The organism is Streptomyces sp. NPDC014995, assembly GCF_043080745.1.
In the GTDB taxonomy this organism is placed as follows: Bacteria; Actinomycetota; Actinomycetes; order Streptomycetales; family Streptomycetaceae; genus Streptomyces.
The window spans coordinates 1-230,686 of record NZ_JBIBVX010000007.1; the positions used below are offsets into that span (position 1 = coordinate 1).

186 protein-coding genes, 1 tRNA gene and 10 pseudogenes (1 of these 197 cut by a window edge) are annotated in these 230,686 nt (G+C 71.6%); 99 read left to right on the forward strand and 98 right to left on the reverse strand.

Features of this window, described 5'->3' with window-relative positions:
* Positions 1–856 precede the first annotated feature (856 nt).
* From ACF1A1_RS15635 to ACF1A1_RS15710, 16 genes are all read left to right on the forward strand, one after another.
* Entirely contained in the window at positions 857–2,038 is a 1,182-nt protein-coding gene (locus tag ACF1A1_RS15635) for an ROK family protein (RefSeq protein WP_392000215.1), read from the forward strand.
* 131 nt (positions 2,039–2,169) lie between these two features.
* The gene (locus tag ACF1A1_RS15640; protein WP_392000216.1) at positions 2,170–3,693 is read left to right on the forward strand and encodes a sugar ABC transporter ATP-binding protein; all 1,524 of its coding nucleotides are present in this window, start codon (positions 2,170–2,172) and stop codon (positions 3,691–3,693) included.
* Positions 3,690–4,706: an ABC transporter permease gene (locus ACF1A1_RS15645; protein WP_392000217.1), complete on the forward strand. Its 1,017-nt coding sequence runs from the start codon at positions 3,690–3,692 to the stop codon at positions 4,704–4,706. The genes ACF1A1_RS15640 and ACF1A1_RS15645 overlap by 4 nt, the downstream gene beginning before the upstream one ends.
* A 17-nt stretch (positions 4,707–4,723) precedes the next feature.
* Positions 4,724–5,785 (forward strand): substrate-binding domain-containing protein, encoded by a 1,062-nt coding sequence (locus ACF1A1_RS15650; protein WP_392000218.1) that lies wholly within the window; start codon positions 4,724–4,726, stop codon positions 5,783–5,785.
* Between the two features lie 568 nt (positions 5,786–6,353).
* A complete protein-coding gene (locus ACF1A1_RS15655) occupies positions 6,354–7,568 on the forward strand; it encodes a Gfo/Idh/MocA family protein (protein WP_392000220.1) in 1,215 nt (404 codons plus the stop codon).
* Positions 7,569–7,581: 13 nt separating this feature from the next.
* On the forward strand, positions 7,582–8,580 hold the full coding sequence (locus ACF1A1_RS15660; RefSeq protein WP_392000221.1) for a sugar phosphate isomerase/epimerase family protein: 999 nt from the start codon (positions 7,582–7,584) through the stop codon (positions 8,578–8,580).
* Positions 8,581–8,674: 94 nt separating this feature from the next.
* On the forward strand, positions 8,675–11,179 hold the full coding sequence (locus ACF1A1_RS15665) for a PQQ-dependent sugar dehydrogenase (RefSeq protein ID WP_392000222.1): 2,505 nt from the start codon (positions 8,675–8,677) through the stop codon (positions 11,177–11,179).
* Between the two features lie 12 nt (positions 11,180–11,191).
* On the forward strand, positions 11,192–12,535 hold the full coding sequence (locus ACF1A1_RS15670) for a ThuA domain-containing protein (protein ID WP_392000224.1): 1,344 nt from the start codon (positions 11,192–11,194) through the stop codon (positions 12,533–12,535).
* Between the two features lie 181 nt (positions 12,536–12,716).
* Positions 12,717–13,847, forward strand: coding sequence for an inositol-3-phosphate synthase (locus tag ACF1A1_RS15675; protein ID WP_392000226.1), 1,131 nt, complete (start codon positions 12,717–12,719; stop codon positions 13,845–13,847).
* Positions 13,848–14,074: 227 nt separating this feature from the next.
* Positions 14,075–14,965 carry an SCO3242 family prenyltransferase gene (locus tag ACF1A1_RS15680; protein ID WP_392000700.1) on the forward strand — a complete coding sequence of 297 codons (891 nt, stop codon included), beginning with the start codon at positions 14,075–14,077 and terminating at the stop codon, positions 14,963–14,965.
* On the forward strand, positions 14,962–15,888 hold the full coding sequence (locus ACF1A1_RS15685; protein WP_392000227.1) for a sugar phosphate isomerase/epimerase family protein: 927 nt from the start codon (positions 14,962–14,964) through the stop codon (positions 15,886–15,888). Before ACF1A1_RS15680 ends, ACF1A1_RS15685 begins: the two co-directional genes overlap by 4 nt.
* A complete protein-coding gene (locus ACF1A1_RS15690; protein ID WP_392000229.1) occupies positions 15,885–16,562 on the forward strand; it encodes an EboA domain-containing protein in 678 nt (225 codons plus the stop codon). The genes ACF1A1_RS15685 and ACF1A1_RS15690 overlap by 4 nt, the downstream gene beginning before the upstream one ends.
* The gene (locus ACF1A1_RS15695; RefSeq protein ID WP_392000230.1) at positions 16,562–17,410 is read left to right on the forward strand and encodes a TatD family hydrolase; all 849 of its coding nucleotides are present in this window, start codon (positions 16,562–16,564) and stop codon (positions 17,408–17,410) included. The genes ACF1A1_RS15690 and ACF1A1_RS15695 overlap by 1 nt, the downstream gene beginning before the upstream one ends.
* A 3-nt stretch (positions 17,411–17,413) precedes the next feature.
* A complete protein-coding gene (gene eboE / locus ACF1A1_RS15700) occupies positions 17,414–18,583 on the forward strand; it encodes a metabolite traffic protein EboE (RefSeq protein WP_392000232.1) in 1,170 nt (389 codons plus the stop codon).
* Positions 18,580–20,010, forward strand: coding sequence for an alkaline phosphatase family protein (locus ACF1A1_RS15705; RefSeq protein ID WP_392000233.1), 1,431 nt, complete (start codon positions 18,580–18,582; stop codon positions 20,008–20,010). Before eboE ends, ACF1A1_RS15705 begins: the two co-directional genes overlap by 4 nt.
* Before the next feature lie 132 nt (positions 20,011–20,142).
* The gene (locus ACF1A1_RS15710; protein ID WP_392000234.1) at positions 20,143–21,192 is read left to right on the forward strand and encodes a sugar phosphate isomerase/epimerase family protein; all 1,050 of its coding nucleotides are present in this window, start codon (positions 20,143–20,145) and stop codon (positions 21,190–21,192) included.
* A gap of 75 nt (positions 21,193–21,267) precedes the next feature.
* Here the strand turns inward: ACF1A1_RS15710 and ACF1A1_RS15715 are convergent, their stop codons facing one another.
* The 5 genes from ACF1A1_RS15715 to ACF1A1_RS15735 form a co-directional block, all read right to left on the reverse strand.
* A complete protein-coding gene (locus ACF1A1_RS15715) occupies positions 21,268–21,456 on the reverse strand; it encodes a hypothetical protein (protein ID WP_392000235.1) in 189 nt (62 codons plus the stop codon).
* Positions 21,457–21,527: 71 nt separating this feature from the next.
* Entirely contained in the window at positions 21,528–22,916 is a 1,389-nt protein-coding gene (locus ACF1A1_RS15720; protein ID WP_392000236.1) for an OFA family MFS transporter, read from the reverse strand.
* Positions 22,917–23,037: 121 nt separating this feature from the next.
* Positions 23,038–25,182, reverse strand: coding sequence for an acetate--CoA ligase family protein (locus ACF1A1_RS15725; RefSeq protein WP_392000238.1), 2,145 nt, complete (start codon positions 25,180–25,182; stop codon positions 23,038–23,040).
* A gap of 4 nt (positions 25,183–25,186) precedes the next feature.
* Positions 25,187–26,416 (reverse strand): formyl-CoA transferase, encoded by a 1,230-nt coding sequence (gene frc / locus ACF1A1_RS15730; protein WP_392000239.1) that lies wholly within the window; start codon positions 26,414–26,416, stop codon positions 25,187–25,189.
* Positions 26,417–26,428: 12 nt separating this feature from the next.
* A complete protein-coding gene (locus ACF1A1_RS15735; RefSeq protein WP_392000241.1) occupies positions 26,429–28,111 on the reverse strand; it encodes a thiamine pyrophosphate-binding protein in 1,683 nt (560 codons plus the stop codon).
* A 176-nt stretch (positions 28,112–28,287) separates the two neighbouring features.
* Between ACF1A1_RS15735 and sucC the strand changes: the two genes are divergently transcribed.
* The 10 genes from sucC to ACF1A1_RS15785 all read left to right on the forward strand — a co-directional run bounded on the left by sucC (position 28,288) and on the right by ACF1A1_RS15785 (position 38,132).
* On the forward strand, positions 28,288–29,418 hold the full coding sequence (gene sucC, locus ACF1A1_RS15740) for an ADP-forming succinate--CoA ligase subunit beta (RefSeq protein ID WP_392000702.1): 1,131 nt from the start codon (positions 28,288–28,290) through the stop codon (positions 29,416–29,418).
* 14 nt (positions 29,419–29,432) lie between these two features.
* Complete coding sequence (gene sucD, locus ACF1A1_RS15745) at positions 29,433–30,317, forward strand: succinate--CoA ligase subunit alpha (RefSeq protein ID WP_392000242.1); 885 nt, start codon at positions 29,433–29,435, stop codon at positions 30,315–30,317.
* Positions 30,318–30,430: 113 nt separating this feature from the next.
* Positions 30,431–31,972 (forward strand): aldehyde dehydrogenase family protein, encoded by a 1,542-nt coding sequence (locus tag ACF1A1_RS15750; protein ID WP_392000243.1) that lies wholly within the window; start codon positions 30,431–30,433, stop codon positions 31,970–31,972.
* 381 nt (positions 31,973–32,353) lie between these two features.
* Positions 32,354–32,438, forward strand: a tRNA-Leu gene (locus tag ACF1A1_RS15755).
* Positions 32,439–32,893: 455 nt separating this feature from the next.
* Positions 32,894–34,066 (forward strand): ATP-binding protein, encoded by a 1,173-nt coding sequence (locus tag ACF1A1_RS15760; protein WP_392000244.1) that lies wholly within the window; start codon positions 32,894–32,896, stop codon positions 34,064–34,066.
* On the forward strand, positions 34,063–34,464 hold the full coding sequence (locus tag ACF1A1_RS15765) for a roadblock/LC7 domain-containing protein (protein ID WP_264925766.1): 402 nt from the start codon (positions 34,063–34,065) through the stop codon (positions 34,462–34,464). Before ACF1A1_RS15760 ends, ACF1A1_RS15765 begins: the two co-directional genes overlap by 4 nt.
* Positions 34,461–34,838 carry a DUF742 domain-containing protein gene (locus ACF1A1_RS15770; RefSeq protein ID WP_392000245.1) on the forward strand — a complete coding sequence of 126 codons (378 nt, stop codon included), beginning with the start codon at positions 34,461–34,463 and terminating at the stop codon, positions 34,836–34,838. The genes ACF1A1_RS15765 and ACF1A1_RS15770 overlap by 4 nt, the downstream gene beginning before the upstream one ends.
* Positions 34,813–35,406, forward strand: a complete 594-nt coding sequence (locus ACF1A1_RS15775; RefSeq protein ID WP_392000247.1) for an ATP/GTP-binding protein — start codon at positions 34,813–34,815, stop codon at positions 35,404–35,406. The genes ACF1A1_RS15770 and ACF1A1_RS15775 overlap by 26 nt, the downstream gene beginning before the upstream one ends.
* Positions 35,407–35,414: 8 nt before the next feature.
* Complete coding sequence (locus ACF1A1_RS15780) at positions 35,415–36,764, forward strand: cytochrome P450 (RefSeq protein ID WP_392000248.1); 1,350 nt, start codon at positions 35,415–35,417, stop codon at positions 36,762–36,764.
* Positions 36,765–36,986: 222 nt separating this feature from the next.
* Positions 36,987–38,132, forward strand: coding sequence for a tryptophan dimethylallyltransferase family protein (locus ACF1A1_RS15785; RefSeq protein WP_392000250.1), 1,146 nt, complete (start codon positions 36,987–36,989; stop codon positions 38,130–38,132).
* A gap of 200 nt (positions 38,133–38,332) precedes the next feature.
* Here the strand turns inward: ACF1A1_RS15785 and ACF1A1_RS15790 are convergent, their stop codons facing one another.
* From ACF1A1_RS15790 to ACF1A1_RS15825, 8 genes are all read right to left on the reverse strand, one after another.
* Positions 38,333–39,619 (reverse strand): flavin-containing monooxygenase, encoded by a 1,287-nt coding sequence (locus ACF1A1_RS15790; protein WP_392000252.1) that lies wholly within the window; start codon positions 39,617–39,619, stop codon positions 38,333–38,335.
* A gap of 126 nt (positions 39,620–39,745) precedes the next feature.
* Complete coding sequence (locus ACF1A1_RS15795) at positions 39,746–40,456, reverse strand: GntR family transcriptional regulator (protein WP_392000254.1); 711 nt, start codon at positions 40,454–40,456, stop codon at positions 39,746–39,748.
* 128 nt (positions 40,457–40,584) lie between these two features.
* The gene (locus ACF1A1_RS15800; protein WP_392000256.1) at positions 40,585–41,586 is read right to left on the reverse strand and encodes a proline racemase family protein; all 1,002 of its coding nucleotides are present in this window, start codon (positions 41,584–41,586) and stop codon (positions 40,585–40,587) included.
* Between the two features lie 40 nt (positions 41,587–41,626).
* Complete coding sequence (locus ACF1A1_RS15805) at positions 41,627–42,523, reverse strand: dihydrodipicolinate synthase family protein (RefSeq protein WP_392000258.1); 897 nt, start codon at positions 42,521–42,523, stop codon at positions 41,627–41,629.
* A 189-nt stretch (positions 42,524–42,712) separates the two neighbouring features.
* On the reverse strand, positions 42,713–44,167 hold the full coding sequence (locus tag ACF1A1_RS15810) for an FAD-dependent oxidoreductase (RefSeq protein WP_392000259.1): 1,455 nt from the start codon (positions 44,165–44,167) through the stop codon (positions 42,713–42,715).
* Complete coding sequence (locus ACF1A1_RS15815; protein ID WP_392000260.1) at positions 44,160–44,459, reverse strand: (2Fe-2S)-binding protein; 300 nt, start codon at positions 44,457–44,459, stop codon at positions 44,160–44,162. The genes ACF1A1_RS15810 and ACF1A1_RS15815 overlap by 8 nt, the downstream gene beginning before the upstream one ends.
* The gene (locus ACF1A1_RS15820; protein WP_392000261.1) at positions 44,456–45,610 is read right to left on the reverse strand and encodes an NAD(P)/FAD-dependent oxidoreductase; all 1,155 of its coding nucleotides are present in this window, start codon (positions 45,608–45,610) and stop codon (positions 44,456–44,458) included. The genes ACF1A1_RS15815 and ACF1A1_RS15820 overlap by 4 nt, the downstream gene beginning before the upstream one ends.
* A 109-nt stretch (positions 45,611–45,719) precedes the next feature.
* Positions 45,720–46,592 carry a hypothetical protein gene (locus ACF1A1_RS15825; RefSeq protein WP_392000703.1) on the reverse strand — a complete coding sequence of 291 codons (873 nt, stop codon included), beginning with the start codon at positions 46,590–46,592 and terminating at the stop codon, positions 45,720–45,722.
* A 376-nt stretch (positions 46,593–46,968) separates the two neighbouring features.
* Between ACF1A1_RS15825 and ACF1A1_RS15830 the strand changes: the two genes are divergently transcribed.
* Both ACF1A1_RS15830 and ACF1A1_RS15835 read left to right on the forward strand, forming a co-directional pair.
* Entirely contained in the window at positions 46,969–47,688 is a 720-nt protein-coding gene (locus ACF1A1_RS15830; RefSeq protein ID WP_392000262.1) for a DNA polymerase beta superfamily protein, read from the forward strand.
* 539 nt (positions 47,689–48,227) lie between these two features.
* On the forward strand, positions 48,228–50,381 hold the full coding sequence (locus ACF1A1_RS15835; protein WP_392000263.1) for an elongation factor G: 2,154 nt from the start codon (positions 48,228–48,230) through the stop codon (positions 50,379–50,381).
* 189 nt (positions 50,382–50,570) lie between these two features.
* On the opposite strand, the gene ACF1A1_RS15840 is transcribed toward ACF1A1_RS15835, so the two are convergent.
* The gene (locus tag ACF1A1_RS15840) at positions 50,571–52,355 is read right to left on the reverse strand and encodes a coagulation factor 5/8 type domain-containing protein (protein ID WP_392000264.1); all 1,785 of its coding nucleotides are present in this window, start codon (positions 52,353–52,355) and stop codon (positions 50,571–50,573) included.
* A gap of 323 nt (positions 52,356–52,678) precedes the next feature.
* Here ACF1A1_RS15840 and ACF1A1_RS15845 point away from each other — a divergent pair.
* The 6 genes and pseudogenes from ACF1A1_RS15845 to ACF1A1_RS15870 all read left to right on the forward strand — a co-directional run.
* Positions 52,679–53,139 (forward strand): annotated as a pseudogene (locus tag ACF1A1_RS15845) (extracellular solute-binding protein); the annotation flags it as partial.
* Between the two features lie 34 nt (positions 53,140–53,173).
* Positions 53,174–54,013, forward strand: coding sequence for a carbohydrate ABC transporter permease (locus ACF1A1_RS15850; RefSeq protein WP_392000705.1), 840 nt, complete (start codon positions 53,174–53,176; stop codon positions 54,011–54,013).
* A gap of 29 nt (positions 54,014–54,042) precedes the next feature.
* A pseudogene (locus ACF1A1_RS15855) lies at positions 54,043–55,391 on the forward strand (GH1 family beta-glucosidase).
* Positions 55,392–55,511: 120 nt separating this feature from the next.
* Positions 55,512–57,403: pseudogene (locus ACF1A1_RS15860) on the forward strand (discoidin domain-containing protein).
* 463 nt (positions 57,404–57,866) lie between these two features.
* Positions 57,867–59,753 carry a DNA/RNA helicase domain-containing protein gene (locus ACF1A1_RS15865; protein WP_392000265.1) on the forward strand — a complete coding sequence of 629 codons (1,887 nt, stop codon included), beginning with the start codon at positions 57,867–57,869 and terminating at the stop codon, positions 59,751–59,753.
* 205 nt (positions 59,754–59,958) lie between these two features.
* Complete coding sequence (locus ACF1A1_RS15870; RefSeq protein ID WP_392000706.1) at positions 59,959–62,070, forward strand: DNA/RNA helicase domain-containing protein; 2,112 nt, start codon at positions 59,959–59,961, stop codon at positions 62,068–62,070.
* 53 nt (positions 62,071–62,123) lie between these two features.
* Here ACF1A1_RS15870 and ACF1A1_RS15875 read toward each other — a convergent pair whose 3' ends face one another.
* The gene (locus tag ACF1A1_RS15875; RefSeq protein ID WP_392000266.1) at positions 62,124–62,252 is read right to left on the reverse strand and encodes a DUF6408 family protein; all 129 of its coding nucleotides are present in this window, start codon (positions 62,250–62,252) and stop codon (positions 62,124–62,126) included.
* Between the two features lie 529 nt (positions 62,253–62,781).
* Here ACF1A1_RS15875 and ACF1A1_RS15880 point away from each other — a divergent pair.
* Positions 62,782–63,321, forward strand: a pseudogene (locus ACF1A1_RS15880) (winged helix-turn-helix domain-containing protein).
* Positions 63,318–63,866, forward strand: a pseudogene (locus tag ACF1A1_RS15885) (transposase). Before ACF1A1_RS15880 ends, ACF1A1_RS15885 begins: the two co-directional pseudogenes overlap by 4 nt.
* A 56-nt stretch (positions 63,867–63,922) precedes the next feature.
* On the opposite strand, the gene ACF1A1_RS15890 reads toward ACF1A1_RS15885, so the two are convergent.
* Positions 63,923–64,375: a hypothetical protein gene (locus tag ACF1A1_RS15890; RefSeq protein ID WP_392000268.1), complete on the reverse strand. Its 453-nt coding sequence runs from the start codon at positions 64,373–64,375 to the stop codon at positions 63,923–63,925.
* Positions 64,376–64,625: 250 nt separating this feature from the next.
* On the reverse strand, positions 64,626–66,071 hold the full coding sequence (locus ACF1A1_RS15895) for a hypothetical protein (protein WP_392000270.1): 1,446 nt from the start codon (positions 66,069–66,071) through the stop codon (positions 64,626–64,628).
* 397 nt (positions 66,072–66,468) lie between these two features.
* Here ACF1A1_RS15895 and ACF1A1_RS15900 point away from each other — a divergent pair, with 397 nt between their 5' ends.
* Positions 66,469–67,308, forward strand: a complete 840-nt coding sequence (locus ACF1A1_RS15900) for an alpha/beta fold hydrolase (RefSeq protein WP_392000272.1) — start codon at positions 66,469–66,471, stop codon at positions 67,306–67,308.
* A gap of 53 nt (positions 67,309–67,361) precedes the next feature.
* On the opposite strand, the gene ACF1A1_RS15905 is transcribed toward ACF1A1_RS15900, so the two are convergent.
* Together ACF1A1_RS15905 and ACF1A1_RS15910 are read right to left on the reverse strand one after the other, a co-directional pair.
* Positions 67,362–67,754, reverse strand: a complete 393-nt coding sequence (locus tag ACF1A1_RS15905; protein ID WP_392000273.1) for an SCO5389 family protein — start codon at positions 67,752–67,754, stop codon at positions 67,362–67,364.
* Between the two features lie 87 nt (positions 67,755–67,841).
* A complete protein-coding gene (locus ACF1A1_RS15910; protein WP_392000274.1) occupies positions 67,842–68,792 on the reverse strand; it encodes an ATP-binding protein in 951 nt (316 codons plus the stop codon).
* A 137-nt stretch (positions 68,793–68,929) separates the two neighbouring features.
* Between ACF1A1_RS15910 and ACF1A1_RS15915 the strand changes: the two genes are divergently transcribed.
* The 4 genes from ACF1A1_RS15915 to ACF1A1_RS15930 are packed head-to-tail and all read left to right on the forward strand — an operon-like array spanning position 68,930 to position 74,091.
* Positions 68,930–69,502 carry a GNAT family N-acetyltransferase gene (locus tag ACF1A1_RS15915; protein ID WP_392000275.1) on the forward strand — a complete coding sequence of 191 codons (573 nt, stop codon included), beginning with the start codon at positions 68,930–68,932 and terminating at the stop codon, positions 69,500–69,502.
* A 6-nt stretch (positions 69,503–69,508) separates the two neighbouring features.
* Positions 69,509–71,008 carry an ABC transporter substrate-binding protein gene (locus ACF1A1_RS15920; RefSeq protein ID WP_392000277.1) on the forward strand — a complete coding sequence of 500 codons (1,500 nt, stop codon included), beginning with the start codon at positions 69,509–69,511 and terminating at the stop codon, positions 71,006–71,008.
* A gap of 3 nt (positions 71,009–71,011) precedes the next feature.
* Entirely contained in the window at positions 71,012–72,835 is a 1,824-nt protein-coding gene (locus ACF1A1_RS15925; protein WP_392000278.1) for an ABC transporter permease subunit, read from the forward strand.
* On the forward strand, positions 72,832–74,091 hold the full coding sequence (locus ACF1A1_RS15930; RefSeq protein ID WP_392000280.1) for an MDR family MFS transporter: 1,260 nt from the start codon (positions 72,832–72,834) through the stop codon (positions 74,089–74,091). Before ACF1A1_RS15925 ends, ACF1A1_RS15930 begins: the two co-directional genes overlap by 4 nt.
* Before the next feature lie 501 nt (positions 74,092–74,592).
* Here the strand turns inward: ACF1A1_RS15930 and ACF1A1_RS15935 are convergent.
* Positions 74,593–75,354, reverse strand: coding sequence for a CDP-alcohol phosphatidyltransferase family protein (locus ACF1A1_RS15935; protein WP_392000281.1), 762 nt, complete (start codon positions 75,352–75,354; stop codon positions 74,593–74,595).
* Positions 75,355–75,461: 107 nt separating this feature from the next.
* On the opposite strand from ACF1A1_RS15935, the gene ACF1A1_RS15940 reads away from it, so the two are divergent.
* The 5 genes and pseudogenes from ACF1A1_RS15940 to ACF1A1_RS15960 all read left to right on the forward strand — a co-directional run.
* Positions 75,462–76,481: a zinc-binding alcohol dehydrogenase gene (locus ACF1A1_RS15940; RefSeq protein ID WP_392000283.1), complete on the forward strand. Its 1,020-nt coding sequence runs from the start codon at positions 75,462–75,464 to the stop codon at positions 76,479–76,481.
* Between the two features lie 111 nt (positions 76,482–76,592).
* On the forward strand, positions 76,593–76,991 hold the full coding sequence (locus tag ACF1A1_RS15945) for a 6-pyruvoyl tetrahydropterin synthase family protein (RefSeq protein ID WP_392000285.1): 399 nt from the start codon (positions 76,593–76,595) through the stop codon (positions 76,989–76,991).
* Entirely contained in the window at positions 76,988–78,205 is a 1,218-nt protein-coding gene (locus ACF1A1_RS15950; RefSeq protein WP_392000287.1) for a glycosyltransferase family 4 protein, read from the forward strand. Before ACF1A1_RS15945 ends, ACF1A1_RS15950 begins: the two co-directional genes overlap by 4 nt.
* 80 nt (positions 78,206–78,285) lie before the next feature.
* Entirely contained in the window at positions 78,286–79,284 is a 999-nt protein-coding gene (locus tag ACF1A1_RS15955) for a methyltransferase domain-containing protein (protein ID WP_392000289.1), read from the forward strand.
* 437 nt (positions 79,285–79,721) lie between these two features.
* Positions 79,722–80,465: pseudogene (locus tag ACF1A1_RS15960) on the forward strand (YbhN family protein); the annotation flags it as partial.
* A gap of 185 nt (positions 80,466–80,650) precedes the next feature.
* Here the strand turns inward: ACF1A1_RS15960 and ACF1A1_RS15965 are convergent.
* The gene (locus ACF1A1_RS15965; RefSeq protein WP_392000291.1) at positions 80,651–81,481 is read right to left on the reverse strand and encodes a creatininase family protein; all 831 of its coding nucleotides are present in this window, start codon (positions 81,479–81,481) and stop codon (positions 80,651–80,653) included.
* A gap of 38 nt (positions 81,482–81,519) precedes the next feature.
* Here ACF1A1_RS15965 and ribA point away from each other — a divergent pair, with 38 nt between their 5' ends.
* The 4 genes from ribA to ACF1A1_RS15985 all read left to right on the forward strand — a co-directional run bounded on the left by ribA (position 81,520) and on the right by ACF1A1_RS15985 (position 85,670).
* Positions 81,520–82,179 (forward strand): GTP cyclohydrolase II, encoded by a 660-nt coding sequence (gene ribA, locus ACF1A1_RS15970; RefSeq protein ID WP_392000293.1) that lies wholly within the window; start codon positions 81,520–81,522, stop codon positions 82,177–82,179.
* Between the two features lie 113 nt (positions 82,180–82,292).
* The gene (locus tag ACF1A1_RS15975) at positions 82,293–83,441 is read left to right on the forward strand and encodes an NAD(P)/FAD-dependent oxidoreductase (protein ID WP_392000295.1); all 1,149 of its coding nucleotides are present in this window, start codon (positions 82,293–82,295) and stop codon (positions 83,439–83,441) included.
* On the forward strand, positions 83,438–84,499 hold the full coding sequence (locus tag ACF1A1_RS15980; protein WP_392000297.1) for a saccharopine dehydrogenase: 1,062 nt from the start codon (positions 83,438–83,440) through the stop codon (positions 84,497–84,499). Before ACF1A1_RS15975 ends, ACF1A1_RS15980 begins: the two co-directional genes overlap by 4 nt.
* The gene (locus tag ACF1A1_RS15985; RefSeq protein ID WP_392000299.1) at positions 84,492–85,670 is read left to right on the forward strand and encodes a saccharopine dehydrogenase family protein; all 1,179 of its coding nucleotides are present in this window, start codon (positions 84,492–84,494) and stop codon (positions 85,668–85,670) included. The genes ACF1A1_RS15980 and ACF1A1_RS15985 overlap by 8 nt, the downstream gene beginning before the upstream one ends.
* 243 nt (positions 85,671–85,913) lie before the next feature.
* On the opposite strand, the gene ACF1A1_RS15990 is transcribed toward ACF1A1_RS15985, so the two are convergent.
* The 3 genes from ACF1A1_RS15990 to ACF1A1_RS16000 are packed head-to-tail and all read right to left on the reverse strand — an operon-like array spanning position 85,914 to position 89,377.
* A complete protein-coding gene (locus ACF1A1_RS15990; RefSeq protein WP_392000301.1) occupies positions 85,914–87,143 on the reverse strand; it encodes a serine hydrolase domain-containing protein in 1,230 nt (409 codons plus the stop codon).
* Positions 87,144–87,200: 57 nt separating this feature from the next.
* Positions 87,201–88,790, reverse strand: a complete 1,590-nt coding sequence (locus ACF1A1_RS15995; RefSeq protein ID WP_392000303.1) for an MFS transporter — start codon at positions 88,788–88,790, stop codon at positions 87,201–87,203.
* The gene (locus ACF1A1_RS16000) at positions 88,787–89,377 is read right to left on the reverse strand and encodes a TetR/AcrR family transcriptional regulator (RefSeq protein WP_392000304.1); all 591 of its coding nucleotides are present in this window, start codon (positions 89,375–89,377) and stop codon (positions 88,787–88,789) included. Before ACF1A1_RS16000 ends, ACF1A1_RS15995 begins: the two co-directional genes overlap by 4 nt.
* Before the next feature lie 79 nt (positions 89,378–89,456).
* Here ACF1A1_RS16000 and ACF1A1_RS16005 point away from each other — a divergent pair, with 79 nt between their 5' ends.
* A complete protein-coding gene (locus tag ACF1A1_RS16005; RefSeq protein ID WP_392000306.1) occupies positions 89,457–89,906 on the forward strand; it encodes a PPOX class F420-dependent oxidoreductase in 450 nt (149 codons plus the stop codon).
* A 157-nt stretch (positions 89,907–90,063) separates the two neighbouring features.
* Here the strand turns inward: ACF1A1_RS16005 and ACF1A1_RS16010 are convergent, their stop codons facing one another.
* Together ACF1A1_RS16010 and ACF1A1_RS16015 are read right to left on the reverse strand one after the other, a co-directional pair.
* Positions 90,064–91,419, reverse strand: a complete 1,356-nt coding sequence (locus ACF1A1_RS16010; RefSeq protein WP_392000308.1) for an MFS transporter — start codon at positions 91,417–91,419, stop codon at positions 90,064–90,066.
* Positions 91,420–91,632: 213 nt separating this feature from the next.
* Complete coding sequence (locus ACF1A1_RS16015) at positions 91,633–92,298, reverse strand: TetR family transcriptional regulator (RefSeq protein ID WP_392000310.1); 666 nt, start codon at positions 92,296–92,298, stop codon at positions 91,633–91,635.
* Positions 92,299–92,450: 152 nt separating this feature from the next.
* Between ACF1A1_RS16015 and ACF1A1_RS16020 the strand changes: the two genes are divergently transcribed.
* Complete coding sequence (locus ACF1A1_RS16020) at positions 92,451–93,335, forward strand: shikimate dehydrogenase (protein ID WP_392000311.1); 885 nt, start codon at positions 92,451–92,453, stop codon at positions 93,333–93,335.
* Positions 93,336–93,571: 236 nt separating this feature from the next.
* On the forward strand, positions 93,572–95,395 hold the full coding sequence (locus ACF1A1_RS16025) for a bifunctional sugar phosphate isomerase/epimerase/4-hydroxyphenylpyruvate dioxygenase family protein (RefSeq protein ID WP_392000313.1): 1,824 nt from the start codon (positions 93,572–93,574) through the stop codon (positions 95,393–95,395).
* A 1-nt stretch (position 95,396) separates the two neighbouring features.
* Here ACF1A1_RS16025 and ACF1A1_RS16030 read toward each other — a convergent pair whose 3' ends face one another.
* The 8 genes from ACF1A1_RS16030 to tkt are packed head-to-tail and all read right to left on the reverse strand — an operon-like array spanning position 95,397 to position 105,702.
* Positions 95,397–96,839 carry a membrane-associated oxidoreductase gene (locus ACF1A1_RS16030; protein WP_392000315.1) on the reverse strand — a complete coding sequence of 481 codons (1,443 nt, stop codon included), beginning with the start codon at positions 96,837–96,839 and terminating at the stop codon, positions 95,397–95,399.
* 41 nt (positions 96,840–96,880) lie between these two features.
* Positions 96,881–97,468 (reverse strand): histidine phosphatase family protein, encoded by a 588-nt coding sequence (locus ACF1A1_RS16035; protein ID WP_392000317.1) that lies wholly within the window; start codon positions 97,466–97,468, stop codon positions 96,881–96,883.
* Between the two features lie 7 nt (positions 97,469–97,475).
* Positions 97,476–98,360 carry a phosphogluconate dehydrogenase (NAD(+)-dependent, decarboxylating) gene (gene gnd, locus ACF1A1_RS16040; protein WP_392000318.1) on the reverse strand — a complete coding sequence of 295 codons (885 nt, stop codon included), beginning with the start codon at positions 98,358–98,360 and terminating at the stop codon, positions 97,476–97,478.
* A 1-nt stretch (position 98,361) separates the two neighbouring features.
* A complete protein-coding gene (gene pgi, locus ACF1A1_RS16045; protein ID WP_392000320.1) occupies positions 98,362–100,008 on the reverse strand; it encodes a glucose-6-phosphate isomerase in 1,647 nt (548 codons plus the stop codon).
* Position 100,009: 1 nt separating this feature from the next.
* Positions 100,010–100,936, reverse strand: coding sequence for a glucose-6-phosphate dehydrogenase assembly protein OpcA (gene opcA, locus ACF1A1_RS16050; RefSeq protein WP_392000322.1), 927 nt, complete (start codon positions 100,934–100,936; stop codon positions 100,010–100,012).
* On the reverse strand, positions 100,933–102,465 hold the full coding sequence (zwf, locus tag ACF1A1_RS16055) for a glucose-6-phosphate dehydrogenase (RefSeq protein ID WP_392000324.1): 1,533 nt from the start codon (positions 102,463–102,465) through the stop codon (positions 100,933–100,935). Before zwf ends, opcA begins: the two co-directional genes overlap by 4 nt.
* Positions 102,462–103,607 (reverse strand): transaldolase, encoded by a 1,146-nt coding sequence (gene tal / locus ACF1A1_RS16060; protein ID WP_392000326.1) that lies wholly within the window; start codon positions 103,605–103,607, stop codon positions 102,462–102,464. The genes zwf and tal overlap by 4 nt, the downstream gene beginning before the upstream one ends.
* Positions 103,608–103,626: 19 nt before the next feature.
* Positions 103,627–105,702 carry a transketolase gene (gene tkt, locus ACF1A1_RS16065; protein WP_392000327.1) on the reverse strand — a complete coding sequence of 692 codons (2,076 nt, stop codon included), beginning with the start codon at positions 105,700–105,702 and terminating at the stop codon, positions 103,627–103,629.
* Positions 105,703–105,859: 157 nt separating this feature from the next.
* On the opposite strand from tkt, the gene ACF1A1_RS16070 reads away from it, so the two are divergent.
* Positions 105,860–106,750 carry a helix-turn-helix domain-containing protein gene (locus ACF1A1_RS16070; protein WP_392000329.1) on the forward strand — a complete coding sequence of 297 codons (891 nt, stop codon included), beginning with the start codon at positions 105,860–105,862 and terminating at the stop codon, positions 106,748–106,750.
* A gap of 51 nt (positions 106,751–106,801) precedes the next feature.
* Here ACF1A1_RS16070 and ACF1A1_RS16075 read toward each other — a convergent pair whose 3' ends face one another.
* The 3 genes from ACF1A1_RS16075 to ACF1A1_RS16085 all read right to left on the reverse strand — a co-directional run bounded on the left by ACF1A1_RS16075 (position 106,802) and on the right by ACF1A1_RS16085 (position 110,052).
* Complete coding sequence (locus ACF1A1_RS16075; RefSeq protein WP_392000331.1) at positions 106,802–108,208, reverse strand: glycoside hydrolase family 16 protein; 1,407 nt, start codon at positions 108,206–108,208, stop codon at positions 106,802–106,804.
* A gap of 593 nt (positions 108,209–108,801) precedes the next feature.
* A complete protein-coding gene (locus ACF1A1_RS16080) occupies positions 108,802–109,548 on the reverse strand; it encodes an IclR family transcriptional regulator (protein ID WP_392000332.1) in 747 nt (248 codons plus the stop codon).
* A 42-nt stretch (positions 109,549–109,590) separates the two neighbouring features.
* Positions 109,591–110,052, reverse strand: coding sequence for a MarR family winged helix-turn-helix transcriptional regulator (locus ACF1A1_RS16085; RefSeq protein ID WP_392000334.1), 462 nt, complete (start codon positions 110,050–110,052; stop codon positions 109,591–109,593).
* A gap of 297 nt (positions 110,053–110,349) precedes the next feature.
* Here ACF1A1_RS16085 and ACF1A1_RS16090 point away from each other — a divergent pair, with 297 nt between their 5' ends.
* From ACF1A1_RS16090 to ACF1A1_RS16105, 4 genes are read left to right on the forward strand one after another with little or no spacing between them, the layout of a single operon-like run.
* A complete protein-coding gene (locus tag ACF1A1_RS16090) occupies positions 110,350–111,267 on the forward strand; it encodes an SDR family NAD(P)-dependent oxidoreductase (RefSeq protein WP_392000336.1) in 918 nt (305 codons plus the stop codon).
* Between the two features lie 11 nt (positions 111,268–111,278).
* Positions 111,279–112,154: an amidohydrolase family protein gene (locus ACF1A1_RS16095; RefSeq protein WP_392000707.1), complete on the forward strand. Its 876-nt coding sequence runs from the start codon at positions 111,279–111,281 to the stop codon at positions 112,152–112,154.
* 12 nt (positions 112,155–112,166) lie between these two features.
* Complete coding sequence (locus tag ACF1A1_RS16100) at positions 112,167–113,687, forward strand: long-chain fatty acid--CoA ligase (protein ID WP_392000337.1); 1,521 nt, start codon at positions 112,167–112,169, stop codon at positions 113,685–113,687.
* 10 nt (positions 113,688–113,697) lie between these two features.
* The gene (locus tag ACF1A1_RS16105; RefSeq protein WP_392000339.1) at positions 113,698–114,153 is read left to right on the forward strand and encodes a MaoC family dehydratase; all 456 of its coding nucleotides are present in this window, start codon (positions 113,698–113,700) and stop codon (positions 114,151–114,153) included.
* Positions 114,154–114,244: 91 nt separating this feature from the next.
* On the opposite strand, the gene ACF1A1_RS16110 is transcribed toward ACF1A1_RS16105, so the two are convergent.
* The 7 genes from ACF1A1_RS16110 to ACF1A1_RS16140 form a co-directional block, all read right to left on the reverse strand.
* On the reverse strand, positions 114,245–115,909 hold the full coding sequence (locus ACF1A1_RS16110; RefSeq protein WP_392000341.1) for a PHP domain-containing protein: 1,665 nt from the start codon (positions 115,907–115,909) through the stop codon (positions 114,245–114,247).
* A gap of 20 nt (positions 115,910–115,929) precedes the next feature.
* The gene (locus ACF1A1_RS16115; RefSeq protein ID WP_392000342.1) at positions 115,930–117,756 is read right to left on the reverse strand and encodes a LamG-like jellyroll fold domain-containing protein; all 1,827 of its coding nucleotides are present in this window, start codon (positions 117,754–117,756) and stop codon (positions 115,930–115,932) included.
* A gap of 40 nt (positions 117,757–117,796) precedes the next feature.
* Positions 117,797–120,721, reverse strand: coding sequence for a glycoside hydrolase family 2 TIM barrel-domain containing protein (locus ACF1A1_RS16120; RefSeq protein ID WP_392000344.1), 2,925 nt, complete (start codon positions 120,719–120,721; stop codon positions 117,797–117,799).
* Positions 120,718–121,554 (reverse strand): carbohydrate ABC transporter permease, encoded by an 837-nt coding sequence (locus tag ACF1A1_RS16125; protein ID WP_392000346.1) that lies wholly within the window; start codon positions 121,552–121,554, stop codon positions 120,718–120,720. Before ACF1A1_RS16125 ends, ACF1A1_RS16120 begins: the two co-directional genes overlap by 4 nt.
* 15 nt (positions 121,555–121,569) lie before the next feature.
* Positions 121,570–122,532: a carbohydrate ABC transporter permease gene (locus tag ACF1A1_RS16130; RefSeq protein ID WP_392000347.1), complete on the reverse strand. Its 963-nt coding sequence runs from the start codon at positions 122,530–122,532 to the stop codon at positions 121,570–121,572.
* Positions 122,532–123,818: an extracellular solute-binding protein gene (locus ACF1A1_RS16135; RefSeq protein WP_392000349.1), complete on the reverse strand. Its 1,287-nt coding sequence runs from the start codon at positions 123,816–123,818 to the stop codon at positions 122,532–122,534. The genes ACF1A1_RS16130 and ACF1A1_RS16135 overlap by 1 nt, the downstream gene beginning before the upstream one ends.
* A 71-nt stretch (positions 123,819–123,889) precedes the next feature.
* On the reverse strand, positions 123,890–124,945 hold the full coding sequence (locus tag ACF1A1_RS16140; RefSeq protein ID WP_392000351.1) for a carbohydrate kinase family protein: 1,056 nt from the start codon (positions 124,943–124,945) through the stop codon (positions 123,890–123,892).
* A 151-nt stretch (positions 124,946–125,096) separates the two neighbouring features.
* Between ACF1A1_RS16140 and ACF1A1_RS16145 the strand changes: the two genes are divergently transcribed.
* From ACF1A1_RS16145 to ACF1A1_RS16160, 4 genes and pseudogenes are all read left to right on the forward strand, one after another.
* The gene (locus ACF1A1_RS16145; RefSeq protein WP_392000352.1) at positions 125,097–125,861 is read left to right on the forward strand and encodes a DeoR/GlpR family DNA-binding transcription regulator; all 765 of its coding nucleotides are present in this window, start codon (positions 125,097–125,099) and stop codon (positions 125,859–125,861) included.
* Positions 125,858–127,195 (forward strand): 6-phospho-beta-glucosidase, encoded by a 1,338-nt coding sequence (locus ACF1A1_RS16150; RefSeq protein ID WP_392000354.1) that lies wholly within the window; start codon positions 125,858–125,860, stop codon positions 127,193–127,195. Before ACF1A1_RS16145 ends, ACF1A1_RS16150 begins: the two co-directional genes overlap by 4 nt.
* Positions 127,196–127,230: 35 nt before the next feature.
* Complete coding sequence (locus tag ACF1A1_RS16155) at positions 127,231–130,308, forward strand: alpha-mannosidase (protein ID WP_392000355.1); 3,078 nt, start codon at positions 127,231–127,233, stop codon at positions 130,306–130,308.
* A gap of 37 nt (positions 130,309–130,345) precedes the next feature.
* Positions 130,346–130,450, forward strand: a pseudogene (locus ACF1A1_RS16160) (hypothetical protein); the annotation flags it as partial.
* A 529-nt stretch (positions 130,451–130,979) separates the two neighbouring features.
* Here the strand turns inward: ACF1A1_RS16160 and ACF1A1_RS16165 are convergent.
* Positions 130,980–132,131 carry an ATP-grasp domain-containing protein gene (locus tag ACF1A1_RS16165; RefSeq protein WP_392000357.1) on the reverse strand — a complete coding sequence of 384 codons (1,152 nt, stop codon included), beginning with the start codon at positions 132,129–132,131 and terminating at the stop codon, positions 130,980–130,982.
* Positions 132,132–132,458: 327 nt separating this feature from the next.
* On the opposite strand from ACF1A1_RS16165, the gene ACF1A1_RS16170 reads away from it, so the two are divergent.
* Together ACF1A1_RS16170 and ACF1A1_RS16175 are read left to right on the forward strand one after the other, a co-directional pair.
* Positions 132,459–133,319, forward strand: coding sequence for a metallophosphoesterase family protein (locus ACF1A1_RS16170; RefSeq protein ID WP_392000359.1), 861 nt, complete (start codon positions 132,459–132,461; stop codon positions 133,317–133,319).
* Complete coding sequence (locus ACF1A1_RS16175) at positions 133,316–134,005, forward strand: 4'-phosphopantetheinyl transferase (protein ID WP_392000360.1); 690 nt, start codon at positions 133,316–133,318, stop codon at positions 134,003–134,005. The genes ACF1A1_RS16170 and ACF1A1_RS16175 overlap by 4 nt, the downstream gene beginning before the upstream one ends.
* A gap of 278 nt (positions 134,006–134,283) precedes the next feature.
* On the opposite strand, the gene ACF1A1_RS16180 is transcribed toward ACF1A1_RS16175, so the two are convergent.
* From ACF1A1_RS16180 to ACF1A1_RS16190, 3 genes are all read right to left on the reverse strand, one after another.
* Positions 134,284–134,523, reverse strand: a complete 240-nt coding sequence (locus tag ACF1A1_RS16180; RefSeq protein ID WP_392000362.1) for a hypothetical protein — start codon at positions 134,521–134,523, stop codon at positions 134,284–134,286.
* A gap of 617 nt (positions 134,524–135,140) precedes the next feature.
* The gene (locus tag ACF1A1_RS16185) at positions 135,141–135,683 is read right to left on the reverse strand and encodes a toxin-antitoxin system, toxin component (RefSeq protein WP_392000709.1); all 543 of its coding nucleotides are present in this window, start codon (positions 135,681–135,683) and stop codon (positions 135,141–135,143) included.
* A 32-nt stretch (positions 135,684–135,715) separates the two neighbouring features.
* On the reverse strand, positions 135,716–136,366 hold the full coding sequence (locus ACF1A1_RS16190; RefSeq protein ID WP_392000364.1) for a helix-turn-helix domain-containing protein: 651 nt from the start codon (positions 136,364–136,366) through the stop codon (positions 135,716–135,718).
* Positions 136,367–136,594: 228 nt separating this feature from the next.
* Here ACF1A1_RS16190 and ACF1A1_RS16195 point away from each other — a divergent pair, with 228 nt between their 5' ends.
* Positions 136,595–137,260 carry a hypothetical protein gene (locus ACF1A1_RS16195; protein WP_392000366.1) on the forward strand — a complete coding sequence of 222 codons (666 nt, stop codon included), beginning with the start codon at positions 136,595–136,597 and terminating at the stop codon, positions 137,258–137,260.
* A gap of 267 nt (positions 137,261–137,527) precedes the next feature.
* Here ACF1A1_RS16195 and ACF1A1_RS16200 read toward each other — a convergent pair whose 3' ends face one another.
* Genes ACF1A1_RS16200 through ACF1A1_RS16215 form a run of 4 tightly spaced genes read right to left on the reverse strand, consistent with a single transcriptional unit; the run spans position 137,528 to position 140,887 of the window.
* Positions 137,528–138,340, reverse strand: a complete 813-nt coding sequence (locus tag ACF1A1_RS16200; RefSeq protein ID WP_392000367.1) for an ABC transporter ATP-binding protein — start codon at positions 138,338–138,340, stop codon at positions 137,528–137,530.
* 29 nt (positions 138,341–138,369) lie between these two features.
* Positions 138,370–139,149, reverse strand: coding sequence for an ABC transporter permease (locus ACF1A1_RS16205; protein ID WP_392000369.1), 780 nt, complete (start codon positions 139,147–139,149; stop codon positions 138,370–138,372).
* A complete protein-coding gene (locus ACF1A1_RS16210; RefSeq protein ID WP_392000371.1) occupies positions 139,146–139,919 on the reverse strand; it encodes an ABC transporter permease in 774 nt (257 codons plus the stop codon). Before ACF1A1_RS16210 ends, ACF1A1_RS16205 begins: the two co-directional genes overlap by 4 nt.
* The gene (locus tag ACF1A1_RS16215) at positions 139,916–140,887 is read right to left on the reverse strand and encodes an ABC transporter substrate-binding protein (RefSeq protein WP_392000372.1); all 972 of its coding nucleotides are present in this window, start codon (positions 140,885–140,887) and stop codon (positions 139,916–139,918) included. The genes ACF1A1_RS16210 and ACF1A1_RS16215 overlap by 4 nt, the downstream gene beginning before the upstream one ends.
* Positions 140,888–141,037: 150 nt before the next feature.
* Between ACF1A1_RS16215 and ACF1A1_RS16220 the strand changes: the two genes are divergently transcribed.
* The gene (locus ACF1A1_RS16220) at positions 141,038–141,910 is read left to right on the forward strand and encodes an IclR family transcriptional regulator C-terminal domain-containing protein (protein ID WP_392000374.1); all 873 of its coding nucleotides are present in this window, start codon (positions 141,038–141,040) and stop codon (positions 141,908–141,910) included.
* On the opposite strand, the gene ACF1A1_RS16225 is transcribed toward ACF1A1_RS16220, so the two are convergent.
* The 5 genes from ACF1A1_RS16225 to ACF1A1_RS16245 form a co-directional block, all read right to left on the reverse strand.
* Positions 141,825–142,760 (reverse strand): PDR/VanB family oxidoreductase, encoded by a 936-nt coding sequence (locus tag ACF1A1_RS16225; RefSeq protein ID WP_392000376.1) that lies wholly within the window; start codon positions 142,758–142,760, stop codon positions 141,825–141,827. The two genes, ACF1A1_RS16220 and ACF1A1_RS16225, sit on opposite strands and share 86 nt — an antisense overlap.
* Positions 142,757–142,972, reverse strand: a complete 216-nt coding sequence (locus ACF1A1_RS16230; protein WP_392000377.1) for a hypothetical protein — start codon at positions 142,970–142,972, stop codon at positions 142,757–142,759. The genes ACF1A1_RS16225 and ACF1A1_RS16230 overlap by 4 nt, the downstream gene beginning before the upstream one ends.
* Positions 142,969–144,036: a Rieske 2Fe-2S domain-containing protein gene (locus tag ACF1A1_RS16235; protein ID WP_392000378.1), complete on the reverse strand. Its 1,068-nt coding sequence runs from the start codon at positions 144,034–144,036 to the stop codon at positions 142,969–142,971. The genes ACF1A1_RS16230 and ACF1A1_RS16235 overlap by 4 nt, the downstream gene beginning before the upstream one ends.
* A gap of 76 nt (positions 144,037–144,112) precedes the next feature.
* On the reverse strand, positions 144,113–144,910 hold the full coding sequence (locus tag ACF1A1_RS16240) for a PP2C family protein-serine/threonine phosphatase (RefSeq protein WP_392000710.1): 798 nt from the start codon (positions 144,908–144,910) through the stop codon (positions 144,113–144,115).
* Positions 144,911–144,947: 37 nt separating this feature from the next.
* Positions 144,948–145,448: a PaaI family thioesterase gene (locus tag ACF1A1_RS16245; protein ID WP_392000379.1), complete on the reverse strand. Its 501-nt coding sequence runs from the start codon at positions 145,446–145,448 to the stop codon at positions 144,948–144,950.
* 93 nt (positions 145,449–145,541) lie between these two features.
* Here ACF1A1_RS16245 and ACF1A1_RS16250 point away from each other — a divergent pair, with 93 nt between their 5' ends.
* Positions 145,542–146,015, forward strand: coding sequence for a winged helix-turn-helix transcriptional regulator (locus ACF1A1_RS16250; protein WP_392000381.1), 474 nt, complete (start codon positions 145,542–145,544; stop codon positions 146,013–146,015).
* A 185-nt stretch (positions 146,016–146,200) separates the two neighbouring features.
* Here ACF1A1_RS16250 and ACF1A1_RS16255 read toward each other — a convergent pair whose 3' ends face one another.
* Positions 146,201–147,112 (reverse strand): alpha/beta hydrolase, encoded by a 912-nt coding sequence (locus ACF1A1_RS16255; RefSeq protein ID WP_392000382.1) that lies wholly within the window; start codon positions 147,110–147,112, stop codon positions 146,201–146,203.
* A 138-nt stretch (positions 147,113–147,250) separates the two neighbouring features.
* Positions 147,251–148,264 (reverse strand): NADP-dependent oxidoreductase, encoded by a 1,014-nt coding sequence (locus tag ACF1A1_RS16260; RefSeq protein ID WP_392000384.1) that lies wholly within the window; start codon positions 148,262–148,264, stop codon positions 147,251–147,253.
* A 148-nt stretch (positions 148,265–148,412) separates the two neighbouring features.
* Between ACF1A1_RS16260 and ACF1A1_RS16265 the strand changes: the two genes are divergently transcribed.
* The gene (locus tag ACF1A1_RS16265; RefSeq protein WP_392000711.1) at positions 148,413–148,886 is read left to right on the forward strand and encodes a winged helix-turn-helix transcriptional regulator; all 474 of its coding nucleotides are present in this window, start codon (positions 148,413–148,415) and stop codon (positions 148,884–148,886) included.
* Positions 148,887–148,916: 30 nt separating this feature from the next.
* On the opposite strand, the gene ACF1A1_RS16270 is transcribed toward ACF1A1_RS16265, so the two are convergent.
* Both ACF1A1_RS16270 and ACF1A1_RS16275 read right to left on the reverse strand, forming a co-directional pair.
* Positions 148,917–149,057: a CGNR zinc finger domain-containing protein gene (locus ACF1A1_RS16270; RefSeq protein ID WP_392000712.1), complete on the reverse strand. Its 141-nt coding sequence runs from the start codon at positions 149,055–149,057 to the stop codon at positions 148,917–148,919.
* Positions 149,058–149,147: 90 nt separating this feature from the next.
* Positions 149,148–150,101, reverse strand: a complete 954-nt coding sequence (locus ACF1A1_RS16275; protein ID WP_392000385.1) for an electron transfer flavoprotein subunit alpha/FixB family protein — start codon at positions 150,099–150,101, stop codon at positions 149,148–149,150.
* A 442-nt stretch (positions 150,102–150,543) separates the two neighbouring features.
* On the opposite strand from ACF1A1_RS16275, the gene ACF1A1_RS16280 reads away from it, so the two are divergent.
* The 5 genes from ACF1A1_RS16280 (at position 150,544) to ACF1A1_RS16300 (ending at position 159,805) form a co-directional block, all read left to right on the forward strand.
* Positions 150,544–151,317, forward strand: a complete 774-nt coding sequence (locus tag ACF1A1_RS16280) for an ABC transporter ATP-binding protein (RefSeq protein ID WP_392000386.1) — start codon at positions 150,544–150,546, stop codon at positions 151,315–151,317.
* 91 nt (positions 151,318–151,408) lie between these two features.
* Positions 151,409–153,922, forward strand: coding sequence for an ABC transporter permease (locus ACF1A1_RS16285; RefSeq protein WP_392000388.1), 2,514 nt, complete (start codon positions 151,409–151,411; stop codon positions 153,920–153,922).
* A 1,030-nt stretch (positions 153,923–154,952) separates the two neighbouring features.
* The gene (locus ACF1A1_RS16290) at positions 154,953–157,217 is read left to right on the forward strand and encodes an ATP-binding protein (protein WP_392000389.1); all 2,265 of its coding nucleotides are present in this window, start codon (positions 154,953–154,955) and stop codon (positions 157,215–157,217) included.
* Positions 157,218–157,486: 269 nt separating this feature from the next.
* Positions 157,487–159,400, forward strand: a complete 1,914-nt coding sequence (locus ACF1A1_RS16295; RefSeq protein ID WP_392000391.1) for a pectinesterase family protein — start codon at positions 157,487–157,489, stop codon at positions 159,398–159,400.
* Between the two features lie 264 nt (positions 159,401–159,664).
* Complete coding sequence (locus ACF1A1_RS16300; RefSeq protein ID WP_392000393.1) at positions 159,665–159,805, forward strand: hypothetical protein; 141 nt, start codon at positions 159,665–159,667, stop codon at positions 159,803–159,805.
* Between the two features lie 151 nt (positions 159,806–159,956).
* Here ACF1A1_RS16300 and ACF1A1_RS16305 read toward each other — a convergent pair whose 3' ends face one another.
* From ACF1A1_RS16305 to ACF1A1_RS16315, 3 genes are all read right to left on the reverse strand, one after another.
* On the reverse strand, positions 159,957–161,075 hold the full coding sequence (locus tag ACF1A1_RS16305; RefSeq protein ID WP_392000394.1) for a LacI family DNA-binding transcriptional regulator: 1,119 nt from the start codon (positions 161,073–161,075) through the stop codon (positions 159,957–159,959).
* 105 nt (positions 161,076–161,180) lie between these two features.
* Entirely contained in the window at positions 161,181–163,145 is a 1,965-nt protein-coding gene (locus tag ACF1A1_RS16310; RefSeq protein ID WP_392000395.1) for a glycoside hydrolase family 127 protein, read from the reverse strand.
* A 116-nt stretch (positions 163,146–163,261) separates the two neighbouring features.
* The gene (locus tag ACF1A1_RS16315) at positions 163,262–164,275 is read right to left on the reverse strand and encodes a hydroxyacid dehydrogenase (protein WP_392000396.1); all 1,014 of its coding nucleotides are present in this window, start codon (positions 164,273–164,275) and stop codon (positions 163,262–163,264) included.
* Positions 164,276–164,651: 376 nt separating this feature from the next.
* Between ACF1A1_RS16315 and ACF1A1_RS16320 the strand changes: the two genes are divergently transcribed.
* From ACF1A1_RS16320 to ACF1A1_RS16355, 8 genes are all read left to right on the forward strand, one after another.
* Positions 164,652–165,980 carry an ABC transporter substrate-binding protein gene (locus ACF1A1_RS16320; protein WP_392000397.1) on the forward strand — a complete coding sequence of 443 codons (1,329 nt, stop codon included), beginning with the start codon at positions 164,652–164,654 and terminating at the stop codon, positions 165,978–165,980.
* A gap of 48 nt (positions 165,981–166,028) precedes the next feature.
* The gene (locus ACF1A1_RS16325) at positions 166,029–166,982 is read left to right on the forward strand and encodes a carbohydrate ABC transporter permease (RefSeq protein WP_392000398.1); all 954 of its coding nucleotides are present in this window, start codon (positions 166,029–166,031) and stop codon (positions 166,980–166,982) included.
* Positions 166,979–167,845, forward strand: coding sequence for a carbohydrate ABC transporter permease (locus tag ACF1A1_RS16330; RefSeq protein ID WP_392000400.1), 867 nt, complete (start codon positions 166,979–166,981; stop codon positions 167,843–167,845). Before ACF1A1_RS16325 ends, ACF1A1_RS16330 begins: the two co-directional genes overlap by 4 nt.
* A gap of 10 nt (positions 167,846–167,855) precedes the next feature.
* Positions 167,856–171,269 carry a Tat pathway signal sequence domain protein gene (locus tag ACF1A1_RS16335; protein ID WP_392000401.1) on the forward strand — a complete coding sequence of 1,138 codons (3,414 nt, stop codon included), beginning with the start codon at positions 167,856–167,858 and terminating at the stop codon, positions 171,267–171,269.
* Positions 171,270–171,356: 87 nt separating this feature from the next.
* A complete protein-coding gene (locus tag ACF1A1_RS16340) occupies positions 171,357–172,505 on the forward strand; it encodes an alginate lyase family protein (protein WP_392000403.1) in 1,149 nt (382 codons plus the stop codon).
* An 11-nt stretch (positions 172,506–172,516) separates the two neighbouring features.
* Positions 172,517–174,109 carry a glycoside hydrolase family 43 protein gene (locus ACF1A1_RS16345; protein WP_392000405.1) on the forward strand — a complete coding sequence of 531 codons (1,593 nt, stop codon included), beginning with the start codon at positions 172,517–172,519 and terminating at the stop codon, positions 174,107–174,109.
* Positions 174,106–174,894: an alpha/beta fold hydrolase gene (locus ACF1A1_RS16350; protein WP_392000406.1), complete on the forward strand. Its 789-nt coding sequence runs from the start codon at positions 174,106–174,108 to the stop codon at positions 174,892–174,894. Before ACF1A1_RS16345 ends, ACF1A1_RS16350 begins: the two co-directional genes overlap by 4 nt.
* A gap of 73 nt (positions 174,895–174,967) precedes the next feature.
* Positions 174,968–175,540: a TetR/AcrR family transcriptional regulator gene (locus tag ACF1A1_RS16355; protein WP_392000407.1), complete on the forward strand. Its 573-nt coding sequence runs from the start codon at positions 174,968–174,970 to the stop codon at positions 175,538–175,540.
* A 337-nt stretch (positions 175,541–175,877) separates the two neighbouring features.
* On the opposite strand, the gene ACF1A1_RS16360 is transcribed toward ACF1A1_RS16355, so the two are convergent.
* From ACF1A1_RS16360 to ACF1A1_RS16385, 6 genes are all read right to left on the reverse strand, one after another.
* Positions 175,878–177,125: an NADH:flavin oxidoreductase/NADH oxidase family protein gene (locus ACF1A1_RS16360; RefSeq protein ID WP_392000408.1), complete on the reverse strand. Its 1,248-nt coding sequence runs from the start codon at positions 177,123–177,125 to the stop codon at positions 175,878–175,880.
* An 86-nt stretch (positions 177,126–177,211) separates the two neighbouring features.
* Entirely contained in the window at positions 177,212–178,681 is a 1,470-nt protein-coding gene (locus ACF1A1_RS16365; protein WP_392000410.1) for an amidase, read from the reverse strand.
* A 247-nt stretch (positions 178,682–178,928) separates the two neighbouring features.
* Positions 178,929–179,789, reverse strand: coding sequence for an SDR family NAD(P)-dependent oxidoreductase (locus ACF1A1_RS16370; RefSeq protein ID WP_392000411.1), 861 nt, complete (start codon positions 179,787–179,789; stop codon positions 178,929–178,931).
* A gap of 196 nt (positions 179,790–179,985) precedes the next feature.
* Positions 179,986–181,284, reverse strand: coding sequence for a sensor histidine kinase (locus tag ACF1A1_RS16375; RefSeq protein WP_392000413.1), 1,299 nt, complete (start codon positions 181,282–181,284; stop codon positions 179,986–179,988).
* Between the two features lie 112 nt (positions 181,285–181,396).
* Positions 181,397–183,454 carry an RICIN domain-containing protein gene (locus ACF1A1_RS16380; protein WP_392000414.1) on the reverse strand — a complete coding sequence of 686 codons (2,058 nt, stop codon included), beginning with the start codon at positions 183,452–183,454 and terminating at the stop codon, positions 181,397–181,399.
* A 224-nt stretch (positions 183,455–183,678) separates the two neighbouring features.
* A complete protein-coding gene (locus tag ACF1A1_RS16385; RefSeq protein WP_392000416.1) occupies positions 183,679–184,743 on the reverse strand; it encodes a LacI family DNA-binding transcriptional regulator in 1,065 nt (354 codons plus the stop codon).
* Positions 184,744–185,265: 522 nt separating this feature from the next.
* Here ACF1A1_RS16385 and ACF1A1_RS16390 point away from each other — a divergent pair.
* The 5 genes from ACF1A1_RS16390 to ACF1A1_RS16410 all read left to right on the forward strand — a co-directional run bounded on the left by ACF1A1_RS16390 (position 185,266) and on the right by ACF1A1_RS16410 (position 190,940).
* Positions 185,266–186,549, forward strand: a complete 1,284-nt coding sequence (locus ACF1A1_RS16390) for an ABC transporter substrate-binding protein (RefSeq protein WP_392000417.1) — start codon at positions 185,266–185,268, stop codon at positions 186,547–186,549.
* Positions 186,546–187,568 carry a carbohydrate ABC transporter permease gene (locus ACF1A1_RS16395; protein WP_392000419.1) on the forward strand — a complete coding sequence of 341 codons (1,023 nt, stop codon included), beginning with the start codon at positions 186,546–186,548 and terminating at the stop codon, positions 187,566–187,568. The genes ACF1A1_RS16390 and ACF1A1_RS16395 overlap by 4 nt, the downstream gene beginning before the upstream one ends.
* Complete coding sequence (locus ACF1A1_RS16400) at positions 187,565–188,452, forward strand: carbohydrate ABC transporter permease (protein ID WP_392000420.1); 888 nt, start codon at positions 187,565–187,567, stop codon at positions 188,450–188,452. Before ACF1A1_RS16395 ends, ACF1A1_RS16400 begins: the two co-directional genes overlap by 4 nt.
* 44 nt (positions 188,453–188,496) lie before the next feature.
* Positions 188,497–190,533 carry a beta-galactosidase gene (locus tag ACF1A1_RS16405; protein WP_392000422.1) on the forward strand — a complete coding sequence of 679 codons (2,037 nt, stop codon included), beginning with the start codon at positions 188,497–188,499 and terminating at the stop codon, positions 190,531–190,533.
* Positions 190,534–190,784: 251 nt separating this feature from the next.
* A complete protein-coding gene (locus ACF1A1_RS16410; RefSeq protein ID WP_392000423.1) occupies positions 190,785–190,940 on the forward strand; it encodes a hypothetical protein in 156 nt (51 codons plus the stop codon).
* Between the two features lie 265 nt (positions 190,941–191,205).
* On the opposite strand, the gene ACF1A1_RS16415 is transcribed toward ACF1A1_RS16410, so the two are convergent.
* From ACF1A1_RS16415 to ACF1A1_RS16425, 3 genes are all read right to left on the reverse strand, one after another.
* On the reverse strand, positions 191,206–191,760 hold the full coding sequence (locus tag ACF1A1_RS16415) for a TetR/AcrR family transcriptional regulator (RefSeq protein ID WP_392000425.1): 555 nt from the start codon (positions 191,758–191,760) through the stop codon (positions 191,206–191,208).
* Positions 191,757–192,176, reverse strand: a complete 420-nt coding sequence (locus ACF1A1_RS16420) for an ester cyclase (RefSeq protein ID WP_392000427.1) — start codon at positions 192,174–192,176, stop codon at positions 191,757–191,759. Before ACF1A1_RS16420 ends, ACF1A1_RS16415 begins: the two co-directional genes overlap by 4 nt.
* A gap of 201 nt (positions 192,177–192,377) precedes the next feature.
* Entirely contained in the window at positions 192,378–192,890 is a 513-nt protein-coding gene (locus ACF1A1_RS16425) for a 2,4'-dihydroxyacetophenone dioxygenase family protein (protein ID WP_392000428.1), read from the reverse strand.
* 208 nt (positions 192,891–193,098) lie between these two features.
* Between ACF1A1_RS16425 and ACF1A1_RS16430 the strand changes: the two genes are divergently transcribed.
* On the forward strand, positions 193,099–194,094 hold the full coding sequence (locus ACF1A1_RS16430) for a helix-turn-helix domain-containing protein (protein ID WP_392000430.1): 996 nt from the start codon (positions 193,099–193,101) through the stop codon (positions 194,092–194,094).
* Here ACF1A1_RS16430 and ACF1A1_RS16435 read toward each other — a convergent pair.
* Genes ACF1A1_RS16435 through ACF1A1_RS16450 form a run of 4 tightly spaced genes read right to left on the reverse strand, consistent with a single transcriptional unit; the run spans position 194,027 to position 196,215 of the window.
* Positions 194,027–194,380: a DUF6448 family protein gene (locus ACF1A1_RS16435; RefSeq protein ID WP_392000432.1), complete on the reverse strand. Its 354-nt coding sequence runs from the start codon at positions 194,378–194,380 to the stop codon at positions 194,027–194,029. The two genes, ACF1A1_RS16430 and ACF1A1_RS16435, sit on opposite strands and share 68 nt — an antisense overlap.
* Before the next feature lie 10 nt (positions 194,381–194,390).
* Positions 194,391–194,576: a CocE/NonD family hydrolase gene (locus ACF1A1_RS16440; protein WP_392000434.1), complete on the reverse strand. Its 186-nt coding sequence runs from the start codon at positions 194,574–194,576 to the stop codon at positions 194,391–194,393.
* A 31-nt stretch (positions 194,577–194,607) separates the two neighbouring features.
* Entirely contained in the window at positions 194,608–195,486 is an 879-nt protein-coding gene (locus ACF1A1_RS16445; RefSeq protein ID WP_392000436.1) for an alpha/beta fold hydrolase, read from the reverse strand.
* Between the two features lie 27 nt (positions 195,487–195,513).
* Entirely contained in the window at positions 195,514–196,215 is a 702-nt protein-coding gene (locus ACF1A1_RS16450; protein ID WP_392000438.1) for an SDR family oxidoreductase, read from the reverse strand.
* A gap of 109 nt (positions 196,216–196,324) precedes the next feature.
* Here ACF1A1_RS16450 and ACF1A1_RS16455 point away from each other — a divergent pair, with 109 nt between their 5' ends.
* Positions 196,325–196,468 (forward strand): hypothetical protein, encoded by a 144-nt coding sequence (locus tag ACF1A1_RS16455; RefSeq protein WP_392000439.1) that lies wholly within the window; start codon positions 196,325–196,327, stop codon positions 196,466–196,468.
* 188 nt (positions 196,469–196,656) lie between these two features.
* The gene (locus tag ACF1A1_RS16460) at positions 196,657–197,226 is read left to right on the forward strand and encodes a TetR/AcrR family transcriptional regulator (protein WP_392000441.1); all 570 of its coding nucleotides are present in this window, start codon (positions 196,657–196,659) and stop codon (positions 197,224–197,226) included.
* A gap of 25 nt (positions 197,227–197,251) precedes the next feature.
* Here the strand turns inward: ACF1A1_RS16460 and ACF1A1_RS16465 are convergent, their stop codons facing one another.
* The gene (locus tag ACF1A1_RS16465; protein ID WP_392000442.1) at positions 197,252–197,782 is read right to left on the reverse strand and encodes a TetR/AcrR family transcriptional regulator; all 531 of its coding nucleotides are present in this window, start codon (positions 197,780–197,782) and stop codon (positions 197,252–197,254) included.
* Positions 197,783–197,875: 93 nt separating this feature from the next.
* On the opposite strand from ACF1A1_RS16465, the gene ACF1A1_RS16470 reads away from it, so the two are divergent.
* Complete coding sequence (locus ACF1A1_RS16470; RefSeq protein ID WP_392000713.1) at positions 197,876–198,691, forward strand: oxidoreductase; 816 nt, start codon at positions 197,876–197,878, stop codon at positions 198,689–198,691.
* A gap of 64 nt (positions 198,692–198,755) precedes the next feature.
* Positions 198,756–199,733, forward strand: a complete 978-nt coding sequence (locus ACF1A1_RS16475; RefSeq protein ID WP_392000444.1) for an NmrA family NAD(P)-binding protein — start codon at positions 198,756–198,758, stop codon at positions 199,731–199,733.
* A gap of 356 nt (positions 199,734–200,089) precedes the next feature.
* Here ACF1A1_RS16475 and ACF1A1_RS16480 read toward each other — a convergent pair whose 3' ends face one another.
* Positions 200,090–200,923, reverse strand: a complete 834-nt coding sequence (locus ACF1A1_RS16480; protein ID WP_392000446.1) for a PIG-L family deacetylase — start codon at positions 200,921–200,923, stop codon at positions 200,090–200,092.
* Positions 200,924–201,467: 544 nt separating this feature from the next.
* On the opposite strand from ACF1A1_RS16480, the pseudogene ACF1A1_RS16485 reads away from it, so the two are divergent.
* Positions 201,468–201,620: pseudogene (locus tag ACF1A1_RS16485) on the forward strand (pirin family protein); the annotation flags it as partial.
* Between the two features lie 217 nt (positions 201,621–201,837).
* Here ACF1A1_RS16485 and ACF1A1_RS16490 read toward each other — a convergent pair.
* The 5 genes and pseudogenes from ACF1A1_RS16490 to ACF1A1_RS16510 form a co-directional block, all read right to left on the reverse strand.
* Entirely contained in the window at positions 201,838–203,610 is a 1,773-nt protein-coding gene (locus ACF1A1_RS16490; RefSeq protein WP_392000448.1) for an ABC transporter permease subunit, read from the reverse strand.
* A complete protein-coding gene (locus ACF1A1_RS16495) occupies positions 203,611–205,134 on the reverse strand; it encodes an ABC transporter substrate-binding protein (protein ID WP_392000714.1) in 1,524 nt (507 codons plus the stop codon).
* Between the two features lie 450 nt (positions 205,135–205,584).
* A pseudogene (locus ACF1A1_RS16500) lies at positions 205,585–206,028 on the reverse strand (ATP-binding cassette domain-containing protein); the annotation flags it as partial.
* Between the two features lie 46 nt (positions 206,029–206,074).
* The gene (locus ACF1A1_RS16505; RefSeq protein WP_392000450.1) at positions 206,075–206,980 is read right to left on the reverse strand and encodes an endonuclease/exonuclease/phosphatase family protein; all 906 of its coding nucleotides are present in this window, start codon (positions 206,978–206,980) and stop codon (positions 206,075–206,077) included.
* Positions 206,981–207,171: 191 nt separating this feature from the next.
* A pseudogene (locus ACF1A1_RS16510) lies at positions 207,172–207,477 on the reverse strand (rhamnogalacturonan lyase); the annotation flags it as partial.
* A gap of 694 nt (positions 207,478–208,171) precedes the next feature.
* Here ACF1A1_RS16510 and ACF1A1_RS16515 point away from each other — a divergent pair.
* The 3 genes from ACF1A1_RS16515 to ACF1A1_RS16525 all read left to right on the forward strand — a co-directional run bounded on the left by ACF1A1_RS16515 (position 208,172) and on the right by ACF1A1_RS16525 (position 210,187).
* Entirely contained in the window at positions 208,172–208,759 is a 588-nt protein-coding gene (locus tag ACF1A1_RS16515; RefSeq protein ID WP_392000451.1) for a hypothetical protein, read from the forward strand.
* A 39-nt stretch (positions 208,760–208,798) separates the two neighbouring features.
* Positions 208,799–209,263: a GDSL-type esterase/lipase family protein gene (locus ACF1A1_RS16520; protein WP_392000715.1), complete on the forward strand. Its 465-nt coding sequence runs from the start codon at positions 208,799–208,801 to the stop codon at positions 209,261–209,263.
* 240 nt (positions 209,264–209,503) lie between these two features.
* A complete protein-coding gene (locus ACF1A1_RS16525) occupies positions 209,504–210,187 on the forward strand; it encodes a carbohydrate esterase (protein ID WP_392000452.1) in 684 nt (227 codons plus the stop codon).
* A gap of 67 nt (positions 210,188–210,254) precedes the next feature.
* Here the strand turns inward: ACF1A1_RS16525 and ACF1A1_RS16530 are convergent, their stop codons facing one another.
* The gene (locus ACF1A1_RS16530; RefSeq protein WP_392000454.1) at positions 210,255–212,255 is read right to left on the reverse strand and encodes an RICIN domain-containing protein; all 2,001 of its coding nucleotides are present in this window, start codon (positions 212,253–212,255) and stop codon (positions 210,255–210,257) included.
* Positions 212,256–212,303: 48 nt separating this feature from the next.
* A complete protein-coding gene (locus ACF1A1_RS16535; RefSeq protein ID WP_392000455.1) occupies positions 212,304–212,465 on the reverse strand; it encodes a hypothetical protein in 162 nt (53 codons plus the stop codon).
* A 520-nt stretch (positions 212,466–212,985) separates the two neighbouring features.
* Between ACF1A1_RS16535 and ACF1A1_RS16540 the strand changes: the two genes are divergently transcribed.
* Positions 212,986–214,038, forward strand: a complete 1,053-nt coding sequence (locus ACF1A1_RS16540; protein WP_392000457.1) for a peptidoglycan-binding protein — start codon at positions 212,986–212,988, stop codon at positions 214,036–214,038.
* Positions 214,039–214,052: 14 nt separating this feature from the next.
* Here ACF1A1_RS16540 and ACF1A1_RS16545 read toward each other — a convergent pair whose 3' ends face one another.
* From ACF1A1_RS16545 to ACF1A1_RS16585, 9 genes are all read right to left on the reverse strand, one after another.
* Positions 214,053–214,874, reverse strand: coding sequence for an endo alpha-1,4 polygalactosaminidase (locus ACF1A1_RS16545; RefSeq protein ID WP_392000459.1), 822 nt, complete (start codon positions 214,872–214,874; stop codon positions 214,053–214,055).
* The gene (locus ACF1A1_RS16550; protein WP_392000461.1) at positions 214,871–215,533 is read right to left on the reverse strand and encodes a spherulation-specific family 4 protein; all 663 of its coding nucleotides are present in this window, start codon (positions 215,531–215,533) and stop codon (positions 214,871–214,873) included. Before ACF1A1_RS16550 ends, ACF1A1_RS16545 begins: the two co-directional genes overlap by 4 nt.
* A complete protein-coding gene (locus ACF1A1_RS16555; RefSeq protein ID WP_392000463.1) occupies positions 215,530–216,525 on the reverse strand; it encodes an NAD-dependent epimerase/dehydratase family protein in 996 nt (331 codons plus the stop codon). The genes ACF1A1_RS16550 and ACF1A1_RS16555 overlap by 4 nt, the downstream gene beginning before the upstream one ends.
* A 7-nt stretch (positions 216,526–216,532) precedes the next feature.
* Positions 216,533–217,246 carry an NDP-sugar synthase gene (locus ACF1A1_RS16560; RefSeq protein WP_392000465.1) on the reverse strand — a complete coding sequence of 238 codons (714 nt, stop codon included), beginning with the start codon at positions 217,244–217,246 and terminating at the stop codon, positions 216,533–216,535.
* Between the two features lie 52 nt (positions 217,247–217,298).
* Positions 217,299–218,300: a GDP-mannose 4,6-dehydratase gene (locus ACF1A1_RS16565; RefSeq protein ID WP_392000467.1), complete on the reverse strand. Its 1,002-nt coding sequence runs from the start codon at positions 218,298–218,300 to the stop codon at positions 217,299–217,301.
* Between the two features lie 327 nt (positions 218,301–218,627).
* Positions 218,628–220,043 (reverse strand): hypothetical protein, encoded by a 1,416-nt coding sequence (locus ACF1A1_RS16570; RefSeq protein ID WP_392000469.1) that lies wholly within the window; start codon positions 220,041–220,043, stop codon positions 218,628–218,630.
* Positions 220,040–221,554, reverse strand: a complete 1,515-nt coding sequence (gene pelF, locus ACF1A1_RS16575; protein WP_392000471.1) for a GT4 family glycosyltransferase PelF — start codon at positions 221,552–221,554, stop codon at positions 220,040–220,042. Before pelF ends, ACF1A1_RS16570 begins: the two co-directional genes overlap by 4 nt.
* A gap of 131 nt (positions 221,555–221,685) precedes the next feature.
* Complete coding sequence (locus ACF1A1_RS16580) at positions 221,686–223,716, reverse strand: hypothetical protein (RefSeq protein WP_392000472.1); 2,031 nt, start codon at positions 223,714–223,716, stop codon at positions 221,686–221,688.
* A 408-nt stretch (positions 223,717–224,124) separates the two neighbouring features.
* On the reverse strand, positions 224,125–224,649 hold the full coding sequence (locus ACF1A1_RS16585) for a hypothetical protein (protein ID WP_392000473.1): 525 nt from the start codon (positions 224,647–224,649) through the stop codon (positions 224,125–224,127).
* A 502-nt stretch (positions 224,650–225,151) separates the two neighbouring features.
* Here ACF1A1_RS16585 and ACF1A1_RS16590 point away from each other — a divergent pair.
* Positions 225,152–226,003, forward strand: a complete 852-nt coding sequence (locus tag ACF1A1_RS16590; RefSeq protein ID WP_392000474.1) for a phospholipid scramblase-related protein — start codon at positions 225,152–225,154, stop codon at positions 226,001–226,003.
* 15 nt (positions 226,004–226,018) lie between these two features.
* Here ACF1A1_RS16590 and ACF1A1_RS16595 read toward each other — a convergent pair whose 3' ends face one another.
* Together ACF1A1_RS16595 and ACF1A1_RS16600 are read right to left on the reverse strand one after the other, a co-directional pair.
* Positions 226,019–226,969 (reverse strand): hypothetical protein, encoded by a 951-nt coding sequence (locus tag ACF1A1_RS16595; protein ID WP_392000475.1) that lies wholly within the window; start codon positions 226,967–226,969, stop codon positions 226,019–226,021.
* Positions 226,966–227,775: a phosphatase PAP2 family protein gene (locus ACF1A1_RS16600; protein ID WP_392000477.1), complete on the reverse strand. Its 810-nt coding sequence runs from the start codon at positions 227,773–227,775 to the stop codon at positions 226,966–226,968. Before ACF1A1_RS16600 ends, ACF1A1_RS16595 begins: the two co-directional genes overlap by 4 nt.
* 242 nt (positions 227,776–228,017) lie before the next feature.
* On the opposite strand from ACF1A1_RS16600, the gene ACF1A1_RS16605 reads away from it, so the two are divergent.
* Positions 228,018–228,659, forward strand: a complete 642-nt coding sequence (locus ACF1A1_RS16605) for a TetR-like C-terminal domain-containing protein (protein ID WP_392000478.1) — start codon at positions 228,018–228,020, stop codon at positions 228,657–228,659.
* Between the two features lie 120 nt (positions 228,660–228,779).
* Here ACF1A1_RS16605 and ACF1A1_RS16610 read toward each other — a convergent pair whose 3' ends face one another.
* Positions 228,780–229,817 (reverse strand): DUF2510 domain-containing protein, encoded by a 1,038-nt coding sequence (locus ACF1A1_RS16610; protein WP_392000480.1) that lies wholly within the window; start codon positions 229,815–229,817, stop codon positions 228,780–228,782.
* 285 nt (positions 229,818–230,102) lie between these two features.
* Here ACF1A1_RS16610 and ACF1A1_RS16615 point away from each other — a divergent pair, with 285 nt between their 5' ends.
* Positions 230,103–230,686 carry the 5' end (the start) of an ATP-binding protein gene (locus tag ACF1A1_RS16615; RefSeq protein ID WP_392000482.1) on the forward strand. Its footprint extends 2,140 nt past the window's final position, so 584 of the gene's 2,724 nt are visible here — the first part of the coding sequence; it begins with the start codon at positions 230,103–230,105; the stop codon falls past the right edge of the window.

Consider the following 230,686-nt stretch of genomic DNA (forward strand, 5'->3'; position numbering starts at 1 on the left):
GGCACCGGCGAATGCCCTGCCAAGGGACTCCTCCCTAGCCCTGCTGTGCTCGAAACTCATCCGTTGTGCCCCTCTCTGAGCATGTCGGGCACCCACGCCTCACCTTGTACATACGGGGAAGACAGACGGGCGGTCAACCGCGTTCGCGCCCTTCGGACCAACGGCTCCAGCACGGCCCACTGCTCGTCCGTGAGATCTCCCTACCGTCCGAACCGCGATCACCCACAGTGCAAGATCCGCTTTCGATACACGGCCTAGGTGGGGGTCGGTCCGCGGACTGCACACGGTCGCCAGTCGCCCGGTAGCCGGTCTGCGGATCGCATACGGTCGTCACCGGTCACGCGGTCGCTCGGACACCGCATACAGTCGCCAACGGCAATACGGTCGCCCGGAGACCGCATACAGCCGTCGGCGACCATACGGTCGCTCGTAGATCGCATACCGCCGTCACCGGCCGAAAGCCCCGCCGTCACCGGCCGAAAGCCCCGCCGTTCGAGGGCGTCCCCGGGCCGGTTCGGGTCGCCGGCCGCGCCTCGCCCACCGGCGGAGTCCCTCAGTACGGCCGGATCGGCTCAGTGCCCGCAGGGGCCTCCCACTCCGCCCGGCCCCAGACGAGTCCGGCGCCGCAGACGCCCCCGCGGGCCTGATTCTCCCGATCGCCGCCCCCACCTGGCGCCGGACGAGAAACCGATCTCACCTTGCGTCCGCATCCGAAGCAGGCCTTTGTCCTGTGAGTGGAGAAAGTTCACAGCAATTGGTGCATGACTTCTTCCCAGTCCCGGCGACCGCTGCTACGTTCCCCTCGAAAGCCCGACAGCAGGCGGCCGATTGAGGCGGGGAGGGGCTCGTGAGACGCATGACGGCACGACCCGCGAACGCGCATCAGGCCCGGCTGCTCAAGCTGCTGCGCGACGGCGGCCCCAACTCCCGTGCCCAACTGGGCGACCAGGTCGACCTCTCACGGTCCAAGCTGGCCGTGGAGGTCGACCGGCTGCTGGAGACGGGACTGGTGGTGGCCGACGGACTCGCCGCCTCGCGCGGCGGCCGCCGCTCCCACAACGTCCGGCTCAACCCCCAACTGCGTTTTCTCGGCGTCGACATCGGCGCGACCTCGGTCGACGTCGCGGTCACCAACGCCGAACTGGAGACGCTCGGGCACCTCAACCAGCCCCTCGACGTGCGTGAGGGACCGGTCGCGGTCTTCGAGCAGGTACTGGCCATGGCCGCGAAGTTGAAGGCGACGGGACTCGCCGAAGGCTTCGACGGCGCCGGCATCGGTGTTCCCGGTCCGGTCCGCTTCCCCGAGGGCGTACCGGTCGCGCCGCCGATCATGCCGGGCTGGGACGGCTTCCCCGTGCGGGAGGCACTCAGCCAGGACCTCGGCTGCCCCGTCATGGTCGACAACGACGTGAACCTCATGGCGATGGGGGAGCAGCACGCGGGCGTCGCCCGCAGCGTCGCCGACTTCCTCTGCGTCAAGATCGGCACCGGTATCGGTTGCGGCATCGTCGTCGGCGGCCAGGTCTACCGCGGGACGACGGGCAGCGCGGGCGACATCGGGCACATCCAGGCCGTACCCGACGGACGCCCCTGCGCCTGCGGCAACCGCGGTTGCCTGGAAGCCCACTTCAGCGGCGCGGCCCTGGCCCATGACGCGGTGGAGGCGGCCCAGCAGGGCCTCTCGGCGGAGCTCGCGACGCGGCTGGAGACGAACGGCGTCCTCACCGCCGCCGATGTCGCCGCCGCGGCCGCCGCGGGCGACGCGACCTCCCTCGACCTGATCCGCGAGGGCGGCAACCGCGTCGGCCAGGTCATCGCCGGACTCGTCTCCTTCTTCAACCCCGGCCTGGTGGTGATCGGCGGCGGGGTGACCGGCCTCGGCCACACCCTGCTCGCCGCCATCCGCACCCAGGTCTACCGCCAGTCACTTCCCCTGGCGACCGGCAACCTGCCCATCGTCCTGGGGGAGTTGGGGCCCACCGCCGGCGTGATCGGCGCGGCCCGCCTGATCAGCGACCACCTGTTCTCACCCGCGTGACCCCGCCCTCGTAACCACCGAGTCCCGCACGCCCCGCCCGCACAGCGCACTGCTCTGCCCTGCCCCGAGAACGCCCCACATCCCGCGTTCCGCCCTGACTCCGGCCCGCACGCCCGCCGAGGGGAACCCACATGGCACCAGAACCACCGCTGCTCAGCATGTCCGGCATCACCAAGTCGTTCCCCGGAGTCCGGGCCCTGGACGGCGTCGACCTCGACGTCCAGGCCGGCGAAGTGCACTGCCTGCTCGGCCAGAACGGCGCCGGGAAGTCGACCCTCATCAAGGTGCTGGCCGGCGCCCACCAGCCCGACGGCGGCACGATCCGCTGGCGCGGTGACGCCGTCACCCTGCGTTCACCGATCGCCGCCATGCGCCTCGGCATCGCCACCATCTACCAGGAACTCGACCTGGTGGAACACCTGTCGGTGGCCGAGAACGTCCACCTCGGCCACGAACCCACCACCGCCGGCTTCGTCGTACGCGCAAGGACCGCACGCACATCGACAGCGGAACTCCTACGGCGGCTCGGGCATCCGGAGATCGACCCGGCCCGGCTGGTGGGCGAGTTGTCGGCGGCGCAGCAGCAGATCGTCTCGATGGCGCGGGCGCTCTCGCACGACGTCCGGCTCATCGTGATGGACGAGCCGTCCGCCGCCCTCGACCCGGACGAGGTCGACAATCTCTTCCGCATCGTCGGCGACCTCACCGCCGACGGCGTCGCCGTCGTCTACATCTCCCACCGCCTGGAGGAGATCCGCCGCATCGGGGACCGGGTGACCGTGCTCAAGGACGGCCGCGCGGTGGCCGGGGGGCTGCCCGCGAAGACGACGCCGACCCGTGAGGTCGTCGCGCTGATGACGGGACGCAACGTCGAGTACGTCTTCCCCGAGCGGCCGGCACGGGCCGCGCCGGCCGCCGGGACGCCGCTGCTGGAGGTCCGGGGCCTCGCCCGGGACGGCGAGTTCGAGCCCCTCGACCTGACCCTGCGGCCCGGAGAGATCGTCGGCCTCGCCGGACTGGTCGGATCCGGACGCTCCGAGATCCTCGAGACGATCTACGGCGCCCGCAAACCGACGGCCGGCGAAGTCCTCGTCGGCGGGCGCCCGTTGAAGGCGGGCAGCGTACGGGCGGCGGTCCGCGCGGGACTCGGCCTCGCCCCCGAGGAACGCAAGGCGCAGGCGCTGCTGATGCTGGAGTCCGTCACCCGCAACGTCTCCGTCTCCTCCCTCTCCCGCTTCTCGCGGGCCGGCTGGATCGACCGCGGCGCCGAACGCGGCGCGGCCCGCGCCGCCACCCGTGAGCTGTCGCTGCGGCCCGACAACCCGTCCGTGCCGGTCCGCACGCTGTCCGGCGGCAACCAGCAGAAGGCCGTCCTGGCGCGCTGGCTGCTGCGCGGGTGCCGCGTCCTGCTGCTCGACGAACCGACCCGCGGTGTCGACGTCGGCGCCCGCGCCGAACTGTATGCAGTCGTCCGCCGACTGGCGACGGAAGGCATCGCCGTGCTGCTGGTGTCCAGCGAGGTCCCCGAGGTGCTCGGCCTCGCCGACCGCGTCCTGGTGCTCCGCGAGGGCCGCGTCGTGCACACCGCGCCCGCCCGCGAACTCGACGAACACCGCGTACTCGACCTCGTCATGGAAGGAAGCCCCGCGTCATGACGCAGCCCGTCTCCCCACCGAGGGGCGGCACCGACAAGGTGCCCCAGGTCCACCTCCCCGGCTGGCGCGGCCTCGTCGCCCGCGCCGACGTCCGCACCCTCTCCCTCCTCGGAGTGCTGGCCGCGCTGATCGTCATCGGCGGCATCACCAAGCCCGACGAGTTCCTCGACACCCGCAACCTCCAACTCGTCCTCACCCAGGGCTCCGTGATCGGTGTCGTCACCGTCGGCATGACCTTCGTCATCACCTCCGGCGGCATCGACCTGTCCGTCGGCGCGATCGTCGCCCTCGCCTCCGTGTGGGCGACCACCGTCGCCACCCAGGAGTACGGCTTCGGCGGCATCCTCTTCACCTCCGTCCTCGTCGGCCTGGGCTGCGGCCTGGTCAACGGGCTGCTGATCGCGTACGGCGGGATGGTCCCGTTCATCGCCACGCTCGCCATGTTCGCCTCGGCCCGCGGACTCGCCCTCCAGATCACGGACGGCAAGACGCAGATCGTCACCGTCGACGGCATCCTCGACCTCGGCGAGCGCGACGCGTACGTGCTCGGCGTGCCGCCCCTCGTCATGATCTTCGCAGTCGTGACGATCATCGGCTGGCTCCTGCTGAACCGCACCACCTTCGGCCGGCGCACCATCGCCGTCGGCGGCAACGCGGAGGCCGCCCGCCTCGCCGGCATCGACGTACGACGCCAGCGGCTCTACCTCTACCTGCTGTCCGGACTGTGCTGCGGCATCGCCGCCTTCCTGCTGATCATCCTGTCCGGCTCCGGCCAGAACACCAACGGCAACCTCTACGAACTCGACGCCATCGCGGCCGCGATCATCGGCGGCACCCTGCTCAGCGGGGGCCGCGGCACCATCACCGGCTCCGTGCTCGGCGTGCTGATCTTCACCACGATCACCAACATCTTCGCCCTGAACAACCTGCAGAGCGACGTCCAGCAGATCGCCAAGGGCGCGATCATCGTCGCCGCCGTGCTGGTCCAGCGCCGTACCGCGAGCACGACCTGAGGAAAGGGTTCACCGTCATGCCAGAGCCGACGTCTTTCACGAGCCGCTTCACCAGCCGCAGAGGCCTGCTCCTCGGGACCGCCGCCGTCTCGGCCGGCACCCTCCTCACGGGTTGCACCAGCAACGATCCGAAGAGCGAGGAGCCGGCCGCGAACGACCGGCCGGCCGCCGACGACAAGCCCGGCAAGCAGGTCACCATCGGCTTCGCCGGACCCCAGGCCGACCACGGCTGGCTCAACGCCATCAACGACAACGCCGAGAACCGCGCGAAGAAGTACTCCGACGTGACCCTGGAGATCACCGAGGGCTCGAACGACACCGCCCAGCAGATCGGCCAGATCGAGACCCTCATCAACAAGAAGGTCGACGTCCTCGTCGTCCTGCCCGCCGACGGCAAGGCCCTCACCCAGGTCGGCCTGAAGGCGATGCGCGCGGGCATCCCGGTCATCAACCTCGACCGAATCTTCAACTCGCCCCAGGCATACCGCTGTTGGATCGGCGGCGACAACTACGGCATGGGCCTCAACGCCGGCCACTACATCGGCGAGAAGCTCAAGGGGAAGGCCGACGCCCGCGTCATCGAACTGGCCGGCCTGGACAACCTCGAGCTCACCAAGCAACGCACCCAGGGCTTCGACGACGCCCTGAAGAACTACCCCAACATCAAGAAGGTGGCCCGCCAGGCAGCCGAGTTCACGGTCGAGTCCGGGCAGGCCAAGATGGCCCAACTCCTCCAGGCCCAGCCGACGTTCGACGCGCTGTGGAACCACGACGACGACCAGGGCGTGGGCGCGCTGCGCGCCGTCGAGCAGGCGGGCCGCGACGACTTCCTCATGGTCGGCGGAGCCGGTGCCCTCTCCGCCTTCCAGGCGATCAAGCAGGACAGCGGCGTCCTGAAGGCGACCGTCCTCTACCCGCCCACGATGGCCGCCTCCGCCATCGACCTCGCCCGCGCCCTCGGCCAGGGCAAGGGCGCCGGCGGCCTCGCCGAGTACGAGATCCCCGCGTCGATCACCCTCTACTCGGCGGTCGTCGACAAGGAGAACGTCGACCAGTACATGTCCACCGGCTTCCGGTGAGGTGGGCGGACCGGTCGAGGGCGCCGGCCCGTCACAGCGGTTCAGGGGTGCCGGGCCGGGCGGCGGCACCCCGGCCGGTGCGGACCGGGGGGACCGGGACGGGCTCCGGCCGGACCGTCGGCGGCCGAGCGGTCCTGCTCGACCGGTGGCGCAGCTGCCCGCCGTACGGCCCCGGTGGCGCCCGGGAGGAGGCCACCCGCCCTGCGCCGGGGCCGGGCGCACCCTGCCCCGGCGGCCCGCCGCGGTTCACCTGCCAAGTGCCGTTCGCCCGCGGCCGGGCCCGCACCGCCGAGGGCCCGCAGCCGCTCGCCGCGCGGAAATCACCGGCAACCCCCGGGGCCCACCCCGGGAGAGGCCGGTACCGGTGCCGTCCCGCCGGACACAGGCCACCGACTCCGGCCCGGGGACCGATCCCGGCCCCGCGCCCGCCCCACCCCACCGTCCCGCGCCACGCCCGCCACGACCGGACCACCGCCTTCCCCTGAGGCGCCTCGCCCGGACAGCCCGCGCCACCCACCGCGCAGGCCCCACCCCCCCACCGCGCCACGACGACGAGGAGGACACCTGCATGGAACAGCCGCAGCAGTCAGCGGGACCGGAGGCCGGCAAGCCACCGCTGCGCGTCGGCATGGTCGGCTACGCCTTCATGGGCGCCGCCCACTCCCAGGGCTGGCGCACCGCGGGCCGCGTCTTCGACCTGCCCCGCCGCCCGGTCCTCGCCGCCCTCTGCGGCCGTGACGCGGTCGCCGTACGCGCGGCGGCCGACCGGCACGGCTGGGCGGCGACCGAGACCGACTGGCGGGCACTGGTCGAACGGGACGACGTCGACCTCGTCGACATCTGCACGCCCGGCGACAGCCACGCCGAGATCGCCCTCGCCGCGCTGGCGGCCGGCAAGCACGTCCTGTGCGAAAAGCCCCTCGCGAACACCGTCGAGGAGGCGGAGACCATGGCGCGCGCCGCCGAATCGGCCTACGCCGCGGGCCGGCTGGCGATGGTCGGCTTCAACTACCGCCGGGTGCCCGCCACCTCCCTGGCCCGGCAGATGGTCGCCGACGGCCGCCTCGGCACCCTGCGGCACGTGCGGGTGACGTACCTTCAGGACTGGCTGGTCGACCCGCAGTTCCCACTGACCTGGCGACTGCGCCGCGAGTCGGCCGGCTCCGGTTCGCTCGGCGACCTGGGCGCCCACATCGTCGACCTCGCACAGCACCTCGCGGGGGAGCGGCTGGCCGGCGTCTCCGCGCTCACCGAGACGTTCGTACGGCAGCGGCCGCTGCCCGGCGGAACGACCAGCGGCCTGGCCGCCGGCACCGGCACGGTCACCGGCACCGGCACGGTCACCGTCGACGACGCCGCCCTGTTCACCGGACGCTTCGCCTCCGGCGCCCTCGCCTCCTTCGAGGCGACCCGCTACGCCACCGGCCGCAAGAACGCCCTGCGCCTGGAACTCAACGGTGAGCGCGGCTCGTTGGCCTTCGACCTGGAACGCCTCAACGAGCTGTGGTTCCACGACGCCACCGAACCCGGCGCGCACGCCGGCTTCCGCCGCATCCTCGTCACCGAACCCGACCACCCCTACCTGGACGCCTGGTGGCCCCCGGGCCACGGCCTCGGCTACGAGCACACCTTCGTCCACCAGGCGCGCGACCTCGTCCACGCCATCGCCGCAGGCCACCGGCCCGAACCTTCCTTCGCCGACGGGCTCCAGGTCCAGCGCGTCCTCGCCGCGGTGGAGGAGAGCGCCGAGAAGAACTCCGTCTACACCCCGATCGCCGACTGAGGAGGGCCCTACCATGCCGCGCAGGTTCACACTCTTCACCGGCCAGTGGGCCGACCTGCCCCTGGAGGAGGTCTGCCGCCTCGCCCGCGACTTCGGCTACGACGGCCTCGAACTCGCCTGCTGGGGCGACCACTTCGAGGTGGACAAGGCCCTCGCCGACCCCACGTACGTGAAGTCCCGCCACCAGCTCCTGGAGAAGTACGGCCTGAAGTGCTGGGCCGTCTCCAACCACCTGGTGGGGCAGGCCGTCTGCGACGCCATCATCGACGAACGCCACCGGTCCATCCTGCCCGCCCGCATCTGGGACGACGGCGAACCGGAAGGCGTCCGCCGGCGGGCCGCCGCCGAGATCGCCGACACCGCGCGCGCCGCGGCCGCCTTCGGTGTCAACACCGTCATCGGCTTCACCGGCTCCGCCATCTGGCACCTGGTGGCCATGTTCCCGCCCGCCACCGAGACGATGATCGAGCGCGGGTACGAGGACTTCGCCGAGCGCTGGAACCCGATCCTCGACGTCTTCGACGCGGAGGGCGTGCGGTTCGCGCACGAGGTCCACCCCAGTGAGATTGCATACGATTACTGGACGACTGTACGCACGTTGGATGCGGTCGACCGCCGACCGGCTTTCGGCCTCAACTTCGACCCCAGCCACTTCGTCTGGCAGGACCTCGACCCGGTCGGCTTCCTCTGGGACTTCCGCGACCGCATCTACCACGTGGACTGCAAGGAGGCCCGCAAGCGCCTCGACGGCCGCAACGGCCGCCTCGGCTCCCACCTGCCCTGGGGCGACCCGCGCCGCGGCTGGGACTTCGTGTCCGCCGGCCACGGCGACGTCCCCTGGGAGGACGTCTTCCGCATGCTGCGCTCCATCGGCTACCAGGGCCCCGTCTCCGTGGAGTGGGAGGACGCCGGCATGGACCGGCTCCAGGGCGCGCCCGAGGCCCTGACCCGCCTCAAGGCCTACGACTTCGAGCCGCCGTCGGCCTCCTTCGACGCGGCGTTCGGCAACTGAGCACCACCGAAGCTCCTTTTCCGCTCTCCGGGATGACGGCGCATCCCGGCGCAAAGCACCCGCCCGTACAACCGGCCCCATCCTGGAGGCACCCGTGCACGGGAACGACCGCACCACCCGCACCGGCAGAAACAGGACCCATGGACGACGCCACTCGCTGCGCAGGGCGGTCGCCCTGCTGAGCGGAGCCCTGCTGGCAGGGGCGTCCCTCACCCTCACCGCACCCCAGGCCGGTGCAGCCGTCGCCGGCCAGGCACCCGCGGCGGCCGCCGCGGAGGACTTCCAGCAGGTCACCCTCGCGAAGGGCGAGGCCGAGGTCGGCGAGCCGATGTCGCTCGCGGTCCTCCCCGACCGCTCGGTCCTGCACACCTCCCGCGACGGCGAACTCCGCATCACCGACGCCGCGGGCACCACCCGCCTGGCGGGCAAGCTCGACGTCTACTCCCACGACGAGGAGGGCCTCCAAGGCATCGGGGTGGACCCGGGGTTCACCACGAACCGTTTCATCTACCTCTACTACGCACCGCCGTTGAACACCCCCGCGGGCGACGGCCCGGAGACCGGAACGGCCGCCGACTTCGCCCCCTTCGACGGCGTCAACCGTCTCTCCCGGTTCGTCCTGAAGGCCGACGGGACGCTGGACACCGCCAGCGAGACGAAGATCCTCGACGTCCCGGCCTCCCGCGGCCTGTGCTGCCACGTCGGCGGCGACATCGACTTCGACGCGGCGGGCAACCTGTACCTGTCGACGGGCGACGACACGAACCCCTTCCAGTCGGACGGCTTCACGCCCATCGACGAGCGTCCGAACCGCAACCCGGCCTTCGACGCCCGGCGTTCCTCCGGCAACACCAACGACCTGCGGGGCAAGATCCTGCGCATCAAGGTCGACGCCGACGGCTCGTACTCCATCCCCGCCGGCAACCTCTTCCCGCCCGGCACCGACAGGACGCGGCCCGAGATCTACGCGATGGGCTTCCGCAACCCGTTCCGCTTCAGCGTCGACCAGGAGACCGGGATCCTCTACGTCGGCGACTACGGCCCCGACGCCGGCGCCGCCGACCCCGCGCGCGGACCGGCCGGCCAGGTCGAGTTCGCACGTGTCACCGGGCCCGGCAACTTCGGGTGGCCGTTCTGTACGGGCGACAACGACCCGTATATTGCATACGATTTCGCGACGGGTGTATCCGGCGCCCCCTTCGACTGCACCGCCCCGAAGAACACCTCACCGCACAACACCGGCCTCATCGACCTGCCCCCGGCCCAGCCCGCCTGGATCCCGTACGACGGCGCCTCCCTGCCCGAGTTCGGCGACGGCTCCGAGTCCCCGATGGGCGGCCCGGTCTACCACTACGACCCCGCGCTCGACTCGCCGGTGAAGTTCCCGGAGGCCTACGACGGGGACTTCTTCGCCGGGGAGTTCGGCCGCCGCTGGATCAAGCGCATCACCAGCGACGCCGACGGCACCGTGCAGACGATCAACGACGTACCGTGGACCGGCACCCAGATCATGGACATGGCCTTCGGCCCCGACGGCGCCCTCTACGTCCTCGACTACGGCGTCTCCTGGTTCGGCGGCGACGAGCACTCCGCCCTGTACCGCATCGAGAACGCCACCGACGGCCACTCCCCGGTCGCCCAGGCCGCGGCCGACCGCACCTCCGGCCAGGCGCCGCTCAGGGTGCGCTTCTCCTCCGCGGGCACGACCGACCAGGACGGCGACGCCCTCACCTACAGCTGGGACTTCGGCGACGGCACCACGTCCACCGCGGCGAACCCCACCCACCGCTACAGGAAGAACGGCACCTACACGGCGACCGTGACCGCGAAGGACCCGAGCGGCCGCACCGGTAGCGCCAGCGTGCAGATCGTGGTCGGCAACACCGCTCCCCGGGTGACGCTCGAACTCCCCCAGGACGGCCGGATGTTCACCTTCGGTGACGCGATCCCCTTCACGGTGCGGGTCACCGACCCCGAGGACCGGACCATCGACTGCGCCAAGGTCAAGGTCACCTTCATCCTCGGCCACGACAGCCACGGCCACCCCGTGACCTCCGCGAACGGCTGCACCGGCACCATCCGGACCAGCGCCGACGGCGGCCATGACGACGACGCCGACATCTTCGGCGTGTTCGACGCCGAGTACACCGACGGCGGAGGCGGCGGCCAGGCCGCGCTCACCTCGCACGACCAGAACCTCCTCCAGCCCCGCCACCGCCAGGCCGAGCACTTCGGCGACTCCTTCGGCGTCACCGTGACCCCGCGCGCGAACGCGCACGGCGGCAGGACCGTCGGCGGGATCACCCACGGCGACTGGATCTCCTTCACGCCGTACGCCCTCGCCGACGCCCGGAAGATCACCGCGCGCGTCTCCTCCGCGGGCACCGGCGGCACCCTCGAGGTCCGCGCCGGCTCGCCGACCGGCACCCTGCTCGGCAAGACGACCGTGCCGGTGACCGGCGGCTGGGACACCTTCCAGGACGTCGGCGCCGACCTCTCCCGCGCCCCCAGGGGCACCACCACCCTCTACCTCGTCTTCAAGGGGAGCGGTTCCGATGCCCTGTACGAAGTCGACGACTTCACCTTCACGACAGGCTGAGAGGAGGCTGCCATGCGCTCAACCAGTCGACTGACCACGGCAGTCGTGGGAGCCGCCCTGCTGCTGGGCTGCGTCTCGGGGCCCGCCGTCTCGCACGCCCCCTCCCCGCGGGAGGAACGGGTGCTGGTCTTCACGAAGACGGCCGGCTTCCGGCACGACTCGATCCCCGACGGCATCGCCGCGGTGGAACAGCTCGGCGAGACCGGCGGCTTCACGGTCGACGCCACGGAGGACGCGGGCGCGTTCACGCCGTCCAACCTGCGGCGCTACGACGCGGTCGTGTTCCTCTCGACGACCGGGGACGTCCTCGACGACACCCAGCAGCGGGCCTTCGAGGACTACATCCGGCGCGGCGGAGGGTACGTCGGCATCCACGCGGCCGCCGACACCGAGTACGACTGGGCCTTCTACGGCGGCCTCGCCGGCGCCTACTTCCGGTCGCACCCGGCGATCCAGCCCGCGACGGTCGTCGTCGAGGACCGTGCCCACCCGGCGACCTCGGGGCTCGCCAGGACCTGGAACCGCACCGACGAGTGGTACGACTACCGTTCCAACCCGCGCGACCGGGCCCACGTCCTGGCCTCCCTCGACGAGTCCTCGTACACCGGCGGCACCATGGACGGCGACCACCCGATCGCCTGGTGCCAGAACTACCAGGGTGGCCGCGCCTTCTACACCGGCGGCGGTCACACGAAGGAGTCGTACGCGGATCCGGTATTCCGCACACACCTGGTCGGCGGAATACTGTATGCAGTCGGCGAGGTTCAGGCCGACTGCCGACCGGAGACCGGATACCGTCCACTCTTCGACGGCACGTCACTGGACGGCTGGAAGCAGGCCGGCCCCGGCTCCTTCACCCTGGACGACGACGGCACCCTCATGTCCTCGGGCGGGATGGGCCTGCTCTGGTACGCCGCGTCGGGCTTGTCGTCGTACTCGGTGAAGCTCGACTGGAGGATGTCCGGTGCGTCCGGCGACGACAACTCCGGTGTGTTCGTCGGTTTCCCGCCCTCCGACGATCCGTGGTCGGCGGTGCACAACGGCTACGAGGTCCAGATCGACGCCACCGACGTGCCCGAGAGGACGACCGGGTCCGTCTACGGCTTCCAGTCCGCCGACCTGAAGAAGCGCGACCGTGCGCTGAACCCGCCGGGGGAGTGGAACACGTACGAGATCCGCGTGGAGGGGGAACGACTCCGCGTCTGGCTCAACGGAGTGAAGATCAACGACTTCACGAACACCGATCCCGTCCGGAGCCTGCGCGACGGGCATCTCGGCCTGCAGAACCACGGAGCCGACGACCAGGTGTCCTTCCGCAACGTCCGGATCAAGGAACTGCCCGCGCGGGGCGACTGAACGGCGGCGGGCGGAGGACGCCGGACCTCCGCCCGCCGTCACCACCCCATCCCCGGCCTTGCCCTGCCGCCCCCGCCTTCCCCTGCCGCCCCCGCCTTCCCCTGCCTTCCCCGCCTTCCCTCCCTTTCCTGATCTTCCCGCCCTTCCACGCCGAGGTTCGCGCCCGACAAGGAGGCTGCCCATGTCCGCGCCCCGCTCGCTCCCCCCTCGCGTCGGCGTCTGGCTGATCGGCGCCCGCGGCTCCGTCGCCACCACCGTCGTGGCGGGCTGCGCCGCCCTGACCGCGGGACTGCACCCGCCGACCGGCCTGGTCACCGAGACCGCGGCGTTCGCCGGCAGCGGCCTGCCCGCCCTGTCGTCCCTGGTGTTCGGCGGGCACGACACGCTCGACTGTCCTGTGCCCAAGCGCGCCGAACAGCTCGCCGCCGGCGGGGTCCTCCCACCCGGTCTGCCCTCCGCCGTCGCGGCCGAACTCACGGCCGCCGACCGGGAGATCAGACCGGGCGGCCCCCTCCCCGGCGACACCCGCGACGAGGAGCAGCTGATCAGCGCCTTCACCACGGACCTGCGCGACTTCGTACGACGCAACGGCCTGGCCCGCGCGGTCGTGGTGAACGTCGCCTCCACGGAACCCGCGCCGCCGGGCCCCGCCCTCCCACCGAGCTCGCTGTACGCGGCGGCCGCCCTGCGCGCCGGCTGCCCGTACGTCAACTTCACTCCCTCCGCGGGCCTGCACCACCCCGCCCTCGCCCCGCTCGCCGCGTCGAGCGGTCTGCCGTACGCCGGCCGTGACGGCAAGACCGGCCAGACCCTCCTGCGTTCCGTCCTCGGCCCGATGTTCACCCAGCGGGCGCTCACCGTGCGGGCCTGGTCCGGCACCAACCTGCTGGGCGGCGGTGACGGAGCGGCCCTGGCCGACCCGGCGGCCGCTGCCGCCAAGAACGCCGGCAAGGAACGCGTCCTCGCCGACACCCTGGGCACCACTCCCGAGGGCCGGGTCCACATCGACGACGTGCCCGCCCTCGGCGACTGGAAGACCGCCTGGGACCACATCGCCTTCGACGGTTTCCTCGGCACCCGCATGATCCTGCAGACCATCTGGCAGGGCTGCGACTCGGCCCTGGCGGCTCCTCTCGTCCTCGACCTGGTCCGTCTCCTCGCCCGCGCCCACGAGCGGGGACTGTCCGGCCCGCGCCCCGAACTCGCCTTCTTCTTCAAGGACCCCGTCGGTGACGCGCCGTCGTCCTTGGCGGAGCAGTACGGGGAACTGGAGAGGTTCGCCCGTCGGCTGAGCGCCGGAGGGGAGGCGTGAGCGGGGGAGAGGCCACGCGTCGGGCCGACGCGCCGGCGTCCGTCCCGACCGGGCCGGCCACAAGGCCACGCACCGTACCGTCGCCGTCGCCGTCGCCCGACGGAGCCCCGGCCACCGAGCCGTCGCCCGACGGAGCCCCGGCCACCGAGCCGTCGCCCGACGGAGCCCCGGACGCCGACGGGGGCCGCCGCCCCGCGGACACCGCGCCCGGCACCCGGGCACCCCGCATCCACCACCTGGGTGCCTGGGCCGAACTCCTGCGCCTCCCCGCGCTCTGCACGGTCCCCGGGGACGCCCTCGCGGGTGCCGCCGCCCTCACCGCACGCCCCAATCACCGCACCCTGCTCGCCATCGCCTCCTCCGTCTGTCTGTACGAGGCCGGCATGGCCCTCAACGACTGGGCGGACCGGAGGGAGGACGCCGCCGAGCGCCCTCACCGCCCTCTTCCGTCCGGCCGTGTCCGGCCGGCCGCGGCCTTCACCGCGGCCTGCGCCTTCACCGCAGCCGGTCTTGGCCTGGCCGCCCGGGCGGGCCGCCCGGCGCTGGCGGTCGCGGCGCCTCTGGCAGCGACCGTCTGGTCGTACGACCTCGTCCTGAAGCGCACGCCCGTGGGCCCGTCGGCCATGGCCGCCGCCCGCGGCCTGGACCTTCTCCTCGGCGCCGCGGCCACGGCCGGCCACGTCCGCCCGGCCCTCCCCTCGGCGGCACTCCTGAGTAGCCACACCCTCGCGGTCACGACGGTCTCCCGCCAGGAAACCCGCGACGGCACACCGGCGGCGCCCCTCGCAGCCCTGGCCACGTCGGGTGCGCTGACGTGGCTGCTGAGCCGCCGGCCACCGCATCGCCGGCCGTCGAGCCGCCGAGACCCGCGCCTGCCCGCGCTGCTGACCACGGCACTCTCCGTCGCCTACGCCGCGACCACCGCCCGCCCCTACGTCCACGCCGCCCTCAACCCGTCACCCCCTCTCACCCAGCGAGCCGTCGGTGCCGGCATCCGCGCCACGATCCCCCTCCAGGCCGCGCTCGCCGCGCGGTCCACGGCCACCACCTCCGCGCTGCTCACGGTCGCGCTGGCCCCGGTCGTCCGGAGACTCGCGAGGCGGGTGAGTGTCACATGAGGCCCCCGCTGCCCGGTGCCGAAGCACCCCCGCACCCGCTCCGTTTCGGGTACGGCACCAACGGCCTCGCCGACCTCCGTCTCGAGGACGCCATCTGCCTGCTCGCCGACCTCGGCTACGACGGCGTCGGGCTGACCCTCGACCACATGCACCTCGACCCGCTCGCGCCGGACCTGGCCGCCCGCACCCGGCGCGTCGCACACCGGCTCGACGCGCTGGGGCTGGAGGTCACCGTGGAGACCGGCGCCCGTTACGTCCTCGACCCGCGCCGCAAGCACGGCCCCTCCCTCCTGGACGCGGACCCCGGGGGCCGCGGCCGCCGGGTCGACCTGCTGCTCCGCGCGGTGCGGGTGGCGGGCGACCTCGGTGCGCACGCCGTGCACTGCTTCAGCGGAACCGTCCCGCCCGGCACGGGCCGGGACACCGCCTGGCAGCGTCTCGCCGCATCCCTCACCCCGGTCCTGGACGCCGCCGCCACCGCCGGCGTCCCGCTCGCCGTCGAGCCCGAACCGGGTCATCTCCTCGCCACCCTCGCCGACTTCCACCACCTGCGTCTCCTCCTCGGCGACCCGCAGCCCCTCGGCCTCACCCTCGACATCGGTCACTGCCAGTGCCTCGAACCCCTCCCTCCCGTCGACTGCGTCCGTGCCGCGGCTCCCTGGCTGCGCCACGTCCAGATCGAGGACATGCGCCGGGGCGTCCACGAGCACCTGCCGTTCGGAGACGGCGAGATCGACTTCCCGCCCGTCCTCGCCGCCCTGTCCGCCACCGGCTACCAGGGTCTGACGGTCGTCGAACTGCCCCGCCACTCCCACGCGGGACCCCACCAGGCCGAACTCTCCCTCCCCTTCCTCCGCCGCGCGGCGGCGGCGTCCGTACCACCCGGCGAGCCCTCCGCCACCCCCGAAGGGAGCACCCCATGACGACCCGCCCGCGCACCACCGCGGCAACCCCGGCCACCACATCCCAGGGCGCCGCCACCGCCCCCCTCGACGCCCTGCGGGCCCACCTCGAGACCCACCTTCCTCCCGCCGCCCGCGCCTGGTTGCGCCAGGCGCTCGAAGAGGCGGCCGCGCATCCCGGCATCCACGGCCCCATCTCCGTGTGGGAGCTGCGCCTGGCCGAGGCCGGGCGCCGCTGCGGCAGCCGGTACGCCGACGCCGCCCGCGTGCTCGTCCTCCACGCCGCCCGCGCCGACCCCGTGGCGCTCACCAGGGTGTACTTCCAGGGCACCGCCGACGAACGGCGCGCCGTCCTGAAGGCCCTGCACCACCTCCTGCCCGGCCCGCAGGCCCTGCCGCTCGTCGAGGACGCCCTGCGCACCAACGACACCCGGCTCCTGGCCGCCGCCGTCGGCCCCTACGCGGCCCGGCACCTCGATGCCCACGCCTGGCGCCACGCCGTCCTGAAGTGCCTCTTCACCGGAGTGCCGGTCGAGGAGGTGGCAGCCCTCGAAGAGCGCGCCCGCGGCGACGCCGAACTCGCCCGCATGCTCGGCGACCACGCCGCCGAACGCACCGCCGCGGACCGTCCCGTCCCCGGGGACCTGTACCGCGTCCTGGCCCTGACCGGCTCCCCCCACGGCAAGGAGTCCTGATGCGCGTCTTCGACCCCCACATCCACATGACCTCCAGGACCACCGACGACTACGAGGCGATGTACGCGGCCGGTGTCCGCGCCGTCGTGGAGCCGTCCTTCTGGCTCGGCCAGCCCCGCACGTCGCCCGCCAGCTTCCTCGACTACTTCGACTCCCTCCTCGGCTGGGAGCCCTTCCGTGCCGCCCAGTACGGCATCGCCCACCACTGCGCGCTCGCCCTGAACCCCAAGGAGGCGAACGATCCGCGCTGCGTCCCGGTCCTGGACGAGCTGCCCCGGTATCTCGTCAAGGACCAGGTCGTCGCCGTCGGTGAGATCGGCTACGACTCGATGACCCCCGCGGAGGACACCGCCCTCGCCGCCCAGCTGCACCTCGCCGCGGAGCACGGGCTGCCCGCGCTCGTGCACACCCCGCACCGCGACAAGCTCGCCGGCCTGCGCCGCACCCTCGACGTCGTCCGGGAGTCCGCCCTGCCGGAGGACCGTGTCCTGGTCGACCACCTCAACGAGACCACGGTGAAGGAGGCGTGGGACAGCGGGTGCTGGCTGGGCTTCTCCGTGTATCCGGACACCAAGATGGACGAGCGCCGGATGATCGGGATCCTGCGCGCGTACGGCCCTGAGCGGATCCTGGTGAACTCGGCCGCCGACTGGGGCAGGAGCGACCCGCTCAAGACCCGCGGCGTCGGCGACCTGATGCTGGCGGAGGGTTTCACCGAGGACGACGTCGACCGTGTCCTGTGGCGCAACCCGGTCGCCTTCTACGGTCTCAGCGGCCGGCTGAACCTCGACGTCGCCGCTCCCGGGGCCACCCATGAGGGCAACTCCGTGCTGCGTGGCGGGGAGTGACCGATGCGCTTCCGCCACCCCGACGGCACGACCGTCCACCTCGCCTACTGCACCAATGTGCACCCCGCCGAGACCCTCGACGGGGTCCTCGCCCAGCTCCGCGACCACTGCGAACCCGTCCGGCGCCGCCTGGGCCGCGACCGGCTCGGCATCGGCCTGTGGCTCGCCGGGGACGCCGCCCTCGCCCTCGACACCGACCCGTCCGCGCTGCGTGATCTGCGCACCGAACTCGACCGGCGGGGCCTGGAAGTGGTCACCCTCAACGGCTTCCCCTACCAGGGTTTCGGCGCCGAGCGGGTCAAGTACCGCGTGTACAAGCCGGACTGGGCCGACCGCGAACGCCTCGAGCACACCACGGCCCTGGCCCGTGTCCTCGCCGGTCTCCTCCCCGACGACGTCACCGACGGCAGCGTCTCCACCCTTCCCCTCGGCTGGCGCACCACCTGGACCGCGGCGCGTGCCGGCACGGCTCACCGCGCCCTGCTCACGCTCGCCGAGCGACTGGACGCGCTCGCGGAGCTCACCGGCCGCTCGATCCGCGTCGGCCTGGAACCGGAGCCCGGCTGCATCGTCGAGACCACCGGCGACGCCCTCGCCCCGCTCACCGCCGTCGGCCACCACCGCATCGGTGTCTGCGTCGACACCTGCCACCTCGCCACCTCCTTCGAGGACCCGTACACCGCCCTGGACGCGCTCACCGAGGCCGGCGTCCCCGTCGTCAAATCCCAGCTGTCGGCCGCTCTGCACGCCGAACACCCCCGTCTCCCCGCCGTACGCGAGGCCCTCGCCGCCTTCGACGAGCCCCGTTTCCTGCACCAGACCCGCACCGTCACCGCCACCGGCCGACACGGCACCGACGACCTCGGCGAGGCACTGACCGGCGACGCCCTGCCCGACAGCGCGCCCTGGCGGGCCCACTTCCACGTCCCGCTGCACGCGGCCCCCGCCGCGCCCCTCACCTCCACGCTCGCCGTATCGAAAGCCGCGCTGACCCGCCTCGTCGGCGGCCCGCACCCCCTCACCCGGCACCTCGAAGTCGAGACCTACACCTGGCAGGCCCTGCCGCCCGCCCTGCGCCCCCGTGGCCGCCCCCAGCTCGCCGACGGCATCGCCGCCGAACTGTCGCTGGCCCGCGACCTGTTGACGGACCTCGGCCTCAAGGAGCTGCCATGACCCCTCCCCGGTCCGAGACCGCGACACCCCCGGCCGGCGGCAGCGCCCCGGACCGTCCCGTCCCCCTGCTCGTCCTCGACGTGGTCGGTCTCACCCCCCGTCTCCTCGACCACATGCCCCGCCTCGGGGCCCTCGCCCGGGCCGGCTGCCGGGCGCCGCTCGGCACGGTCCTGCCCGCCGTCACCTGCGCCGCCCAGTCGACCTTCCTCACCGGCGCGCTCCCCTCCGAGCACGGCATCGTCGGCAACGGCTGGTACTTCCGTGAGCTCGGCGACGTCCTGCTGTGGCGGCAGCACAACGGTCTCGTCGCCGGCGACAAGCTGTGGGACGCCGCCCGCCGGGCGTACCCGGGCTACACGGTCGCCAACATCTGCTGGTGGTACGCCATGGGCGCCGATACCGACTTCACCGTCACCCCCCGCCCTGTCTACTACGCCGACGGCCGCAAGGAACCCGACTGCTACACCCGCCCCCCGGCCCTGCACGACGAACTCACCGAAAAGTTCGGCACGTTCCCGCTCTTCCACTTCTGGGGCCCGGGCGCGGACCTGGTCTCCAGCCGCTGGATCGTCGACGCGACCCGCCACATCGTGCGCACCCGCCGTCCCGACCTGGCCCTGTGCTACCTCCCCCACCTCGACTACGACCTCCAGCGCTTCGGCCCCGACGACCCGCGCTCCCTGCGGGCGGCCGCCGACCTGGACGCGGTCCTGGCGCCGCTCCTGGACGACGCCCGCGCCGAGGGCCGTACGGTCGTCGCGCTGTCCGAGTACGGCATCACCCGGGTGAGCCGGCCCGTCGACATCAACCGTGCCCTGCGTCGTGCCGGCCTCCTGGAGGTGCACACGCAGGACGGCATGGAGTACCTCGACCCGACGGCGTCCCGTGCCTTCGCGGTCGCCGACCACCAGATCGCCCACGTCTACGTACGCCGGCCCGAGGATGTGGAGGCCACCCGCGCCGCGCTGGCCGCCCTGCCCGGCATCGAGCGACTCCTCGACGACGAGGGCAAGAAGGCGCACCATCTCGACCATCGGCGCTCCGGCGAACTCGTCGCCGTGGCGGAGCCGGACGCCTGGTTCACGTACTACTACTGGCTCGACGACGCCCGCGCGCCCGACTTCGCACGGCTGGTCGAGATCCACCGCAAACCCGGCTACGACCCCGTCGAGCTGTTCATGGATCCGCTCGACCCGTATGTGAAGGTCAAGGCGGCCGCCGCGCTGGCCCGCAAGAAGCTCGGCCTGCGCTACCGCATGGCGGTCGTGCCTCTCGATCCCTCACCTGTCCGCGGCAGCCACGGCCGCCTTCCCGCGAGCGACGACGACGGTCCGCTCCTCATCTGCTCCACCCCCCGCTCCATCGGTGACCGTGTCGCGGCCACCGACGTCAAGTCACTCCTGCTCCACCTGGCCGGCCTGTCCTGACCGCCACGCCTGTCGTGACGGGACGCACCGTCCTGACCGGTCGGACTGTCCTTACCGATCGGACTGTCCTGACTGGTCACAAGTGAAGCACTCACCACTGACAACGCCCTGCGACCCCGAGGAGTTCCAGGCATGAACCGCATCTCCCGGCCCGACCCCGAGCTCACCCACCGCCTCAGCAGACGAGGCATGCTCGGCGTGGCCGCGGGCGCCACCGCCGCCGCCCTGCTGGGCGCCGCCGCGGCCCCCGCCACAGCGGCCGGCGCGCCCACCGCCACCACACCCACCGCCGCCGGCCGGGGCCGTCCCGTCCTGCCCCGCGGCCGGCTCGGCATCCAGCTCTACAGCCTGCGCGACAAGGTCTCCACCCTCGGCTTCGCCCCCGTCTTCGCCGAGTTGGAGAAGTACGGCTACGACGAGGTCGAGTTCGCCGGATACGACCAGGGCTCGGCGGGCCCGATCACCCTCGCCCGGCTGAAGCGGCTGGCCCGCGACCACGGGCTGACCCCCATCGGCAGCCACGTCGGCTACTACTCCGGCGATCCGAACGCGTACACCTTCGCCCAGAACCTCACCAAGGTCCTGGACGACGCCCAGGCCCTCGGCCTGAAGCACATCGGCACCGCCGCCGGCCCGTTCCGCTACGGCTCCACCGTCGACGCGTGGAAGCGCGCGGCCGAGGACTTCAACACCTACGGCGCGGCGGCCAGAGCACGCGGCATGAAGTTCTACCAGCACAACCACTCCGAGGAGTTCTCCTTCGCCACCGACGACCCCGGGGTCCGCCTCTACGACGTGCTGCTCGCCGAGACCGACCCCGACCTGGTGTTCCTGGAGATGGACATCTTCTGGGCGTACGTCGCCCAGTTCCGTTTCTCCCAGCGGCCCGACGGGACGCCCGCGCCGTTCGAGCCGCTGGACTACGTTCTCAAGCAGCCGCACCGCTACCCGCTCTTCCACGTGAAGGACGGCGTCAGCGACCCCGCGAACCCCTTCGGTTACCGCATGGTCGACGTCGGCGACGGAGACATCGACTACCAGCGGTTCATCTCCGCCGTGACCCGGCTGCGCGGGCACCGCTCGGCCCACCACTGGCAGGCCGAGCACGACAACCCGGCCGAGTCGTTCACGTTCGCGCGGCGGTCGAGTGAGCATCTGCACTCGCTGCGCGAGAAGTGCTGAGCGCACGCGCGCGTGAGGCGGCCCTCCCGGGATCGGCACCCGGGAGGGCCGTCTCATGAACGGGCGACAGCGAAGTCAGCCGGCCGCCCGCGGCTGGGCGACCCGCCCCCCGCGCCGGTCGTGTCCCGGCGGCCGCCGCAGCAGCGCGGACGCCGCCGACGTCATGGCGATCCACGGCAGGTACACCATGAGTCCGCGGGAGTGACCGAGCACGTCCCGCTCGCTCTCGCCGCCGCGGTGGACCCGGCCGCGGGAGTCGCTCACCGCACGGTGGGGACGGTGCGCGGCGTCGGGAGGTGCCGACGCGCTGTTCGGTGCGACGGGGCCGGCCGATGTCACGCCATCTCCTCGCCGAGCGGATGCGGGTTGGGAACGACGCCGCGGGCCTTCGGCCTGCCCGGCGCCCTGAGGAAGAGGGCCAGCACCGCGGAGGCGAGCCCGATGGAGCCGGCGATGACGAACGCGCCCTCGTAGTCCCAGGCGCCGACGACGACCGCGCCCATGCCGGAACCCACGAGACCCGAGATCAGCTTCGAGCTGTAGACCATTCCGTAGTTGGAGGCGTTGTTGTTCTCGCCGAAGTAGTCCGCCGTCATCGCCGCGAACAGCGGGAAGATCGCGCCGCCGCCGAAGCCGGACACCATCGAGCAGAACAGGAAGAACGGCATGCTGCCCATCTGTCCGGAGACCAGCACCCCGAACTGGGCGGTGCCCAGCACCAGACACACGATGACCAGGGTGTTGCGGCGGCCGAACTTGTCGGAGATCCAGCCGATGACCCCGCGCCCGGTGCCGTTGACGATCGCCTTCAGGGACATCGCCGTGGCCACGATCCCGCCCGCGAAGCCCATGTCCTTGCCGAACGGCACCTGGAAGGCGATGCCGAAGATGTTGATGCCGGCCGTGCACAGCAGACAGAACCACATCATCCACAGGACGGGGGTACGGGCGGCCTCCTTGGGGGTGTACTGCTTCACCGCCGGCGGGTTCTTCTCCAGCGCCCGGCGGATCTTCGGGTCGTCGGTCATCCTGAGCGGGTCGACGTGCGCGGGCCACCAGTTCTTCGGCGGGTCCTTGAAGAACCAGCCGGCGAAGGCGACGACGGCGCAGCACACGAGGCCGACCATCACCAGGACGCCCTGGTAGTTGCTCAGGTCCATGTACGAGGTGAACAGGAACACGAAGGGCACCGAGCCGTAGGCGAAACCGCCGTTGACCATGCCGGTCTTGCCGCCCTTGCGTTCCGGATACCACTTGCCGACCATGTTCACGCAGGTCGCGTAGACGAGTCCGGCGCCGATGCCGCTGAACATGCCGAAGCCGATGTAGGCGACGATCACGTGCGGGGCGAACGCCAGCGAGAGGTAGCCGCAGACCGTGCCCAGTGCGCCGAGCATCATCGCGTACCGCGCGGGAAGTTTCCCGCTCTCCCGCAGCTGCCCGGCGGGGAAGGCGACGGCGGCCTGGAAGAAGACCCAGACGCCCATCAGCCAGAAGATGTGCCCGCTGTCCCACAGGTGGGCCTCGTGCAGGGTGTCCTCGGCCGAGGTGAACGCGTACTCCGAGGAGCTGATGCCCAGCATGCCCATCCAGGGGAAGAGCACCATGGTCCAGCGCGGCCGGCCCATGATGTCCCGGTCGGTCTCGCCGATCCGGTACACGCGGCCGTTGCGGTCCGTCACCTCCCTGTAGGTGAGGGACGTCGAGAAGTCGGTGGTTGTCATGTGTGTCGCACCCCTTGCGTCGAAAGTTCTGGCCAGCGCCCCCTGTCCAATGCCTTTCGTGTGCGCACGGGTCCCGGGGCCGGCCGACGCGCACCGTCGGCCGGCCCCGTGCCGGGTCACCTCATGAACCGCCCCCCGACAACCCCGCCGCGCGCGCCCAGCGGTACTTGGCGCCGAGTACGGCCACCGGCTTCTCGGTCGTGTACGGGTAGGCGACGACGCCCCGCTCGTACAGGTACTGGCAGGCCTCCTCGACCTCCACGTCGCCCGCGAGCGACGCGACGACGGGCTTTTCGACGCCGCGCTCGCGGAACTCGGCCACCACGCGCGCGGTGAGCTCCGCGAAGACCATCGGGGGAGTGACGATGGTGTGCCAGTAGCCGAGGACGAGCGCGTGAATGCGCGGGTCCTCCAGGCCGAGCCGGATCGTCGCCTCGTACGTCGACGGCGGCTCGCCCCCGGTGATGTCGACCGGGTTGCCCGCGGCCCCGAACGGCGGGATGAACTCCCGGAACGCCGCGTCCAGGTCGGGCGGGATCTCCATCAGCGTCAGGCCGTTGTCGGTGACCGCGTCCGACAGCAGCACCCCGCTGCCGCCCGCCCCCGTGATGATCACGACGTTGTCGCCCCGGGGGGTGGGAAGCACCGGCAACGCGCGCGCGTACTCCAGCATGTCGTTCAGCCCGGGCGCCCGGATGACGCCGGCCTGGCGCAGGATGTCGTCGTAGACGGCGTCGTCGCCCGCCAGCGCCCCGGTGTGCGAGCCGGCGGCCCTGGCGCCCGCCGCGGTGCGCCCCGCCTTCAGCACGACGACGGGCTTCTTCGGTACGGTCTCCCGCGCCGCCTCGACGAAGGCCCGTCCGTCCTTGAGGTCCTCCAGGTGCATCGCGATGCACCGGGTGTGCGGGTCCTCGCCGAACCAGGTCAGCAGGTCGTCCTCGTCCAGGTCCGACTTGTTGCCGAGCCCCACGATCGCCGACACGCCCGTCTTCGTGGTCCGCGCGAAGCCCAGGATGGCCATTCCGATGCCCCCGGACTGCGAGGTCAGCGCCACCCCGCCCTTGACGTCGTACGGCGTGCAGAACGTGGCGCACAGGTCCTGCCAGGTCGAGTAGTAGCCGTAGATGTTCGGGCCGAGGAGGCGGATGCCGTGCCGCTCGGCGATCTCCACGATCTGCTCCTGGAGTTCGTGCTCGCCGGTCTCCGCGAAGCCGGAGGGGATGAGGACGGCGTTGGGGATCTTCTTGCGTCCCACCTCCTCCAGGGCCGATGCCACGAACTTGGCGGGGATCGCGAAGACCGCCACATCCACCTCACCGGGAACGTCGGTGACACTCTTGTACGCCTTGCGGCCCAGAATGTCGTCGGCGCGGGGATTCACCGGATGGATGTCCCCGGCGAAACCGCCGTCGACGAGATTGCGCATCACCGAGTTGCCGATCTTGCCCTGCTCGTTGGAGGCGCCGATCACGGCGACGGAGGCGGGCTGCATCAGGCGGCGCATGGAGGTGAGGATCTCCGCGCGCGTGTAGCGCCTGCGTTGCTTCACGGGCGTGTCGGACAGGATGACGCGGATGTCCGCGGCGAGTGCGCCCCGCGGTGTGGCGATCACCGGGTTGAGGTCGACCTCGGCGATCTCGGGGAAGTCCGCGACCAGTTGGGACACCCGCCGGATCTGCTCGGCGACCGCCCACCGGTCCACGCCCTCCTGCCCGCGCACCCCGCGCAGGATCTCCGCCGACCGGATCGAGTCCAGCATCGACAGAGCCTCGTCGGCGTCCACGGGCGCCAGCCGGAAGGTGACGTCTTTGAGCACCTCCACCAGCACCCCGCCCAGCCCGAACGCCACGACCTTCCCGAACGTCGGGTCGGTGACCGCGCCGACGATGACCTCCTGCCCCTTCGGCAGCAGCTCCTGGATCTGCACCCCCTCGATGCGCGCCGCCGCGTCGTACGCGCGCGCGTTGTCGACGATCCTGTGGAAGGCCGCCCGTACGTCCGCCGCCCCCTCGACGCCGACGACCACCCCGCCGGCGTCGGTCTTGTGCAGGATGTCCGGCGAGACGATCTTCATCACGACGGGCCCGTCGAAGCGCGCCGCGTACGCCACGGCCTCCTCGACGTCCCGCGCCAGCTCCTCGCCCGGTACGGCGATCCCGTACGCGTCCGCGACCACCTTGCCCTCGGGCGCGGTCAGCGCGGTCCGCCCCCCGGCCCGCACCGCGTCCAGCAGCGCGCGCACCCTCAGCACCCGGTCCTCGGCCATCACGTCAGATCACCCCGTTCGACTTGAGCAGGCGCAGCTCCTCGTCCCCGAGGCCGAGTTCGCCGACGTAGACCTCTTCGTTGTGCTCGCCCAGCAGCGGTGACCCGGTCACCTCGACGGGGGAGTCGGAGAGCTTGAGCGGGCTGCCGACGGTCACGAACTCGCCGCGCTCCGGGTGCGGCACACGCACGACCATCTCGTTGGCGATCAGCGACTCGTCCTCGATGATCTCCTTGGTGGACAGGATCGGCCCGCACGGGATGTTGTGGGCGTTGAGCCGCTCCAGCACCTCCCACTTGGGCAGGGTCGAGGACCACTCCTCGATCAGCTGGAACATCTTGTTCAGCTTGGGCAGTCGGGCCTGCGGCGTTGCCCACTCGGGGTCGTCGGCCAGCTCGGGCCGGCCGATGAGCTCGCTGATCGGCTGCCAGCCGACGGGCTGCACGATGACGTACACGTAGTCGTTGGGGCCGCCCGGCGCGCACTTGACCGCCCACCCGGGCTGGCCGCCGCCGGACGCGTTCCCGGAGCGGGGAACCTCGTCGCCGAAGTCGTCGTTGGGATATTCGGCGAGCGGGCCGTGTGCCAGGCGCTGCTGGTCGCGCAGCTTCACCCGGCAGAGGTTGAGCACAGCGTGCTGCATGGCCACATTGACCCGCTGACCGCGCCCGGTGTGCTCGCGCTGGAACAGCGCCGCGAGAATCCCCGCCACGGCGTGGACGCCCGTGCCCGAGTCCCCGATCTGGGCCCCCGTCGCCAGCGGCGGTCCGTCCTCGAAACCGGTGGTCGACATCGACCCGCCCATGGCCTGCGCGACGACCTCGTACGCCTTGAAGCTGGTGTACGGGCCGTCCCCGAACCCCTTGATGGAGGCGTAGACGATCCGCGGATTGATCTCCTGGATGCGGTCCCAGGTGAACCCCATCCGGTCGACCGCGCCCGGACCGAAGTTCTCGACCATGACGTCGGAGCGCCGGATCAGCTTGGTGAGGATCTCCTTGCCGCGCTCGGTCTTGGTGTTGAGGGTGATGCTCCGCTTGTTGCAGTTGAGCATCGTGAAGTAGAGGGAGTCGGCGTCGGGGAGGTCGCGCAACTGCTTGCGCGTGATGTCACCGGACGGCGCCTCCAGCTTGACGACGTCCGCGCCGAGCCAGGCGAGCAGCTGTGTCGCCGACGGCCCGGACTGGACGTGCGTCATGTCCAGGACGCGGATGCCTTCGAGAGCCTTGCTCATGACAAGCCCTCCTCACTTGTACATCGTCTGGTTCATGGTTCCGGGGGCGTACGCGTCCGGGTCGACCCAGACGTTGATCAGCGAGGGCTTCCCGGACTCGCGGGCGCGCCGCAGCGCGGGGCCGATGTCGGCGGGGTCGCGCACCTCCTCGCCGTAACCGCCCAGCATCCGCGCGAACTTGTCGTAGTGGACGTCCCCCAGGGTGTTGCCGACCCGCTCGCGCTCCTTGCCGTACTTGGCGGCCTGGCCGTAGCGGATCTGGTTCATGGAGGAGTTGTTGCCGACGATGCCGACGAAGGGGAGGTCGTAGCGGACGAGCGTTTCGAAGTCCCAGCCGGTCAGGGAGAACGCGCCGTCGCCGAAGAGGGCGACGACCTCCTTGTCGGGCCGCGCCTGCTTGGCCGCGAGCACGAAGGGGACGCCGACGCCGAGGGTGCCCAGCGGGCCCGGGTCCATCCAGTGGCCGGGCGACTTGGGCTGCACGACCTGGCCGGAGAAGGTGACGATGTCGCCGCCGTCGCCGATGTAGATCGAGTCCTCGGTGAGGAAGTCGTTGATCTCGCTGACCAGGCGGTAGGGGTGGATGGGGGAGGCGTCCGAGCGCAGCTGCGGCAGTCGCTTCTCCAGGGCGGTCTGCTCGGCGGCGCGCAGTTCGTCCAGCCACTCCTTGCGCCTGGACGCCCCGCCGTTGACGCGCCCGGAGGCCGCCTCGGTCACCGACTTCAGCACCAGGCCCGCGTCGCCGACGATGCCGAGGTCGATGTCGCGGTTCTTGCCGACGGTGCGGTAGTCGAGGTCGATCTGTACGACGGTCGCGTCCGGCGACAGCCGCTTGCCGTAGCCCATGCGGAAGTCGAAGGGCGTGCCGACGATGACGATGACGTCGGCGTGGGTGAAGGCGTAGCGGCGGGACAGCTGGAAGTGGTGGGGGTCGCCCGGGGGCAGGGTGCCGCGGCCGGCGCCGTTCATGTACGCGGGGATGTTCAGCGTGCGGACCAGCTCGGTGGCCGCCTCGGTGCCGCGGGTCGTCCACACCTGGCTGCCCAGCAGGATCGCGGGTTTCTCGGCGTGCACGAGCAGATCGGCGAGCTTCTCGACCGCCTCGGGGTCGCCGGCCGAGCGGGTCGAGGCCCGGTAGGCGCCGGACCGGGGCACGCGTGCCTTCGCCACCGGCACCCTGGCGTCGAGGACGTCGCGCGGGATCTCCAGGAAGGAGGGGCCGGGCGCGCCGTGGTAGCACTCGCGGAACGCCATGGACACCATGTCCGCCGCGCGCGCCGTGTCCGGCACGGTCGCCGAGAACTTGGTGATCGGCGCCATCATGTCGACGTGCGGCAGGTCCTGAAGGGATCCCATCTTGTGCTGGGTGAGCGCCCCCTGGCCGCCGATCAGCAGCATCGGGGACTCCGCGCGGAAGGCGTTGGCGACGCCGGTGACGGCGTCGGTGGTGCCGGGGCCGGCCGTGACGACCGCGCAGCCGGGCTTGCCGGTGATGCGCGCGTAGCCGTCGGCGGCGTGGGCGGCGACCTGCTCGTGGCGGACGTCGACGACTTCTATGCCCTCGTCGACGCAACCGTCGTAGATGTCGATGATGTGGCCGCCGCAGAGGGTGTAGATGCGGTCGACCCCTTCGGCCTTCAGCGCCTTGGCAACGAGATGACCACCGGAAATGACGTCCTGGGTGTCGTCGGGCATGGCGAAGTCCCGTCCCTTCGTAGGGGGTTGGAAGGCTCTCGCGGTACATTGCATACAGTCGACGAATACTGTATGAATCTCGTTATCCCGCATCCGGTGGGTGGTGTCCAGGGGGCGTGCGGCACTTTCAGTCATCGGAGTTCGGCCTCGCGATGACTTCGCAGACGGGAGCCGAGATGGACCTGTACGAACACCAGGCAAGGGAACTCTTCGAGGAGCACGGCATCTTGGTGCCTCGGGCCGAGGTGACCGACTCGCCCAAGGAGGCACGGGAGATCGCCCGCCGGCTCGGTGGCCGCGTCGTCGTCAAGGCGCAGGTCAAGACGGGCGGACGCGGCAAGGCGGGCGGCGTCAGGCTCGCCGCCGACCCGGCCGCCGCCGAACTGACCGCACGTCAGATCCTCGGCATGGACATCAAGGGGCACACCGTCGGCACGGTGCTGCTGGCGCAACCCGTGGAGATCGCCGACGAGTTCTACGTCTCCTACGTCCTGGACCGCGCGGCCGGCTGTTTCCTCGCGATCGCCTCCGCCGAGGGCGGCATGGACATCGAGGAGGTCGCCGCCGGCCGACCGGATGCCGTCGCCCGTATACACATCTCCCCGACCGAGGGCGTGACCTCGGCGAAGGCGGCCGAGATCGCCGCCGCCGCCGGCCTGCCGCCGCAGACCGTCGACGTCCTGGTGCGCCTCTGGCACGTCCTGGTCCGCGAGGACGCCCTCCTCGTCGAGGTCAACCCGCTCGTGCGCACCCGGCAGGGACAGCTGGTCGCCCTCGACGGCAAGGTCACACTCGACGACAACGCCTCCTTCCGGCAGGCGCGGTGGGGCGACGCCGCCACCGAGGACGGCGACCCGCTGGAGGCCGCGGCCGCGGCCAGGGGCCTCAACTACGTCAGGCTCGACGGCGAGGTCGGCGTCATCGGCAACGGCGCCGGACTCGTCATGTCGACCCTCGACGTGGTCGCCGGCTGCGGAGCCCGCCCCGCCGACTTCCTCGACATCGGCGGGGGAGCGTCGGCCCAGGTCATGGCCGACGGCCTCTCGGTCATCCTGTCCGACCCCGCCGTGAAGTCGGTCCTCGTCAACGTCTTCGGCGGCATCACCGCCTGCGACGCGGTCGCCGAGGGCATCGTGCGGGCCCTGGACACCGTACGGCTGACCAAGCCGCTCGTCGTCCGCCTCGACGGCAACAACGCGGCCCGCGGGCGCGCGATCCTCGACGAGCGCCGCCATCCGCTCGTCGAGCAGGCCACCACCATGGACGGCGCCGCCCGCCGTGCCGCCCGACTCGCCACCGCAGCCTGAGGAGACCGGACGCCATGGCCATTCACCTCACCAAGGAGAGCAAGGTCCTCGTCCAGGGCATGACCGGCGGCGAGGGCATGAAGCACACCCGGCGCATGCTCGCGGCCGGTACCGACGTCGTCGGCGGCGTCAACCCGCGCAAGGCGGGCCGCACCGTCGACTTCGACGGCCGGGTCGTGCCGGTGTTCGGGTCGGTCGCCGACGGTATGCAGTCGACCGGCGCCGATGTCACCGTCGTCTTCGTCCCGCCCGCCTTCGCCAGGGCGGCCGTCACCGAGGCCGCCGACGCCGGCATCGGCCTCGCCGTCGTCATCACCGAGGGCATCCCCGTCCACGACTCCGTCGCCTTCACCTCGTACGCGAAGGCGCGCGGCACGCGGGTCATCGGGCCCAACTGCCCCGGCCTGATCAGCCCCGGCCAGTCCAACGCCGGAATCATCCCGGCCGACATCACCAAGCCCGGCCGTATCGGCCTGGTCTCCAAGTCGGGGACCCTGACCTACCAACTCATGTACGAGCTGCGGGACATCGGCTTCTCGACCTGTGTCGGCATCGGCGGCGACCCGGTCGTGGGCACCACCCACATCGACTGCCTGGCCGCCTTCGAGGACGACCCCGACACCGACCTCGTCGTCCTCATCGGCGAGATCGGCGGCGACGCGGAGGAACGGGCCGCCGCCTACGTCCGCGACCACGTGACCAAGCCGGTCGTCGGCTACATCGCCGGCTTCACCGCGCCCGAGGGCAAGACGATGGGGCATGCCGGGGCGATCGTGTCCGGTTCCTCGGGGACCGCCCGGGCGAAGAAGGAGGCGCTGGAGGCGGCCGGGGTGCGGGTGGGGAGCACACCGACCGAGACCGCGCGGCTCGCGGCGGCCCTGCTCGAAAGCCCGGCGTGACGCCCCGCACCGCACCGGCGCGGGCCACGGGCGAGGGACCCGCACCCCTTGCCCGTGGCCCCCGCAGCCATGCCCAACCGCCCCCGACCGTGCACCGAGAGCGGAGCAACCCCATGGCCACCACCCTCACCCTCAAAGCAGGCACGTCCTGGACCGACGCCTGGCACCGTTGTCTCGCCGCCGCCCCCGAGGCCTTCCGCGACGACCGGGTCCTCAACCTCTGGAACGGCACCTGGCAGGCGGACGGCCGGCCCCTGCCCGCCACCAGCCCGGTCGACGGCGGCCCCGTCGCCGGCCCGCCCCGCCTGGACCGCGCCACCGTCCACCGGGCGGTCCGCGCCTCGCTCGACCAGCACCGCGCCTGGCGGCACCTCCCGCCGGCGGAACGCCGCGCCCGCGTCGCGGCCACCCTCGACGCGCTCACCGCACACCGCGAACTCCTCGCGCTGCTGCTCGTCTGGGAGATCGGCAAGCCCTGGCGGCTCGCGCAGGCCGACGTCGACCGGGCCGTCGACGGGGTGCGCTGGTACGTCGACGGCATCGAGGAGATGGCAGCCGGGCGCGCGCCGCTGGACGGCCCGGTGTCCAACATCGCGAGCTGGAACTACCCGATGAGCGTGCTCGTTCACGCGGTACTGGTCCAAGCCCTGGCGGGCAACGCGGTCATCGCCAAGACCCCGACCGACGGCGGTGTCGCCTGTCTGACCCTGGCCTGTGCGCTCGCCGCACGCGAGGGCGTGCCCGTCACCCTCGTCAGCGGCGGCGGGGGCGAGCTGTCGGACGCGCTGGTGCGGGCACCCGAGATCGGCTGCGTCTCCTTCGTCGGCGGCCGCGACACCGGCGCCGCGGTGGCCACGGCCGTCGCCGACCTCGGCAAGCGGCACATCCTCGAACAGGAAGGACTCAACACCTGGGGCATCTGGAACTACTCCGACTGGGACGCGCTCACGGCGGTCGTCCCCAAGCTGTTCGACTACGGCAAGCAGCGCTGCACGGCGTACCCGCGCTTCGTCGTCCAGCGTGAGCTGTTCGACGCGTTCCTCGCGGCGTACCTCCCGGCGGTGCGCACACTGACGGTCGGACACCCGCTCGCCGTCGAGAAGCGCGACGACCCCTACCCCCGGCTGGACTTCGGGCCGGTCATCAACGCCGCCAAGGCCAAGGAACTGCACGACCAGGTCGCCGAGGCCGTCGACCGGGGCGCCGTCCCGCTGTACCGGGGAAACCCCGCGGACGCCCGCTTCCTGCCCGGCCAGGACACCTCGGCGTACGTCCAGCCGGTCACGCTCCTCAACCCGCCGCCGTCCTCCCCACTGCACCACGCGGAACCGTTCGGCCCGGTCGACACGATCGTCCTCGTCGACACGGAGGCGGAGCTGCTCGCCGCCATGAATGCGTCGAACGGCGCACTCGTCGCCACGCTCTCCACCGACGACCGCGCCACCTACGACCGACTGGCCCCCCACATCCGCGCCTTCAAGGTCGGCCACGGCGCCCCTCGCTCCCGCGGCGACCGCGACGAGCTGTTCGGCGGCTTCGGCGCGTCCTGGCGGGGCGCGTTCGTCGGCGGCGAACTGCTGGTGCGGGCGGTCACCCAGGGCCCGGCGGGGGAGCGGCTGCCCGGGAACTTCCCGGAGTACCAGCTGATGCCCTGACCTCCTCCGGGCGGCGCCGACAGCAGAGGGCGCCGCCCCCAACCCCTCCGGTCGCCTCACCCACCACCCTCCCCTGGGCCGCCTCCGCCCGCCCGGTCCCCCGCCCAGCCGACTCGCCGCCCGCCCCGCCGACCGATCCATATAAGGGGACGCGCCCCCAGGAGCACTGTTCAGGGCCTCGCGCATCCCCGTATGAAGGCGCCCGCCGCGCGATCATGGTGACCGTTCGGTCACTCGCCGTCGTCCGCCCGGAATTCCCCCCGTTCCGGCTCCCGACGGGCGCCCCGCCAGCGGATACGCAGGTGAAACGCACTCCGAAAGCTTGGTATTGTTGTCCATGTCGCCGCGCGGGAGAACACCCCACGTAGCGGCAGACACCTGGTCCGGGTGGCGGAATGGCAGACGCGCTAGCTTGAGGTGCTAGTGCCCTTTATCGGGCGTGGGGGTTCAAGTCCCCCCTCGGACACTTATCACTCTCCGTGCCGAGCGGATTCCACTCGGTGAGCAGTCGCCCCCCTCATGCAGTCGTGCAACCCGTGTCCGGGATCCCGGATGCGGGTTTTGTCGTTTCCTTGCCTTTCGTTGCCCTCGGGTTTCCGGAGAAGGTTCCGTACGTCTCGATTACCTCCCGAATGCGGCGGAAGCACGTTTATCGGTTGTCCCGGAGGCGGGCTGTCGCTCCGCTGTCGACACCCTGTCTGACGAGCCGTCAATGTCGGTCGGAAGCGGTCACGTTGGCTGTCTGCGATCGCATCGTGTGGTGATACGATCACCGCGCTTGTAGAGCGGGCGGATGGGTACAAGACGACATCCCCGACTACGGGGACAGTCCGGGCGGTGACCCCGGTGCGGGCGGTCCGCCGGTCCACCCGCATTGACGGGAATTCAGCAACTGGCCGTCAGTCGCCTGAAGAGAGTCTTATGACTGATTACATACAGAACCCGGTACTCTGGGCTCTCCTCGTCGCCGTACTCGTCGCAGTCGCCATCATTGTTCGTCAACGCAGGGCGACGCGGACGTTAAGGCAGGAGTTCGCAGATCTCCGGGATCGGCATGCCGAGCTGGAGAACGGGTACGCGAAATCCGTCGAGGCAGCTCAGGAAAGAGCCGATGAGGCAACCAAAACGGTCCTGAAGTCCGCCATGCGGACACTTCAGGGTCTTGCTGCGGAGCAGCAGTTGATTGTCTCCCGGCTGCAGAACAAATACGGTGAGTCGGTGATTCTCCAGGATTTGCTGGAGATCGACCACACGAACTCCCAGTTCGGTCGCCGTGCCCAGTCCATCGCCGTGCTCTGCGACGGCTGGTTGGGCCGTCAGCGCGACGTGGCCTCGGTGTACGACGTGGTCCGCAGCGCGCAGGGAAGGATCCGCCATTTCCGGCGGGTGGAAATTCTCTCGCAGGTCGACTTCGGCATCACGAGCCGTGCCGTCGAGCCGGTGGCCCTGGCTCTCGCGGAACTTCTCGACAACGCCACGAGCTATTCCAGCCCGGACACCGTCGTCGAGATCAACATTCGCACCGTGCCCAAGGGTATTTGCATCGTCGTCGACGACGCCGGTGTCGGCATGAACGACGAAGAGCGGGCGCGTGCCGAGAAACTCCTCTCCAGTGAGCGCGTCTCCGGTGTTTCCGGACTCGGCAATCCGCCGCAGTTCGGCTTCGCGGTGATCGGCGTGCTCGCCGAACGCTTCGGCTTCGAGGTGTCCGTCGACTCCACCTCGCCCTACGGCGGTGTGCGGGCGGTCCTCCTCCTGCCGCACGACCTGCTCACCAGCGCGCCCGAGCAGAAAGAGCCGGCGCCGGTCGTTCCCGCCGCCGCCACTCCCGCCCGCAACGGCCCGGAACCCGCGTCGGCCCAGGGCAGCACCACCGCCGACGGCCTGCCCAAGCGGCGCCGCAAGCGGCCGATGGCCATCGTGCCCGGCAGCGCGTCCAACGCCCCCGACCCCGCCCGCTCGGGCGCGGAGCGGGCGTCGATCATGGGCGCCTTCCAGCGCGGCACCCAGTCCGGCCGGGCCACGCACGCGGACCCCGCGGAACAGTCGAGCAGCACACGTGGTGCAAGCAGCGAAGGGCATGAGGTCTCGTGAACGACGATCTGTCATGGATGCTGGACAGCGCCCTGGAGATTCCCGGGGCCCTGCACGCCGTCCTCATCTCCGCGGACGGCCTGTTGATGGCCCGGACGCAGGACTTCGACAAGGACGACGCCGACCGCGTGGCCGCCGCGATGAGCGGCGTGCAGTCGCTCAGCCGCTCCCTCGCCTTCTTCTGTGAGGACGCGCAGCAGCGGTGGCGGCAGACGCTCGTCGAGTTCGACGGGGGCTGGGTCTTCCTGATATCCGCCGGTGAGGGCGCCTACCTCGGCGTCTCCGCCTCCCCGGACGTCGACATGGCGGACATCACCTTCCGTATGCAGCAGCTCGTCGGCCAGCTCGGCAAGGCCCTGACGACGCCGCCGCGCGAGAACCTCGGCGTACGGTCATGACCGGTTTCGACGAACTGGAGCCCCAGACGCCGGAATTAGTGCGTCCGTACGTCATCACCAAAGGGCGCGGACTGCCCGACGAGGAGCAGCTCTCCCTCATCACGCTGGTCACGGCGGCCGCCGACCAGCAGCAGCGGCCCACCCGGCTGTCCCCCGAGGAGCAGAGCCTGCTCGACCTGTGCGCCGCCGGCTACCTCTCGGTCGCCGAGATCGCGGGGCACACCCAACTGCCCCTCGGCGTGGTGAAGATCCTCCTCGCCGCCCTCACCGAGGGCGGCTACCTCATCACCCGCCCACCCGTACAGCGGGCCCCGCTCGCCGACCGGGACATCCTGGAGGAGGTGCTGAATGGTCTCAGGGCCAAGTTTGGATGAGCAGGCGTACGTCCGCGGCGGTGAGACGCAGACGGCCGTGAAGATCCTCGTCGTCGGTCACTTCGCGGTCGGCAAGACCACGTTCATCGGGGCGATCTCCGAGATCGAACCGCTGACCACCGAGGAGACGATGACACGGGCCGCCGAGTCCATCGACGACCTCAAGGGCGTCCAGGGCAAGACCACCACCACGGTCGCCATGGACTTCGGCCGCCTGACCATCAGCGACCGGGTCGTGCTCTACCTGTTCGGAACGCCGGGCCAGCAGCGTTTCGTGCAGATGTGGGAGGACATGGCCCGCGGCGCGCTCGGTGCCCTGGTGCTCGTCGACCCCGAGCGGCTCGCGGACTCCTTCGCCGTGATCGACCTGATCGAGCAGTACGGACTCGACTACGCCATCGCCGTCAACCACTTCGACGGCGCCCCCCTGCGGGACGAGAGGGCGCTGCGCGAGGCACTGGATCTGCTCGACGACACCCCCGTCGTCACCTGCGACGCGCGGGACGAGCAGTCGTCGGCCGAAGCGCTCATCACCCTCGTCCGCCACTTGCAGGACCGTGCCCACTAGGAGCAGACATGGACCAACCCACCGCTCCGGTGCCCCCGCCCGGGTGCCCGGCGCACAACACCGGCGGCAGAGTGCCGCTGTACGGGCCGGAGTTCGCGGCCGACCCGCAGGCGTACTACACCTACCTCCGCCACTTCGGGCCCACCGCGCCCGTCGAACTCGCCCCCGGCGTCGAGGCGACCCTCGTCACCGACTACGCCACCGCGCTCCAACTCCTCCAGGACTCCGGTTCCTTCCGCAAGGACGCGCGCCGCTGGCGTGACTTCAACGAGGGCAGGATCGCCCCGGACAGCCCGGTCGCCCCCGTCCTGTCCTACCGCCCCAACTGCATGTTCAGTGACGGCGCCGAGCACCTGAGGCTGCGTCAGGCCGTCACGGACAGCATGGCCCGCGTCGACTCCAGCAAGGTGAGCCGGAGCACCGAGCAGGTCTCCGACTACCTCATCTCCCAGGTCGGCCCCCGCGGTTCGGCCGACCTGCTCGCCGACTACGCCAAGCAGCTGCCGCTGTTCGTGTTCAACGAACTCTTCGGCTGCCCCGCCGACATCGGCGACCGCGTCGTCTACGGCATCACCGGCATGTTCGACGGCATCAACGCCGAGCGGGCGATGGGGGTGCTGTTCGGGGCCGTCGGCGAGCTGGTGGCGCTCAAGCGGGCCAGGCCCGGCGACGACGTCACCACCTGGATGATGCAGCACCAGGCGGGCCTGACCGACGAGGAGATGGTCCACCAGCTCGCCCTGCTGCTGGTGGGCGGCAACGAGCCGCTGCGCAACCTCATCGGCAACACCCTGCACCGGCTCCTCACCCATGACGCGTACGCCCACCAGGGCGGTCTGATCGACGAGGCGATCGACGACACGCTGTGGGAGAACCCGCCGATGCAGAACCTCGCCCCGCACTATCCGGCGTCCGACATGGAGTTCGCCGGGCAGAAGTTCCAGGCGGGCGACCTGGTGCTGGTCAGCTTCGCGGCCGCCAACACCGGCCCGGCGCTGACGGCCGCGCGCCAGGCGGGCAGCAACCGCGCCCACCTCGCGTGGAGCGCGGGCCCGCACGCCTGCCCGTCCAAGGAGCCCGCCCGGCAGATCACGGTGACCGCCATCGAGAACCTGCTCAACAAGCTCCCCGACGTCGAACTGGCCGTACCCGAGGACAGCCTCACCTGGCGCCCCGGCCCCTTCAACCGGGGTCTCGCCGCCCTGCCCGCCCGCTTCACCCCCGTGGCGGCCGTGCGCCGGCCCGCCGCCCGGGCGAGCGCCGAGGCGGCCGCCCGCCCCGAACCCGCCCAGCAGACGGGGCGCAGGACCGAACGCAACGGTGTCTGGAGCCAGTTCCTCAACTGGCTGACGAGGTGATTCGCACAACATCACCCAACTCTCCACGGTTGTATGAAGTTTCAACCTCGGGGGTAGTGAGTCCTGCGGTAATCCGTGTTGCTCACGAGCCGAAGGAAGTGCCGTGGACCACATATCCACCGACTCTGTCCCCCTACGACACCCCACCGTGGTGAGTCTCCCGATACCCGCCTTTGCAGGCGGGTATCTTCTTGCCCCCTCCCGCCCGTGGCGGGAGGGCCGGTGAGCGCCCGCCGGCTCGACTCCGCGAAGGCTCTGGGTGCCGACACCGTGGGCGGCCGTACGGCGGGCCAGCTGCTGCGACTCTGCGAGGTCGCCGGGCTGGACACCAAGGACTCCGAGGTCTACGCGCGTACCCTGACCGACATGCTCGGAGCCGTCGCCGAGCGGCCGCTGGACCTGCCGCCCGCCTGGCCGACCTTCCTCTCCGACGACCACACGCCGGTGGAGTTCTCGCTCGCCTTCGTACCGGACGCGGCACCGACCCTGCGGGTGCTGCTGGAGCCGGGGTGCGGCGCCGGCGGCCTGGCACGCAACGGGCGCACCGGGCTGCGCGCCGTCCGCAAGGCGGCGCGGCGCTGGGGTTTCAGCACCGACCGCCTCGACGAGCTGGAGGACCTGTTCTTCCCGCCCTCTCCCAAGGGCCCGCTGGCCCTGTGGTGCGCGCTGGAACTCCAGCCCGGCGGCGTCCCCAGGGTCAAGGTGTACCTGAACCCGGCGGCCTCCGGGCAGAAACGTGCCGCCAGGACCGTGGCGAAGGCGCTGCGGCGGCTCGGCCACCGGCAGGCGTTCGAGGCGCTGCCGCCGGGCGACCGTCACCTGTTCTTCGCCCTGGACCTGGGGGACTGGGAGGAGCCCAGGGTGAAGGTGTACCTCGCGCACCACGACCTGTCGGCGGCGGAGGCGGGCGCCCTGTCCCGTATGGAGGGCGGGCCCTCCCCCGCGCAGACGGAGGCGTTCTTCCGTATCGCGGCCGGCGACGACGCCGACGCCGCCGGAGGAGACGACCGGAGACCGGTCCGCCGGCCCGTCCAGTCCTGCCACTCCTTCACCGAGACGTCGACCGGCCTGCCCAGCGGCTTCACCCTCTACGTCCCGGTCCGCGACTACGTCCGGCACGACGGTGAGGCCCTGCACCGCGCCACGGCCCTGCTCGGTCACCACGGACTGGATCCGGCCCCGCTGGTGCGGGCGGTGGCCGCCGTCACCTCGCGGCGACCGGAGGAGGGCGGGGGACTCATCGCCTACCTGGCGCTCGCCCACCAGCAGGGTCACCCGCCCCGGGTGACGACGTACATCTCCTCGGAGTCGTACGCGGTCCGCCCGCCCGTCGGCCTCCTGCCCGCCGAGGCCGCGACCGCGGGGTAACGGCGAAACAGCGGGACCTGTGGGGGGAGCCGTACGCCGATGTCGCCGAACCGCTCCCCTCGATCCACGGCGACGCCTTCGCCCCACGCGCGCCCGGACCGGACCGCCGAGGCGGCGGCACGACCGAGGGGCCGGCCCACGGAGGGAGACCTCCGCGTGTGCCGACCCCGGCGGAACCCCGCCTCAGGCCTGACGCGACGTCACTCCTCCTGGAGCTCCTGAAGATACGGAGCCACGTTCACCTGGATCGAGGCGCTCTCCGCCTGGCCGTACTGGCCCGCGATGCCGCTCAGGTACGCGGCGATCTCCTTGCGCATGACCTCGGGCTCCGGCAGCACCGCCCGGCCCGTGACGATCCTGGCGATCCAGCGGGACTGCGCCTCCACCAGGCGGGTGATGGAGCCGTGCGGACGCACCAGGCCGACGAAGTACAGACCGGGGTGACCGGGCGCGACGACACGCTTGTACAACTCGACCGAGCCCCGCGGTCCGAGCGGGCAGTCCGCGGGCAGGAACGGGAAGGCCATCCGGTACCCGGTGCAGTAGACGATCGCGTCGGCCCGCGCGGACGAGCCGTCGGTGAAGACCACGCGACCGCCGTCGAGGAAGTCGATGGCGGGCTTGGGAACGACCCCGCCGTGGCGGATACGGCTGAGGATCTCGTCCGATATGGTCACGGCCGAGGCGAAGATCGGGTGGTCCGGTTCGGGCAGGCCGTAGTCGGAGAGCTTGCCGCGGGCGACGAGCAGGGCCTGCTCGATGAAACGGCGCTGCTCGTCCAGCGCCATGCTGGTCCACCACGGCGCCTCGGCTACCTCGTCGAGCGGCATGCCGAAGAGCTGCTTGGGCAGGACGTGCAGCCCCCGGCGCACGGACAGCAGGGTCTGCGCGGCGTACCGGGAGAGGTCCGCGGCGATGTCCACGGCCGAGGCGCCGAGCCCCACGACGACGACGTCCTGGCCGGTGTGATCGCTGCCGTCACGGTAGTCGAGGGCATGCAGAATCGTTCCTGTGAACGTTTCGCAGCCGGCGGGCGGCGTCGGCAGGGACGGCTCGGTGTTGTGCCCCGAGGCCACGACCACCTGCGCGAAGCTCCGGGACGTGCGGGCGCCGCCGGCGTCCACGCTGACGACCGTCCAGGAACCGTCGGCCGCCCGCCGCACGGACTCGACGGTCGTCTCCAGTTCGATGTGCTCCAGCACGCCGGCCCACTCGGCGAACGAGCGCAGGTAGGAGGCGACTTGACTGTGCCGGGGGTAGACCGGGTACGAGGCCGGCATCGGGTGGTCGGCGTAACCGGTGAGCCGTTTCGTGGTGTTGAGGTGGAGCGACAGGTAGCCCGGCCCGCGCTCGCCGGCCTGCGGCCGTCGCCAGATCCCGCCGACGTCGGATGCCTTCTCGAGGCAGACGAAGTCAACTCCCGCCGCCTTGAGGGCGTGTGCCGTGGCCAGTCCCGACAGGCCTGCACCGATCAGGCACACACTCACGGTTTCCCCCACAGGAACGACACGACTTTTGCGCACACGCGCAATGCCTGCCCATCCGGCACTCTCCTCACGCCAGCGACAAAGATCACAGAAGCCGCTCTTGTGCCGGGGGACGAGCCGGTGTCCCTACGCCCGTGCGGACGCCCACAGCCCCCGCACGTGCCCCAGGTGCCGGGTCATGACCTCGTGCACGGCCCGCTCGTCGCGGGCCAGCAGCGCGTCCAGGAGTTCCAGGTGTTCCTCGGCGGAGGCCAGCAGACGGCCGGAGGCCGAGAGGGCGGTCAGACCGTAGAGACGGGCCCGGCCGCGCAGGTCGCGGACCACCTCGACGAGGTGGGAGTTCCCGGCGAGGGCGAGCAGACCGAGGTGGAAGCGGGTGTCGGCCTCGACGTAGGCGATGAGGTCGCCCGCCACCGCCGCGGTGACGATCTCGCGGGCCGCCGGGCGCAGCGCCTCCAGCGACACCGGGTCGGCGGCCGTCGCCAGCGCGACCACCGTCGGGATCTCGATCAGCGCGCGGACCTGCGTGTACTCGTCGAGCTGCCGGTCGGAGACCTCGGTGACCCGGAACCCCTTGTTGGGTACCGCGTCGACCAGGCCCTCCTTCGCGAGATCCAGCATCGCCTCGCGCACCGGGGTCGCCGAGACGCCGAAGCGGGCGGCCAGGGCGGGCGCCGAGTACACCTCGCCCGGCCGCAGTTCACCCGCGATCAGCGCGGCCCGCAGGGCGTCGGCGACCCGCTCCCGGTAGCTGCTGCGACGACCGCCGAGCACGGGCAGAGCGGGGGCGGGCACGGCTGCGGCGGTCGAGGGGCTGCTGCTGCGGGGGGCGGCCATGGAGGATCTCCTTGGAGGGGCTGTGCCATGTCACGTGCCACCAGTATCCACGGCCGGCTCCCGCACCTCGGCCCGCCGGGAGGCTTCTGTATGCGATATCCGGCATGTCGTCGACCGGGGGCGTGCCGTCACAGCACGAACCCGGCCGGGAACGGGTCCGTCGGATCCAGCAGGTACTGGGCCGTGCCGGTGATCCAGGCGCGGCCGGTGAAGCTGGGCAGCACCGCGGGCACGCCGGCGACCTCCGTCGTACCGAGCAGCCGGCCGGTGAAACGGGTGCCGATGAAGGACTCGTTCACGAACTCGGTGTGCAGCGGCAGTTCGCCCCGCGCGTGCAGCTGCGCCATGCGCGCGCTGGTGCCCGTACCGCAGGGGGAGCGGTCGAACCAGCCGGGGTGGATGGCCATCGCGTGCCGGGAGTGGCGGGCGGTGGAGCCGGGCGCGTACAGGTGGACGTGGTGGCAGCCCCGGACGGACGGATCCTCCGGATGGACCGGCTCCGCCTCGGCGTTGACGGCCTCCATCAGCGACAGTCCGGCCCGCAGGATGTCGTCCTTGCGGGAACGGTCGAAGGGCAGCCCGAACTGCTCCAGCGGCAGGACGGCGTAGAAGTTCCCGCCGTAGGCGAGGTCGTACGTCACCGTCCGGCCGTCGGGCAGGGTGATCCTGCGGTCCAGGGCGACCGCGAAGGACGGGACGTTGTGCAAGGTCACCGCGGTCGCGGCGCCGTCCCGCACCGCCACCTCGGCGACCACCGGCCCCGCCGGGGTGTCCAGGCGGATGGTCGTGACGGGCTCGACGACCTCGACCATGCCGGTCTCCACGAGCACGGTCGCCACGCCCATCGTGCCGTGCCCGCACATCGGCAGACAGCCGGAGACCTCGATGTAGACGACGCCCCAGTCGCAGTCCGGGCGGGTGGGCGGCTGGAGGATCGCACCGCTCATCGCGGAGTGACCGCGCGGCTCGTTCATCAGCAACCGGCGCAGGTCGTCGAGGTGTTCACGGAAGTACAGCCGCCGCTCGTTCATGGTCGCGCCGGGGATGGTGCCGATCCCACCGGTGATCACCCGGGTGGGCATGCCCTCGGTGTGCGAGTCGACGGCGTGCAGGACGAGTTTGCTGCGCATGGCTTCCCTTTCCCGCGGGTGGCGAGGTTCCGCGCCGGTGTCACGCGAGGCCCGCGGCGACGGCCTTCTCGGTGGCCGCGCGGACGGTCGCCTCCTGCTCCGGCGGCAGCGGTACGCGCGGCGGCCGGCAGCGTCCGCCGTGGCGGCCCACGACGTCCATCGACACCTTGATGGCCTGCACGAACTCCACCCGCGAGTCCCAGCGCAGCAGCGGGTGCAGCTGACGGTACAGGGGCAGCGCGGTGGTGAGGTCCCCGGCGACGGCGGCACGGTACAACTCCACCGAGGCCCGGGGCAGCGCGTTCGGGTAACCGGCCACCCAGCCCTTCGCGCCGGCCACCGCCAGTTCCAGCAGGACGTCGTCGGCACCCACCAGCAGGTCGAGGTCCGGGGCGAGTTCGGCGATCCGGTAGGCGCGGCGGACGTCACCGGAGAACTCCTTGACACCGTGCACGAGACCCTCGCGGTGCAGCAGGGCGAGCAGTTCGGGCACGAGGTCGACCTTGGTGTCGACCGGGTTGTTGTACGCCACGACCGGCAGCCCCGCCTTCGCCACCTCCGCGTAGTGCGCCACGACCGCCCGCTCGTCGGCGCGGTAGGCGTTGGGCGGCAGCAGCATCACCGCCCCGCACCCCGCCTCCCGCGCCTGCTCGGCCCAGCGGCGCGCCTCCGCCGAACCGTACGCGGCGACTCCGGGCATGACCCGCTCCCCGCCGACCGCGGCCACCGCGGTCTCGACGACCCGGGCGCGCTCCTCGGGCGTGAGCACCTGGTACTCGCCGAGCGAGCCGTTCGGGACGACGCCGTCGCAGCCGTTCGCGACGAGCCAGGCGCAGTGGTCGGCGTAGCGGTCGTGGTCGACGCGGAGGTCGTCGTCGAAGGGGAGCGCGGTGGCGACGAGGACGCCGCGCCAGGGGCGGGAGCGGGGAGCGGTCATGGGAGAGAACCTCTCTTCCGGGGGCAGGGGCAGGGGCAGGGGGAAGGGCAGGGGCGGGGTGGCGGCAGCACGTGGTCCTGGTGGCGGACCATCCATGGGACGGACCATCCATGGGACGGGCCATCCATGGGACGGGCCATCCATGGGACGGGCCATCAAGGTGACGTCATTGAAGTGGCATGTGACATATCACTGAGGCTGTGGTGGTGGCGGCTCACCGTGGTCTCCTCGGGGGCCGGGCGGCGCGGCCAGCACGCCCAGTGGCACGGGACGGGCCAACAGCCGTCGCCCCGGGGCGAGCGCGCACCCCGCGACCCCTGCGACGCCGGGCTCGCACATCCGGCCCTGGCACCAGCCCATACCCGCCCGGGTCAGCAGCTTCACGGTGCGCAGGTCGCCCGCGCCGAGCCCGACGGCCTCGCGGACGGCACCGGCGGTGACCTCCTCGCACCGGCACACCACCGTCGCGTCGGACACCCGCTCCGCCCACCGCGCGGGCCCCGCGTACCCGCCGTCGAGTTCCGCGGAGAACGCCCGCAGCCGGGCACGGGACCGGGCGGCCGCGGCCCAGGCGCGCGGGTCGGGTGCGGTGCCGTTCAGGCGGGCGGCGGCGGACCGTCCGGCGATGTGACCCTCGGCGAGCGACAGACCCGCGCCCCCCACGCCCGTGGTCTCGCCGGCGGCCCACACGCCGGGGACGTCGGTGCGCTGTTCGTCGTCGACGTGCACGGCCGGCCCGTCGAGGCGGCAGCCGATCCCCTCGGCGAGATCCGTGTGCGGCAGCAGGCCGTGGCCGACGGCGAGGGCGTCGCAGGCCAGGCGCCGCTCGCTGCCGGGTACCGCCCGCCCCTCGGCGTCGAGTGCGGCGACGGTCACGGCCTCCACACGGTCACGGCCGTGCGCCTCCAGGACGGCGTGACGAACCATCACCCGGGTGCGGGCGAGAAGGAGCGCGACGGCGTAACCCGCGGCCTCGGTGAGCTTGGCGGGCTGTGCGACCAGGGCGCGGGCACGGCGCACGAAGTCCCCCGCTTCCCCCGACCGGCGGACGAAGGCGCGCGGGTCGGCCGACTCGACCAGTGCCGTGACGCGGGCGCCCGCCGCCGAGAGGCCGGTGGCGACGGGCAGGAGCAGGGGGCCCGTACCGGCCACGACGGCCGTGCGGCCCGGCAGGGCGAGACCGCCCTTCAGCAGGGCCTGCGCGCCGCCGGCGGTGACCACGCCCGGCAGGGTCCACCCGGGGAACGGCAGGACCTTCTCGTATCCACCGGTCGCCAGGAGCACCCCGTCGGCGTGGACCGCCACCGCCTCCTCCTGCTCCGGGCCGAGCAGCGCGTGCACCGTGAATCCGGCCGGCTCCCTCTCCACGCACCACACATGGTGGTCGCTCAGGTGTGTGACACGCCGGGCGGCGAGGTGGGCGACCAGGCCTTCGCCCAGCCGTTCCCGGGTGCGCCACTGGTGGTGGAGCGCCTGGGGGCGCCGGGCGCCGAGGCCGCGGGCGGGCCGGCGGTAGAACTGTCCTCCCGGCTCGGCGGCGGAGTCGACCAGGACGACGTGAACGCCCCGCGCGGCGGCGGCCAGGGTGGCGGCGAGCCCCGCCGGGCCGGCCCCGATCACCGCGAGCACCGGTCGTTCAGTCATCGTGGCCCGTCCCCTCCTGCGTACGGATGTCCGCGCCCGGCACGGCCGGCACCAGGCAGGCCCGCTGGTTCGGGCGGCCGTCGACGGTCACCAGACAGTCGAAGCACACGCCGATGCCGCAGAAGACCCCGCGGGGCCGGCCGCCGCTTCGCGTGGTGCGCCAGGAGGTGACGCCCGCCGACCACAGCGCGGCGGCGACCGTCTGCCCGGGCAGCGCCTCGACCTGCCGGCCGTCGAACGTGACGGTGAACGGGGTGCCGGGACGGGCCCGGACCAGCTTCAGCGGGTTCACTGCGCGGCCTCCTCGGGGAAGCGGTCGGGGCGCAACGGCGCGAGGTCCAGGTCGGGGGTCTTGCCGGTCAGGGTCTGCGCGATCAGGTGCCCGGTGCCGGTCGCGAGGCCGATGCCCGCGCCCTCGTGGCCGCAGGCGTGGAACAGGCCGGGCACCCGCGGGTCCGGTCCGACGGCGGGCAGGTGGTCCGGCATGTAGGGGCGGAAACCGAGGTAGGTGCGCATCGCCCGGACGCGCGCGAGGAAGGGGAAGAGCCGCGTCGCCCCCGCCGCCAGCTCGCGTACGACCGACAGCGAGAACGACCGGTCGAAGCCCACCCGTTCACGGCTCGCACCGATCAGGACCGGCCCGGCAGCGGTGCCCTCGACGACCGGTGAGGTTTGCAGAGCGGCCGAGCCGCTGGCGACGTCGGCCACGTAGTCGGCGGCGTACACCTTGTGTCGCACCCGGCGCGGCAGCGGCTCGGTGACCAGGACGAAGCCGCGGCGAGGCAGGACGGGCAGGGTGACTCCGGCGAGTGCGGCGACCTCGCCGCCCCAGGTGCCGGCCGCGTTCACCACGGCCGGCGCGAGGACGTCGCCGCGATCGGTGCGCACCCCGCGCACGGCGCCGTCGGACCCGCGCAGCACCCCGGTCACCGTGCGGCCGGTCGCCAGGCGCGCTCCCGAGGCCCGCAGGAGGTGGGCGGCGGCCAGGGTGGGCATGACCTGCGCGTCCTGCGGATACAGCACGCCGCCCGCGAGGTCCGGCGCCAAGTACGGTTCGGCGTCGGCGAGTCGATCGGCGGGGACGTCGGCCGTCCGCACCCCGGCCGCCCGTTGTCCCGCCGCCAGCTCGGTCAGGGCGGCCAGCGCCTCGGGCGTGGAGGCGACGACGAGGCCGCCCTTCGCCTCGTACTCGACCACCTCACCCAGCTCCTGAGCCAGTGCGCTCCACAACCGGCTCGACAGCAGGGCGAGTTCGAGCTCGGGGCCGGGCTCCTTGTCGGAGACGAGGAGATTGCCCTCGCCCGCCCCCGTCGTGCCGCCGGCCACCGGGCCCCGGTCCACCACCACGACGTCCAGCCCGGCGCGCGCCGCGTACAGCGCGCACGCGGCGCCCACCATGCCGGCGCCGACGACCACCACGTCACAGCTCGGTTGGCTGATCACAGCAGTAATATGTCACATAGTGCATGGCGGGGGAACAGGCCGACGGCAGGCGGCAGTTCGGCGGCCAGTCCGGCCAGTCCGGCCAGTCCGGCCAGTCCGGCCAGTGCGGCTAGTCCAGCTGGCCCGGCTGGGCCTTCGGGGTCCGCCCGGCCAGCACGTCCTTCAGGCGCTGGGTGCCCTGCTGCACGGCGGTCCCGGTGCTGTCGTGGTCGGCTCCGGCGAGCCCGCCGTTGGTGACCGTGATCGCGGTGGTGCCGACGCGTACGGCGGCCACGTCCAGGGTGAGCGTCACCGGGTCGCCGGCCGTGGTGCCCTTCACCGTCACCGTCAGGCCCTGCCGGGCGTCGCCCTCCTTGGGCAGCGAGGCCTCGACGACCTGGACGGTCCGTTCACCGCCGTCACCGCCGGTCACGGTGAACTGGTCGCACTTCTCGGGCAGCGACTCCAGCCAGTCCAGCGACTTGTCCAGGTCGGCCTGCCGGTAGGCGGCGACCTGGTAGAGCAGCCGGGACTCGCCCTGCTGGAACCCGGTGAGCGCCGACGCCCCGGACGGGCGGCCCAGCAGGGTGTCGTCGTAGAGCGCGTCGAGGAGGCGCTGGCAGTCGGCGGCGTCGGACTTGCCGGTGAGGAACTCGGCCGCGTCCACCTGTCCGATGAGCAGCGAGTCCCGCCAGGTCGCCGCGTTCTTCACCTGCGTCCAGTCGTCCTCCAGGTCCGCCTCCGTGACCAGCGCGCTCCGCGCGCCGGCCTCCGTCAGGTGAGGGGAGGCCGACGGGGTGGTGGTCTGCTGGGCGAGCGGTCGCTGAGGGAGGGGCAACTGGGCGAGAGGCCGTTCGGCGGCGCGCCGTTCGGTGAGGGGGGAGGCGGCGGTGTCCGCGCCGGCCGTCGCACCGCCGCCACCGCCGGAACAGGCCGCCGTGGCCAGCAGCGCCCCGGTCGCCAGGGCGGCGGCCAGGACATGGGCGGGGCGGGCCGTACGCATCGGACGAGCCGTACGAGCCAGGGCCGTGCGAGCCGTGGGCGCCGTGGGGGCCGTGGGGGCGGGGTAGGCCCGGTGGGCCGGGCGGGACGGGCGCGGGGTGGTCACGGGTGCCTCCTGAGGACGGGACGGTTCCCCGGTGCGTGCGTGCCCCGGGCGGCTGCCCCCTGCCCCTCCACCGCACCACCGGCCCGGCCGCGTGACCAGCGCACTGAGCCGGACGGGTGAACGCGCCGAGCGGGCCCAAGGAGGACCCGAAACCCGCCGCGGCCTCGAAAATGCGAGGTGACCGGGCCGGTCGCCGAGGCATCATGACGGTCCCGTCGCCCGCCCGCCCGAGGCGGCGGCAGATCACCACAGATCACCACCGGGGGCTCCTGTGACCGTCCAGAACGTCCTGCTGTCCGGGATCGTCGGCTCGACCGCCTACGGGCTCGCGCACGAAGGGTCCGACGTGGACCGACTCGGTCTGTTCGCGGCCCCCACCGAGGCGCTGCACGGCCTGCACCCGCCGAAGGAGTCCCACGTCAGTACGGCACCCGACCGCACCCTGCACGAGGCCGCGAAGTGGTGCCGGCTCGCCCTCGGCGGCAACCCCACCGTGACGGAACTCGTCTGGCTCCCCGAGGACCTGTACGAGATGCGGACCCCGCTGGGCGACGAACTCGTCGGCATCCGTACGACGTTCCTCAGCGCCCGCCGGGTCCGCGACGCTTATCTCGGCTACGCCACCCAGCAGTTCAGGAAGCTCCAGAGCCGCGGCGACGGCTCCTTCTCCGCGGACACCCGCAAACGCACCGCCAAACACGCCCGTCACCTCAAACGGCTGTGCCAGCAAGGCTACGAGCTGTATACGACGGGGCAGTTGACCATCCGCGTCGACGACCCGGAGAGCTACCACCGGTTCGGCGAGGAGGCGGCCGCGGACCCCGAGGCGGCGCTGCCGCTGCTGCGCCGGTTCGAGGCGGCGTTCGACGAGGCACGCAGCGTCCTGCCCGAACAGCCCGACGAGACAGCCGCCGACGCGTGGCTGCGGCGGGTGCGGCGGCACTTCTACGCGGCCCGGGACGCCGAGGCAGAGGTGGAGGCGCTCGCCTGACCGAGGGGGTAAGGCCGCCGCTCGCATGCCCGAGTGGGCGGGTCCCTCGGATGTCCGAGGGGGGAACTGGCGGCCCGGCACCGAGGGGGGAGCGGGCGGCCCGGCACCCGAGGGAGGCGACGGGCGGCCCGGCACCCGAGGGGGCGGGCGGCCAATAATCCCGTGCCATGCTCGCCTGTTCCCCCCTACACTCACCACACGTCCTGCGCCGCCCACGACACGGGGGGCAGCGCGTCACCGCGACGAACGAGGGGAGCCCGCCATGCGTGACCACACCGCTGTCGCCGCTCCCCGTTCCCGCTACGAGGTGATCCTCGTGTCTTCGTCCGTCCGGTGTCCGCTGCGCGGCCGACACCGGATGAGCTGACGAGCCCTCAGTACTTCGGGACCTCAGGAAACTCCGAACTTCGGACTCCGACAGTCTCATCCCCTGTGGCCATGACCTGTCCGGGCCGCAGGGGACCCGTTGATGCATCAGACACTTGCTCGTCGGAAATCGCGCTGCCCGTTCCCGGAAACACCCTGAAAGGCCAAGGGCCGTGCGCAACCACCTCGACCGTCACCTCGCCGCCGTGCGCAACCTGGGCATCCTCGCCCACGTCGACGCGGGAAAGACCACCGTCACGGAGCGGATCCTGTATGCCACCGGGACCACGCACAAGCGCGGTGAGGTCCACGACGGGACGACCGTCACCGACTTCGACCCCCAGGAGCGCGACCGTGGGATCACCATCTTCGCCGCGGCCGTCAGCTGCACCTGGGACGGACACCGCATCAACCTGATCGACACCCCGGGTCACGTCGACTTCGCCGACGAGGTGGAGCGTTCACTGCGGGTGCTCGACGGGGCGGTCGCCGTCTTCGACGCCGTCGCCGGCGTGGAACCGCAGAGCGAGTCCGTGTGGCGGCAGGCCGACCGGCACGGCGTGCCGAGGATCGCGTTCGTCAACAAGATGGACCGGGCGGGCGCCGACCTCGACACGGCCGTGGCGTCGATCCGTGGACGGCTCCACCCGGCCCCGCTGGTGGTCCAGCTGCCCATCGGCGCGGAGGACGCCTTCACCGGCGTCGTCGACCTGCTGCGCATGCGCGCGCTGATCTGGGACGACGGAGGCGGAGCGGCCGTCGACGGGCCCGTGCCGGAGGAACTGCGGGACGAGGCGCTGCGCCGGCGCCGACTGCTGGAGGAGGCGGTGGCGGAACGCCATCCGGCCGCGCTGGAGGAGTTCTGCGACCGGGAGACGCTGTCGGCCGAAACCCTCACCACCGCCCTGCGCGACCTGACCCGCACCGGCGACGGTGTGGTCGTGCTGTGCGGCTCGGCCTACCGCAACCGGGGGATCGAGCCGCTGCTCGACGCGGTGGTGGACTGTCTGCCGTCGCCCCTGGACGTGCCGGCTGTACGCGGTATGCAGCCGGGATCCGGTGCGCGGGCGGTATCCGGTGTGCAGTCGGCATCCGGTGTACGGGCGACACCCGGCGTGCAGGCGGAATCCCGTATGCACGCGGTATCCGGTATGCACCATGGCGCCGACGAGCAACGCCCCGCCGACCCCACCGCCCCCTTCGCGGCCCTCGCGTTCAAGGTCAGCGCCACCCCCACCGGCCGGCTCACCTACCTGCGGGTGTACTCCGGAACGATCGAGAAGGGAGACACGGTGTGGGACGCGACCGCGCGGCGCACCGAACGGATCGGCCGGATCCTGCGGGTCCAGGCCGACCGGCACGCGCCGTTGGAGCGCGCGGTCGCCGGGGACATCGTCGCCGTGGTGGGGCTGAAGTCGGCCCGCGCGGGCTCGACCCTGTGCGCGCCCGATGCCCCGCTCGTCCTCGAACCACCCGGTGTCGCCGATCCGGTCGTCTCGGTGGCGGTCGAGCCGCCCCGGAGCGTCGACGCCGAACGGCTGGTCTCCGCGCTCGCCCGGCTGGCCGAGGAGGACCCGTCGTTGACCGTCCGGACCGATCCCGAGACGGGGCAGACGGTGCTGTCGGGCATGGGTGAACTCCATCTGGAGGTCGCGGTGGAGAAGATCCGCCGCAGCCTCGGGCTGGAGGTCAACGTCGGCCGGCCGCGTGTCACCTACCGCGAGACGGTCGGTCGCGGGGTGTCCGGACTGGTCTTCCGGCACGTCAAACAGGACGGCGGCGCCGGGCAGTTCGCGCATGTCGTCCTTGATGTCGAGCCGCTGGAGGACGGGTTCGAGTTCCGGTCGACCGTCGTCGGCGGGAGGGTGCCGCAGGAGTACGTCCGTGCCGTCGAGGCCGGCTGCCGGGACGCCCTCGCCGAGGGTCCTCTCGGTGGGCACACGGTCACGGGGCTTCGGGTCACCCTGACCGACGGGGCGACGCACGTGAAGGACTCCTCCGAAATGGCCTTCCGCACGGCGGGCCGGCTCGGGCTGCGGGAGGCTCTCCGCGGCTGTGTGATGCTGCTGCTCGAGCCGGTCGTCGAGGTCACGGTCACCGTGCCCGAGGACGCCGTCGGCGGAGTCCTCGGCGACCTCGCGGCCCGGCGCGGCCGGGTCACGGACTCGGAGGTGCGCGGCGGCGCGGCGGTGGTGACCGCCACCGTGCCGTTGGCGGAACTGTTCGGCTACGCGACCCGGCTGCGCAGCCGCACCCAGGGCCGGGGCACCTTCACCGCCCGGCCCACGGGATACGCGCCGGCGCCGACGGTGGTGACGACGCCGTAGTCACCGAACCGGTGGCGCACGTCCTGGTCGGCTCGCACCACGAACGCGTGACGTTCGTGGTGCGAGCCGAGCGACGCGACCGGCGGCCTCAGGGATGGCGTTACGGATACGGCATCCCGGATACCGCATCCGACCCCCGACACAAGATCCCGGATACTGCATCCGAGATACCGCATCCCGCCTACAGCGTCAGGGATACGACACAACCGTCGACGGCACGGTCGAGGTGCCGGACGTCGGCGCCCCGATGTCGTTGATGACGTGCTCGTACTGGCCGTTGCCGCCGAGGGAGACCACCAGGAGGTCGTGGAACTTCACGCCCGGCGTGTTGGGGGCGGCGAAACCGTGGTGCTGGACGATGGTGGGGTCGACGTTGTAGTAGCAGTAGCTGCCCAGGCCCCAGCCTTCGTGTGTGGTCACGTTGTCGCCGACCTTGTAGGCGGCGTAGCCCTTGAGGGGGCCGTTCTGGATGGCGGCCTGGTTCGGGGCGTCGTAGGCCTTCTCGTTCTGGAAGAAGATGGTGCGGCCGCGCTGGCCGTACCACTGCACGTCGTACTTGTTGAAGTGCTCCACGAACAGGCCGGTCGCCAGCACGTCGTGGCCGTTGACGACGACGCCGTAGTCGGCCCGGTTGGTCTCCCAGCCGACGCCCTCGCCGTGGTCGGCGCGCCAGACCCAGGTGTGGTCGACGATCGTGTGGCGGTTGTTGACGACGAGACTGGTGGTGGCCTTGCCGGGGCCGGCGCCGCCGATGCGGATGAACACGTCCTGCACGGTGGTCGGGTTGGCCGAGTGGTCGCGCCACGCGCCGCGCGGCCCGATTTCGAGCAGTGTCGCGGAGTTGACGGGTCCGGCGTCGACGAGGAAGCCCGCGAGCCGGACGCCGTCGACGTCGGCGACCGTCAGTGCGGTGACGCCGTTGTCGGGGATGAGGGTGGCGTAACCGAGGCCGAGTACCACGGTGTTGGCGCGGTTCACGCGGATGGGCTGGTCCAGGTGGTAGATGCCCGGTGTCAGCAGCAGGTGCAGGCCCTGGGCGAGGGCCTGGTTGAGGGTGGCCGCCGTGACGCCCGGCTTGGCGACGTAGAAGCGTGACAGGGGGAGCGAGGTGCCGCGCGGCGTGCCGTTGCCCCAGCTGACTCCGCGCGCGTTGGTCCGCTTTTCCGGCAGGAAGACGCGGTACTCGTTGCCGTTGAGGTACAGGAACGGCTTCTCCCGTGAGACGGGCGTCGTGTCGAGGGTGGTGTACGGCGGGCTGGGGAAGCTCTGGGCCGGGGCGCCCTCGACGCCCGAGAAGACCATGTTCCACACGCCGTTGAGCCAGCTGCCGATCGCGCTGTCCCGGGTGTACCACTGCTGCTGCGAGTACGGGCCGATCTGTCCGTCGACGCGGCTGTCGGCGATGTAGCCGCCGCTCGCCCAGCCGTAGCCGCTGGGTGCGAGGTTGAGGCCACCGCGGACGTGCATGCGGCGGAAGGGGGCCGCCTGTGCGACGGCCCACCGGTTGGTGCCGTTCGCCGGGACGAGGGCCAGGTTCTCCGCCGAACGCCAGAAGTTCTGGGTGGCGTTGCCGTTGAACCAGCCGGCGTCGACCGTCACGTCGCCGTTGATGGTCGTGTCGTCGGGGGAGAGGCCGAGGCCCGCGATCGAGGTGTAGAAGCCGAGTTGGGCGTTGAGGCCGTGGTAGGTGCCGGGTTTGAACAGCAGCGCGTAGCGGCCGGTGCCGAACTGGGCCGACTCCTGTTGCCGGAACACCGCGTCCAGCCTGGTCTGGATGTCCGGGGTCGACGGGTCGAAGACGAGGACGTTCGGGCCGAGGTCGCCTCCGCCGGGAAGGGCGCGGGGGTGCTGGGCGCTCGGTGCGGCGGAAGCCGGGGCGGAGGCCAGTCCGGCCATGGCGGGCGCGGCCGCGGCGGCGGCCGCGAGGACTGTTCTGCGGCGTACGGCGGGGGAGTTCGGCGAGGTGTGGGGCATGGGGGGTCTCCTTGATGCGACGGATGATGCGACGGATGAGGCCGCGGGTGGGGCGACGGGTGAACGGCTGCGCTGCACGGAGTCGACGGCTGCGGTTCCAGGAGTGGGGCGAGCGCGGTCAACGAGTAGGCGGGCTGCGGTCAAGGAGTGAACGGTCGAGGTGCTGAGAGCGCTCTCTCGACGCTGAATGCTTCAACTGCCCGAACGCGGCGTCAAGATGTGCGACCGACTTCCCTGAGCCTTGTCGAATCTCTTGACGCGACCCCCTCCATCGTTTAACTCATCTCCTAAATTAAGTCATGATGACAACCGGGAGCCGAGCCATGCGTACCCTCCGAGCCGCGGCCGCAGGTGCCGTCGCGATGTCACTCGCTCTGGCCGTGACGCCTGTGGCGGCGGTTCGTCGACGGACGGCGGCGGGTCGAACGACGCGCCGAAGACGCTGACGTACTGGGCGTCCAACCAGGGCGCGAGCATCGAGGTCGACAAGAAGGTCCTCCGGCCGGAGCTCGACAAGTTCGAGAAGGAGACCGGGATCGAGGTGAAACTGGAGGTGGTCCCCTGGTCGGACCTGCTCAACCGGATCCTCACCGCGACCACCTCCGGTCAGGGTTCCGACGTCCTCAACATCGGCAACACCTGGTCGGCCTCGCTCCAGGCGACGGGTGCGCTGCTGCCGTGGGACGAGGCGATCTTCGCCAAAATCGGCGGCAGGGACCGCTTCGTCGCCTCCGCGCTCGGCTCGACCGGCGCGCAGGGCCAGGACCCGGCCGCAGTGCCGCTGTGACACACACGTGACGGTGTCCCGCACCTCGCCCATGGCGCCGCCGCGTTCCTTCCTGTGGTCCCGCCGGATCTTCCTCACCCTGCTCACCGGGTTCGTCCTGGTGCCGGTGTACGTGATGGTCTCCAGCTCCCTGAAGCCCCTCGCGGACGTCTCGGGCGAGTTCCGCTGGCTGCCGAGCGGCCTGACGATCCGCCCCTACATCGACATCTGGTCGACCGTCCCGCTCGCCAGGTACTTCGTGAACTCCCTGATCGTGGCGGGCGCGGCGACGGTCTGCTCGGTGGTGATCGCGGTGTTCAGCGCCTACGCGGTCAGCCGCTACACCTTCCGGGGGAAACGCGTCTTCACGGTCACGGTCCTGACCACGCAGATGTTCCCCGGCATCCTCTTCCTCCTCCCGCTGTTCCTCCTCTACGTCAACATCGGCAACGCCACCGGCATCGCCCTGTTCGGCTCGCGCGGCGGGCTGATCCTGACGTACCTGACCTTCTCCCTGCCGTTCTCCATCTGGATGCTGATCGGCTACTTCGACTCGGTGCCGCGCGACCTGGACGAGGCGGCGCTGGTCGACGGCTGCGGCCCGCTGGGCGCGCTGTTCAGGATCGTCGTGCCGGCCGCGATCCCCGGCATCGTGGCGGTCGCCGTCTACGCCTTCATGACCGCCTGGGGCGAGGTGCTGTTCGCGTCCGTCATGACCGACGACACCACCCGCACGCTCGCCGTCGGCCTCCAGGGCTACTCCACCCTCAACGACGTGTACGGGAACCAGATCATGGCCGCCTCGCTGGTCGTCAGCGTGCCCGTGGTGGCCGGCTTCCTCCTCCTGCAGCGGTATCTCGTGACCGGGCTGACGGCGGGAGCCGTGAAGTGACCGGGTCGCCCGTCTCCGAAAGGACTTCCGTGACCATCGACCTCGCCGCACTCCCGCCCGACTTCCTGTGGGGCACGGCCACCTCGGCGTACCAGATCGAGGGAGCCGTGGCGGAGGACGGCCGTTCGCCGTCGATCTGGGACACCTTCTCGCACACCCCGGGGAAGATCGCCGGCGACGACCACGGCGACATCGCCTGCGACCACTACCACCGCTGGCGCGAGGACATCGCCCTGATGCGCCGGCTCGGCACCAACGCCTACCGGTTGTCGCTCGCCTGGCCGCGGGTGGTGCCGGGCGGCGACGGCCCGCCCCACCCCAAGGGCCTCGCTCCTACGACGAGTTGATCGACGGCCTGCTGGCGGCGGGCATCACCCCGTCCGTCACCCTCTACCACTGGGACCTGCCCCCAGGTGCTCCAGGACCGCCGCGGCTGGCCCGAACGCGACACCGCCGAGCACTTCGCCGCGTACGCCTCGGTCGCGGCGGAGCGGCTGGGCGACCGCGTCACCCACTGGGCCACCCTCAACGAACCCCTGTGCTCGGCGTGGATCGGCCACCTCGAAGGCAGGATGGCGCCCGGCCTGACCGACCTGACCGCCGCCGTCCGCGCCTCCTACCACCTGCTCCTGGGCACGGCCTCGCCGTGCAGGCGATCCGGGCGGCGACGCCCGGCGCCGAGATCGGCATCGTCAACAACCTCTCGACCGTCCATGCGGCGACCGACCGCCCCGAGGACGTGGCCGCCGCCCACCGCATGGACGGCCACACCAACCGCTGGTGGCTCGACCCGGTCCACGGCCGCGGCTTCCCTGCTGACATGCGCGAGGTCTACGGCGTCGAACTCCCGGAGAGCACCGGCGACTTGGCGACGATCGCCGCACCCCTCGACTGGCTGGGGCTGAACTACTACTTCCCGGCGACCGTCGCCGACGACCCCGCTCCGCACGCCCGTTCCGTACGCCGCCCCGGTGTCCCGCGCACCGGCATGGACTGAGAGGTCGACCCGAACGGCATCGAGACGCTGCTGCTGCGCCTGACCGACGAGTACGGCGCCCGCCGCCTGTACGTGACGGAGAACGGCTCCGCCTACCCGGACGTCGTCCGCCCCGACGGCACCGTCGACGACCCCGAACGCCGGGCCTACCTCACCGGCCATCTCGCCGCCTGCGCCTCCGCCGCCCGCAACGGCGCCCCGCTGGCCGGCTACTTCGCCTGGTCGCTGCTGGACAACTTCGAGTGGGCGTACGGCCACGACAAGCGCTTCGGCCTGGTCCACGTCGACTACCGCACCCAGACCCGCACGATCAAGGGCACCGGACGCCACTACGCGGACATCATCCGCAGACACCGGGAGGGGACGGCGAAGGCGGCCTGACCACCCCCTCGCCGTGGTGGGCGTTGTCGCGGGAGCCCGCGCCCACCAAGCCCCCCTCCTGGATTGTCATGAGCGCGCCATTGGTGTCACCTGTTCCGCCCTTCAACCGAGGAGAGCCGCATGTCGCCCAGCACGTCTCGCACTCCCCGCACCCTGCTGACGGCCCTCGCCGCCCTGGCCCTGCTGTCCGCGGGCCCGGCCCTCACCCCGCCGGCCGCCGCCGCGCCCGCCGCCCCCGGGGCCGCCGCCTGGGACACCGACCGCGCTGCGGCCGCGTACGTTGTCAGCCCGGCCGCCGTCACCGCCTCCGGCAGCGAGAGCGCCGCCACGGCGCCCGGCCTCGCCTTCGACGGCAACGCCGCCACCCGCTGGTCCAGCGACTTCGCCGACGACGCCTGGATCCGCGTCGACCTCGGCACGACGATCCGCGTCGACCGCGTCGTCCTGGACTGGGAGGTGGCCTACGGCAAGCGCTACGTCCTGGAGGCGTCGAAGAACGGCACCGACTGGACCCCTTCTCCGCGGAGACCGCCGGCGCGGGCGGCACGGTCACCGCGCACACCTACCCCCAGGAGGTGACGGGCCGGTACGTACGCCTGCGTGGCCTGGAGCGCGGCACGCCGTACGGCTACTCGCTCTGGTCCTTCCGGATCTACGGCGGCGAGCCCGCCCCCGCCTCCACCACCCGCACCAACCTGGCCCTGAACCACCCGGCGTACGCCAACTACTACCAGCACGCGGGCACCTCACCGGCGTTCGTCACCGACGGCGGCTGGCCGGCGAACCTCAAGGACGACGCCACCCGCTGGTCGAGCGACTGGAACGCGGACCGCTTGATCTCGGTCGACCTGGGCGCCACGGCGACGATCGACACCGTGGACCTGTACTGGGAGGCGGCGTATGCGGTCGACTATCGCCTGCAGGTGTCGGACGACAACCGTATATGGCATACCGTCCACCAGCCGTCGACCGCCGACATCGCGGCCCGCCGCGCGAACGTCAAGCCGCCGTCGGAGGCGGTCGGCCTGCACGACACCGTGAAGCTGCCGCAACCGGTCACCGGCCGCTACGTCCGCGTGCTCGGCAAGGAACGCCGCTCCTTCCACAACCCGGCCCCCCACACCGCCCAGTTCGGCTACTCGCTCTACCAGTTCCAGGTCTGGGGCACGGGCGGCAGCGCCTCCGCCGCCTACCCGGCGCTCCCCGGCGAACAGGGAGGGACGTACCGGACGACGTTCTTCGACGACTTCACCACCGCCTCCCTCGACCGCTCCAAGTGGCGCGTCGTCCGCACCGGCACCGAGATGGGGTCGGTCAACGGCGAGGCGCAGGCGTACGTCGACTCGACAGAGAACATTGGCAACGAGAACGGAAACCTGGTCCTGCGGGCCGCGTACTGCAAGGGCTGCACCCGGGCGGGCGGCGCCACCTACGACTTCACCTCCGGCCGCATCGACACCCACACGAAGCTCGACTTCACCTACGGCCGGGTGAGCGCACGGATGAGACTCCCGGTCGGTGACGGTTTCTGGCCCGCGTTCTGGCTCCTGGGCAGCGACGTCGACACCCCGTCGGCCGGCTGGCCCGACTCCGGCGAGACCGACATCATGGAGAACGTCGGCTACGCCGACTGGACGAGCAGCGCCCTGCACGGCCCCGGCTACTCCGCCGACGGCAACATCGGCGCCCGCCAGACCTACCCGGACGGCGGCCGCGCCGACCAGTGGTACACGTACGCCGTGGAGTGGACACCGACGGGCATGCGCTTCTTCGTCGACGACCGGCTGGTACAGGAGACGACCTGCAACAAGCTGGAGTCGACGCGAGGGCAGTGGGTCTTCGACCACCAGCAGTACGTGATCCTCAACCTCGCCCTGGGCGGCGCCTACCCGGCCGGCTGGAACCAGGTCACCACCCCCTACTGGGGCCTGCCGCAGTCGAGCGTGGACCGGATCGCGGGTGGGGGAGTGCGGGCGGAGGTGGACTGGGTGCGGGTGGAGCAGAAGGGGTAGTCGCCGGGCAGGGACTCGACGGCCTGGAGGGTGGGCGCTGCAAGGCTCGCCCCACTGCCCATCTCCACCGCACCGGTCGGCAGGGCACGACTGGGGCATGCCGCGTGTCTGGGACGGCCGCGCCCTGGCTTGTCCGAGGAGATCCTCATGCCAGCCGTCCGCGTCCAGCTCCGACCCCATCCTTCGGGGCCGTGGGACGGGGGGAGGCACGATTTCGGACCGCGGAGTCCACTCGAGCCGTCCCGCAGGCCACGGACGCGATGGCCGGGCGTGCACTCCGGCCGGATACCATCGCCCCTGCTGAGCCGACCGCATCCAAGGCTCCGGCGCCGCTGTCGGCACCGCCAGGTACCCTCGAACACATCGTCAACGCGGCCCGACGGGCTTCCGCTCCACCCCGGTGGGGTTTCGAAGGACATGCCCCCACCCGCACGAGTCTCTTCGTGCTGCCCGGGGGAAGTCCTTGCTGTTCCGCGCGTCTGCGAAAACGGTTGCCTTCATGGCGCTCGACGGTTCGTTGTTCCTGCACCTCACCGACAAGTTCGTCCATATGCACGGCTATCGGCCCGGCACATCGGAGGTGCGCTCCTGGGAGCGCAGCATCCCCGTCCTGGCCGCCGCGCTCAACGACGCGGGCCTGGGAGACGTGGAGGTCATGCTGGAGTACGCGCTCCCCTTGAACAGCAAACGCGCCGACGTCGTCCTCGCCGGAGTCCACCCGGCCACGGGGGAGCCGTCGTACGTCGTGGTGGAGCTCAAGCAGTGGAGCCAGGCCCTTCCCCACGAGGACGACCCCACCCTGTGCCACGTCGATGCCTACCCCCACCCGGTCCTCAACCCGATCGAGCAGGTCCGCCGCTACTGCGAGTACCTCGTCAACTTCAATGGGGCGGTGGCCGAACACGGCCATCGGGTCAACGGGGTGGCGTTCCTGCACAACGCCACCGAGTTCGGGGTGACCGGCCTGCGCGAGATCGAGCGAGACGGCCGCGGACTGCTCTTCACAGGGGAACGCCGCGGTGCCTTCCTCAACCATCTCCGTACGAGGCTGAGCGACGAGCACCCGGGGGCAGGGGCGGCGGACGAACTGTGCGCAGGCGCCGCCGTGCCGTCGAAGCAGCTGATGTCCGTGGCCGCCGAAGAGGTGCGGGAGCGAACGCAGTTCGTGCTCCTCGATGAGCAGCAGGTCGCCTACCGCATGGTGCTCAACGCAGTGCAGAAGGCGAAGAACGCCGACCGCAAAGAAGTCGTCATCGTCACCGGAGGCCCCGGCACCGGCAAGAGCGTGATCGCCCTCCAACTGCTCGGCGAGCTGTACCGGCGCGGGGTTCCGGCACTGCACGCCACCGGCTCCCAGTCGTTCACCAAGACGATGCGGAAGGTCGCCGGGGCGCGCAAGCGCGAAGTGCAGGACCTGTTCAAGTACTTCAACAGCTTCATGACGACCGAGAAGAACAGCCTGGGCGCCCTGATCTGTGACGAGGCCCACCGCATCCGGGAGACCTCGGCCAACCGCTACACCCGCGCCGAGCACCGGACCGGCAGGGCGCAGATCGACGAACTCATCGACGTCGCCTACGTGCCCGTCTTCTTCCTCGACGAGCACCAGGTCGTGCGGCCCGGTGAGATGGGCACCGTCGCCGACATCAAGGCGGCGGCGGCGAAGCGAGACATCCCCTGCCATGTCGTACCGCTGGACAGCCAGTTCCGCTGCGGCGGCAGCGACGCCTACCTGCGCTGGGTGGTCCGACTCCTCGGACTGGAGCCCGGCGGGCCGGTCACCTGGGAGCCCGACGGCCGTATGCGGCTTCTGGTCGCCGACAGCCCTCAGGAGATGGAGGCGTTTTTGGAGGCCCGCCGGGCTCAGGGCTTCGGCGCGCGCATGTCCGCCGGTTACTGCTGGCGCTGGTCCCCCGAGCCCAGGCCCGGCGCCCCGCTGCCGCCCGACGTCGTCATCGGCGACTGGGCCCGCCCCTGGAACCTGCGCGGTGATCGCTCCGTCTCCGGAGCGCCCCCGGCCGCCCTGTGGGCCACCGACCCGGCCGGCTTCGGCCAGGTCGGCTGCGTCTACACCGCCCAGGGCTTCGAGTACGACTGGTCCGGCGTCATCATCGGCCCCGACCTGCTCTGGCGCGGCACCCGCTGGGTCACCGACCGTGCGGCGTCGAAGGACCCGGTCTTCAAGCGGTCCACCTCCGACGCCGACGTGGACCGCCTGATCCGCAACACCTACAAGGTGCTTCTGACACGGGGCATGGTCGGCACCATCGTGTACTCGACGGACCCGGAGACGCGGGAGAAGCTGCGGGGACTCGTGGGAGGTTCAGCGCGGGAATCGGCTGCGGTGTGACAGCGGAGCGCACGGCCGGAGAAGCGCGCTTGTCGTGAATCGGCCAAGCCATTCCATGGAACAAGCCGAAAGGCGTACGTCGTTCCCGGGACGAGGGGCGCCTGTCTAAGATCACTTACACCGGTCGCGGCCCGACGGGCTTCCTGAGTGGACACGCCCCCACCCGCACGAGTTACTCGTGCCCTGGGGGAACCTCCTCGTGTCCATGCTCCTGCTGCGATTGGCGGCGCGGGACTTGCTGGCTCTGCACGCACGGCGCCGCCTGGTGCCGCACCTGGCCGCCCGATGGGTGCACTTCGGGCGAGGCGAGTCCTCTGACGGCGAGCGCTCCGCGTGGGCCAGGAGCCTTGTCTCCCTCGCTGAGGATCTGGTGGCCGCCGAGCGGGGCAACGTCGAGATGATCGTCGAATGCTCGCCAACCGTGGAGGAATCCGAAGGTCCGGGCGCAGACGGGCAGATCGACGTGGTTCTCGTGGGCAGGCACCCCACGGAAGGCACCCTTTCCGTGCAGCTCGTCGAGTTGAAGCAGTGGTCGGCGGTGACCCGGGTGGAGGCCGCGACGGCTGAGCTCGTCTACGTTGACGGGATCGACGATCCCGTGAAACACCCTGCCCGCCAGCTCGGTGAATACCACGCGCTGTTCACCGGCCCCGCAGGCCCGTTGAGCGGGCTGCAGTTCGAATGCGGTGGTTTCGCGTATCTTCACAACGCCACGGACGAATCCGTTCGACCACTGCTGAATGTCGACGCGCCCACGGGCCCCTACGCCCATACGTACACGAGTGACACCCGGGCCAGGCTTCTCAACGACCTGCGGCGCCACTTCACCGCCGAGGACGACTACTCGGCGGCCGAGTACATACTGCACCGGATGAACCTCCGGAATACGCCGCTTCTCGACGCCATGGTCAACTCCTCCGGAGAGGACACGGTTTTCACCTTGCGGGGGCGTCAGAGGAAGGTGGTCGAGGACGTGCTCGAGGCTTCAGAGCTGATTCTGGACAGTCCGGACCGAGAGGCGATCGTGCCCCGTCCGCAGCATGCCGTCTTCCTGATCACGGGAGGACCCGGCACCGGGAAGAGCGCCATCGGGTTGCAGCTGCGCGCCGATCTCGAAGCCGCCGGTCGAACGGTGAAGTACGCGAGTGGTTCGCGCGCCTTCAACGCCGCGATCAAGGAGAACGTCGGGTACACCGAGGCCGAGTTTCGGGAGCGCTTCGCGTACTTCAGCAGTTTCGTGAAAACGCCGAGTCCGCCGCTTGACGTGTTGATCTGCGACGAGGCGCACCGGCTACGGGACAGGACCACCAACTGGCGCCTTCCTGCGGAGAAGCAGGGCACCAAGGCACAGGTGGACGAACTGCTCGACGCATCACGTCTGACCGTCTTCTTCCTCGACGCCGGCCAGACCGTGCGCCCGCACGATGTCGGCACCGTGGAACTCATCGAGGACGCCGCGCGACGCCGCGATGCGGTCGCCCGTCGCTACCATCTGGTGGATCAGTACCGATGCGGAGGCAGTGACGCCTACCTCCGCTGGGTTCGAGCGTTGCTCGGCGTTTCGACGCAGGAGCCGCACGAATGGGTTCCGGACGGTCTCATGCACATCGAGGTCGTCGACACACCCGACGAGATGGAGCACATCGTCCGCACCGAGTTCGCGGCAGGGGCGACCGCCCGGATGGTGGCCGGGTTTTGCTGGCCCTGGAGCAAGCCGGACGAGAACAAGAACCTCGAGAACGACGTGCGCATCGGTGGCTGGCACCGCCCGTGGAACGCGTCGAGTGAGTCCTTCTGCGCCAATGGCGAGCCACCGTCGAAGATCTGGCCCGTACACGATGCCGGTATCGGGCAGATCGGCTGTGTCTACACCGCACAAGGGCTCGAGTGGGACTGGTGCGGGGTGATCATGGGTGATGACATGGTCTGGCGTACCGACCGCTGGGTCTTCCGGCGGGGAAAGCAGCGCAAGGGTCCGAAAGCCGGTGTCATGCGGGTCGCGAAGCCGGGGTCGCTTGATCCGAAGGTTCGGACCAGCACCCTGGACGACGCGGAGTTCGAGCGCTGTGTCCGTCACGCCTACCATGTCCTGCTGACCAGAGCGAGCCGGGCGACCGTCCTCTACTCCACCGACGAGGAGACCCGGCGGCACCTCAGGAAACTGGTCGGGGAGACCGACGTGCAGGGGCTCCGGCCGGCTCAGTCGACCATCCCGCCCGAGCTGAGGATCACGCGGCGCAGCGGGGCGGCACGGAGCCGCAGGGCGCGACGAGCACAGAGCAAGGCCAAGCTGAAGAACGAGATGATGTTGTTCTGAGCCCTGCGTACGAGGTGGAGTGGCGGGCCCCCGGTGCCCGCCACTCGCCTGCTTCAGAAGAGCAGGTGCGCTGCCGACATCATCGCGGCCACCAACAGGTTGGCGACGACATTGATGGCGACGTCCACCAGGACCTTACGGAGCCGGGCGAAACGCGCAGGCTTGTACTCGGCAGGGTTCATGTGTGACCACTCCTTGGCGGTGAGCAGGAATGGTGGGGGGACGGCCCACCGGGCATCCGCTCACACACCGCGCGAACTCGCGCGGCGATTCACCACCACTGCTCACATGCCGCCGACTGGCGCATGAACTCCGCGCTCGTACCCCCTCCGGGAGGATGCGCAGCACAAGTAACCCTACTGCACGTCCAGTTGTGCACCGCATCAAAAGGTTGCTCGGCGATCGTGTCCCCAACTGGTCTCGCAGAGCGACTGCTCCCGCGAGCTACGGCTCGGGTTTCGTCCCCGTCCGCGCGGCCGGAACGGCCGGGCCGTCGGGGAGCAAGCCGCTGTCGACGGCGGCGACTGTCCTCGCCGGGCTGAGAGCGCTGACTGTGCCGCCCGGCGGTCGGTTCTCGTGCCGATCCCGGGCGCCGGCAGTCCGTCGGGAACGCAGCCCGGCGCGAGGCCGCCGTGCTCTGCCGTTACTGACCTTTGCGGCGGGATGTCGTTGAGGGCTGACGCGGTGTGATCGTCGCGGTATGCCTGTTGTGTGAGATATCCGCAGGGTGGTGGGCTGATGCCGGAACGGCAGGCGTTTCGCGAGCGGATCCGGCTGGAGGCCGCGGAGCGATTCGCTGCGGGTGCCTCCAATGCCGAGGTCGCCAAGGACTTACGGGTGAGTGTGCGCTCGGTGCAGCGCTGGCGCCGAGCCTTGCACGACGCCGGCACCGAGGGGCTGCGGTCTGCCGGGCCCGTGTCACGGCCCAAGCTGAGTGAGGCCCTGTTCACCGTGCTCGAGCAGGAGCTCGCCAAGGGGCCGGCGCGCACGGCTGGCCGGACCAGACGTGGACACTGGCGCGGATCAAGACGCTGATCGGGCGCCGGTTCCTACAAGAGCATGACGCTGTCGGCGATCGCACGGATGCTGCACCGGCACGGCTTCAGCCACCAGGTCCCGGCCCGCCGAGCGGCCGAGCGCGACGAGGACGCCGTGGCGGGCTGGGTGAAGGAGACCTGGCCGCAGGTGGAAGCACCGTGGCGGCGCTCGACGCCTGGCTGTGCTTCGAAGACGAAGCCGGCTTCTCGATGACGCCGCCCACCGCACGGACCTGGGCCCGGCACGGACGCACACCCGTCATCCGGGTCCGGGGACGCTCCCGGCGCCGCTTCTCCATCGCCGCTCTGGCCTGCTAGAGACACGGTGAACGCTCACGGCTGATCTACCCGCCCGCGCGGCATCTCGATCACAAGCGTGGCGGCAGACGCAGTTTCACCTGGACCGACTACCGCGACCTGCTCATCGCCGCACACCAGCAACTCGGCGCACCCATCGTGCTCGTGTGGGACAACCTCAACGTCCACAAGGACCGCCGACTACGGCAGTTCATCGACACCCACGACTGGATCACCTGCTACTTCCTGCCGGCCTACGCACCGGACCTCAACCCCGTCGAGGGCATCTAATCCCTGCTGCGGCGCAGCAGCCAGGTCAACACCGCCTTCACCGACCCCCACCACCTCATCAGCACGCTCCGCCATGGCCTCCGCCAGATCCAGTACCGCAGCAACCTCATCAACGGATGCCTCGCCGAAACCAGCCTTACCTTGACGACATCACGGCGACAACGTCAGTAGTGTGTCTGTCCCGGCGGCGGTGCTGCAGTACGCCACCGGGATGATGGCCGGCTGCGTCAGTTGGCCAGGGCGACCCGCTCGACGTGGGCGACCTTGATGGACTCGATGTCGGCCAGGCTGTGGTCGCCGTCGAGGTCCGTGTACTCGTCGAACTCGCCCGTGTCGGCGTCCGACTTGCCCGGGGCGAGGTGGGTGGCGCTGATGAACGCCTGGCCGACGAAATCGCCGTCCTCGTCGAAGCCGTTGACGATCACGGCGTAGTTGGCGGGTTCGTCACCCTTGTTGGTGATCTTGTAGATGAACTCGTAGGCGCTGGTGGCGTCGCAGTCGTTGTAGGTGAACTCGTCGGTGTCGTCGCACTCCTCGCCGTCGTCGAGCAGGCTGTTCTCGCTCTCCGTGAGCTTGCCGCCCGAGACCTCGGCATGACTCAGGGGGTCGTCAGCCGCCGTCAGGGCCCACCAGGTGACGCCTCCGCCGACGAGCAGGACCGCGACGACGGCGGTGGCCATGAGGGCACGCTTGCGGGTTCGACGCCGCGGGAGGGCCGTCGGGGCCGGGGGAGCGGTGGGCGGTGCGGTGGGAAGTGGGGGCTGGGGGGTGGCCGCGGCCGGAACCGGGGCCGGAACCGGGGCCGGGGGCGCGGGTGCGGTCTCCGGTCTTTCGGGCGCGTTGTCGGTCATGTGGCGACTCCTTGTCGGGGTGGTGTGTCCTGTGGGCGGCCGCAGATGAGCTGTTGGTCGGCCGGATGGGGCGGTGGGTTCAGGGGGTGGTGGCGGTGTCCTCGCGCACTTCGCCCTGCGCCGTGCGCAGGCGGAGGCCGGTGCCGGCCAGGAGGAGCAACGCGGAGAGAGCGGAAGTGACGCAGGCGGCCACGAAGACGTCGGACGTCTCGTCCGCGAACATGCCGGCGGCAGCGAGAGCGAGGAACACCCCGAAGGCCTGCGGGCCGGTGCCGGAGGGCATCGGGCTCGGCGTCCGCCGGCGTCTGCGGGGGATCCACAGGCGCAGGAGTTCTACGGTGGCCGCGAGGGCCAGCAGCCGGGAGGTGATCATCAGCTCCAGGGGAGCGGTGTTGTCGTCCAGTTCACCGACTCCGACCACGGTCGTGAGGCCGAAGTAGAGGATCGGCACGAGCCATCCGAGGCCGGCACGGACTTTGGGGACGGGGACGGGGACGGGGGCGGAGTCGGGGGTGGGGGCGGTCGTCGGGTTGGGCTGGGTGAGGCCGACCGGCTTGCGGGGAGTGGGGATGGCGGGCAGGGCGGGGACCGGTCGGAGTGCGCGGGACTGGGCGCGGCGGATGCGGCGGCCCGCGTCGCCGTAGCGGTCCAGGTGGGTGGACAGTTCCGCCTGGAGTGCGAGGAGTTGTTCCGCCATCGCGTCGAACTCGGCTCGCTGTTCGGCGGCGAGGCGGGCGGCTTCACGCTCGGTGGCGGTGAGGCGGGTGAGGGCCTCGGTGTGGAGGCGTACGGCTTCGGTGCGGGCCGCTTCCGCCGTGTGCGGTGCCTGGGTCAACTCCTCTCGCAGGCGGGTGCGTTCGGCCTCGATGATCTCGGAGATGCGGTGGCGTTCGTCCGGGGGGAGTTCGCGCGGGGCACGAGCCTCGGCGCGGGCGACGGCCGCCCGGCGCCACTCCATCAGGGGGCGCCCCCGGTGCTCGCCGATGCCGTTGATGTGGACCCTGCCGCCGTGCGTGCGGTGGATGTAGAGGACCTCGCCGCCCTTGCCGTTCGGTGCCTTGCCCCAGCTGACGCGCTTGAAGTCGGCGGCCGTGCCGATGCCTTGGGCGGAGAGCGCGCGGACCAGTCCGCTGCCGATGCCGTTCACCTGGCTCGCGGTGAGCCGGGTGCTGTTGAGCGTGCGCTCGACGGACTCACGGCGCAGGACGGCCAAGGCTTGTCTCTCCTGGCTCTCGCGCTTGCCGTCGAGGCCGTTCAGCCGGCGGGTGAGGGAGCGTTGCCGGCGGGCCTGCTTCTCGTGGATGCGTTGCAGGGCCTTGGCGTGGGCGGCTTCCGCGCGGGTGCGGTCCCTTGACTCGCGGTTCAGGCGGCGCCGGTCGGCGACCTCGAAGCCGCGGCGCTTGTCGAGGAGGCGGCGGAGGGCGCGGATCGATTCGATCAGGCGGCGGCGTTCGGCGCGTGTCTCCGCCGGGGAGGGCGGGACGGGGGAGAGGCCGTCCCGCTGCGGGGTCGTGCTGTTGATCAACTGGGGTCTCGCTCAGGGGACGGGGTGTCTGGGGCCTTGGCTCGAGGGCGGGTTCAGCGAGGAGAGCCGCGGTGGGAGAGCTGTTGGCGAAGTGGAGGCGTGCCGCCGTGAACGGCGTCGTGGCCGAGCCCGTCTTCGCCCGGCATGCGGGGGCTCGGGGTCTCGGCGAGTCCGAGCGGGAGCGGGAGCGGCTGCGGGACGAGCCGGCCCGGTTGGGCCCGCATGTCCAGGACGGTCACGTGCATGTAGAGGCGGACTGCTCGGATGTGGAAAGGGTTGCACGGGCCGTGAAGAAAATGTGGTGCCTGGCGTCGGAAGGCCGCCGTCACCGCCGCCGCGGCCGAGCGCAGCCGTGACCCGGTTGCCCGGTACGGCCCACGCTGACAGGCTCCCGGCCATGCCTGCTTTCACCGCGCCCGACGGAACCCGGCTCGTCTACCACGTCGACGGAGAGGGTCCGCCGTTGGTGTGTCTTCCGGGCGGGCCGATGCGGGCCTCGTCGTACCTGGGGGACCTCGGAGGGCTGAGCGCGCACCGGCGACTGCTCAGGTTCGATCTCAGGGGGACGGGGGACTCACAGACGCCGGGCGACACGACGTCCTACCGGTGCGACCGGCTCGTCGAGGACGTGGAGGCGCTGCGGGTCCACCTGGGGCTGGAGCGGCTGGACCTGCTGGGGCACTCCGCCGGGGCGAATCTCGCGGTGCGGTACGCGGCTCGTCATCCGGGCCGCGTCGGGCGCCTGTTGCTGGTCACGCCCAGTGTCCTGGCGGTCGGGATCGACATCGCACCGCGGGACCGGCTCGCCGCCGCCCGGAAGCGGAGCGGCGAGCCGTGGTTCGCCGTCGCCTACGCGGCGCTGGAGGAGATCACCCAGGGGCGGGCGACTCCCGGGGCGTGGGAGAGCGTCGCCCCCTTCTGGTACCGGTCCTGGGACCGGGCCGCGCGGGCGTTGCAGGCGGCCGATGCGGAGGAGAAGAACCACGAGGCGGTTCCCGTCTTCGCCGCGGACGGCGCCTTCGAGCCGCAGGGGACCCGGGCGGCGCTCGCCGAGTTGCCGGCTCCGGTACTGCTGGTCGCCGGAGAGGTGGACGTGGCCGCGCCGCCACGGGCCGTCGGGGAGTTCGCCGGCCTGTTTCCCCGGTCCGAGTGGGTCGTGCAGCCGCGAGGTTCCCACTATCCGTGGGTGGATGATCCCGAGCACTTCGTGGGGGTCGTGACGAAGTTCCTGGGATAGGGCGGGCCTGCCCGAGTGGAGGGGGCGGCCCGTCCCTCGCCTCGTCCGCGGCGTCAGCAGTCCCGCAGTTCCGCCGACTGGTTCAGTACCTGCGCCCGCGTCGACGTGAACCGCCCGTGCGTCTCCCCGCCCCGGGCGCCGGGCCGGAACGCCGCCACGCGGTGGCAGTTCTGGAAGGCCAGGGCGACACCGAAGTGGCGTTCGAGGGCGCCGCGGATGGCGTCGCTGGCGAGGGCGCGCAGGAGTTGGCCGCGCTCCCGCTCGGACGGGGGCGGGGTCTGGTTGTCGGTGAACTCGGCGGTGCCGTCGCGCAGTTCGGCGGCGAGGGAGGCGATGAGGTCGTAGGCGTAGGGGAGGGACGTGCGGACGGTGTCCACGAAGTCCTCCTCACGGATGTCGCCGGCTTCGGCCTCGGCGAGGAGCTTCGGGGAGACGTCGAGAGACATGAAGGGTTCGTCCTGTCTGTGTGGTGCGTGGAGGGGGGTGAGCCGTAAGGGGTGGGTCGAGGGGTGTAGGGGGAGGGGGGCGGTCCGTCAGGTGAGCGCCGCCGGACCCGGTACGAACTCCGGGTCCACCTGGGACGCCAGGTCCTGGCCGGTCGCCGCGTCCGCCCACGCGCGGGCGTTGCGCAGATGGAACTCGACGGCGTGGCGGTGGAGGGCCGCCCAGTCCTTCGGGCGGGCGTCGACGGCCTCGCGCAGGACCCGCAGGGCGTGGCGGTTGGTCTCCTCCAGGTCGCCCCGCGGGTCTCCGCGTTCGGCGGAGCGGACCCAGGAGGAGTGGACGAGGTGGGTGAGGAGGTCGTCGCCCACCTGGTCCTTGAGGAAGAGGAGGTCGTCCTCGCCGGTCACCTTGTTGCCGACCACGGCGAGCGGGATGCCGAACTCCTGGGCGTGGTCGCGGTACTGGCGGTAGACGGAGACGCCCTTGCGGGTGGGTTCGGCCACCAGGAACGTCATGTCGAAGCGGGTGAACAGGCCCGAGGCGAAGGCGTCCGCGCCGGCCGTCATGTCGACGACCACGTACTCGCCGGGGCCGTCCACCAGGTGGCTCAGGTACAGCTCCACCGCACCGAGCTTGGAGTGGTAGCAGGCCACGCCCAGGTCGCTCTCGTCGAACTCGCCCGTCACCATCAGGGGCACGCCGCCCACCCGCTGGACGTGGCGGGTGTGCAGGTCGTCGTCGCCGAGGAGGCGCAGCAGCCGTGAGCCGCGGCCCGGCGGGGTGGTCTTGGTCATCGCCTCGGGGGAGGGGATGCGCGGGTTGGTGCCGCGGAGGAGGTTCTTGATGTCGGTCAGGTGCCCGGCCAGGGGCGGGGCCGTGAAGCCGGCCGTGCCCGCGGGGTCGAGCGCCTCGGCCAGGTGCTGGTTGATGTCGCCGTCGACGGCGAGCACGGGGGCGCCGGACCGGGCCAGTGCGCGGGCGAACAGGGCCGACAGGGTCGTCTTGCCGCTGCCGCCCTTCCCGACGAAGGCGATGCGCACTACCTCACCACCCTTTTGAAAATGAATGTCATGTGGCTAGGTTTAGGCGTGAGGTGTGATCTCTGTCAAATCCCGCCGCCCCTCGCCGTGTTGGCGGCACGTGATCAAGCCGCTCGCTTAATGCATATGATGTGCAAGTGCGTGACTACTGCGTGAGGCCCGCGGGCCCAGACGACCTCGACGGCGCCCGAGCCGTCATGCTCGACACCGTCTACCGCGACTTCGGCACCGGTTACGTGCCCCACTGGCACGGCGACATCATCGATCCGGCCGCCGCCTACCTGGTCCCCGACCGCCACACCCTGTTGGTGGCGGTCGACGCTGGGGGCGAGATCGTCGGCACCGGCGCCCTCGACGCGCGCGGTCCCCTCCATCCGCCCAACCCGCGCCCGGTCGCCGAGCGCTATCCGTCCGGCGTGACCGCCCAGTTGCGCCGGGTCTACGTCCGCCCCGGGCACCGCCGGCGCGGCCTCGCCCGGCGGCTGGTCGCCGAACTCCTCGCCTTCGCGGCCGCGGACGGCGGCTACCGCGCCGTCTACCTGCACACCGACCCCGCCGTGGAGGGCGCCGAGGGCTTCTGGCGCTCCCTGGGGACCGTCGTGCACGACGAACGCGACGATCCCGGCGGCGGCCAGCGAGTCGTGCACTTCGACATCCCCCTCGACGCCCTGCTGCCCGCCGCCGTCTCCCCCCACCCCACAGGCCGGTGACCCTCCATGCGCTTCCCCCGACACCGACGGCTCCTCGCCGCCCTCGCGACCACCCCGCTGCTCGCCGGCTGCTTCGCCTCCGGCGGTGACGACGGCGGCGCGGCCGACGCCCGGGACGGCTCCCGGCTGCGGGTCGCCCTCGCCTTCCCGCCCGCCGAGAACCTCTCCCCGTACGGCGCCGACGCCACGATCCTCAGCCGCCTCGGCGTCACCGAGGGACTGACCGCCCTCGACGCCAACGGCGCCGCCGCCCCCGCGCTCGCCGCCTCCTGGCGCCGCGAGGACGACCGCACCTGGCTGTTCACCCTGCGCGAGGCCGCCTTCCAGGACGGCACGGAGGTCACCCCCGCCGCCGTCGCCGCCGCCCTCACCCACGCCACCGAGGCCGAGCCCGCCCCCGCCGCCCTCTCCGGCGTCACCCTCACCGCAGCGGCCGAGGGCCGCACCGGCGTGCGCGTCACCACCGGCACCCCCGACCCCGTCCTGCCCCTGCGCCTGTCCAGCCCGAGCCTGGCCGTCCTCTCCCCGAAGGCGTACGACAGCGAGGGCGCCGCCGATCCGGTCGGCACCGCCACCGGCCCCTTCGAACTCACCCGCGTCGACGGCAGCACCGGCGCCGGCCTGGACCGCTTCGACGACTACTGGGGCGGGCGCGCCCAGGCCTCCGGCATCGACGCCCGCTTCATCGCCGACGGCACCGCCCGCGCCAACGCCCTGCGCACCGGCGAGATCGACCTCGCCGAGGCGATCCCCGTCGCCCAGGCCGCCACCCTTGACGCGGACACCCGCCGCGAGACTGCCACCACCCGCACCACCAGCCTGCTCCTCAACACGGAGTCCGGCGTCTTCCAGGACGCGTCACTACGGGCCGCCGCCCGCGCGGCCGTCGACACCTCCGCCCTCGCCCAGGGCGTCTACGAGGGCCACGCGGACGCCGGCGCCGGCATCTACGGGCCCGCCGTGACCTGGGCCGAGGGCAAGCGCGTGCGGCCCACCGGACGCGCGCAGGCCGGCCGGCCCGCCGGAGCCTCCCTCACCCTCGCCACCTACGACAACCGGCCCGAACTCCCCGAGATCGCCCAGGTGGTCGAGCAGCAACTGGAGAAGGCCGGATTCACCGTGACGCTGGAGGTGCGCGAGTACTCGCGGCTCGAGAGCGACGCGCTCGCCGGAAAATTCGACGCCTTCGTCCTCGCCCGCAACACCCTCGTCGACACCGGCGACCCCGTCGCCGTCCTCGCGAGCGACTACACCTGCGACGGCGGCTACAACATCGCCCAGCTGTGCGACACGACCGTCGACCGAGCCGTGGCCAAGGCCGAGGGCACCGCGGACCCGGGCCAGCGGCAGGACGCCGCCATGGCCGCCGAGGCCGCGATCCTGCGCACCGACGCCGTCGTCCCGCTGGTCCACCAACGCGTCATCACCGGCGTCGCCGGCCCGGTCGCCGGCGCGCTCCTCGACCCGTACGAACGCACCCTCGTCGGCAGCGGGACGCGGCGCTGATCCATGGCACGCAGGATGGGCGCGCCGCTGTGGCGTGCCGCACTGGCCGCGCTGCTGGTGTGCGGGATCGGGCTGCTGCCCTGGCTCACGCACACCGACCCGGCGCTCACGATCCTCAGGACGCGGTCCGCCGACCGTGACCCCACCCCCGAGGTGCTCGCCGACATCCGCTCCCAACTCGGCCTCGACCACGGCCCCTTGCGTCTGCTCGGCCAGTGGCTCGCCGGGCTGCCGCGCGGGGACGCCGGGCGCTCGTGGATCTCCGGCGCCGAGGTCACGCCCGCCGTGCTCCAGGCCCTCGGCGTGTCCCTGCTGCTGATGGCGGTGGCGCTCGTCGTCGCCGGATGCACGGCCGCGGCCGTGTGCGCCCGCACCCTGTACCTCGGCGCGCACCGCCGTCTCGGCGGCCGGCCCGCCGGCGGCTCGGGCTCCGCCGTGCTCGCGGCGCTGCCCGAGTTCCTCACCGCGTCCGTCCTCGCCACCGTCGTCGGCGTCCAACTGGGCTGGCTGCCCGCCCTCGGCTGGTACGGCCCGCAGTGGACCGTGCTGCCCGCGCTCGCCCTCGGCCTGCCCGCGGGCGCCGTGCTCGGGCGGCTCCTCGACGACCAGTTGCCCGGCGCGTTCGCCGAGCCGTGGGCGCTGGCCGCCGCCGCCCGCGGACTGCCCGGCCGCGCCGTCGCCCGCCAGGCGCTGCGCCGCTGCGTGCCCGGACTGCTGCCCAACCTCGGGCTGTTCGTCGTCGGACTCACCGGCGGCTCCGTCGCCGTGGAGCAGATCTTCGACATCCCCGGCCTCGGCCGGACCACCCTGCAGGCCGCGATCGCCCAGGACCTGCCGGTCCTCCAGGCCGGCACCCTCGTCCTCGTCGCCCTCGCCGCCGTCACCACGGCCGCCGCCCGCCTCGCCGCCGGCCGGCTCATCGGCCCCGCCCTGCGCGACGGCGCCCTGCACACGCCGCACCGGCCGGCGCCGCCCGTCCGCAGGATCCAGCCTTTTGTGTACAGTCTTCTGTTGTCGGGTGTCATCGTGCTCGGCCTGCCCCGCGACCCGCTCGCCCTCGACACCGGCGCCCGCCTCCACCCCCCGTCCCCGGCACACCCGTTCGGCACCGACGCGCTCGGCCGCGACGTGCTCGCCCGGGTCGCCCACGGCGCCCTCGACACCCTGCTGCTCGCCCTCACCATCAGCGCGATCGCCCTGGTCGCCGGAGTGCTGCTCGGCTGCCTGCCCACGCTGTCCGGGCCGCTCGTCGACACCGTCAACGCCGTACCGCCCGTCCTCGCCGCCCTCCTCGTCACCGCCGTCCGGGGCGGCGGCGCCGGCACGCCCGTCCTCGCCGTGGCCGTCGTGGCCTGGGCACCGCTCGCCGCGCACACGAGCGCACTGCTGCGGCAGGAACGCGCCACCGTCCACCTCACCGCCACCCGCGCCCTCGGCGCCGGCCCCTGGTACCTGCTGAGGAGCGAACTCCTGCCCGCCGTCCTCCCGCCCGTCGTCCGCCACGCCCTCCTGCGCCTGCCCGGGGTCGCCCTCGCCCTCGCCTCCCTCGGCTTCCTGGGCCTCGGCGCACAGCCACCCTCCCCCGAGTGGGGCCTGCTGCTCGCCGAGAACCAGCCCTACGCCGAACGCGCCCCCTGGGCCGTCCTCGCCCCCGCCACCGTCCTCGCCCTGCTCGGCGCGCTCGCCGTGACGGCGGCGAACGGAGCGAGGCGGGGGTCCCCCCGGCCGGCCGCCGGCGCGGGCCCGCGCCCGCCACGGCGTCGTCCCAGGATGGACCGGAAGGCCGGGCGGCCCACAACCCGAACCGAGTGGGCCGCTCTCCGATGACCTCGCTCTCGCTGTCCCGGAGTCCGCGCAAGACCACCGCCCGTCTCCCCACCCTGCTCCAACTGCTGATCCTCACCCAGCTCGCCTTCAACCTCGGCTTCTTCGCCGTGCTGCCCTTCCTCGCCGAGCATCTCGGCGGGGCGGTCGGCATGGCGGGCTGGATGGTCGGGTTCGTGCTGGGACTGAGGACCTTCAGCCAGCAGGGGCTGTTCGTGGTGGGCGGGGCACTGGCCGACCGCTACGGCGTGCGGCCCGTCGTCCTCACCGGATGCGCGCTGCGCATCGCCGGGTTCGGCTGGCTCGGGTACGCCGAGCAGGCGTGGGCGGTGGTCGGGGCGGTGCTGCTGACCGGGTTCGCGGCCGCGCTGTTCTCCCCGGCCGTCGAGTCCGAGGTGGCCCGGCAGGCCGTCGTGTGGGAGGAGTCGGGCGGCGCTCCGCGCACCCGGGTGCTGGCGCTGTTCACGGTCGCCGGGCAGGCCGGGGCGTTCACCGGTCCGCTGCTCGGCGCGCTGCTGCTGTCGGTCGACTTCCGCGCGGTCTGCCTGGCCGGGGCCGGCGTCTTCGCCCTCGTCCTCGCCGGGCACGCCCGGCTGCTGCCGCAGCACATCCCCGGCCGCACCCGCGTCCACCTCCGGGGCGGCCTGGGCCCGCTGCTGCGCAACCGCCGCTTCCTCGCCCTGTGCTGCGCGTACGGCGCCTACCTGCTCGCCTACAACCAGCTCTACCTCGCCCTGCCCGCCGAGGTGGAGCGCGCGGCCGGTTCACAGGCGCCGCTGGCCTGGCTGTTCGCGCTGTCCTCCCTGCTGGTGGTGACCGCGCAACTGCCGGTCACCCGGTGGGTGGGGGAGCGGCTCACCCCGCGCCGTTCGACGGCCGCCGGGCTGGCGCTGATCGCCGCCGGATTCGCGGTGGTGGCCGCCGCGCTGCCCGCCCGCCCGGCCGGGACGGCGGGACTGCTGCCCGCGGCCGGGTTCGTCGTGCTGCTCACCCTCGGCCAGATGCTCGTCGCACCCGCCGCCCGCGCCTGGGTGCCCGACCTCGCCGAGGACGGCCGGCTCGGCCTCTACACCGGCGCGCTGTCCTCCGTCTCCGGCCTGATCGTGCTGGCCGGCAGCGCGGCCACCGGCACCCTCCTCGACACGGACCTGCCGCCGGCCGTGCCCTGGCTGCTCCTGGCCGCCGTACCGGCCGCGGCGATCACCCTGCTGCCGCGTCAGGGGACGACTGACGACAGACGTGGAACGACGGGATCCTGACGACTGGATCGTGGTGACGGGATTCTGACGACGAGATCGTGGCTACGGGATCCTGACGACGAAATGCTGGCGACGAGATCCTGACCACGGGCCCCGGACGACGGAATGCTCACGCCGACCTGCTCGCACGGCGCAGTCGTGCGCTGGACCGAGGAGACCCCGCCCCGCGCGGGCGAGCCGGAGAACCCCGCGCCGGTGCCGGGACTCACGGCCGCCCCGACGCCGCAGCACACGACCGAGGCCGCCCGGCCCCGGCGACTGCGCCCCCCGCGGTTCCGGCGACTCCGCCGCCCGCGGCCCGGGCGTCGCCGGCAATCCGGGCCTCGCGGCCGGCGCCTTCGTCGTCGTACGGACGTGGCCTTGGTCGTCGTACGGACGTGGCCGGCGCCGCCGTCGTACGGACCCGGCCGCCGCCGTCGTGGCGGCCGGGCCCCGGGCTGCGTGGCCGGACACGACGAAGGGCCCGGACCGTCCGAACGGTCCGGGCCCTTCACCGTCGGGTCAGCGGCCCGCCAACTCCAGCGCCGGCCGCGCCGGGACCGTGGCCGGGACCCGCGAGGTCCGCCACAGCCAGCGGATGTCCCGGCCGAAGGACCACACCAGCAGGCCCAGCGCCAGCAGCGCCACACCGAAGTTGGCCGCGTACGGGAGCAGGCCGGCGCCCGCCAGCAGCAGGCAGACGCCCTGGAGCGCGGCGACCGTCTTGCGGGCGGTGCTCGGCGGGAGCGGCGCGTTCAGCCACGGGGCGACGCGGGCCGCGGCGACGAAGGCGTACCGCATGACGCCGATCAGCAGGACCCACGGGCCCAGCGCCATCGACACGTACACGCTGAGCACCAGGATCAGGAAGGCGTCGACCTCCATGTCGAAGCGCGCGCCGAGCGCCGTCGAGGTGCCGGTGCGGCGGGCGACCTTGCCGTCGACGCCGTCGAGCAGGAGTGCCACGGCCGTCAGGCCGACCAGCAGGGAGACCGGGGGCGCGCTCTCGAAGGAGTCCGCGACCAGCGCGGTCACCCCGCCCACCAGGGTGGCGCGGCCGAGGGTGACCCGGTTGGCCGGGCCGAAGGAGCGCAGCCGGGAGCGGTGCAGCGCCCGGGAGAGCACCGCCCACAGGGCGATGGCGAAGACGAGTCCGGTCACCCAGCCCGCCGGCCCCATGCCGATCGCCGTGCCGAGCAGGGCCAGCACCAGGATCTGCACGCCCGCTCCCACAGCGGTCTCCTGCTGGACCAGCCTCGCGTCGTAAGTGTTGTTCAGGGCCACCGCACATCCTCCGGCCAGGTGACAGAGTCGATCAACGCCGCGTACTGTGCGCGGCCTGTGCACACCTCGGTACGTGAACAACTTCCCGATCGTTCAGGAGGAGGCCGATGAACCGCACCGCACGTGCGTTCTGGACAGGTTCGCCCGGTCACGGCGAGATCCGCGACGTCGACCTGCCGGACCCGGCCGACGGCGAGGTCGTCGTCCGCTCGCTGTACTCCGGTGTCAGCCGCGGCACGGAGACCCTCGTCTTCCGCGGCCAGGTCCCCGTCAGCCAGTACACGGCGATGCGGGCGCCGTTCCAGGAGGGCGACTTCCCGGCGCCCGTGAAGTACGGCTACCTCAACGTCGGGCTGGTGGAGGAGGGTCCGGACGCGCTGGTGGGCCGTACCGTGTTCTCCCTCTTCCCGCACCAGACCCGCTTCGTCGTTCCGGCGAGCGCGGTGACGGTCGTCCCGGACGGTGTGCCCGCCGAACGGGCCGTGCTGGCCGGCACCGTGGAGACCGCCGTGAACGCGCTGTGGGACGCGGCGCCGCTGGTCGGCGACCGGATCGCGGTGGTCGGCGGCGGCATGGTCGGCTGCTCGGTGGCCGCGCTGCTGGCCCGCTTCCCGGGCGTGCGCGTGCAGTTGGTCGACGCCGACCCGGCGCGGGCGAAGGTCGCCGAGGTGCTCGGTGTCGGCTTCGCCACCCCCGAGGAGGCTTCGGGCGGCTGCGACCTCGTCGTGCACGCCAGCGCCACCGAGCAGGGTCTCGCCCGGTGTCTGGAACTCCTCACCGCCGAGGGCACGGTCCTCGAACTGAGCTGGTACGGCGACCGGCAGGTCTCCCTCCCGCTCGGCGAGGCCTTCCACTCCCGCCGTCTGGTCATCCGCAGCAGCCAGGTCGGCACCGTCTCCCCGGCCCGCGCGAACCGCACGTACGCCGACCGGCTCGCCCTCGCCCTCGAACTGCTCGCCGATCCGGCCCTCGACGCCCTCATCACCGGGGAAAGCGCGTTCGAGGAGCTGCCGGAGGTGCTGCCGAGGCTCGCCCGCGGGGAGATCCCCGCGCTCTGTCACCGCGTCCGGTACGCGAGCGCGGCCCCCGAACGGGCCACCGCCGCGACGGTGGAGCGCCTGACCTGAGAAAAGAGTGAGATCCGGCTGAACACGGGGAAGCGAAGAGCCGTACTACACGGCATCCCCCGGAGGCAGATGGCCGGGGGGCCAGACGCGCCGCACCTGGAGGGTCGTCCGTTGTTCAGTGTCACCGTCCGCGATCACATCATGATCGCCCACAGCTTCCGCGGCGAGGTCTTCGGACCCGCGCAGCGCCTGCACGGAGCGACGTTCCTGGTGGACGCCACGTTCCGCCGCGAGCAGCTGGACGACGACAACATCGTCGTCGACATCGGACTGGCCACCCAGGAACTCGGGGCGGTGGTCAGCGAGCTGAACTACCGCAACCTCGACAACGAGCCCGACTTCGCCGGCGTCAACACCTCCACCGAGTTCCTCGCCAAGGTGATCGCCGACCGGCTCGCCGAGCGGATCCACCAGGGCGCGCTCGGCGAGGGCGCCCGGGGCATCGCCGGCATCTCCGTCACCCTGCACGAGTCGCACGTCGCCTGGGCGAGTTACGAGCGTGCCCTGTGACCGACGTGACCCTGGAGAAGGCCGTGCAGCAGGCCCCGCTCGCCTACGTGCCCGCGCAGGCGATCGCGCCCGCGCCCGCACAGCCGGCGGTTCCCACGATCGGCGGGATCATCCCCATGTCCCTGCGCAATGTGCACTTCGTCATGCCGGGCGGTGTCGACGACGCGGCGAACCCCAGCGGCGGCAACGCCTACGACCGGCGCGTCTGCCTGGACCTGCCCGGCTTCGGCTGGCAGGTGCACAAGCACCTCGTGACCGGCGAGTGGCCCCGCCCCGAGGCGGCCGCCCGCGCGGAACTCGCCCGCACGCTGCGGGAGTTTCCCGACGGCACGGTGGTGCTCATGGACGGGCTCGTCGCCTGCGGCGTCCCGGAGATCGTCGCCCCCGAGGCGCAGCGCCTGCGGCTCGCCGTCCTCGTGCACCTGCCGCTCGGCGACGAGAGAGGCCTCGCCCCCGAGGTGGCGGCCGAACTCGACGCCAGGGAGCGCGAGGTGCTGCGCGCCGTCCCGGCGGTGATCGCCACCAGCGACTGGGCGGTGCGCCGCCTCGTCTCCCACCACGGGCTGGCTCCCGAGAAGGTCCATGTCGCCGCCCCCGGCGCCGACATCGCCCCCCTCGCCTCCGGCACCGACGGCGTCTCGCGCCTGCTGTGCGTGGCCTCCGTCACCCCGCGCAAGGGCCAGCACCGGCTGGTGGAGGCGCTGGCCGCGGTGACCGACCTGCCGTGGAGCTGCGTGTGCGTGGGCGGCCTCGGCCAGGACCCCGAGTACGTCGCCCATCTGCGGGGCCTCATCAGGAAGTACGGCCTCGAGGACCGGCTGGAGCTGGCGGGCCCGAAGGCCGGCGCCGAACTCGACGCCGCCTACGCCACCGCCGACCTGATGGTCCTCACCTCCTACGCCGAGACGTACGGCATGGCGGTCACCGAGGCCCTGGCCCGCGGCATCCCCGTCCTCGCCACGGACGTCGGCGGTCTGCCCGAGGCGGTCGGCCGCGCCCCCGACGGCGGTGTCCCCGGCATCCTCGTCCCGCCGGAGGACCCGGCCGCCCTCGCGGCCGAACTGCGCGGCTGGTTCGGCGAGGCCGACGTACGACGCCGTCTGAAGGCCGCCGCGCGCGGCCGCCGGGCGGCCCTGAACGGCTGGGCGTCCACCGCCCAGAGGCTCGCCGGCGTCCTGGGCCGGCTTCCCGGAGAACCCCGGAGGGCGGCATGAGGAAGATGACAGCGACCCCGGCGGACCTGGCACGTCGTGTGGGGCACATTCCGGCTCAACCCGGGCCCCGGGAGGTCTCCTTGCACACCGACACCGACACCGACACCGACACGCACACGGGCATTAACACCCACACGGACACCGACACGGACCCGGCCACGTCGGCCGTCATCGCCGGTGCCGGGCCGGTGACCCGCCCCGGCGAGCGGCCCACCGTCCGCCTGCGCGACGACGAGGCCGGACCGGACGAGCCGCCCCGCTACGCCCCCGAGTGGCTGCAACTGCGCGAGCCCGCCGACGCCGCCGGACGGGCGCTGGACCTGCTGGACCCGCTGCGGATCCGGCTCGCGAACCTGCCCGGGCGCTCCGGCGGGCTGGTCGTGCACGACCTGGGCTGCGGCACCGGCTCGATGGGGCGCTGGCTCGCGCCCCGCCTGGACGGCCCCCAGCACTGGATCCTGCACGACCGCGACCCCTACCTGCTGCACTTCGCGGCCGTCGCCTCCCCGCGGGCCGCCGCCGACGGCAGCCGGGTCACCGTCGAGACACGGCGCGGCGACGTCGCCCGGCTGACCCCGGACGCCCTGGCCGGCGCCTCGCTGGTCACCGCCTCGGCGCTGCTGGACGTCCTCACCCGCGAGGAGATCGAGACGCTCGCCGCGGCCTGCGCGGGCGCCGGCTGCCCGGCCCTGCTGACCCTCTCGGTGGCCGGGCGGGCCGAACTGACCCCGCACGACCCGCTGGACGAGGAGATCGCCGCGGCCTTCAACGACCACCAGCGGCGCGGCGGCCTCCTCGGCCCCGACGCGGTGACCGTCGCCTGCGAGGCGTTCGCCGACCACGGCGCCACGGTCAGGGTGCACCCGAGCCCCTGGCGGCTCGGCCCCGACGAGGCCGCCCTGACCGAGCAGTGGCTGCGCGGCTGGGTCGGCGCGGCCGTCGAGCAGCGCCCCGGGCTCGCCGCCCGCGCCGAGAAGTACCTCGCGGCCCGGCTCGCCGCCTGCGCGGCCGGTGAGCTGCGCGTCACCGTCCACCACAGCGACCTGCTGGCCCTGGCCCGGCCGACGGGCGGCGCGTGATGAGCGCGGACGCCGTGGGCACGCGGTGGCACACGGCACCGCCGGCGGTGCGCGCCGAGGGCGCGGGGCCGGCCGTACGGCGCCGGCGGGCCGCTGCCGCGGCGCGGCGCGGCGCGGCCGGGACGGGCACCGTCGTCCGTATCCGTCCGGCCCGCTCCGGTGCGGCCGTGGGCGGTGCGCCGGCGGGCGCGGTCCCGGCGGGCGCCGAATCCGGCGCGGCCGCGGTCCGTACCGGCCCTCCCGTGCCGGGTGCCGGCCGTGACGCGGGCCGTGCGGACGCGGGCGTCTCGGCGGAGCGCATCGGCGTCATCGTCACCGCGTCCCGGGCCGAGGCCGCCACCACCGAGTCCGGCGGCCGGGGGCGTGTCCTGCGCGCCGTGCGCGCCCACGCCGGCACCGTCGCCGGAGCCGCCATCCTCGCCGTCCTGCTGTGGCGGATGGGCACCGGCGTCTTCCTGGACGGGCTGCGCAGGATCGATGTCCCCACGCTGCTGGTGGCGCTCGGGATCGGCGCGGTCACCACCGTGTTCAGCGCGTGGCGGTGGGCGCTGGTGGCGCGCGGCCTGCGCATCCGGCTGCCGCTGGGCGCGGCCGTCGCCGACTACTACCGCTCGCTGTTCCTGAACGCGGCCCTGCCCGGCGGCATCCTCGGCGACGTGCACCGTGCCGTGCGGCACGGGCAGAGCGCCGGTGACGTCGGCCGCGGCGTACGGGCCGTGGTGCTGGAGCGCACCGCGGGCCAGCTCGTGCTGGCCGTCGCCGGAGTGACGGTCCTGCTGATCCTGCCCTCGCCGGTCCTGGCGGACGTACGGCACTTCGCGCCCCTGGTCGTCCTCGGCGCGGTGGGCGCGCTCGCCGTCGTCCTCGCCGTCCGGATGAACTCCCCGGCGAGGGGCCGGAGCGGGCGGGTGCGGGCGGCGCTGGCCGAGGCGCGCGAGGGGCTGCTGTCCCGGCGCAACGGGCCCGGTGTCGCCCTGTCGTCCGTGGTCGTCCTGGCCGGGCACCTCGCGACGTTCGTCGTGGCCGCCCGGGTCGCCGGCTCGGCCGCCTCCGTCCCGGTGCTGCTGCCGCTCGCGCTGCTCGCCCTGCTCGCGATGAGCCTGCCGCTGAACGTCGGCGGCTGGGGTCCCCGGGAGGGCGTCACCGCCTGGGCGTTCGGCGCGGCCGGGCTCGGCGCGCACACCGGGCTGGCGGTCGCCGTCGTCTACGGGGTGCTGGCCTTCGTGGCCGCGCTGCCGGGCGCGGTCGTCCTCGTCGCCCGCTGGTGGGCGGGGGCGCGGGCGAGGACGGAGGCCGGCGCGGCGGCGGGCGCGGCCCCCACCGTCGTACCGGACGCCGAGGGCGACCACGCGGCGCCCGACGGGCACTACCCGCGCTCGCCCTCCATGGCCTCTGTGGCCTCCGTGGTCTCGGTGGCCTCCGCCCCGGCGGAACCCGCGGCCGCGGCCGGCGCCGTCAATATCGAGAAATACGCGCCGAAGGAATCCGCCAGGCTCGCCAGGAGTTCCTTCCCCTTTTCCGCGGACCCCAGGGAAGGACGGCCGATGACGCCCGAATCGGTATAGGCGGACATTCCCAGGGTGAGTAGATGGCGACGGTCGTCCGCGGTGAAATCGGCGGACTCATAACCGGGCCGGACGACTTCGGGATGGGCGTGCAGCAGGATCGAGGTCTCGATTTCCCCGGCATGCATGTCGGTGAGCAGCGAGGTCGACACCCCGGACCGCTCCCGCGCCGCCTCCCAGTCCTCCGGGGCCGGGAAGAGCGCCATCCGCTCGCCGCGGGCGGACGACTCCTGGACCGCGTTGCCCAGGACGTAGTTCCCGCCGTGCCCGTTGACCAGTACCAGGGCCTCGACGCCCGAGCGGCGCAGTGACGCCGCGATGTCCCGTACCACCGAGTGAAGGGTCACGGAGGAGATGCTGACGGTCCCCGGCCAGGCCGCGTGCTCGTGCGAGCAGGCGATGGTCACCGGCGGGAGGAGGTGCACCGGGTACGCTGCGGCGATCTCCTGCGCGATGGCGCACGCGACGAGCGTGTCGGTGGCCAACGGCAGGTACGGGCCGTGCTGTTCGAAGCTCCCGACGGGAAGGACCGCCACCTGCGTCGAGAGGTCCGCTCCGCGCTTCCGTACGTCCCTGGTGGTGTCCACCGGCAGCAGCCCGTACGCCGCCGCCCGTATTCCCGAACCACTCATCTTTTCCCGGCCTTTCGTCTCTGCTTAGGAACCAGATCATGACAGAAAAAATCGGCCTGCTCGGCAAGAAGTCCACGCAGCGCACCGGTGTGGAACGCGTGGTGAATGCGCCGCTGCCCACGGTGTACGGGAAATTCCAGGCGGTCGGCTACCTCGACCACGACCGCGGTGACGAGCAAGTGGCGCTGGTCTACGGGGAGATCGGCAGCGAGGACGTGCTGACGCGGCTGCACTCGGAGTGCCTGACGGGTGACGCGTTCGGCTCCCAGCACTGCGAGTGCGGCGACCAACTGGCCTCCGCGCTGCGGGCCGTCGTCGCCGAGGGGCGCGGCATCGTCGTCTACCTGCGCGGGCACGAGGGCCGCGGCATCGGTCTGCTGGGGAAGCTGCGGGCGATGGCCCTCCAGGCGGAGGGCCTGGACACCGTCGAGGCGAACCTCGCCCTGGGCCTGCCGGTGGACGCCCGCGACTACGGCGTGGCCGCCGAGATCCTGAAGGACCTGGGCGTGCGCTCGGTCCGTCTGATGTCGAACAACCCGCGCAAGCGCGAGGCGCTCGTGGACAACGGCGTCCAGGTCGCCGAGCAGGTGCCGCTGCTGATACCGCCGTGCGAGAACAACATCACCTATCTGCGCACCAAGCGCGAGCGGCTGGACCACCACCTGCCCCACCTGGACGCGGTGGCGCACTGGTCCTGACCCCGCTCCCCGCTGTCCCATGGTGACCACCCGGGCACCGACGACAGCGACGGCGCACGACAGCCTCGGCCTCGCACCCGGGCCGGGGCCGCCCGCCGGAAGGAGCCGTCCGCGTGAACACGCATGCCTCGGTCGTCGTCATCGGCGGCGGAGTGATGGGCACGAGCATCGCCTACCACCTGGCCGCCGCCGGCGTCCCCGACGTCCTCCTGGTCGAGCGGGACGAACTCGGCGCCGGCTCGACCTCGAAGGCCGCCGGGGGAGTGCGGGCCCAGTTCTCCGACGAGGTGAACATCCGGCTGGGGGCGCGCAGTCTGGAGGCGTTCGCGCGGTTCGGGCAGGAGATCGGGGCCGACATCGGGCTGCACCGCGTCGGCTATCTGTTCCTGCTGTCCACGCCGCAGGACGTCGCCTCCTTCGAGGCGAGCGTGCGGCTGCAGAACGCGCTGGGCGTGCCCAGCCGGATGATCGACCCGGCCGAGGCCCGCCGGCTCTCGCCGCTGATCGGCACCGACGGGCTGCTGGCGGCCGCGTTCTCGCCCGACGACGGGCACTGCACCCCCGAGGCCGTCGTCCACGGCTACGCGGCCGCCGCCCGCCGCCACGGGGCGCGCGTCCTGCGGCACACCGAGGTCACCGGCATCGACCTGCGCGGCTCCACCGTCACCGGCGTGACGACCACCCTCGGCCGCATCACCACCGACACGGTGGTCTGCGCGGCGGGCGCCTGGTCCCGGGCGGTCGGCGCGATGGCCGGCGTCGACCTGCCGGTACGGCCGCTGCGCCGCCAGATCGCGGTCACCGAACCGGTCCCCGGCGGCCTGCCGCCCGCGCTGCCGATGACGATCGACTTCTCCACCAGCCTCTACTTCCACGCCGAGGGTCCCGGCCTCCTCGTCGGCATGTCCGACCCCGACGAACGGCCCGGCTTCGCCACCGACACCCACGACCGCTGGATCCCCCGCCTGGCCGCGGCGATGGAGCGCCGCGCCCCCACCCTGCTCGACCTGCGCCGCACGGGCGGCTGGGCGGGCCTGTACGAGGTCACCCCGGACCACAACGCCCTGATCGGCGAGGCGACTTCGGTATCCCGTTTTCTGTATGCGACCGGCTTCTCGGGTCACGGCTTCCTGCAGGGCCCGGCCGTCGGAGAGGTCGTCCGCGACCTCTACCTCGGCCGCGTACCCTTCGTGGACGTCACCCCCCTCGGCGCCGGCCGGTTCGCCGCCGACGCCCCGCGTCCGGAGGTCAACCGGGTATGACCGCACTGCACCTGTGGCTGCGCCACGAGGTCCGTTCCACCGAGCGCCGCACCCCGATCGTGCCCGACGACGCCGGACGGCTCGTGGCGAGCGGAGTGGACCTGACCGTCGAGGAGTCCCCGCAGCGGATCTTCCCGACGCAGGAGTACGAGGCGGCCGGAGCCCGGATCGTGCCCGCCGGCTCTTGGGTGTCGGCGCCGCGCGACGCCGTGATCCTCGGCCTGAAGGAACTCCCCGGCCGGCCCCGCGAGCTGGTCCACCGCCATGTCTTCTTCGGGCACGCCTACAAGCGGCAGCCGGGCGCGGCCGACCTGCTGGGCCGGTTCGCGGCCGGGCGAGGGGCGCTCCTCGACCTGGAGTACCTGGTGGACGACGAGGGCCGCCGGCTCGCCGCGTTCGGCTTCTGGGCGGGCTACCTGGGCGCCGCACTGGCCGTGCTCCAGCACCGGGGCCGGCTGACCGCGCCCCTGCGCCCGACCGGCAAGGAGGAACTGGACGAGACGCTGCGCGCGGCCCCCGGCGACGAGGACTTCACCGCCCTCGTCGTCGGCGCCCTCGGCCGCAGCGGCCGAGGCGCCCGGGCCGCGTTCGTCACGGCCGGCGTCGAACCGACCTGCTGGGACCTGGCGGAGACCCGCGACCTGGACCGCCGCGCCCTGCTGGAGCACGACGTGATGGTCAACGCGGTGCTGGCCACCAGCCCCGTCCCGCCGTTCCTGCGGGAGGCGGACCTCGACGACCCCGCCCGCCGTCTGCGCACCCTCTCCGACGTCACCTGCGACGTCGGCTCCCCCCTCAACGTCCTGCCCGTCTACGACCGGACGACCGAGTGGACGGAACCGGTGCGACGGCTGCGCAAGGAGCCCCCGCTCGACCTGATCGCCATCGACAACCTGCCGTCCCTGCTGCCGCGCGAGTCCAGCACCGACTTCTCGGCGGCCCTGACGCCCCAGTTGCTCGACTTCGGGACCGGCGGCCCGTGGGGGCGCTGCCTGGACCGCTTCCACCGGGCGTGCCGGGAACTCGGTGTGACGGAAGGGGAGTCCGGCCGTGCCTGAGCGGATCGACGCGAGCGGGACCGTCCACTGGATCGGCGCCGGCCTGTCCACCGGCAGCGGCCTGGCCGCGCTGTGCGAGGACGCCGGGCGGGTGCGGCTGTGGCACCGCACCGAGGAGCGTGCCGCCGAGGCCCTCGGCCGGCTCGGCCTGACCGGACGCGCCGAGCCGCGCCCGTACACCCGCGAGGCGCTCACGGCGGAACTGGCGCCCGGGGACGTCGTGGTGTCGATGCTGCCCGCGCCCGCACACGCCCCGCTGCTGGCGGCGTGCGTGGACCGGCGCGCCCACTTCGCCTGCTCCAGCTATGTCTCGGACGCGGTGCTGGAGCAGGTGCCCGCGGCCCTCGACGCGGGCGTCGTCGTCCTGACCGAGGCCGGGCTCGACCCGGGCGTCGACCACCTCTTCGCGCACGGCCTCGTGGCGCGCGCCCGGGCGGCGATCGGCGACGGCACGCCCGCCTCGTACCGCTTCACGTCGTACTGCGGCGGCATCCCCGCCGTCCCCGACGACTTCCGCTACCGCTTCAGCTGGGCTCCGCTCGGTGTCCTCAACGCCCTGCGCTCACCCGCCCGTTACATCGAGGGCGGCACCGAGACGACCGCCGAGCGGCCGTGGGAGGCCACCCGCGCCCACCTCGTCGACGGCGAGGCCTTCGAGGTCTACCCCAACCGCGACAGCGTCCCGTTCATGGAGCAGTACGGGCTGCCGGCTGCCTGGCGGCCGCGGACCTTCGTGCGCGGCACGCTCCGTCCGGGCGGGTGGCGGCGGGCCTGGGCGGCGGTGTTCGAGGAGCTGAAGACGGGCGACGACGACCGGATCGCCGCCCTCGCCCGGGAACTGGCCGAGGCCCACCCCACAACGGACGGCGACCGGGACCGGGTCGTCCTCGCCGTGTCGCTGACGGTGAACGCCCGCAGCGGCGCGTCCTGGTCGGGCGGTCACCTGCTGGACCTGGTGGGCGACGAGAAGGAGAGCGCGATGGCCCGGTGTGTCTCCCGGCCCCTCGCGCTCGGCGTCCGGCACGTCCTCGACGGCTCCCTGCCGGCGGGGCTGAACCGTGCCGCCGAGACGGAGGAGCGGTCGCGGGAGTGGCTGGGTGAACTCGCCGCGCACGGCGTCCCGTTCACCCTGCGCGTCGACGGCGAGGGCGACGGCGACGTCGACGGCTGACACGGGGGCCGGCGGGGTACGGGTGGCGCCCGGTGTGAGGGCGACGGACGTCGGTGGAGCGGCCCCTCGGTCCGCCGACCCGCCAGCGCCTCGGACACCGGGGCCGCGACGTGTCGCGCGCCGGCTGGAAGTGCGGGCCGGCTGGAAGTGCCGCGCGACTGCCGGTGCCGGTGCGCTCGCCGCCCACCGACGGCCCGGCCGGAAAGCGACGGCCCGGCCGGTGCGCGGCGGCAGGCGGGCCGGTCAGTCCCTGACCGCCTCGTGGACCAGCCGCTTGAGGTCGGGGTAGAGCTTCAGCGACTTCCTCGGCCTCACCTGCGTCAGGAACTGCACCGTCAGGTCGCGGCCGGGGTCGACCCAGAACGTCGTGGTGGCCACCCCGCTCCAGCCGTAGGTGCCGAGCCCGGAGGGCGCCTGGGTGCGCCGCGGGTCGATCACCACCGAGACGCCGAGGCCAAAGCCGACGCCGTCGTTGCCGGGCTCGTCGTGCGCGGGGCGGCTGCCGACCGTGCGCAGGTCGGCGCCGCCGGGCAGGTGGTTGCGGGTCATCAGGTCCACCGTCTCGGGCCTGAGCAGGCGGATGCCGTCGAGTTCGCCGCGGCGGCGCAGCAACTCCATGAAACGGTGGATGTCGTATGCGGTCGCCACCATACCGCCGCTGCCCGACAGGAACCGGGGGCGGCCGGACAGCGGCAGCCCGGGGATCGGCTCGAGACGGCCGTCGTCGGTGTCGGCGTACAGTTCGGCCAGCCGGCCCGCCTGTTCGCCGGTGACCTGGAAGCCGGCGTCGGGCATGCCGAGCGGGCGGAAGATCCGTTCGGCGAGGAACTCGTCGAGGGCCCGGCCGGAGACGACCTCGATGATCCGGCCGAGCACGTTGGTGGCCACCGAGTAGTTCCACTGCGTGCCCGGCTCGAACTGCAGGGGCAGGCGCGCGTACGCCTCGACGGTCTCGGCCAGGTTCGAGCCGGGCAGCACCGCCGATTCCAGGCCTGCCTCGCGGTAGAGGGCGTCCACGGGGTGGCAGTGGTAGAAGGCGAAGGTCAGGCCGGCGGTGTGCGTCATCAGGTGCCGTACCAGGACGGGCTGCCGGACCGGGCGGGTCGTCATGGCGGAGCCGGAGCCGCCGACGTGGACGCGCTGGTCGGCGAAGGCGGGGAGGTGGTCGGCGACGGGGTCGTCGAGGGAGAGCCGGCCCTCCTCCACCAGCATCAGCGCGGCGACCGAGGTGAACGGCTTGGTCATCGAGTAGATCCGCCACAGCGTGTCCGGCTCGACGGGGAGTCCGGCGGCGACGTCCCGGTGGCCGTATGTGGTGAGGTGGGCGACCCGGCCGCCGCGGGCGACGGCCAGGAGGAAACCGGGCAGGCGCCCCTCGTCGACGTACTGGGCGACATGCCGGTCGAGGCGGTCCAGCGCCTCCGCGTCCAGTCCGGCCTCGCCCGGGTCGACCTCTTGTCGCAGCTGTGCCATCGCTCTCCTCCGGTGCGCTCGTCGAGGTGCGGTCCGGCGCGCCACGCCGGAACGGCCTCAGATGTCATGATCGCGCAGGGACGGCGGGAACGGACCCCGTTCGACGCCGTGACCGGTGTGCTCCGTGTCGCTCCGCCCGGCGGCGACCCCCGCCGGGCGGCCCGCCGGGGGACCGTCGGGGGCGGGACGGGACCGGCCCGGCAGCGCCCGGCACACCGGTACCGCCGCCGCTGCCACCACGGCGAGGACGACGAGCGGGGACCGGGTGCCGGCGTGGCCCATGAGCACGGTCGCCGACGCCACGCCGAGCGCCGGCCCGACGTTCATCGCCGTCTGCTGCAACCCGCCCGCCACCCCGGCCGCCCGGGCGGGAGCCTGCCGTACGACCACATGGGTGGCCGCGACCATCACCGCTCCGAAACCGGCGCCCAGCAGGGCGAACCCCAGGCAGAAGGCCGTCGGGCCGGAGGCCCGGGCCAGGGTGAGGAGGCCGGTGGCGAGGACGGCGGTGGCCCCGGCGACGGTGGGTCGGGCACCGGCCCGGCGCAGCAGGATGGCGGACGCGGGCGCCGCCGCGATCAGCAGCACGGCCAGCGGCAGGCTGAGCAGGGCGGTGCGCAGCGGGGTGAGACCCAGGTCGTCCTGGAGGACGTGGACACAGGCGAAGAGCGCGCCGTTGAGGGCCGCCGACGCGGTGACCAGCACGGTGAGCGCCGCGCCCACCGCCGGGGAACCGGCCACGTCCGGAGGCAGCAGCGGGGAGGGGGTGCGGCGCTCGTGCCGCACGAAGGCGGTACCGGCGACGACGGCCGCCGCGGCCACCGCGGCGCCGGGCGCACCGGTCACGCCGAACGGGGTGACCAGGGTGTGCACCAGACACGCCAGCGCCACCGCGAGCAGCAGCGCACCGGGCACGTCCAGCGCCACGACGGCCGAGGACCACCCCCGCTCGTGCCGCCGGCCGTGCGTCTCCCGCCGGCCCCACGTCCCCCGCCCGCGCCCCGCTTCCTGCCGGTCCCGCCCCTCCCGTGTCCTGCGTCCGTCCCGTGTCCTGCGTCCGTCCCGTGTCCTGCGTCCGTCCCGTGTCCCGCGTCCGTCCCGTGTCTCCCCGGAGGCGAGGGCGAGCACGCCGAAGGCCAGCGCGGGCGCGATGTTCAGCAGGAACACGGCCCGCCATCCGAACGCGGTTGTCAGCGCCCCGCCCACCAGCGGTCCGGCCGCGGCCGCCACCCCGATCGCGGCCGTCCGCACCGCGATGGGCCGCCGCAGCCGCTCCGGCGGGTACGCCACCCGCAGCATCCCGAGCGTCGCCGGCTGCAACAGCGCCCCGAACACGCCCTGCACGACGCGCAGCGCGATCACCCAGCCCACGCCGGGCGCCAGGGCGATGCCCGCCGAGGCGGCGGAGAAGCCGAGCATGCCGACGGCGAAGGTGCGCCGGTGCCCGTAGCGGTCGCCGAGCCGCCCGGCGAACACCAACAGGCCGGCGACGGCGACCAGATACCCGGTGCTGGTCCACTGGACCTGTGCGACGGAGGCGTGCAGGTCGCGCCGGAGGGTGGGCTGGGCGACGGTGAGGACGGTGCCGTCCAGGGCGACGACCACGGCACCCGCCACGCTGCTCGCCAGGGTCGGCGCGCGGTTCACCGGCCGGCCTCCGGCCCCAGGTGCGCGTCGAGAGCCGTCCGCAGCAGCGGTGCGAAGTCGTCGGTCCCCGTGGCGAGTGGGAGGCTTCCCCAGCGCCACAGCTGGGCGATGCCGTGCAGGTTCGCCCACAGCGCGCCCGCGACCGCGCGGGCGTCGGCGGCGGGGCGGACCCGTCCGACCAGTTCCACCAGCACACCGAACAGCGGCAGGCTGGTCTCCCGCAGGCGCAAGGACCCGCTCGCCAACAGGTCGTGACGGAACATCAGCTCGTACATGCCGGGGTTGTCCAGGGCGAACCGCAGGTAGACGCGGCCCAGTTCCGTCAGCTGCGCGCGGGGTGGAGCGGTGCCGTCGCCGAGCGCCGTCGTCACCCGGCCGGCCAGCTCGGTGAAGCCCCGGCGGGCGATGGCCGACAGCAGCTCCAGGTGGGTGGGGAAGTAGCGGCGCGGCGCCCCGTGCGAGACGCCCGCCCGCCGGGCTATCTCCCGCAGCGTCAGCGCCCCGACGCCCTCCCGGGCGAGCAGCTCCACCCCCACGTCCACGAGCCGGACCCGCAGATCCGGTCCGGGCGTCTCCGCATCGCTCATGGACAGTGTCTACCAGCGCGGGGTAGACACTGTCTACGGCCGGGGAATGCGGACGGCTCCCCGGGAGGTTGTGCCGCACATGACTCAGGACACGACGCGGCACGCCCTGCTCGCGCTGCTCTCCGACGGCCGGGGCGGGGTACTGGTCACCCTCAAGCGCGACGGCCGTCCCCAGCTGTCGAACGTCAGCCACCACTACTACCCGGACGAGGGCGTCATCCGGATCTCCGTCACGGACGACCGCGCCAAGACCCGCAACCTGCGCCGGGATCCCCGCGCCTCGTACCACGTGTCCAGCCCCGACCGGCGCGCCTACACGGTCGCCGAGGGCACCGCCGAGCTCTCGCCCGTCGCCGGGCACCCCTACGACGAGACCGTCGAGGAACTCGTCCGCCTCTACCGCGACGTCCTGGGCGAGCACCCCGACTGGGAGGACTACCGTGCGACCATGGTCCGCGACCGGCGTCTGGTGGTGCGCCTGCGGGTGGAGCGGGCGTACGGCATCCCGAAGAGGGACGACGACACGTAGCCGAGGACGGGCCGACGCCGAGGACGGGCCGTCGTCGAGGACGGGCCGTCGTCGTGGGGTGACCGGCGGTGGGGCGTGCCCGCCGTGACCGCGTGCCCGAGCCCTCGGCGCCGCCGCGACGGGCGTCGAGGGCTCGGGGAGCCGGGGAGCGGACCGCTCAGGCCGTCACCGTCTCCGGCTGGGCCGCCTCCCGGCCGGTGCGCCCGCCCAGCCGCTCCGTCGGCACCTTCGCCGTCTCCCGCGCCGACAGGGCGGCGATCACCGGCGGTACGCACAGCGCCGCCGTGAACAGGGCCACCGCCGACCAGTCGTCGCCGTCCGGGCCGGCGATCCGCGCGGCGAAGGTGACCGCGAAGCCGGCCACGGCGAAGCCGATCTGCGTGCCGATCGCCATGCCGGACAGGCGGACCCGGGTGGAGAACATCTCGCCGTAGAAGGCGGGCCACACGCCGTTCGCGGCGCTGTAGACGACACCGAAGGCGACGATGCCGAGGACCAGGGTCAGGGGGTAGGAGCCGGTGGAGATCGCCCACAGGTAGAGGAACATCGCCGCCGCGCTGCCGGCCGCGCCGATCAGGAACACCGGGCGGCGGCCGATGCGGTCGGACAGCGTGGCCCACAGGGGGATGGCCGCCAGCGCGACCAGGTTGGCCAGCGCGCCCACCCACAGCATGGAGGAGCGGCTCATCCCGACCGAGTCGCCGGTGGCGTACGCCAGCGCCCACACCGTGAAGATCGTGGAGACCGAGGCGACCAGCGCGCCCGCGATCACCCGCAGCACGTCCGCCCAGTGCTCGCGCAGCAGCACCGCCAACGGCAGCTTGGCGACACCCTCGCCGGTGGCCTGCTGGGCGAAGGCCGGGGTCTCGTCGAGCTTGCGGCGGATGACGTAGCCGACGACGGCGACCGCGATGCTCAGCCAGAACGGCACCCGCCAGCCCCACGACAGCAACTGCTCCTCGGGCAGTGCCGCGATGGGGATGAAGACCAGCGTGGCCAGGAGCTGACCGCCCTGCGTGCCGCTGAGGGTGAAACTGGTGAAGAAGCCGCGCCGGTGCGGCGGTGCGTGCTCCAGCGTCATCGAGTTGGCGCTGGCCTGCTCGCCGGCCGCGGAGATGCCCTGCAGCACCCGGCAGAGCACCAACAGCACCGGGGCGAGCGTCCCGACCTGGTCGCGGGTCGGCAGACAGCCGATGAGGAACGTCGACACGCCCATGAGGATGAGCGTGAACACCATGATCTTCTTGCGGCCCACCCGGTCCCCGAAGTGCCCCAGGAAGAGCGCGCCGACCGGGCGGGCCGCGTAGGCGACACCGAAGGTGGCCAGCGACAACAGGGTCGCGGTGGCCGGGTCGGACGCGTCGAAGAAGACCTCCGGGAAGATCAGCGCCGCCGCGCTGCCGTAGATGAAGAAGTCGTAGTACTCCAGGGCGCTGCCGATCCAGGCGGCGGTCGCGGCTTTCCTGGGCTGGCCGGGCGGGGCGGCGTCGTGGGGTGCTGCGGGGACGGACACGGCGTGCTCCTTCGGGGGGACTCCACCGTAGGGCGGAGTGGGGGAAGACGAGGGAGGGGGGAAGGGGCCGGATCCCTGGGGTGGTGGGGCGGCTCTGCCGGGCGCTACCCGGCTCAATTAACGCACTGGATAGTTAATAGCGGTTGGGTAGGGATGTTGCGCCCGCGTTTCGCCGGTGTCAAGGGGTCCCGCGCGGCCTCGAGGGGACGGGCCTCAGCCGGCCGCCCGCTCCGCCGTCAGGTAGGCGATCACCATGTCGCCGAGCATGGTGCGGTAGTGCTCGCGCTGCGCCGGGTCGACCAGGTCCCGCCCGAACAGGGCGCCGAAGGTGTGCCGGTTGGCCACCCGGAAGAAGCAGAACGAGCTGATCATCGCGTGCAGGTCGACGGCGTCGACGTCGGCCGTGAACAGGCCGGACTCCTGTCCGGCGGCCAGGATGCGGCGGATGACGTCCAGCGCGGGGGAGCCGATCCTGCCGAGCTTCTCGGAGGCGGCGATGTGCTCGGCCTCGTGGATGTTCTCGATGCTGACCAGGCGGATGAAGTCCGGGTGCTGCTCGTGGTGGTCGAAGGTCAGCTCCGCCAGCCGGCGGATGGCCGCGACCGGGTCCAGGTGCTCGACGTCGAGCTGCTGCTCGGCCTCGCGGATCACGCCGTAGGCGCGCTCCAGGACGGCGGTGAACAGCTGCTCCTTGCCGCCGAAGTAGTAGTAGATCATCCGCTTCGTGGTGCGGGTGCGGGCGGCGATGTCGTCCACGCGGGCGCCGGCGTAGCCGACCCGGGCGAACTCCTGGGTGGCCACGTCGAGGATCTCGGCCTGGGTGCGGGCGGCGTCACGGATCCGCCCGCCGGGTCGTGCCGGTTCGTCGACGCTGGTCATCGGGTTCCTTCGGGCGTAGGGCGCTTCTCACTCGCGTGTCGGGATTCTAGAAGCCCGATCGCCTCCCGTGGGACGGGAGGGCTTCCCCGCAGACCGGAATCGATGTTATGAGTAACTCACCAGTTCGTACATTAGGCCGCCAGGAGGTCCGCGTGACCAAGGACTCGTATCTCGTCGGGCTGATCGGCTCCGGCATCGGCCCGTCGCTCAGCCCGGCCCTGCACGAGCGGGAGGCGGACCGGCAGGGGCTGCGCTACCTGTACCGGCTGATCGACATCGACGTCCTGGGCGTGCCGCCGGAGGCGGTCGGCGACCTGGTGCGGGCCGCCCGCGACCTCGGCTTCGACGGACTGAACATCACGCACCCGTGCAAGCAGCTCGTCATCCCCCACCTCGACGCCCTGACGCCGCAGGCGCGGGCGCTCGGCGCGGTCAACACCGTGGTCTTCGACGACGGCCGGGCGGTCGGCCACAACACGGACGTCACCGGCTTCGCCGCCTCCTTCGCGCGCGGGCTGCCCGACGCGCCGCTGGAGCGGGTGGTGCAACTCGGCGCGGGCGGCGCGGGGGCGGCCGTCGCGTTCGCCACGCTCACCCTCGGCGCCGGCCGCGTGACCGTGGTGGACGCGCTGCCCGAGCGGGCCGCCGCCCTCGCCGACTCCCTGAACCGGCACTTCGGCGCCGACCGGGCGGCCGCCGCCGGGCCGGACCGCCTCGCCGGTCTGCTCGCCCGCGCCGACGGCGTCGGCGGCCTGGTGCACGCCACCCCCACCGGCATGGCCGCCCACCCCGGCCTGCCCGTCCCCGCCGGACTGCTGACCCCGGGGCTGTGGGTGGCCGAGGTCGTCTACCGGCCGCTGGAGACCCGGCTGCTGCGCACCGCCCGGGCGGCGGGCTGCGCCACCCTCGACGGCGGCGGCATGGCCGTCTTCCAGGCCGCGGACGCGTTCCGCCTGTTCACCGGCCGGGAACCCGACAGCGCGCGGATGCTCGCGGACATCACCGACCTGGCCGGCGCGGTCCCGGCCCCGAAATAACCCCGAGGCCCGCAACAGCCCCGCGGCCCCGAAACAGCCCCGAGGCCCGCAACAGCCCCGCGGCCCCGAAACAGCCCCGAGGCCCGCAACAGCCCCGCGGCCCCGAAACAGCCCCGCGGCTCCGAAACAGCCCCGCGGCCCTCCCACGGCCCCGCGGCTCCCGCAGTCCACGTGACCCCAGTGGCCCGGCGGCTCCCGAACGAGCACGGCCCGACGCAGGAAAAGAGGCACCCCCGGTGCGTACGTCCATCGCCACCGTCTCCCTGAGCGGCTCCCTCACGGAGAAGCTCACCGCCGCCGCCCGGGCCGGCTTCGACGGCGTCGAGATCTTCGAGAACGACCTGCTCGCCAGCCCCCTCACCCCCGAGGAGATCCGCGCCCGCTGCGCCGATCTGGGCCTGGGCATCGACCTGTACCAGCCGATGCGGGACATGGAGGCGGTGCCCGCCGGGGAGTTCGCCCGCACCCTGCGCCGCGCCCGCGCCAAGTTCGCCCTGATGAACCGGCTCGGCGCCGACCTGGTCCTGGTCTGCTCCAGCGTCTCCCCGCTCGCCGAGGACGACGACGCGCTCGCCGCCCAGCAGCTGTACGAACTCGCCGACCTCGCCCAGGACTTCGGGATCCGCGTCGCCTACGAGGCGCTCGCCTGGGGACGGCACGTCAGCACCTACGACCACGCCTGGCACATCGTCGAGACCGCCGGCCACCCGGCGCTCGGCACCTGCCTGGACAGCTTCCACATCCTCTCCCGGAGCCGCGGACCCAAGGACCTGGAAGGCATCGCGGACATCCCCGGCGAGAAGATCTTCTTCCTCCAGCTCGCCGACGCCCCGCTGCCCGCCATGGACGTCCTGCAGTGGTCCCGTCACCACCGCCGCTTCCCCGGCCAGGGCGGCTTCGACGTGGCGGGCCTGCTGCGCCACGTGCTGCGCGCCGGCTACGACGGCCCGCTCTCCCTGGAGGTCTTCAACGACGTCTTCCGGCAGGCCGAGGCCGGCCCGACCGCCGTCGACGCCCGCCGCTCCCTGCTGCTCCTCCAGGAGGAGGCGGGGCTCGGCGCCCTGCCCGCGCCGGTCGTCCCCACCGGGGTCGCCTTCGCCGAGCTGGTCACCCCGGACGCCGAGCCGGTCTCCGCGCTCCTCGGCTCCCTCGGCTTCGCCCGCACCGCCCGCCACCGCGGCAAGCCCGTCGAGCTGTGGGAACAGGGCGAGGCCCGGGTCCTGGTCAACACCGGCCCCGCCCTCCCCCACACCCGGCTCCGCGCGAGCGGGGGGACCCCCACCGACGGCACCCGCCTGGCCGCGGTGGGCCTGGAGTCGCCCGACCCGGCCGCCGCCGCCCGCCGCGCCGAGGCGCTGCTCGCCCCGGTCCTGCCGCGCCGCCGCGCCGCCGGGGACGCGCCCCTCGACGCGGTGGCCGCGCCCGACGGCACGGAACTCTTCCTGTGCGCCACGCACCGCCCCGGACTGCCCGACTGGCGCGCCGACTTCGAGGACCTCGCCGGCACCCCCGCACCCGGGGCCGCCGTCCGCATCGACCACCTCTCCCTCACCCAGCCCTGGCACCACTTCGACGAGGCCGTCCTCTTCCACCGCGGGGTCCTCGGTCTCGACGCCCAGGAGAGCGTCGACGTCGCCGACCCCTACGGCCTGCTGCGCAGCCGCGCCGTCAGCACCGCCGACGGCGGCGTCCGCATCCCCCTCACGGTCGGCGCGGCACCCGCCGACGCCACCGCCCACGCCCGGCACATCGCCCTGGCCACCGACGACGTGGTCGCGGCGGCCCGCCGCTTCACCGAGGCCGGCGGCCGCCTGCTGCCGATCCCCGCGAACTACTACGACGACCTCGCCGCCCGGTACGAGTTCGCCGACGGCGAGCTGGAGACCTACCGCGAACTCGGCATCCTCTACGACCGGGACGCGCACGGCGAGTTCCGGCACTGCTACACGCACACCGTCGGCCGGGTCTTCTTCGAACTCGTCCAGCGGGACGGCGGCTACCGGGGCTACGGCGCCGTGAACGCGCCGGTGCGGCTGGCGGCCCAGCACGCCGCGCGCTGACCTACTGGCGGCTGACCGTCCTGGTCACACCGGCGACGACGGTCGTGGCCAGGATCCAGCCGGTGAGGATCAGCACGTACGACAGGCTCTGGTGCCAGCCGGACGGGGCGAACGCGGATTCCTGCCCGAAGGAGATGACCGGCAGCAGCAGGTCCAGGGTGTAGAACACCGGGTCGAAGTCGGGGGCCTCGGACGCCTTGAGCGCGCGCGGGTGCTCCAGCGCGAAGGCGACCGAGCCGGCCGCGAGCAGCGACAGCAGCCAGACGGCGGCCCGCAGCGGGCGGAAGCCGTAGCCGACGGCCGCGTCCTGGAGGTGCCCCCACAGCCGGCCGTACCAGGGGAGCGTGCTCCGGTGCCGGCGCAGCTTGGCCAGCTGCACCAGCCGGGCGGCCCGGTCGTCGCCGGTGTTGCGGTAGGCGGCGGTGAGCTGCTCGTAGGCGTGCGGGTCGAACGCGCCGTCGTCGCGCTCCAGCATCGGCAGCCGGCGCTCGGCGGGCTCGTGCGGGGTGAGGAAGGTGTAGGTGAGGTCGAGCAGGCGCACCTGGCCGGGCAGCATCTCCGGCTCCAGGTGGAGCTGGTTGATCTCGGCGCGCCGCAGATTGAGCCGGCCCTCGACCGGCGGGCCCCCGCGCAGCCACAGCTCGCCGATCACACAGCTGCTGGCGCGCAGGGCGGTGTCGCCGGGGCCCGCGAGCGTCGCGTACAGCAGGTCGACCCGGCCGGGTATGCGGGCGCCGCGCAGATCGATCCGGCCGTGGGCGCGCAGCCGGCGGCCGAGGAAGTTGGCGCCGACGTCGAGGGACTCCCCGTCCAGGACGTGGGCGCCGGGGTTGCTCAGTTCGGCGTCGTCCAGGTCGATGGAGCCGGCCACGCTCGCGCCGTCGAGCCGGATCAGTCCCCGGGCGCGCAGGCCGCGGGCGCAGAGGTCGTCGTCGATGGAGACCTGGTTGAGCTGGAGCACGGGGTCCGCGGGGTCGGTCGTGGTGATCTCCGCCCCGTCGAGGTACAGCGCTCCGGAGATCTGGGCGCGGCTGAGGTGCACGGGGCCGTCGACACGGCAGCGGGTCAGGCGCAGTCCGCCGTCGATCCGGGTGTGCGCCGCCGCCAGGCCGGGCAGCACGGAGTCGCGCAGGGTGACGTAGTTGAACTGGGCGCCGGCCAGGCGGGGCGTCTCCTCGAAGCGGCAGTGGTTCAGGCGGATCACGCTGTCGACGGTCGCGTACCGCAGGTCCAGCACGCCGGTGATGCGGGCTCCCACCACCCTGAGGGCCGCCACCTCGCCCGGTTCCCTGGGGCCGTTGAGGAGCAGCGCCCGCAACACGGCCGCCCGCAGGGCCGGTTCCGGACCCCCCGCCTCGCGGTCCGCCCGGAAGTCCACGGTCCTCGCCGTGGCGAAGGCCCGCCAGACGCGCTGTTCGGCCGGTGTCAGATCGTCGATCTCCATCAGCCGCGACTCTGGCGGGCCCCCCGGTCGGTGTCAACCGGCTACGGCCGGACGTTCCACTCCGCGACGACCGGCCGCCCGTGCTCCGTCGACAGACGGCTGACCGTGCCCGTGGCCAGCTGGAACAGCCGCCCGTCCGCGGGCGGCAGCCCGAGCCGGCGGGCCGTCAGCACCCGGAGGACGTGCCCGTGGGCGACGAGGACGACGTCACCGGCCGGGAGCGCCGCGTCGACCCGGGACAGCACCCGGTCGACACGCCGTCCGGCCTCCTCGGGCGACTCGCCGGGATGACCGTCCGGGCCGGGTGGCACGCCGTCGGTCCACAGGTCCCAGGTGGGACGGGTGCGGTGTATCTCGGCGGTGGTGACGCCCTCGTAGGCCCCGTAGTCCCACTCGTGCAGGTCGGGTTCGGGTACGGCGCCGGTGATGCCCGCGAGGTCGGCGGTGCGGACGGCGCGGTGCAGCGGGCTGGTGAGCGCCAGCGAGAAGGCCCGGCCGGAGAGGAGCGGAGCGAGGGACTTGGCCTGCTCCTCGCCGTGCTCGGTGAGGGGCAGGTCGGTGAAGCCGGTGTGCTGCCCCGACAGGCTCCACCGCGTCTCCCCGTGACGGACCAGCAGGAGATCCCCCACGGCCGGGCTACGCCTTCTTCGCCGACTCGACGGCGTGGCCGCCGAACTGGTTGCGCAGCGCCGCGATCATCTTCATCTGCGGCGAGTCGTCCTGACGGGAGGCGAACCGCGCGAACAGGGACGCGGTGATCGCCGGCAGCGGCACCGCGTTGTCGATGGCGGCCTCCACGGTCCAGCGGCCCTCGCCGGAGTCCTCCGCGTAGCCGCGCAGCTTGTCGAGGTGCTCGTCGTCGTCGAGGGCGTTGACCGCGAGGTCCAGCAGCCAGGACCGGATGACCGTGCCCTCCTGCCAGGAGCGGAAGACCTCGCGGACGTCGGTGACCGAGTCGACCTTCTCCAGCAGCTCCCAGCCCTCGGCGTAGGCCTGCATCATGGCGTACTCGATGCCGTTGTGGACCATCTTCGAGAAGTGCCCGGCGCCGACCCTGCCCGCGTGGACGTAGCCGTACGGGCCCTCCGGCTTGAGCGCGTCGAAGACCGGCCGGACGCGGTCGACGTGCTCCTTGTCGCCGCCGACCATCAGGGCGTAGCCGTTCTCCAGGCCCCACACGCCGCCCGAGACGCCCGCGTCGACGAAGCCGATGCCCTTGGCTCCCAGCTCCGCGGCGTGCTTCTCGTCGTCCGTCCAGCGGGAGTTGCCGCCGTCGACGACCGTGTCGCCGGCCTCCAGGAGGCCGCCCAGCTCGTCGATGACGGACTGGGTGGGCGCGCCGGCCGGGACCATCACCCAGACGGTGCGCGGCGCCTGGAGCCGGTCGACGAGTTCGGCGAGGCCGCTCACGTCGGACAGCTCGGGGTTGCGGTCGTAGCCGACGACGGTGTGGCCGGCGCGGCGGATCCGCTCGCGCATGTTGCCGCCCATCCTGCCGAGACCGATCAGACCCAACTGCATGTCAGTGCACTTCCTTCAGTTCGCGGTAGGCGGCCACGAGGGCGGCGGTGGAGGAGTCCAGACCGGGGACGTCGGCGCCCCGGGTCAGGGCGGGTTCGACCTGTTTGGCGAGGACCTTGCCGAGTTCCACGCCCCACTGGTCGAAGGAGTCGATGTCCCAGACCGCGCCCTGGACGAACACCTTGTGCTCGTAGAGGGCGATGAGCTGCCCGAGGACGGACGGGGTCAGCTCGCGGGCGAGGATGGTGGTGGTGGGGTGGTTGCCCGGGAAGGTGCGGTGCGCGACCTGCTCCTCGGGCACCCCCTCCGCGCGGACCTCGTCCGCGGTCCTGCCGAAGGCGAGCGCCTGCCCCTGCGCGAACAGGTTGGCCATCAGCAGGTCGTGCTGCGCCTTGAGGTCGTCGCCCAGCTCGTCGACGGGGCGGGCGAAGCCGATCAGGTCGGCCGGGATCAGCTTCGTGCCCTGGTGGATCAACTGGTAGTAGGCGTGCTGCCCGTTGGTGCCGGGCGTGCCCCACACCACCGGCCCGGTCTGCCACTGGACGGGCCGGCCCGCGCGGTCCACCGACTTGCCGTTGGACTCCATGTCGAGCTGCTGGAGGTAGGCGGTGAACTTCGACAGGTAGTGCGAGTACGGCAGCACGGCGTGCGACTGGGCGTCGAAGAAGTTGCCGTACCAGATGCCCAGCAGGCCGAGGAGGAGCGGGGCGTTGGCCTCGGGGGGCGCGGTGCGGAAGTGGTCGTCGACGATCCGGAACCCGTCGAGCATCTCCCGGAACCGCCGCGGACCGATCGCGATCATCAGCGACAGGCCGATCGCCGAGTCGTAGGAGTAGCGGCCGCCGACCCAGTCCCAGAACTCGAACATGTTGTCGACGTCGATGCCGAAGTCGGCGACCTTCCCGGCGTTGGTCGACAGGGCGACGAAGTGCCGCGCGACCGCCTTCTCCTCGCCGCCCAGCCCCGCCAGCAGCCAGGAGCGGGCCGAGGTCGCGTTGGTGATCGTCTCGATCGTGGTGAACGTCTTGGACGCGACGACGAACAGCGTCTCCGCCGGGTCCAGGTCCCGCACGGCCTCGTGCAGGTCGGCGCCGTCCACGTTCGACACGAAACGGAACGTCAGCTCCCGTGCCGTGTACGCGCGCAGCGCCTCGTACGCCATCGCCGGGCCCAGGTCGGAGCCGCCGATGCCGATGTTGACGACGTTGCGGATACGCCGGCCCGTGTACCCGGTCCACTCGCCGGAGCGCACCCGGTCGGCGAAGTCCGTCATCCGGTCGAGGACCGCGTGGACCCGCGGCACGACGTTCTCGCCGTCGACCTCGATCACGGCGTCCGCCGGAGCGCGCAGCGCGGTGTGCAGCACCGCCCGCCGCTCCGTGATGTTGATCCTCTCGCCGCGGAACATGGCGTCGCGCAGCCCGGACACGTCGGTGGCGGCGGCGAGTTCCCGCAGCAGGGCGAGGGTCTCGTCGGTGACCAGGTGCTTGGAGTAGTCGATGCGCAGGTCGCCGACGCGCGCCACGTACCGCTGCGCGCGTCCGGGGTCCGCCGCGAACAGCTCGCGCAGGTGCGCGTGCCAGTGGGCGCGGTGGTCCTCCAGAGCGGCCCACTCGGGCCGCAGGGTGAGCTTCGGGGTGTCGGACATCTCAGACGTTCTCCCTGGTGTCGTCGCCCCGCAGGGCGACGGCGTACATCTCGTCCGCGTCGAGGCGCCGCAGCTCCTCGGCGATGAGTTCGGAGGTGGCGCGGACCTTCAGCGCGAGGGTGCGCGACGGCTGGCCCGGCAGGGTCAGCGTGGCCAGCGGGCCCTCGGGGCGGTCGATGACGATCTCGCCGTTCGCGGTGCCCAGGCGCACGGCCGTGACGACCGGGCCGGCGGTGACGACCCGGTCGACGGGCACGTTCAGCCGGGCCTCCAGCCAGCGCGCGAGCAGTTCGGCGCTGGGGTTGTCGGCCTCGCTCTCGACGGCCGCCGACGTGATCGGCACCCGCGCCTGGTCCAGGGCCGCCGCCAGCATCGAACGCCACGGCGTCAGCCGGGTCCACGCGAGGTCGGTGTCGCCGGGCGCGTACGACCGCACCCGCGCCTCCAGCGCCTCCAGCGGCCGCTCCACGGCGTACATGTCGGTGATCCGGCGCTGGGCGAGCGCCCCCAGCGGGTCCTTGGCCGGGTTCGCGGGCGCGTCCACCGGCCACCACACGACGACCGGCGCGTCCGGCAGCAGCAGCGGCAGGACGACGGAGTCGGCGTGGTCGGAGACCTCGCCGTACGTCCGCAGCACCACCGTCTCGCCGGTGCCGGCGTCGGCGCCCACCCTCACCTCGGCGTCGAGGTGGGAGTTGGTGCGGTCGCGGGGGGTGCGGGCGTGCCGCTTGATGACGACCAGGGTGCGCGAGGGGTGCTCGTGCGAGGCCTGCTCGGCCGCCCTGATCGAGTCGTAGGCGTTCTCCTCGTCCGTGACGATGACCATCGTCAGGACCATGCCCACGGCCGGTGTGCCGATGGCGCGGCGACCCTGCACCAGCGCCTTGTTGATCCTGCTTGCCGTGGTGTCGGTCAGGTCGATCTTCATGGCCTGCGCCAGCTCCGTCCGTCTCGTGCGAGCATCTCGTCGGCTTCCTCGGGTCCCCAGCTGCCCGACGCGTACGTGGCCGGCCTGCCGTGGGTGGCCCAGTACTCCTCGATCGGGTCGAGGATCCTCCAGGACTCCTCCACCTCCTGGTGGCGCGGGAAGAGGTTGGCGTCGCCGAGCAGCACGTCCAGGATGAGACGTTCGTACGCCTCCGGGCTGGACTCCGTGAAGGACTCGCCGTACGCGAAGTCCATCGTCACGTCCCGGATCTCCATGGAGGTGCCCGGCACCTTGGAGCCGAAGCGGACGGTCACGCCCTCGTCGGGCTGGACGCGGATGACGATGGCGTTCTGGCCGAGTTCCTCGGTGGCGGTGGAGTCGAAGGGGGAGTGCGGGGCGCGCTGGAAGACGACCGCGATCTCGGTGACGCGGCGGCCGAGACGCTTGCCGGTGCGCAGGTAGAAGGGGACGCCCGCCCAGCGGCGGTTGTCGACGTTCAGCCGGACGGCCGCGTAGGTGTCCGTCGTGGACGCCGGGTCGATGCCGTCCTCCTCCAGGTAGCCGCGCACCTTCTCGCCGCCCTGCCAGGCGCCCGCGTACTGCGCCCGCACGGTGTGCCCGCCGAGGTCCTCCGGCAGCTTCACGGCCCGCAGGACCTTCAGCTTCTCGGTGAGCAGCGAGGCCGCGTCGAAGGAGGCGGGCTCCTCCATCGCGGTGAGCGCCATCAGCTGGAGCAGGTGGTTCTGGATGACGTCGCGCGCCGAGCCGATGCCGTCGTAGTAGCCGGCGCGGCCGCCGATGCCGATGTCCTCGGCCATCGTGATCTGGATGTGGTCGACGTACGAACGGTTCCAGATCGGCTCGAACATCTGGTTGGCGAAGCGCAGCGCCAGGATGTTCTGGACGGTCTCCTTGCCGAGGTAGTGGTCGATGCGGAACACCTGGTCGGGCTCGAACACGTCGTGCACGATCGTGTTCAGCTCCCGCGCGCTCGCCAGGTCGTGCCCGAACGGCTTCTCGATCACCGCCCGCCGCCACGAGCCCTCCGGCGCGTTCGCCAGCCCGTGCTTCTTCAGCTGCTCGACGACCTTCGGGAAGAACTTCGGCGGTACGGAGAGGTAGAAGGCGAAGTTGCCGCCGGTGCCGCGGGAGGAGTCCAGCTCCTCGACGGCGTCGCGCAGCTGCTTGAACGCCGCGTCGTCGTCGAAGTCGCCGGGGATGAACCGCATGCCCTCGGCGAGCTGCTGCCAGACCTCCTCGCGGAACGGGGTCCGCGCGTGCTCGCGCACCGCGTCGTGGACGACCTGCGCGAAGTCCTGGTCCTCCCAGTCGCGGCGGGCGAAGCCGACGAGCGAGAAGCCCGGCGGCAGCAGACCGCGGTTGGCGAGGTCGTAGACGGCCGGCATCAGCTTCTTGCGGGACAGGTCGCCGGTCACCCCGAAGATGACGAGCCCGGACGGGCCCGCGATGCGCGGCAGCCGCCGGTCGCGGGCGTCCCGGAGCGGGTTGTTCCACACGGGGATGCTCATTCCGCGTCAACTCCCTTGCTGTTCAGCGACTTCGTGACCGTGTCCAGCAGCTCCTGCCACGCCGCCTCGAACTTGGCGACGCCCTCCTCCTCCAGCCGGGTGACGACCTCGTCGTAGGAGATGCCGAGCGCTTCCACGGCGGCGAGGTCGGCGCGGGCCTGGGCGTAGCCGCCGGTCACCGTGTTCCCGGTGATCGCGCCGTGGCCGGCGACGGCGTCGAGGGTGGCCTCCGGCATGGTGTTGACGGTGCCGGGGGCCACCAGCTCGTCGACGTACAGCGTGTCCTTGTACGCGGGATCCTTCACGCCGGTGGACGCCCACAGCGGACGCTGCTTGTTCGCCCTGGCGCCGCCGAGGGCGGTCCAGCGGTCCCCGGCGAAGACCTCCTCGTACGCCTCGTAGGCGAGCCGGGCGTTGGCGAGCGCCGCCCGCCCCTTCAGCGCGAGGGCCTCGTCCGTGCCGAGGACCGTCAGCCGCTTGTCGATCTCGGAGTCGACGCGGGAGACGAAGAAGGAGGCGACGGAGTGGATCGTCGACAGGTCCAGGCCCGCCGCCTGCGCCTTCTCCAGGCCGGCGAGATAGGCGTCCATGACCTCGCGGTAGCGCTCCAGCGAGAAGATCAGCGTGACGTTGACGCTGATGCCGAGGCCGGTGACCTCGGTGATCGCCGGGAGACCGGCCTTCGTCGCCGGGATCTTGATCATGACGTTGGGGCGGTCGACCAGCCAGGCGAGCTGCTTGGCCTCGGCGATCGTGGCCGCCGTGTCGTGGGCGAGGCGGGGGTCGACCTCGATGGAGACCCGGCCGTCGCGACCACCGGAGCTCGTGTACACGGAATGCAGGACATCGGCGGCGGCCCGCACGTCCGCGGTCGTCATCATCCGTACGGCCTCGTCGACCGTCACGCCCCGCGCGGCCAGCTCGGCGAGCTGCTCCTCGTAGCCCGCACCGGAGCCGATGGCGGCCTGGAAGATGGACGGGTTGGTGGTGACGCCGACGACGTGCCGCGTCGCGACGAGGCGGGCGAGGTCGCCGGACGTGATGCGCGTGCGCGACAGGTCGTCCAGCCAGACCGACACGCCTTCGTCGGTCAGGCGCCTGAGCGCTCCCGCGGCGGCGGATGCTTCGGTCACTGTGATCATCTTCTTTCTGGCGATCGGATCAACCACGCGCGGCGGCCAGCGATTCCCGGGCAGCGGCGGCGACGTTCTCGGGGGTGAAGCCGTACTCGGCGAAGAGGGTGCCGGCGTCGGCGGAGGCGCCGAAGTGTTCGAGGGAGACGATGCGTCCTGCGTCACCCGTGAACCGGTACCACGTCAGACCGATACCCGCCTCGACCGCAACGCGGGCCTTCACCGACGGCGGAAGCACCCGGTCGCGGTAGGCGCGCGGCTGCTCCTCGAACCACTCCACGGACGGCATCGACACCACCCGCGTCCCGATCCCCTCGGCCTCCAGCCGCTCGCGCGCGGCGACGGCGAGCCGCACCTCGGAGCCGGTGGCGATGAGGACGACGTCCGGAGCCCGGGTGGAGGCCTCCTTCAGGACGTAACCGCCGCGTGCCGCGTCCGGGTCGGGCGCGTAGGTCGGGACGCCCTGGCGGGTGAGGGCCAGGCCGTGCGGGGCCGGCCGGGTGGCGTGCCGCCTGAGGATCTCGGCCCAGGCGATCGCGGTCTCGTTGGCGTCGGCCGGGCGGACCACGTTCAGGCCGGGGATGGCGCGCAGCGCGGCCAGGTGCTCGACCGGCTGGTGGGTCGGGCCGTCCTCGCCGAGCCCGATGGAGTCGTGCGTCCACACGTACGTCACCGGCAGCTGCATCAGCGCCGACATGCGCACGGCGTTGCGCATGTAGTCGGAGAACACCAGGAAGGTACCGCCGTAGACACGGGTGTTGCCGTGCAGGGCGATGCCGTTCATCTCCGCGGCCATCGAGAACTCGCGGATGCCGAAGTGGACGGTGCGGCCGTACGGGTCCGCCCCGGGCAGCGGGTTGCCCTGCGGCAGGAACGACGACGTCTTGTCGATGGTGGTGTTGTTGGAGCCCGCCAGGTCGGCGGAGCCGCCCCACAGTTCGGGGAGGACCGCGCCGAGCGACTGGAGGACCTTGCCGGAGGCCGCGCGGGTGGCGACGGACCGGCCCTCCTCGAAGACGGGCAGCGCGTCCTCCCAGCCGTCGGGGAGCTGACCGGCGACGACCCGGTCGAAGAGCTGCGCGCGCCCGGGGTTGGCGCCGCGCCAGGTGGCGAGCTGCTTGTCCCAGGCGGCGTGGGCCTCGGCGCCCCGGTCGAGGGCGGCGCGGGTGTGGGCGAGGACGTCGTCGGCCACCTCGAAGGTCTGCTCCGGGTCGAAGCCGAGGACGCGCTTGGTGGCGGCCACCTCGTCGTCGCCGAGCGCGGAACCGTGGGAGGCCTCGGTGTTCCGCGCGTTCGGGGCCGGCCAGGCGATGATCGTGCGCATCGCGATGATCGACGGCCGCCCGGTCTCCGCCTGCGCCGCCCGCAGGGCCGCGTGCAGGGCGTGGACGTCGATGTCGCCGTTCCCGGCGGGCGCGACGCGCCGGGTGTGCCAGCCGTAGGCCTCGTAGCGCTTCAGCACGTCCTCGGAGAACGCCGTGGCGGTGTCGCCCTCGATGGAGATGTGGTTGTCGTCGTAGAGGAGGACGAGGTTGCCGAGCCGCTGGTGGCCGGCGAGGGAGGAGGCCTCGGCGGAGACGCCCTCCTGGAGGTCGCCGTCGGAGACGATCGCCCAGATGGTGTGGTCGAACGGGGAGGTGCCCTCGGGGGCCTCCGGGTCGAACAGGCCGCGCTCGTAGCGGGCGGCCATCGCCATGCCGACGGCGTTGGCGACGCCCTGGCCGAGCGGGCCGGTGGTGGTCTCGACGCCGGCGGTGTGCCCGTACTCGGGGTGGCCGGGCGTCTTCGAGCCGTGCGTGCGGAACGCCTTCAGGTCGTCCAGCTCCAGCTCGTAGCCGGCGAGGAAGAGCTGCGTGTAGAGCGTGAGCGAGGTGTGGCCGGGGGAGAGGACGAAGCGGTCACGCCCGGTCCACTCCGGGTCCGCCGGATCGTGCCGCATCACCTTCTGAAAGATCGTGTACGCGGCCGGCGCGAGGCTCATGGCGGTGCCGGGGTGGCCGTTTCCCACCTTCTGCACGGCATCCGCGGCCAGAAGGCGTGCGGTGTCGACGGCACGCCGGTCGAGTTCGGTCCATGCGAAGCTGTCCGGTGTCTGCGTGCTCATCTTCAAGAAGTCCTCGATACGAGCGAAGTGGCTGGTCTGACGGGTTCAAAAGTAAAAGTCTGACTTTTTCGGGGGAAGGTCTCCGTGTGCCAGGCTGTGGTGAAAGTGGGACACCCCGGCGGGTGCGGGGGCGCGACCGAGGCGGCACGGGACGGACATGGCGGACACAACAGGCCAAGACGGCGACGGAATCAGAACCTTCCCCTTCCCGGTCGGCCTCAGCGTCGGCGGCGTCGGCATGCACGTCGGCCCCATCGGCACCGAACGCACCTGGCACGCCGTCGACGCGCCCCTGGACCGGGTGCACCGGATCGACTTCCACGTCGTGCTGCTCTTCACCGGCGGCCCCGTCCGTCACATGGTCGACTTCGCCGAGTACGAGGCCACGGCCGGTGACGTCCTGTGGATCCGCCCGGGCCAGGTCCACCGCTTCTCGAAGTCGAGCGAGTACCGCGGAACCGTCCTGACCATGCAGCCCGGCTTCCTGCCCCGCGCCACCGTCGAGGCCACCGGCCTGTACCGGTACGACCTCGCGCCCCTGCTGCACCCCGACGACGCCCAGTGGGCCGGCCTGCGCGCCTCCCTCGCCCACCTGCAACGGGAGTACGAGGACAGCGCGACCCTCCCCCTCACCCTGCACACCTCGGTGCTGCGGCACTCCCTGACCGCGTTCCTGCTGCGCCTGGCGCATCTCGCGGCCAGCTCCGCGGAGGCGGCCCGCCGTCAGGCCGACACCACCTTCACCCTCTTCCGGGACGCCGTGGAGCGGGACTTCGCCACCAACCACAGCGTCAGCGCCTACGCCGACGCGCTCGGTTACTCCCGCCGCACGCTCGTGCGCGCGGTCCGCGCCGCGACCGGCGAGACGCCGAAGGGGTTCATCGACAAGCGGGTCGTCCTGGAGGCGAAACGCCTGCTGGCCCACACCGAGCTGCCGATCGGCCGGGTCGGCGCGGCGGTGGGCTTCCCCGACGCGGCGAACTTCTCCAAGTTCTTCCACCAGCACACGGACACGACACCGGCGGCGTTCCGCGCGGAACTGCGCTGAAACGCCGCCGGGCCGGCCGTTCCCCCCGGGCCGTCGGGCCCACCTCGCCTCTCAGCGGCCGAAGGTGAACCAGTTCACGTTGACGAAGTCCGAGGGCTGACCGCTGGTGAAGGTCAGATGGACGTCGTGGGTGCCGGTGACCGGGCTGATGTTGGCCGGGATCGTCCGCCACGACTGCCAGCCGCCCGTGTTGCCCACCGCGAAGCTTCCGACCGGCGCGTTGCTCCGGCTGTCCAGGCGCACCTCGACCAGTCCGCTGACGCCGCTCGCCGCGCCGCTCGCGACCCGGGCGGAGAACTGCGTGGCCGCCGTGGACCCGAAGTCGACGCCCCGGAAGAGCGCCCAGTCCCCGTTGGCCAGGGAGCCGATGTTCCGGCCGCCGCCGGTGTCGGTGGTGGTCTCGGTGCTCACGCCGGACTGGCCGTCGTAGGACTCGGCCTGGATGGCGGCGTAGGCGTCACGGCCGCCGGACGGGGGAGGCGTGGTGCCGCTCCCGCCGCCCGACGCCTGGAGCACCTGGACGTAGTCCACGACCATGGGGACGCCCGAGCGGGTGTCCGCGTCCAGGCCGCCGCCGAAGGCGTCGGGGAAGGCGCCGCCCATCGCCACGTTCAGGATGATGAAGAAGCCGTGGTTGGTGGCGTTGTTCCAGGTCGTCGCGTCGACCTGGTTGGCGGTGACGGTGTGGAAGTTCACGCCGTCGACGAGGAAGCGGATCGCCTCGGGGCTCGCCGAGCGGTCCCACTCCATCGTGTAGGTGTGGAAGCCGGACTGGCAGGTGGTGTTCGGGCAGGCGGTGTAGTTGCCGATGCCGCTGGTCTCGTTGCACGGGCCGCCCGGGTTGGTGCCGCAGTGCATCGTCGCCCACACGCGGTTCAGGCCGTGGACGTTCTCCATGATGTCCAGCTCGCCGACGGCCGGCCAGTTCTGGTAGTTGCCGCGGTAGGGGGCGCCGAGCATCCAGAACGCAGGCCAGTAGCCCTCGGCGGCCGTGCCGGTGACGTTGGGCATCTGCAGCCGGGCCTCGACGCGCAGCCTGCCGCCGGCCGGGGGCTGGAAGTCGGTGCGGTTGGTCTCGATACGGCCCGAGGTCCAGCGGCCGGCGGAGTCGCGCAGCGGGGTGATGCGCAGGTTGCCGTTGCCGTCGAGCGAGACGTTGTTCGTGCTGTTCGTCATCGTCTCGACCTCGCCGGTGCCCCAGTTGGCGGGGCCGCCCGGATAGGACGTGCCCGTGGCGTACTGCCAGTGGGAGGTGTTGACACCGGTGCCCGCGGCGCCGGTGAAGTCGTCGAGGAAGACCTGCGTCCAGCCCGAGGGGGGCGTGGGCGCGGAGGCGTTCGCGGACGGGGAGACGACCGTGGTGGCGGCCGCCGCGAGGCCGAGTGTGCCGACGACGGCGACGAGCGCCCGCCTCAGGGGACGCCGCCGTCTGCGGGGAGTGCCGGAGGTTTCACTCATGGGGTGTGCCTCTCGGGTACGGAGTGGGGTGCGCGGGTGCCTTCGAGAGCACTCCGAGAGAACTCGCAGAGCACTCTGAGAGCGCTCTCACAGTGGCCCCAATGTGCTCCCGGCCCCTCCGGTCGTCAAGAGGTGAAACAGTGAAAGTCCTTCCGCCGCAGGTGAGTTCACTCCATGAATGGCGCGAGTGGGTTGGGCACGGCGGCGGTCCCGGCGGTCCCGGCGATCCCGGCGATCGTACGGACCTCGGCGACGGCCCGCTCGACAGCCGAGCGGCAGGAAGAGCACCCAGAGCAGGATGACGGTGAGCATGGGTCTTCACGCTGGGCTCGCCGACGAACGGCGTCGTGGCGATCCCGGCGTTGGACAGACCGCGGGCCGGCATCCGCACCAGGCGGCGAACGCCCGGAGCCGGGTGGGCCGGTGGGGTGCGGGCCGGGACGTCCCGGCCCGGGAGCGGGCGGCGCGGGGGGAGACGGCGGGGGGTGGGCGGCCGGGTGGGCGATGGTGTGAGCGGCTCCTCGGGGCAGGGGCCGTAAGCATCGCGAGGCGGCCACGGCCGGGCCTCACCGGTGGGAGGGACGTTCGGGAGGTCAGTCCGGCTGCCAGCCCAGCGCCCGGGAGATCCCGCGCGCCGCGAGCCGCACCGCCGGCACCAGCACCGGGACCCGGGCGTCCGCGTAGGGCACCACGACCGACACCGCGGCGACCACCGCACCGCCCGGACCGCGCACCGGAGCGGCCACCGACAGGGCGTCGTCGGTGACCTGACGGTCGCTCACCGCCACACCGCTGCGCCGCACTTCGGCCAGCACCCGGCGCAACCGCGCGGGGTCGGTGATCGTGTGGTCGGTGTAGGAGCACAACGGGGCCGCGCAGTACGCCTCCTGGAGCTCCGTTCCGCCGTACGCCAGCAGGGCGAGGCCGACGCCGGTGACGTGCAGCGGCCAGCGGGCGCCGACCCGGATGCGCACGCCGACCGCCGAATGCCCCGAGAGCCACTCGGTGTAGACGACCTCGCGGCCGTCCCGCACCGCCAGCTGCACGTTCTCGTGGGTGGCTTCGTACAGGTCCTCCAGGTAGGGCAGGGCGGCCTGGCGCAGGGCGAGGCCGCGCGGGGCGAGCGCCGCGACCTCCCACAGCCGCAGACCCACGTGGTACGTGCCGGACTCGTCCCGCTCCAGGGCACCCCACTCGGTGAGGGCGGCCACCAGTCGGTGCGCGGTGGTCAGGGTCAGCCCGGCCCGCCGGCTGATGGCGGTGAGGGACAGCTCCGGGTGGGCGTGGTCGAAGGCGGCGAGCACGGACAGCAGCCGGTCGGGCGCGGAGCGGGTGGTCATGGCAGGCGGTTCCTCCGCGTCACTGTCCCCCCTCGCGCGGCATCAGGTGAGACCGTCCTCCGCGATCCGCAGCAGCAGGGCGTGCAGCGTCTCGCGTTCGGCCAGGTCGAGCGGGGCCAGCAGGTCGTTCGTCACCCGCAGGCCCGCCGCGTCGGTGCCGCGCAGGAAGGCGCGGCCGTCCTCGGTGAGGACGACGATCCGGCTGCGGCGGTCGTCGGGGGCCGGGCGGCGCTCGGCGAGGCCCAGCTTCTCCAGGTCGTCGACGAGTCCGACGATCGCGCTCGGGTCGTAGCCGAGCCGGGCGCTCAGTTCGCGCTGGAGAGCGCCCTCGGCGGTGGCCAGGAACCGCAGCACCGCGTAGTGGCGCAGGCGCAGCCCCGACTCCTGGAGGAACGTGTTGAACAGCTGCCCCGAGCGCAGGCCCAGCCGGTAGAGGAGGTAGCCCGTGTCCGCGTGCAGTCCGCGCATCCACGGCTCGTCCGCGTCGATCGGGGTGGCGTTCACGGCATGGCGCTGGCGGGCGATGGCGGGCTCCCTGGGTCGGCGCCGGAGGGGCGCGGTTCGTCGTGCAGATTCCAGCATGACCCACCCGCGGGTCGGCAACAACTATTGACGACGACAATTATTGCTCTTAGCTTCGATCTCGCAGCCGCACCGCACGCCTCTCGCGACGGCGCACCGTCACGCGCCCCGCGAGGCCGCGACGGCGCGTCCCGCGACGTCGCACCGGTGCGTCCGGCGCGGCGCACCCCGCGCGCCTCGAACCGCACCACCCGTATCACCGTGTGAAGGGACTCACCCGTGCCCAGCATCGATCTCACCGGCAAGGCCGCCGTCGTCACCGGCAGCGGCCGGGGCCTCGGCCTCGCCTACGCCCGGGCCCTGGCCGCCCACGGCGCCTCCGTGGTCGTCAACGACGTCGACGAGGCGGTCGCCGAGCAGGCCGTGAAGTCGATCACCGAGGCGGGCGGCACCGCCGTCGCCGAGGTGGTCCCGGTCGGCACCACCGAGGCCGCGGAACGCCTGGTCGCCCGCGCGGTCGAGGAGTTCGGCCGGCTCGACGTCCTGGTCACCAACGCCGGCATCCTGCGCGACAGGGTGCTGTGGAAGATGACCGACGACGACTTCGACGCGGTGATCACCACCCACCTCAGGGGCACCTTCACCTGCGCCCGCGCCGCCGCCGTCCGGATGCGCGAGCAGGGGGAGGGCGGCACGCTGATCCTGGTCGGCTCCCCGGCCGGCCAGCGCGGCAACTTCGGGCAGACGAACTACGCCGCCGCCAAGGCCGGCATCGCCGCCATGGCCCGTACCTGGTCCATGGAGCTGGGCCGCGCGAACATCACCGTCAACGCCATCGTCCCGGTCGCCGCGACCGCGATGACCGAGACCATCCCCGCCTTCGCCCCGTACGTCGAGGCCATGCGGGGCGGCGAGCCGCTGCCGGACTTCCTGCGCAAGGGCGAGGGCTTCGGCACCCCGGAGGACTGCGCGGCCCTGGTCCCGTTCCTCGCCTCCGAGGCCGCCCGCGGCATCACGGGGCAGGCCATCGGCATCGGCGGTGACAAGGTGGCACTCTGGTCGCATCCGCAGGAGATCCGCGCGGCCTACGCCGACGGCGGCTGGACCCCCGACACCCTGGCCGCCGCCTTCCCCACCTCGGTCGGCGCCGAACCCCAGACGGTCGGCATCCCGGCGCCCAAGTTCCCGGAGGCGTGATGCAGCGCTCCATGAACGTCGACGACCTCGTCGCCATCGACGTCCACACCCACGCGGAGGTGTCCTCCCAGGGCCACGCCTCCCTGGACGACGACCTGCACGACGCCTCCTCCGCCTACTTCAAGGTCGAGGGCAAGCGCAAGCCCACCCTGGAGGAGACGGCCGCCTACTACCGGGAGCGGAACATGGCCGCCGTGATCTTCACGGTGGACGCCGAGTCCGCGACCGGCACGGCCCCCGTCCCCAACGAGGAGGTCGCCGAGGCGGCCGCCGCCAACGCGGACGTCCTCATCCCCTTCGCCTCCATCGACCCCTTCCGGGGAAAGGCGGGTGTCCGGCAGGCCCGCCGCCTGGTCGAGGAGTACGGGGTGAAGGGCTTCAAGTTCCACCCCAGCATCCAGGGCTTCTTCCCCAACGACCGCGCGGTCGCCTACGACCTGTACGAGGTGATCGAGGAGACCGGCACCATCGCCCTGTTCCACACCGGCCAGACCGGCATCGGCGCCGGAGTGCCCGGCGGGGGCGGCATCCGGCTGAAGTACTCCAACCCCCTGCACGTCGACGACGTCGCCGCCGACTTCCCCCACCTGAGGATCATCCTGGCGCACCCGTCCTTCCCCTGGCAGGACGAGGCCCTCGCCGTCGCCACGCACAAGCCGGGCGTGCACATCGACCTGTCCGGCTGGTCGCCGAAGTACTTCCCGCCGCAGCTCGTGCAGTACGCCAACACGCTGCTGAAGGACAAGGTCCTCTTCGGCTCCGACTTCCCCGTCCTCACCCCCGACCGCTGGCTCGCCGACTTCGACAAGCTGACGATCAAGGACGAGGTGAAGCCGAGAATCCTCAAGGAGAACGCCGCCCGCCTGCTCGGGCTCACCACACCGTGAAGGGGCGTGGACATGCGCAATGAGGGACTGGGGTCGTGGCCCGCACGCCGGGCCCGCAAGACCCCGCACCGCACCGCCCTGGTCCACGGCGGGCAGTCGACCGACTACCGCACCTTGCATACACGCACCACGCGTCTGGCGCACGCCCTGCGCGCCCGGGGCGTCCGCCGCGGCGACCGCATCGCCTACCTCGGCCCGAACCACCCCTCCTACCTGGAGACCCTGTTCGCCGCCGGCACGCTCGGCGCGGTCTTCGTGCCGCTCAACACCCGCCTCGCCGGACCCGAGATCGCCTACCAGCTCGCCGACTCCGGCGCCAAGGCCCTCCTCTACGGCCCCTCGCACGCCGGCCTGGTCGCCGGCCTGCCGGGCAGCACCGACGTGCGCACGTACGTCGAGGTCGGCGCCGAGTACGAGGAGGCGCTCGCGTCGGCCGCGGACGACCCCGTCGACGAACCGGTCGGCGCCGACGACACCTGCATCATCATGTACACCTCCGGCACGACCGGCCGGCCCAAGGGCGCCATGCTCACCCACGGCAACCTCACCTGGAACGCGATCAACGTCCTCGTCGACACCGACCTGATCGCCGACGAACGCGCCCTGGTCTCCGCCCCCTTGTTCCACACTGCCGGCCTCAACATGCTGACGCTGCCGGTGCTGCTGAAGGGCGGCACCTGCGTCCTGGTCGAGGCCTTCGACCCGGAGACCACCTTCGACCTGGTCGAACGGCACCGCATCACCTTCATGTTCGGGGTGCCGACGATGTTCGACCAGATCGCCCGCCACCCGCGCTGGCCGCAGGCGGACCTGTCCTCCCTGCGCATCCTCACCTGCGGCGGCTCCCCGGTCCCCACCCCGCTGATCGCGGCCTACCAGGAGCGCGGCCTGACCTTCCTCCAGGGCTACGGCATGACCGAGGCCGCCCCCGGCACCCTGTTCCTGGACGCCGAACACGCCACCAGCAAGGCCGGCTCGGCCGGCGTCCCGCACTTCTTCAGCGACGTCCGGGTCGTACGGCCCGACCTGGCGCCGGTCGAGGCCGGCGAGACCGGCGAGGTGGTCGTGCGCGGCCCGCACGTCATGCCCGGCTACTGGGGGCTGCCCGAGGAGACGGCCGCCTCCTTCGCCGACGGCTGGTTCCGCAGCGGGGACGCGGCCCGCGTCGACGAAGACGGTTACGTGTACATCGTCGACCGTATGAAGGACATGATCATCTCCGGTGGGGAGAACGTCTACCCCGCCGAGATCGAGGACCTGCTCCTCGCCCACCCCGACATCGTCGAGTGCGCGGTCATCGGCGTGCCCGACGACAAGTGGGGCGAGGTGCCGCGCGCGGTCGTCGTACCCCGCGAGGGCGCCGCACTCGACCCCGACGAGGTGCTGGCCTCCCTGGCGGGCCGCCTCGCCAAGTACAAGATCCCCAAGTCCGTCGTGGTCGCGGACGACCTTCCGCGCACCGCCTCCGGCAAGCTGCTGAAAGCCCGGGTGCGCTCCCGGTTCGGCGGCGACTCCGCATCGACTCCCAAGTGAGGAACGGCACATGAGCATCACCGTCAACGGCCTCGACGAGCTGAAGAAGCTGGCCGGAAGCGACCTGGGCGCCAGTGAGTGGACCGAGGTCACCCAGGAGCGCGTCGACACCTTCGCCGACGCCACCGGCGACCACCAGTGGATCCACGTGGACCCCGAGCGTGCCGCCGCCGGCCCCTTCGGCGCGCCCATCGCCCACGGCTACCTCACGCTGTCCCTCTTCATCCCGCTGTTCACCGAGCTGCTGGACGTCCAGGGCGTCACCACGAAGGTCAACTACGGCCTGAACAAGGTGCGTTTCCCCTCGCCCGTGAAGGTCGGCTCCCGCATCCGCCTGGTGGGCAGGCTCGCCGAGGTCGAGGAGGTGCCGGGCGGGGTGCAGATCACCGTCGACGGCACCATCGAGATCGAGGGCGCAGCGAAGCCGGCCGCGGTGCTGCAGAGCCTGTCGCGGTTCTACGCGTGAGCGCCGTGGGGAACGGCGGGGCCGGTGTGGCCGGCCCCGCCCACACGGCCGAACCGCACACCGACGCGGCCCCGCGCCCCCCACGGGGCGCTCAGCGCACGACGTCCACGAAGAGCGGGTTGGAGTAGAACCACGTGTCCTCCCACGGGTCGCCGTCCCCCGGCTCGTGGGGGACCGGCCCGTGCGGGTCGACCGCCGCGCCCAGGTAGCCCGCGCCGTTCCGCCGGCCGTCGCTGCCGCGCAGCCGGACGTAGAAGGACTCCTCGCCGGCCATCACCGGCACGCGCAGGGTGTACGTCCCCGTGCGGCCGCCGACGTCCTTCGTCCAGGTGACCCTGGTGTCGGGCGCCCGCCAGCCGTCGCGGTCGGCGGCCGGGCCGCGGACCGCGCCGCGGACGACGTCGACGTGCGCCGGCTCCGGCAGGGTCCCCCGGGGGTTGGGGCGGGAGGCGGTGGTGACGGTGACGTTCAGGGTGAGCCGCTCGCCCGTGCGGACCCGCAGCCGGCCGCCGAGGGTGACCCCCCGGCCGTGGTCGTGCTCGCGCGTCAGCCGCACCTCCAGCCCGTCCAGCAGATGCCCGTGGTCCACCCAGACCCGGCCCGCGCGCAGTCCGGCCATCACCGCGCGGTAGCCGTAGCGGGTCACGCCCACATGGGTGCGGCTGAACTGGCCCGGCCAGAAGTCGCTGCCCGGCTGCGGGGCGCCGGTGTCCACCGGGTCCGGCAGCCTGCCCGTGGTGTCGAAGGTCTGCCCGGCGGGCCAGTCGCCGTTCCTCCAGGTGTCGAGGACGACGCGGTGCGCGTCGGAGTTGGCCGTGACGGAGAACAGCCGGCCCTCGGCGAGCATCGAGTCCCACAACCCGCCGACCGTCGCGGTCGCCCAGTCGAAGCCGCCGTAGGTGAGGTAGGCGTCCGCCGGGTAGCCGGCCCAGGACTGCGCCGTCGGCCTGTTCTCGTACTCGCCGCGGACCGACGTCGTCCCGCGCAGGCCGGGGACGGCCGCGCCCTGCGCGCCGGGCGAGCCCTCCATGCCGATCATGATGTCGGGGGCGGCGTCCCGCCAGCCGCGCATCTCGTGCGGGGAGTCGATGCCGAGCCGCATCGGGTGGTTGGCGAGGACGAGGACGTCGTCGACGTAGCCGGTGCGGCGCTGTGCGGCGAGCCACCGGAGGGCCTTGACGGCGTGGGCCTCGTTGCGGGCGGTGCCGGCGGCACCGGCTGCGCCCTCGGTGTAGCCGAGGAGCTTGCCGTCGTAGGCGCTCTCGAACCGCGTGAGCAGGTCGACCTCGTGCGGGCCGGGCGCGGCGAAGACCGTGCCGTGCTCGGCGGCCGGGATGTACCACTCCAGGCCCTGGAAGATCAGCTGCCTGGGGTTCTCGGCGCGGGCCCTGAGGATCTCGTCGTGCTCCAGCGAGGCGCCGTACCGGGCGTGGCCGACGTTGGAGTGCTCGGTGAACACCATCCAGTCGAGGCCGAACCGGGCGCCCGCGGCGGCCAGTTGGGAGAAGGTGTACTTGGCGTCGTGGCTGTAGACGGTGTGGACGTGGTGGTCGCCGACCAGGTAGGCCAGGCGCGGGTCCTCGCCGCCGAGGGGCCGGCCGGCCGCGGAGGCGGGAGCCGCCGCGGAGCCGAGGGCGAAAGCCGCGCCGAACAGGCCCGCCCGGCGCAGGAGCCGGCGTCTCGACACGCCCTGGGCGTCGAGCGTGGTGGGGGAGACGGACGGGTCGGCCCACGGGGGCAGCTGTTGCTCGGTCATGTCGGTGACGGCCCCTCGGCTCAGTGGTTCATGAAGGAGGTGACGGGCAGCGCCCGCTCGACGATCCGGACGTCGCCGAGCCGGCCGTACAGGATCTGGTCGATCCGGTCGCCGTACTCGTAGCCGCCGAGCAGCCACGGCAGCCCGACGGAGGTGATGCCGGTCGCGGTGGCCTTCGGATTGCGGACCACCGGGCAGCCCTCGACGTACAGCGTGGTGTGCCGGCCGTCGTTGACGACCGCGAGGTGCCACCAGGTCTCCAGCGGGGTCTCCTGGCCCCAGTTGGTGGCGATGCCCTCCTGGTCGAGCGGGCGCATCGCCCACTGCGGCTCCCGGTCGTTCGACAGGGACAGCGTGGCGAGCGGCTCGTCGGGGTCGTCGGCGGTCTTCCCGGCGGCGCCGCCCGTGCCGGTCCGGCTGACCAGGCCCGACCAGGCGTGGTGGGAGGGGTCCCAGTCGGCGGGCAGGCGGTAGAAGGCCTCGATGGTGTAACCGCCGTCGAGCGTGGCCGAGTTGAGCGGGGCACCGTCGACCGTGCGCAGGTACGCGCCCTTCAGCGGCGGCTTGTGGCCCTGGAACTCCAGGCTGCCGTGGCCCGGCTGGTCGGGGTGGTGGTCGGCGGACCAGCCCAGCGAGCCGCCGCCGACGGCGACGACCCTGAGGTCGTTGCCGTGCCCGGACAGGTCGCGGACGGTGTCGGCCACGGGCGCCTCGAAGCGCCAGTACGCCACCGTGCCCGCGACCAGCATCCGCGAGGCGGGCCGCGCCGGACGCGCCGGCACCGGGTCGAAGCCGGCGAACCGCTCGGCGAAGTCGATGGCGACCGTGAACCGGTCGGCGTCCCCGCTCAGTTCGATCTCCTGCCGCTCCAGCTCGTTGAGCCCCTTCGCGGCCCGGCCCAGGATCCACGGGGAGACCGTCTCCACGTCGATGACGTCACGGTCGAGGTCGAAGCGGTAGAGGCGGATCATCGCCGCGCCGCCGAAGTAACGGTTCTGGTAGTTCGTCAGGTGCAGGTGGACGTCGTGTCCCGCCGCGTTCCTGCGGATCGCCCGGGCCGCGGGCCAGTAGTGGCCGTTGAGGGTGAGGAAGATCTGGTCGTGGTCCTCGATCAGCCGGTCCCACAGCTGCTGCCCGTACGCCGACAGCGAGTCGTCCTCGACGACCAGTTCGTGCGTGGTGAGGACGACGGGCGTCCTCGGATGCCGGGCCAGGACGTCGGCGGCCCACGCGTACCCTCGCGCCGACAGCCGCCAGTCCAGCGCCAGCACCATCCACTCCCGTCCACCGGCCCGGAAGAGGTGGAAGGTGTTGTAGCCGTCCGGGGAGGCGCCGCCGAAGGTCGGCATCCCCCGGAAGCGGTCCGGGCCGAAGGCGTCCAGGTAGGGGGTCGCGCCCCGCTGGTCGGTCGTCGACGGCTTCACGTCGTGGTTGCCGGCCAGGACGCTGTAGCCGACCCCGCGCCGGTCGAGCAGTGCGAACGCCTCGCCGATCGCGGCGATCTCGTCCTCGGTGCCGTTCTGTGTGAGGTCGCCGAGGTGGGACAGGAAGACGATGTTGTCCTCCCCGCCGTGCTCCAGGAGATGGCGCAGGGACGCCTCCACGGGTGCCCTGTCGATGCTCGGCCCGTCGAAGAGGTACTGCGTGTCCGGCATCACCGCGAGCGTGAACCGGCGGCTGTCCGGGTCGGGGCGCCGGCGGCTCGCGGGCGCCGCCTCGGCGGTGGCGGGCAGAGCGACCGACGCCGTGGCGGCGGCGCCGAGCAGTGCGGTCGCCCGCAGGAAACCGCGTCGACCGGCGCCGGCCCGCGGGGCCTCGCCCTGTTCATGGGCATGCGAAGTGCACACGTGTGCTCCGTAGCGAAAGTCCGGGGAAGGGGAGGGGAGTTCACAGGACGCGCAGGGTCCAGCTCCAGCGGTGGACGCCCGGGGCGACGAGGTAGGAGGGGAAGGTGTCGGGGCCGCACGAGGCCGTGCCGAGGCCCCGGTGCGCCGCGTCGAGATGGACCACGCAACCGGGGCGCGGCACCAGCTCGTCGTGGTGGTCGGCGGCCGTCAGGTCCTCGGCGCGGTACCGCGTGACGCAGACCTGGCGCGGCTCGTCCAGCGTCACCGCGAGACCCGTGGCGTCCGGCGCGGACAGCGTGAACCGCCGCACACCGTGCCGGCCACCGCTCTCCTGCGGACGCAGATAGGGGGTGAACAACGCGTCGACGGGGACGCAGTGGTGCCCGACCGGCGCCCCCGCGCTGCGGTCGGGGTACGACTCCCAGGGCCCCTGCCCGAACCACTCCAGCAGGTCGAGCCCCGCGACCGTCTCGAAGACCGAGCCGACCCGCGCCACGTCGTCGAACTCGTCCGGCAGCCGCGCCTCCTCGTCGACGCGCAGCCCGCCCTCGACCGGCGTGAACACCTGCCGGTGCCGTACCACACCGGTCGCGCCCGTGTACCGCGCGACGACGGTCACCGACACGCCGTCCCGGCGCACGGAGACCGGCTCGCGCACCAGCGCGTCCAGCCCCCACGCCCGCCAGCGCACCGCCATCCCGCCCAGTTCGTCGTTGTCGGTGGGCGCCCGCCACAGCGACAGCGTCGGGGCGGCGGTCAGCAGCGGGTGGACGAGCAGCCCGTCGCCGTCGACCTCGACCCGCGCCGCCGCCACCGCCGGCTCCTCCCGCGCGGGCTCCGCCGCCCGCAACCGCAGCTGCGGCGCGCACACCGGCGTACCGCGCGGCGCCCACGGCAGATCCTCGGCCGTCGTCACCCGCAGCGTCAGCCACGCCTCACCGCCGTCCCGCGGCAGCTCGAACGGCAGCGGCACCACCGCCGTCCCACCCGGCCGCAGATCCGGCAGGTCGGCGGGCGCGGTGAGGGTGCCGCCGTCCGCGAGGGCCAGCTCCCACTCGGCCGCCAGCCACTCCAGGCCACGGAAGTGCTGGTGGTTGGAGAGGACCAGCCCCTCGTGCTCCCCGCGCTTCAGGCGCACCGGCGCCGCCAGCTCCCGGTGCTCGTCCATCACGGGCTTGGGCGTGCGGTCCGGGAGGACGACGCCGTCCGCGATGAACGCGCCGTCGTGGTACCGCTCCCCGAAGTCGCCGCCGTACGCCCAGCGGTGCCCGGGCGCGGCGACACCGTGGTCGTAGAGCCCGGCGCCCCCACGCCCGGCCGGTCTTCCGTCGTTCACACGCTGGAGGATCCCGTGGTCCCGGAACTCCCAGATGAACCCGCCCTGAAGACCCGGGGTGGCCTCGATGGCGGCCCAGTGGTCGGCCAGCGTGCCGTTGCTGTTGCCCATGGCGTGCGAGTACTCGCACTGGATGAGCGGCTTGGTCTGCCGCCCGGACAGCGCGTGCGCCAGGCAGTCCTCCAGGGGCGCGTACATCGGGCAGGCGATGTCCGAGGCAACGTCCGGATCCGCCCAGCCGCGTCTGGCCGCCCCCTCGTACTGGACCGGCCGCGTCGGGTCGTGCCGGCGCACCCAGCCGGCCGCCGCGTCGTGATGGGCGCCGTAGTCCGACTCGTTGCCCAGCGACCAGACGATGACGCACGGATGGTTCTTGTCCCGCAGCACCATCCGCGAGACCCGGTCCACGAACGCGTTGAGATAGCGCGGGTCGTCGGCGATCTCGTGGGCGTGGTCGTGGGACTCGATGTCCGCCTCGTCGACGACGTAGAAGCCGAGCTCGTCGGCGAGGTCGTACAGCGCCGGGTCGTTCGGGTAGTGCGCGGTGCGGATCGCGTTGAAGCCGAAACGCTTCAGCAGGACCAGGTCCGCCCGCATGTCGTCGTACGACACCGTGCGGCCGGTCAGCGGGTGGAAGTCGTGCCGGTTGACGCCCCGGAAGAAGACGCGCTCACCATTGACCAGCAGGTCCCGGCCGGCGATCTCCACGTCCCGGAAACCGACGCGCAGACGGGCGGTGTCGGTGACCGTCCCGTCGGCGCGGTGCAGACGCACGGTCAGCCCGTACAGCTCGGGCGTCTCGGCGGTCCATGCGCGCACCGCGGGGACGACCGTGCGCAGCCGGACCTCGCCCAGGAAGCCGGAGACCCGCCCGTCCTCCTGGTTGGCGCGGTCGAACGCGGTGTCCCGGGCGAGGAGCCGGCCGTCGAGCTCCCCGGTCACGTACCAGCCGGCGGGCAGCGCGCCCGAGGCGTCCCGCACCCGGCAGTCGACCCGCAGCTCCCCGTCCCGCCGCGCCCGCACGCCCACGTCGGCGAGATGCAGCGGACCGGTCGCGTACAGCAGCACCGAGCGGGTGATCCCGCCGTGCCACCACTGGTCCTGGTCCTCGATGTGCGAGGCGTCCGACCACTTGACGACCGTCAGCCGTACGACGGCCCGCTCCCCGGCGCGTACGCGCCCCGTCAGGTCGAACTCGGCGGCCAGGTGGGAGTCCTTCGACAGACCGACGGGCCGCCCGTCCACGTGCACCAGCAGCACGCTCTCGGCGGCCCCGACCTGGAGCACGATCCGGCGGCCGGCCCAGTCGGCGGGCACCTCCACCTCCCGCTCGTACACACCCGTCGGATTGGCGGCGGGCGACCCCGGAGGGAATTCCGTATACGGCATACGGATGTTCGTGTACTGCGGGAGGTCGTCCGTATCCTGCATGGTCCATGCGCCGGGCACGTACGACGACGACCACACCGCGCCCACCGGGGTGTCCGGCGCCGGCAGCAGCTGGAAACGCCACGGGCCGTCCAGCGACAGCGCCCCGCCCCTGCGGTCGACGGCGTTCATGGGCAGCCGCCCCCAGGAGGTCACCTCCGGTGCCTCCCAGGGGCGGAGCGCCAGCAGGGGGTCGGTCACTTGACGGCCCCCTTGGCGAGGTCCCCGATGATCTGGCGGGCGCCGATCGCGAACACGATCAGCAGCGGGACCAGGGCGAGGAGCGCGCCGGTCATGACCATCCCGTAGTCGGTGGTGCCGTGGGTGCCGTTGAGCTGGGACAGCGCCACCTGGAGGGTCACGTTGTCCGGGTTGGTGAGGGCGATCAGCGGCCAGGCGTAGTCGTTCCACTGGCCCATGAAGGTGAAGATGCCGAGGAAGGCCAGGCCCGGTCGGACGACCGGGAGGGCCACGTGCCAGTACTGGCGCAGGAAGTTCGCCCCGTCGATGCGGGAGGCGTCGAGGAGTTCGTCGGGGATCGCGCCCTTCATGTACTGGCGCATCCAGAAGATGCCGAAGGCGTTCGCGGCCGCCGGCACGATCAGCGCCGTCATGGAGCCGATCCAGCCGATCTTCGCCATGATGACGAACTGCGGGATCGCCGCGAGCTGCGCCGGGACCATGAAGATGAACATGAGCAGCACGAACAGCAAGCGCTTGCCGGGGAAGTCGAACTTCGCGAAGACGAAGGCCGCCAGCGAGTCGAAGAACAGGACGAGGAAGGTCACCGTCCCCGCGACCAGCAGCGAGTTCCCCATCGACCCGAAGAAGTCGATCGTGTCGAAGAGGCTGCGGACGTTCTCCGGGAAGTGCGAGCCCGGCAGCAGCTTCGGCGGGTAGGAGAAGATCTCCGACGAGGTGTGCGTCGACATGATCACGGCCCAGTAGAACGGGAAGGCCGAGAGCAGCAGTCCGAGGACCAGGACCGTGTGCAGGGCGATGCCCCGGCGCCGTGAACCCTTGATGGATGCCATGGTGGTCGGGCCTCCCTATTCTTCGCCCCGGCGCTGCACCAGGCGCCAGTTGATGATCGAGAAGAGGACGACGACGAGGAAGATGCCCCACGCCACGGCGGCGCCGTAGCCGAAGTCGTTGTTGTCGAAGGTCTGCTGGAAGAAGTAGAGGACCATCGTCCGGCCGGCGTGGTCCGGGCCGCCCGAGAACGTCGACTCGTTGGCGGTGTTCTGCAGCAGCACCTGCGGCTCGGAGAAGCTCTGCAGCCCGGTCACCGTCGAGACGACCAGCACGAACAGCAGCACCGGCCGCATCAACGGCAGCGTGACCCGGAAGAACGTCTGCACGGGGCCGGCACCGTCGATGCGCGCCGCCTCGTACAGCTCGCCCGGGATGGTCTGCAGGCCGGCGAGGAAGATGATCGCGTTGTAGCCGGTCCACTGCCAGGTCATCAGGGTGGCGATGGCGACCTTGATGCCCCACGGGGTGTTCAGCCATGCCACCTGGTCGAGGCCGACGGCCTGCAACAGGGCGTTCACCAGGCCGAAGTTGGTGGAGAACACCGAGCCGAAGACGATCGCGATCGCCACGACCGAGGTGACGTTCGGCAGGAAGTAGGCGAAGCGGTAGAGGTTTTTCAGGCGGACCGCCGAGTTGAGCATCACGGCCGTCACCATCGCCAGGAAGATCATCGGGAAGGTGGCCAGCGCCCAGATGACGATCGTCGTCCCGATCGACTGCCAGAAGTCGCTGTCGCTCAGCAGGTACTGGTACTGCGTCAGGCCCGCCCACTCCATCGTGCCGAGGCCGTCCCAGCGGTGGAAGGACAGATAGAGCGAGAAACCGACGGGGACCAGGCCGAAGGCGAGGAACAGCAGGTAGAACGGGGAGATCGCGGCGTACAGGTGCCAGTGCTTGCGCAGACCCGACCGGGGCCGTACGGCGGAGCTCTCCACCAGGGTCACCGGGGGCTTCTCCAGCGCGGGGACGGTGGCCATCAGAGACTCACCCCCAGGTGCTTCGCGATGCGCCGGCACTTGCTCATGGCGTCACTCCAGGCCTTGTCCGGGTCCTTGCCGAGGACGCCGACGTTCTTGATCTCGTCCTTGATGGGCTGCCCGAGCGCCACGTCGTACGGGCTGTTGTAGGCGACCGTGATCTTCTGCGCGGCGGGCCCGAAGACGTCCATCGTGACCTGGCCGCCGAAGAAGGGATCGGGCTCGCGCAGCTGCTTCATGCCGTAGGAGGCGGGGGTGGAGGGGAAGAGTCCCGCGTCGACGAAGCCCTGTGTCTGGTTGGCCGCGTCCAGCACCCAGGTGATGATCTCGAAGGCCTGCTCGGGCTCCCGGCAGGTCTTGGTGATCGACAGGAACGAGCCGCCGTTGTTGGAGGGCCGCACGGGCATGTCGGCCACCCGCCACCTGCCCGCGGTCTTCGGTACGCCGTTCTTGAGGTCGCCGGTGGCCCAGGAGGCGCCGAGCTGGCTGGGCAGCTTGCCGGCCTCGATGGCCGACTGCTGGTCCGGGGTGCCGTTGACGATGTCGGAGACGATCCCGCGCCGCTTGGCCTCCACGGCGAGCGCCCAGGCGTTGCGCACGTGCTCCCGGTCGCCGATGAAGTGGCGGTCCTTGTCGACGTACCGCTCGCTGCCCTGCTGCACCACGTGCTCGAAGACGGCGTTGACGTCGGTGAGCAGGTAGGTCCCCGGGATCCGCCGCTTCAGCCGCTCGCCCGCCGCGAAGAACTTCTCCCAGGTGTTCAGTTCGGCGGACACGTCGGCGGGTTCGTAGGGGAGGCCGGCCTTCCGGAAGACGGCGTACTGGTAGAAGTGCGCGACCGGGCCGCAGTCGATGGGGAAGCCGACCATCGTGCCGTCGTCGGCGATGCCCTGGTCCCACTTCCACGACAGGTACTTGCCGCGGTACTTCTCCGCGCCGAGCGTCCGCAGGTCGACGAACTGGCCGGCGTTGGGCAGGTAGGACGCCATGTCCTCGCCCTTGAGACCGGCGATGTCGGGGACGTGGGCGCGGCCGGCCATGGTGGTGATCAGTTTCGACCGGTAGTAGCCGCCGATCTGGATGGCCTGGAGGTCCACGGCGCTGTCGTAGCGGGCCTTGGCGTTCTTGACGACGGTGTCGCTCAGGCCGCCGCTCCAGTACCACAGGACCATGTTCCGGCCGGTGGAGCCGGCCGGAACGGCGCAGCCGGTCGCCAGGCCGCCGAGCGCCGTGGCGGCCGTACCGGCCAGGCCCGCGCGCAGCAGGCCTCTTCGTGAGAGCCGCACAGCTCCCACCGCCTTTCGGATCTGTTCGGGACTTCGCGTACGAGGGGCATGTGGGGAGTCGAGGGAGGAGGTCAGCCGTGCGGTGCGGGCGGGGTGACGGGGGCGTGGCGGACCGGGGGGCCGGGGTCGTCCGGCAGCCGGTCCGCCAGGAAGCCGTACGTCCGCCTCAGCTCCGGGTCGGTCAGGGAGCGCCACCAGCGGTCGACGCCGTACCAGCCGGGTGCCGCGAGCGCTCCGCCGTGGTGCCGCACGGACAGTCCGGCGGCGAGTACGGCGAACCGCAGCCGTTCCTCGAGCGGCCAGCCGCCGAGGGAGGCCGCGACGAAGCTCGCGCCGAAGACGTCGCCGGCGCCGGTCGCGTCGAGGACATCGATGTCAAGGGCGGGGACCTCCGCGTACTCGCCGGTGATCTGGTCGACGGCGAGCGCGCCGTCCCCGCCGCGGGTCACCACGGTGACCGGCACCAGCTCCGACAGCGTGCCGAGGGCCGCGACCGCGCTGTCGGTGCGGGTGTAGGCCATCGCCTCGGTCTCGTTGGGGAGGAAGGCGTGGCACAGGGCGAGCTGGTCGAGGAGGTCGCGGGACCACCGCCGGGTGGGGTCCCAGCCGACGTCGGCGTAGATCCGGGTGCCGTTCGCGGCCGCCTTGCCGATCCATGCGCGGGGTTCGGCCTCGAGGTGCACGAGGGCCGTACGCGCCTCGGGCGGGTCGCCCATCAGCGCGTCCTGCGAGTACGGCGGCTCCTGGCCGTGGGTGACGAGGGCCCGGTCGTGGACGGGCGTCCCCCCGCCCGGGTGAAGCCGGGGCTGGGGGAGGGCGAGGGCCACGGTGACGGGGGTGGGCCAGGCGTCCGCCACCCGGGAGAGCGTGAGGTCGACGCCCTCCTGGCCGGCGAGGACCTCCTGGCAGTGGGCGCCGTAGAAGTCGTCGCCGAAGACCGTGGCCAGCGAGGTCCGCAGGCCGAAACGGGAGGCGGCCACCGCCAGGTTGGCGATGCCGCCGGGGCCGCAGCCCATGCCGTCCGTCCAGATCTCCTCGCCCGGCGTGGGCGGCCTGTCCAGCCCCGTGAGGACGAGGTCGTAGAAGAGGAGCCCGGTGAGCAGCACGTCGGGCCGGTCGTCGTCCACGGGGCGTCCTCTCGTCAGGGCTCACGGCACGGGAGTTCGTCAGAACTCTTCATTTCGGTGACCGGAATCGTGCGCCCCTCCGCGAGTTTGGTCAATACCCGAGCAGAAGTGAGCATGGATTTGATTGAAGATGACGAGTAGTGTTCACGGCGTGCTGGCAGAACGACGACACCAACTCATCCTGCGCGCGCTGCGCTCCGGCGGCCCCGCCGCCGTGACCGATCTCTCGGAGCAGCTCGGCGTGAGCCCCGCCACGATCCGGCGTGACCTGGTCAGACTGGAGGAGGAGGGCCTGCTCACACGCGTCCACGGCGGCGCCGTCGTCGAGGAGGGCGACCAGCCCTTCGCCGAGGTCGCCGAGGTGCGCGTGGCGGAGAAGGACGCCATAGCGGCGCGCGCGGCGGCGATGATCGCGGACGGTCAGTCGGTGCTGCTCGACATCGGCACCACCGCCTACCGGCTCGCCCGCCAGCTCCACGGCCGCCGCCTCACCGTGATCACCAGCAACCTGGTGGTCTACGAGGAACTCGCCGACGACGAGGGCGTCGAACTGGTGCTGCTCGGCGGCATGGTCCGCCGCGAGTACCGCTCCCTGGTCGGCTTCCTCACCGAGGACAACCTGCGCCAGCTGCACGCCGACTGGCTCTTCCTCGGCACCAGCGGGGTGCGGCCCGGCGGGCAGGTGATGGACACGACGGTCGTCGAGGTGCCGGTCAAGCGCGCGATGATCAAGGCGAGCGACAGGGTCGTCCTGCTGGCGGACGCGGCGAAGTTCCCGGGTACGGGCATGGCGAGGGTCTGTGGTCCCGAGGACCTGGACGTGGTGGTGACCGACGCGCCGGTGGACACGGCGACCCGGTCCTCCCTGGAGGAGGCGGGCGTCGAGGTGGTCCTGGCAGGAAAGGTGCAAGCGTGAAGCTGACGATTCTGGGCGGCGGCGGGTTCCGGGTGCCGCTCGTGTACGGGGCGCTCCTGACGGACCGCGCCGAGGGGCGGGTCACCGAGGTCGTCCTGCACGATTTGGACGCCGGTCGACTGTATGCAGTCTCCCGTGTGCTGGCCGAACAGGCGGCGGGAGTCCCCGGCGCCCCCGAGGTGACGACCACCACCGACCTCGACGAGGCCCTGCGCGGCGCCGACTTCGTCTTCTCCGCGATCCGCGTCGGCGGCCTCCAGGGCCGTGCCGACGACGAACGGGTGGCCCTCGCGGAGGGCGTCCTCGGCCAGGAGACGGTCGGCGCGGGAGGCATCGCCTACGGTCTGCGGACGGTCCCGGTCGCCGTCGACATCGCGCGCCGCGTCGCCCGCCTCGCCCCCGACGCCTGGGTCATCAACTTCACCAACCCGGCCGGCCTCGTCACCGAGGCCATGTCCCGCCACCTCGGCGACCGCGTCATCGGCATCTGCGACTCGCCGGTCGGCCTCGGCCGCCGTATCGCCCGGGTGCTGGGCGCCAACCCGCGCGAGGCCTTCATCGACTACGTCGGCCTCAACCACCTCGGCTGGGTGCGCGGTCTGCGCGTGGCCGGCCGGGACGAACTGCCGCGGCTGCTCGCCGACCCCGACCTGCTCGGCTCCTTCGAGGAGGGCAAGCTCTTCGGCGTCGACTGGCTCCGGTCGCTCGGCGCGATCCCGAACGAGTACCTGCACTACTACTACTTCAACCGCGAGGCCGTCCACGCCTACCAGCAGGCCGAGAAGACCCGCGGCGCCTTCCTGCGCGACCAGCAGGCCCGTTTCTACGAGGAGATGCGCCACCCCGACGCGGCGGCCCTGACCGCCTGGGACCGCACGCGCGCCGAGCGCGAGGCCACCTACATGGCCGAGAACCGGGAGACGGCCGGCGCCGGCGAACGCGAGGCCGACGACCTCTCCGGCGGCTACGAGAAGGTGGCCCTCGCCCTGATGCGGGCCATCGCCCGCGACGAACGCACGACCCTGATCCTCAACGTCCGCAACAGAGGCACGCTCTCGGTGCTCGACACCGAGGCCGTCATCGAGGTCCCCTGCCTGGTCGACGCCAACGGCGCGCACCCGGTGGCCGTGGCCCCGCTGCCCGGCCACGCCACCGGCCTGGTCTGCTCGGTGAAGGCGGTCGAGCGGGAGGTGCTGGCCGCCGCCGAGTCCGGCTCCCGCGCCACCGCCGTGAAGGCCTTCGCGCTGCATCCGCTGGTCGACTCGGTCACCGTGGCCCGGCGGCTGGTCGAGGGTTACACCGCAGTGCATCCTGGCCTCGACTACCTTAAGTAAGCGCTTTCCCTCCGCTTCCTCCCTGGAGACCCCTCATGCACGACGAACGCCGCCGGATCGAGGAGCGCGTCGAGCGCGCCCACACCCAGCGCATCAAGCCCGCGATCTACGCGGCCACCGTTCCCTTCGAGGTCGAGGCCTGGCAGGCGCCGGGGGAGCCGGTCTCCTTCGAGGAGGCCGCGGCCGCGCGGTACGAGCCCTTCGCGATGGACACGCCGTGGGGCCCGCCCTGGGGCACCACCTGGTTCCGGATGCGCGGCCGGGTGCCCGCCGGGTGGGCCGGGAAGCGGGTCGAGGCGGTCATCGACCTCGGCTTCGTGGGCGACTGGCCGGGCAACCAGGCCGAGGCGCTGGTCCACCTGCCCGACGGCCGGCCGCTGAAGGCGGTCAACCCGCTCAACCAGTACGTGCCGGTCGGCAACCCGGCGAGCGGCGGGGAGCGGATCGACTACCTGGTCGAGGCGGCCTCGAACCCCGACATCCTCGCCAACGACTTCTCCGCGCCGACTCCGCTGGGCGATGTACGGACGGCAGGCGACCGTCCACTGTATACATTCCGCCGTGCCGACCTCGCCGTCCTCGACGAGGAGGTCTGGCACCTCGACCTGGACCTCCAGGTCCTGCGCGGGCTCATGGTCCACCTCGGCGAGCACGAGCCGCGCCGCCACGAGATCCTGCACGCCCTCGACCGGGCCATGGACGCCCTCGACCTGGACGACGTCTCCGGCAGCGCCCCCGCCGTCCGCGAGGTCCTCGCCCCCGTCCTGGCCAGGCCCGCCCACGCCAGCGCCCACACCATCTCCGGCGTCGGCCACGCCCACATTGACTCGGCCTGGCTGTGGCCCATCCGCGAGACCAAGCGCAAGACGTCCCGCACCTTCTCCAACGTCACCTCGCTCGCCGACGAGTACGACGACTTCATCTTCGCCTGCTCCCAGGCCCAGCAGTACGCATGGGTGCGCGACCACTACCCGCACGTGTGGGCGCGCATCCAGGAGTCGGTGAAGAAGGGCCAGTGGGCGCCGGTCGGCGGCATGTGGGTGGAGGCCGACGGCAACCTGCCCGGCGGCGAGGCCATCGCCCGCCAACTCGTCCACGGCAAGCGGTTCTTCATCGAGCACTTCGGCATCGAGACCAAGGGCGTCTGGCTGCCGGACTCCTTCGGCTACACCGCCGCCTACCCGCAGCTCGCCAGGCTCGCTGGCAACGAGTGGTTCCTCACCCAGAAGATCTCCTGGAACCAGACGAACAAGTTCCCCCACCACACCTTCTGGTGGGAGGGCATCGACGGCACCCGCATCTTCACCCACTTCCCGCCCATCGACACCTACAACGCCCGCTTCAGCGGGGAGGAGATGGACCGCGCGGTCCGCAACTACGCGGAGAAGGGCGCCGGCACGCGCTCCCTCGCGCCCTTCGGCTGGGGCGACGGCGGCGGCGGCCCCACCCGCGAGATCATGGAACGTGCGCGCCGGCTCGCCGACCTGGAGGGCTCGCCCAAGGTCGTCGTCGAGCACCCCGACGACTTCTTCGCCAAGGCCCGCGAGGAGTACCCGGACGCCCCGGTCTGGAACGGCGAGCTGTACCTGGAACTGCACCGCGCCACCTACACCTCCCAGGCCCGCACCAAGCAGGGCAACCGGCGCAGCGAGCACAGGCTGCGCGAGGCCGAGCTGTGGGCGACGACGGCGGCTCTGCACGCGCCGGGCTACGCGTACCCGTACGAGAAGCTGGACCGCCTGTGGAAGACGGTGCTGCTGCACCAGTTCCACGACATCCTGCCGGGGTCGTCGATCGCCTGGGTGCACCGTGAGGCGGAGGCCGAGTACGCGCGGGTGGCACAGGAGTTGGAGGCGTTGACGGCCGAGGCGGTCGCCGCGCTGGGCGGTGGCGGGCCGCGCGTGTTCAACACGAGCCCGTTCGACCGTGCCGAGGTGGTCCGTACGGCCGACGGTGCACCGGTGTACGTGGAAGTGCCCGCGAACGGCAGCGCGCCCCTCGCCGACGCCGGCGCCCACGCCGGCGCCGAGCCGCCGCAGCCGGTCACGGTCAGCGGTCGCGTCCTCGACAACGGTCTGGTGCGTATACAGGTGGCGGACGACGGCACACTGTCTTCTGTATACGATCTGCGGGCGGGTCGCGAAGTCCTCGCCGACCGCGGCAACCTGCTGCGCCTGCACACCGACCTCCCGAACTACTGGGACGCCTGGGACATCGACAAGCACTACAAGAACCGCTACACGGACCTGCTGGAGGCGCAGTCCGTGACCGTCGTCGAGGAGGACCCCCTCGTCGGCGCGATCCGTGTCACCCGCTCCTTCGGCAAGGGCTCGACGATCACCCAGACGATCACGCTCCGCGCGGGCAGCCCCCGGATCGACATCGAGACCGACATCGACTGGCACGAGACGGAGAAGATCCTCAAGGCGGCCTTCCCGGTGGACGTCCGCGCCCCGCACTCCTCCGCCGAGATCCAGTTCGGCCACGTCCAGCGCCCCACCCACACCAACACCAGCTGGGAGGCGGCCCGCTTCGAGGTCGCCGGCCACCGCTGGGTGCACGTCGGCGAACCCGGCTACGGCGTCGCCGTCATCAACGACTCGACGTACGGCCACGACGTCTCCCGCACGGTCCGCGAGGACGGCGGCACGACCACCACGGTCCGCCTCAGCCTGGTCCGCGCCCCGCGCATCCCGGACCCCGAGGCCGACCAGGGCCGCCACCGCTTCACCTACGCGCTCCTGCCCGGCGCGAGCATCGAGGACGCGGTCGCCGAGGGCTACTCCCTGAACCTCCCGCTGCGGGTGGCGAACGCGGCGGGCGCGCCCGGGCCGGTGGTCTCGGTGGCCGGCGAGGGCGTCACCGTGGAGGCGGTGAAGCTCGCCGACGACGCGTCGGGTGACGTGGTGGTGCGGCTCTACGAGTGCCGCGGCGGCCGCGCCCGGGGTGTCCTGCGCACCGGGTTCCCGCTCGCCGGCGCCCAGGTCACCGACCTGCTGGAGCGGCCGCTTGAGGACCCGGACGCAGACGTCGACGGTGACGGCGCGGTCGCCGTCACCCTGCGCCCCTTCCAGGTCCTGACGCTGCGGCTGAAGCGCGCCGAGGTGAGCTGACCCGTGCCCGTGCCACCCCTGGTTCACCGACGCCAAGCTGGGGATCTTCGTCCACTGGGGCAGCTACGCCGTCGACGGTGTCCAGGAGTCGTGGTCGTTCTCCGACGACGTGGTCCCCTACGACCGGTACAGGTCCCAGCTGTCGTCGGCGGCCTGCACGAGGCCGTCGGTGTGCCGTGGATCGATCCGCCCTGCGCGGCCGACCTGGACCCGCACGCCACGGTGCTCGCCGTGGAACTCGACGGCGAAGAGCTGTACCGGGGGTCGGGACGGCTGTGACGCGGGGCGGGCGACCGCCTCGTCCAGCCGCCCGGTGCAGCGAGGCGACCTCCGTCAGGAGGCCGAGACGCTTTCGGGCCGGTCGGTCGCTCCCCGTGACAGCGGCCGACCGACCCGATCCCCCGTTCCCCCGGAGATCCCCCGTCGATCTCCGTTTCCCCCGTTGGTCCCCTGGTGCATGTACCCCTCCCACGGAGGTCCCCCGTGATCCCCCGTTCTCCTCCGTGGGCCTTCGGTGTTACACCGTTAAGAGCACGCACCCCGGGGCCTGATACACCCCGGACGAAAAAAAGTCCCCCGGATCTTCCGTCCGGGGGACTTTCCTGCCGACAGGCTCGCAGAGCCAACGCCTGGGCCCGGAGTCCGTGGGCCGAGGCGACGCCTCGGCTCTCCTAGAGCGGCAACGCCTCGGCCGACGTGGCCGTCGCCGGGGCCTCGCTCCGGGCCTCGACGGAGTCGACCTGGGCGGGCACCGCCGGGAGCAACGTCTCCGTCTCCTCGACCCGCTGCTGCGGAAGCGACACCGGCCGCACCGGACGCAGCCCCGACACCACCGTGTAGTCCTGCCCGAGGAACGGCGGCACGATCTCCCCGGGGTCCTCGCCGAGCGCCAACTGCACGGCCGCCCAAGGGGCGTTGACCCCGCAGAGGGACAGCTGGTGCAGCCCGCCGGCCGGACGCGTGTTGACGTCCATCAGGACCGGCTGCCCGCCGAACATCCGGAACTGGATGTTGGACAGGTAGTGCAGCCCGAAGCGCTCGGCGATGTGCCGCGCCGGCTCCAGCCACTGCTCGTGGAGGCTGAAGCCCCGGCGGCGGCCGTTCTTGGTGCGGGCGATGGCGAGGCGCACCCGGTTGTCGGGGCCGGTGAGGCAGTCCACGGACACCTCGGGCTGCTCCAGGCGCGGCATCACCAGCCAGTCCACCGGCTCGTCGGCCTGCTTCAGCGCCTCCACGACCAGGTCGAGCTGGACGTACGGGCTCGGGAAGCCGTTGAGCTGCGTGAGGGAGAAGGGGGCGCGCGTGATCACCCGGAATCCGACGCCGCCCGCGCCGGACGCGGGCTTGAAGCACGCCTTGTGACCGCCGGCCTCCAACTCCTCGACGGCGGCGAGGAGTTCGTCGGCCGTCCGCACCCGCCACCACGGCGGCACGGGCACGCCGATCGCCTGGACGGCCTCGTAGGCGATCACCTTGTCGTGGAAGACGGCGACGGCCTCGGGCGTCGGCGCCAGCAGTGCCGTACCGACCGCCTCGAAGTCGGTGCGGTGCGCCACGATCGCCGCCTGGTGCAGCCGGGGCACGAACACGTCGATGCCCCGGCGCGCGCACTGGTCGAGCGCGTACTCCACGTACGCGGCCGGGGACAGGCCCTCGGGCTCCAGGACGGCGGTGTCGGCGGCGGCCAGCACGGGCGAGTCGGCGTCCCCGTGCGTGGCATGGATCTCGACGGCCCGATCGCTCGGATTTCGGCGGAGCTGATCCATGAAGAACACGTTCTCCGCGTACGTGCGGTTGAGCCAGACGCGTACGCGAGAGACCATGCAGGCCGCCTTTCACGGTTCGCGGGCAGGGCGAAGCAGGCCCGTGCCCGGGCAGGGTGGATGGAGGGACACCAAAGCGCCCCGTGCGAAGGGGCTTCAATGCGGAGGTGTTGGAGGGATCATACGGCTTCCCGGGGGCGCCGCGTGCAACGCGAGTGTTACGGATGTTCCGATCATGTTCACGTTGGCCGCGAGGTCGGGTAAGGAACGCCGGGTGGGCATGCCGGGCGAGGACGTTCTTGTTCCGCGCGCGTGAATGTGTTGTCGTGGTGCCGTCGGCGTGCCCGTCGGGGGCGCGCGTGGCCGAGCGGGAGCGGGGGAGCGGACGTGACGTCGACGGCCGGTGGTGCCGGGCAGCTGCTGGCCATCAGCGATCTGCACATCGGGTATCCCGAGAACCGTGCCCTGGTCGAGCGCATGGCCCCGGAGTCCGACGACGACTGGCTGCTCGTGGCCGGTGACGTCTCGGAGAGCGTGGCCGACATCGGCTGGACGCTGAAGACCCTCGCGAGCCGCTTCCGCAAGGTCGTCTGGGCCCCCGGCAACCACGAACTGTGGACCCATCCGAAGGACACCGTCACCCTCAGGGGGGTCGCCCGGTACGAGTACCTCGTCGAGGTGTGCCGCGAGCTGGGCGTGATCACCCCCGAGGATCCGTACCCGGTGTGGGAGGGCCCCGGTGGCCCGGTGGCGGTCGCCCCGTTGTTCCTGTTGTACGACTACTCGTTCCTGCCGGCCGGCTGCGCCACCAAGGAGGAGGGGCTGGCCTACGCGCACGGGACCGGGGTCGTGTGCAACGACGAGTACCTGCTGCACCCCGACCCCTATCCGACCCGGGAGGACTGGTGCCGGGCGCGGGTCGCGGAGACGGAGCGCCGGCTCGCCGCCCTCCCGGAGGACCTGCCGACGGTCCTCGTCAACCACTATCCGCTGGACCGGCACCCCACGGACGTCCTGTGGTACCCCGAGTTCGCCATGTGGTGCGGCACCCGGCTGACCGCCAACTGGCACCGCCGGTTCCGTGTCGCGGCCATGGTCTACGGCCATCTGCACATCCCGCGGACCACCTGGCACGAGGGTGTCCGCTTCGAGGAGGTGTCGGTGGGCTACCCCCGCGAGTGGCGCAAGCGCCCGCAGCCGCCGGGCCGGCTGCGCCGCATCCTGCCGATGGAGGACGAAGCCTCGTGATCGACGAGCTGCTGCCGGAGACGGTCGTCGCCGTGGAGGCCCACGGCGAGGAAGGGGTCCGCGAGTTCGGGGGCGGGCCGCTGTATCCGGAGGAGGAGGCGCTGCTGGCGCGGGCCGTCGCCAAGCGCCGGCGCGAGTTCACCGTCGTACGCGGCTGCGCGCGGCGCGCCATGGAGAAGCTCGGCGTGGCCCCGCAGCCCGTGCTGCCCGGTGAGCGGGGCGCCCCGCAGTGGCCGGCCGGGCTGACCGGCAGCATGACCCACTGCGACGGCTACGGCGCCGCGGCCCTGGTACGCGCCACCGACCTGGCGTCCCTCGGCATAGACGCCGAACCGCACCGGCCGTTGCCCGAGGGCGTGCAGTCCGCCATCGCTCTGCCGGCCGAGGAGGAGCGTCTGCGCGGTCTGGCCGCGGACCGGCCCGAGGTGCACTGGGACCGGCTGCTGTTCAGCGCCAAGGAGTCCGTCTACAAGGCATGGTTTCCCCTCACCCGTAAGTGGCTGGACTTCGCGGAGGCCGACATCGACATCGACCCCGGCCTCGCGGACGGGGCGCGGGGCACCTTCCGCGCCCGGCTCCTCGTGCCCGGCCCGGTGCTCGGCGGCCGCCGGCTCGATCACTTCGACGGCCGCTGGAGCGTGGAGCGCGGGCTGGTGGCCACGGCGATCACGGTCGCCCGGGCCTGAGCCGGACGGCGCCCCGCGCAGCGGTCCACGAGGCGGCCGGCCCCGGCCGCCACGCACACGGCCGGCCGTGCGCCTGCACTTCGGCCGCCGCGGAGACACGCGGCGACTCGCATGAGGTCGTCGCCTCCCCGCACGGCATGCCGCACCACCGTCCCGGAGGGACGGGCGTGCCCGACCTCCCGCCGCCCGGCGGGGGCGGCCGGGTCCGTGTGCCCCGCAGCCGTCCTCCGTTACGGCGTCGGAGGGGGCGCCGCCCCGTCCCCCCGTCCCCTCCTCCGTCAGCTCTCCGGGCACCAACTGTGCAGCAGGCGGAAGAACTCCTCCTCGTTCCCCGTCAGCCCCGCGGCCGCCAGCGCCTGTTCCGCCTCGGCCAGGACGGCGGGCGGAACCACGGACGGCAGCCGGTCGTGCGGCGGGGCGGAGGTGTCGTCGCCGAAGGCGGCTCGGACGGTGTGCAGCAGCCGAAGATAGGCCTGGACGGCGGTGCGCTCCCGGTCGGTCAGTACGGCAGTGGGCATCGGTCGGCTCTCCCCGCGTCGGCGTCGTCTCCCACGCGCCCTGACGGCGCGTACGCCACCATGCGGCGGCGCACCCCCCAGCTTGCCGTCCACCACTGACAATCCGGCTTCGCCCGGTGTCGGTTCGCCCGCTTAGCGGAGGCGAAACCTCGCCGGAATCCGCTGGGGAAAGCGGTCTCTGCGCTGGTGTGACGGGCTTTCGGCGACGGCCGACGGCCGGCGGCACGGTGACGGGAACAGGGTGACGGTTGGCGAGCGCTTGGTCGGTTGGCGAGCGGGTGGTCGACAGTCCCGCGGCGCCGCCCGGCGCGCGCCCCGCGGCTGCGCCGGGCGGACCACGGTGAACCGCGCGTGCGACGCCGCGTCGTGCACGGCTGCCGGCGCGCCTACCGCGGGGCGGGGAACAGTCCGGCGTACCGGCGAGGGCTCCGAAGGGCGGAAAGAGGTGGGGAGTTGCGGGAGTTGCGGGAGGTGCACGAAGGCAGTGCGACCTGGCTTCCGACTGAAGCCCCCGAGGGTCCATGCCCCCCGGCACTTGGGCGGGCTGCCCGACCCGCAGACCCCGCAAGACCCCGAGGGCCCAGCACCCCCGGGCACTTGGGCGTGTCGCCCGACCCTCAGACCCCGCCCCGGTCCCGCCGCCCCAGATATCCCAGCGACGCCTCGATCCGCCCCGCCAGATGGTCCCGCCTGCCGCGCCCTCGTCCCGAGGAACCCGCCAGCCACGCACGGCACTTGCTGGCCAGTAACAGGCCGAAGCGCTCCGCGTCGCGTTCGTCGGCCTGGTCGAAGCGGGTGCGTGCGGCGACCTTGTGGACCGTCGCCTGGAGGTCCGCACCGTCCTGGAGTAAGCGGGCCGCGACGGCGGCGCCCGCGACGTGGTGGCTGCAGTGGCCCGCCTTCATGTGCCACAGCTCGTGGCCGAGGATCACCAGCTGGTGGTCGGGCGCGGTGCGTTCCTCGATGACGACGAGGTCCTGGTCGGCCATGTCGAGCCACAGTCCGCTGGCGGTGCCGGGCGGGAAGGCGGCCGTGCGGAAGTGGACGGGGCGGCCGCGGCGTCTGCTCATGCCGTCGCACAGGGCGGTGTACAGGTCGGCCGGCGCGGCGGGGGCCGGGAGGGTCAGCTCCGCGACCAGTTCGTCGCACAGGCGGCGCATGTCCTTGGCGATGCCCACAGTTCTCCCCCGGATCACGACTCGGGCCGCTTCACGCTCTCCAGGAGCATGTCCAGCCACTCGGCGACCTTGTCCCGGTGCTGGTCGGTGGGCAGCTGTGCGGCCCGCCAGGCGATTCCGCGTACGCCGTGGTCCTGCAGCAGCCGCTCCAGCGGGTCCTCGGCGGCCGCGGCCGCCTCCCGGGCGGCGAGCTTCTGCAACAGTTCCTGCTCGATGTGCTGCAGGGCGCCCGCGAGTGCCTCCGGGTCCTCGGCGGTGAGGAAGCCGGCGTGGACGCGGAAGAAGCGCTGGAGGGCGTCGCAGTGCTCCATCGTGGGGCGCCGGTCGCCGTTGATGAGGGCGCCCGCCTGCTGCCGTGACATGCCGGCGCCGTCGGCGATCTCCTGCTGGGTGTACTTGCGGCCGTTGGGCTTGAGCCGGGTGCGGCGCAGGAGGTCCAGGCGTTGCAGGAAGCGGGCCTGCACATCCGGCTCGCCGGCGGGCCGGCCACTCAGCAGGGCCTTGACCACGGACTCCGGGACGCCGCAGGCGACGGAGAGCCGTCCGGTGTCGAAGACCTCCGCGTGCGGCACGCCGAGCCGGTCGGCGAGAGCGGTGACGCGGGTGACGACGGCCGACAGCAGCACCGTCGCCGTGGCGCCCGGAACCTCGAAGCCATCCGTCACCGACAGGTCTCCTACGTCTCTCACGACCCTCTCACAGGCACACGGGATCGCCGTGAACTGACCGGAGAGTAGCGGGTCTTTCGAACTCACATCCAGGTCTCGCCACAACTGTGGCCAATTTCAGCCGTCAACGAGCGTGGAATGCCACGATAGTTGACATGCCTCTCGTCGGGGCAGCAGGATCGGGGCGCCGCGTGAAGGCCCAGAGGCAAGAGGGGTGACCTCCCGATGGCATATCAGGCAGGTGGGCAGCGGCCGGTGCCGCGGCCCGTCCCCGAGCGTCCCGAGGCCCAGGCCTATCTCCAGGACTACGGCGTGTACCTGGAGGCCGTCCCGTTCCCGTCCGTCGTCCTCGACCACCGCTGGGACGTCGTCCTGGCCAACACCGCTTTCCGGACACTTTTCCGGGAGGTGGGCCCGCATCCGACGGCCCTGCCGGACGACAACTTCCTCCGGTTCGTCCTCTTCCACCCGGACGCGGCGTCGGTCCTCGGCGACCACGAGTCCAGCTGGTGCCTGCCGATGCTGGCCCGTTTCGCGGCGGCGCTGGAACGGCACGGCCACGACCACGGGCTCCAGGCGATCCGCCGTGAGATCGCGCAGGACCCGATCATGGAGGCCGCCTACCGGCAGGGCCTGCCGCACTGGATCCGCGCCGTCGGCGAGGAGGCCGTCGAGCACGACGGGGCCGTCCGCCCGCTGGTCCACCCCGACCCGCGCTGGGGCGCCACGCGGTGCCGGATCGTCGGCGAGACGCCGAGGACGTTGCAGGACATGGGATACACGCGGCTGACGATGGTGCTGCGCGAGGCCCCGGCGCCCGCGCCCCGCAGGGCGCGCCGTCCCCGCCGCGCCGCGGGGCACCTCAGCGTGGTCCCCGCCTCCGAGGCCTGACCGGGCACCGTCGGCGTTCAGGTCGCCGACGGCGCCCGGCTCGGCGCGCGCCCACATCGGCGAGGGCACCCACATCGGCGAGGGCACCCACGTCAGCGGGGGGACCTACGTCAGCGGGGCGCCCACATCGGTGAGGGCATCCCGGACGGTGGCGTTATCCAGGTCGGCGAGGGAACCCCCGGTCGGTGGCGGTACCCGGGGCGGCGAGGGCATCCCGGTCAGTAGCGGTACCCAGGTCGGTGGCGGTACCCGGGTCGGCGCGGGCCGTCACTTCAGTGGGTCGGGTGTGTCCGCCGGGGCCGCCTTCCGGGGTGTGGCGCGCTTCGCCGCCTGGATCTGCTCGTACACATGGGTGCGCAGCTCGGCGAAGCGCGGGGCGACCCGGGTGTGCAACTGGTCGCGTTCCGGCGGCAGATCGACCTTCAGCTGCTCCCGCACGACGGTCGGCGAGGCGGACAGGACGACGACCCGCTCACCGAGGTAGACGGCCTCGTCGATGTCGTGGGTGACGAACAGGATCGTGATGCCGCGCTCCCGCCACAGACCCCGCACGAGGTCCTCCAGCTCGGCGCGGGTCTGCGCGTCGACGGCCGCGAACGGCTCGTCCATCAGCAGGACCTGGGGCTCGTAGGCGAGCGCCCGCGCGATCGCCACCCGCTGCTGCATACCGCCCGACAACTGCCACGGGTACGCGGGGGAGGCGTCGGCGAGTCCGACCGACTCCAGCGCGTCGGCGACCAGCTCCCGGCGCCGGGCCTTGCCCAACCCCTTCTGCTTCAGCGGGAGTTCCACGTTCTGGCCGACCCGCATCCACGGGAACAGGCTGCGCCCGTACTCCTGGAACACGAACGCCATGCCCGGCGGCGGACCGGTCACCCTGCGTCCCGCCAGCAGGACTTCACCGGCCGTCGGCGTCAGCAGACCGCCGACGCACTTCAGCAGCGTCGTCTTGCCGCAGCCCGACGGGCCGACGAGACAGACGAGTTCGCCGGCGTCGACGGTGAAGGTGAGGTCCCGTACCGCCTCCACGCGCCGCCCGGACCCCTCGTAGACCTTCTTCAGGCCGCGTACGTCGAGCATGCCCTGCCCTTTCGAACCGTTCGAGGACGTCACCGGGACCGCCGGGCGGCGGCGCGCAGACCGTGGTACCAGCCGAGCGCGCGCCGCTCGACCAGGTGGAAGAGGACCGACAGGACGAAGCCGAGCAGGCCGAGCACCAGGATTCCGGTCCACATGCCCGGGATGGCGAAGCCGCGCTGGAACTGCACGATGGTGAAGCCGAGTCCGTTGCTGGCGGCGAACATCTCGCTGATGACCATCAGGATGATCCCGATGGACAGCGCCTGCCGCAGGCCCGCGAAGATCTGCGGGCTCGCCGAGCGCAGCACGAGGTCCCTGATCCGCGCGACGCCCGAGATGCCGTACGAGCGGGCCGTCTCCGCCATCACCGGGTCCACCGCCCGTACGCCCTCGACGGTGTTGAGCAGCACCGGCCACACGCAGCCGGCCGCGATCACCACGACCTTCATGGTGTCGCCGATGCCCGCGAACAGCATGATGACCGGCACCAGGACGGGCGGTGGCACCGCCCGCAGGAACTCCAGGACCGGCTCGCACACCGCCCGCACCCGCCGGTGGGAGCCGATGACCGTGCCCAGCGCGATCCCGGCGACGGCCGCCAGCGCGTAACCGCCCGCGAGCCGCAGGACGCTCGGCAGCACGTCCGAGCGCAGCCGCTCGGCCGTCCACACGTCCGGGAAGGTCTCCAGGATCGTCCGCAGCGGCGGCCAGTACACGTCGGTGCTGTCCGCGGACGCCGCCCACCAGAGCGCGACCAGAACGGCCGGCAGGGCGAGCAGCAGCACCAGCCGCAGCAACAGGCGTTTCACACCGCCACCTCCCCGCGCACCGACTGGTGCCAGGCCAGCGCCCGCCGCTCCACCGTCCGCGCGCCCACGTTGATCAGCAGGCCGAGCAGTCCGGCGACGACGATCAGCGCGTACATCTCCGGCACGGCCTGCGAGGTCTGGGCGACCGCGATGCGCGCGCCCAGCCCGGGCGCGCCGATGACGAGTTCGGCGGTGATGGCGAGGATCAGGGCGACCGCCGCCGCGAGCCGCACGCCGGTCATGACGTACGGCAGCGCGGTCGGCCACAGTACGTGCCGGACGCGCGCCCAGGGGCCGAGGCCGTAGGAGCGGGCCGTGTCCTCCGCGACCGGGTCGACGTCCTGGACGCCGTACAGGACCTGGATGAGGACCTGCCAGAAGGACGCGTAGACGACGAGGAGGAGGACCGAGCGCAGTTCGGTGCCGTACAGCAGGACGGCCAGGGGGATCAGGGCGACCGAGGGGATGGGGCGCAGGAACTCGATCGTCGACGCCGTCGCCTCGCGCAGGTACGGGACGACGGAGATCACCACTCCGGCCACGATCCCCGCGCCGACCGCGATCACCAGGCCCAGGGCCCAGCCGGTCAGGGTGTCGCCGAGGGCCGTCCAGAAGGCGCTGTCGGCGAGTTCGTCGCCGAGCGCCCCGGCGATCCGGCTCGTCGGCGGGAAGTAGGCCTCCTCGACCAGGCCGAGCCGCGGCACCGCCTCGCCCAGGGCGAGGAAGGCCGCGAGCCCGGCCGAGCCGAGCGCGAGGTTCTCGCCCCTCACGGCAGCAGCGTGTCCAGGTCGGGGTCCGAGCTGAACAGACCGTCCTCGTCGCCCAGCTTCCGGAGCGCCTCGATGGAGGAACGGTTCGCTTCGGCGGGCCACTTGGGCAGCGTCACCTGCTCCAGCACCGAGGCCGGGATCTTGGTGTACGTGGTGACGATCTGCCGGACCTCGTCCGGGTGCGCGTCGGCGTAGGCCAGGGACTCGGCCGTGGCCTGCTGGAACTTCTTCACCACGTCCGGGTTCTGCTGCGCGTACCGGGTGGAGGTGAAGTACATGGCGACGGTGAGGTCCGGGGCGACGTCGACCAGCGGTGAGGCGATCTCCACACCGCCCTGGCCCTTGACGGTGGCGAGGGCGGGCTCGACGACCATCGCGGCGTCGATCCGCCCGCCGTCGAGGGCGGCGGGCATCTGGTCGAAGGGCAGCTCGACGAACTTCACCTGGTCCGGGTCGCCGCCCGCCTTGCGCACCGAGGCGCGCACCGCGGTCTCGTTGATGTTCTTCAGGGTGTTGATGGCGACCTTCCTGCCCTCCAGGTCCTTCGCGGACTTGACCGGGCTGCCCTTCTTCACGGTGATCGCCCCGAAGTCCTCGCCCTGGACGCCGGTGGAGGCGATGCCGTTCGCGACGGCCCGCACGGGAACGCTGTTGGACTGGGCGACCATCAGGGACGTCATGTTGCTGAAGCCGAACTGGAACTGGCCGCTGACGACGCCCGGCACGATCGCCGCGCCGCCCTGCGCGGTCGTGATCGACAGCTTCAGGCCCTGTTCGGCGTAGAAGCCCTTCTGGACGCCGAGGTAGACGGGCGCGACGTCGACGATGGGAATCAGGCCGATTTTCACGGTGGTGGTGCCTGCGGACGACGTGCCCTTGCCCGACGAGCCGGAGCCGTCGGACGAGCCACAGGCCGCCGTGGCGAGCAGGAAGGCGCCGGCCGCGAGACCGGCGAACAGACGACGCATGACTCCTCCTGTGCAGACAAAGGTGTTCCGACAGGCTGTGCGCACACCGCACAGTAGTGCTCAACTGGCGTGCGGGGAACGGAGAACCACGCGTTCGACGGCGTCAATGGGCTTGACCGACGAGGTTGTTGACAGTTTGGGGGGTGGGGGATGTCCACCGAAGGGGCCCGGGCACCGCATTTCGTGAGGTCCTTCGAGCGGGGCCTCGCGGTCATCCGCTCCTTCGACGCCGAGCACCCCGCGCGCACCCTCAGCGACGTCGCCCGCGCCTGCGGCCTGACCCGCGCCGCCGCCCGCCGGCTGCTGCTCACCCTCGCCGACCTCGGCTACGTCCACGGCGACGGCCGCCTCTTCCGGCTCACCCCGCGCGTCCTGGAGCTCGGCTACGCCTACCTCGCCGGCCTGACGCTGCCCGAGCTGGCGCAGCCGCACCTGGAGCGACTCGTCACCGAGGTGGGGGAGTCGTCGTCGCTGTGCGTCCTCGACGGCGACGACATCGTCTACGTCGCCCGGGTGCCGACCCGGCGCATCATGTCGGCCACGATCACCGTGGGCACCCGTTTCCCGGCCCACGTCACCTCCGTCGGCCGGGTGATGCTCGCCGATCTGCCCGAGCAGGACGTCGACGCCCGCCTCGCCCGCACCGAGTTGCGTCCCCTGACCGCGCGCACCCTCGTCTCACCGCGGGCGCTGCGGGCCGAACTCGACCGCGTGCGGCGGCGGGGATACGCCCTCGTCGACCAGGAGCTGGAGGAGGGGCTGCGCTCGGTGGGCGCCCCGGTGCGGGACCGGGGCGGCACGGTGGTGGCCGGCGTGAACATCGCCGTCCACGCCGGCCGCACCTCACTCGCCGCCGTCCGCCGCGATCTGCTGCCGCACCTGCTCGCGGCCGTGGCACGGATCGAGGCGGACCTGCGGGTCACCCAGCCGGCGGGGCTCACAGATCCAGGACGAGGCGCTTCCCCCGGCACCGCGACACACAGATCATCATCGTCTCCCCGGCCTGACGCTCCTGAGGCGTGAGCACGGAGTCCCGGTGGTCCGGAGTGCCCTCCAGCACGTCCGTCTCGCACGTGCCGCACGTCCCCTCCGTGCAGGAGAAGAGCACCTCGACCCCGGCGGCCCGGACGGCGTCCAGCAGGGAGACGCCGGGCGCGACGGTCAGCGTCCGGCCGCTCTGCGCCAGCTCGACCTCGAACTCGGCGTCCTCGCCCGCCGGTTGCTCCTTCGGCTGGAACCGCTCGACGTGCAGCGCCCCGGAGGGGCAGCGCGCCTCGACCGCGTCGAGCAGCGGACCGGGACCGCAGCAGTAGACGAGGGTGCCCTCCGGCAGGTCGTCGAGCACCGGGCCGAGGTCGAGCAGCCCGGTCTCGTCCTGAGGAGCGACGGTCACCCGGTCTCCGTACGCCGCCAGCTCCTCGGTGAACGCCATGGAGGCGCGGCTGCGGCCGCCGTACAGGAGGCTCCACTCGGCGCCCGCCGCCTCGGCCGCCGCCAGCATCGGCAGGAGGGGGGTGATGCCGATGCCGCCCGCGACGAAGCGGTAGCGGGGGGCCGGCAGGAGGGCGAAGTGGTTGCGCGGACCGCGCACCCGCACCTTGTCGCCCTCCCCCAACCGGCCGTGCACGTACGCCGATCCGCCCCGCCCGTCGGGTTCGCGCAGCACCGCGATCCGCCAGGCGTCACGGTCGGCCGGGTCGCCGCACAGCGAGTACTGCCGCTCCAGCCCCGGGCCGAGGACGACGTCGACGTGGGCGCCCGGCTCCCAGGCCGGGAGCGGCTCGCCCAGCGGGTGGCGCAGGGTCAGGGCGAGCACGCCGTCGGCCGCGAACTCCCGGCCCGCTACGACGAGATCGGTTTCATGGACGGTCATGAGCTGTGTCCTCGCGGCTCGTGTCCTCGTGGTTCGATCCCCTGCGGCGCGTTCCCTTGCGGATCGTGTCCTTGCGGGTGGGCGAGCATCCACTCCCACATCTCGACGGGGTCCTGCGAGGTGTGCTCGCGGCCGCAGTGACAGGTGCCGTGCAGGACGTCCGTGCCGGGCAGCCAGTCGATGCGGTAGACCTCGCCGGTCGGTGCGGTCACTGGACCTTCTCCATGGGCTTCTCGCCCTGCTCGACCAGCCGGGCGAGGATACGGCGGGCGGCCAGACCACCGGTGTCGATGTTGATGCTCAGCTCCTGGTAGCCGGTGCGTTCGGTGCCGAGCGTCCGCTGCAGCAGGTTGAGCGCGTCGACGTCCTGCATGACGACGGTGTGGTTGTTGCCGCGCAGGAACTCGGTGACCTCCTCGTCGTCCGTCGCCCAGTCCCGCGAGACCATCCAGAAGTCGTACACCTTGCCGTCCGAGGACGGGGTGATCGCGTACGTGATCTCGGTGTGGAAGCCGTTCGGGTCGCTGCCGTCGGCCTCCGGCAGGACGCCCACCGGCGCGATCCGGCTGTGCAGCAGGTACAGGCAGGGCGCGTGGTACTCGATGTCCTGCCAGCGCGTGATCCGGCCCTCGATGCCGGTCGAACGGGCGTAGAACGGCGGGCACTCGGCGTCGTCCATGTGCCGGCTCACCCGCACGATGCCCGCGCCCTCGTCCACCTCGGTGGTGATCGGCGTCTCCGCGACCTCCGGGGTGCCGATGTACCCGCCGTGCAGGTACGTCTCGTGGGACAGGTCGAGGAGGTTGTCGACGAGCAGTCCGTAGTCGGCGTCGATGGGCTCCATGCCGCGGACGGTGGTCCAGCCGGGGGAGTCGAGGTGACGGGCGCGCGGAATCGTCTGCGGGTCGGCGAGCGCCGGGTCGCCGATCCACACCCACACCAGGGAGTCCTGCTCGACGACCGGGTAGGAGGCCACCCGCGCGGTGCGCGGGACGCGTTTCTGCCCCGGCACGTAGACGCACGTGCCGGTCGTGTCGTACGTGAAGCCGTGGTAGCCGCACACGATCCGGTCGCCGTCGAGGCGGCTCTCGGAGAGCGGGAACCGGCGGTGCACACAGCGGTCGTGCAGCGCGACGGGCGTCCCCTCCTCCTGCGTCCGGTAGAGGACGAGCGGCTCACCGAGGACCGTCCGGCCGAGCAACTCCTCGCGCCCGACCTCGTGACTGTAGGCGGCGACGTACCACTGGTTCCTGGCGAAGGCGGTCATGTGAGGCATGGGGGCTGGCTCCCGTCTCTCTGTCGTGGCTACATCGTCCGGAGGGGGCTCAGCGGGGCGCAATACGGCTTCCGTCTCACGGAAGGTCCGATGTAAAAGACCTGTTCAGAGGGCTTATCTGGATACGGTCTCGGTGCTCCACCCGCGGGGACTGCGCAGCCGCGCCTTCTGTTCTTCGCTCACTACTCAAGTCGCTGCGGTGTCGATGATTTGCAACGAGTGACTGATTTGGTGTCTTTGTGACTAGTTCTTGGCTGCATATGGCTGGTACATCGGCAGAACCTGCGTACCTGCCTCGCCTCTCGAGCCGGCGGCTGGCACGGGTGCGGGTGGCTGCCACGGCCGACGGGTCACGCGGCACCTGCTGACCGACCATGCTGTCGGCGTCGAGGACATGGACGCGTACCAGGAGGAGCGCGGCGTCGTCCTCGGTCAAGCCGGCAGACCGTGCGGCGGCGAGCGAGTCGCAGGTTTCGGCGAGACTCGTGCGCCCGCGGTCCATCGCTCGGGCCAGAGCCTTCAGTCCCACGTCGGCGTCGTGAGCCCTGTCCTGCGCCGGGCCGTCCGTGTGGAAGGCGATTCGGCTGCCCTCGGGAAGGTGGATGTCGGTGGATTCGAAGGGCAGCCCGCCGTTCCCGAGCAGTGGGCCGACGGGCAGATCGAGGGGCGCCGACTGTCCGGTGACAGCGACCACGGGTGAAGGGTGCCCGGCGCCGGCGACCGAGAAGGTGCCGCTGACGGGGTCATGGACGCCGTACAGACAGGTGGTGCCCAGTGCCGGGTCTTCGAAGGGGGGAATGAAAGGTCGGTGAATGCCGATATGAGCTTGGACGACGAGGTCGTCCAGGCGGGCCAGAAGCTCGTCGGGCGTCAGGTCGAGGGCGGCGAGTGCTCGTACCGAGCCGTCCCATTCACCCTTGAGGGGGCGGAACCGGGAAGAGCAGGCAGCTACTGGTGGCGTGGGCGAGCAGACGGTCTTTCGTGTCCACCAACTGCGCTTGACCGAGGGCGGTTTGGCGGCCCTTGTTGACAACCGTGCCGACGGCGCGCACCGTTCCCGTCTCCGCGGTGATCCGCCGTAGGAACTTCACCGTCAGGTCGAGTGAGGTGTACGCCATGCCTTGCGGGAGGGTGGTCTGGACGGCGCATCCCGCGGCGGAGTCGAGCAGGGTGGCGAAGATGCCGCCGTGCACGCTGCCGATCGGGTTGTAGTGCTCCTCGCCCGGCGTCAGGGAGAAGACCACCCTGCCGGGCTCCACCTCGTCCAGGCGGAGGTCGATGGCGTGGCCGATGGGCGCCCCCGGCAGTCGCCCCGCCTGCAACTCGCGCAGGAAGTCGAGGCCGGCCATGCGTCCGGCGGCTTCCGCCGAGACCGCGGGATCTTCCCATTGGTACGTACGTGTTCGTCCCACGATCGAGCGCCTTCCCATCTGGCTTTTGCAAGTGAAGCTAGCTTCCGGCTCGCCTGACTGTCAATGACGAAGCCAGGCTCTTACGATGGCCGAATGGAGTGGCTTGAGACGAGCACGGAGAACTGCCCCGTCCAGCGCACGCTCGACGTGGTCGGAGAGAAATGGACGCTGCTGATCCTGCGGGACGCCGTCAACGGAGTCCGCCGCTTCGACGACTTCCACCGCCACATCGGCCTGTCGGAGGCCGTCCTCAGCGACCGCCTGAGGAAGCTGATCGCGGCCGGCATCCTGAAGGCGGTCCCCTACCGGGAGCCGGGCAGCCGTTCCCGCAACGAGTACCACCTGACCCGCAAGGGCTGGGGCCTGTGGCCCGTCCTGATGGCGCTGAGGCAGTGGGGCGAGGCGTACGCCCTCGACTCCGAGGGTCCTGTGCTGGACGTTCGCCACACCGACTGCGATGCTCCGGTCCGCGTCGTCGTCGAGTGCTCCGAGGGGCACTCCTCTCTCACCGCCGAGCACGTCACCGCCCGGCTGGGACCGAGTGCCCGGTTTCGGTCGCACTCTTGATGACGCGCGTGCCCTCGATGTCGCAGAAGGCGGAGACGACCGCCTTGAGGGCCGCGTCATCGATACGGACGGCGAGTTCTCACGGGGCGAACCCGCCGAAGGCGGCCGAGTGGATCGCGCCGATACGTGCGCAGGCCGGCATCGCGATCGTCGTCACGTTCGGGCCCTGCGTGTCGGGTCCTTGCTCAGGTGCCCAGGTGCCGGCGAAGCCACTGGCCCATCTGCTGGATGGCCCGGTCGATCTCGGGCACGCGTCCCGCGCCCAGGATGAACGAGTGCTGTCCTTCGGGCAGCGGGTGGACCTCGGAGGTGACCTTGAAGTCCGCGAGGCGGCGGGCGAGCCGGGCGCCGTCGTCGGCGAGGGTCTCGTGTTCGCCGTAGTGGACGGTGGTGGGCGGCAGACCGGTCAGGTCGGCGTTCACGAGGCTGATCCCGGGGGCGGCGAAGTCCACTCCGGGCTCCTGCAGCCAGGATGCCCGGAAGAGCTCGAGGATGCTTCTGCTGAGCATCTTGTCGTTGTCCTCGTTCTCGTCCACGGATGCGTTCTGGAGGGTGAGGTCGGTCCACGGGGAGACGCTGACGATCGCGCCCGGGGCTGCCTCGCCCTTCGCGAGCAGTCGCAGCGGCAGCATCACGGCGAGGGTGCCGCCGATCGAGTGGCCCGTGCTGCCGATGTTCCGCGGCTCGTAGCCCTGGGAGAGCAGCCATCGGTAGGCGGTCTCGGCGTCGTCGAGCTGTGCCGGGTAGGGGTGTTCGGGTGCCAGGCGGAAGTCCACGACGAGGGAGCGGGCGCCGGCGGCCTTGGCTATGTGGCCGGCGGCCTTGCGGTCCGAGTGCATCGAGGCGGTGACCGACCCGCCGAAGTGGAAGTGGAGCAGCGTGCGGTCGGGGTGGGCGTCCTCGGGAATGCACCACAGGGCGGGGACACCGCCCGCGTCGACTTCGGCGTAGGTGACGCCTTCCGGTTCGGCCGACGCCCGGTGGTTCGTCTCGACGATGTCGCGGATGACGGCGAGGTCGAGGCCCGGTGTCGAGGCCTTCGCGCTCACGCTCCCGAGGAACCGTGCGAACTGCTGTGCCTCTGGGCTTGCTCCCATGGTGGTGCTCCTTCGTGGTTCGGTGCCACGCCCGCTGCTCGCGGGGGACTGGTTGATGTGCCGGTCATGACGCCATGAGATGAGTGCGGAAAAGTAAACCCAGAGGGGATGGCGGGCAGAAGTGTGCAGGCGGCCGGGTCAGTCGTTGTCGGGCGCCATGGAGACCACGACCTTGCCGGCCCTGGTCCGGCGCTGCTCGACGTACGCCAACGCCTCGAGCGTCTGGTCGAACGGGAAGACCGTGTCGATGACCGGGCGGAGCTTCCCGCTGTCGTACAGGGCGCTGAGCTTGCGCAGCTGGGAGCCGTTGGCCTGCATGAAGAAGAACTCGTAGCGCACTCCAAGTGCGTTGGCCTGCTTGCGGACCTTGCGGCTGAGGGCGTTCATGAGTGCACCCAGGGGGGAAGGGGCTCCCAGCTGCTTGGCGAACTCGGCGTCCGGCGGGCCGACGACGCCGATGGCCAGGCCGCCGGGCTTCAGCACGGTCAGCGACTTCTCCAGGTTCGCCCCGCCCAGGGAGTCCAGTACCAGGTCGTAGCCGGACAGCGTCTTCGAGAAGTCTTCCTTGGCGTAGTCGACGACGACGTCGGCGCCAAGGCTCCTGACCAGCTTCTCGGAGTCGGTCCCTGCCGTCGTCGCCACCGTGGCGCCGAGGTGCTTGGCGAGCTGGATGGCCGTCGATCCGAGGCCCCCGGCACCGGCGTGGACGAGCACCTTCTGGCCCGGCCCAAGACGGGCGCGGTCGACGAGGATCTGCCAGGCGGCCAGGGCCACGAGAGGCACCGCGGCTGCCTCCTGGGAGGTGAGCGAGGCCGGCTTGGGCGCGACGTCGTCCTCGTCGATGGCGATGAACTCCGCGAAACCGCCGATCCGAAGGTCGCGCGGACGGGCGTAGACCTCGTCTCCGACCTTGAAACCGCGTACGGCGGAGCCGACCCGCACCACGACACCGGCCACGTCGTGGCCCAGCACGAACGGGCGCCTGTACTTCAGGAGGTGCTTGAACTCGCCGTTGCGGACCATTGTGTCCAACGGGTTGATGCCGGCGGCCCTCACTTGCACCAGGACATCGCGGTCCCGGACGGCGGGCTCGGGTACCTGTGCGGCGCGTGCGCCGTCCTTGCCGTACTTCGCGACGACGAATGCCTTCATGCCGGCCGCCTTACTGGGTGATCTTCTCGGTGGTCGATGCGCGTCCCGCACCGGCCGTGACGCTACTAGCTGAGTATATGAAAGTAAACTCAGAGGGGCTTAGTATCACCCCATGGACGCGTGGACCGAAGCTGTTCAGGAGGCCGGCATGGACCCCCGTCTCGACCGGGACGTGTCGAACTGCTCCATCGCGCGGACCCTCGAGATCGTGGGGGAGAAGTGGACGATCCTGATCCTGCGCGAGGTCTGGTACGGCTCGTCCCGCTTCAGCGACTTCGAACGTGTCCTGGGCTGTCCTCGCAACCTCCTCGCGGCGCGGCTTCGGATGCTCGTGGAAGAAGGGATCCTGGCCACCGAGACCTACAAGGAGCCCGGCTCGCGGAGCCGGCCCAAGTACGTGATCACTCCCAAGGGCATGGATCTGGTACCGGCCGTGCTGGGGCTCCTGCAGTGGGGTGACCGATACCGTGCCGACCCTGAGGGGCCCGCCGTGCTGGCGAGGCACCGCGCATGCGGCGCGTACGTCGACGTCCAGATCCGCTGCGAAGAAGGGCATGCCGTACCGGCGGAAGACATCGAGAGCGTTCCCGGCCCCGCCTTTCGTATGAAGCCCGCCGGGTGAGCCGAGCACCACCGCGCATGGCGTTCCGTATCAGGTCCTCCGTCGGCTCCATGGGGCGGGCTCACTCCCGCCGGATCGGGCCTGGCGGGGGCGGGCCCTGGTGCGGTTGCCACAGGCGGGCATGGAGCACCGGTGGCGGATGCGAGTGGGGGAGCGGTCGAGAAGGCGCAGGGCACACGTCCTGACCGCGTTCCGCGGCTGCGACGAGACGAGGAGTGCGGGCGGAAGTGGAGCGACACCGACCGGGACGCCGGGAGGCGATCAGCCCTTGCGGGTCTTGATCTCCTGGGTCAGGGCCGAGACGACGTCGAAGAGGCCGCCGACGACGCCGTAGCCGACGAGGTCGCAGACCGGGGCCTCGTCGTCCTTGTTGATCGGCACGATCGTCTTCGAGATCTGCATACCGGCGCGGTGCTGGATCGCACCGGAGATGCCGGAAGCGATGTACGTCTGCGGCGAGACGCTCTGGCCGGTCTGGCGGGCCTGGCTGGTGCGCGGGAACCAGCCCGCGTCCACCGCGGCACGCGAGGCGCCGACGCCGCGCCGAGCGAGTCGGCGAGCGCCTCGATGATCGCGAAGTGCGCCGTTGACGCCACGCCCACCGGAGACCACGATCGCGGCCTCGGTCAGCTCCGGACAACCCGTCGACTCACGCGGCGTACGGCCGGTGACCTTGGCGCTGGTGGCCGCGCGAAGAAGGCCACGGACACGGCCTCGACGATGCCCGCAGCCGGGGCGGCCTCGACGGCGGTGCTGTTGGGGTTGACCACGATGACCTTGGTGCCCTTGGAGACACGGGACTGGTGGTGAAGGACGCGGCGAACACCGACTGCGTGGCCACCGGCCGGAGCCGCCGGCCTTCAGGTCGACGGCATCGGTGATGATGCCGGAGCCCGGTCGCAGCGCGAGACGGGCGGCGATCTCCTTGCCCTCGGCGGAGGACGGCACCAGCACGGCGGCCGGGAACACAGCCTCGTGCGCGGCCTGGAGGGCGTCGACCTTCGGGACGACCAGGTAGTCGGCGTACTCGGTGGCCTCGGGGGTGAGGACCTTCACCGCACCGTGCTCGGCGAGCGTGGCGGCGGTGCCGGCGACGCCGCCTCCCGGCTCGACGGCGACCGGCTCGCCGGTGTGGCGGGCCAGGGTCAGCAGTTCCAGGGTGGGCTTGCGGACGGCGCCGTCCGCGTGGTCGAGGTAGACGAGGACTTCAGCCATGGTTCTTCCCTCCTGTTTGCGAAAGCTGAGGGGTGGTCGGCGAATACCGGGCTCAGGCGACGTTTGCACTGCACTGTCTCGCCTGCGTTCGGTGACGCTGCTGATCGCGCGGGCCTACGGATCGTTCCGGCTCGGCTCTGCATCGGCCGAATGGCTGAGACGGCGACGGGACGGGTTGTCGGTTTGAGGCGTGTAGAGCCGGCGAGAGGATCGCCCACTCCTGCCTCCTTCCGAGGCGGCTTCTCCTGCGCGTCATCCACGGAGCTGACGCAATGCCATACCAGAGGATGACGAGGCCCGCTCGGACATCAGCCTCAGGCGGTCAGTACTTCGGCTGATCCGGAGGGTGCGGTGCGGACCGGACGATGAAGGAGTCCTCAGCCCGGTGTGGGCCGTACGCGCGCACCGGGCTGTCCGTGCCCCCGATCGGAGCAAGACCCTAGTGACCACCTCGCCACCCGCTCCCCGCACTCCTACCCTCGCTGCCCGCGCCACCGAGCTGTCCAAGGTCTACGGGCAGGGCGACACCCAGGTGGTCGCCCTCGACCGGGTCAGTGTCGGCTTCGAGCAGTCCCAGTTCACCGCGATCATGGGGCCCTCCGGGTCGGGCAAGTCCACGCTGATGCACTGCGTGGCCGGGCTGGACGGCTTCTCCTCCGGCTCCGTCCGCGTCGGCGACATCGAGCTGGGAGCCCTGACGGACAGGCAGCTCACCAAACTCCGCCGGGACAAGGTCGGCTTCATCTTCCAGGCGTTCAACCTGCTGCCGACCCTCACCGCGCTCGAGAACATCACGCTCCCGATGGACATCGCCGGCCGGACCCCGGACAAGGAGTGGCTGGACAGCGTCATCCAGATGGTCGGCCTGTCGGGCCGACTCAGCCACCGCCCCGCCCAGCTCTCGGGCGGCCAGCAGCAGCGTGTCGCCGTCGCCCGGGCGCTCGCGTCCAAGCCGGACATCGTCTTCGGGGACGAGCCGACCGGAAACCTGGACTCGCGTGCGGGTGCCGAGGTCCTGGGGTTCCTGCGTGACTCCGTACGGACATTGGGTCAGACCGTCGTCATGGTGACCCATGACCCGGTCGCCGCCTCCTACGCGGACCGGGTCGTCTTCCTCGCGGACGGGCGGATCGTCGACGAGATGTACGAGCCCACTGCGGACGGAGTCCTCGAACTCATGAAGTCCTTCGACGCCCCCAAGTTCCGTACGAGCTGAGCCGAGCTGGACCGCACCGAGTCGTACCGACCGACACGCACCCCCTGATCGACCCCCGTCCTCCCCTCACCTCACCAGGACAGAAATCACCATGTTCCGCACAGCCCTGCGCAATGTCCTCGCGCACAAGGCCAGACTGCTGATGACCGTGCTCGCCGTCATGCTCGGCGTCGCGTTCGTCTCCGGCACCCTGATCTTCAACGACACCCTCAGCAACGGCTACCGCGACCAGCAGGCCAAGAGCTACGCCCACGTGGACGTCGAGGTCCGCTCCTACGACCCCTCCGACAAGCTCCCCGGCCTCAGCGGGAAGGAGCTGGACGAGATCGCCCGGCTCGACGGGGTCGCCGGAGCTGCCGGGCGGGTCACCGGGGCCGCCGGCGTCGCAGACAAGGACGGCGCGCTCATCGGCAGTGGCTCGTCCGGCACGGGCGCCAACTTCGCGCCCGGGAAGGACGGCAAGGACCCGCTCTACCTGTTCACCGACGGCAGCGGGCCCACCGAACCCGGCCAGGTCGCGCTCGACAAGGACACCGCAGAGAAGGGCGGCTACCACGTCGGCGACACCGTGCGCGTCGCCCTCAGGGGTCCGGCGAAGACGTACGAGCTCTCCGGCATCTTCACCACCGACGACACCTCGGTGGCCCTGGGCGACAGCCTGGCACTGTTCGACACGCCGACCGCTCAGCGGCTCTTCCTCCAGCCCGGCTACTACTGGTACGTCACCGTCACCGCCGCCCCGGGCACGTCGAACACCGAACTCGCCGCCACCCTCAGGAAGCTGCTCCCGGACTACACGGACGTCAAGACGGGTCAGCAACTCGCCGACGAGAGGGCCAAGGGAGGCGCGGGCGACGCGTCGACGCTCAGTACGATCCTGCTCGCCTTCGCCGCCGTCGCGCTCTTCGTCAGCGTCTTCCTGATCGCCAACACCTTCACCATGCTCGCCGCCCAGCGCACCCGGGAACTCGCTCTGCTGCGCGCGGTCGGCGCCTCCCGCAGGCAGGTCACCCGGTCCGTACTGATCGAAGCGATGGTGGTCGGCGCCGTCGGCGCCGGCGCCGGGCTCGGACTCGGTGCCGTCATGGCCGCCGTGGCGCGGTCCACGATCGGAGTCTTCGGCGCGAAGAACCCGAACGGGCCGCTGGTCGTCACGTCGACGACCGTCCTGGTCGCGGCTGTCGTCGGGGTCCTGGTCACCATGCTGGCCGCCTGGCTGCCCGCCCGCCGCGCCGCGAAGATCCCGCCCGTCGCGGCGATCGGCAGCGCACACCTGCCCGCCACCACCAGGTCCCTGCTGATACGGAACCTGCTCGGCGGCATCATCACGCTGCTCGGCGCGGCGGTCGTCGTCGCCGGTGCTGGGGCCGGCGGTTCCGAGGGCAGGGCGCTCGTCGGGTTCGGTGCCTTCCTCGCCGTGACAGGTGTCCTCGTGCTGATCCCGTTGCTGTCCCGGCCCGTGATCGCGGTCGTACAGCCGCTGCTGCGGGCCGGCTTCGGGGTCTCCGGCAAGCTCGCCGGCCAGAACGCCGTACGCAGCCCGCGCCGTACCGGCGCCACCGCCTCCGCGCTGGCCATCGGCCTCACGGTGGTCAGCGCCATGACCGTGCTCGCCACCACCCTCGGCCAGTCCACGGACAAGATGACGACGGACATCGTCAAGGCGGACTACATGGTCACGGACAGCGGCGCGGGCCTGGACACCTCGGCGGCCGCCGCACTGCGCAAGGTCCCCGGCGTCACGACGGTGTCGGAGGAACAGCAGTCCTGGATGCAACTCGACGGCGTCCAGGAGGATGTTTCCGCCGTCACCCCGGCGGACTTCGACAAGGCCATCCGCCTCCCGGTTGTCTCAGGCTCGCAGGGCACGCTCGCGAAGGGGCAGGTCGCCGTCGCCGCTGGCGAAGCGCGGGCCCACGGCTGGAAAGTGGGGGACACCCTGCCGGCGGTGTACGGGGACTCCGACAAGAGCCGCAAGCTGACCGTCGGGGCCGTCTTCGAGTCCAACGAAGTCGTCCTGCCGGTCGTCGTCTCCGCGGACGTGATCGATCCGAACGCCACCTCCACGACTCTCTCGAAGGTCTACCTCAAGACGGATGGCAGCACGAACGAGAAGGCCCTCGCCGACGCCCTCGCCGGGCGCCCGGGGATCAAGATCGATGACCGGCAGGCCATCCGCGACGAGCTCAGCGGAGCCTTCGACACCGTGCTGAACGTGCTGTACGCACTGCTGGCGATCTCCCTGGTCATCGCGGTGCTCGGGGTGGTGAACACCCTCGCGATGTCGGTCTTCGAACGGCAGCGGGAGGTCGGCATGCTGCGCGCCGTCGGACTCGACCAGCGGGGCGTGACACAAATGATCCAGCTGGAGTCCGTGGTCATCTCCCTCTTCGGCGCGGCGATCGGCATCGCGGTCGGAGCCTTCCTGGGCTGGGCGATCTGCGAGGTCACCAAGGCGGAGATCCCGGGATACGCGTTCGTGCTGCCGTGGGACCGGTTCGGGCTCTTCCTGCTGCTGGCGGCGCTGGTCGGGCTGCTGGCCGCCATGTGGCCCGCCCGCAGCGCGGCCCGGCTGAACATGCTCACGGCCATCAAGTCCGAGTAGACACGCCGAGCGAGCCTCGGAGCTGAAGGCACACCGTGCGCTGGTGGTCTCCCCGTAGCACCCGACACAACCGTCGGCCATAACGGTTCTGGCCCCACCGCATCCGCGGTGTGCCGGAGGTGGTCCACTAGCGCAAGGCTCCGGGATCCGCGGGCCGAGGACGGTGCTCCGCTGGTTTGGGATCCGGCCACCTCGACGGGACGCTTCGCGGGCTGTCTCGTCCACGCAGACCGCTGTGGGCTGCGAACCGGACCGCGAGGCGCCCGAACCGATCCCGGTCGTTGGGCGACCAGCTCAGAAACCTGGGCGTCTACGACATTCACGTTCTGGATGCCAGCAACACGGACTCGCGGGCGGGCCGACCAGAAGGTGATCACACCCTCGCCGTGCCGGCCCGACGACGCCCTCCAACGAGAGGACGTTCCCGGCCCCGCCCTTGACGGGGTGAGCGTGATGACCGATCTGGAACGGGTGCCGCAGTCCTGCACCCTGCCGATGGCGGAGCGGCCCTTGCGGGTGGCTGAGTGGGATGCCCTGCTCGCGAGTAGCCGACGGAGATGGCCCGGCCCCAGGACCGACCACGGGCGCCAGAGGGATCCCCTCTCCCCGCATCGAGATCATCATTGTGTGGGCCGAAGCGCAGCACCCCGCCTTTCAGGTCACGCTCCAATCCCCGGCCTGGGCGCCGACGGGTCGCACTGCCGGCGCGAGGTCGGCTGCTGGAAGCTACTTCCGAGACCTTCGTCACGGTACTCGTCCGGGGCCGAAAGCCGGCTGGATACTGTTCAGCAGCATAAGTGTGCCCTTGCCCCTTCCGCCGCTCTGCGTGCCGCACGCGAGAGTTGCCCCTGATGACCCCTCTGGTGGCCGTCGCGGGAATGGGCACGGTAGCCGGGACGCCCACTGACAAGGCCGCGCCCCAGCCACCCGCGACGGAGCGTACTGCCCCCCACAGACAGGCCTGCCTGATACTTCCAGCACGGTCGCGAGCCGTTGGAATGCGAGAGGGAACGTGACCACCCACACCAACATGACTCCCCGTGTGTCCGATGCGGGCAATCTCCCCGCGCCCCTGACCACCTTCGTGGGCAGGGGCCGGGACCTCGCCGAGCTCTGCCGCCGTCTCGGAACGACCCGACTGGTGACGCTCACCGGTGCGGGCGGAGTGGGCAAGACACGGTTGGCGCTGGAGGCGGCCGCCGCGTCGGCGGCTGACCTCGCGGACGGGGCTTGGCTGGTGGACCTGGCGGCGGTCCGGGACCCGTCGTCGGTGGCTTACGCCACGGCGACCACGCTGGGGCTGCCGGACGTGGGCACCAGACCGGTCATCGACCAGCTCGCCGCCTTTCTGGCCCACCGCGGTCCGCTGATCGTGCTGGACAACTGCGAGCACCTCGTTCACGCCTGCGCCGAGCTGGCACACGCCCTGCTGTCGGCCTCCCCCGGGCTGCGCATTCTGGCGACCAGCCGCCGGGCGCTGGGAATCTTCGGCGAGCACCTCTTCACCGTCCCTCCGCTGGCATCGGACGACGCGGTGGAACTGCTGCGGGACCGGACCACCGCCATGCGCCCGGAGTTCCGGGTCACCGACGCTAACCGCGCGCAGGTCCGCCGGTTGTGCGAGGACCTGGACGGACTGCCGCTGGCCATCGAACTGGCCGCGACCCGACTGCGGAGCCTCAGTGTCGACGAGGTGGTCAACCGGCTGGAGGACCGCTTCGGGCTGCTCACGAGCGGTAGCCGGGTCGCCCGGCCACACCAGCGAACGCTACGCGCGTTGATGGACTGGAGCCACGAGCTGTGCACCCCGGCCGAGCGGCTGCTGTGGAACCGGCTGTCCATCTTCGCCGGCGACTTCGGCCTGGACGCGGCCGAGGCCATCTGCGCGGGCGACGGCATCGGCGAGAACGAGGTGCTCGATCTCCTTGACCGGCTGGTCGTCCAGTCCATCGTCCTGCCCTGTGAGCGCGACGGCCTGCCGCGCTACCGGCTGCTGGAGACCGTCCGCCAGTACGGGCGGGACCGGCTCGCCGAGTCCGGCGAGGAGGAGCGGATGCTGCGCCGACACCAGGATTTCTACCTGGCCCTCGCCGAGGGCGTCGCCGACGGCTGGTACGGCGCCGGTCGGTTGGAGAGCGTGACCCGGGTGAGTGCCGAACACGCCAATCTGCGCGCGGCGCTGGCCCAAGGCGGCGACCCGCAGGCCACTCTGGCGCTGGCCACCGCGCTGCGCTTCCACTGGTGCGAAGGGGGATTCCTCGGTGAGGGACGCCGCTGGCTCGACCGGGCGCTCGCCGCCGCACCCGAGCCCACATTGGCCCGGGCCAGGGCGCTGTGGCTCGCCGCCTGGATCGCGGCGTTGCAGCGCGATCACGCGGCGGCGTGCCGGTGGCTGGACGAGGCCGCGGAGCTGGGCGAGCGGCTGGACGACCATGTGGTGCATGCCAACGTCCAGGGCCTGCGCGGCACGCTGGCGTTGTTCAGCGGCCGGCTGGCGGAGGCCGTGTCCTTGTTCGAGGAAGCGGTCCCCGCCCTCAGAAGGACGGGGGAGGATATCGGGGCGATCTACGCGTTGATCCAGATGGCCACCGCCCAGTCCCACCTCGGGGATCCACGCACCACACAGACCTGTAGGCAGGCGGTCGCCCTCGCCGAGGCACATGACGAGCGGATGATCCGCGCGCACGCGTGGTGGACGCTGGGTTACGACGCCTGGCGGCGCGGCGACCTGGCGGAGGCCGAGGCCATGACGCGGGCCGCGCTGGAACACGAGCAGGGCTTCAACGACTACGTCAGGGTCGCTCTGATGCTGGAGCAGCTCGCCTGGGTCATCGCCGCCCGCGGCAACCACCAGCAGGCGGCGCGACTGCTGGGTGCCGCGCATGCCCTGCAGCGGGATATCGACACCCCCATCTCGACGTTCGGCCCGCACATGGCCGAGCAGCACACCCGGTGCGAGGAAGAAGTCGTACGGGTCCTGGGGTCGGCGGCGTACGAGCAGGCCCTCGCAGAGGGCAGCGGCCACCGCGGCCCCGACGAGGCCATCGACTACGCCCTGCGCACCGGATCTGAGCCCACCGCCACAGCCCCCGCCCCCAGCCCGCTGACCCCCCGGGAGCAGGAAGTGGCCGCGCTGGTGGCCGAAGGCATGAGCAACCGGCAGATCGCCACCGCGCTCGGACGATCACCGCGCACGGTCCACGGCCACGTCGAGAACATCCTGGCCAAGCTCGGCTTCGGTTCCCGCGCCCGGATCGCGTCCTGGTGGACAGCGAACCAGGCACCCACCCCATAGGACAACCCCGTAGAAATGCCCGGGCCCCGGACCGGGCCCGGGCCCGTACAAGTACCCATGGCCTCGTCGCAGACCCCTCGCTGAGACTCTCGGCATGACGTGCGGCACGGCGCGCTCTCGTGCCCCGCAGGCCTCGGAGCCGTGCTCAACGGTGCACCCCGCCCCCAGCACTCGGCCCGTGCCGACATGCAAGTCATCGTCAAGATCGGCAACCGCCGTGCGCGCTGCAATCCGAATCAATGGGTTGCTCATCACAGAAGGAACTCGTTGTGACCACTGAAACACAGGGTGGACTTCCCCGAAGGTCATTTCTCGCCGCCATGACGGCCGCCGGCGTACTGGCCGGCGGCGGCCTGGGCCTGGTGGTCGGCTCCGCCTCGAGCGCCGTCGCCGCGCCCGGCTCGGACATCACCTGGCACAACAGCTACGAGCGGGAAGAAGCCAAGAAGCGCTACGCCGAGCTGATCAACGCCATCAAGAGACGGGTCTCCTCCCACCAGGTCAGGCCGGACGGGGGCCGTCCCGTCTACGTCACCGACGAGGACGGGACGGGCCAGTACATCACCGTCGACATGTACTCCGAGGGCGACTTGGGCGAGTTCATCCGGGTCTTCATGCGTCGGTCGGACGCCTATGTCATGGGATGGCGGCCCGGTACCGATCACGGTAACGGCAACGTGAGTTGGACGGACTCGGCGGGCAACGCCAGTCGCTACTTCCCGCTGGAGCCCGGACTGTTGCTGCCGGGTGCCACGACCGAGACCACGAACTTCAGGTACCAGAATCTCGCCGGATACGATGCCCTGAGAGGACAGGGCGCGGTCCGCGACAACATGCGGATCAGTCCCAGCAGCCTCAGCGCCGCGGTGATGACCCTCCACGACGGAGCCAACTCCACCGCCGGCTACGTCAGGATCGCGGCGCCGGCGATCCTGCAGGTCATCGTGGCCATCGCCGAAGGTGCTCGGTTCCTGAACCAGGCGGCCGATACCGCCAGGGCGTTCGGCAACGGTGACGCATACACGGTCACCCCCCAACACATAGAGCAGCACAACAACTGGGGCTTGATGAGCTCGTCGCTCCTGACCGCGGTCGTCGCGGGCGCCGCCGTGCTCGCAGCTCCCATCTTTATCGCCGGCGTCGAAATCACCACCGCGGTGGCACTCGCGAGCCTGATCATGATGGCCCACCACTCGGGCAAGGGCACCAAGGGCAGGGGTCTCCTGGAAGGCAGCACGAAGCTGGTCGCGCCCGACGGTACCGGCGACTACTGGACCGTGCAGGCCGCGATCGACGCCGCCCCCGAGTCGGGCGCGAACACCATCTTCATCGACAAGGGCATCTACCACGAGGCCATCAGCGTCCCGAGGGACAAGTCCTGGCTGACGATCCAGGGCGTCACCGGCAACCGCTCGGACGTCATCATCTACAACACCCGGTGCCACGGGATGATCAACCCCGCGACCGGCCTGAAGTACGGCACCCAGGGCAGCGCCGTGGCCACCTTCAGGCCGCCCAACCTGACCGTCAAGGACCTCACGATCAGCAACGGGTTCGACCGCGCGGCCCACCCGGAGATCGATCCGTACGAGACCCAGGCCGTCGCGGTCGCCGCCATGGGTGACCGGCAGGTGTACGACAACGTCGCGATCATGAGCCACCAGGACACCCTGCTCGTCAAGGGGGAGACTCCCACGACCCAGGCCCGACAGTACTTCTACAACTGCTTCGTCCGGGGCGACGTGGACTTCGTCTTCGGCAACGCCACCGCGGTGATCGACCGGTCCACCCTTCAGATGCTCGACTGGCCCGGCGGCACGGTCGTGGCGCCGAACACCGACTACAGGAAGAAGTACGGGATCCTCATCACCCACAGCAACCTGACTGCCAACGGCCTGATAAGGACGAAGTACCTCGGCCGGCCCTGGCACAACACGGCGGAGGCATGGCCTCAGGCGTTGGTCCGGGACAGCACGATCGCCGGCCAGTTCAACGACACTCAGCCCTGGACCAACATGATGCCCGACTATTCTTGGCAGTCGGCCCGGTTCAGGGAGTACAACAACTCCGGCCTCGGAGCCGGCCAGGGCGCGAACGCACCGAAGTTGACCGCCGCCGAGGCCGCCGACTACACCGCCCAGAAGTACCTGGCCGGAACCGACGGATGGAATCCGGTCCGTTGACCATGACCTTGATGCGTGCTCTGGCTCAAGGACGTCACCTCCTCGGCTCGGCCGATCCGTTTTGAGGTTGTGCGGTCGGCTCGGGGCGCGGTGACGACGTTGCCGTCGTTCGGTTTCCCCGAGCCGCCGACCCGAACCGGACGTGCGTGTCTGAACGCATCTGGCTCTCCACGTGACTTGTCCAGTGGTCAGCCGTTATCGGCTGCCGATTCGATGGTCCACGGAGTCGGGATCCGAGCTCCGCGGTATCGGTACCGTTCGAACATGACGCTGGATGCGCCGAGGAACATTGTGCCGCCGTCGGCGAACCCCCATCCCTGGTCACAGAATCCCTTCAACTGGCTGCTGGGCATGCTGTGCGGCGGGCCCGGCCGCCGTGGCCGGGGCGACCAGCGACATCACTGAATCAGTGCCATCTCCGTCTTCGTGACTGATTGAAGAGCAACCTTCGGGTGGAGCGTGCGTCGACCGAAGCCCCTGCCGCGCACGGCAGGATCTGTGGAGTTGTTCCCGCCGGCCAGGGTTCGCGACCGAACCACGATGAGCCTCACCGGCCTTACGGACGCGGGCGGCGTACGGACTGACGGATCACCAGTTGCGTACTCAGGACGACATGGTCGTCGCCGCTGATGCGTTCGCTGCGTTCCAGGGCGAGCCGGACCGCGGTTCGGCCGAGATCCTCGTACGGCACCCGGACCGATGTGAGCGGCGGGGTGAGGTCCGCGGCGAAGGGGACGTCGTCGAAGCCCACCAGGGAGATGTCCCGGGGGACGTTGAGCCCGGCGTCGCGGAGCGCGGCCAACGCGCCGAGGGCCACCATGTCCGTCCCCGCGAGGACGCCCGTGAAGTCGACCCCCGCCTTCAGTGCGTCCCTCGTGCGCTGGTAGCCGGAGACGCGGGTGTACGGACCGGGGACGTCCAGCTCTTCCGCGTACTCCACGCCGTGCGCGCGCAGGGCGTGGAGGTAGCCCTCCCTCCGTTGCACCCCCGTACTGAGCTGTGGGTCGCCGCCCAGGAAGAGGACGCGCCGGTGGCCCTGGACGAACAGATGGTCTGCGGCCTGGAAGGCGCCTCCGCGGTTGTCGTAGTCCACGACGGTGACCGGGTGATCCCCGGGCAGGGGCGGGCGGCCGACCAGGACCAGACGTGACCCGGCGGCGTCCAGGGCGCGCGCGTACTCGGTCATGCGCTGGAAGTAGACCTCGTCCTGCACCGCCCCGCCGACGAGGACCACCGCGGCAGCGTGCTGCTCGCGCATCAACTGCACCAGGTCGTCCTCGCGGGCAGTGTCTCCGTGAGTGGCGCAGACCAGGCTCAGCCGGCCCCGCAGGGCCGCCTCCTGCTCGACCCCGGCGGCGACATGGGCCAGCGACGGCCCGGTGATGTCCCGCAGGACCAGCGCGACGGGACCGGCCACCCGCCCGGAGAGGGCTTTGGCGTGGACGTTCACCACATAGTGCAGCGACTCCACGGCAGCCATGATGCGCTCCCGGGTGGCGTCCGAGACGGGATAGTTGCCGGCCAGTGCCCGGGAAACGGTTGCTACCGACACCCCCGCCCGTTCGGCGACATCGCGAATCGTGCTGGGGCGCTCTTCACCTGCCTGGTTCTTGCGTCGACGCCTGGAAGCGGGAGAGGCGGGCGTTGCGGGAGAACCGTTTCCATTCGCTGTCACACCTTGACGTTACTGCACTGCGCACCCTCGCGGACACTGGATGGGGTGACTGGTTCACGAATCTCAGTAATCGATTACTGTCGGGCCTGCTGACCGCGCCGACAGCTACCCGCGGGCGGCCAGCGGCAGCCAGACCCGCATGGCGCCCGTCTCGCGGTTGGCCCAGGCGTAGTACGGCACTGCCGTCAGCTCGACGCTCTCCTGGGGTTCGCCGGAGGCCGCCGAGGCGTACGGCAGGTAGGGCCAGTCGCCGGACGGATCGTCGGTGGGGAGCCGGTTCCCCGCGACACTCACTGTTCGTACCCCGCCGAGCAGTTCGGGGCGGCTGTGCACGGTCAACGGCACGTCCGGTGCCACAGTGATCGAATCCGGGTCCAGCCGGCCCGGCTGGTCGGTCTGCTCGAGGCAGTAGACCAGCGGACCGCGTTCGATGGCGGCGCAGCCACGGACCGCGTCGACGCGTGAGGAAGGGACGGTGAGCCGGGCCGGCATCGCGAGGTCGAGGCGGACGGTGTCGCCGGGGGTGAACGCGCGGGTGATGCGCAGCCAGCCGGAGTCGGTCCCGTCTTCGACGGTGGTGCCGTTCACGGTCAGGGTGTGGTCGACGCACCACGCCGGCAGGCGTAGGGAGAGCGTGCGCGGCAGGGCGGTGGGAGCGTCGTCGACGGTGACGGTCACCGTGCCCTCCCACGGATACTCCGTCGTCACCCGCACGGTGAGGCTGCCACCGCCGTAGACACCGGTGGCGTACTGGTGCAGCTGCAGACCGCTGTCGTCGGCCGTGGCCACGTAGTGGGGGAGGCCGGCGAGCAGGCGCATGACGTTGGGCGGGCAGCATGCGCACCGGAACCAGGGGGTGCGGTGGGCGGTCTGGTCGCCGGGACGTTCGTGTGAACGGGCCCGTCGATGAAGCGGGTTGACATACAGCCAGGTGCGGCCGTCGAGACCGGCGCCGGCGAGGAAGCCGTTGAACAGGGTGCGCTCGACGAGGTCGGAGTAGCGGGCCTCGCCGGTGAGCAGGACCATGCGCCAGGAGAAGTGGACGGAGGCGATGGCGGCGCAGGTCTCGGCGTAGGCGCGGTCGGCCGGCAGTTCGTGGGCGTCGCCGAAGGCCTCCCAGTCGTGCCGGGAGCCGACGGCGCCGGTGAGGTAGGTCTTGGTCGTGACCATGTCCCGCCACAGCCGCTCCAGCGCCGTGCGGAGTTCCGTGTCGCCGGTCTCCGCGGCCAGGTCGGCGGCTCCGGCGAGGAGGTAGAGCTGGCGTACGGCGTGGCCGGTGACCTCGTCCGCCGCGCGGACCGGCGTGTGGTCCTGCCAGTACTCGGGCCCCGGGTCGCGGTCGTGGCCCCGGTCGGCGCCGGAGGAGAGGGTGCCGTGGCCGCGGCGTTCCAGGAAGTAGCGGGCGAGGTCCAGGTACCGCTTCTCGTCGGTCGTCCGGTGGAGTTCGACGAGGGCGGTCTCCACCTCGGGATGGCCGCAGACGGTGTCCACCTGCTTGCCAGGGCCGAAGACGGAGTCGATGTGGTCCGCGAGCCGGCGGGCCGCGGCGAGCAGCCGGTCGGAACCGGTGGCCCGGTGGTGCGCCACGGCGGCCTGGATCAGATGTCCCGCGCAGTACAGCTCGTGTCCCCAGCCCGGCTCGGTCCAGGGAATGCCGCCGCCGAGCTGGTAGTACGTCTGGAGGTAGCCGTCCTCGCGCTGGGCGGCGGCGATCAGCTCGACGATGGCTTCGACCTCGGTGGCGAGTGTCTCGTCGGGAGTGTCCGCGAGCTGCCAGCAGGCGGCTTCCAGCCACTTGTAGACGTCGGAGTCCTGGAACTGGAAGTCGCCGGAGAAGCCGGTGCCGGACGGGGTGTCCGCGCCGTCGGTGCGCAGGGCCGCGGCGGCACGGAAGTTGGCCAGGTTGCCGGCCTGCTCCAGCCGCCCCGGGCCCTCGGCGAGGGAGGTCCGGGCGTTGACCCGGCGACGTTCGGCCCAGAAGCCGCCCTCGATGCGGGCCGCGGAGGCGGGACGCAGGGGTGAGACGGCACGTGGGGAGGGGAGAACCGGTCCGGCCTGGGTGGTGTTCAAGGGTGTCTCCGAGGGAAGAGGGACGGGCTGGGGTGGGGTGGGGTGCGACGGGATCGGCGTTGCGGGAGCCCGGCGGGCGGGCGGCGTCCTCGGCCGTCGGGTGGGCGTCGAAGTCCTCAGGCGCTGATCGCCAGTTCGGCCCGGTGGACCGGGTGGGCAGGCGGCAGCCCCGTCGTCAGGCGTTCCAGTTCCGTCACCACCGTGCCGCCGAGGCGGGCCAGTTCGTTGCCGAGGGAGCCGGCGATGTGCGGCGTGAGGAACACGTTCGGAAGGCGGTAGAGCGGGGAGTCCGCGGGCAGCGGCTCGGGGTCGGTGACGTCCAGGATCGCGCTGAGCCGGCCGTTCACCAGTTCCTCGGTGAGCGCGGTGTGGTCGACGAGGGCGCCCCGTGAGGTGTTGATGAGGACGCCGCCGTCGGGGATGAGCGCCAGCCGCTCGCGGCTGAGCATGTGTTGGGTCTGCGGGGTGTCGGGGGCGTGCACGCTGACGATGTCACTGGTGCGCAGCAACTCGTCGAGGCCCAGCGGGACCGCGCCCAGCTCCGCGGCCTCGGCGGCGTCGACGTAGGGGTCGTGGAGGCTCACCGACAGCTCGAAGGGCCGCAGCAGTTCCAGGACCCGGCGGCCCACCCGGGAGGCGCCGATCAGACCGACCCGGCGGCCCAGGTTGCCGACCGTCGCGTACTCCGTCGCAGCGGGGTAGACGTGCTCGGCCCGGAAGCGTTCGCGGAGTGCGAAGGCGTCCTTGCCGGCCAGCAGGATCGCGGCGAGCGTGTACTCGGCCACGGGCAGGGCGTTGGCCCGCACCGCGCTGGAGAGGGTGAGACCGCGCTCCCAGAACGGCTCACCCACGAGGTGGCGGACGCTGCCGCCGGCGTGCAGGACGGCGCGCAGTCGCGGCGCCGCCGCCAGTACCTCCGCGCCGAGGTGCGGGCAGCCCCAGCCGGTGACCAGTACCTCGGCGCGGCCCAGGGCCTCGGCCGTGGCGGGATCGGAGAAGTCCTGGGCGACGAGCGTGGGGTCGACCCGCGCCAGTTGCTGGAGGCGGGTCAGCAGCGGAGGCGGGAAGAGTTCGGGCAGATGTACCGGATTCATGGCGAAGAGGGCGAACGGCGGCACTGACGTATGCATGCTGCTCCTGGGGAGGGGTGCCGGGATCGGCTGGCGACTAGCCTGAGCGTCACAGTAAACGTATTCTACGCTAGAAGCCCCAGAGAGCCCGGTCAATGACCAGCTCTGCGACACGGGTACGTCACAGAGAGTCCACCCACCTGTCCCGAGATGGCGCGAACGTCCATGGTCAGGCGCATCGACACGTAACGTTCTGGAAAGTCGAGCGAAACAATCCGGCGCCTCCTCTTGTGGATCTGGCTCCCTCGGTCGTACCGTCCACGACAACAAACGATTACTGCCTCGCCGCGCAGTACCCGTTCTCTCCCCTCGCGTCGCCCTGACCGCGCCGTTCCCCCACGTGCAGGCGCCGTCCCGTTCCTTTCGTGGAGGACCGATGTCCAAGTCCCGTTTCCGCCCTAGAAGCCTGGTCCCGGTGGCCGCCGCCGCTTCTCTCACCCTGCTGCTGAGCGCCTGCTCGGACGACGCCGGCTCCGAAGCCTCGTCGACCACGAAGGGCAAGGTCACACTGGAGTTCTGGAGCTGGACGGACGGCATCGAGGCGCAGACCGAGGTGTGGAACAAGGAGCACCCCGAGACGCAGATCAAGTTCGTCAACGCCGCCGGTGACACCGCCTACCAGAAGCTGCGGGCCGCGGTGAACGCGGGCACCGCGCCCTGTCTGTCCAAGATGGACGGGATGAATTTGGCGAACTTCGCCGCCGACGGGCTACTGACCGACATCAGCGAGGTCGCGGCCAAGTACAAGGGCGCGTACACGGTCGCCGCGTGGAACGCGGTCAGCCCCGGCGGCACCACCTTCGGCATTCCGATGGGGTCGGCGCCGCTGTTCACCGCCTACCGCGCGGACCTGTTCCAGAAGTACGGGATCGACGCCCCGAAGACCTGGGACGACCTGATCGCCGCCGGCAAGAAGGTCCAGGAGAAGGACAAGAACGTCAAGATCTACAACATGGCGGGCGAGGACCCGAGCACGCTCGTCGACCTGTCCTGGGAGGCCGGCGCCCAGTGGTACAAGGTGGACGGCGACCACTGGGTCGTGAACTTCACCTCACCCGAGGCGCTCAAGGCCGGTGACATCGTCCAGCAGCTCGTCGACAGCGACCTCGCCTCCAACGCGTCGTACGCCGACCCGGGCGTCTTCAAGACCTGGGATCTCGGCAAGACCGTCGCGATGACCACCTCGACCTGGCAGCTGCCGATCTACGACACCAACTTCCCCAAGTCCAAGGGCAAGTGGCAGCTCGCCGACTCACCGGCCTTCGACATCGCCAAGCCGCAGACCTCCAGCAACTTCGACACCACCGGCGTCCTCAAGGGCTGCAAGTACCCCGACCGCGCCGCCGAGTTCGCCGCCTGGCTGAGCAGCAGCAAGGAGTCACTGACGGCGCTCACCGACCCGGCCTCCAAGTCGGGCCTGTTCCCCGCGGTCAAGGACGTCTCGCCGTACGTCGACAAGATCATCCCGACCGGGATGTTCAACGGGAAGTCGGACAGCGCGCAGGTGATCACCACGGCGGCCTCGCGGGTCGGCGAGCAGTGGCAGTACGGCCCGAACTACGCGGCGATGTACTCCGAGATGCAGAAGCAGTGGGGCAAGGTCATGAAGAAGCAGCTGACGGTCAAGGACATGCTGACCTCGCTGCAGAAGTGGACCGTGGACGACCTCAACCGCAAGGGCATCAAGGCCGTCGCCGGCAGCTGACCTCCCCTGTAGGCCCCGCCTCTGTAGGCCCCACCTCTGGAGACTCCCGTGTCCACCCTGACGCGACCGCCGAAGGTCGCCACCGATTCCTCGGTCCGGCGGTCCTCCCCCCGCCGGGCCGGGAGCCGGGGAGCCCACAAGGGACTGCTGTTCACACTGCCCTTCCTGCTGGGCTTCCTGGCCACGTACGTCGTACCGATCGGCTACGCCTTCAGCCAGAGCCTGCGGGAGAAGAAGAGCAGCGGTCTGGGCTTCGGCCCGACCCGGGTCGTCTTCACCGGCTTCTCCAACTTCGCCTCCATCCTCGATGACGGCGACTTCTGGTCGAGCATGCTGCGGACCCTGCTGTTCGGTGCGGCGCAGATCACGGTGATGCTGGGCCTCGCGCTGTTGCTCGCCCTGCTCCTGGACGGGGTGGCCGCCCGCGCGGTGCGGTTCTTCCGCGCGGCGCTGCTCATCCCGTACGTGGTGCCCGCCGTGGTGTCCACCGTGATCTGGCTGTTCCTCTACAGCCCGACGGGCTCTCCGCTGCTCGACCTCGCGCACGGCGCCGGCACGGACATCACCTTCTTCGGCGGCCTCAACACCTACCTCTCCCTGGGCAATCTGCTGACCTGGCAGGGGATCGGGTTCAACATGATCCTGATCTCCGCCTCGCTGCAGGCGCTGCCCCGCGAGCTGTACGAGGCGGCCAGGCTGGACGGGGCCCGGGAATGGCGGATCGCCTGGTCGGTCAAGATTCCCAACATCACCGGGATCCTGGTGCTGACCGGCATGTTCTCCCTCATCGGGCGGCTGCAGCTGTTCGCCGAACCGCTCCTGCTGCGGCAGATCGCGCCGGAGTCGATCAACACCGACTTCACTCCGATGATGGAGATCTACGACAAGGCGTTCAAGACCGGTGACTACCAGTACGCCGCCGCCGAGTCCCTGGTCCTGGCCGTGGTCACCGGCATTCTCGCCTTCGTCTTCTACCGGGTCACGAACAGGAAGATGTCATGAACGCTGTCGCATCCGGGGGCGGCGTGCGCCCCACCCGCCGCACGGTGGCGCTCACCACCGGCCTGCTGGTCCTCTTCCTGATCTACTCACTCGCCCCGACGTGGTTCCTGATCGTCTCCGCGACCAAGAACCAGACGGACCTGTACTCCACCTTCGGGCTGTGGTTCTCCTCCAACCACCTGGCGGACAACCTCCAGGAGATCTGGACCTACCACGACGGGGTGTTCACCCGCTGGATCGGCAACTCGATCCTCTACTCCACACTCGGCGCGGCCGGTTCCACCCTGGTCTCGCTCGCCGCCGGGTACGGGCTGTCGCGGTTCGACTTCCGGGGCCGGGGCGCGTTCTTCGCGGTCATCGTCGGTGCCTCGCTGCTGCCGAGCACCCTGCTGGCCTTCCCGCTCTATCTCGTCTTCGCCGAGGTCGGGCTGACCAACACCATCTGGTCCGTACTCATCCCGTACTTCATCAATCCGTTCGGGGTCTACCTGGGCAAGGTGTACGCGGACAGCTCCATCCCCACCGAACTGATGGAAGCGGCCCGTCTCGACGGCGCCGGGGAGCTGCGGATCTTCTGGTCGGTCGCGCTGCGGCTGATGCGGACCGGCGGCATCACCATCTTCATGCTCGAGTTCATCAACATCTGGAACAACTTCTTCCTGCCCCTGTTCATGCTCACCGGTGAGCGCACGTTCCCTGTGAGCCTCGGGCTGTACTCCTGGCTCCAGCAGGCGCAGACCGCCCGCGACATGAACACCCTCGTCCTCACCGGGTCCCTGTTGTCCATCGTTCCGCTCGCGGTCTTCATGTTCGCGCTCCAGAAGTACTGGCGCAGCGGAATCCTCATGGGCAGCCTCAAGTAAAGGATCAGCCGTGCCCAACGCACCCAGAAGACGTGATGTCCTCAAGTACGCTGGCACGACCGGCGTCGCCGCGGCCGGCCTCGGCCTGCTGAACTCCCCGTCCGCCGCCGCGGCCCCGGCCCTGGACGCCGCCTTCGAGCCGGCCGTCTGCAAGCCCCTGGACATCGTCGTCTTCGGCAACGAGAGCTCCGAGTCGGCGCACGGTCTCACCGCCACGCTCTCCGACACGGTCACCGGAGGCCTCGGCCAGAAGGCCCGTGTCCTCAACCCCACCGAGCCGGCCACGTACTGGGGCGGCACGCTCGAGTTCGACGTAGTCGTCAGCCCGACCGACACCACCTACGTCACCGTTCGCCTGTGGGGCGACGACTACGACCCCACCTCGCAGCAGGCGGGTTCCGGCACGAACATGTGGCGGCTGCAGCTGTTCTGCGACGGCAAGCAGATCGGCTACCAGGACGAGGGAGCCGTCGACAGCCTCGACATCCTGGACACCGCGCCGCGTACCCCGGGCCGGTTCTTCTTCCACACCCTGCCGCTTCCGGAGCGGCTCACCCGGGGCAGGAAGAAGGTGAAGCTGGAGATCCGCTCGATGGGCCGCATCTGGTCCTACGGCCAGAACGTCGACCAGCTGTACTACAAGATGACCACGCCGTCGCGGGGCATCTACCGCCTTTACACCCACACCGAGCCGTACTTCGTCCCGCCCAAGGGCGAGGTGCAGGGCCCCGCGCCGGTGCCGAAGGCCCGTACCGTCGAAGGCCCCGAGACCCTGGAGGCGGTGCGTCAACGCGTCGCCAAGGACCAGAAGCACTACCTGACCGGCGCCAACCCCGCCGGCATGGACGCCTTCGCCTTCCAGTCGCTCGCCGAGGGCTACCTCTGGTCCGGCAGCCCCGCGTACCACAGCCCGGCGGCGCTGGACCGCGTCCTGCGCGCGCTCGACGGCCGGTACATGGCGTGGAAGAACGACGCGACCGTGATGACCGGCTCCGACCAGCAGTGGCAGGGCTTCGGCCGGGTCGGGCTGGTGCTGGCGCTGCTCTGGGAGCACCTGGGCGACCGCCTGGACGAGAAGGTGACCGGCTCGCCGTACGAGATCTCCAACCCCGGTTTCGAGGAGGGCGGCGACACTCCCATGGGCTGGGAGGTGCCGGGCTGGGGGAAGACCGCCGACGCCTCCTGGTCCCGGGACACCACCGCCTCCCGGTCGGGCTCCGCCTCGCTCAAGGTGACGGCGAGCGCGGCGAACGGCTTCATCACCGTGTACAACTCGCCCAAGACCCGCGTGGGCAAGGGGAAGTACACCTACGGCGCCTGGATCCGGACCGACGGCGTCACCGGCACGGGCGCCCACATCGACCCGCTGTTCTTCGACGCGAACGGCAAGCTCGTCGGCGGCGACCACCGGCAGTACGCCACCACCGGCACCCACGGCTGGGAGTACGTCTCCATCGACCTGGAGACGCCTGCCGGCGCCACCCAGATGGAGATGCACCTGCGCCTGTCCGGCCCCGGCACGGCCTGGTTCGACTCCGTCGACCTGATCAAGCCCACCGAGCTGCGCAACCCCGGCTTCGAGCAGGGCGCCGCCACTCCCTCCGGCTGGGAGGTGCCGGGCTGGGGGAAGACCGCCGACGCCTCCTGGTCCCGGGACACCACCGTCAACCGGTCCGGATCCGCGTCGCTGAAGCTGGCGGCCACCGCGGCGAACGGTTTCGTCACGGCGTACAACACGGCGAAGCTCCAGGTCGGCAAGGGGAAGTACACCTACGGCGCCTGGATCCGGACCGACGGCGTCACCGGCACGGGCGCCCACATCGACGCGCTGTTCTTCGACGCGAGCGGCAAGCTCGTCGGCGGCGACCACCGGCAGTACGCCACCACGGGCACCCATGGCTGGGAGCAGGTCTCCATCGACCTGGAGACGCCTGCCGGCGCCACCCAGGTGGAGTTCCATCTCCGGCTGAGCGGCCCGGGCACCGCCTGGTTCGACGACCTGACCGTCACCCCGCCCGCGGACACCGGCACCCCCGAGCAGCCGGTGCGGCGCGCCGCGTACATCGACATGCTGAAGTCGAGCCGGGACTACTGGCGTCAGCACTTCCCGCACTACACCAACCAGTCGCAGATCTGCGCCATCGGCATCTACCAGGCCAACCGCGGCCTCGGCCTGCTCGCCCCGGAGCTCGCCCTGCCGGAGGAGAAGGCCCGCGACTACATGTACCAGTCGCTCGGCATGAAGCCCTACCTCGGCAAGGAGGACGAGGACGGCAACCCCACCAAGCCGCTCGGCGAGAGCTACCACCAGGTCAGCCGGGCCGGTCTGACCCGCGAACTGGGGTACGTGGGCAGCTACGGCGAGGTCCACGACTGGCTGATCATGATGTACGAGTCGGTCACGCGCGGATACCGGGGCAAGGAGGCGCCGGAGCTGCGCGAGCAGATGGTGAAGATCATCAAGGCCCGGGGGCGGTTCCGGGTGGTCGACGTCGACGAGACGGGCGCCCGCGTGTCCCGCATCGAGACGGTCGTCGGCTGGCGCAACGAGGTCTACCCCGGTGAGGTCGCCTACGCCTCCCGCACGGCCTGGGACTCGCACCCGCTGATGTCGGCGGTGGTGTTCAAGGACCCGGACATCGTCGGCTGGACCCAGGAGATGGTCGACGACGGGCAGTTCTACCGGCAGCTCGATCTGCTCGTCCACCACACCTGGACCCGCGTCGGCCTCGCCGCGCTGCGCCTGGTCTCCCGCGACTGGGACGCCTTCCAGGCGCTCCCGGCCCGCCCGGGGCGCATCCCCACCGCCTGGGACCGGCCCGACTTCGTCTTCACCGACGAGGAGAACGGCGTCCTGGCCGTGAAGAACGGCACGGAACTCCTCTTCGCCTCCCTGTACTGGCGCGCCCGGCAGGGCGTCAACGACTACGCCCGCATCCACCACCTCACCCCCACCGACCAGCGCTCCGCGACGATCCGCCAGCGCTCGGCCGGCGCCACCGACGACACGTACACGGTCAACGACTGGATCCTGTGGGACTACGCGATCAACGACCCCGGGGCCGGGCACATCCCGCCCGGCGGCTTTCCTCCGCCCGGCGACACCCTGCACCAGTCGCTGGCCGGTGACGTCCACCACCTGGCCCCGGTCCCCGCGGACGTCCCGGACCCGGCGCTCGGTGTCCACTTCGAGGGCGTGGAGACCATGCTCGTCGGACGCGCGCCGTTCTATCTGTGCGAGTACGGCGACTACCTGATCGCCATGAACACCAGCACCGACCGGACGTACACCCTGCCCGCCCGCCAGGACTTCGGCCCCGCCCGCGACCTCGCCACCGGCGAGAACATCGGCGCCGGACAGCGTCCCAAGGTCGGCCCGCGCAGCACGCTCGTGCTGTACCGGGGCCGGCGCGCGGCCGGCTGACCGCCCCGGGGGAGCCGGGCCGACGCCCGGCTCCCCCCCCATCTGCCACCCCCCTAACACTCAACGTCGAGTGAAAGAGGAAGACGCATGTCCGAGTCACAGCCCACCACGCCCGCGTCCCCGAGCCGCCGCCGATTCCTGCAGATCACCGCCGTCGGTACCACGGCGGCCGCCACCGGGCTCACCGCGATCCCGACCGCGGACGCACTGACCTCCTTCATCCACCCCGGGGTGCTGCACAAGCTCTCCGACATCCAGCGGATGAAGACCCGGATCGCGGCCGGCACCGAGCCCTGGCTCAGCGGCTGGAACGTGTTCAGGACGAACGCGTACTCGCAGTCGAACTACGCCATGATGGGCCCGCTCACGACCATCGACCGCGGCACCACCGAGATCGGCAACTGGGAGTTCTGGAACGACTGCAACGCGGCCTACCAGAACGCCCTGATGTGGAACCTCACGGGCACCACCGCCCACGCCACCAAGGCACTGCAGATCATCAAGGCATGGTCCGCCACCCTCACCTCGATCACCGGCAAGGACGCCCAGCTCGCGGCCTCCATCTATGGTTTCAAACTCGCGGCGGCAGCCGAGCTGATGCGGTACACCGCCCCCGCGGGCAGCTGGTCCGCGGCCGAGATCACCCAGACCGAGAACCTCTTCAGATACGTCTTCGTGCCCCTGGTGAGGACGTTCGGCGACGCGGGCTGGGGCACCAACTGCATCAAGGCCATGATGGCGTTCGGCGTGTTCTGCAATGACACCTCCCTCTACAACGCCGCCGTCGACGCCTTCCACCTGCACGACTGCTGCAGGATCAGCCGGGTGATCAGGGAGTCCGGCCAGTGCGTGGACAGCGGCCGCGACCAGGCCCACACCCAGCTCATCCTGGGCAGCATGGCCGAGGCCTGCGAGATCGCCTGGGCCCAGGGCCAGGACCTGTACTCCGCCTCCTCCAACCGGCTGCTGGCCGGCTTCGAGTACACGGCGAAGTACAACACCGGCAACGACGTCCCGTACACCGTCTGGGGCTCCTGCCGGCTCACGTTCAACTCCATCTCCACCATCGAGCGCGGCAACCTGCGCCCGATCTACGAGATGGCCTTCAACCACTACGTCAAGCGCCGCAGCCTGCCCGCCCCCTGGACGTACGCGGCCATCGGGAACATCAGCCCGGAGGGCGCGGCGTTCCAGTGTGACCACGTGGGCTTCGGCACCCTGCTGTTCACCCTCTGAGCGGAGCTTTCGTGATCCACAACCCCGTCCTGCGCGGCTTCGAACCCGACCCCGTGATCCTCCGCGTCGGCGCCGACTTCTACATCGCCACCTCGACCTTCGAGTGGTACCCGGGCGTCCGGATCCACCACTCCAGGGACCTGGTCGACTGGCGGTCGCTGGGCGGGGTCCTGGACAGCAGGCGCCTGCTCGACCTCACCGGCGTCCCCGACTCCGGCGGCATCTGGGCGCCCGGACTGTCGTACGCGGACGGCCTGTTCCACCTCGTCTTCACCGTCGTCGACACCTACGCCGAGGGCTGGAAGGACCTCCCCAACTACGTCACCACGGCCGCCTCGATCGAAGGACCGTGGTCCGACCCGGTGCCGCTGCACGGCCGGGGCTTCGACGTGTCCCTGTTCCACGACGACGACGGCCGCAGCTGGCTGCTGAACATGCGCTTCGACTGGCGTCCGGACCGCGAGGGATTCGCCGGGATCGAGATCCAGGAGTACGACCGCAAGACCCAGGCTCTGCTCGGCGAACCCCGCACCCTCACCACCGGAACCTCCGTCGGTGTCGCCGAGGGCCCGCATCTCTACCGGCGCGACGGCTGGTACTACCTGGTGCACGCGGAGGGCGGCACCGGATACGAACACGGCGCGGCCGTGGCCCGCTCCCGCGACCTGCTCGGACCGTACGAAGCCGATCCGGGCGGCCCCCTGCTCACGTCCCGGCACGACCCGGCCCTTGAGTTGCAGAAGGCCGGGCACTGCTCCCTCGTCGAGACGGCGACGGGACAGTGGTACGCCGCCCACATCGCCGCCCGCCCCCACACGGAGCGGGGCCGGTGCGTGCTCGGCCGGGAGACCGCGCTCCAGCCGGTCACCTGGACCGACGACGGCTGGCCCCGCATCGCCGGAGCCGTACCCGCCGTCACGGTACCGGCACCCGCGCTGTCACCGGCGCCCGTCGCCGAACCACCGGCGAACGACTGCTTCGACGCTCCCGTCCTCGGCCCCGACTGGTCCACGCTGCGCCGCCCGGCCGGCGACGACTGGATCGAGCCGGCACCGGGGCGGCTGCGCATCCGGGGCGGTCAGTCGCCGGCGGGCCGCCGCACGCCCAGCCTGCTCGCCCGGCGGGTGACCGCCCCGCGCTGCGCCTTCGAGACCAGCCTGACCTTCTCGCCCCGCACCCCCGACCACCTGGCGGGTCTGACGGCCTACTACAACACCCGCAACTGGCACTACCTGTACGTCACCGCCCAGGACGACGGCTCGCCGGTCCTGCGGGCACTGAGCTGCGAGGCCGGCCGTCTCGTCGCACACGAGCCAGCCGTACCGCTGAAGCCCGGACGCCCGGTCGTCCTGCACGCCGAACTCGACGTTCCGGCCCTGCGCTTCTCGTACGACACCGGTGGGGGAGTTCGGGCGCTGCCGCTCGAGCTCGACGCCACGGTCCTGTCCGACGAGCACGCCGACGAGTTCCACGACGGCCAGTTGCGCGTTCTCGGCTTCACCGGCGCCATGTTGGGACTGTGGGTGCAGGACCTCGACGGCGCCGGTGTCCACGCGGACTTCGCCTACGCCACGTACCGGACCTCTGAGGACGGTCGCGCATGACGATCATCGACCTGAAGCGCGTCCACCTCTTCTGCACCGCATTCGGGCCCGACCGGGCGGCCCCGCTGCTGCTGATGCACGGCTGGGGTGGAGACGGCCGGGAGTGGTCCGCGCACGCCGAGGCGCTGGCCGACCGGTTCCGCGTGATCGTCCCCGACCTGCGCGGGCACGGCCGGTCGGACGTCCCCGACGAGGGCAACACGCCGACGGAGATGGCCGACGACCTCGCCGCGCTGCTCCGGCACCTGGGCACCGGGCCGGCGATCGCCGTGGGCCACTCCATGGGCGGCCAGGTCGTCAACCTGCTCGCGGTACGGCATCCGGAGCTGGTCCGCTCGGTCGTCGCCCTCGATCCGGCTCACGGCGCGCACGGCGCGGAAGTCGAGGGGATCCCGGCCCGGCTGGCGGAGTACCGGGAGCGCGGGGCGCGCGCCGCGGCCGAATTCATCGCCGGCGCCTTCCCGGCAGGCGCTCCGGCCGGACTGCGTACGGCACATGTCCGCACCATGCTAGGCACCCCGGACCACGTCATCGCCCAGGCGTACTCCGGCATGTACACCGACTCCGGCGCGGTCGGCGTCCGCCCGCACAGCGAGGCGTATCTGCGCCGGCGCACCCAGCCCGCGCTCACCGTATGGACCTCGGCGCAAGCGGCCACCTGGGAACGCGGCACCCTGCATGTCCCCGGCTCCCGCGTCGAACACTGGCCTGACACCGGGCACTACCTGCACGAGGAACATGTCGGACGCACAGTGCGCCTGTTGGAGGACTGGGCGACGCGTTAGCTGTCAGTTATAATATTATGTGCGTCAGGCTTTGGCCTGGGGTCGTGCGCGTGCGAGACGATGGAGGAAGCCTGTGGCGCGCTACACCAAGGAACACAAGCAGGTGACGCGGCAGCGGATCATCGAGAAGGCGGGCCATCGGTTCAAGCAGGACGGCATCGACGGCTCCGGCATCTCTACGCTGATGTCGGATGCCGGGCTCACCAACGGAGCCTTCTACGCCCACTTCAAGTCCAAGGAAGACCTCGTCGCCAATGTCGTCGCAGACCAACTGCGCGCACAGGTCGCGACGTACGGCACGCTACGGCCCGGACGTCAGGGACTCGAGGACCTCATCCGCGACTATCTGTCGCCCGAACACCGGGATCATTCGGATGCCGGATGCCCCTCCGCCGCACTGCTCGGCGAGATCGGCCGCTGCGAGGACGGGATCAAGCATGCCTACGCCGATGGAGCGATGGCCATCGTGGAAGAGATCTCCGCCCGCCTGGCCCCTGAGAATCCGCGATCGGCTCGCGGCCAGGCCATAGGGCTCTTCACCATGATGGTCGGGACGCTGCAACTGTCCCGCGCCCTCAGCGACCGGAAGGACGCCGATGACGTCCTCGAACGGGGAATCGAGAACGCCCTGGCATTCATGGCCTGAGAAGGACGACGACACTCGCGTGGGCGTCGGCCTCCCGGGGCCCCGCCTGCCCCGTCGCCGCCTTGAGAGTCGTCATCGGGTCGACTACGGCTTCCGCGACGAACCGCTGCTCGATCGGGAGCCGTGTTGTCGGGGAGAGCTGGTGCTTGACGATTCGGCGTAGGTGATCCGGTCCCCACCGAGAACGATCGCCGTGCGCTCCGGGTACCGGGACGCAGAGTCGGTCAGCAGCCGGGACACGTTCCGGCTTGAACCATGCATTATCTCCCTCTCCTGGTTCTCGGGATGTTCGTGAAGTGAAAGTCCTACCGGGCCACTTGGCGACGCCTGAAGGTCCTCATGACCCGCCTCGCTTGGAGCGGAACGAGGTACGGCCGTTTCGCCGCACCATCGCGATGGTGGTGGCGAGTTGACCGCGACTCAGGTCGGGGAGCAGGCCGCTCCCCAGGCGATGCATCTGGTCCGTGTGCCAACTCAGGTCCAGCGCCCCGTCCAGTGCCTTGATGTCGGCGATTCTGCCGAGCATGCTTCTCATGCCGTAGCGCATCTGGTGTGCGGTGAGCATCTCGGCCCGCCCGTCGAGGATGAGCCGGGCCGCGTCCGGCGTGGTGATCGCCGGCCTGCCGATGCCGACCACGTCGCACTCACCGGCCTGTACGGCTCGCCGCATGCTTTCGCGGGTGCGGAATCCGCCCGTGACGGCGAGCGGGATGTCGCCCACGAGTTCGCGTACGGTACGGGCGTACTCCAAGAAGTACGCCTCGCGTGCCCTGGTACTGGGTGCCGCCTCGCCGCTCATGGCCCTGGACTCGTAACTACCGCCGCTGACCTCGATGAGGTCGATGCCTTCGGTGGCCAGCGCGGACAGTACGGCGCGGGATTCGTCCTCGCTGAAGCCGCCACGCTGGAAGTCCGCGGAGTTGAGCTTGACGGCCACCGCGAAGCCGGGTGCGACGCGGGCACGGATGCGTCGGACGACCTCCAGGACGAAACGCATCCGCCGCTCGGGGTCGCCGCCCCAGTCGTCGTCGCGCCGGTTGGACAGCGGTGACAGGAACTGTGAGATGAGATACCCGTGGGCTCCTTGCACCTCCACGCCGTTGAAGCCGGCTCGCTCGCACACGGCCGCGGCCGTCGCGAAGCGCTCGATGATCTCCTCGATCTCCGCCGGTCGCAGCTCGCGCGGCGTCCTGGCTCCGGGCAGCTTCGGTGCGACCGGGCTGGGTGCCACCGGCGTGTGTCCGAGTGCCATGGGGTTGGTCTGGCGCCCGGGGTGGTTGAGCTGCGCCCAGATCGGAACACCGGCATCCTGGGCCGTCCCGGCCCAGCGTGAGAGGGCGTCGACATCGCGCTCGTCTTCGATGACGATGTTGCCCGGTTCGCCGAGGTGGGCTCGATCGACCATGACGTTGCCGGTGATCAGCAGGCCGTAGCCGCCTCGGCTCCACGTCGAGTAGAGACGTCCGAGCCGCTCGTCCGGTGCGTTGTTCTTGTCACCCAGCGTCTCACTCAGCGCCGACTTCATCAGACGGTTGGGCAGCACCTGGCCGTTCGGGAGGGTGAGGGGGGTGTCCAGGGTGTTCATCGGGGGCTTTTCCTTGGAGGTGGGTTCGGCGCCAGGCAGGGTTTGCCTGTTGGCTAGCGTTCAGGGCGGCACGGATCGGTGGATCTTCATGCGAAGGTCGGCGGGGGCTGGTAGCCCTCCAGTTCCTGGCCGAGGAGCTCGGCGAACTTGATCGTGGTGAGGTCGCCGCCGCTGGGCCCCATCACTTGCAGCCCGACAGGCAGACCGTCCCGGGCTGTTCGGACCGGGACGGTCGTCGCCGGAGAGCCGGCCACATTGGCGACAGCGCTCCACTTGACCTGGTCCCAGTAGGGCCGGGACCGCCCGTTGACCTGGATCCGACGTCCGAACCTGTCGATCGGTTTGTTGTGATGGGGCGGTGCCGTGGTCGGCGTGACCGGCATGAGCACAACATCGAACTCCCGGAAGAACTCGACCCATCGCTCCCGGATCTCATGGCGTGCGACGTCCGCCTGCAGCCAGCTGTAGTGCGATTGGAAGGTTCCTCGCAAGGCATACCGCGCTTCTGTGCGGAAACGCTGGGCGGCGCGCGCGAGGAGCGCGGCGTTGGAGGCTGCCGTCAGTCCGGACCGGTCGTAGGTGAACGCCCCGAAGAGCAGGCGCAGGAAGACGTCGTGACTGGTCGCCATGGAGACGGGGAGGTCGGCGGGCTGTCGTCGGACCTTCGCGCCCGCCGTCTCCAGGGCGGTCAGGGCGTCGTCCACCGCGGCTTCGACATCGTGGTCGATGGGACACAGGGCATCCTCGGTCCACACCGCGACCCGGAAGTCACCCAGCTTGTTCGCCCGGGGCGGTGCGAGTGTGTAACTGAAGCCACCGTCACGCTCAGGCGGTCCGACCGTCGCAAGGAGAAGGGGGACAAGATCGCGCGCCTCGCGGACCTGGGCGCCCGCACAGGCGAGGTCGGACTCCCCCCACCGTCCGACACCCGGAGCGCCCGGCACATGGCCGATGAGCGGGATGGACCGCCAGGTCGCCTTGTGTCCGTAGAGGCCGTTGAAGTGCGAGGGAATCCGGGTCGAGCCACCGATCTCCGAGCCGAAGTCGAAAGCGGTCAGCCCCGCGGCTGTCGCCACGGCGCCACCGCCGGCCGAACCCCCCGACGTACGGGCGGTGTTCCAGGGATTCAGCGTTGGCCCGAACACCGGGTTGTCAGCCTGGACGTCCTGGTTTCCCGCGGGCATGTTGGTCTTGCCGATGATCACCGCGCCGGCGGCGCGCAACCGGCGCACCGCCTCGGCGTCCCGATCGGGTACGTAGTCCTTGAGGTCAGGGCGACCGCAGACCGTGCGCAGACCGGCGGTCTCGTAGCTGTCCTTCACCGTGATCGGCAGACCGTGGAGGGGGCCGAGTTCTGCTCCGCTCGCGCGTTTCGCGTCGGCATTCCCGGCCTCGCGCCGCGCCCGCTCGACGTCGAGGGTGACGATCGCGTTCAGCCTTTCGTTGTGGGCGCCGATCCGGCTCAGGTAGACCTCGAGCAACTCAGCGCTCGAAATCTCACCCGAAGCCAGCGCACTCAACTGGTCCGCGGCTGACTGGAACGGGAGGTCACGCACGGAGAGCCTCATTTCTGTACGCGCTGATTCGACGGGCTCAGAGGTTGGGAGTAGTCGACCTCGCCCACACCATTGACGTACGAAGATAATATTACGATCGTACTTCAATGTCCAACCTCCGCACCCGCGGTAACCGCCACTGGCGGCGAAGGCTCGTCTCCAACGCCGTTGCCTCGCCGGGCGGTGTCATGTCGGCATCGGCGCCGATGTGGCCGATCGCGGCCCGCCAAAGGAACGCGTGGCCGCTTCAGGAGGTCAAAAGATCTTCGCCTTCGCGGGCGTCAAGGCTTGCGACGATGCTCTGGACCTTGCCGTCGCCTGCCATTCGGGCGTCCATCACGGGGGCCAGTACGCCTCGCACGGCTGAGACCGCGGACCATCGGCGCGGGCGAACGACACGTGCGTCCCCGCGGCGCAGTCCGGCGACGATCGCGTGCGCCGCCTCCTCGGGGCTGATTCGCTTGTGGAGCATCTTCGGCAGGCCGTTGAGGAGCGCTCGCGCCGCCGGATCCTCATCGACGCTCTGCCGAATCATGTCGGTGTCGATCAGGGCGAAGTAGGCCGTGGTGACGCTGACTCCATGAGCGGCGAGTTCGACTCGCAGCCCTCTGCCGAGCTGCTCGACAGCCGCCTTGCTCATCGCGTAAGGGACCGTTCCTGTGCCGTTGACATAGGCGAACACTGACGACAGCAGCACGAGGCGGCCCTTGCTCTCGATGATGCGCGGCAACGAGGCATGGACGGTGTTGAGCACACCGCGAACATTGACATCGAGGAGCTGATCGATCCTGGGAGGCGCCGAAGCGCGAAGCGTTGCACCCCTGGCCGCCACACCCGCGTTTGCGATCACGATGTCGAGGCGCCCCCCTTTCTCCACTGTCTCCTCGACGGCTCCTGACATGGCGGCGAGGTCGGTGACGTCACCGCGCAGCACGGTGACCCGCTCGTCGATGCCTTGGTCGGCGCCCGGGGAGTGGAGATCGACGACGAAGACCCGGGCGCCCTCGTCGGTCAGGCGGCGTGCCGTCGCAGCACCCAACCCCCGTGAGCCGCCGGTCACGAGTGCGACCTTCCCCGCCAACGAAGCGATTCGCTGTGTCCCTGCCATGGCGCTCCTCCTGAACATCCTTGTCCAGGCCCTGGGGCGAAACGCCGACGGGCCGGCTGAGCATTGCCTGCCGAACATAATATTATGAACGTAAGCTATTGACTAGGGGAGCACCGCGGTCGGAGCAGTCTGCCGACGGGCGATCATCTTCACGTCGAGTGGGGCGGAGCGGAGCGGCAGCCCCGGCGGTCAGACCTCAGTCCGGTGCCGGGGAGCGGGTGGACTGCGGGAGTTGGCGGCGCCCTTCGCGATGCCCGGCCCTGCCGGGGTCCGCTGGTCTCACGGTGGGGAGGAGGGCCACGACCTCCCAGCCGTGGTCCTCGCGTGGGCCGGTGCGCAGTGTGCCGCCGAGGGCGGTGACGCGTTCGGTGAGGCCGACGATGCCGAAGCCTCCGCCGCGGGCGGCGTACGGCATCGCGGCGCCTGCGCGGCCGTTGTCGCGCACCGTCACGCGCAAGGTGTCGTCGGCGTGGGCGAGGGCGACGGTGACGTCGGTGGCGTCGGCGGCGTGGCGCCGTACGTTCGTGAGGGCTTCCTGGACGACACGGTAGGCGGCGGCCTGCACCTCGTGGGGCAGATCCGAAGGCACTGAGGCGTCGCGGTGCAGTTCGGCCTTCGAGCCGGTCGGACCGCCGAATCGGTCGACCAGTTCCGCGAGGGCTGTCAGGTCCCCCACCGGGCGGCTCTCGCCCGGCTCCAGCCGGGCCGTTCCCTGCGGGCCACCGCGCAGGATACCGACGGTCAACCGCATGGAGGCGAGCGCCTCGGTCGCCGCGTGCTCGATTCCCGCCAGGACCGGGTCCAGGCGATCTGGTTCGCTGCCGACCATCATGCGGGCCATCTGTGTCTGGACCAGAATGCCGGTGACATGGTGGGCGACGAAGTCGTGCAGGTCGGCCGCCATCGCGAGGCGTTCGGCGCGGCGGGTCTCGGTGACCGCGACGCCACGGCTGTGGTCCAGGGAGCGCAGATAGCCGCCGAGGCCGGCGAAAACGCCGGTCAGCAGCGCCAACGGCAGCGCGAACAGCAACGCGTCTTCCTTGGCGATGACGTCGTAGAAGCGCAGCGGCACCACAACGGTCGCTCCGCCTGTGAGGACGGCACACAGCCACGCCCACCATGGTGAGCAGGTACGGACCGCGATCAACAACAGGCAGAGCAGGACCGCCATTTCACCGGGGCCGAGTGTCCGCACGGGCTCGGTCGTCGCGGCCAAGGCGGTCAAGGCCAGCGAAACGCCTGCGGGTACGGCGGTCCGCAGTTGGGGGGTGAGCCACGCGGGTTGCCGGGCGGAGGGCCAGAGGACGGCCGCGAGGCCGAGCGACAGGAGCAGGAGCACCGGCCAGAGCGTCTTGCCGTTGGCGACGGCGATGAGCACGTCCGCGGCGGCCAGCAGGACCAGCGTGGTGACGCCCATCGCACGCAGGTAGCCCTGCCGACGGGTCCGCGTCGTGGGGATGTCGTCCGTCGCAGGCAGGAGGTTCACATCGGTCACTGTAGAGAGGAGCGGTCAGCTGCGCCTCGGCTGGTCGGCCGGCGCAGACGGCAGGCGCGGGAACCGCTTCGCCTGCGGTTCCCGCGCCTGGTCATGACACAAGTGGGAGCTGTCAGTTGATCCGGACGATCTTCCAGAGCTGGTCGTCGAGGTTGGCGCTGCCCCACTGGACGACGGCTGCCCCGTTGGCGGTGGAGGACTGGGCGACGCCGGCGACGAGGGTGCTGTTCACGTTCCGGAGTTTGTAGTAGCCGCCGCCCGCGTCGGTGAGGGTCCACTTCTGGGAGTCGGCGCTGGAGGCGGTGTTCTGGACGACGGCCGCTCCCGCTGTGGTGGAGGAGCCTTGGATGTCGAGGTTGAGGTTGCTCTTGACGTTCTTGATGTTCCAGGCGCCGCTGCCCGCGGACTGGAAGGTGAAGAGCTGGCAGGCGCAGGCCGTGTTCTGCCACTGGTTGGCGACGGTGCCGGCGGTGGTGGAGCCGTTCGGGATGTCGAGGTACTTGCCGCTGTTCTTGTTCACCAGGACGTACTGGCCGGTGCCCAGGGGCGGCAGGGCGGTCTGGGTGAGGTTCCAGCGCTGGCAGTCGCAGGTGGTGCTGCTCCACTGCACGGCGGTGGTGCCGACGGTGGTGGAGGCGCTGGGTATTTCGAGGAACTTGCCACTGACGCGGTTCGTGATGCTGTATCCGCCGGCCGGGTGGGGCGCGACGGCCCATTCGTGGTCGAGCGTGCCGTTGTCATCCCACTGCAGGACGGTTGCGCCGTCGGCGGTGGACTGGTTCTGGACGCCGAGAACCTTGCCACTGGCGACATTGAAGATCTTGAAGTAGCCCGAGGACCGCTGCTCGAAGCGCCACTGCTGGTTGGTGGAGGTGGTGGGGTTCTGCTGGGTGGCGGTGGTCCCGTTGGTGGTGGAGCCGTCGGCGATGGTGAGGTTCAGAGCGCTGTTCGCGTTGGTCATGGTGTAGGTCGCACCGTCGGAGACGCCGCCGCCCAGGTCGATCGTGCTGTAAGTGACCGGGTTGGAGAGGTTGCTGCCTCCGCGTCCGGCGCTGAGGATCAGCAGGCTGTGACCGTCGGGCAGGGACGTCATGCCGCGGCTGTAGCCGCCGGCCAGGTTGGCGCTGATGCGCGTCCAGGTGTTCGCGGCGCCGTTCTGCGTGTTGATGAACAGGTCCTCGGCGCTGTTGGCGCTGAGGGCGAGGGTTCCGTTGGGCCCTCCTGTGGGCAGCCAGGTCATGTAGGGAGCGCTCTGGGGCACCACGCCGTCCGTCGTCCGCAGCGGGATGCCGGTGACCGAGCCGAACGCCTCCGGGTCGGAGGAGATCTTGTAGTAGACGGAGAAGTTGCCCTCGGGAGCACCGCCGTACTCGTACGACAGGACGTACTTGCCGTTCGGCAGCTTCGCGACGGTCGGCATACCCGGACGGTTGCTGAAGGTGGGCATGGCCACGTCGTCCACGACGGGGCCCCAGGTACGGGCGTCCGTGGAGACCTGGTGCACGATCTTCTGGCCGTGGTCGGGGTCGCGCTGGTCGGAGTAGTAGACGATGAGCCTGCCCCCGGAGACCAGGAAGAACGGCTCCCAGACCGGGGTGTTGCCGTTCGTGTCGAAGGCGGCGCCGCCGGTGGCGATATTGCTGACGAAGCTCCAGGTCTGACCGCGGTCCGTGCTGGCGTACAGATCGATCTTGGTGGCCGACCGGTCGGAGGGCACCGAGTCACCCGCGGCCAGGATGGTACCGGCCGGGAAGTCGCCTATGGCCGTGGGCAGTTCGAAGAGCTCGGGCTGCCAGCGCATGCCCCAGCCGTTCTGTGTGTCGGCGACGTCGGAGAGCTTGCTCCAGGAGTTGCCGTTGTCGGTGCTGCGGTAGATCGGGAAGACGGGCGTGCCGGAGGTGTACTGCTCGAAGGTGGCGAGCAGGGTGCCGTTGGCCGACCCGTTGTGCTGCAGTCGCAGCGCCCGCGGATACAGCGAACCGGGCGAAGGCGCGCCCGCGGGCGGGGTGTACATCGTCTGCGAGGGACGGGACAGGGCCTGCGCCCGCCCCGCGGCAGGCAGCAGAATCGTCGACGTGGCGACGATCAGCGCCAGGAACAGCAACAGGAGGGTGGTGGGGCGGGAATGCTGAGCGGCGCCGGGTCTGGCGCCCAACAGTGCAGGGGACATGTGCGGCTCTCAGGACAGGGGAGGGATAGGAGGGTTCGGTGCCTGCCGCCCCGGGACGAAACCGGGTAGGAAGCGGCGAGCCCGGAGTGCGCGTCCACCGCGTACGAGGAATTGCGGCGTCGTGCGGCACGGGAGTCGGACCGATCCGCCTCTCGGGTGAGACGACCGGTGCGAGTGGCAGAGCTGTGCCCGGGCGCGGTGCGTTCCCTGCTGCCGGGGTGCTCTCAGGTGGTGCGCCGGCCCGTCTTGTCGGGGTGCGACGGCGGAGGCGCGGTCGAGCCGCGGACGACGAGTTCGACCGGTGGGTCGCTCGCCTGCGGCAGGTCGGTGTCGGGCTTGTCGATCGCGTGCACGAGAAGGCGGATGCCTTCCCGGGCCGCGGCCTCGAAGGGCTGGCGCACGGTGGTCAGGGGAGGGGAGACGTAGGCGAAGACCGGATTGCCGTCGAAACCGACGACACTGATGTCCTCAGGTACGCGGCGCCCGGCTTCCCGCAGGGCGTGGATGAGCCCGATGGCCATCTCGTCGCCCGCCGCGAAGACAGCGGTCACGGACCTGTCCGAGGCCAGCGCCCGGCCTACAGCATGGCCGGAGGCGGCCGACCAGTCACCGTTGAGCAGCGGCGGCTCGTGCGCGCCCCGCGCCGCGAGCGCCGCCCGCCATCCTTCGATGCGGTCCTTGGTGGCGTACCAGCGCCGCGGGCCGGCGAGGTGATGAACGGTCGCGTGTCCCAGGTCCAGCAGATGCTCGGTGGCAGCCCGGGCCAGTTCGTGGGCGCCCACACCCATGGTCACGGTGCGGGTGGCGTTGAAGGCGGGCGGTGCCCCCAGGAAGAGGACGGGGACGTCGACACGGACGCTGACGTCCCCTTCCACGATGGGTTCGGAGACGATGACGCCGTCCACGCCTTGCTCGAGCAGGGACTCCACGGCACCCGCGATACCCGCGGGGTCGCCGTCCAGCGTGTTGACCACGCGGAGCGCGTAACCCGCATCGCGCACCGCCCGCTCGATGTGCACGAGCAGTGAGGCGGTTCCGTACCCGGCGGTGCCCAGGGCGACCACGCCGATGGAGCCGGTACGCCCGGAGGCCAGTGTCCTGGCCGCCTGGTTCAGCCGGTAGCCGAGTTCCTCAGCGGCTGCGAGGACCTTTGTGCGGGCCGCCTCGGAGACATAGGGCTCGTTGTTGAGGACCCTGGACACCGTCTTGCGCGACACCCCGGCCAGGCGGGCCACGTCCGCGCTGCGCGGCACGGAGGAGCCCTCGCTCCGTCCCACCACTGCTGCCATGAAGTCTCCCGACGGCCGTGCGTCTGCATCGAAGGAGGTCAACTGTATGACCACGCGGTCTGACCGCGTGGTCATGTCTACGTAGCCGACAGCTGTACGTCAAGGGTCCCCGCAGTATCGATTCCGGTGGGCGGCAACGGATCCGGTGGAGGGCGGCTGGCCGGCGACGGGTTGCGCAGCCACCGTGCGGGGGCACCTCGGCCGGGCATACATGCTGGTCAAACGGCACACTGTCACTCGCAATTCCGCTCACGGAACGAGGCCGTCGCTCCCGTCCCGCTGCAAGCCGTCCGACTTCTCGACATGTACGGTCGGGCCTGCGCTCAGGTCGAAGGGACTTGACAGCGACTCCCCGGAGCGTTCAGTCTTCCTCGCAACCGCCGGTCGGATTTGTTCGATCGTGTTGAGTCTTGGTCGCGTGGGCGACCGCTTCCCCGTCCCACCCCCGTCGGGCCGACGTGCCGCCTGGGCACGGCCGCCCTGTCAGGAGCCGAAATGCACTCTTCCTCCCTCGGTCGGCCCATGCCTGCTGCCAGTCGCCGCACCGTCCTGCGCGGTATTGGTGGCGCAGCCGTTCTCGGCGCCGGCATACCGCTGCTCAGCGCCTGCGGCGGCAGCGGTACGGTCGCCGACCCGAAGACGGTCAGCCTCGGGTCGAACGCGTCCGACGCGGTGCCGAAGAAGGCGTTCGCCGAGATCTACGCGGCGTTCACGAAGCAGTCCGGGATCACGGTCGACGTGAACACCAAGGACCACAACACGTTCCAGGAGCAGATCAACTCCTACCTCCAGGGCACCCCGGACGACGTGTTCAACTGGTTCGCCGGCTACCGCATGCAGTTCTTCGCGGCCAAGGGCCTGGCCGCCCCGATCGACGACGTGTGGCAGAAGATCGGCGGCAACTTCCCCGAGGCGATGAAGGCACTCAGCAAGGGCGCGGACGGCAAGTACTACTTCGTGCCGATCTCCACGTCCCTCTGGGGCGTCTTCTACCGCAAGAGCGTCTTCCAGCAGTACGGCTACGAGGTCCCCACCACCTGGGACCAACTCGTCGCCCTGTGCAAGCAGATGAAGAAGGACGGCCTCGTCCCGTTCGCCTTCGGCGACAAGGACGCCTGGCCCGCGCTCGGCACCTTCGACCAGATCAACTTCCGCACCAACGGCTACGACTTCCACGTCGAGCTGATGGCCGGCAAGGCGTCCTGGACGGATGCCAAGGTCCGCACCGTCTTCGACCACTGGGCCGAGATCCTCCCCTACCACCAGGAGGGCGCCGTCGGCCGCACCTGGCAGGACGCGGCCCAGACGCTGATATCGAAGAAGGCGGGCATGTACCTGTTCGGCAGCTTCGTGGCACAGCAGTTCACGAACAAGGCCGACCTGGACGACCTCGACTTCTTCCCCTTCCCGGAGATCAACTCCGCGTACGGGCAGGACACCGTCGAGGCGCCGACCGACGGCTTCATGCTCTCCAAGGCCCCGAAGAACAAGGCCGGCGCGCTCAAGCTCCTGGAGTTCCTGGGCACCCCGGAGGCCGAGCAGATCTACCTGAAGTCCGATCCGAGCCTGGTCGCGGCGTCCAACAAGGCCGACACCTCCTCGTACACAGCACTGCAGAAGAAGGCGTACGCGACGATCGCCGGCGCCAAGCACCTCACCCAGTTCATGGACCGCGACAGCCGCCCGGACTTCACCTCCACGGTGATGCAGCCCGCCCTGCAGAAGTTCATCCGTGACCCCAAGGGCGTCGACAGCCTGCTGGCGTCGATCGAGCGCCAGAAGAAGACGATCTTCGCGTCCGCATGACCGCCACCACGAACACCGGTACCGGGACCGGCGCCACCAGCACCCCGGGGACGGCCGCAGTGCCGCCCCCGGGCCCCCCGAAGAACGTGACTAAGAATCAGACCAAGCGGCTACGAGCCCCGTTGGGGCACCGACGACTGCTCACCCGACGGGACCGCATCACGCTCGGCCTGATGGCCGGGGTGCCGACGATCCTGCACGTCATGCTCGTCTGGCTCACGGCTCTCACCTCGATCGCGCTGGCCTTCACCACCTGGGACGGCATCGGCTTCGACTCCATCAAGTGGGTCGGCCTGGACAACTTCAAGGAACTGTTCACCAACAACCCGCAGTTCTGGCCGGCAGTCGAACACAACGTCGTCTGGTTCGTCGTACTCATCCTGATACCGACTCCGCTGGGCCTGTTCCTGGCCGTGCAGCTCGACAAGAAGATCCGGTTCAGCAAGGTGTACCAGACCGCGTTCTTCCTGCCCGTCGTGCTGTCGATGGCGGTCATCGGGTTCGTCTGGCAGCTCGTCTACAACCCCGACACCGGCCTGATCAACAGCGTCATCGGTGCGAACGAGCCCGGCAAGTACATCGACTGGATCGGCGACCCGGACCTCAACCTGTGGTCCGTCCTCATCGCCGCCTCCTGGCGGCACACCGGCTACATGATGATCCTGTACCTGGCGGGTCTGAAGGGCGTCGACCCGGCCCTGCGCGAGGCCTCCGCGCTGGACGGCGCCAACGAGTGGCAGACGTTCAAGAACGTCATCTTCCCCACCCTGCGCCCCACCAACACCATCGTCCTGGTCGTCACGATCATCGAGGCCCTGCGCGCCTTCGACCTGGTCTTCGTCTTCAACAAGGGCGCCGAGGGCACCGAGCTGCTGTCGATCCTGGTCACCAACAACATCATCGGCGAGTCCAGCCGGATCGGATACGGCTCGGCGATCGCCGTGGTCCTGCTGTTGATCTCGCTCGCCGTGATCATCCCGTACCTGATCGCGACCTTCCGGAAGGAGCGGCGCGCATGAGCACCGTGAGCGCGCTCGGAAAGCAGCGCACCCCCGTCCGCCCCGCCCGGATCCTGCTCCACGTGTTCCTCGCCGGTGCCGCGCTGGCCTGGCTCGCGCCCCTGCTGTGGGCGATGTACGCGGCGATGCGGCCGTACGCCGAGACCAGCACCAAGGGCTACGTGTCCTGGCCCGACAAGCTGAGCCTCGACAACTTCATCAACGCCTTCCAGCAGTCGGACATGCTGCACTACTTCGGGAACACGCTGCTGGTGGCGATCCCGGCGGTGCTGCTGACGCTGTTCCTGTCGTCGTGTGTGGCCTTCTACGTCAGCCGCTTCGACTTCCGGGTCAACCTCTTCCTGCTCCTGGTGTTCACGGCCGGCAACCTGCTGCCTCAGCAGGTCATCATCACCCCGCTGTACCGGCTGTACCTGCTGATCGACCTGCCCGGCATCACCATGAGCGGCAAGCTGTACGACTCCGCGCTCGGCCTGGTCCTCATCCACGTGGCGTTCCAGTCCGGCTTCTGCGCCTTCGTGCTCAGCAACTACATGCGCTCCCTGCCCCACGAGCTGACCGAGGCCGCGCTCGTCGACGGCGCCTCGGTGTGGCGCCTGTACTGGCAGATCGTGCTGCCGCTGTGCAAGCCCGCGATGGCGGCCCTGGCGACGCTGCTGTCCATCTGGATCTACAACGACTTCTTCTGGGCGATCGTGCTGATCTCCACCGGCGAGAACATGCCGATCACCTCGGCCCTGAACAACCTCTCCGGCCAGTACTTCACCGACCCCAACCTGGTCGCCGCCGGCGCCCTGCTCACCGCGATCCCCACGCTGATCGTGTACTTCGTGCTGCAGCGTCAGTTCGTCAGCGGCCTCACGCTGGGCGCCAACAAGGGCTGAAGCACGCCTCCCACTCGTTCCCCACACTTTTCGGAGTACCACCAGTGACCACCGAACGCCGTCTCCGCCTGCCCGGCATCGCCTACGGCGGCGACTACAACCCCGAACAGTGGCCCGAGGAGGTGTGGGCCGAGGACATGGCCCTGATGCGCGAGGCCGGGGTGACCATGGTCAGCGTCGGCATCTTCTCGTGGGCCCTGCTGGAGCCGTCCGAGGGCGTCTACGACTTCTCCCGCATGGACAAGATCCTCGACCTCCTCCACGAGAACGGCATCGCCGCCGACCTCGCCACCCCGACGGCGTGCCCGCCCGCCTGGTTCTTCCGGGCCCACCCCGAAGCGCTGCCGATCGACCGCGACGGCCGTACGCTCTCGTACGGCAGCCGCCAAACGTTCTGCCCCTCCAGCCCCGCCTACCGCACCGCGGCGCTTCGCATCGCGGGCGCGCTGGCCGAGCGGTACGCCGACCACCCGGCCGTCGCCATGTGGCACGTCCACAACGAATACGGCTGCCACAACGCCGAATGCTTCTGCGACACCAGCGCGGCCGCCTTCCGGCGCTGGCTGAAGGCGAAGTACGGCAACGACCTGGACGCGCTCAACCACGCCTGGGGCACGACCTTCTGGAGCCAGTGGTACTACGACTGGGAGGAGATCATCCCGCCCCGCGCCACCGGCGCCGACCCCAACCCGACTCACCGGCTGGACTGGCGCCGCTTCTGCTCGGACGAACTGCTGTCGCTGTTCACCGCCGAACGCGACGTGCTCCGCCGAGCCGCCCCTCACATCCCCGCCACCACCAACTTCATGGTGATGCACAACTTCGACGCCATGGACTACTGGCGCTGGGCCCCCGAGCTGGACATCGTCTCCAACGACCACTACCTGCTCGCCACCGACCCGGAGTCGGAGATCGACATCGCGCTCTGCGGCGACCTGGTCCGCTCCCTGGCCGGCGGGCGGCCCTGGCTGCTGATGGAACACTCCACGGGAGCCATCAACTGGCAGCCCGTCAACCGGGCCAAGAGACCCGGCGAGATGCGCCGCAACGCGCTCGCCCACGTCGCGCACGGCGCCGACGGCATCGCCTACTTCCAGTGGCGCGCCGCGAAGGCGGGCGCCGAGCAGTGGCACTCGGCGATGCTGCCGCACGCGGGCACCGACAGCCAGATCTGGCAGGACGTCATGCGGCTCGGCGCCGATCTGCGGGCCCTCGCCGAAGTGGGCGGCAGCACCAGCCCCGCCCAGGTCGCCATCGTCTGGGACTGGAACGCCCGTTGGGCCATGGAGCTGCCCTCTCAGCCCAGCAGCGAACTGCGCTTCCAGGACCTGGTGAGGGACTGGTACACACCGCTGTGGAAGGCCGGCGTGGCGGTCGACTTCGTACGTCCCGACAGCCCGGACCTCGACCGCTACCGGCTCGTCCTCACCCCCAGCCTGTACCTGGTCGACGACGCGGGCGCGACCAACCTGGCGGCGTTCGTCGAGCACGGCGGCACCCTCGCCGTGGGCTTCCACAGCGGTGCGGTGGACGAGAACTGCCACGTACGCCTGGGCGGTTACCCAGGCGCCTTCCGGAAGGTCCTCGGGGTGCACGGCGACGAACCGTTCCCCTTGCTGCCCGGACACACGGTTGGCCTGGCCGGCCAGGTCCCGCAGGATGCGACCGCCGACCTGTGGACCGAACGCCTCCGGCTCACCGGAGCGGATGCCGTCGCCAAGTACGCCGAGGGACCGCTGGCCGGCGTCCCGGCCATCACCTGCCACGCGTACGGCAGCGGAACCGCCTGGTATGTCGCCACCCACCCGGACCCCGCCACCCTGGCCACCGTCCTGGAGCGCATCCGAGAGGAAGCCGGAGTGCGCCCGGAGCACGACGTACCAGCCGGCGTCGAGGTGGTGAGGCGGCGGGGCGCGGAGGCCGACTACCTCTTCCTGATCGACCACGCCGGCCACGGCGCCGAGATCCCCGCCGAAGGGGTCGAACTCCTCACCGGCAAACCGGTCGTGGGCTCCGTCACCGTCCCCGAAGGCGGCGTCGCAGTCGTCCGCGAGGCGACGCGCGAACCGAGTGGCGGGTGAGGCATCCGAGGTTGCTCCGTGTGTCGGTCTCCCCTCGGGCACTGCCCCTTCGCTTCGGGAGGTGACTGTGTGGGACATCACCGCGCGGCCGACCGGACGACTTTGACAATCAGCGAGGTTCGGCCGTGTGGTCCAGGAGGCACTTGGGACATGAAGATCAGGACAGGGCGGCGCTCTCACCGCGCCGCGCCGCGCGGTACGGACGTGGCCCGTCTACGGCCGGTGCCGCCGCCCCGTCCCGCAGGATCGTCATGTCGGAGTACGGCGTCGGCGCCAGCACCACCCAGCACGCCCTCAACCCGCCCAAGCCCGCACCGGGCGGATCCTGGCACCCCGAGGAGTACCAGTCGCTCTTCCACGAGGCGCCGCACGAAGCTGAGTGTTCCCGTCGAACGGGCCACGTGTAGCGCCTGTTCCGTTTGTCGGACCGGGCATCAGTCGAGGGGCCGGGTTCTCAGTCGAGTGTCCAGTTGACGCTGTCGGTGTAGGTGGAGCCGTTCGGCGAAGAGGATGCATCATGACAGAACACCTTGAGATCCGGTCGGCTTCAGGCACCTTCGACGCGATGGTGGGCGCCCCGTCGGGGCGGCATCGTGCCCACGAACAGTCCGCTGCCGAGCAGCGCCGAAAGAGCCACCTCCAGGGCCAATCAGTTCTGTCGCCGCTTGCACCTCATCGCTCGCCGACGGGTGGGTCCGTGAGGCCGATGATCCAGGCGCACCACTGCGTATCGGCGCGCCGTTCGGGCAGGTCCAGCACCGCGGAGACCGTCAGAACGAGACCGGTGGCCAAGAAGGAACGCACCTGCATCGGGTCGGCGCCCGTCAGACGGGTGACGGTCTGCTGGAGGTCGAGCTGGCGCACCCGTACCGACTCCTGGACCACCGCGTCGCCCGCCGCGGCGTAAGCCTGCAACAGGACGAGGCCGACGCTGGGTCGGCTCTGCAGGAGATGCCGGTAGGCGTCACCGAGCGCGCTCAGCGTCGGTTCGGCGCTCTCGAACGTGGCCTCGATCCTGTCGTAGGCCGCGTGCACGACCTGAAGGAACAAATCACGCTTCGAGCCGAACATCTGCACGATGCGGGGGTGCGAGATCCCGACACGGGCGGCGATCGCCTCGATGCCCGCCCCCGACAGTCCCTTCAGGGCGAACTCCGCGTCCGCCGCTTCCATGATCTCGGCCCGCCGCACCGCCGCTGGTTTACGCGTGCGGCCCGGCTCGGTCACTGCCCGGTTTCCGCGCGCTTGAGCTGGCTCAGCACGAAGCGGTAGTCGTACAGGCACCGATAGGCGTGGATCAGCCCGTCATCTCCCAGCTCCAGACGGTCGTCACCGTGGAACTCAACGCGCTGATCCGTGCCGGCCAAGGTCCCCGAGAAGCGCCACGCCACCAGCACGGCCCGCCGCGTCACCTCCCCGTACAACCCCATACGCGTAAACGTGCAGTCGGGAAAGGCGCGTGTCATCTGCGTCACGAAGTCGCGGATGCTGTCTGGGCCGTGCGCCGTCTCACCAAGCGCCGGCTCGTCGTACACCAGGTCTTCGGCGCACAACGCGGCCGCGGCATCGCCGTCGTGCTCGTTCCAAGCCCTCTCCCACCGATCGCAGAACGCCTCAAGGGCCTTGATGTCTGATGCGGCCACTTCGGCCTGTCGAGGACGTCACTGGCACACCGCGCCGGCCGTCAAGAGATCGGAACATGTGCATAACGCCGAGCCTGCGCACTGACGCTGAAGCGGACCATGACGTCGCCTCTGCGGAGCCACGCACGGTGAGCGCGTTCACACCGTGCGCGGGCTGACATGCATGCGCTGGGCCACGTGAGTCCTGTGATCCCGCCTGCGCTAAAGGTAGAGCCTCTCGTTGATCTTGATCCCATTGGCCTTGCAGTGGCTTTCGTAATGATCGATGAACCAGAAAACGTCGACCGTTTCGAGCACCCGGTCCTCTTCGTCGAGGAATTCCAGCGGCCCGTTGAGCCAGAACATCGTCTTCATGCCACGTTCGGAGTAGAGCGTGTGGCTTCGCCCCGGGCTCTCGCGAACGAAGTCGCCCGGCTGCGCGACCCAGTCGTATTCCATGTACCGCCAGCTGCCTTCCAGCACGTAACCGGAGACCGGGCCGCGGTGGCGGTGGCGGCCGAGCACCCCGCCCTCCTGCACCCACAACACGTTCGCGGCGCTGCTGGTCCGGACGTCGAAGGTGAGGTGCTTGATGAAGACGTTGGGCACGAAGGGCACCCACGGAGTGCTGTCGTCGCTGATATAGCCCTCTTCGAGGGCGTACTTGTCCCGCATGAGGTCAATCCGTGACTCTGTCGCGACATGCTGCTTCATGATCTCGTCGGAAGTGGTCATCTCTCCTCTTTTCTGAAGCCGGGGAGGGAGGCGGACTTTTCTGAAGCCGGGGAGGGAGGTGGACTTCGCAACAACCGATTCCGTCCGGCTGCCGCTGGCGGGCAATTCCCCGTGCCCGCACCGAACATAGAAGGAGACGTCTGGCCAGGTCTTGACTCCCGCCGCACGGGATTGTTGACTCTGCGCGCACACGGGTCTCCTTTTGTCCGTGCAGGATCGGCAGCGAGGTGACCGCATGAGTCTGGAACTTTCCACAGCGAAGGTCGATGACCCCTCACAGCTGTCGTACTGGCACCAGGTCGTCAGCGAGGCGTTCGTCCCTTACGAAGTCGCCGTGCCGCGGCGTCGCACCGAGGGCTTCCGGGGCACAGTCACCGCTCACGCGATCGGCGACATGCAGGTGGCCACCGTCGACGCCGATCCGCACACGGTGTTCAGGACGCCATCGCTGATACGCCGGTCGCCACAGGACGACTTCCTCGTCAACCTGGCTGTCCGGGGCTCGGTCATCGTGACCCAGGGTGAGCGCGACGCGGTCCTGCGGCCGGGAGAATTCACCCTCTACGACAGCGCCCGTCCGTGCCGGATCACCGGTCCCGACCGGTTCGGGCTGGTTTCGCTGAAGATCCCCCGGCCACTGTTCACCGCACACTGCCGACTGCCGCAGGACGCGACAGCGACCGTCGTTCGAGGCGATCACGGCGTTGGCGCCCTGGTCTCGCCCTACCTCCGCTCGCTGACCAGGCACGCGGCCGAACTGGCGCCCGATGTCGTCCAGCAGGTCGGCATCAATGTTCTGGAGCTCCTGGGTGCCGCTCTGCCCAAGGGCCCCGCCTCTGGTGACGGCTCCGCGCTCCCTCGATCGGCACAGTGGCTGCGGGCCCGTCATTACATCGCGCAGCACATCGCGGACCCACAGCTCTCGCCCGCCATGGTCGCCGACGCCCTCGGTGTGTCCATCCGTTATCTGCAGGTGCTCTTCCGTGCCGAGGGCACCTCACCTTCCCGGTCGATCCAGGAACAGCGGCTCGAACGTGCCGCGCGGCTCCTCACCGACCCTCGCCATGCGGGGCGGACGATCACCGACATCGCCTTCGGTATCGGTTTCAAAGACGCCTCCCACTTCACCAGGGCGTTCAAGAACCACTACGGAGCGGGCCCACGCGCCTACCGCGACAGACAATCACCCGCTGGCCCCGTTTGACAGGTGCCCAGGCCGGAGACACCGGGACGGATGGTGGGACGGTGGTGCCACCGAAGGGGAAGATGCTGATCTCCAGTTGAGCGAAGGTCGCCGACGGGTTGATGCCTCCCTCCGGCACGAGGGAGGCGTTCTTCTGCAGGTCCAGCCCGACACTCGCCGGGCCCAGGCCGGAGGTGAACATGACACCTTCGCCATGCAGCATGCCCGCGCTCAGCCTCGTGAAGGGAGCGCCTTCTGCAGCGTGGTGCACACGGATGACTGTCTCGAAGAACCAGTGATCGGCCATTTCCTATGCCTCAGGACCGAGTGTCCGTCCTTGGCCGTGGCACGACGGTCATCATGGGAGTCTGCTTGCCGTACGGCAGTCGGCTCAGCAGCACCGGCCACGGCCACGCGCCGCCGGGACGGTGGACATCCGCGCGCAGCACCGTGCCGTCACGCATCCGCGCCGGAACGTCGACGTCGATCTTTATCTCCGCCATGCACTGCTCCTCAGGTCAGTGGTCGCGGGGGTCAGGCCACTGCGTTCAACAGGTCGGCCAGTACGTCGGGCCGTTCCAGGGCGATGAAGTGGCCTGCCTCGGGGACCTGTGTGAAGTCGGCGGCCGGAAGCAGTTGCTTGTTGGCCTCCCGGTCGGAGGGCCGGGACCAGTCCTTCTCGCCGTAGACGAGGTGGACGGGCGCCTTGACCTCGCGGTAGCGCGAGCGGGCGGCGATGAGGCTGGGCAGGCTCTGGTACACGGCCCGGGCGACGGTCGGGTAGCCGGGGCGCTGGCCCACCTGGAGGAGCTCGTCCACGTAGTCCTCCCGCAGCGCGCTCTTGTCCCCGAGGCCGCCCTGAAGGATCTTGGTGAGGGCGGGCTTGGGCTCCACCCCGGCGATCACCGGGCCCACCCCCGGGGCGAGAACACCGCTGATCACCACACGGGCGAGGAGGCTGGACCGGGCGATGCCGCCGCGGAAGTCGTAGGTGTTGACCGCGACGACGCGTCGGACCCGCTCCGGGAGATCGGCCGCGGTGGTCAGGGCGAGCACCGCCCCCATGGACTCCCCGACCAACATCACGTCGTGCAGGTCGAGTTCGGTCAGGAGCCGCTCGACGCCCGCGCGCATGGCCGGCTCGTCGTACGACGCCCCGGGGACGATCTCGGAGTAGCCCATCCCCGGCAGGTCGAGGGCGTACACGGTGTACCGGTCCGCGATCAGCGGGATGAGGTGGCGGAAGTGCTCGGCCTGGGTGCGCACGGTGTGCAGCAGGACCAGGGGCGCGCCGGTGCCCGCCTTGAGGTAGCGCAGAGTTCCCTCGCGGCCGTCAAGTCCCGCGCTCGGGGCGATGGTGTGGCTGGTCGTCCCCGGAATGTGGATCGTGGGACGTGACTGGTGGCTGGGCATCTCGCCGACTCCTTGGGTGTGAAGGGGTTACTTCGCCAGCTGGGCGTACAGTCCGGCCAGGTCGCCGGCCAGGCCCGCCTTGACCTGCCGCGAGATGTCGTCGGCGAGCACCTCGTACGCGCCCGTCTCGATGCCGTCGAGGGCGAGGGCGGCCACGTCACGAGGGTCGGACTTGGGTGCGTCGACGTCCGCCGCCAGGTCCGTGTCGACGTAGCCGACGTGCAGTCCCGTGACGGCGATGCCGCGCGGCTGGAGCTCCAGGCGAAGGGAGTTGGTCTGTGACCACAGGGCGGCCTTGGAGGCGCTGTAGGAGCCGCCGAGCGCGAGCCAGGAGAGCACGGAGTGCACGTTGAGGAGGTGGCCGCCGCCGTTGCGCTCGATGACCGGTACGAAGGCCCGGGCGACCAGGAGCGGGCCGTAGAAATTGGTCTCGAACTCCCGGCGTACGTCGTCGACCGGCGAGTCGAGGAAGGAGGCACCGACGGAGGCACCGGCGTTGTTGATCAGTACGGTCACGTCCTGCGCCTGTGCGGCGGCGGCCGCCACGGAAGCCGGGTCGGTGACCTCCAGCGCCACCGGGACCGCACCGGGGTGCGTCACGCTGCGCGGATCGCGGGCCGTGGCGTAGACCTTGCCGGCACCGCGCGCGTACAGCTCCTCCACCAGCGCCTTGCCGATGCCCCGGCTGCCGCCGGTGACGAAGACGTGTGCGCCCTTCAAAGCAGTCATGACTGCCTCCACAGAATGAGAAACCGATCGGTTTCCACTAAGGTAAACCGTTCGGTTTCCACGCGCAAGCCCGGCAGGGTTTCCGGCTTCACCGGGGCGTTCCGTAGTCGTGACCCGCGGCTGGGTCACGATGGCCGGCGGCCTCGTGGCGGCCGCCCTCTTCGGCTTCGGTGTACTCGGCTGGTGCGACCGCAAGGGGCTGCACCGCGTCCCGGCGGAAACGCCGCCTGAGAAGACCGTCGTCCCGGCGTAGCGGCAGGTCACAGGGCGGGGCCGTTACTCGGAGTGGCCCCGGTGTGTGTCGCCCTGCCGGGGGTGGCAGGCCCGCACACATCATGGCTCGGTGACGGCCCTTCCCCCGGGCCGTCGCCGAGCCTCTATCCGACCACCCCTGGAAACCGATCGGTTTTCTTTTCGTCTGCTTCGAGTTAACCTCGCGGTATGACCACCGAAGTGAAACTCAGCCCCAGGGAGCGGTTGCTGGAGGCGGCGGCCACCCTCACTTACCGGGACGGCGTCAACATCGGCGTCGAGGCCCTGTGCAAGGCGGCGGGAGTGTCGAAGCGCTCCATGTACCAGCTGTTCGGGAGCAAGGACGAACTCCTGGCGGCAAGCCTGAAGGAGCGCGCCTCCGCCTACGTGGCAACTCTCCTGCCCGCGGCGGACGACGGCCGCTCACCCCGTGAGCGGATCCTGCACGTCTTCGAGCAAGTGCAATCGCAGGCAGGGACGCCCGAGTTCCGGGGCTGCCGGTACCTGGCCGTGCAGATCGAACTCAAGGACCAGAGTCACCCCGCGAGCCGGGTCGCCCACCAGGTCAAGGCGAATCTGACCGCCTTCTTCCGCAGCGAGGCCGAGCAGGGCGGGGCGGGCGATCCCGATCTGCTGGCCCGGCAGCTCAGCCTGGTCTTCGACGGCGCAAGCGCCCGCGCGGGAATCGGCGCCGACAGCCTGACCGGGCTCGTCGCACCCACGGTGACCACCCTGCTCGACGCGGCAGACATGCACTGACGCACCACCCACCCGGAAAGCTCCCTCACTTTCCCGCACCCGAGGGAAGCCCGGTGGCCGTAAGCGTGTTGCCGGGCATGCCGCACACGAAGAAGCGTGCGGTCTCGTCGGCATCGGCGTCGGCACCCGGCGGCAGGTGCACGGTGTCCCGGATCCTCATCCAGCCGGCCCGGACGACCTCACCGATCAGGTCATCGCCCCTCGCCTCGGCGGCCGCCACGGCGGCGTATCCCTGCATCTGCATCAGGAGCGTTTCGTAGCGCGTCGAGATCAGCTGCGGGTAAGCGTTCGTCATGCCTGGGAGGTCCGCTCGCCGCCCTCCATCGGCGTCGGCGGCCCTCTCGGAAGCCAGGCGGGTGTCTTCCGTGCTCCGCAGCAATGCGGCGAGGAAGATCGTCTTCTTGTCGGGGAAGAGCCGGAAGAGATACGGCTGCGTGACGCCGACCCGGTCGGCGATCGCCGCAGTGGAGGTCCCGTGGTGGCCCGTGCGCGCGAACTCGGCGATCGCCCCGCGGATGACGCCCTCACGCCTCTCCTGCGCACTGATCCTGCCCATGAGGCCACTTTCCCCGCTTGGACTTGCAGATGGAAACCGATCGGTTTACGGTACTGGAAACCGATCGGTTTCGAGTGAGTTCGGGAGTCCATGATGACGACAGATCGGCCAGTGGCACTCGTGACGGGTGCGTCATCCGGAATCGGCAAAGAAACCGCGCTTGCGCTGGTCGCAGTCGGATTCAACGTGGTCGGCACAAGCCGTGACACCTCACGTGTCACCCCGCTCGACGGCGTGACGTTCCTCGGCCTCGACGTCGCCAGTGACGCCTCGGTCGCCGCAACGGTCCAGGAGGTGAGCAAGCGGTTCGGACGGATCGACGTCCTGGTCAACAACGCCGGCGTCGGCTCGATGGGTGCGGCCGAGGAAACCTCCGTCGCGCAAGCCCAGGGCATGTTCGACACCAACGTCTTCGGGGTCATGCGCATGGTGAACGAGGTCCTGCCGCACATGCGCGCTCAGCGACGCGGACGCATCATCAACATCTCGTCCGTGCTCGGGTTCCTGCCCCAGCCGTACATGGCCGCCTACGCCGCCTCCAAGCACGCGGTCGAGGGCTACACCGAATCCCTGGACCACGAGGTCCGTGACCATGGCGTCCGGGCGCTCATCGTCGAACCCGCTTACACCAGGACCGGGTTCGAGGCCAACAGCGCGAAGCCCGACACGCCGCTGCACGCGTACGCGAAGCAGCGGCAGACCGTCGACCGCCTGATGGCGGAGGCGGTCAGGGGCGGCGACGCCCCCGCCGTCGTCGCCAAGGCGATCGTCGCGGCAGCGACCGATGCGAAGCCGAAGCCGCGCTACACCGCCGGCCCGCTGGCCGGACGCGCACGCGTACTGCGTCGCCTCGCCCCCGCCGGGGTCTTCGACAAGCAGATCCGCAAGATGAACCAGCTGGCCGGCTGACGCACAGGCGCTGCCCGGGCTTTCCGAACAGCTGCCCCACCCCCACCAGACAGAGGACACCTTGATGCCAGAGCGCAATCCCATCCTGATCACCGGTGCCGCCGGCGAAATCGGTGGTGTGAGCCGGACGATGGTCGACATGCTGCTTGAACAAGGGCACCCGGTGCGGGCCTTCGTGCGTCAGGACGACGAACGCGCGCACTCGCTCCGCCAGGCCGGCGCCGAGGTCTTCGTCGGCGACCTGCTCACCATCGCCGACGTGACCGCCGCGCTGAAGGGTGTCCGGCGCATCTACTTCAGCATGAGCCTGTCGCCGTACTACACCGACGCCGTCAGCCTGATGGCCGCGGCGGCACGGGCCAAGGGCGACATCGAAGTCTTCGTCAACATCTCCGAGTACGAGCAGTCGTTCATGACGTTCGAGAAGATGACCGCGCCGGAGGAGGAACGACGCGCGTGGCTCGGCGGACTCATCGCCGACTGGTCGCCGCAGCAGCGGGCCCACTGGGTCGCCGAGCAGGTGCTGGAGTGGTCCGGCCTCCCGACCGTCAACATCCGCGGAGCCATGTTCGTCGAGAACCCCCTGATGACCTGGCTGGCCCTGGAGCCGCTGAGCAGAGGTGAACTGCGTCTGCCCTTCGGCGACCACCGGCTCGCGCCCATCGCGGGGTACGACGTGGCGGAGCTGTGCGTGAAGATCCTCACCGACCCGGCGCCGCACATCTCGCAGTCCTACGACCTCAACGGCCCGGAGCTGAAGGACATGCACGGCTTCGCGGAGGACTACGCGGCCGTGCTGGGACGCCCGGTCACCTATGTCCCCGTCGAGATCGAAACCTGGAACGAGACCTACGTGGACACCGCCCTGGCCTCGTTCCCGCACACCGCGGAGCACTTGAAGACCCTGACCAGGCTGATGGGCGGCGGGGGTTACCGTGGCACCACCGACCAGCTGGAGACCCTCCTCGGACGGCCGCCGAAGACGGTCCGCTGGGCACTGGAGAACCACCCGCGCATCCAGAAGCTGGCGACTGGTCCATGACAGGATCACCTCCTCGTTGAGCAGGGTCTCGCGGTCGGTGTCGGAGGCCCGCCCCCGTGACCTGCTGCTTCATTCGCCCGCGTCGGGCTTGTGCCCTGGGCTGTCGCGCACTTCCGAGTCAGTGGCCCGCAGGTCTCCCACCTGTGCGGTTGCCGGGTGGTTCGGGGACGAGCGCGGTGTCGGGTCGCAAGTGCGCGCACGGGTCGACGCCGCCGACGAGGGCCTGGACGCGGGCGGGCTGCCGGCGGAACTCGCGTGGCCGGGCCTCCGGGTGTGACTCGCTCGATCGCGCCGTGCGGTCGATACCCCTTCCCTTCCCTCCCAGGCCCGGTCGGTCGGGCGGTCGGGCGGGCGGATCAGCGCAGTCCGGCGAAGAGATCGTTCTCGGGTACGGCCGCGCCGGTGGCGTCCTGGACACGGACGAAGGTCTCCATGCCCATCAACTCGCCGAACCGCTCCTTGCCCATCTTGAGGAAGAAGATGTTCTCGCCCTGACTGGCGTGCGCGGCCAACGCGTCGAACTTCTGACCGCTGAACCCGGTCGTGTCCACCCACGTGGTGATCTCGTCGTCGGGGAGGCCGATCTCCGCCAACGCGGCGGCCTCGGCAGGATCAGGCTCCGGCATGTCCTCACCGAACTCGCGCATGACCTCGCCGAACCGCTGCATCATCGAGCGGGGCACCGTGGTCCAGTACACCTTCGGTGTCAGCGAGGTCATCTCCAGCGCCGCCATCGTGATGCGGTGGGCCTGGATGTGGTCGGGGTGGCCGTAGAAGCCGTTCTCGTCGTACGTGACGACCACATCGGGTCGGTAGCGCAGCATGAGTTCCGCGAGCCGGGCCGCTCCTTCCTGCACGGGGGTCTGCCAGAAGGATCCGGGGGCGTCGTTGCTCGGCCAGCCCATCATCCCGGAGTCGGCATAATCCAGCATCTCCAGATCGCTGACCTTCAGGACGTCACAGCTCGCCTCGAGTTCTCGACGGCGCATCAAGGCGACCGCCGCCGGATCGTGTCCGGGATCGCCGGGCTTGACACCTCCCGGTCCGTCACCGCAACCGCCGTCGGTACACGTCACGAGAACCGTGCGGATGCCTTCCGCCGCGTACCGCGCGAGGACGCCTCCGGTTCCGGTGGCCTCGTCGTCGGGGTGGGCGTGTACTGCCATGAGCGTCAAGGGCCGGTCAGTCATGGAACAGTCCTCCTGCGGACGTACGTCTTGGTCCGAGTGCGCGGCGGGCGTACCGCGATCCCGGGGCCCGGATCCTGGTGGGGCGGACGACCTTGCGGTCTCCGAGTTCCCCGCCCATACGGCGCCGGTCCCTCGTCGATACAACCGTGCCGACCGGACCGGCTGTTCCCGGCGCGGCCGCTTGGCCTTCCCGGCGTCTGCGTTTCCACGCGAACGAGGCACAGGCGGGACCCGCAAGCCAGCGCCACGTCGGAAACGGTTTCCTCCGGCACCAGGCGTGAGATTCCGGCACGAAGTCTGGAATCCTGCACTTCCTGGCCTGTTCTCTCGCCCTTGTCTGGAAGGTGCGGAAGGGGTCCTCGGCGACGGAGCAATGGTGAACGCACAGCTGACGGGCCGGACGCCGGCCCGCATCACCACCAAGCAGCAGCTGGGCCCCGACGCGCAGGTCGACGACAAGCCCTGGTCTTCGTGCCGCCCGACCCGGCCCTGACCCACCCCTTCCTCGCCCTGGTCGAGGACTCGTTCTCAACCCCGGGGCCTCGAATGGCACCACCACCGCGGCCTGGAGACCGCCACCACCGCGGTTGACGGCGTCCTCGAACACGGCGACAACCGTGGCCACGCCGGCGCCCTGGAGCGCGGCGAGGTGCCGTGGACGACCGCCGGGCGCGGCCAGCTTCTTCGGCGGCACTGATGCGTTCCTTGATCAGGTCCGGGGGCTCGCCCGCATGAAGGCCGGTCCGGATGCTTCTGGGGGAACGCGGCCCAAGTACCCTGCTACCGCCACGTTGTTCGCCGACGAATTCGGCGGTCACCTGCGTCGCCGGGCGATCCGCCATCGGCTGCGCTGTCGCCCGCTCAGCCGGCCTGACGTGACGAGGGTGGTGGGCCTGCGACGCCGGCCGGCAGCGTCATCGGTTGCCCTTCCGCCGCGCTCTGTTGGGTCCCGACGGCGTGGCGGACACGGCGAGGACGGACAGCAGCACGAGTGCGCAGGCGGGGCCGAGGAGGGTCCAGGGCGCCAGTTCGACGTACGGCTGGTTCTCCGACAGCAGGCGGCCCCATTCCGGAGTGGGCGGCTGCTCGCCCAGGCCCAGGAAGCCGAGGGAGGCCAGGACGAGGACCGTGGTGGGCAGCCGCAGCAGGGCGTTGCGCAGGACGGCGGGCAGGACCGCGGGGAGGTAGTGGTGGCGCAGCAGATACCGCGGGCCGGCGCCGAAGGAGATCGAGGCGAGTGTGTGACCGCTGGCCCGTTCCTCTTCGAGCAATGCGGCGGCCTGGGCGGCGTAAGGGGTCCAGGCCACCATGCACACCGCGAGCGCGGCACCCCAGGCGGACGGCCCGGTCACCGCGGTCGTCAGCAGTCCGGCGAGGACGGCCGGCAGCGTGGACACCACTTCCGTCAGGCCTGCGCCCACGCGAGCCGCCATGCCGAGCAGCAGCCCGAGGACGGCGCTGACGGCTGTCACCGCGAGGGCCACTCCGGCCGTGCGCAGGGCCCCGTGGCCCAGCCGGGCCAGCATGTCGCGGCCCAGTGAGTCCGTACCGAGTGGGTGGGAGGCCGAGGGCGGCAGCAGCCGGGCGGTCGTGTCCACGTTCAGGGGGTCGCGCAGCAGGCCGGCCACGACGAGGGCGAGCAGGGCGACGGCGCACAGTCCGGCGATCCAGCGTGTGGAGCGCCGCCGCGCAAGAGCAGGCTGGTGCAGGGTGTGCAGCGCGCCGTCGCGCAGGGCGGGGCCGAGCAGGGCGCGGCGCAGGGCCTGGAGGAGGAGGCCGGCGGTGACGCCGAGCAGGACGAGGGCCAGCGTCGTGGTCTGCAGTGGGGGGAGGTCCTGGGCCACGGCGGCGTCCAGGGCGAGGCGGCCGAGTCCGGGGATATTGAAGATCTTCTCCACCGCGACCGCGCCGCCGACCAGGGCGACGACGGTCGGCAGGAGCTGCGGAAGCACGCCGGCCAGGGCGCGGCGCAGCGCGTTGCGGGCGATGAGGCCGGCGGGGAAGCCGTAGGCGTGCCAGGTTCGTGCCCATGGTTCCTGGAAGGCGGCGGGCAGGGACTGGTCGAGCAGGCCGCCGATCATCGCCCCGGAGGGCACACCCAGGGCGAGGGAGGGCAGCACCATCGACTGCGCCCCCTCCCAGCCACTGGACGGGAACCAGCCCAGCCACACCCCGCACACCGTGGCGAGCAGCGAGGCGAGCAGGAATTTGGGCAGTGCCGCGAGGACGGCCGCCGCGGTGCCCGCCCGAGCCTGTCGCAGCCGATGCCGGGAGCCGAGATACAGGGTGCGGGCGCTGACGAGCGCGGCCACCGCGACCGTGACCGTGAACGCGCCGAGCATCAGTGTGACGGAGACCGCGAAAGCGGACGTCACCTGGGGCAGAACCGGTTCGCCTGAAACCCAGGAGGCGCCCGCGTCGCCGCGCGGCAGTCCGCCCAGCCAGCGCACGAGGTGGCTGAAAGGCCCTTCGTTCAGGCCCAGTTGCTCCCGTACGGTGGACAGTTGCGCAGGGGTGGGGGCCTGGTCGGCGGAGCGGGCCCGCAGGACCGTTCGCGCCGGGTCGGTGCCGGACAGCCAGGGCAGCAGGGACACGGCCGTCAGCAGGGTGCTTCCTGCGACGAGTCGGCCAACACCCCTGTGCCACCCGGCCGGTCGGGCATCGGCGCCGGCCGATGTCGCGCTCATCTACTTCAGACGGGTGTCGACGTCGACCAGCGACCGCTCACGCGGGTCGAGCAGCACGCCCTCGACATCGGTGGCGATGCCCTGCACGACCTTCTCGTGGACCAGCGGCACGACGGCGTCCGTGCGCAGGACCTCGGCCTCCGCCCGCATGATCTTCTGCTGCCGCCGCGCGGTGTCGTCCTCCTCGGCGGCGGCCTTGATCGCCTGGTCGACCTCGGCGTCCTTCAGGCCCGCGATGTTGTAGACACCGTCGCTGGTGAAATCGCTCGCGAGGTAGGCGACCGCGTCGCCGGTGTCGAGGAGCGTCACGCGGGAGAAGACGAGAGCGTCGTACTTGCCCGCGAGGAGGTCGGCCTCCATCTGCGTGTACTCGCGAATGTCCTGCTTCACGGTGAACCCGGCCTTCTCCAGTTGCTGCTGCAGAACGGTCGCGGCTTCCGGCAGTTCGGCGCGGTTGGTGATGGCGGCAAGGCGCACGGTCTTGCCCTTGGTCTTGGCCTTCACCTGCGCGGTGGTCGCGGCTCCGACGCGGGCGGTCACCGCGACACGGTTGTCGGCCGCCCAGGAGACGGCGGGCCCGAACAGGCCCTGCGCGGGGTCGGCGTACCCGCCGAACACCGAGTCGACGAGCGCGGAACCGTCCACGGCCTCGCGGGCAGCCGCCCGCAGCGTCTTGTCCGCGAAGATGCCGCCGGTACGGGTATTCAAGATCAGGCTGTCGGTGCGCACGGAGGACACTTCGTGACGGGTGTCCTTGTCCAGCAGCTTCGCCTGGGCGGTGGGGATCCACTCGGCGATGTCGACGTCGCCGCTGCGCAGGGCGTTGGCGCGGGCGGTGCCGTCGGCGATCCAAGTGACGTCGATACCGGACGACTTGGCCCTGCCACCCCAGTAGCCGTCGTAGCGATCCAGTGTGGCCTTGGACTTCCCGGTGAGCTTGGTGATCTCGAAGGGGCCGGTACCGGTGCCGACGGGACTGACGGTGCCGCCCTTGCCGTAGGCCTTCGGAGCGAGGATGCCCAGCGCCGGGCTGGCGAGCCGCAGGGGCAGCACCGGGTCGGCGGTCTTCGTAGTGATCGTGACGGTGTCGGCGTCCTCGGCCTTCGCGGTGAGGGTCACGTCGCTGAGGACACGGGGCCTGGTCTCGGCGGCACCCGCGTGGTCGAGCGCGTTCACGACGGACTCGGCGGTGACCTCGGTGCCGTCCTGGAAGGTGGCCTTGCGCAGTTCGAAGGTCCAGGTGGTGCCGTTCGTCTGCTTCCAGGACTTCGCCAGCGCGGGCGCGGCGGCACCGTCCTCGTCCAGCTCGGTGAGCCCCTCGGCCACGGAGAGCTTGCTCAGCACGGTGGCGTCGTTGCTGTACGGGGACAGCGCCTGCACCGGCGGCACTGCGAGCGCGATCCTCAGCCGACCGCCCGACGCTGCCTTGCCGCCCGAGCCGCCCTCCCCGGACACGAAACAACCGGCCAGCAACGGAGCGAGGGCCAGCACCGTGAGGAGGCCACGGGACGGGGACGTGCGCATGGTTGATCCTGTCGTGCGGGGAGAGGGGACGGTCGCGCCTGCGCGTACGTGGTACGGCGGCGGAGCTGCGCCAGTGTATAAGGTTAGCCTTACCAAGCTTTGATCAGGTGGGTGAAGTCTCAATAAACGAGACGCAACGTCTGCCGGCAGGGCTCGCGTCCGGCCCGCTCGGGCGAAGGAGTCCGCCAGGTCGGGTGCGAGTCCCTCAAGCCCGGTAGCTGCCTCCCGCTTGGCCGGAGTCGCCTCGCTCCTCGCATCCCCACGGGCTTGACCGTCGGCGTCCGGCGATGCCGCCCGCCGAGTGGCGTACCGGCGATCGCACGTGGAAGCGCAGGTCACGGTCCGGGTTCGGGGCCTGCCGTGCAGGTGCGGAGCCTGCCGTGCAGGCGCGCCTGACGGGGTCATTGGCGTCATCAGCGTTGCGTTGCTCCGCTCGTCCTCGTCCAGCAGCAACAGATCCGACTCCTGGGCGAGACCTTGGGCGATCAGGGCGCGCTGCCTCTGTCCGCCGGACAGCTCGCCGAGCTGACGGGTGGCGAGGTCGGTGATGCCCAGTCGCTCCACGGCCGTGTCCACGGTGGCGCGGTCCTGCCGGGTCAGCCGGCGCGAGGGTCCGCGTTCGCCCCAGCGCCCCATCTCCACCGTCTGTCTGACCGTCAGCGCCAGTGCGTCACCGACGGCGCCGCACTGCGGGACGAACGCCGGTGGTCGGTTGCCGTCGTGGTGCAGCTCGCCTGATGTGGGTTGGATCACACCGGCCAGGACGCCGAGCAGGGTGGACTTCCCGCTTCCGTTCGGGCCGACGAGTGCCGTGATGGCCAACACCGGTATACCGGCGAGCACGAGAGGTCTTGCGGGATCCCGGTACGGCCAACCGGGGATCTCCCGCTGCATCGGATCGGTGGCGGTCTGCGCATGGGCGGATCAGGACACCGCTCCTTCAAGGCAGTGCGATTCGGGCGGCGACCGGCAGATGGTCGCTGCCGGTGGTGGGCAGGGTGCGGATGTGAGTGACGGTCGCCGAGCGTGCCATGACCTGGTCGATCCGGGCCAGCGGGAAGGCGGCGGGGAAGCTGAAGGCGAAGCCCCGCCCGGCCACGTTCATCCGTGAGGTCAGCGGGGCCAGGCCGCGGTCGTCGACCGTGCCGTTGAGGTCGCCCAGCAGGATCACCGTTCTCAGCTGTTCGGCGGCGACGGCCCGGCCCAGCAGGCCGGCACTCTCGTCGCGCCAGGAGGACGCGAGGCCGCTCGCCCGGATGCGGACCGAGGGCAGGTGCGCGACGTACGCCGCGATCTCGCCGTGCGGCGTGTGGACGACGGTCCGCAGTCCGCGACTCCAGGGCTCCACGATCCCCCGGGGTTTGATGTCCAGTGGCCGGGCATCGGTGAGCGGATGCTTCGACCACAGTCCGACGGTGCCCCGGACCGCGTGGTACGGGTAGCCCGGGGCGAGAGCCTTCTGGTAGACCGGCAGCGCCGGGGGCACCAGCTCCTGCAGCGCGATGAGATCGGGCCCGGCGTCGGCCAGGGCGCGGGCCGTGCCCGCCGGGTCGGTGTTCTGGTCGCTGACGTTGTGCTGCACCACGACCAGGTCGTGCTGCCCGGACGTCGCCCCGGGCAGGAAGAGCCCGCCGAAGAGGTACGTCCAGGCCGCCACCGGCAGGAGCAGGGCCACCAGGGCGGTGGCCGAACGGCGCAGCAGGGCCTGACCGAGCAGTACCGGGACCACCAGGCCAAGCCACGGCAGGAACGCTTCCAGCAGACTTCCCAGGCGGCCCGGGGAGTTGGGCACCACCCGGTGGAACGCCAGCAGCCCGGCCGTCAGCACCGCGCACGCGGCGGGCACCCGCCCCCGCGTCCAGACCCACCGGCGTCCTGTACCCCCCTCCCCGCCCTCGCCCCGAACCCCCTGCCCGGCCCGGCGCCGCGCCCACCGGGGCACCGCGGCCTTTCCCGTCGACGTCACACCGCTGTCCGCCCGTTCCACCTGGCTTCCCCTCCGCTCGGCTCGTTACCCAGGACGAGTCGCCGGGTGGATCAGTTTCCGCTCCGGGCCGGTGAGCCCTGCTGAGGACCGGGTTGCCGATGTAAGAAGCCGGGGTGCGGGGGCTGGTTGTAGGCGGTGTTCTGCCAGGCGAGGGCGGTGTGGTACTGGGTGTCGTGGAGCAGGGTGGTGATGCGGGAGGTGGTCTGGTGAGGCGTGCTGTAGATGCGCAGGGCGGTGTTGTTGGTTGTCGGCCAGACGGCTTCTTCGCGCCAGTCGCCGAGGATGTCCCCGGACAGTGCGGGTGTGGCCTTGGTGCCGTTGTCGGAGTGGACGCCGGAGGCGGTGAGCAGGCGGGTGTGCTGGTCAGCTCTCGGTCGAGGCGTTCCACCGGTCGCGCGGTCGCGGCGGTGCGCGGTCTGCGAGAGTCCGGTGAGCACGGAGACGGCCAGGGCGGCGGCGGCCAGGGCGGCGGCGGCCGTGACGCCGCCGTGAGGGCTGAGCGCGGGAGGGCGCTGATACATCGTCAAGGATTCTGTCCGAACCTGGTGTTCGGCCTTGTTGGGATTCGTGACTTCGTCTTGTTCACTGATTGACAGTCAGGAGCGCGGCCCGGAAAACTGCGGGGTGCACCTCGGGTCGACCGGGGAACGGTCCCCGTCGGCTGACCGCCGAGTCACGAGCGCGAGCACGTCGACTCGGGGATGTACACCCGTAACCTCGTCCCGATCTGGGACCGTTCACAGCCCGTCAGTCACGGTCGACGGTGCCCGGTTCGCTGTGAGTGGCGGCCGGCCGACGTCGGCGGGTCGGTCGGCGTCGGGCGCAGCGCGAAGGCGTCCGGAGGCGGCAGCAGGGCCACCTGACCGCAGGGGAGCGGCCCTGGCGGGGCGGGTGGTTCGCTCCCTGGCCACGCGTCGCTCACCAGGCACTCCCGCGTCGATTTTCGTCGCGCCGAAGGAGGTTCACCGTCGTCATGAACGGCTTCACCCCGGCCTGAGCGACGGGCCGCAGACCTCAACCCGCACATCTCCGTGGTCAAGGAGGGCACACATGGTGGTAAGGGACCTGGCATCAGGGAGTCGCGGCAGACATGCGGCACGGCTGGGAGCAGCGGGCCTCCTGACCCTCGCGGCGCTGGCCGGTACCGGTGCGGCGCACGCCGGCCTCGCCACGCCGCGGGCTCTGCCGGCCGGCTGTTCCGGTACCTCGCCGATCAGCTGTCACTACGCGGTCCCGCCGGGCGACTACGACGTGACGGTCTCCCTCGGTGGAGCGTCGGCCGGGCAGACCGAGATGTGGGTGGAGGCCCGGCGTCTGATGCTTCCGGCGACGAGAACGGCCGCAGGCGCCGTCGCCACCTACTCGTTCACGGTCAACGTGCGGCAGCCGGAGGGGCAGCCGACCGGTCAGGGCGGCACCGGGAACCCCGGTCTGGACATCCGCCTCACGGGCTCCGCCCCGCAGCTCTCGGCCGTCTCCGTGAGGCCGGCGACCCGGCCGCTGGTCGCCTACCTGGCCGGTGACTCGACCGTCTGCGACCAGCCGGCCGCTCCGTACACCGGATGGGGTCAGACGATCACGACTGCGGTGCGTCCCGGCGCGGTCATCGCCAACTACGCCGACTCCGGCGAGAGTTAGGGAAGCTTCCTGAGCAACTCGGCGCTCTTCCCGGCCCTGCTGTCGAGGGTCGGGGCGAACGACCCGGTCTTCATCCAGTTCGGCCACAACGACAAGCAGACCAGCGCGTCCACCTACCGGAGCAACCTCACCGCCATGATCACGCGGGTCCGCGCCAAGGGTGGCGTCCCCGTCCTGGTGACGCCACCGGTCCGCCGGCTGTTCGACGGCAACCGGCTCACTCCAACGGCGTTGCACGTCAACGGCGTCGGCGTGGACCTGCCCGCCGAGATGCGCTCGGTCGGTGCGGCGCAGCAGGTGCCGGTGATCGATCTGACCGCCAGGAGCAGGGCGCTGGTCGAGTCCCTCGGCCCGCCCGCCTCCGCACAGCTCTTCCTCCGCTCCTCCGTCGACGGCGTCACGGACAACACCCACTTCTCGCAGTACGGCGCGACCCGGATCGGTGGGCTGCTGCTCCAGAGCATCCGGGAACAGAGCCTGCCCCTGGCCGCCCACCTGCGCTGACCGACGCGCGGCCGCGCCCGTCCCCGGGAGGGACCCGATGAAGAACCTACGGACCATCCTCACGACCGTGCTGGTGATCGCCCTGTCGAGCCTCGGCGTCAGCGCCGCCACGGCGGCGGACAGCGCCGCCACGGCGGCCGGCGGCGTCGCGGCGAACTGCGCCGGCGCCTCCCGCACCGCCGCCCCGGCCGTCCGAGCGGCGGCCGAGCCGGTCACCGTGTGGCTGGCGGTGACTCGACCATGGCCAACCCGAGTGCCGCCCGCTGCCCGGTCGGCTGGGGCAGCCGGTTCGCCGCCCTGTTCCACAGCGACGTGACCGTCAGGAACCAGGCGGTGGGAGGCCGCAGTATCCAGACCTGGCTGTACGAATCGAACGTGAGCAGCAGCCTGGGCCCCGACGGCGAGTGCCGCCTGACGTCCACCACGTACTCGGCGCGCTGGCAGGCGATGCTGAACGCGAGCACCGGGATGAAGGCCGGTGACTACCTCTTCATCCAGTTCGGCATCAACGACTCCTCCTCGACCTGCCCACGGCACGTCGGCCCGGCCCGGTACCAACAGCTGATGACCATGATGGCGCGGGCCGCCCTGGCCCGGGGCGCGCACCCGGTGCTGCTCACCCCGGTGGCCGCCATCACCTGTTCCGGCAGCACGGCCACCAAGAACCGCGGCTTCGTCACCCAGACCCTCGCGGCGGGATCCGCCACCGGGGCGCCGGTCGTCGACCTGCAGACGCTGAGCGTCTCGCTCTACAACAGCCTGCGCTTCTGCCTGCACGACGGCGACTTCGGATCGGGTCCCGTGGGCGCCTTCTTCTGCGACGACCGCACCCACTTCGAAACCCACGGCGCGCAGCGGATCGCGGGGCTCGTCGCCGGTGACGTACGCCGCCAGAACCTTCCGCTCGCCGCGTATCTCAGGTAGCACTCGGCGCCGTGTGCGCAACGCCGTACGCCGCGGCCCAGGAGGGCCACGGCGTACGGCCTCGTTGTCAGGTGCGGGTCCACGTCTGGTTGTTCTGGCCGGTGCAGGTCCACAGGATCAGCTTGGTGCCGTTGGCGGTCGCCCCGCCGGAGGCGTCCAGGCAGAGGCCCGAGAAGTTGTTGGTGATGGTGCCGTTCGCGTTGGCGGTCCACTTCTGGTTGGTGCCGCCCGTGCAGTCCCAGATGATGACCTTGGTGCCGCTGGCGGTGCCGTTGTTGTCGGCGTCGAGGCACTTGTTGCCGTAGACGACGAGTTCGCCGCGGGAGGTCTGGGTGAAGGTCTCGTTGCGTCCGCCGGAGCAGTCCCAGAGCTGTGCCTGGGTGGCGTTGACGTAGGTGTTCTTGTCGATGTCCACGCAGCGGCTGGAGGCGGAGCCGACGAGGGCGACGCCGTCGGTGCCGGGGACGCCCTGGACGCGGAGGGCGTCGATGTCCGGGGCGGTGCTGCCGGAGACCGCGGCGAACCTCACGGTGTTGGCGCCCTTGGCCAGGTGCGCGAGGACGGACACGGTGCGGTAGGTGGTGGCCGAGCCGGTCGGCGGGAAGGACACGACGTACTTGAACTGGCCGCCGACCTGGATGGTGGCCTTGCGGGCCGTGCTGCCGCCGTTGGCGTACGTGATGTCCACGAGTTTGGTGCCCGCCGCGGAGGCGGTGACGTTGCTGAACGTCGGGGTGGTGGCGGTGGTGGTGTCCTCGTACGTAGCGCCGGACGCCTCGGTGCCGGAGACGGTCAGCAGGACCGCGTCGTTGGCGGGGACGGAGGTGGTGTAGCCGGTGGCGAACGATCCGGCGTCGGTGCGGGTCCAGGCGTTGCGCACGGTGGCGGAGGCGGTGGTCAGGCCGAGGTCGGCCCAGCGCACGGTGATGTTCGCGGCGGAGCCGGTGCGGTTGAACAGCATCACCGCCCGCTTGCCGGTGCCCGAGAGGACCTTGCCGTACACCTGGAGGTTGCGGGTGTCCTCGGCGACCTTGACGCCCTGCAGGCCGCGCGGGTCCTGGTTGACGGCGAGGACCTCGGGGTTGGTGAGGATGTCGCGGGTCTCCGTGGTCATCGTGGCCACGTTGTTGCCGGCCAGCAGCGGGGCGCCGGCGATCGACCACAGGCTCATGTGCAGCCGGTTGCGGGCGGCGGTCATGCCGTTCAGGCCGACCATCAGCATGTCGGGGTCGTTGACGTAGCCGGTGTGGTGGGCCGCGGGCTGGAGGGCCTCGTCGAAGTTGCGATACATCTTGGTCAGGCCGGGGGTCTCCTTGTACAGGAGCACGTCGTGGCTGGTGCGCCACAGGTCGCCGTAGCCGGTCGCCCAGTTCCACGGCAGTCCGGTGCCCCACTCGCAGAAGGACAGCACGAGCCTGCGGCCGGTGACGGCGGACGCGGCCTCGTTCGCGGCGGCGATCTGCTTGTACGTCGTCTCCTGGTTCAGGCCCTCTTCCCGGCCGCCGCACCAGTCGATCTTGACGTAGTCGAAGCCCCAGCGCTGGAAGGTCTCCAGGTCCTGCTGGTAATGGCCCTCCATACCGGTGTTGGGCGCGGCGGGCCGGGTGGTGGGGAAGTAGTAGCCGCAGCCCTGCTTGCCCGCGTCGGTGTAGATGCCGGCCTTCAGACCCTTGCTGTGGATGTAGTCGGCGATGGCCTTCATCCCGCCGGGCCAGAGGTTCTCGTCGACGACGATGTTGCCGTTGGCGTCCCGGGCGCCCTGCCACCAGCCGTCGTCGAGGTTGACGTACTTGTAGCCGGCCGCCGCCATGCCGGAGGAGACCAGGGCGTCGGCCTGCTGCTTGATCACGTTGTGGTCGATGCTGCTGAAGAAGCTGTTCCAGGACGCCCAGCCCATCGGCGGTGGCGTCACGCCGATCTGCTGGGTGCTCACGGCGGCCGGTTCCGCGGCCAGCGGCACCGACGGCTCCTGCCGGTCGAGGGCCGCCAGACCCGCGACGGCGAGTCCGACGGTGAGGACCTGGGCGGTGATGCGTCTGATCCATCGTCGTGCAGGGGTGTGGGACATGCGGGCTCTCCAGGCGAGGGGGAAGGAACGCTGACCAGCCGTGGCGCGTCAGTGGACGACGGAGAACAGGACGTGGGCGGAGCCCGCGGCGTGGGCGGCGGCCGCCCCGATGGTCAGGCCGGCGGCCATGGCCGCCACCGGAACCGCGGCCGACATGCCGGGGAACCGCCGACGCGACGGCTGGGAGCCCGGCGCGGGACGTGTGCTCATCTGCTCTCCAGGGGAGACGTGCGGGGGAGGGGCGAGCGCTCGGCAGGAAGGAACACCGAGGGACACGTCGGCGGAGCCACCGCCGGACAATGTCCGGTATTCCGGACGGAGTTCGGTGAGTCGGTCAGAAAGTAGAGGTGAGGCTACGACAGGTCAATGGTTCTGTCGTTTCTCGTTGGACTTTGTGCGACTGCACGGGCTGGGGACACTCCGCGAGCCGCCGTCACCGTACGCCCGCCAGAACACGCGGAGTTGGACCACCAGGGAGCCGGCCCCGCCCCGGACACCCCGCTCGGCGGGCCCGGGCCACCCATCTGCACGAGGAACGTCGCGAGGACACCGTCCGGCTCCGGCGGACCCGGACGCACGGCCTTCAGGGTGGGAACCCCGGTGGCTGCGCCGTGCCCGTGGCTGTTTCCCGCCCCTTTCGGACGTGCCGATTCCGTATACCGGGGACTCCTGGGGATCCTGTGCAGAAGCTCTGTCTAAACTCTGGAGCTCTCACGGAGAGGGGCCACGCGTGTCGGAACCGACGGACCTCGCCTGCCCGCAATGCGGTACGCCCCGGGCGGCGGACGGCACTCCGGCGTGCTCCTGCGGTCGCCGCGCGTCCGACGCCCACATCGAGGCCCGTACGGCGGAGGCCGCGGCCGCGGAGGACTTCGATCCGCTGCGCATACGGCCGTTCGTGGAGGTCGGTGACGGCACCGGGCCCGACGACGGTCCCCCGGCCCCGGCCGCACCGGACGCCGCACCCGCGGACGGAACGGCCGTCGCCCCGGAGGGGTCTCTCCCTTCCGCCGCTGATGAGAAGTCCGTGCCGTCGGAGTCGGGGCCGTCGGAGTCGGGGCCGTCGGAGTCGGGGTCGTCGGAGGCCGGACCTTCGGAGTCGGAGTCGGAGTCGGGGCCGTCGGAGGCCGGGTCCTCCGAGTCCGGGCTGTCGCAGGCGCCGGCGGTCGCCGTCGGCAGCCCCGTGGACGGTCGGCGCCGGCGTCGGCGTGTCGTACTCGTCTCGGGGGCGGGAGCCACCGCGGCCGTCCTGGTGACGGGGTGCCTCGTCGGCGGGCTCCTCGCGTACCGGAGCCCTTCCCGGGACGGGTCCCCGCCGGAGGGTGTGCGGGCGAGCGTGCCGGAGGCGACCTCCCGGAACGGAACGTCGTCCGACGGCCGGTCCCCGGGGGCGTCGTCGGCGCCGCCGTCCGGGGCCGCGGCCTCGTCGCCGACCGCGGCCCCGGCCGAGAGCCAGGCCGCCCCGACCGGTTCCACCGGCCCGTCCGGGCTCCCGTCCGGCGCAGGCCCGACCGCCACCGCCACCGCCGCTCCCGCACCCGGCCCGCCGGACGGACAGGACCCCGTCCTCCGCCGCGGCGACACGGGGCCGGAGGTCACCGAACTCCAGCTCCGTCTGCGGCAGATCGGCTTCTACGACGGGGACGCCGACGGCGAGTTCGACCGCCGCGTCGAGAACGCGGTGCGCGGCTACCAGCTCACCCGGTTCGTCCTGGACGACGAGCCGGGCGTCTACGGCACGGCGACCCGGGCGTCCCTCGAATCCGAGACCTCGCAGCCGTGACCGCCCGGCCCCGCTCAGCAGGGCCTGCGCCACACCCCCAGCTCCGGCTTCTTCAGCATCGACGACAGCTTCAGCCTGCGGGCCTCGGGGCAGAAGCCGGCCGTCGGCTCGGCGTACTCCACGTGGAAGACCGCCTTGCCGGCCTCGATGAACGGAGTGAGCCGCTCGCACTCGTCGTACTGGGCGCACTCCTCGTTGACCGCGAAGTCGAAGTCGGCGAGGAGCTGGGGGATCTGGGGGAGGTCGTTCTTCAGGCCCACCGACAGCCCGCGCTCGTGGGCGATGTCGGCGATCATGCGGTTGTAGCGGAGCTGGTCGCGGGCGGTGAGCGGGAAGCCGGTGTCGTTGCCGTAGCCCTCCACCAGGTCGGGCTCGACCGCGTCGAAGCCCTTGTCGCGGCACATGTCGAAGCGCCGCTCCATGATCGGCCGCAGGACGGTGATCCGCCGGATGTCCAGCCAGCGCTCGCCCGCCCAGCCGTTGGGCCTGCCGAGCACCGAGCGGGGGAAGGCGTCCTTGTCGGGCCGGAAGTCCTCCCAGGCGCCGACGTTGACGTAGCAGATGACCTTGCGGCCGTCGCGGTGCAGACGGGCGACGTCCGCCGCCGAGTTCTCGAAGCCGTCGATGTCGTAGACGGGCACGTCGGCCGACGGGTCGACGCGGCCGTCGAGCTGCCACTGCCAGGCCAGACCGGGGCGCGGCTGCCAGCGGGCCGTCGCCGTCCCCCGCACGTCGGCGGGCCGGTCGTCCCCGCCGCCCGCACCGGAACAGCCGCTCAGCACCCAGACCGGCAGTGCGGCCAGGACCGTCATGATCGCCAGTGCCCTGCTTCTCATCGCTCCGTCCCGTTCAGCGCGGGGGTCAACGCGGCCCACGGGTTGGGCGGCTCGCCCGTCACCGGCCCGCAGACCGCCGCGCCGCGCTCGTGCGCGGTGCGCACGGCGAGCGGCACCAGCGCCCGCGGCACACCGTAGACCAGGTGGCACAGCCGCTCGGACGGGAGACGGGCGGTCCACGCCGGCCGGCTGAACGCCGAGACGTACGTCGACCAGTGGCCCTCGAAGGTGACGGTCAGGTCGGCGAGGCGGGCGTACCCGGGGGCCGGGTGCACCCCCGGGTTCAGCACGACCGTCCCCGCACCGAGCCGGCGCACCGCCCGCACCAGCCGGCGGCAGGCGGGCAGAGCGTCCGGTGTCGCCGTCACCCGGTCGAGGAAGCAGCCGTCGGCCGCGTACCACTGCCGGTGCCGGCGGACGTCGTCGGCGACCTCGGCCACCTCCCGCACCCCGTAGTCGGTGTCGACGTAGCCCAGCAGCCGGGCCCCGGCCGCCCGCAGCGCCGCGGCCGCCGCGGTGAACGCCGGGTCGGGGCTCTCGCCCGGCCCGCTCGCCGGGTTCAGGACGACCCCGTAGGTGCCCGCGGCGGCCGCGATCAGGCGGTGCCAGGCGCCCGGGTCCTCGGCCGGGTGGACATACAGCGGGACGAGCAGGTTCAACGGTCGCCCTCCCACAGCGCGGCCAGCGCGTCGTCGAGGGTGTGTGCGGGCCGCCAGTCGAGGGCCGCCCCGGCGGCGGTGATGTCGGAGCACTGCCACGACACCTCCGCCGAACGCGACGAGCCCGCCGGCCCGGTCGGTCCGGCCGGTCTGGTCGGTCCGGCCGGTCTGGTCGGTCCGGTCGGTCCGGTCGGTCCGGTCGGTCCGGTCGGTCCGGTCGGTCCGGCCGGTCCGGGAGCGTCCTCCTCGATGCGCCCCGCGAAGCCCGCCCGCCGGGCCAGCCCGTGGACCAGCTCACGCACCGGGACGGCCCGGCCCCCGCCGATGTTGAGGACCGGCGGCAGCGGGCCCGGGGCGGTGACCGCGAGGACCACCGCCCGCGCCACGTCGCGTACGTCGACGAAGTCGCGGTACGCGGACAGGTCGCCGAGCCGCAGCACCGCGTCCGGGTCCGGGCCGGCCGCGCGCAGCAGGCCCGCGAGCCGGCCGGGCAGGCCGGACGGCGGCGCCCCCGGCCCCACCGGGTTGCCCACCCTCAGCACCACCGCGTCCAGGCCGGAGGCGGTCACCGCGACCGTGCCCGCGAGCTTGGTCGCGCCGTACGGGCCGACCGGGCGGGTGGCCGCCGACTCCGCGACCCGGATGTCCGGAACGCCGGGGCCGTACTCGGCGGCGGAGCCCAGATGGACCAGGCGGGCCCCGGGCGCCGCCGCGCGCAGCGCGGCACACAGCACGGCGGGGCCGCGGGCGTTGACCTCCGCGAGGGTGACGGCGTCGCCGCCGGTCGCGCCCGCGCAGTTGACCACGGTGTCGGGCGTCGCCGACGCCAGGGCCTTCGCCAGCCGTTCGGGGCGAACGGTGGCGAGGTCGACGGGGAGGTCGGCGGCGGGCGAGCGGCCGCCGCCGAGGACGGTCGCGCCCGGCAGGGCGCGCAGCCGGTCGGCGACGTGGCGGCCCAGATAACCGGTGTGGCCCAGGACGAGGATGCGCATGCGGTGCTCAGGCTCCCTTGAGCAGAAGCGACTTGCGGGTGGTGAACTCGGCGTTGGCCCGGTCGTAGTCGTCCGGGCGGCCGATGTCCAGCCAGTAGCCGTCGAACTCGTAGGCGTGCGGCGGCTCCTGGGCTCTCAGCAGGTCCAGGACCAACTCGTCGAAGCCCAGCGGCAGTCCGGGCGTGTACCCCTCCAGCGTCGAGCGGGACAGACCGTAGACGCCCATCGAGACGCGGTAGTCCACGCTCGGCTTCTCGGTGAACGCGACGACCTTGCCGTCGGACGTGGTCAGCACCCCGAAGTCGATGTGCACCTTGCGCGCGTACGTGGCGATGGTCAGCGGCGCGCCCGACTCCCGGTGCCGGCGCAGCACGTCGGCGTAGTCGAGGTCGGTGAGGACGTCGCCGTTCATCACCAGGAACGTCTCCGGCAGCCGGTCGCGCAGGTTCAGCAGCGGGCCCATGGTGCCCAGCGGGCTGTCCTCGGTGGCGTAGTCGACGGCCAGGCCCCACTGGGAGCCGTCGCCGACGTAGGCGCGGATGATCTCGCCGAGGTGGCCGATGGCGATGGTGCAGCTGGTGAAGCCGGCCGTGGCGAGCTGGCGCAGCACGATCTCCAGGATGGCGTGCTGGTCGCCGATGGGGACGAGCGGCTTGGGCAGCGCGGTGGTGTAGGGCCGCAGCCGGACGCCCTTGCCTCCCGCCAGGATCACTGCGTGCATGGAGCTCCTCCTTCTGGACGTGCTTCGGACGTGTGTGCCGGACGGACGGGCGTCAGATGTTGTAGATGCCGGTCTTGTAGCGGGCCAGGTTGGCCGGGTCGCGGAAGAACTCCACGGTGTGCGCGAGGCCTTCCTCCAGGGTGTGCGCGGGCTGCCAGCCGGTGGCGGCGGCCAGCCGGCCCGCGTCCGCCACCAGCCGCATCACCTCGGAGTTCGCGGGCCGGACACGGGCGGTGTCCTCGCGCACGTCGAGGGCGGTGTCCATCACCTTGCCGATCAGCGCGACGAGGTCCCCGACCGAGATCTCGCCGCCCGTACCGGCGTTGAAGGTGCGCCCCACGACCTGCTCCGCGGAGGCGGTGCCCACCGCGAGGAACGCCCGCGCGGTGTCCTTGACGTAGGTGAAGTCACGGGTCGGGCGCAGGTCGCCCAGGGTGATCGTCCTCTCCCCGGCCGCGACTTGGCCGATGACCGTCGGGATCACCGCCCGCATCGACTGGCGCGGCCCGAAGGTGTTGAACGGCCGCAGGGTCACCACCGGCGTGCCGAAGCTCGCGTGGTAGCTGTCGGCCAGCCGGTCCCCGCCGGCCTTCGACGCGGCGTACGGCGACTGGGTGTTGATCGGGTGGTCCTCGGTGATCGGCACGGTCCGCGCGGTGCCGTACGTCTCACTCGTGGAGGTGTGCACCAGCCGGGGCGTGCCGAGGGCGCGTACGGCCTCCAGGACGTTCAGGGTGCCGGTGACGTTGGTGTCGACGTAGCTGTGCGGGGCCCGGTAGGAGTACGGGATCGCGATGAGCGCGGCCAGGTGGTAGGCGGCGTCGGCGCCTTCGAGGAGGCCGCGGACCGAGCCGGGGTCGCGGACGTCACCGAGGACGATCTCCACCTGGTCCAGGACGTCGGGGTGCAGGGTCTCCAGCCAGCCGTAGGAGGAGAAGGAGTTGTACTGGGCCATGGCCCTGACCCGGTGTCCGGAGGCGACCAGCGCCTCGGTGAGATGGGAGCCGATGAAACCCTCGGCTCCGGTGACGGCGGCGAGCGGTGCGGAGGTCAACTCGGGGGTCCTTCCGGTGGGATGGTCGCTGGAGCGGGGAGGCGCGGTGGGCAGTCCGGGTGGGGCGTGCGGGTGGGGCGTGCGGCGTCGGGAGGCGGCTCGGCCGGGCCGGGGGTGCGGGTCGGGGTGCCTGGCCGAGGTGCGGATCGAGACGCGGATCGAGGTGTGGGTCGGGAGTGCGGATCGGTGGTGTGGGTCGGGAGGCGGACAGGGAGTGCGGGTCGGGAGGCGGATCGGAATGGGGGCCGGGAGGACGTCGGGGTGCGGGCCGGGTGCGGATCGGGAGGCGGGCCGAAGGCGTGGAGGCGGGCATGGGGTGACCTGGGGTCAGGTGTGTGCGGCGGGGCGGCCGAGGAGCCGTAGCGCGCACGCCGTCAGGGCCAGCGCGGCCGCGCCGCAGCACAGCGGCAGGGCCGCCCGGCCCGGTGGGAGGTGCAGGAGGGTGACCGTCCCGGCGGCGGCCGCCGCCGTCAGACAGATCGCGGCCGACGGCCACGCCGCCCCGAACGCCTGGAGCAGCAGCGCGGTCCACAGGGCGGCCGCGAGCGGCAGCAGCACGGCCGGTTCGGCGCCGGTGAGCAGGGCCGCGGGCAGCAGCGGCAGGAGGTAGGCGGTCAGGCAGAGGCCGAGCACGCCGGCCGACCGCAGCAGGAACCCGGCGGGGGTGGCGGTGGCGCGCAGCGCGGCGACCGACAGCCCCCGGTAGCGGTACAGCAGCCACTCCGCCGGCCCCATGCTCACCGTCAGCACGATCACCGCGTACGGCTCCCGCCGTCCCTCCAGCAGCACCAGCACGCCCGCGGCCAGCCCGAACAGGCCGTACGGCAGGGACTGCGGCAGCGGCGGCCGGGTGGCGCCGGCGACGGCGGGCACGGCGAGGGCGGCCCGCAGGGCGTGGACGGTGACGGCCAGGGCGGCGAGCAGCGCCAGTAGCACCAGCCCCGCCCGCGGCCACGGACCCGGCTCCCCCCACGGCAGCACGACGGCACCGGCGACCAGCGGGGTGAGCGCGGCCAGCAGCAGCCGTTCGCGGCCCAGGACGAGCAGCACGCCCGCCGCCGCCAGGTACGCCGACTGCGCGGCCGCCACCAGCGTCACCGCGCCGCCCCCCGCGGGCAGCGCGGCGGCCCCCGTGGCCACCACGGCCCCCACGGGCGCGCCGACCAGCAGGGTCAGGCCCGCCTCCCGCAGCCCCATCGCCCTGCGCAGATGGGCGCGGTGGCCGAGCGCCTGCCCCCAGGCCCAGGACACGAGTCCGGCCACGACGAGGACGGCGGTGTGGCGGCCGGCGTCCCACAGCGGCGCGGTGAGCAGGTAGGCCAGACCGGGCAGGGCGAACAGTGCGCCCCGCAGCAGACAGCGCACGGTGTCCGGGCGCCACGGGTCGGCCGCCGGCGCGGGTTCGGGGAACGTCCGCGGCACCCGCTCGTACAGCGCGGAGGCGAGCGAGAACAGGTTCGGATGGCCGTACCGCTCCTTGATCACGGAGGCGGGCAGGCCCTCCGCCTCCAGCAGCGCGGCCACCTCGTAGGGGTGGACGGCGGGGCCGACGCGGTCGGCGAGATCGGCGGCGAGGGCGCTGACCGCATCCTCGTCCGGACCGTGCCCCGGCGACCGGACGGCGAGCGCGGTGTCGTCGACGGCCCAGCGCGGGCGGCGGCGCGCCGGGCGCGGGCCGGCGGGCCGGAGCGCCCACGTGTCCGGTGCGGCGCCGCCGGGTTCGAGGGACAGCGGCCCGCTCATCCGGCGAGGCTCCCCGTGACCGTGCGGGCGGGTACCTCGACACTGACCGGCATGGCCGTCAACTCCTGCCGTGACAAGGGAAGTTCCTCATAGATGGACCGGAAGGTGTCGACGGTCTGCCGCAGGGTGAACTGCTCGATCACCCTGAGCCGGGCCGCCTCGCCCATGGCCCGGCGGCGCGCCGGATCGCCCAGCAACTCCAGCGCCGCCGCGGCCATCGCGGCCGGATCGCGCGGCGGCACCACCAGCCCCGTGTCGCCGACGGCCTCCCGCACCCCGCCCACGTCGGTGGAGACGGTCGCCCGGCCGCACGACATCGCCTCGATCAGCGTGAAGGGGAAGCCCTCGCTGATGCTGGAGAGCATCACGACGGTGCCGGCCGCGTAGGCGTCCCTGATGTCGTCCACGCGGCCCTCGAAGGTGACGGCGTCCGCGTGCCCCAGCTCCGCGGCCAGCGCCTCGCACCGCTCCCGGTAGGCCTCACCGCCGCGCGGTGTCCCGCCGAACAACCGCAGCCGTACGTCCGGAAGCCGGTCGCGCACCAGGGAGAAGGCCCGGACGAGGGTCTCCAGGTCCTTGATCGGGTCGACCCGGCCCGCCCAGCTGAGGGTGAGCCCCTTCGGCTCGGGCCCGGCCGGCGGGAACGCGGCGGGGTCCACGCCGTTGTAGACCGTGCGGATCGACTCCGGGTCGGCACCGCCCTGTTCCTCCCACAGCCGGTTGTAGCGGTTGCCCGGGGTGATCAGCGCGGCCCGGCGGTACGTCTCTTCGGCCAGCAGCCGGAAGAAGCCCAGGACGACCGCCTTCACCGGCCAGCGGTAGGGGGCGGTGCGGTAGCCGAGGTAGCGCTCCCGCAGATAGACGCCGTGTTCGGTCAGCAGCAGCGGGACGCCGTGCCGTTCGAGGGCGGTGAGGCCGGGCAGGACGGCGACCCCGCCGCTGACCGCGTGGGCGACCCCGTGCTCGGGCGGCGGCACGGCCAGCGGGCGCAGCGCGTGCTCCAGCAGGGCGGTCGCGGTCAGCGCGTCGTGCACGGTCGGCCGGGCCTCGCGCACGGTGAGCCCCGGCCGGTTCCAGACGGCGGTCAGCACGGCGATCGCCCGGTCGCCGCGCAGGAAGGCGCTCAGGGCGCCGTCCGCCGCCGCCCGCGCCATCACGTACAGGGCGGGCGCGAAGCCGTCCTCGGCGCACGGGTCGAGCAGCGCGGTCAGGAACTCCTCGTAGGCGGCGGCGAGCCGGTGGTGCGCACGGCCCCGCGGCGGGCGGCCCCGCGGCGGGGCGCCCCACATCGGGACGGACAGCACCCGCGAGACGTGCCCGGGCAGCTCCCACACCACGGGTTCGCGTCCGGTGCCGGTGACCGCGACGACGTCGAAGTCGACGTCGGGCATGCCGCGCACGAGCTGGTCGCACCAGACGCTCACGCCACCGTGACTGTGCGGATAGGTGCCTTCGGTGAGCAGGGTGACGCGCGTCGCGCCGGGGCGTCGCGCGCCGTGGGGAAGGTGCATCGATGTGCTCCACGGCCGAGGTGTGGGTGGTTCGCGCCGAGCTGCGGCGCCCGGCGGTCACTTCCCTGGGAGGAATCGTTTCGCCGGTGGTGGCCCCGGCCGCGGGTGCGGCGGCCGGGGGCCGCGTCCGCTCAGTCGTGCGCGGCGGACGCCGGCAGCGCGAAGGTGAGCGGGGTGCCCGTGGCGGGCGTCCAGCCGGAGACGGCGCCCGCGTACGCGTCGCCGAAGGCGGTGCCGGCCAGGGCCGTGCCGGTGGGCAGGGTCGCGGTGACCGCGAGTCCGGCGGGGGCCTCGACGGTCACGGTGTCGCCGACGCGGTGGGCGCTCACCCGGCCGTCCCGCAGGGCCGTCCGCCAGGCGGCGCGGCGCCGGAGTTCGGCGCCGATGTCCTTCATCCGCAGGTTCACCACCGGGGTGTCCTCGGTGAACAGGGCCGCGTAGCCGTCGAGGACGCCGCTGAGCACCGGGTAGGCGATCCGGTCCTCGGCCAGGTTCGACTGGTGGATGAAGTGCGGCTTCGGGTCGTTGGCGAGGACGTGTCCGAGGGCGATGCGCGTCTCCAGCGGCACGATGTGCCCGGCGTAGCCGGTGGCCGTGTCCAGCGGTGCCGCGAGGCACGTGGTGGTGGCCGGGTTGTCCTCGCAGATGCCGCTGCCGCCCTGGGCCCGGCTGGTGTAGATCCAGTTGTACTCGTCGACCTGCTCGGCGGCCCGGCCCGCGTTGTAGAAGACGTTCATGGGGTGGCGCGGGACCGTCGTGGCGGGGCCGACCGGGCGCTGGGCGGGTTCGCGGGAGTTGTCCGAGCCGAGCCAGGCGATGTCGTTGTCGTCGAGGGCGAGGGCCAGGTTGGGGTTGTCCTCGGGCTGCTGCGGCAGCACCTTCATGCCGGAGTGCTCGCCGGTGACCAACTCGCCGTGCTCCAGCGGGAGTCCGGCCGCACGGCCCCAGGCCCGGTTGGTGGCGATCTCCTCGGAGATTTCGGTGCGGCTCACCCACCGGGTGGAGCCGTCGGCGTCGGTGGCGCACCGCCACGGCACCACCGCGGTGTCCTGCGCACAGCCCAGGAAGGCGTGCGTGTAGGTGTGGTTGATCCAGCGGAACCGGCCGCGGTCCGCGATCAGCCTGTCGGCGAGTTCGTCGACGCCGCCGTTGTCCTCGCGGTGGTCGACGCTGCCGGCGCCGTTGTAGGCGAAGTCGAGGGTGAAGTCCTCGCTGTCCTGCCAGGCGACGGCGTGGCCGACGTCGGCGGGCGTCATCCGGATCGGGTCCGGCGTGGCGTTGGGGTCCGTGCAGTCGACGTCGCCGGGCGTGCAGTTGAGTGTGGTGTTCCAGCGGTCGTCGGCGGCGAGGACGTCATCGACGTGCACGGCGAAGTAGTGGCGCGAGGCGCCCAGGTGCACGCCGCCCGTCATCCACTCCACGATGCCGCGGGCCAGCAGCCGGAACTGCTGCTGGTGCTGGTTGTAGACGAAGGTGACGACCAGCTCGCGCCGCCCGTCGTGCCGGTACTCGCCCACCAGCGAGCCCCGGGTCGTCCCTCCGGGGACCGGGGCGTCCACGTACGACGTGAAGTCGGCGCCCGCCGCGGGCGTCGACAGGTGGGCGTAACTCTCGCCGACTGCCGGGTCGTTGTCCTCGAAGGGCACCGCCCCGTCGAGGTAGCCGAAGGGGCCCGCCTTCCCGGCGGCGGTCACCGACGCCTCCACCCCGTCGACGCTGCCGGAGTAGCCGCCGTCCACCGGATACCGCAGACCCGCTTGCGGACGCGCGTAGGTGTAGGCGTCGACCTGGGGCACGGCGTACGTCCGCTCGTAGGCCGCGAGCGCCGCCATCTCGGTGGAGCCGGCCGGGAACGGGTCGTCGTCGGGCAGCACCACGGCCTGGAACTTCGCGCGCGGCCGGCCGTCCACCGTGTCCGAGAGGAACCCGGCGTCGATGACCGGACGCCCCGCCCGCGTGAGGTCGATCTCGGTGTACGGCGTTCCCGCCGCGTCGAGTTCGGCGGCGATCGCGGCGGTGGACGGGCCGCCGTCGCTCACCACCAGCACCCGCAGGTCGACGCGGGGGGCGATGGTGTCGGCGTGGGCCGTGCCGGCCGGCAGACCCAGCGCGGCGATGAGTGCGCCCACCGTCAACACGGTGGTGCGTAAGCTCCGCTTCATGCGGTGAAGTCCCCTCCCCGGGCAGGGGTGGGCACGGCTCCCGTGGAGCGGACGCACCCCCTTGCGCGACGCCGGCGTCCCCCTCAGAAGCCAGTCGGTCGAGCATCCGTCGCGTCACATAGTGATGTCTGTGTGTAGCTTTCGTGGTCATGTTGCGAAACGTGACGCAAAAGAGCAGGTGTCCATATGGGCGTTTGTGGGACCGAAATGAGCATGCGATCGTCCGCCGGTGCGCCGGGTCCCGGAGGGCACGCGTGCTCGGCGTGCTGGTCCGGGCCGTGGGCGGCGCGCCGGCGGGCCGACCGGGGCCGCCGGGTGCGGCGCCGGTGGTCCGAGCCGGGGTGTGTGGTTGGTCGCGCTCCTTTTCAGGTCACCCCGGCCACCGCCGGCCCGCGCCCCGGCGGGCCGTCAGGCGCAGAGCACGCGGGTCCCGGGCGTGTGGACCGGTCCGCCGCTGATGTTCGTGCGGTCGCTGAACTCGGCGTAGAAGTACGAGTAGAAGCCGATGTCGCCGTTGCAGCCGGAGTCGGCGGCGACCTGGAGCGTCAGCGTGACGGTACGGCTCTGGCCGGGCGGGACGGTGGTGCCGTAGTTGGCGCCGAGGTCGGCGGGCCCGGTCCCGGAGCAGGGGGCCGGGCCGGCGGCCGTGGTCAGGGCGCAGCCGGTGAAGGCGTACTTCAGGTCGGGGCGCTGGGTGGTCAGCCAGGTCGGGTCGATCGTCTGGTGCACGAACCAGATGTCGTAGGTCTTGTGGTTGGTGAGCGTCATCGACAGGTTCACCGTGCCGCCGGGTGTGGTGGTGGCGCTGTCGGTGGTGAACGTCAGCTCGGCGGCGGCGGGTTCCGCGCTCGCCGACGGGGCCGGGCCGAACACGGCGAGGGCGGCGGCGAGGACGGCGGCGAGGCCGAGGCGTCTCATCAGGGGTGATCGCATGGGCCGGGAGGCTAGGCAGGCGGCGAGGCCACCGTCTGCCCCACGGGTCGCCGCCGGGGAGTGGACCGGCCGGAAGTGCGCGTCACGTGAAGAAGGTGGAGGAGCGGTGTTTCCGCACGGCATCGGGGACGTGTGACGGGGCGCCCGGTGACGCCTCGCGTCAGCGGTATTGGCGTGGACCGGACCTGGTGGACCGCACCACGGGGCTGAACGGGCCCGGGGCTTCTCGGCCATCCGCCGGTTTCCGGCCCGGCCACCGGAGCCGCCTTGGCTGCGCGAACCCTCACCTCTCCTTGGCGAACCTCGGCTTCTGGTGCCAACGGGTCGGCGGTCGCCGCGGAACGCGCCGCCAACGGGCCGGCCGTCACGGGGCGAGGCGCCAACGGGCCGGCTGTCACGGGGCGAGCCGTCACGTATGCGTGCGATGGGTGAGTAAAGGCGCGGTGAACACCGCATCGTGGGGGCTGGTCAGGTCCGGGTGGGCTCGGGGTAGTGTGCCCCGGTGACCACGCATTCGAACACACCTGCAGGTTGGTACCCGGATCCGCACGGAGCCGCCCGGACCCTCCGGTACTGGGACGGCTCCCAGTGGACCGAGCACACCCACGCCGACCAGCAGGCGCCGCCCCAGGCGGAGCCCCAGGCACAGGCGCAGCCCGTGGCCCAGGTGCCGGCGCAGCCCGCCGGGCCCGACCCGCGTGTGCAGCGCCAGGTGCAGCAGCAGGCCGGGGTCGCTCCGAGCGGTTCCGGGGGCGGCACCCTGTTCAGCGAGCCGGTGCTGGTGGTGAACCAGAAGGCCAAGCTGATCGAGCTGACCAACGAGTACAAGGTCATGGACCAGCAGGGCAACCAGCTCGGCTCGGTCGTCCAGGTGGGGCAGAGCGCCCTGCGCAAGATCCTGCGCTTCGTGGCCAGCATCGACCAGTTCATGACGCACCGGCTGGAGATCCGCGACGCGTACGGGCAGCCGGTGCTGCTGCTGACCCGGCCCCGGAAGATCTTCAAGTCGCGGGTGGTCGTCACGCGTCCCGACGGGCATCCGGTCGGTGAGATCGTCCAGCAGAACGTCTTCGGGAAGATCAACTTCGCGATCAACGCGAACGGGCAGCAGCTCGGCGCCATCAAGGCGGAGAACTGGCGGGCCTGGAACTTCGCGATCGTCGACCACGCGGACAACGAGGTCGCCCGGATCACCAAGACCTGGGAAGGCCTCGCCAAGACACTGTTCACGACCGCGGACAACTACGTCCTGCAGATCCACTACCAGCTGCCCGAGCCGCTGCTGAGCCTGGTCGTCGCCACGGCGCTGACCGTGGACACCGCGCTCAAGCAGGACTCGCGCGGCCTCGGCTGACCCGCCCGGGCGGTCCTACAGCGGTGTGAGGTGCCCCGGCCCGGTCGTCGGCCGGGGCAGCAGCGCGGGTTCGGGGGAGGCCGTCTCCGGCTCCAGCGCCAGCACCGCCGCCACCGGATGCGCCTCCTGCCCGTCGGCCGGTACGGCGTCCGGTGCCGCCCGTGACAGCACGACCACTCCCCACCCGGCGAGGCCCGCTCCCGCCAGCGCCGGCAGCACGCCGGCCGCCCCGCCCTGGAGCCGCTCGCCCAGCAGCGCCAGGCCGATCACCGCGGCGGCCACCGGGTTCGCCAGCGTCACCACCGCGAGCGGGGCACCGAGGCCGCCCCGGTAGGCGGTCTGCGACAGCAGCAGGCCGGCCGCGGCGAACGCGGCCACGAGCAGCGCCACCACGATCACCCGCACGCCGAGCAGCGGACCCGACCGGTCCGTCGCGGCCACCGTCACGGTCTGGGTGAGCGCCGAGGCGACACCGGAGGCGAGTCCGGACGCGGTCGCGTGCCGCAGCCCGGGCCGGGCGCCGGGCCGCGACAGAAGACCGATCAGCGCGGTCGTCGCCCCCGCCACCGCGAGCGCCTCGGGCACGCTCAGCACGTCCCGCGGCGCCGGCCCGGAGGCCGTGACCAGGATCGCGGCCAGCCCCAGCAGGGTGAACGCGGTGCCCCGCCACTCGGCCGCACGGACCCGCCGCCCCGCCATCCGCGCGCCCATCGGCACCGCCGCGACCAGGGTGAGCGCGCCGAGCGGCTGTACGACGGTGAGCGGACCGTACGCGAGGGCCACCACGTGCAGCAGCGCGGCGCCGCCGTTCAGTGCCACCGAGGCCCACCAGGCGCCGCTGCCCAGCAGCCGCAGCGGGCCGGCGCCCGGGGAACGGGAGGCCAGCCGCTCCTGGGCGACGGCGGCGGCCGCGTAGGCGACGGCCGAGAACAGCGACAGGACGACGGCGACGAGGGTGGCGTTCACCGGCCCGCTCCCACGAGTACCTGCCGCGGTGCCCGCTCCCCGGCGGGGACGGTCCGCCGCTTCCCCCGCCCGGCCGTGGCCGTCGGGCGCCGCGGCGCGCGGACCGCCGCGAGCGCGGTGCCCAGCAGGGCCGCGGCCACGAGCGCGTCGAGCCAGTAGTGGTTCGCCGTCCCGACGATGACCAGCAGCGTGACCAGCGGGTGCAGCAGCCACAGCCACCGCCACCGGGACCGGGTCGCGGCGATCAGGCCGATCGCGACCATCAGCGCCCAGCCGAAGTGCAGCGAGGGCATCGCCGCGAACTGGTTCGACAGCTGGTCGGTCTGCGGCGGCCCGTACACCGACGGCCCGTACACCCGCGCGGTGTCGATCAGGCCCGTCGCCGCGAGCATGCGCGGCGGCGCGAGGGGCAACAGGAGGTGGAGCGCCAGGGCCGCGGCGGTGACGGCGGCCAGGACGCGGCGGGCCCAGACGTAGTGCGCGGGGTGCCGCAGGAGCAGCCAGACGAGGAAGGCGGCGGTGGCGGGGAAGTGGACGGTCGCGTAGTAGGTGTTCGCGACGCGGACGAGGGTGTCGCCGTGCAGCAGGAGGGACTGCACCGCGCCCTCACCGGGCAGACGGAGCCACCGTTCGGCGTCCCACACGCGGTGCGCGTTGCGGAAGGCCTCGGCGGTGTGGCCCGTGGCGAGCTGCCGGCCGAGCTTGTAGACGAGGAAGAGCCCTGCGACGAGCAGGAGCTCCCGGACTATGGGCGGCCGTACCGGCGTGGCCGGCTCCGCTTCTCCAGGCTCGGTGCGGGCATTCATCCCCCGGCCCCTTCGCTGACGGTGGTGCGCGTGGTGGCGCGGCATGGACCCGTGGCCCGGGAAAGCGCCATCGATACGGTGTCGTACCGATACGTCAGTGTACCGATACGGTCCAGTACCGGTACACTGGCGTATCGATTGAGGTACGACACACTGGAACCAGGCGCCCGGCGGGCCGCCGGACAGCGGGACCGGCCGGAGAGGCCGACAGCAGCCGCCAGCAGCAACGAGGAGAGACAGCGATGACGTCGCAGGCCGCGGACGGACCGGAGTCGGTCACCGCCTCGCGCCGCTCCAAGCTCACGCCCGAGCGCGAGCAGGAGTTCTTCGACGCCGTCCTCGAACAGGTCCGCGAGTGCGGGTACGAAGCCGTCACCATGGAGGGGGTCGCCACCAGCACCCGGTGCAGCAAGTCCACGCTGTACCGGCAGTGGAAGACCAAGCCGCAGTTCGTGGTCGCCGCGCTGCGCTCCCGCCGCCGCTCGCGTCTGGACGGCATCGACACCGGGACGCTCGCCGGCGACCTGCGCGAGGCCGCCCGGGCCGCGGCCCGGTGGTCCACCACGGACACCAAGCTGCTCCAGGCCCTCGGCCACGCCCTCACCCAGGACGAGGAACTCGCCCGGGCGCTGCGCGAGGCGCTCGTCGACCCGGAGATCGCCGCCCTGCGGGAGATCCTTCGGCGCGGTGTCGAGCGCGGCGAGATCCCCGCCGGTCACCCGGCGCTGGAGTACATCCCGGCCCAGATGTTCGGCGTCGTCCGCGCCCGCCCCGTCGTGGACGGCACCTACGCCGACGAGGACTACCTGCTGCGCTTCGTGGAGGCCGCCGTGCTGCCGGCCCTCGGCCTCACCCAGGAACCCAGGCCGCCGTCCGCGGGATGACCGGACGGTGACCTGCTCGCGCCGCACCGTGGGGACGGGGGCGGCGCGCACCCCCCGGCCGGGCGGGGTCCCCCTTGAGCGGAGGGGCGCCCCACCCGGCCGGCCTGTGCCGGGGGCGGCTCAGACGTCCTGTCCGCTGCCGCCGCCCGTGGCCACCTTGATGCCCTTGGTGATGGTGTCGATGACGGACACCGACTGGTCGGCGTCGACACCGAAGCGCAGCACCACCAGGCGCTCGGTGTCCGCGGGCGCCGGGAACGCCAGCGACTCGACGTAGCCGTCGGCGCCCTTGCTGGTGACCGCCTTCCAGCGCACCAGGTAGCCCTTCTGCCCGGCCACCGTGACCGCCTTGGAGGCGAGCACCTGGTGCGAGGTGATCTCGCCGTACGTGGTGCCGCCGTAGGACTCCTCGGCGTTGGCCTGGATGTCCGCCTTCGCGACCTCCTCCGCGGTGGCGCCCTTGGTGCCCAGCGCCTCGGCCGGCGCCGAGTACACGCCCCCCTTGGTGCAGGTCTTCGACGTGTCGCCGGGGCACTTGTAGGAGGAGTCGGACGTGATCTGCGCGCCCACGCTCAGCTCCTGCCCCGTCCAGCCGTCCGGGATGGGGATGCTGATCCCGTTGAGGGCGTCGGTCACCGCGCCGCTCTTGATCGTGGGGGGCTCGGACTCGTCCGGCGCGGGCGAGGACCCGCCCGACCCGCCGGAACCTCCCGGGTCGTCGAACGGGCCGCCCTGGCCGCCGTCCTGCCCTCCGGAACCGCCCTGGCCACCCGGCCCCTGCGCCGTTCCGGGGCCGTCGGAGCCGCCGTCGCCCTTGGTCAGCGCGTACACGCCGACCCCGATGCTCGCGAGGACCGCCACGGCCGCCGCGACGGCGATGCCGGTGCGCAGCCCGCGCCGCCCACCCGGGCCCGCCGGTGCAGCGGGATACGCCGGATACACCGGATGGGCCGGGTGGGTCGGATGGGCGGGATCGGCCGGATGGGCCGGATACGTCCCGGCGGCCGGCCCCTGCGCCGGCGGACCCCATGCGGCGGCCGAGCCCGCGGGGCGGGTCCGGTCCGTCCACGCCTTGCCGTCCCACCAGCGCTCGGTGGCGGGACCGTCACTTGTCTGCCCGGGGTCGGGGTACCACCCGGGAGGAGTCACCTGCGTCATGCCCCCACCGTATGAGGCATCGGTGAAAGTCGGATGAGAGGGATGGCCGCCGGTGCGGCCGCCGGCCCGGCACACCGTGCCCATCTGGCGGGAAATCGACGTCAATTCGCTGCGCGTCCATCGCCGTTGACGTCCTCGGTCCTCTTCCGCAGGCCCGTCGGGGCGTCCCGGCGCGCCCCCGTCACCCGGTGGGGCAACACCTGGGCGGACCGGCCTCCGTACGGGCCCGCGGAGGACTACGCTCGAGACCTGTACGTCATTCGGGCGACTTGGGGAGGTAGCGGGATGACGGAGGTACGGCCGGCGGCGGCCGCCTCGGCTTCCCTGTGGGAGCGCGACGAGGAAGTCGCCGCCATCGAACGGGCGGTGGGGACCCTCTGCGCCGACCGGTCCTCCTCGGGACGAGTGCACGTGCTGCGCGGCGAGGCGGGACTGGGCAAGACCGCCCTGCTGGCCGAGACCCGCCGCATCGCCGAGGCCCGGGGCTGCACGGTGTGGTCGGCCCGCGGCGGCGAGACCCTCAGGTCCGTCCCCTTCAACGTGGTACGGCAGTTGCTGCAACCCGCGCTGCTGTCCCTGCACCCGGAGGAGGCCCGCGAGTACCTCGGCGACTGGTACGACATCGCCGGCCCCGCCCTCGGCATAGCGGACCCGGTCGAGCGGCAGGCCGATCCCCAGGGCGTGTGCGACGGCCTGGTCGCCGCGGTGACCAGGCTGGCCCGGCGGGACTGGCCGCTCGTCCTGCTGGTGGACGACGCGCACTGGGCCGACCAGGAGACCCTGCGCTGGCTCGCCGCCTTCGTGGAACGCCTCGACGACCTGTCCGTCCTGGTCGTCGTGGCCCGCAGGCCCGGCGAGGTCAGGGCGGA

Bases quoted from the DNA above. Each gene is read 5' to 3' on its own strand.
- ACF1A1_RS15920 (WP_392000277.1), top strand. From the start codon at position 69,509: ATGCGCTTCCCCCGACACCGACGGCTCCTCGCCGCCCTCGCGACCACC.
- ACF1A1_RS15965 (WP_392000291.1), bottom strand. From the start codon at position 81,481: ATGAGTGGTTCGGGAATACGGGCGGCGGCGTACGGGCTGCTGCCGGTG.
- ACF1A1_RS15795 (WP_392000254.1), bottom strand. From the start codon at position 40,456: ATGGCCGCCCCCCGCAGCAGCAGCCCCTCGACCGCCGCAGCCGTGCCC.
- ACF1A1_RS15760 (WP_392000244.1), top strand. From the start codon at position 32,894: ATGACTGATTACATACAGAACCCGGTACTCTGGGCTCTCCTCGTCGCC.
- ACF1A1_RS15645 (WP_392000217.1), top strand. From the start codon at position 3,690: ATGACGCAGCCCGTCTCCCCACCGAGGGGCGGCACCGACAAGGTGCCC.
- ACF1A1_RS15890 (WP_392000268.1), bottom strand. From the start codon at position 64,375: ATGGCCACCGCCGTCGTCGCGGTCCTGCTCGTCGGCGGAGGCGTCACC.
- ACF1A1_RS15685 (WP_392000227.1), top strand. From the start codon at position 14,962: ATGAGGCCCCCGCTGCCCGGTGCCGAAGCACCCCCGCACCCGCTCCGT.
- ACF1A1_RS16340 (WP_392000403.1), top strand. From the start codon at position 171,357: ATGTCCGAGTCACAGCCCACCACGCCCGCGTCCCCGAGCCGCCGCCGA.
- ACF1A1_RS15670 (WP_392000224.1), top strand. From the start codon at position 11,192: ATGCGCTCAACCAGTCGACTGACCACGGCAGTCGTGGGAGCCGCCCTG.
- ACF1A1_RS16195 (WP_392000366.1), top strand. From the start codon at position 136,595: ATGGCATATCAGGCAGGTGGGCAGCGGCCGGTGCCGCGGCCCGTCCCC.
- ACF1A1_RS16465 (WP_392000442.1), bottom strand. From the start codon at position 197,782: ATGGGCAGGATCAGTGCGCAGGAGAGGCGTGAGGGCGTCATCCGCGGG.
- ACF1A1_RS16250 (WP_392000381.1), top strand. From the start codon at position 145,542: ATGGAGTGGCTTGAGACGAGCACGGAGAACTGCCCCGTCCAGCGCACG.
- ACF1A1_RS16330 (WP_392000400.1), top strand. From the start codon at position 166,979: ATGAACGCTGTCGCATCCGGGGGCGGCGTGCGCCCCACCCGCCGCACG.
- ACF1A1_RS16460 (WP_392000441.1), top strand. From the start codon at position 196,657: ATGACCACCGAAGTGAAACTCAGCCCCAGGGAGCGGTTGCTGGAGGCG.
- ACF1A1_RS16440 (WP_392000434.1), bottom strand. From the start codon at position 194,576: ATGGCGGAGATAAAGATCGACGTCGACGTTCCGGCGCGGATGCGTGAC.
- ACF1A1_RS16370 (WP_392000411.1), bottom strand. From the start codon at position 179,789: ATGGCAGGGACACAGCGAATCGCTTCGTTGGCGGGGAAGGTCGCACTC.
- ACF1A1_RS16490 (WP_392000448.1), bottom strand. From the start codon at position 203,610: ATGAGCGCGACATCGGCCGGCGCCGATGCCCGACCGGCCGGGTGGCAC.
- ACF1A1_RS16360 (WP_392000408.1), bottom strand. From the start codon at position 177,125: ATGAACACCCTGGACACCCCCCTCACCCTCCCGAACGGCCAGGTGCTG.
- ACF1A1_RS16075 (WP_392000331.1), bottom strand. From the start codon at position 108,208: ATGAGTGAAACCTCCGGCACTCCCCGCAGACGGCGGCGTCCCCTGAGG.
- ACF1A1_RS16180 (WP_392000362.1), bottom strand. From the start codon at position 134,523: ATGCCCACTGCCGTACTGACCGACCGGGAGCGCACCGCCGTCCAGGCC.
- ACF1A1_RS16200 (WP_392000367.1), bottom strand. From the start codon at position 138,340: ATGCTCGACGTACGCGGCCTGAAGAAGGTCTACGAGGGGTCCGGGCGG.
- ACF1A1_RS16070 (WP_392000329.1), top strand. From the start codon at position 105,860: ATGGCGGACACAACAGGCCAAGACGGCGACGGAATCAGAACCTTCCCC.
- ACF1A1_RS16125 (WP_392000346.1), bottom strand. From the start codon at position 121,554: ATGGCATCCATCAAGGGTTCACGGCGCCGGGGCATCGCCCTGCACACG.
- ACF1A1_RS16525 (WP_392000452.1), top strand. From the start codon at position 209,504: ATGGCCAACCCGAGTGCCGCCCGCTGCCCGGTCGGCTGGGGCAGCCGG.
- ACF1A1_RS16225 (WP_392000376.1), bottom strand. From the start codon at position 142,760: ATGACCGTCCATGAAACCGATCTCGTCGTAGCGGGCCGGGAGTTCGCG.
- ACF1A1_RS16475 (WP_392000444.1), top strand. From the start codon at position 198,756: ATGCCAGAGCGCAATCCCATCCTGATCACCGGTGCCGCCGGCGAAATC.
- ACF1A1_RS16260 (WP_392000384.1), bottom strand. From the start codon at position 148,264: ATGAAGGCATTCGTCGTCGCGAAGTACGGCAAGGACGGCGCACGCGCC.
- ACF1A1_RS15850 (WP_392000705.1), top strand. From the start codon at position 53,174: ATGGCGCCGCCGCGTTCCTTCCTGTGGTCCCGCCGGATCTTCCTCACC.
- ACF1A1_RS15710 (WP_392000234.1), top strand. From the start codon at position 20,143: ATGAACCGCATCTCCCGGCCCGACCCCGAGCTCACCCACCGCCTCAGC.
- ACF1A1_RS15940 (WP_392000283.1), top strand. From the start codon at position 75,462: ATGAACCGCACCGCACGTGCGTTCTGGACAGGTTCGCCCGGTCACGGC.
- ACF1A1_RS15750 (WP_392000243.1), top strand. From the start codon at position 30,431: ATGGCCACCACCCTCACCCTCAAAGCAGGCACGTCCTGGACCGACGCC.
- ACF1A1_RS15870 (WP_392000706.1), top strand. From the start codon at position 59,959: ATGCTCCTGCTGCGATTGGCGGCGCGGGACTTGCTGGCTCTGCACGCA.
- ACF1A1_RS15770 (WP_392000245.1), top strand. From the start codon at position 34,461: ATGACCGGTTTCGACGAACTGGAGCCCCAGACGCCGGAATTAGTGCGT.
- ACF1A1_RS15650 (WP_392000218.1), top strand. From the start codon at position 4,724: ATGCCAGAGCCGACGTCTTTCACGAGCCGCTTCACCAGCCGCAGAGGC.
- ACF1A1_RS16470 (WP_392000713.1), top strand. From the start codon at position 197,876: ATGACGACAGATCGGCCAGTGGCACTCGTGACGGGTGCGTCATCCGGA.
- ACF1A1_RS15720 (WP_392000236.1), bottom strand. From the start codon at position 22,916: ATGACAACCACCGACTTCTCGACGTCCCTCACCTACAGGGAGGTGACG.
- ACF1A1_RS16545 (WP_392000459.1), bottom strand. From the start codon at position 214,874: ATGAGAAGCAGGGCACTGGCGATCATGACGGTCCTGGCCGCACTGCCG.
- ACF1A1_RS15635 (WP_392000215.1), top strand. From the start codon at position 857: ATGACGGCACGACCCGCGAACGCGCATCAGGCCCGGCTGCTCAAGCTG.
- ACF1A1_RS16300 (WP_392000393.1), top strand. From the start codon at position 159,665: ATGACGCTGGATGCGCCGAGGAACATTGTGCCGCCGTCGGCGAACCCC.
- eboE (WP_392000232.1), top strand. From the start codon at position 17,414: ATGCGCTTCCGCCACCCCGACGGCACGACCGTCCACCTCGCCTACTGC.
- ACF1A1_RS15640 (WP_392000216.1), top strand. From the start codon at position 2,170: ATGGCACCAGAACCACCGCTGCTCAGCATGTCCGGCATCACCAAGTCG.
- ACF1A1_RS16105 (WP_392000339.1), top strand. From the start codon at position 113,698: ATGAGCATCACCGTCAACGGCCTCGACGAGCTGAAGAAGCTGGCCGGA.
- ACF1A1_RS16580 (WP_392000472.1), bottom strand. From the start codon at position 223,716: ATGAAGCGGAGCTTACGCACCACCGTGTTGACGGTGGGCGCACTCATC.
- ACF1A1_RS15675 (WP_392000226.1), top strand. From the start codon at position 12,717: ATGTCCGCGCCCCGCTCGCTCCCCCCTCGCGTCGGCGTCTGGCTGATC.
- ACF1A1_RS16600 (WP_392000477.1), bottom strand. From the start codon at position 227,775: ATGAATGCCCGCACCGAGCCTGGAGAAGCGGAGCCGGCCACGCCGGTA.
- ACF1A1_RS15990 (WP_392000301.1), bottom strand. From the start codon at position 87,143: ATGGCACAGCTGCGACAAGAGGTCGACCCGGGCGAGGCCGGACTGGAC.
- ACF1A1_RS15695 (WP_392000230.1), top strand. From the start codon at position 16,562: ATGCGCGTCTTCGACCCCCACATCCACATGACCTCCAGGACCACCGAC.
- ACF1A1_RS16015 (WP_392000310.1), bottom strand. From the start codon at position 92,298: ATGACCAGCGTCGACGAACCGGCACGACCCGGCGGGCGGATCCGTGAC.
- ACF1A1_RS16320 (WP_392000397.1), top strand. From the start codon at position 164,652: ATGTCCAAGTCCCGTTTCCGCCCTAGAAGCCTGGTCCCGGTGGCCGCC.
- ACF1A1_RS16220 (WP_392000374.1), top strand. From the start codon at position 141,038: ATGTCCACCGAAGGGGCCCGGGCACCGCATTTCGTGAGGTCCTTCGAG.
- ACF1A1_RS15800 (WP_392000256.1), bottom strand. From the start codon at position 41,586: ATGCGCAGCAAACTCGTCCTGCACGCCGTCGACTCGCACACCGAGGGC.
- tkt (WP_392000327.1), bottom strand. From the start codon at position 105,702: ATGAGCACGCAGACACCGGACAGCTTCGCATGGACCGAACTCGACCGG.
- ACF1A1_RS16000 (WP_392000304.1), bottom strand. From the start codon at position 89,377: ATGAGCGATGCGGAGACGCCCGGACCGGATCTGCGGGTCCGGCTCGTG.
- ACF1A1_RS15705 (WP_392000233.1), top strand. From the start codon at position 18,580: ATGACCCCTCCCCGGTCCGAGACCGCGACACCCCCGGCCGGCGGCAGC.
- ACF1A1_RS16265 (WP_392000711.1), top strand. From the start codon at position 148,413: ATGGACCCCCGTCTCGACCGGGACGTGTCGAACTGCTCCATCGCGCGG.
- ACF1A1_RS15655 (WP_392000220.1), top strand. From the start codon at position 6,354: ATGGAACAGCCGCAGCAGTCAGCGGGACCGGAGGCCGGCAAGCCACCG.
- ACF1A1_RS16095 (WP_392000707.1), top strand. From the start codon at position 111,279: ATGAACGTCGACGACCTCGTCGCCATCGACGTCCACACCCACGCGGAG.
- ACF1A1_RS16515 (WP_392000451.1), top strand. From the start codon at position 208,172: ATGGTGGTAAGGGACCTGGCATCAGGGAGTCGCGGCAGACATGCGGCA.
- ACF1A1_RS15840 (WP_392000264.1), bottom strand. From the start codon at position 52,355: ATGCCCCACACCTCGCCGAACTCCCCCGCCGTACGCCGCAGAACAGTC.
- tal (WP_392000326.1), bottom strand. From the start codon at position 103,607: ATGATCACAGTGACCGAAGCATCCGCCGCCGCGGGAGCGCTCAGGCGC.
- ACF1A1_RS15775 (WP_392000247.1), top strand. From the start codon at position 34,813: ATGGTCTCAGGGCCAAGTTTGGATGAGCAGGCGTACGTCCGCGGCGGT.
- ACF1A1_RS16385 (WP_392000416.1), bottom strand. From the start codon at position 184,743: ATGGCAGCAGTGGTGGGACGGAGCGAGGGCTCCTCCGTGCCGCGCAGC.
- ACF1A1_RS15725 (WP_392000238.1), bottom strand. From the start codon at position 25,182: ATGGCCGAGGACCGGGTGCTGAGGGTGCGCGCGCTGCTGGACGCGGTG.
- ACF1A1_RS16570 (WP_392000469.1), bottom strand. From the start codon at position 220,043: ATGAGCGGGCCGCTGTCCCTCGAACCCGGCGGCGCCGCACCGGACACG.
- ACF1A1_RS15690 (WP_392000229.1), top strand. From the start codon at position 15,885: ATGACGACCCGCCCGCGCACCACCGCGGCAACCCCGGCCACCACATCC.
- sucD (WP_392000242.1), top strand. From the start codon at position 29,433: ATGGCCATTCACCTCACCAAGGAGAGCAAGGTCCTCGTCCAGGGCATG.
- ACF1A1_RS16130 (WP_392000347.1), bottom strand. From the start codon at position 122,532: ATGGCCACCGTCCCCGCGCTGGAGAAGCCCCCGGTGACCCTGGTGGAG.
- ACF1A1_RS15905 (WP_392000273.1), bottom strand. From the start codon at position 67,754: ATGTCTCTCGACGTCTCCCCGAAGCTCCTCGCCGAGGCCGAAGCCGGC.
- ACF1A1_RS16315 (WP_392000396.1), bottom strand. From the start codon at position 164,275: ATGCATACGTCAGTGCCGCCGTTCGCCCTCTTCGCCATGAATCCGGTA.
- ACF1A1_RS16290 (WP_392000389.1), top strand. From the start codon at position 154,953: ATGACTCCCCGTGTGTCCGATGCGGGCAATCTCCCCGCGCCCCTGACC.
- ACF1A1_RS16275 (WP_392000385.1), bottom strand. From the start codon at position 150,101: ATGGCTGAAGTCCTCGTCTACCTCGACCACGCGGACGGCGCCGTCCGC.
- ACF1A1_RS15780 (WP_392000248.1), top strand. From the start codon at position 35,415: ATGGACCAACCCACCGCTCCGGTGCCCCCGCCCGGGTGCCCGGCGCAC.
- opcA (WP_392000322.1), bottom strand. From the start codon at position 100,936: ATGAAGATCGACCTGACCGACACCACGGCAAGCAGGATCAACAAGGCG.
- ACF1A1_RS16350 (WP_392000406.1), top strand. From the start codon at position 174,106: ATGACGATCATCGACCTGAAGCGCGTCCACCTCTTCTGCACCGCATTC.
- ACF1A1_RS16005 (WP_392000306.1), top strand. From the start codon at position 89,457: ATGACTCAGGACACGACGCGGCACGCCCTGCTCGCGCTGCTCTCCGAC.
- ACF1A1_RS16605 (WP_392000478.1), top strand. From the start codon at position 228,018: ATGACGTCGCAGGCCGCGGACGGACCGGAGTCGGTCACCGCCTCGCGC.
- ribA (WP_392000293.1), top strand. From the start codon at position 81,520: ATGACAGAAAAAATCGGCCTGCTCGGCAAGAAGTCCACGCAGCGCACC.
- ACF1A1_RS16030 (WP_392000315.1), bottom strand. From the start codon at position 96,839: ATGGAGATCGACGATCTGACACCGGCCGAACAGCGCGTCTGGCGGGCC.
- ACF1A1_RS15805 (WP_392000258.1), bottom strand. From the start codon at position 42,523: ATGACCGCTCCCCGCTCCCGCCCCTGGCGCGGCGTCCTCGTCGCCACC.
- ACF1A1_RS16425 (WP_392000428.1), bottom strand. From the start codon at position 192,890: ATGACCACTTCCGACGAGATCATGAAGCAGCATGTCGCGACAGAGTCA.
- pelF (WP_392000471.1), bottom strand. From the start codon at position 221,554: ATGCACCTTCCCCACGGCGCGCGACGCCCCGGCGCGACGCGCGTCACC.
- ACF1A1_RS16155 (WP_392000355.1), top strand. From the start codon at position 127,231: ATGCACGACGAACGCCGCCGGATCGAGGAGCGCGTCGAGCGCGCCCAC.
- ACF1A1_RS15930 (WP_392000280.1), top strand. From the start codon at position 72,832: ATGACCTCGCTCTCGCTGTCCCGGAGTCCGCGCAAGACCACCGCCCGT.
- ACF1A1_RS16450 (WP_392000438.1), bottom strand. From the start codon at position 196,215: ATGACTGCTTTGAAGGGCGCACACGTCTTCGTCACCGGCGGCAGCCGG.
- ACF1A1_RS15980 (WP_392000297.1), top strand. From the start codon at position 83,438: ATGACCGCACTGCACCTGTGGCTGCGCCACGAGGTCCGTTCCACCGAG.
- ACF1A1_RS16555 (WP_392000463.1), bottom strand. From the start codon at position 216,525: ATGCGCATCCTCGTCCTGGGCCACACCGGTTATCTGGGCCGCCACGTC.
- ACF1A1_RS16110 (WP_392000341.1), bottom strand. From the start codon at position 115,909: ATGACCGAGCAACAGCTGCCCCCGTGGGCCGACCCGTCCGTCTCCCCC.
- ACF1A1_RS16610 (WP_392000480.1), bottom strand. From the start codon at position 229,817: ATGACGCAGGTGACTCCTCCCGGGTGGTACCCCGACCCCGGGCAGACA.
- ACF1A1_RS16585 (WP_392000473.1), bottom strand. From the start codon at position 224,649: ATGCGATCACCCCTGATGAGACGCCTCGGCCTCGCCGCCGTCCTCGCC.
- ACF1A1_RS15735 (WP_392000241.1), bottom strand. From the start codon at position 28,111: ATGCCCGACGACACCCAGGACGTCATTTCCGGTGGTCATCTCGTTGCC.
- ACF1A1_RS16530 (WP_392000454.1), bottom strand. From the start codon at position 212,255: ATGTCCCACACCCCTGCACGACGATGGATCAGACGCATCACCGCCCAG.
- zwf (WP_392000324.1), bottom strand. From the start codon at position 102,465: ATGAGCATCCCCGTGTGGAACAACCCGCTCCGGGACGCCCGCGACCGG.
- ACF1A1_RS16495 (WP_392000714.1), bottom strand. From the start codon at position 205,134: ATGCGCACGTCCCCGTCCCGTGGCCTCCTCACGGTGCTGGCCCTCGCT.
- ACF1A1_RS15925 (WP_392000278.1), top strand. From the start codon at position 71,012: ATGGCACGCAGGATGGGCGCGCCGCTGTGGCGTGCCGCACTGGCCGCG.
- gnd (WP_392000318.1), bottom strand. From the start codon at position 98,360: ATGCAGTTGGGTCTGATCGGTCTCGGCAGGATGGGCGGCAACATGCGC.
- ACF1A1_RS15825 (WP_392000703.1), bottom strand. From the start codon at position 46,592: ATGCGTACGGCCCGCCCCGCCCATGTCCTGGCCGCCGCCCTGGCGACC.
- ACF1A1_RS16100 (WP_392000337.1), top strand. From the start codon at position 112,167: ATGCGCAATGAGGGACTGGGGTCGTGGCCCGCACGCCGGGCCCGCAAG.
- pgi (WP_392000320.1), bottom strand. From the start codon at position 100,008: ATGTCCGACACCCCGAAGCTCACCCTGCGGCCCGAGTGGGCCGCTCTG.
- ACF1A1_RS16185 (WP_392000709.1), bottom strand. From the start codon at position 135,683: ATGCGCCGCCTGTGCGACGAACTGGTCGCGGAGCTGACCCTCCCGGCC.
- ACF1A1_RS16165 (WP_392000357.1), bottom strand. From the start codon at position 132,131: ATGGTCTCTCGCGTACGCGTCTGGCTCAACCGCACGTACGCGGAGAAC.
- ACF1A1_RS16215 (WP_392000372.1), bottom strand. From the start codon at position 140,887: ATGCGTCGTCTGTTCGCCGGTCTCGCGGCCGGCGCCTTCCTGCTCGCC.
- ACF1A1_RS16445 (WP_392000436.1), bottom strand. From the start codon at position 195,486: ATGCCCAGCCACCAGTCACGTCCCACGATCCACATTCCGGGGACGACC.
- ACF1A1_RS16480 (WP_392000446.1), bottom strand. From the start codon at position 200,923: ATGACTGACCGGCCCTTGACGCTCATGGCAGTACACGCCCACCCCGAC.
- ACF1A1_RS16390 (WP_392000417.1), top strand. From the start codon at position 185,266: ATGCCTGCTGCCAGTCGCCGCACCGTCCTGCGCGGTATTGGTGGCGCA.
- ACF1A1_RS15660 (WP_392000221.1), top strand. From the start codon at position 7,582: ATGCCGCGCAGGTTCACACTCTTCACCGGCCAGTGGGCCGACCTGCCC.
- ACF1A1_RS16080 (WP_392000332.1), bottom strand. From the start codon at position 109,548: ATGACCACCCGCTCCGCGCCCGACCGGCTGCTGTCCGTGCTCGCCGCC.
- ACF1A1_RS16560 (WP_392000465.1), bottom strand. From the start codon at position 217,246: ATGCACGCAGTGATCCTGGCGGGAGGCAAGGGCGTCCGGCTGCGGCCC.
- ACF1A1_RS16400 (WP_392000420.1), top strand. From the start codon at position 187,565: ATGAGCACCGTGAGCGCGCTCGGAAAGCAGCGCACCCCCGTCCGCCCC.
- ACF1A1_RS15875 (WP_392000266.1), bottom strand. From the start codon at position 62,252: ATGAACCCTGCCGAGTACAAGCCTGCGCGTTTCGCCCGGCTCCGTAAG.
- ACF1A1_RS15900 (WP_392000272.1), top strand. From the start codon at position 66,469: ATGCCTGCTTTCACCGCGCCCGACGGAACCCGGCTCGTCTACCACGTC.
- ACF1A1_RS15810 (WP_392000259.1), bottom strand. From the start codon at position 44,167: ATGACTGAACGACCGGTGCTCGCGGTGATCGGGGCCGGCCCGGCGGGG.
- ACF1A1_RS16255 (WP_392000382.1), bottom strand. From the start codon at position 147,112: ATGGGAGCAAGCCCAGAGGCACAGCAGTTCGCACGGTTCCTCGGGAGC.
- ACF1A1_RS16285 (WP_392000388.1), top strand. From the start codon at position 151,409: ATGTTCCGCACAGCCCTGCGCAATGTCCTCGCGCACAAGGCCAGACTG.
- ACF1A1_RS16235 (WP_392000378.1), bottom strand. From the start codon at position 144,036: ATGCCTCACATGACCGCCTTCGCCAGGAACCAGTGGTACGTCGCCGCC.
- ACF1A1_RS16410 (WP_392000423.1), top strand. From the start codon at position 190,785: ATGTCGGAGTACGGCGTCGGCGCCAGCACCACCCAGCACGCCCTCAAC.
- frc (WP_392000239.1), bottom strand. From the start codon at position 26,416: ATGAGCAAGGCTCTCGAAGGCATCCGCGTCCTGGACATGACGCACGTC.
- ACF1A1_RS16395 (WP_392000419.1), top strand. From the start codon at position 186,546: ATGACCGCCACCACGAACACCGGTACCGGGACCGGCGCCACCAGCACC.
- ACF1A1_RS16380 (WP_392000414.1), bottom strand. From the start codon at position 183,454: ATGTCCCCTGCACTGTTGGGCGCCAGACCCGGCGCCGCTCAGCATTCC.
- ACF1A1_RS16435 (WP_392000432.1), bottom strand. From the start codon at position 194,380: ATGGCCGATCACTGGTTCTTCGAGACAGTCATCCGTGTGCACCACGCT.
- sucC (WP_392000702.1), top strand. From the start codon at position 28,288: ATGGACCTGTACGAACACCAGGCAAGGGAACTCTTCGAGGAGCACGGC.
- ACF1A1_RS16535 (WP_392000455.1), bottom strand. From the start codon at position 212,465: ATGAGCACACGTCCCGCGCCGGGCTCCCAGCCGTCGCGTCGGCGGTTC.